The organism is Undibacterium sp. (genome assembly GCF_030683615.1).
Taxonomy (GTDB): domain Bacteria; phylum Pseudomonadota; class Gammaproteobacteria; order Burkholderiales; family Burkholderiaceae_D; genus Undibacterium; species Undibacterium umbellatum.
Window position 1 is genome coordinate 57,672 of record NZ_JAUXQE010000021.1, and the last position, 230,686, is coordinate 288,357.

Annotated in this window: 228 protein-coding genes, 1 tRNA gene and 1 pseudogene (2 of these 230 only partly in view); 109 read left to right on the plus strand and 121 right to left on the minus strand. The window is 49.1% G+C overall.

Translation table 11 applies throughout. The features are described 5' to 3' along the window. On the minus strand, positions 1-809 hold the 5' portion of the coding sequence (locus Q8K39_RS09700; protein WP_305259741.1) for a pyridoxal phosphate-dependent aminotransferase. 358 nt of this gene lie to the left of the window's left edge; 809 of the gene's 1,167 nt are visible here — the first part of the coding sequence; it begins with the start codon at positions 807-809; the stop codon falls past the left edge of the window. A 36-nt stretch (positions 810-845) separates the two neighbouring features. Beyond that, positions 846-1,478: a uracil phosphoribosyltransferase gene (gene upp / locus Q8K39_RS09705; protein WP_186951564.1), complete on the minus strand. Its 633-nt coding sequence runs from the start codon at positions 1,476-1,478 to the stop codon at positions 846-848. 154 nt (positions 1,479-1,632) lie between these two features. Between upp and Q8K39_RS09710 the strand changes: the two genes are divergently transcribed. After that, a complete protein-coding gene (locus tag Q8K39_RS09710) occupies positions 1,633-7,404 on the plus strand; it encodes a hypothetical protein (protein ID WP_305259744.1) in 5,772 nt (1,923 codons plus the stop codon). A gap of 342 nt (positions 7,405-7,746) precedes the next feature. Here the strand turns inward: Q8K39_RS09710 and Q8K39_RS09715 are convergent, their stop codons facing one another. Both Q8K39_RS09715 and ompR read right to left on the minus strand, forming a co-directional pair. Next, entirely contained in the window at positions 7,747-9,108 is a 1,362-nt protein-coding gene (locus Q8K39_RS09715; protein WP_305259746.1) for an ATP-binding protein, read from the minus strand. A 47-nt stretch (positions 9,109-9,155) separates the two neighbouring features. Continuing rightward, positions 9,156-9,923, minus strand: coding sequence for a two-component system response regulator OmpR (gene ompR / locus Q8K39_RS09720; protein ID WP_186951561.1), 768 nt, complete (start codon positions 9,921-9,923; stop codon positions 9,156-9,158). A gap of 244 nt (positions 9,924-10,167) precedes the next feature. Here ompR and Q8K39_RS09725 point away from each other — a divergent pair, with 244 nt between their 5' ends. Continuing rightward, the gene (locus Q8K39_RS09725; protein WP_305259750.1) at positions 10,168-10,524 is read left to right on the plus strand and encodes a hypothetical protein; all 357 of its coding nucleotides are present in this window, start codon (positions 10,168-10,170) and stop codon (positions 10,522-10,524) included. Between the two features lie 24 nt (positions 10,525-10,548). On the opposite strand, the gene smpB is transcribed toward Q8K39_RS09725, so the two are convergent. Beyond that, entirely contained in the window at positions 10,549-10,998 is a 450-nt protein-coding gene (gene smpB / locus Q8K39_RS09730) for an SsrA-binding protein SmpB (RefSeq protein ID WP_305259752.1), read from the minus strand. A 111-nt stretch (positions 10,999-11,109) separates the two neighbouring features. Between smpB and Q8K39_RS09735 the strand changes: the two genes are divergently transcribed. After that, positions 11,110-11,541, plus strand: a complete 432-nt coding sequence (locus Q8K39_RS09735; protein WP_186951558.1) for a type II toxin-antitoxin system RatA family toxin — start codon at positions 11,110-11,112, stop codon at positions 11,539-11,541. Positions 11,542-11,551: 10 nt separating this feature from the next. Then, positions 11,552-11,833, plus strand: coding sequence for an RnfH family protein (locus Q8K39_RS09740; protein WP_305259754.1), 282 nt, complete (start codon positions 11,552-11,554; stop codon positions 11,831-11,833). Between the two features lie 20 nt (positions 11,834-11,853). Here Q8K39_RS09740 and Q8K39_RS09745 read toward each other — a convergent pair whose 3' ends face one another. Then, the gene (locus tag Q8K39_RS09745; protein WP_305259755.1) at positions 11,854-12,357 is read right to left on the minus strand and encodes a DUF4124 domain-containing protein; all 504 of its coding nucleotides are present in this window, start codon (positions 12,355-12,357) and stop codon (positions 11,854-11,856) included. Positions 12,358-12,460: 103 nt separating this feature from the next. Here Q8K39_RS09745 and guaB point away from each other — a divergent pair, with 103 nt between their 5' ends. The 9 genes and pseudogenes from guaB (at position 12,461) to Q8K39_RS09790 (ending at position 21,238) form a co-directional block, all read left to right on the plus strand. Then, a complete protein-coding gene (gene guaB / locus Q8K39_RS09750) occupies positions 12,461-13,921 on the plus strand; it encodes an IMP dehydrogenase (protein WP_186951555.1) in 1,461 nt (486 codons plus the stop codon). A 42-nt stretch (positions 13,922-13,963) separates the two neighbouring features. Continuing rightward, entirely contained in the window at positions 13,964-15,013 is a 1,050-nt protein-coding gene (locus tag Q8K39_RS09755) for a GGDEF domain-containing protein (protein ID WP_186951554.1), read from the plus strand. A 3-nt stretch (positions 15,014-15,016) separates the two neighbouring features. Continuing rightward, positions 15,017-16,609, plus strand: coding sequence for a glutamine-hydrolyzing GMP synthase (gene guaA / locus Q8K39_RS09760; protein ID WP_305259758.1), 1,593 nt, complete (start codon positions 15,017-15,019; stop codon positions 16,607-16,609). A 306-nt stretch (positions 16,610-16,915) separates the two neighbouring features. After that, positions 16,916-17,094, plus strand: a pseudogene (locus tag Q8K39_RS09765) (Arm DNA-binding domain-containing protein); the annotation flags it as partial. Between the two features lie 339 nt (positions 17,095-17,433). Further along, positions 17,434-18,063, plus strand: coding sequence for a hypothetical protein (locus tag Q8K39_RS09770; protein WP_305259759.1), 630 nt, complete (start codon positions 17,434-17,436; stop codon positions 18,061-18,063). Positions 18,064-18,684: 621 nt separating this feature from the next. After that, positions 18,685-19,320 (plus strand): 7-carboxy-7-deazaguanine synthase, encoded by a 636-nt coding sequence (queE, locus tag Q8K39_RS09775; RefSeq protein WP_186951551.1) that lies wholly within the window; start codon positions 18,685-18,687, stop codon positions 19,318-19,320. Between the two features lie 6 nt (positions 19,321-19,326). Next, positions 19,327-19,770 carry a 6-carboxytetrahydropterin synthase QueD gene (gene queD, locus Q8K39_RS09780; protein ID WP_186951550.1) on the plus strand — a complete coding sequence of 148 codons (444 nt, stop codon included), beginning with the start codon at positions 19,327-19,329 and terminating at the stop codon, positions 19,768-19,770. Continuing rightward, positions 19,770-20,324 (plus strand): tRNA adenosine(34) deaminase TadA, encoded by a 555-nt coding sequence (gene tadA / locus Q8K39_RS09785; RefSeq protein ID WP_305259760.1) that lies wholly within the window; start codon positions 19,770-19,772, stop codon positions 20,322-20,324. Before queD ends, tadA begins: the two co-directional genes overlap by 1 nt. 8 nt (positions 20,325-20,332) lie before the next feature. Further along, positions 20,333-21,238, plus strand: a complete 906-nt coding sequence (locus Q8K39_RS09790) for an LD-carboxypeptidase (protein ID WP_305259761.1) — start codon at positions 20,333-20,335, stop codon at positions 21,236-21,238. A gap of 85 nt (positions 21,239-21,323) precedes the next feature. Here the strand turns inward: Q8K39_RS09790 and Q8K39_RS09795 are convergent, their stop codons facing one another. Then, the gene (locus Q8K39_RS09795) at positions 21,324-22,988 is read right to left on the minus strand and encodes an MFS transporter (protein ID WP_305259762.1); all 1,665 of its coding nucleotides are present in this window, start codon (positions 22,986-22,988) and stop codon (positions 21,324-21,326) included. 413 nt (positions 22,989-23,401) lie between these two features. Here Q8K39_RS09795 and Q8K39_RS09800 point away from each other — a divergent pair, with 413 nt between their 5' ends. From Q8K39_RS09800 to Q8K39_RS09850, 11 genes are all read left to right on the plus strand, one after another. Beyond that, positions 23,402-24,580: an acetyl-CoA C-acyltransferase gene (locus Q8K39_RS09800; protein WP_305259763.1), complete on the plus strand. Its 1,179-nt coding sequence runs from the start codon at positions 23,402-23,404 to the stop codon at positions 24,578-24,580. Positions 24,581-24,670: 90 nt separating this feature from the next. Then, on the plus strand, positions 24,671-26,488 hold the full coding sequence (locus Q8K39_RS09805; RefSeq protein WP_305259764.1) for an acyl-CoA dehydrogenase: 1,818 nt from the start codon (positions 24,671-24,673) through the stop codon (positions 26,486-26,488). A gap of 107 nt (positions 26,489-26,595) precedes the next feature. Further along, positions 26,596-27,378, plus strand: coding sequence for an SDR family oxidoreductase (locus Q8K39_RS09810; RefSeq protein WP_305260310.1), 783 nt, complete (start codon positions 26,596-26,598; stop codon positions 27,376-27,378). Then, positions 27,375-27,842: a PaaI family thioesterase gene (locus Q8K39_RS09815; protein WP_186951544.1), complete on the plus strand. Its 468-nt coding sequence runs from the start codon at positions 27,375-27,377 to the stop codon at positions 27,840-27,842. The genes Q8K39_RS09810 and Q8K39_RS09815 overlap by 4 nt, the downstream gene beginning before the upstream one ends. Before the next feature lie 122 nt (positions 27,843-27,964). Then, complete coding sequence (locus Q8K39_RS09820) at positions 27,965-29,215, plus strand: serine hydrolase (protein ID WP_305259765.1); 1,251 nt, start codon at positions 27,965-27,967, stop codon at positions 29,213-29,215. A gap of 7 nt (positions 29,216-29,222) precedes the next feature. Further along, positions 29,223-30,233, plus strand: a complete 1,011-nt coding sequence (locus tag Q8K39_RS09825; RefSeq protein WP_305259766.1) for an NADP-dependent oxidoreductase — start codon at positions 29,223-29,225, stop codon at positions 30,231-30,233. Positions 30,234-30,268: 35 nt separating this feature from the next. Beyond that, a complete protein-coding gene (locus Q8K39_RS09830) occupies positions 30,269-31,201 on the plus strand; it encodes a glutathione S-transferase family protein (RefSeq protein ID WP_305259767.1) in 933 nt (310 codons plus the stop codon). 47 nt (positions 31,202-31,248) lie between these two features. Next, on the plus strand, positions 31,249-32,148 hold the full coding sequence (locus tag Q8K39_RS09835; protein WP_305259768.1) for an SDR family oxidoreductase: 900 nt from the start codon (positions 31,249-31,251) through the stop codon (positions 32,146-32,148). Positions 32,149-32,180: 32 nt separating this feature from the next. Then, complete coding sequence (locus Q8K39_RS09840; protein WP_305259769.1) at positions 32,181-33,077, plus strand: alpha/beta fold hydrolase; 897 nt, start codon at positions 32,181-32,183, stop codon at positions 33,075-33,077. A 65-nt stretch (positions 33,078-33,142) separates the two neighbouring features. After that, positions 33,143-33,526: a thioesterase family protein gene (locus tag Q8K39_RS09845; RefSeq protein ID WP_305259770.1), complete on the plus strand. Its 384-nt coding sequence runs from the start codon at positions 33,143-33,145 to the stop codon at positions 33,524-33,526. Next, the gene (locus Q8K39_RS09850) at positions 33,523-33,957 is read left to right on the plus strand and encodes a GNAT family N-acetyltransferase (RefSeq protein WP_305259771.1); all 435 of its coding nucleotides are present in this window, start codon (positions 33,523-33,525) and stop codon (positions 33,955-33,957) included. The genes Q8K39_RS09845 and Q8K39_RS09850 overlap by 4 nt, the downstream gene beginning before the upstream one ends. A 209-nt stretch (positions 33,958-34,166) precedes the next feature. Here the strand turns inward: Q8K39_RS09850 and Q8K39_RS09855 are convergent, their stop codons facing one another. Beyond that, positions 34,167-34,499: a DUF962 domain-containing protein gene (locus Q8K39_RS09855; RefSeq protein WP_305259772.1), complete on the minus strand. Its 333-nt coding sequence runs from the start codon at positions 34,497-34,499 to the stop codon at positions 34,167-34,169. 416 nt (positions 34,500-34,915) lie between these two features. Here Q8K39_RS09855 and Q8K39_RS09860 point away from each other — a divergent pair, with 416 nt between their 5' ends. From Q8K39_RS09860 to Q8K39_RS09875, 4 genes are read left to right on the plus strand one after another with little or no spacing between them, the layout of a single operon-like run. Continuing rightward, positions 34,916-36,661, plus strand: coding sequence for a methyl-accepting chemotaxis protein (locus tag Q8K39_RS09860; protein ID WP_305259773.1), 1,746 nt, complete (start codon positions 34,916-34,918; stop codon positions 36,659-36,661). A gap of 46 nt (positions 36,662-36,707) precedes the next feature. Beyond that, positions 36,708-37,412 (plus strand): adenylyl-sulfate kinase, encoded by a 705-nt coding sequence (gene cysC, locus Q8K39_RS09865; protein ID WP_186951536.1) that lies wholly within the window; start codon positions 36,708-36,710, stop codon positions 37,410-37,412. Between the two features lie 20 nt (positions 37,413-37,432). After that, entirely contained in the window at positions 37,433-38,443 is a 1,011-nt protein-coding gene (locus tag Q8K39_RS09870) for a hypothetical protein (RefSeq protein ID WP_305259777.1), read from the plus strand. A gap of 60 nt (positions 38,444-38,503) precedes the next feature. Beyond that, positions 38,504-39,574, plus strand: a complete 1,071-nt coding sequence (locus Q8K39_RS09875; RefSeq protein ID WP_305259778.1) for a sulfotransferase — start codon at positions 38,504-38,506, stop codon at positions 39,572-39,574. A gap of 9 nt (positions 39,575-39,583) precedes the next feature. On the opposite strand, the gene Q8K39_RS09880 is transcribed toward Q8K39_RS09875, so the two are convergent. From Q8K39_RS09880 to Q8K39_RS09890, 3 genes are read right to left on the minus strand one after another with little or no spacing between them, the layout of a single operon-like run. Beyond that, entirely contained in the window at positions 39,584-40,201 is a 618-nt protein-coding gene (locus Q8K39_RS09880) for a LysE family translocator (protein WP_305259780.1), read from the minus strand. 12 nt (positions 40,202-40,213) lie between these two features. Beyond that, positions 40,214-41,020: an alpha/beta fold hydrolase gene (locus Q8K39_RS09885; RefSeq protein WP_305259781.1), complete on the minus strand. Its 807-nt coding sequence runs from the start codon at positions 41,018-41,020 to the stop codon at positions 40,214-40,216. A gap of 1 nt (position 41,021) precedes the next feature. Then, positions 41,022-42,332: an O-acetylhomoserine aminocarboxypropyltransferase gene (locus Q8K39_RS09890; protein ID WP_305259782.1), complete on the minus strand. Its 1,311-nt coding sequence runs from the start codon at positions 42,330-42,332 to the stop codon at positions 41,022-41,024. Between the two features lie 177 nt (positions 42,333-42,509). On the opposite strand from Q8K39_RS09890, the gene Q8K39_RS09895 reads away from it, so the two are divergent. From Q8K39_RS09895 to Q8K39_RS09905, 3 genes are all read left to right on the plus strand, one after another. Further along, positions 42,510-42,959, plus strand: coding sequence for a CBS domain-containing protein (locus Q8K39_RS09895; protein ID WP_186951531.1), 450 nt, complete (start codon positions 42,510-42,512; stop codon positions 42,957-42,959). A gap of 70 nt (positions 42,960-43,029) precedes the next feature. Then, positions 43,030-43,227 (plus strand): hypothetical protein, encoded by a 198-nt coding sequence (locus tag Q8K39_RS09900; RefSeq protein ID WP_305259784.1) that lies wholly within the window; start codon positions 43,030-43,032, stop codon positions 43,225-43,227. Positions 43,228-43,301: 74 nt separating this feature from the next. After that, positions 43,302-44,297: an NAD(P)/FAD-dependent oxidoreductase gene (locus Q8K39_RS09905; RefSeq protein ID WP_305259787.1), complete on the plus strand. Its 996-nt coding sequence runs from the start codon at positions 43,302-43,304 to the stop codon at positions 44,295-44,297. Between the two features lie 20 nt (positions 44,298-44,317). Here the strand turns inward: Q8K39_RS09905 and Q8K39_RS09910 are convergent, their stop codons facing one another. From Q8K39_RS09910 to Q8K39_RS09935, 6 genes are all read right to left on the minus strand, one after another. Further along, positions 44,318-44,791, minus strand: coding sequence for a cupin domain-containing protein (locus Q8K39_RS09910; RefSeq protein WP_305259788.1), 474 nt, complete (start codon positions 44,789-44,791; stop codon positions 44,318-44,320). Between the two features lie 113 nt (positions 44,792-44,904). Continuing rightward, positions 44,905-46,692: an ABC transporter ATP-binding protein gene (locus Q8K39_RS09915; protein ID WP_305259789.1), complete on the minus strand. Its 1,788-nt coding sequence runs from the start codon at positions 46,690-46,692 to the stop codon at positions 44,905-44,907. Between the two features lie 84 nt (positions 46,693-46,776). Next, positions 46,777-48,312 (minus strand): lysine--tRNA ligase, encoded by a 1,536-nt coding sequence (lysS, locus tag Q8K39_RS09920; protein WP_305259791.1) that lies wholly within the window; start codon positions 48,310-48,312, stop codon positions 46,777-46,779. A 99-nt stretch (positions 48,313-48,411) separates the two neighbouring features. Beyond that, a protein-coding gene (prfB, locus tag Q8K39_RS09925; protein WP_305259793.1) for a peptide chain release factor 2 occupies positions 48,412-49,516 on the minus strand; the annotation gives its coding sequence in 2 pieces (ribosomal slippage) (positions 48,412-49,434 and positions 49,436-49,516; 1,104 coding nt in all). 168 nt (positions 49,517-49,684) lie between these two features. After that, positions 49,685-49,975, minus strand: coding sequence for a hypothetical protein (locus tag Q8K39_RS09930; protein ID WP_186951524.1), 291 nt, complete (start codon positions 49,973-49,975; stop codon positions 49,685-49,687). A gap of 155 nt (positions 49,976-50,130) precedes the next feature. Then, positions 50,131-52,470: a YgiQ family radical SAM protein gene (locus Q8K39_RS09935; protein ID WP_370868587.1), complete on the minus strand. Its 2,340-nt coding sequence runs from the start codon at positions 52,468-52,470 to the stop codon at positions 50,131-50,133. 277 nt (positions 52,471-52,747) lie between these two features. Here Q8K39_RS09935 and dcd point away from each other — a divergent pair, with 277 nt between their 5' ends. Together dcd and Q8K39_RS09945 are read left to right on the plus strand one after the other, a co-directional pair. Next, positions 52,748-53,314 (plus strand): dCTP deaminase, encoded by a 567-nt coding sequence (dcd, locus tag Q8K39_RS09940; protein WP_186945400.1) that lies wholly within the window; start codon positions 52,748-52,750, stop codon positions 53,312-53,314. A gap of 13 nt (positions 53,315-53,327) precedes the next feature. Then, complete coding sequence (locus tag Q8K39_RS09945) at positions 53,328-54,248, plus strand: glutaminase (protein ID WP_305259800.1); 921 nt, start codon at positions 53,328-53,330, stop codon at positions 54,246-54,248. Positions 54,249-54,293: 45 nt separating this feature from the next. Here Q8K39_RS09945 and Q8K39_RS09950 read toward each other — a convergent pair whose 3' ends face one another. The 20 genes from Q8K39_RS09950 to Q8K39_RS10045 all read right to left on the minus strand — a co-directional run bounded on the left by Q8K39_RS09950 (position 54,294) and on the right by Q8K39_RS10045 (position 75,796). Beyond that, entirely contained in the window at positions 54,294-55,745 is a 1,452-nt protein-coding gene (locus tag Q8K39_RS09950) for a DUF1501 domain-containing protein (RefSeq protein ID WP_305259802.1), read from the minus strand. Positions 55,746-55,757: 12 nt separating this feature from the next. Continuing rightward, the gene (locus Q8K39_RS09955) at positions 55,758-58,244 is read right to left on the minus strand and encodes a DUF1800 family protein (protein WP_305259804.1); all 2,487 of its coding nucleotides are present in this window, start codon (positions 58,242-58,244) and stop codon (positions 55,758-55,760) included. 219 nt (positions 58,245-58,463) lie between these two features. Next, entirely contained in the window at positions 58,464-59,390 is a 927-nt protein-coding gene (locus tag Q8K39_RS09960; protein WP_186951519.1) for a flagellar brake protein, read from the minus strand. 167 nt (positions 59,391-59,557) lie between these two features. Next, positions 59,558-61,828, minus strand: coding sequence for an arginine/lysine/ornithine decarboxylase (locus Q8K39_RS09965; RefSeq protein ID WP_186951518.1), 2,271 nt, complete (start codon positions 61,826-61,828; stop codon positions 59,558-59,560). Between the two features lie 320 nt (positions 61,829-62,148). Continuing rightward, positions 62,149-62,937 carry a MipA/OmpV family protein gene (locus Q8K39_RS09970; protein WP_186951517.1) on the minus strand — a complete coding sequence of 263 codons (789 nt, stop codon included), beginning with the start codon at positions 62,935-62,937 and terminating at the stop codon, positions 62,149-62,151. Between the two features lie 15 nt (positions 62,938-62,952). Next, positions 62,953-63,522 carry a DUF4337 domain-containing protein gene (locus tag Q8K39_RS09975; RefSeq protein ID WP_305260314.1) on the minus strand — a complete coding sequence of 190 codons (570 nt, stop codon included), beginning with the start codon at positions 63,520-63,522 and terminating at the stop codon, positions 62,953-62,955. A gap of 7 nt (positions 63,523-63,529) precedes the next feature. After that, a complete protein-coding gene (locus Q8K39_RS09980; RefSeq protein WP_186951516.1) occupies positions 63,530-64,012 on the minus strand; it encodes a dihydrofolate reductase in 483 nt (160 codons plus the stop codon). A gap of 17 nt (positions 64,013-64,029) precedes the next feature. Beyond that, complete coding sequence (locus tag Q8K39_RS09985) at positions 64,030-64,824, minus strand: thymidylate synthase (RefSeq protein ID WP_305259807.1); 795 nt, start codon at positions 64,822-64,824, stop codon at positions 64,030-64,032. A 142-nt stretch (positions 64,825-64,966) separates the two neighbouring features. After that, positions 64,967-66,580 carry a sensor histidine kinase gene (locus Q8K39_RS09990; protein ID WP_186951514.1) on the minus strand — a complete coding sequence of 538 codons (1,614 nt, stop codon included), beginning with the start codon at positions 66,578-66,580 and terminating at the stop codon, positions 64,967-64,969. 248 nt (positions 66,581-66,828) lie between these two features. Then, on the minus strand, positions 66,829-67,023 hold the full coding sequence (iscX, locus tag Q8K39_RS09995) for a Fe-S cluster assembly protein IscX (RefSeq protein WP_305259810.1): 195 nt from the start codon (positions 67,021-67,023) through the stop codon (positions 66,829-66,831). Between the two features lie 50 nt (positions 67,024-67,073). Next, positions 67,074-67,412: an ISC system 2Fe-2S type ferredoxin gene (gene fdx, locus Q8K39_RS10000; protein WP_186951512.1), complete on the minus strand. Its 339-nt coding sequence runs from the start codon at positions 67,410-67,412 to the stop codon at positions 67,074-67,076. 68 nt (positions 67,413-67,480) lie between these two features. Beyond that, the gene (gene hscA / locus Q8K39_RS10005; RefSeq protein WP_305259813.1) at positions 67,481-69,346 is read right to left on the minus strand and encodes a Fe-S protein assembly chaperone HscA; all 1,866 of its coding nucleotides are present in this window, start codon (positions 69,344-69,346) and stop codon (positions 67,481-67,483) included. Positions 69,347-69,416: 70 nt separating this feature from the next. After that, positions 69,417-69,920 (minus strand): Fe-S protein assembly co-chaperone HscB, encoded by a 504-nt coding sequence (hscB, locus tag Q8K39_RS10010; RefSeq protein WP_186951510.1) that lies wholly within the window; start codon positions 69,918-69,920, stop codon positions 69,417-69,419. 11 nt (positions 69,921-69,931) lie between these two features. Continuing rightward, on the minus strand, positions 69,932-70,255 hold the full coding sequence (iscA, locus tag Q8K39_RS10015) for an iron-sulfur cluster assembly protein IscA (RefSeq protein WP_110253627.1): 324 nt from the start codon (positions 70,253-70,255) through the stop codon (positions 69,932-69,934). 69 nt (positions 70,256-70,324) lie between these two features. Then, a complete protein-coding gene (iscU, locus tag Q8K39_RS10020; protein ID WP_186951509.1) occupies positions 70,325-70,720 on the minus strand; it encodes a Fe-S cluster assembly scaffold IscU in 396 nt (131 codons plus the stop codon). 55 nt (positions 70,721-70,775) lie between these two features. After that, complete coding sequence (locus Q8K39_RS10025; protein WP_186951508.1) at positions 70,776-72,029, minus strand: IscS subfamily cysteine desulfurase; 1,254 nt, start codon at positions 72,027-72,029, stop codon at positions 70,776-70,778. Positions 72,030-72,045: 16 nt separating this feature from the next. Further along, entirely contained in the window at positions 72,046-72,528 is a 483-nt protein-coding gene (gene iscR / locus Q8K39_RS10030; RefSeq protein WP_162041504.1) for a Fe-S cluster assembly transcriptional regulator IscR, read from the minus strand. Between the two features lie 103 nt (positions 72,529-72,631). Then, positions 72,632-72,928: a helix-hairpin-helix domain-containing protein gene (locus Q8K39_RS10035; RefSeq protein ID WP_305259818.1), complete on the minus strand. Its 297-nt coding sequence runs from the start codon at positions 72,926-72,928 to the stop codon at positions 72,632-72,634. 123 nt (positions 72,929-73,051) lie between these two features. Further along, positions 73,052-74,563, minus strand: coding sequence for an aldehyde dehydrogenase family protein (locus Q8K39_RS10040; RefSeq protein ID WP_305259819.1), 1,512 nt, complete (start codon positions 74,561-74,563; stop codon positions 73,052-73,054). 141 nt (positions 74,564-74,704) lie between these two features. Then, positions 74,705-75,796 (minus strand): saccharopine dehydrogenase family protein, encoded by a 1,092-nt coding sequence (locus Q8K39_RS10045; protein ID WP_305259820.1) that lies wholly within the window; start codon positions 75,794-75,796, stop codon positions 74,705-74,707. 152 nt (positions 75,797-75,948) lie between these two features. On the opposite strand from Q8K39_RS10045, the gene Q8K39_RS10050 reads away from it, so the two are divergent. After that, on the plus strand, positions 75,949-76,395 hold the full coding sequence (locus tag Q8K39_RS10050; RefSeq protein WP_186951505.1) for an Lrp/AsnC family transcriptional regulator: 447 nt from the start codon (positions 75,949-75,951) through the stop codon (positions 76,393-76,395). Positions 76,396-76,444: 49 nt separating this feature from the next. Here the strand turns inward: Q8K39_RS10050 and Q8K39_RS10055 are convergent, their stop codons facing one another. Both Q8K39_RS10055 and Q8K39_RS10060 read right to left on the minus strand, forming a co-directional pair. After that, positions 76,445-76,783 carry a hypothetical protein gene (locus Q8K39_RS10055; protein ID WP_305259821.1) on the minus strand — a complete coding sequence of 113 codons (339 nt, stop codon included), beginning with the start codon at positions 76,781-76,783 and terminating at the stop codon, positions 76,445-76,447. 130 nt (positions 76,784-76,913) lie between these two features. Further along, positions 76,914-77,228 (minus strand): hypothetical protein, encoded by a 315-nt coding sequence (locus tag Q8K39_RS10060; RefSeq protein ID WP_305259823.1) that lies wholly within the window; start codon positions 77,226-77,228, stop codon positions 76,914-76,916. 226 nt (positions 77,229-77,454) lie between these two features. On the opposite strand from Q8K39_RS10060, the gene Q8K39_RS10065 reads away from it, so the two are divergent. Next, positions 77,455-79,536 (plus strand): hypothetical protein, encoded by a 2,082-nt coding sequence (locus Q8K39_RS10065; protein ID WP_305259825.1) that lies wholly within the window; start codon positions 77,455-77,457, stop codon positions 79,534-79,536. Between the two features lie 56 nt (positions 79,537-79,592). Here Q8K39_RS10065 and Q8K39_RS10070 read toward each other — a convergent pair whose 3' ends face one another. Genes Q8K39_RS10070 through kbl form a run of 3 tightly spaced genes read right to left on the minus strand, consistent with a single transcriptional unit; the run spans position 79,593 to position 83,204 of the window. Continuing rightward, positions 79,593-80,975, minus strand: a complete 1,383-nt coding sequence (locus tag Q8K39_RS10070; RefSeq protein WP_305259826.1) for an L-serine ammonia-lyase — start codon at positions 80,973-80,975, stop codon at positions 79,593-79,595. Positions 80,976-81,008: 33 nt separating this feature from the next. Then, positions 81,009-81,989 carry an NAD-dependent epimerase/dehydratase family protein gene (locus tag Q8K39_RS10075; RefSeq protein WP_305259828.1) on the minus strand — a complete coding sequence of 327 codons (981 nt, stop codon included), beginning with the start codon at positions 81,987-81,989 and terminating at the stop codon, positions 81,009-81,011. 9 nt (positions 81,990-81,998) lie between these two features. Beyond that, positions 81,999-83,204 (minus strand): glycine C-acetyltransferase, encoded by a 1,206-nt coding sequence (gene kbl / locus Q8K39_RS10080; protein WP_305259831.1) that lies wholly within the window; start codon positions 83,202-83,204, stop codon positions 81,999-82,001. A 211-nt stretch (positions 83,205-83,415) separates the two neighbouring features. On the opposite strand from kbl, the gene Q8K39_RS10085 reads away from it, so the two are divergent. The 4 genes from Q8K39_RS10085 to thrC all read left to right on the plus strand — a co-directional run bounded on the left by Q8K39_RS10085 (position 83,416) and on the right by thrC (position 89,138). After that, positions 83,416-83,988 carry a helix-turn-helix domain-containing protein gene (locus tag Q8K39_RS10085; RefSeq protein ID WP_186951498.1) on the plus strand — a complete coding sequence of 191 codons (573 nt, stop codon included), beginning with the start codon at positions 83,416-83,418 and terminating at the stop codon, positions 83,986-83,988. A gap of 135 nt (positions 83,989-84,123) precedes the next feature. Further along, positions 84,124-86,430, plus strand: coding sequence for an FdhF/YdeP family oxidoreductase (locus tag Q8K39_RS10090; RefSeq protein WP_305259833.1), 2,307 nt, complete (start codon positions 84,124-84,126; stop codon positions 86,428-86,430). Between the two features lie 11 nt (positions 86,431-86,441). Further along, positions 86,442-87,557, plus strand: a complete 1,116-nt coding sequence (gene fdhD / locus Q8K39_RS10095) for a formate dehydrogenase accessory sulfurtransferase FdhD (RefSeq protein ID WP_305259835.1) — start codon at positions 86,442-86,444, stop codon at positions 87,555-87,557. Between the two features lie 120 nt (positions 87,558-87,677). Beyond that, complete coding sequence (thrC, locus tag Q8K39_RS10100; RefSeq protein ID WP_305259837.1) at positions 87,678-89,138, plus strand: threonine synthase; 1,461 nt, start codon at positions 87,678-87,680, stop codon at positions 89,136-89,138. 79 nt (positions 89,139-89,217) lie between these two features. On the opposite strand, the gene Q8K39_RS10105 is transcribed toward thrC, so the two are convergent. The 5 genes from Q8K39_RS10105 to Q8K39_RS10125 are packed head-to-tail and all read right to left on the minus strand — an operon-like array spanning position 89,218 to position 92,462. Continuing rightward, a complete protein-coding gene (locus tag Q8K39_RS10105) occupies positions 89,218-89,688 on the minus strand; it encodes a DUF6265 family protein (protein WP_305259839.1) in 471 nt (156 codons plus the stop codon). A 22-nt stretch (positions 89,689-89,710) separates the two neighbouring features. Continuing rightward, on the minus strand, positions 89,711-90,286 hold the full coding sequence (locus Q8K39_RS10110) for a glutaredoxin domain-containing protein (protein WP_305259841.1): 576 nt from the start codon (positions 90,284-90,286) through the stop codon (positions 89,711-89,713). A 35-nt stretch (positions 90,287-90,321) separates the two neighbouring features. Then, positions 90,322-91,281 (minus strand): GlxA family transcriptional regulator, encoded by a 960-nt coding sequence (locus Q8K39_RS10115; RefSeq protein WP_305259843.1) that lies wholly within the window; start codon positions 91,279-91,281, stop codon positions 90,322-90,324. Positions 91,282-91,295: 14 nt separating this feature from the next. Then, a complete protein-coding gene (locus Q8K39_RS10120) occupies positions 91,296-92,207 on the minus strand; it encodes an EamA family transporter (protein WP_305259845.1) in 912 nt (303 codons plus the stop codon). A gap of 21 nt (positions 92,208-92,228) precedes the next feature. Beyond that, a complete protein-coding gene (locus Q8K39_RS10125) occupies positions 92,229-92,462 on the minus strand; it encodes a DUF1272 domain-containing protein (protein WP_305259847.1) in 234 nt (77 codons plus the stop codon). Here Q8K39_RS10125 and Q8K39_RS10130 point away from each other — a divergent pair. Both Q8K39_RS10130 and Q8K39_RS10135 read left to right on the plus strand, forming a co-directional pair. After that, complete coding sequence (locus Q8K39_RS10130; protein WP_305260332.1) at positions 92,392-92,580, plus strand: hypothetical protein; 189 nt, start codon at positions 92,392-92,394, stop codon at positions 92,578-92,580. The genes Q8K39_RS10125 and Q8K39_RS10130 overlap by 71 nt on opposite strands. Before the next feature lie 18 nt (positions 92,581-92,598). Further along, complete coding sequence (locus Q8K39_RS10135) at positions 92,599-93,285, plus strand: ribonuclease HI family protein (RefSeq protein WP_305259849.1); 687 nt, start codon at positions 92,599-92,601, stop codon at positions 93,283-93,285. Here Q8K39_RS10135 and Q8K39_RS10140 read toward each other — a convergent pair. Next, positions 93,275-94,138: a LysR family transcriptional regulator gene (locus tag Q8K39_RS10140; RefSeq protein ID WP_305259851.1), complete on the minus strand. Its 864-nt coding sequence runs from the start codon at positions 94,136-94,138 to the stop codon at positions 93,275-93,277. The two genes, Q8K39_RS10135 and Q8K39_RS10140, sit on opposite strands and share 11 nt — an antisense overlap. Before the next feature lie 104 nt (positions 94,139-94,242). On the opposite strand from Q8K39_RS10140, the gene Q8K39_RS10145 reads away from it, so the two are divergent. Together Q8K39_RS10145 and Q8K39_RS10150 are read left to right on the plus strand one after the other, a co-directional pair. Next, positions 94,243-94,656, plus strand: a complete 414-nt coding sequence (locus Q8K39_RS10145; protein WP_305259853.1) for a VOC family protein — start codon at positions 94,243-94,245, stop codon at positions 94,654-94,656. Next, a complete protein-coding gene (locus tag Q8K39_RS10150) occupies positions 94,653-95,612 on the plus strand; it encodes a glyoxylate/hydroxypyruvate reductase A (protein WP_305259854.1) in 960 nt (319 codons plus the stop codon). The genes Q8K39_RS10145 and Q8K39_RS10150 overlap by 4 nt, the downstream gene beginning before the upstream one ends. Positions 95,613-95,734: 122 nt before the next feature. Here Q8K39_RS10150 and Q8K39_RS10155 read toward each other — a convergent pair whose 3' ends face one another. Beyond that, positions 95,735-97,057: a hypothetical protein gene (locus Q8K39_RS10155; RefSeq protein ID WP_305259855.1), complete on the minus strand. Its 1,323-nt coding sequence runs from the start codon at positions 97,055-97,057 to the stop codon at positions 95,735-95,737. Between the two features lie 318 nt (positions 97,058-97,375). Further along, positions 97,376-97,452, minus strand: a tRNA-Pro gene (locus Q8K39_RS10160). A 209-nt stretch (positions 97,453-97,661) separates the two neighbouring features. On the opposite strand from Q8K39_RS10160, the gene Q8K39_RS10165 reads away from it, so the two are divergent. The 10 genes from Q8K39_RS10165 to Q8K39_RS10210 all read left to right on the plus strand — a co-directional run bounded on the left by Q8K39_RS10165 (position 97,662) and on the right by Q8K39_RS10210 (position 109,490). Beyond that, a complete protein-coding gene (locus Q8K39_RS10165) occupies positions 97,662-98,786 on the plus strand; it encodes a M14-type cytosolic carboxypeptidase (RefSeq protein ID WP_305259857.1) in 1,125 nt (374 codons plus the stop codon). A gap of 24 nt (positions 98,787-98,810) precedes the next feature. Further along, positions 98,811-99,281, plus strand: coding sequence for a CYTH domain-containing protein (locus Q8K39_RS10170; RefSeq protein WP_370868588.1), 471 nt, complete (start codon positions 98,811-98,813; stop codon positions 99,279-99,281). A 2-nt stretch (positions 99,282-99,283) separates the two neighbouring features. Further along, on the plus strand, positions 99,284-99,553 hold the full coding sequence (locus tag Q8K39_RS10175) for a MoaD/ThiS family protein (RefSeq protein WP_305259859.1): 270 nt from the start codon (positions 99,284-99,286) through the stop codon (positions 99,551-99,553). Positions 99,554-99,555: 2 nt separating this feature from the next. Beyond that, a complete protein-coding gene (locus Q8K39_RS10180; RefSeq protein WP_305259861.1) occupies positions 99,556-100,638 on the plus strand; it encodes an exo-alpha-sialidase in 1,083 nt (360 codons plus the stop codon). A 638-nt stretch (positions 100,639-101,276) separates the two neighbouring features. After that, positions 101,277-102,911 (plus strand): response regulator, encoded by a 1,635-nt coding sequence (locus Q8K39_RS10185; protein ID WP_305259863.1) that lies wholly within the window; start codon positions 101,277-101,279, stop codon positions 102,909-102,911. 89 nt (positions 102,912-103,000) lie between these two features. Further along, the gene (locus Q8K39_RS10190; RefSeq protein WP_305259865.1) at positions 103,001-103,696 is read left to right on the plus strand and encodes a methyltransferase; all 696 of its coding nucleotides are present in this window, start codon (positions 103,001-103,003) and stop codon (positions 103,694-103,696) included. 2 nt (positions 103,697-103,698) lie between these two features. Next, a complete protein-coding gene (locus Q8K39_RS10195; protein ID WP_305259867.1) occupies positions 103,699-104,934 on the plus strand; it encodes a sulfotransferase in 1,236 nt (411 codons plus the stop codon). Then, positions 104,931-105,746, plus strand: a complete 816-nt coding sequence (locus Q8K39_RS10200) for an arginase family protein (protein ID WP_305259868.1) — start codon at positions 104,931-104,933, stop codon at positions 105,744-105,746. Before Q8K39_RS10195 ends, Q8K39_RS10200 begins: the two co-directional genes overlap by 4 nt. A 168-nt stretch (positions 105,747-105,914) precedes the next feature. Next, positions 105,915-106,958, plus strand: coding sequence for an ABC transporter substrate-binding protein (locus Q8K39_RS10205; protein ID WP_305259870.1), 1,044 nt, complete (start codon positions 105,915-105,917; stop codon positions 106,956-106,958). A 9-nt stretch (positions 106,959-106,967) separates the two neighbouring features. After that, positions 106,968-109,490 (plus strand): response regulator, encoded by a 2,523-nt coding sequence (locus tag Q8K39_RS10210; protein ID WP_305259872.1) that lies wholly within the window; start codon positions 106,968-106,970, stop codon positions 109,488-109,490. A gap of 104 nt (positions 109,491-109,594) precedes the next feature. On the opposite strand, the gene Q8K39_RS10215 is transcribed toward Q8K39_RS10210, so the two are convergent. Then, the gene (locus Q8K39_RS10215) at positions 109,595-110,776 is read right to left on the minus strand and encodes a tyrosine-type recombinase/integrase (RefSeq protein ID WP_305259874.1); all 1,182 of its coding nucleotides are present in this window, start codon (positions 110,774-110,776) and stop codon (positions 109,595-109,597) included. Between the two features lie 161 nt (positions 110,777-110,937). Here Q8K39_RS10215 and Q8K39_RS10220 point away from each other — a divergent pair, with 161 nt between their 5' ends. The 3 genes from Q8K39_RS10220 (at position 110,938) to Q8K39_RS10230 (ending at position 116,759) form a co-directional block, all read left to right on the plus strand. Continuing rightward, entirely contained in the window at positions 110,938-112,047 is a 1,110-nt protein-coding gene (locus Q8K39_RS10220) for a DNA-binding protein (protein WP_305259876.1), read from the plus strand. A 185-nt stretch (positions 112,048-112,232) separates the two neighbouring features. Next, positions 112,233-114,395, plus strand: a complete 2,163-nt coding sequence (locus tag Q8K39_RS10225) for a S46 family peptidase (RefSeq protein ID WP_186951408.1) — start codon at positions 112,233-112,235, stop codon at positions 114,393-114,395. Between the two features lie 555 nt (positions 114,396-114,950). After that, on the plus strand, positions 114,951-116,759 hold the full coding sequence (locus Q8K39_RS10230) for an FAD-binding protein (protein WP_305259878.1): 1,809 nt from the start codon (positions 114,951-114,953) through the stop codon (positions 116,757-116,759). Between the two features lie 444 nt (positions 116,760-117,203). Here Q8K39_RS10230 and Q8K39_RS10235 read toward each other — a convergent pair whose 3' ends face one another. Beyond that, positions 117,204-117,524 carry a DUF3693 domain-containing protein gene (locus Q8K39_RS10235; RefSeq protein ID WP_305259879.1) on the minus strand — a complete coding sequence of 107 codons (321 nt, stop codon included), beginning with the start codon at positions 117,522-117,524 and terminating at the stop codon, positions 117,204-117,206. Between the two features lie 231 nt (positions 117,525-117,755). On the opposite strand from Q8K39_RS10235, the gene Q8K39_RS10240 reads away from it, so the two are divergent. The 23 genes from Q8K39_RS10240 to Q8K39_RS10350 all read left to right on the plus strand — a co-directional run bounded on the left by Q8K39_RS10240 (position 117,756) and on the right by Q8K39_RS10350 (position 127,843). Further along, positions 117,756-117,971, plus strand: coding sequence for a hypothetical protein (locus Q8K39_RS10240; RefSeq protein ID WP_305259881.1), 216 nt, complete (start codon positions 117,756-117,758; stop codon positions 117,969-117,971). Beyond that, the gene (locus Q8K39_RS10245; protein WP_305259883.1) at positions 117,968-118,108 is read left to right on the plus strand and encodes a hypothetical protein; all 141 of its coding nucleotides are present in this window, start codon (positions 117,968-117,970) and stop codon (positions 118,106-118,108) included. Before Q8K39_RS10240 ends, Q8K39_RS10245 begins: the two co-directional genes overlap by 4 nt. Continuing rightward, positions 118,105-118,401 carry a hypothetical protein gene (locus Q8K39_RS10250; protein WP_305259885.1) on the plus strand — a complete coding sequence of 99 codons (297 nt, stop codon included), beginning with the start codon at positions 118,105-118,107 and terminating at the stop codon, positions 118,399-118,401. The genes Q8K39_RS10245 and Q8K39_RS10250 overlap by 4 nt, the downstream gene beginning before the upstream one ends. Continuing rightward, the gene (locus tag Q8K39_RS10255) at positions 118,398-119,675 is read left to right on the plus strand and encodes a hypothetical protein (protein WP_305259887.1); all 1,278 of its coding nucleotides are present in this window, start codon (positions 118,398-118,400) and stop codon (positions 119,673-119,675) included. Before Q8K39_RS10250 ends, Q8K39_RS10255 begins: the two co-directional genes overlap by 4 nt. Continuing rightward, entirely contained in the window at positions 119,672-120,253 is a 582-nt protein-coding gene (locus Q8K39_RS10260; protein ID WP_305259888.1) for a hypothetical protein, read from the plus strand. Before Q8K39_RS10255 ends, Q8K39_RS10260 begins: the two co-directional genes overlap by 4 nt. Further along, positions 120,243-120,383, plus strand: a complete 141-nt coding sequence (locus Q8K39_RS10265; RefSeq protein WP_305259889.1) for a hypothetical protein — start codon at positions 120,243-120,245, stop codon at positions 120,381-120,383. The genes Q8K39_RS10260 and Q8K39_RS10265 overlap by 11 nt, the downstream gene beginning before the upstream one ends. Next, entirely contained in the window at positions 120,380-120,748 is a 369-nt protein-coding gene (locus Q8K39_RS10270; protein ID WP_305259891.1) for a hypothetical protein, read from the plus strand. Before Q8K39_RS10265 ends, Q8K39_RS10270 begins: the two co-directional genes overlap by 4 nt. Positions 120,749-120,826: 78 nt before the next feature. Then, on the plus strand, positions 120,827-121,108 hold the full coding sequence (locus Q8K39_RS10275; protein WP_305259892.1) for a hypothetical protein: 282 nt from the start codon (positions 120,827-120,829) through the stop codon (positions 121,106-121,108). Then, on the plus strand, positions 121,101-121,550 hold the full coding sequence (locus Q8K39_RS10280) for a hypothetical protein (protein WP_305259894.1): 450 nt from the start codon (positions 121,101-121,103) through the stop codon (positions 121,548-121,550). The genes Q8K39_RS10275 and Q8K39_RS10280 overlap by 8 nt, the downstream gene beginning before the upstream one ends. Beyond that, complete coding sequence (locus Q8K39_RS10285) at positions 121,537-122,154, plus strand: hypothetical protein (protein WP_305259896.1); 618 nt, start codon at positions 121,537-121,539, stop codon at positions 122,152-122,154. Before Q8K39_RS10280 ends, Q8K39_RS10285 begins: the two co-directional genes overlap by 14 nt. A gap of 89 nt (positions 122,155-122,243) precedes the next feature. Beyond that, on the plus strand, positions 122,244-122,375 hold the full coding sequence (locus tag Q8K39_RS10290) for a hypothetical protein (protein ID WP_305259897.1): 132 nt from the start codon (positions 122,244-122,246) through the stop codon (positions 122,373-122,375). Between the two features lie 263 nt (positions 122,376-122,638). Continuing rightward, positions 122,639-123,499 carry a major capsid protein P2 gene (locus tag Q8K39_RS10295; RefSeq protein WP_305259898.1) on the plus strand — a complete coding sequence of 287 codons (861 nt, stop codon included), beginning with the start codon at positions 122,639-122,641 and terminating at the stop codon, positions 123,497-123,499. A gap of 12 nt (positions 123,500-123,511) precedes the next feature. Further along, on the plus strand, positions 123,512-123,805 hold the full coding sequence (locus tag Q8K39_RS10300) for a hypothetical protein (RefSeq protein ID WP_305259899.1): 294 nt from the start codon (positions 123,512-123,514) through the stop codon (positions 123,803-123,805). Then, positions 123,802-124,086, plus strand: coding sequence for a hypothetical protein (locus Q8K39_RS10305; protein ID WP_305259900.1), 285 nt, complete (start codon positions 123,802-123,804; stop codon positions 124,084-124,086). The genes Q8K39_RS10300 and Q8K39_RS10305 overlap by 4 nt, the downstream gene beginning before the upstream one ends. Beyond that, entirely contained in the window at positions 124,068-124,430 is a 363-nt protein-coding gene (locus Q8K39_RS10310) for a hypothetical protein (protein ID WP_305259901.1), read from the plus strand. Before Q8K39_RS10305 ends, Q8K39_RS10310 begins: the two co-directional genes overlap by 19 nt. After that, a complete protein-coding gene (locus Q8K39_RS10315; RefSeq protein ID WP_305259902.1) occupies positions 124,427-125,188 on the plus strand; it encodes a hypothetical protein in 762 nt (253 codons plus the stop codon). The genes Q8K39_RS10310 and Q8K39_RS10315 overlap by 4 nt, the downstream gene beginning before the upstream one ends. Continuing rightward, the gene (locus Q8K39_RS10320; protein WP_305259903.1) at positions 125,185-125,871 is read left to right on the plus strand and encodes a hypothetical protein; all 687 of its coding nucleotides are present in this window, start codon (positions 125,185-125,187) and stop codon (positions 125,869-125,871) included. Before Q8K39_RS10315 ends, Q8K39_RS10320 begins: the two co-directional genes overlap by 4 nt. After that, complete coding sequence (locus Q8K39_RS10325) at positions 125,871-126,476, plus strand: lysozyme (protein ID WP_305259904.1); 606 nt, start codon at positions 125,871-125,873, stop codon at positions 126,474-126,476. The genes Q8K39_RS10320 and Q8K39_RS10325 overlap by 1 nt, the downstream gene beginning before the upstream one ends. Then, a complete protein-coding gene (locus Q8K39_RS10330) occupies positions 126,473-126,862 on the plus strand; it encodes a hypothetical protein (protein ID WP_305259905.1) in 390 nt (129 codons plus the stop codon). Before Q8K39_RS10325 ends, Q8K39_RS10330 begins: the two co-directional genes overlap by 4 nt. Further along, positions 126,862-127,182 (plus strand): hypothetical protein, encoded by a 321-nt coding sequence (locus Q8K39_RS10335; RefSeq protein WP_305259907.1) that lies wholly within the window; start codon positions 126,862-126,864, stop codon positions 127,180-127,182. The genes Q8K39_RS10330 and Q8K39_RS10335 overlap by 1 nt, the downstream gene beginning before the upstream one ends. An 8-nt stretch (positions 127,183-127,190) precedes the next feature. Then, positions 127,191-127,349, plus strand: coding sequence for a hypothetical protein (locus Q8K39_RS10340; RefSeq protein ID WP_305259909.1), 159 nt, complete (start codon positions 127,191-127,193; stop codon positions 127,347-127,349). Position 127,350: 1 nt separating this feature from the next. After that, complete coding sequence (locus Q8K39_RS10345) at positions 127,351-127,491, plus strand: hypothetical protein (RefSeq protein ID WP_305259910.1); 141 nt, start codon at positions 127,351-127,353, stop codon at positions 127,489-127,491. A 58-nt stretch (positions 127,492-127,549) separates the two neighbouring features. Continuing rightward, positions 127,550-127,843 (plus strand): hypothetical protein, encoded by a 294-nt coding sequence (locus tag Q8K39_RS10350; RefSeq protein WP_305259912.1) that lies wholly within the window; start codon positions 127,550-127,552, stop codon positions 127,841-127,843. Here the strand turns inward: Q8K39_RS10350 and Q8K39_RS10355 are convergent, their stop codons facing one another. The 13 genes from Q8K39_RS10355 to Q8K39_RS10415 all read right to left on the minus strand — a co-directional run bounded on the left by Q8K39_RS10355 (position 127,844) and on the right by Q8K39_RS10415 (position 136,485). Further along, positions 127,844-128,047 (minus strand): hypothetical protein, encoded by a 204-nt coding sequence (locus Q8K39_RS10355; protein ID WP_305259914.1) that lies wholly within the window; start codon positions 128,045-128,047, stop codon positions 127,844-127,846. It abuts the gene before it with no gap. 1,066 nt (positions 128,048-129,113) lie between these two features. After that, the gene (locus Q8K39_RS10360) at positions 129,114-130,361 is read right to left on the minus strand and encodes a type II secretion system protein GspD (RefSeq protein ID WP_305259916.1); all 1,248 of its coding nucleotides are present in this window, start codon (positions 130,359-130,361) and stop codon (positions 129,114-129,116) included. Beyond that, the gene (locus Q8K39_RS10365) at positions 130,358-131,455 is read right to left on the minus strand and encodes a zonular occludens toxin domain-containing protein (protein ID WP_305259918.1); all 1,098 of its coding nucleotides are present in this window, start codon (positions 131,453-131,455) and stop codon (positions 130,358-130,360) included. The genes Q8K39_RS10360 and Q8K39_RS10365 overlap by 4 nt, the downstream gene beginning before the upstream one ends. A 1-nt stretch (position 131,456) precedes the next feature. Continuing rightward, positions 131,457-131,756 (minus strand): hypothetical protein, encoded by a 300-nt coding sequence (locus Q8K39_RS10370; RefSeq protein ID WP_305259920.1) that lies wholly within the window; start codon positions 131,754-131,756, stop codon positions 131,457-131,459. Positions 131,757-131,760: 4 nt separating this feature from the next. Continuing rightward, on the minus strand, positions 131,761-132,054 hold the full coding sequence (locus Q8K39_RS10375) for a DUF2523 family protein (protein WP_305259922.1): 294 nt from the start codon (positions 132,052-132,054) through the stop codon (positions 131,761-131,763). Between the two features lie 2 nt (positions 132,055-132,056). After that, positions 132,057-133,412, minus strand: coding sequence for a hypothetical protein (locus tag Q8K39_RS10380; protein WP_305259924.1), 1,356 nt, complete (start codon positions 133,410-133,412; stop codon positions 132,057-132,059). A gap of 79 nt (positions 133,413-133,491) precedes the next feature. After that, positions 133,492-133,794: a hypothetical protein gene (locus Q8K39_RS10385; protein WP_305259926.1), complete on the minus strand. Its 303-nt coding sequence runs from the start codon at positions 133,792-133,794 to the stop codon at positions 133,492-133,494. Between the two features lie 77 nt (positions 133,795-133,871). Continuing rightward, positions 133,872-134,102, minus strand: coding sequence for a hypothetical protein (locus Q8K39_RS10390; RefSeq protein ID WP_305259928.1), 231 nt, complete (start codon positions 134,100-134,102; stop codon positions 133,872-133,874). 52 nt (positions 134,103-134,154) lie between these two features. Then, positions 134,155-134,352: a hypothetical protein gene (locus tag Q8K39_RS10395; protein WP_305259930.1), complete on the minus strand. Its 198-nt coding sequence runs from the start codon at positions 134,350-134,352 to the stop codon at positions 134,155-134,157. A 53-nt stretch (positions 134,353-134,405) separates the two neighbouring features. Beyond that, positions 134,406-134,528, minus strand: a complete 123-nt coding sequence (locus Q8K39_RS10400) for a hypothetical protein (protein WP_305259932.1) — start codon at positions 134,526-134,528, stop codon at positions 134,406-134,408. Between the two features lie 122 nt (positions 134,529-134,650). Then, a complete protein-coding gene (locus tag Q8K39_RS10405) occupies positions 134,651-134,956 on the minus strand; it encodes a hypothetical protein (protein WP_305259935.1) in 306 nt (101 codons plus the stop codon). Between the two features lies 1 nt (position 134,957). Then, positions 134,958-136,025, minus strand: coding sequence for a replication initiation factor domain-containing protein (locus Q8K39_RS10410; protein WP_305259937.1), 1,068 nt, complete (start codon positions 136,023-136,025; stop codon positions 134,958-134,960). Positions 136,026-136,158: 133 nt separating this feature from the next. Then, positions 136,159-136,485 carry a hypothetical protein gene (locus Q8K39_RS10415; protein WP_305259939.1) on the minus strand — a complete coding sequence of 109 codons (327 nt, stop codon included), beginning with the start codon at positions 136,483-136,485 and terminating at the stop codon, positions 136,159-136,161. A 302-nt stretch (positions 136,486-136,787) separates the two neighbouring features. Between Q8K39_RS10415 and Q8K39_RS10420 the strand changes: the two genes are divergently transcribed. Together Q8K39_RS10420 and Q8K39_RS10425 are read left to right on the plus strand one after the other, a co-directional pair. Further along, positions 136,788-137,189 (plus strand): helix-turn-helix transcriptional regulator, encoded by a 402-nt coding sequence (locus Q8K39_RS10420; protein WP_305259941.1) that lies wholly within the window; start codon positions 136,788-136,790, stop codon positions 137,187-137,189. 533 nt (positions 137,190-137,722) lie between these two features. Next, positions 137,723-141,700 (plus strand): Pls/PosA family non-ribosomal peptide synthetase, encoded by a 3,978-nt coding sequence (locus Q8K39_RS10425; protein WP_305259942.1) that lies wholly within the window; start codon positions 137,723-137,725, stop codon positions 141,698-141,700. Between the two features lie 469 nt (positions 141,701-142,169). Here Q8K39_RS10425 and Q8K39_RS10430 read toward each other — a convergent pair whose 3' ends face one another. Then, positions 142,170-142,397: a hypothetical protein gene (locus Q8K39_RS10430; RefSeq protein ID WP_186951405.1), complete on the minus strand. Its 228-nt coding sequence runs from the start codon at positions 142,395-142,397 to the stop codon at positions 142,170-142,172. A gap of 239 nt (positions 142,398-142,636) precedes the next feature. Here Q8K39_RS10430 and imuA point away from each other — a divergent pair, with 239 nt between their 5' ends. The 3 genes from imuA to Q8K39_RS10445 are packed head-to-tail and all read left to right on the plus strand — an operon-like array spanning position 142,637 to position 148,003. Then, positions 142,637-143,365 carry a translesion DNA synthesis-associated protein ImuA gene (imuA, locus tag Q8K39_RS10435; RefSeq protein ID WP_305259945.1) on the plus strand — a complete coding sequence of 243 codons (729 nt, stop codon included), beginning with the start codon at positions 142,637-142,639 and terminating at the stop codon, positions 143,363-143,365. Further along, a complete protein-coding gene (locus Q8K39_RS10440; protein WP_305259947.1) occupies positions 143,340-144,821 on the plus strand; it encodes a DNA polymerase Y family protein in 1,482 nt (493 codons plus the stop codon). Before imuA ends, Q8K39_RS10440 begins: the two co-directional genes overlap by 26 nt. Positions 144,822-144,838: 17 nt before the next feature. Continuing rightward, positions 144,839-148,003 carry an error-prone DNA polymerase gene (locus Q8K39_RS10445; protein WP_305259949.1) on the plus strand — a complete coding sequence of 1,055 codons (3,165 nt, stop codon included), beginning with the start codon at positions 144,839-144,841 and terminating at the stop codon, positions 148,001-148,003. Positions 148,004-148,191: 188 nt separating this feature from the next. Here the strand turns inward: Q8K39_RS10445 and Q8K39_RS10450 are convergent, their stop codons facing one another. The 16 genes from Q8K39_RS10450 to rpsB form a co-directional block, all read right to left on the minus strand. Next, complete coding sequence (locus Q8K39_RS10450) at positions 148,192-148,863, minus strand: ankyrin repeat domain-containing protein (protein ID WP_305259951.1); 672 nt, start codon at positions 148,861-148,863, stop codon at positions 148,192-148,194. A gap of 20 nt (positions 148,864-148,883) precedes the next feature. Further along, positions 148,884-149,663 (minus strand): TatD family hydrolase, encoded by a 780-nt coding sequence (locus Q8K39_RS10455; protein WP_186951400.1) that lies wholly within the window; start codon positions 149,661-149,663, stop codon positions 148,884-148,886. Between the two features lie 60 nt (positions 149,664-149,723). Continuing rightward, a complete protein-coding gene (lpxB, locus tag Q8K39_RS10460) occupies positions 149,724-150,884 on the minus strand; it encodes a lipid-A-disaccharide synthase (protein WP_305259953.1) in 1,161 nt (386 codons plus the stop codon). 6 nt (positions 150,885-150,890) lie between these two features. Beyond that, entirely contained in the window at positions 150,891-151,679 is a 789-nt protein-coding gene (lpxA, locus tag Q8K39_RS10465; protein WP_370868589.1) for an acyl-ACP--UDP-N-acetylglucosamine O-acyltransferase, read from the minus strand. Positions 151,680-151,682: 3 nt separating this feature from the next. Then, complete coding sequence (fabZ, locus tag Q8K39_RS10470) at positions 151,683-152,144, minus strand: 3-hydroxyacyl-ACP dehydratase FabZ (protein WP_186951399.1); 462 nt, start codon at positions 152,142-152,144, stop codon at positions 151,683-151,685. Then, positions 152,137-153,198, minus strand: a complete 1,062-nt coding sequence (gene lpxD, locus Q8K39_RS10475) for a UDP-3-O-(3-hydroxymyristoyl)glucosamine N-acyltransferase (protein ID WP_305259954.1) — start codon at positions 153,196-153,198, stop codon at positions 152,137-152,139. Before lpxD ends, fabZ begins: the two co-directional genes overlap by 8 nt. A 5-nt stretch (positions 153,199-153,203) precedes the next feature. Next, positions 153,204-153,680, minus strand: coding sequence for an OmpH family outer membrane protein (locus Q8K39_RS10480; protein ID WP_305260323.1), 477 nt, complete (start codon positions 153,678-153,680; stop codon positions 153,204-153,206). Positions 153,681-153,772: 92 nt separating this feature from the next. Beyond that, positions 153,773-156,121, minus strand: coding sequence for an outer membrane protein assembly factor BamA (bamA, locus tag Q8K39_RS10485; RefSeq protein ID WP_305259955.1), 2,349 nt, complete (start codon positions 156,119-156,121; stop codon positions 153,773-153,775). 69 nt (positions 156,122-156,190) lie between these two features. Continuing rightward, positions 156,191-157,585 carry an RIP metalloprotease RseP gene (gene rseP / locus Q8K39_RS10490; RefSeq protein WP_305259956.1) on the minus strand — a complete coding sequence of 465 codons (1,395 nt, stop codon included), beginning with the start codon at positions 157,583-157,585 and terminating at the stop codon, positions 156,191-156,193. Beyond that, complete coding sequence (ispC, locus tag Q8K39_RS10495) at positions 157,582-158,766, minus strand: 1-deoxy-D-xylulose-5-phosphate reductoisomerase (RefSeq protein ID WP_305259957.1); 1,185 nt, start codon at positions 158,764-158,766, stop codon at positions 157,582-157,584. The genes rseP and ispC overlap by 4 nt, the downstream gene beginning before the upstream one ends. Positions 158,767-158,771: 5 nt before the next feature. After that, positions 158,772-159,590, minus strand: a complete 819-nt coding sequence (locus Q8K39_RS10500; RefSeq protein WP_305259958.1) for a phosphatidate cytidylyltransferase — start codon at positions 159,588-159,590, stop codon at positions 158,772-158,774. Beyond that, positions 159,590-160,369, minus strand: coding sequence for an isoprenyl transferase (locus Q8K39_RS10505; RefSeq protein ID WP_305259960.1), 780 nt, complete (start codon positions 160,367-160,369; stop codon positions 159,590-159,592). Before Q8K39_RS10505 ends, Q8K39_RS10500 begins: the two co-directional genes overlap by 1 nt. Before the next feature lie 35 nt (positions 160,370-160,404). After that, on the minus strand, positions 160,405-160,965 hold the full coding sequence (gene frr, locus Q8K39_RS10510; RefSeq protein ID WP_186951392.1) for a ribosome recycling factor: 561 nt from the start codon (positions 160,963-160,965) through the stop codon (positions 160,405-160,407). Positions 160,966-161,050: 85 nt separating this feature from the next. Further along, positions 161,051-161,767 (minus strand): UMP kinase, encoded by a 717-nt coding sequence (gene pyrH, locus Q8K39_RS10515; protein WP_162041352.1) that lies wholly within the window; start codon positions 161,765-161,767, stop codon positions 161,051-161,053. 246 nt (positions 161,768-162,013) lie between these two features. Further along, the gene (gene tsf, locus Q8K39_RS10520; RefSeq protein WP_305259964.1) at positions 162,014-162,895 is read right to left on the minus strand and encodes a translation elongation factor Ts; all 882 of its coding nucleotides are present in this window, start codon (positions 162,893-162,895) and stop codon (positions 162,014-162,016) included. A 136-nt stretch (positions 162,896-163,031) separates the two neighbouring features. Further along, a complete protein-coding gene (rpsB, locus tag Q8K39_RS10525) occupies positions 163,032-163,778 on the minus strand; it encodes a 30S ribosomal protein S2 (RefSeq protein ID WP_110253518.1) in 747 nt (248 codons plus the stop codon). Between the two features lie 393 nt (positions 163,779-164,171). Between rpsB and map the strand changes: the two genes are divergently transcribed. The 3 genes from map (at position 164,172) to Q8K39_RS10540 (ending at position 168,384) form a co-directional block, all read left to right on the plus strand. Beyond that, positions 164,172-164,981 (plus strand): type I methionyl aminopeptidase, encoded by an 810-nt coding sequence (map, locus tag Q8K39_RS10530; protein ID WP_305259967.1) that lies wholly within the window; start codon positions 164,172-164,174, stop codon positions 164,979-164,981. A gap of 22 nt (positions 164,982-165,003) precedes the next feature. After that, positions 165,004-167,556, plus strand: coding sequence for a [protein-PII] uridylyltransferase (locus Q8K39_RS10535; protein ID WP_305259969.1), 2,553 nt, complete (start codon positions 165,004-165,006; stop codon positions 167,554-167,556). A gap of 81 nt (positions 167,557-167,637) precedes the next feature. Then, a complete protein-coding gene (locus tag Q8K39_RS10540) occupies positions 167,638-168,384 on the plus strand; it encodes a pseudouridine synthase (protein ID WP_110253521.1) in 747 nt (248 codons plus the stop codon). 67 nt (positions 168,385-168,451) lie between these two features. Here the strand turns inward: Q8K39_RS10540 and def are convergent, their stop codons facing one another. From def to smc, 5 genes are all read right to left on the minus strand, one after another. Next, positions 168,452-168,985: a peptide deformylase gene (gene def / locus Q8K39_RS10545; protein WP_305259973.1), complete on the minus strand. Its 534-nt coding sequence runs from the start codon at positions 168,983-168,985 to the stop codon at positions 168,452-168,454. 83 nt (positions 168,986-169,068) lie between these two features. Then, positions 169,069-169,944 carry a UTP--glucose-1-phosphate uridylyltransferase GalU gene (gene galU, locus Q8K39_RS10550; protein ID WP_305259975.1) on the minus strand — a complete coding sequence of 292 codons (876 nt, stop codon included), beginning with the start codon at positions 169,942-169,944 and terminating at the stop codon, positions 169,069-169,071. Between the two features lies 1 nt (position 169,945). Then, positions 169,946-172,003: an NAD-dependent DNA ligase LigA gene (gene ligA, locus Q8K39_RS10555; RefSeq protein ID WP_305259977.1), complete on the minus strand. Its 2,058-nt coding sequence runs from the start codon at positions 172,001-172,003 to the stop codon at positions 169,946-169,948. An 11-nt stretch (positions 172,004-172,014) separates the two neighbouring features. Next, positions 172,015-173,097: a cell division protein ZipA C-terminal FtsZ-binding domain-containing protein gene (locus Q8K39_RS10560; RefSeq protein ID WP_305259979.1), complete on the minus strand. Its 1,083-nt coding sequence runs from the start codon at positions 173,095-173,097 to the stop codon at positions 172,015-172,017. Next, positions 173,094-176,618 carry a chromosome segregation protein SMC gene (gene smc, locus Q8K39_RS10565; RefSeq protein WP_305259981.1) on the minus strand — a complete coding sequence of 1,175 codons (3,525 nt, stop codon included), beginning with the start codon at positions 176,616-176,618 and terminating at the stop codon, positions 173,094-173,096. The genes Q8K39_RS10560 and smc overlap by 4 nt, the downstream gene beginning before the upstream one ends. 303 nt (positions 176,619-176,921) lie before the next feature. On the opposite strand from smc, the gene dapC reads away from it, so the two are divergent. The 7 genes from dapC (at position 176,922) to Q8K39_RS10600 (ending at position 184,796) form a co-directional block, all read left to right on the plus strand. Next, positions 176,922-178,154, plus strand: a complete 1,233-nt coding sequence (gene dapC / locus Q8K39_RS10570) for a succinyldiaminopimelate transaminase (RefSeq protein ID WP_305259982.1) — start codon at positions 176,922-176,924, stop codon at positions 178,152-178,154. Between the two features lie 73 nt (positions 178,155-178,227). Then, positions 178,228-179,055: a 2,3,4,5-tetrahydropyridine-2,6-dicarboxylate N-succinyltransferase gene (gene dapD / locus Q8K39_RS10575; protein WP_305259984.1), complete on the plus strand. Its 828-nt coding sequence runs from the start codon at positions 178,228-178,230 to the stop codon at positions 179,053-179,055. Between the two features lie 65 nt (positions 179,056-179,120). Beyond that, entirely contained in the window at positions 179,121-180,263 is a 1,143-nt protein-coding gene (locus tag Q8K39_RS10580; protein ID WP_305259986.1) for a PilT/PilU family type 4a pilus ATPase, read from the plus strand. A gap of 3 nt (positions 180,264-180,266) precedes the next feature. After that, a complete protein-coding gene (locus Q8K39_RS10585) occupies positions 180,267-180,638 on the plus strand; it encodes an ArsC family reductase (protein WP_305259988.1) in 372 nt (123 codons plus the stop codon). Between the two features lie 2 nt (positions 180,639-180,640). Beyond that, the gene (dapE, locus tag Q8K39_RS10590; protein ID WP_305259990.1) at positions 180,641-181,768 is read left to right on the plus strand and encodes a succinyl-diaminopimelate desuccinylase; all 1,128 of its coding nucleotides are present in this window, start codon (positions 180,641-180,643) and stop codon (positions 181,766-181,768) included. 31 nt (positions 181,769-181,799) lie between these two features. Then, a complete protein-coding gene (prmB, locus tag Q8K39_RS10595) occupies positions 181,800-182,702 on the plus strand; it encodes a 50S ribosomal protein L3 N(5)-glutamine methyltransferase (protein WP_305259992.1) in 903 nt (300 codons plus the stop codon). Positions 182,703-182,810: 108 nt separating this feature from the next. Next, a complete protein-coding gene (locus Q8K39_RS10600) occupies positions 182,811-184,796 on the plus strand; it encodes an ATP-binding cassette domain-containing protein (protein ID WP_305259994.1) in 1,986 nt (661 codons plus the stop codon). A gap of 47 nt (positions 184,797-184,843) precedes the next feature. On the opposite strand, the gene Q8K39_RS10605 is transcribed toward Q8K39_RS10600, so the two are convergent. Beyond that, positions 184,844-185,650, minus strand: coding sequence for a zinc-dependent peptidase (locus tag Q8K39_RS10605; protein ID WP_305259996.1), 807 nt, complete (start codon positions 185,648-185,650; stop codon positions 184,844-184,846). 464 nt (positions 185,651-186,114) lie between these two features. On the opposite strand from Q8K39_RS10605, the gene Q8K39_RS10610 reads away from it, so the two are divergent. The 3 genes from Q8K39_RS10610 to Q8K39_RS10620 all read left to right on the plus strand — a co-directional run bounded on the left by Q8K39_RS10610 (position 186,115) and on the right by Q8K39_RS10620 (position 187,954). Beyond that, positions 186,115-186,531, plus strand: a complete 417-nt coding sequence (locus Q8K39_RS10610) for an NUDIX hydrolase (protein WP_305259998.1) — start codon at positions 186,115-186,117, stop codon at positions 186,529-186,531. Continuing rightward, on the plus strand, positions 186,528-186,752 hold the full coding sequence (locus Q8K39_RS10615) for a DUF6500 family protein (RefSeq protein ID WP_305260000.1): 225 nt from the start codon (positions 186,528-186,530) through the stop codon (positions 186,750-186,752). The genes Q8K39_RS10610 and Q8K39_RS10615 overlap by 4 nt, the downstream gene beginning before the upstream one ends. A gap of 86 nt (positions 186,753-186,838) precedes the next feature. Next, entirely contained in the window at positions 186,839-187,954 is a 1,116-nt protein-coding gene (locus tag Q8K39_RS10620; protein WP_305260002.1) for an NADH:flavin oxidoreductase/NADH oxidase, read from the plus strand. Positions 187,955-187,982: 28 nt separating this feature from the next. On the opposite strand, the gene Q8K39_RS10625 is transcribed toward Q8K39_RS10620, so the two are convergent. The 7 genes from Q8K39_RS10625 to ppsA all read right to left on the minus strand — a co-directional run bounded on the left by Q8K39_RS10625 (position 187,983) and on the right by ppsA (position 196,324). Next, on the minus strand, positions 187,983-188,162 hold the full coding sequence (locus Q8K39_RS10625) for a hypothetical protein (RefSeq protein ID WP_305260004.1): 180 nt from the start codon (positions 188,160-188,162) through the stop codon (positions 187,983-187,985). Positions 188,163-188,221: 59 nt separating this feature from the next. Then, on the minus strand, positions 188,222-188,473 hold the full coding sequence (locus Q8K39_RS10630) for a DUF1870 family protein (RefSeq protein ID WP_305260006.1): 252 nt from the start codon (positions 188,471-188,473) through the stop codon (positions 188,222-188,224). 43 nt (positions 188,474-188,516) lie between these two features. After that, positions 188,517-191,186 (minus strand): polysaccharide deacetylase family protein, encoded by a 2,670-nt coding sequence (locus Q8K39_RS10635; protein WP_305260008.1) that lies wholly within the window; start codon positions 191,184-191,186, stop codon positions 188,517-188,519. 121 nt (positions 191,187-191,307) lie between these two features. Beyond that, positions 191,308-192,006 (minus strand): DNA alkylation repair protein, encoded by a 699-nt coding sequence (locus Q8K39_RS10640; protein ID WP_305260010.1) that lies wholly within the window; start codon positions 192,004-192,006, stop codon positions 191,308-191,310. Between the two features lie 135 nt (positions 192,007-192,141). Beyond that, a complete protein-coding gene (locus tag Q8K39_RS10645) occupies positions 192,142-193,092 on the minus strand; it encodes an SPFH domain-containing protein (RefSeq protein ID WP_186951368.1) in 951 nt (316 codons plus the stop codon). A 55-nt stretch (positions 193,093-193,147) separates the two neighbouring features. Continuing rightward, positions 193,148-193,582, minus strand: a complete 435-nt coding sequence (locus Q8K39_RS10650) for an NfeD family protein (RefSeq protein WP_186951367.1) — start codon at positions 193,580-193,582, stop codon at positions 193,148-193,150. 324 nt (positions 193,583-193,906) lie between these two features. Further along, a complete protein-coding gene (gene ppsA, locus Q8K39_RS10655; RefSeq protein WP_305260013.1) occupies positions 193,907-196,324 on the minus strand; it encodes a phosphoenolpyruvate synthase in 2,418 nt (805 codons plus the stop codon). Between the two features lie 232 nt (positions 196,325-196,556). Between ppsA and Q8K39_RS10660 the strand changes: the two genes are divergently transcribed. Then, positions 196,557-197,405, plus strand: coding sequence for a pyruvate, water dikinase regulatory protein (locus Q8K39_RS10660; RefSeq protein WP_186951365.1), 849 nt, complete (start codon positions 196,557-196,559; stop codon positions 197,403-197,405). On the opposite strand, the gene Q8K39_RS10665 is transcribed toward Q8K39_RS10660, so the two are convergent. The 16 genes from Q8K39_RS10665 to Q8K39_RS10740 form a co-directional block, all read right to left on the minus strand. Continuing rightward, positions 197,399-198,196 (minus strand): RNA methyltransferase, encoded by a 798-nt coding sequence (locus tag Q8K39_RS10665; protein WP_305260016.1) that lies wholly within the window; start codon positions 198,194-198,196, stop codon positions 197,399-197,401. The genes Q8K39_RS10660 and Q8K39_RS10665 overlap by 7 nt on opposite strands. Beyond that, positions 198,197-198,802 carry a ribonuclease HII gene (gene rnhB / locus Q8K39_RS10670; RefSeq protein WP_305260017.1) on the minus strand — a complete coding sequence of 202 codons (606 nt, stop codon included), beginning with the start codon at positions 198,800-198,802 and terminating at the stop codon, positions 198,197-198,199. Continuing rightward, complete coding sequence (locus tag Q8K39_RS10675) at positions 198,795-199,049, minus strand: glutaredoxin family protein (protein ID WP_370868590.1); 255 nt, start codon at positions 199,047-199,049, stop codon at positions 198,795-198,797. Before Q8K39_RS10675 ends, rnhB begins: the two co-directional genes overlap by 8 nt. A 135-nt stretch (positions 199,050-199,184) precedes the next feature. Then, positions 199,185-200,666: a DegQ family serine endoprotease gene (locus tag Q8K39_RS10680; protein ID WP_305260018.1), complete on the minus strand. Its 1,482-nt coding sequence runs from the start codon at positions 200,664-200,666 to the stop codon at positions 199,185-199,187. Between the two features lie 12 nt (positions 200,667-200,678). Further along, a complete protein-coding gene (locus Q8K39_RS10685) occupies positions 200,679-201,695 on the minus strand; it encodes a MucB/RseB C-terminal domain-containing protein (protein ID WP_305260019.1) in 1,017 nt (338 codons plus the stop codon). A 2-nt stretch (positions 201,696-201,697) separates the two neighbouring features. Continuing rightward, positions 201,698-202,375, minus strand: a complete 678-nt coding sequence (locus Q8K39_RS10690; RefSeq protein WP_305260020.1) for a sigma-E factor negative regulatory protein — start codon at positions 202,373-202,375, stop codon at positions 201,698-201,700. A 69-nt stretch (positions 202,376-202,444) separates the two neighbouring features. Beyond that, entirely contained in the window at positions 202,445-203,047 is a 603-nt protein-coding gene (gene rpoE / locus Q8K39_RS10695; protein WP_110253553.1) for an RNA polymerase sigma factor RpoE, read from the minus strand. Positions 203,048-203,231: 184 nt separating this feature from the next. Next, a complete protein-coding gene (locus Q8K39_RS10700; RefSeq protein ID WP_186951358.1) occupies positions 203,232-203,690 on the minus strand; it encodes a protein YgfX in 459 nt (152 codons plus the stop codon). A gap of 61 nt (positions 203,691-203,751) precedes the next feature. Then, complete coding sequence (gene fabF / locus Q8K39_RS10705) at positions 203,752-204,993, minus strand: beta-ketoacyl-ACP synthase II (protein ID WP_186951357.1); 1,242 nt, start codon at positions 204,991-204,993, stop codon at positions 203,752-203,754. Between the two features lie 32 nt (positions 204,994-205,025). After that, a complete protein-coding gene (gene acpP, locus Q8K39_RS10710; protein WP_110253556.1) occupies positions 205,026-205,265 on the minus strand; it encodes an acyl carrier protein in 240 nt (79 codons plus the stop codon). Positions 205,266-205,417: 152 nt separating this feature from the next. Then, positions 205,418-206,170, minus strand: a complete 753-nt coding sequence (gene fabG / locus Q8K39_RS10715; protein ID WP_186951356.1) for a 3-oxoacyl-ACP reductase FabG — start codon at positions 206,168-206,170, stop codon at positions 205,418-205,420. Beyond that, complete coding sequence (gene fabD / locus Q8K39_RS10720; RefSeq protein WP_305260023.1) at positions 206,167-207,108, minus strand: ACP S-malonyltransferase; 942 nt, start codon at positions 207,106-207,108, stop codon at positions 206,167-206,169. The genes fabG and fabD overlap by 4 nt, the downstream gene beginning before the upstream one ends. Before the next feature lie 52 nt (positions 207,109-207,160). After that, positions 207,161-208,147 carry a beta-ketoacyl-ACP synthase III gene (locus Q8K39_RS10725; RefSeq protein ID WP_305260025.1) on the minus strand — a complete coding sequence of 329 codons (987 nt, stop codon included), beginning with the start codon at positions 208,145-208,147 and terminating at the stop codon, positions 207,161-207,163. After that, positions 208,144-209,238: a phosphate acyltransferase PlsX gene (plsX, locus tag Q8K39_RS10730; protein ID WP_305260027.1), complete on the minus strand. Its 1,095-nt coding sequence runs from the start codon at positions 209,236-209,238 to the stop codon at positions 208,144-208,146. Before plsX ends, Q8K39_RS10725 begins: the two co-directional genes overlap by 4 nt. Positions 209,239-209,492: 254 nt before the next feature. After that, a complete protein-coding gene (gene rpmF, locus Q8K39_RS10735) occupies positions 209,493-209,675 on the minus strand; it encodes a 50S ribosomal protein L32 (protein ID WP_008449924.1) in 183 nt (60 codons plus the stop codon). 124 nt (positions 209,676-209,799) lie between these two features. Beyond that, on the minus strand, positions 209,800-210,324 hold the full coding sequence (locus Q8K39_RS10740; protein ID WP_305260041.1) for a DUF177 domain-containing protein: 525 nt from the start codon (positions 210,322-210,324) through the stop codon (positions 209,800-209,802). 116 nt (positions 210,325-210,440) lie between these two features. On the opposite strand from Q8K39_RS10740, the gene Q8K39_RS10745 reads away from it, so the two are divergent. The 3 genes from Q8K39_RS10745 (at position 210,441) to Q8K39_RS10755 (ending at position 213,073) form a co-directional block, all read left to right on the plus strand. Next, positions 210,441-211,052, plus strand: a complete 612-nt coding sequence (locus Q8K39_RS10745) for a Maf-like protein (protein WP_305260043.1) — start codon at positions 210,441-210,443, stop codon at positions 211,050-211,052. A 43-nt stretch (positions 211,053-211,095) separates the two neighbouring features. Further along, positions 211,096-211,848 (plus strand): SAM-dependent methyltransferase, encoded by a 753-nt coding sequence (locus Q8K39_RS10750; RefSeq protein WP_305260045.1) that lies wholly within the window; start codon positions 211,096-211,098, stop codon positions 211,846-211,848. Between the two features lie 64 nt (positions 211,849-211,912). Then, on the plus strand, positions 211,913-213,073 hold the full coding sequence (locus tag Q8K39_RS10755; RefSeq protein ID WP_305260047.1) for an iron-containing alcohol dehydrogenase: 1,161 nt from the start codon (positions 211,913-211,915) through the stop codon (positions 213,071-213,073). 355 nt (positions 213,074-213,428) lie between these two features. On the opposite strand, the gene Q8K39_RS10760 is transcribed toward Q8K39_RS10755, so the two are convergent. Next, entirely contained in the window at positions 213,429-213,584 is a 156-nt protein-coding gene (locus tag Q8K39_RS10760; RefSeq protein WP_305260049.1) for a hypothetical protein, read from the minus strand. On the opposite strand from Q8K39_RS10760, the gene Q8K39_RS10765 reads away from it, so the two are divergent. Genes Q8K39_RS10765 through Q8K39_RS10775 form a run of 3 tightly spaced genes read left to right on the plus strand, consistent with a single transcriptional unit; the run spans position 213,583 to position 216,616 of the window. After that, complete coding sequence (locus tag Q8K39_RS10765) at positions 213,583-214,605, plus strand: phospholipase (protein WP_305260050.1); 1,023 nt, start codon at positions 213,583-213,585, stop codon at positions 214,603-214,605. The two genes, Q8K39_RS10760 and Q8K39_RS10765, sit on opposite strands and share 2 nt — an antisense overlap. A 41-nt stretch (positions 214,606-214,646) precedes the next feature. Next, positions 214,647-216,002, plus strand: a complete 1,356-nt coding sequence (locus Q8K39_RS10770) for a peptidylprolyl isomerase (RefSeq protein WP_305260052.1) — start codon at positions 214,647-214,649, stop codon at positions 216,000-216,002. Positions 216,003-216,025: 23 nt separating this feature from the next. Beyond that, entirely contained in the window at positions 216,026-216,616 is a 591-nt protein-coding gene (locus tag Q8K39_RS10775) for a hypothetical protein (protein ID WP_305260054.1), read from the plus strand. 113 nt (positions 216,617-216,729) lie between these two features. On the opposite strand, the gene Q8K39_RS10780 is transcribed toward Q8K39_RS10775, so the two are convergent. The 8 genes from Q8K39_RS10780 to ispD form a co-directional block, all read right to left on the minus strand. Continuing rightward, a complete protein-coding gene (locus Q8K39_RS10780) occupies positions 216,730-217,953 on the minus strand; it encodes a hypothetical protein (RefSeq protein ID WP_305260056.1) in 1,224 nt (407 codons plus the stop codon). Between the two features lie 86 nt (positions 217,954-218,039). Continuing rightward, entirely contained in the window at positions 218,040-218,810 is a 771-nt protein-coding gene (locus Q8K39_RS10785; protein ID WP_186951345.1) for a hypothetical protein, read from the minus strand. Positions 218,811-218,818: 8 nt separating this feature from the next. Further along, positions 218,819-219,421 carry a hypothetical protein gene (locus tag Q8K39_RS10790; RefSeq protein WP_305260059.1) on the minus strand — a complete coding sequence of 201 codons (603 nt, stop codon included), beginning with the start codon at positions 219,419-219,421 and terminating at the stop codon, positions 218,819-218,821. Further along, the gene (locus tag Q8K39_RS10795) at positions 219,418-219,696 is read right to left on the minus strand and encodes a DnaJ domain-containing protein (protein WP_305260060.1); all 279 of its coding nucleotides are present in this window, start codon (positions 219,694-219,696) and stop codon (positions 219,418-219,420) included. Before Q8K39_RS10795 ends, Q8K39_RS10790 begins: the two co-directional genes overlap by 4 nt. 128 nt (positions 219,697-219,824) lie before the next feature. Next, on the minus strand, positions 219,825-220,304 hold the full coding sequence (locus Q8K39_RS10800; RefSeq protein ID WP_305260061.1) for a peptidylprolyl isomerase: 480 nt from the start codon (positions 220,302-220,304) through the stop codon (positions 219,825-219,827). 302 nt (positions 220,305-220,606) lie between these two features. Beyond that, positions 220,607-220,879 carry a DUF4404 family protein gene (locus Q8K39_RS10805; RefSeq protein ID WP_186951342.1) on the minus strand — a complete coding sequence of 91 codons (273 nt, stop codon included), beginning with the start codon at positions 220,877-220,879 and terminating at the stop codon, positions 220,607-220,609. Positions 220,880-220,920: 41 nt separating this feature from the next. After that, positions 220,921-221,424: a 2-C-methyl-D-erythritol 2,4-cyclodiphosphate synthase gene (gene ispF, locus Q8K39_RS10810; RefSeq protein ID WP_305260064.1), complete on the minus strand. Its 504-nt coding sequence runs from the start codon at positions 221,422-221,424 to the stop codon at positions 220,921-220,923. A gap of 10 nt (positions 221,425-221,434) precedes the next feature. Then, positions 221,435-222,163 carry a 2-C-methyl-D-erythritol 4-phosphate cytidylyltransferase gene (gene ispD, locus Q8K39_RS10815; RefSeq protein WP_305260066.1) on the minus strand — a complete coding sequence of 243 codons (729 nt, stop codon included), beginning with the start codon at positions 222,161-222,163 and terminating at the stop codon, positions 221,435-221,437. 126 nt (positions 222,164-222,289) lie between these two features. Between ispD and mfd the strand changes: the two genes are divergently transcribed. The 4 genes from mfd to Q8K39_RS10835 all read left to right on the plus strand — a co-directional run bounded on the left by mfd (position 222,290) and on the right by Q8K39_RS10835 (position 229,186). Further along, positions 222,290-225,721 (plus strand): transcription-repair coupling factor, encoded by a 3,432-nt coding sequence (gene mfd / locus Q8K39_RS10820; protein WP_305260068.1) that lies wholly within the window; start codon positions 222,290-222,292, stop codon positions 225,719-225,721. Between the two features lie 50 nt (positions 225,722-225,771). Beyond that, entirely contained in the window at positions 225,772-226,620 is an 849-nt protein-coding gene (gene serB / locus Q8K39_RS10825; RefSeq protein ID WP_305260070.1) for a phosphoserine phosphatase SerB, read from the plus strand. Between the two features lie 169 nt (positions 226,621-226,789). Next, a complete protein-coding gene (locus tag Q8K39_RS10830; protein WP_305260071.1) occupies positions 226,790-227,857 on the plus strand; it encodes a phosphotransferase in 1,068 nt (355 codons plus the stop codon). Between the two features lie 69 nt (positions 227,858-227,926). After that, on the plus strand, positions 227,927-229,186 hold the full coding sequence (locus Q8K39_RS10835) for an acyl-CoA dehydrogenase family protein (protein ID WP_305260073.1): 1,260 nt from the start codon (positions 227,927-227,929) through the stop codon (positions 229,184-229,186). A gap of 245 nt (positions 229,187-229,431) precedes the next feature. Here Q8K39_RS10835 and Q8K39_RS10840 read toward each other — a convergent pair whose 3' ends face one another. Next, complete coding sequence (locus tag Q8K39_RS10840) at positions 229,432-230,289, minus strand: DMT family transporter (protein WP_305260074.1); 858 nt, start codon at positions 230,287-230,289, stop codon at positions 229,432-229,434. A 167-nt stretch (positions 230,290-230,456) separates the two neighbouring features. Between Q8K39_RS10840 and Q8K39_RS10845 the strand changes: the two genes are divergently transcribed. Next, positions 230,457-230,686 carry the start of a glutathione binding-like protein gene (locus Q8K39_RS10845; RefSeq protein ID WP_305260075.1) on the plus strand. The gene runs 463 nt beyond the window's last position, so only the first 230 of its 693 coding nucleotides appear in the window; its start codon is at positions 230,457-230,459; the stop codon falls past the right edge of the window.

The window sequence follows — 230,686 nt, forward strand, 5'->3', positions numbered from 1 at the left end:
AAGACATTGTACTGATGGACTTTGCGAAATTCTGCCATCAACGCTGCCGGTGCCGTCACGTAACCGACCTTCCAACCAGTGACATGATAAGTCTTGCCAAAGCTGGAAATGATAAAGCTGCGCTCTGCCAGTTCAGGGTAGCGCGACAGCGATTCGTGGCGCTGTCCATCAAAAACCATGTGTTCATAGACTTCATCAGACGCTATCAAGACTTTGGTGTCGCGCACGATATCGGTCAAGGCTGCAATATCAACTACACTCAATACCGACCCGGTCGGGTTGTGCGGTGAATTCAGCATGAGCAAACGGGTCTTGTCCGTGATGCTGGCTTTGACTTTGTCCCAGGGGATGGTGTAGCCATCCGCACCCAGTTCCATGCTGACAAATACCGGTATGCCGCCTGCCAGCTTGATGCTGGGTACGTAGCTGTCATACGCTGGTTCTATGACAATGACCTCATCGCCAGCATGCACACAGGCCAGTAATACCGTCAAAATACCCTGGGTGGCACCAGCTGTGACTGTAATTTCAGTATTCACATCATAGGCATGACCATAGATGCTTTTGATCTTGGCAGCTATCTGCTCGCGTAATTGCGGCATGCCTGGCATGGGTGGATATTGATTGTAATTATCCGCCATAGCCTGCGTTACCATGGTTGGCAGGGCAGGGTCACAGCTGAAGTCAGGGAAGCCCTGGCCCAGATTGACCGCTTTTTTATCGGCTGCCAGTGCAGACATCACTGAGAAGATGGTGGTGCCCACTTCGGGCAATTTGGATTCAGGTACGAAGCGGGCAGTGGTCGTCATCAGTGAAGTTCTTCAAAAACTATAAACTATTAATAATTACTTGGTGCCAAACAAACGGTCACCCGCATCGCCCAGGCCAGGCACGATATAACCGTGTTCATTCAGATGATCATCGATAGACGCAGTGACGATAGGTACGTCAGGATGGGCAGCGTTCATGACCTTGATGCCTTCCGGGGCTGCAAGCAGGCAAACGAATTTGATCGTTGTTGCGCCGCGCAGTTTCAGGCGAGTGATTGCTGCAGCGGCTGAGTTGCCAGTGGCCAGCATGGGGTCAACCACGATTACCAGTCGGTCAGCGATATCTTCAGGCACTTTAAAGTAATACTCGACAGGTTCCAGTGTTTCTGGGTCACGGTACAGGCCGATATGGCCTACGCGGGCATTTGGCAGCAAATCCAGCATGCCATCCAGAATACCATTTCCAGCGCGCAAGACAGAGATCACGCACAATTTTTTGCCGCTGATGGTGGGCGCGTCTATCGTCGTGATCGGCGTTTCTATCTTCACCAGTTCAATAGGCAGGTCACGGGTGACTTCATAGGCCAGCATCTGGCTGATTTCACGCAGCAGGCGGCGGAAATTATCCGTAGGCGTGTCCTTGCTGCGCATCAGTGTCAGCTTGTGTTGCACCAGTGGGTGTCTGATTTCGGTGACGAGTTCGTTCAAGGTAATTCTCCGGCAATGTTGAGTTGACCGCTATTTTACGTCCCAGCCAGCATTAAGGGAAACGGATAAATCAGGAATTGAGGTGTTTTTCCACTTCTGCTCCAGCCATCATCAAATTTTTCTTGATTGATAATTCAGTATAAGAAGTTCCGGCATGGCAGGGCCCGCAATGACGGTGAACGACTATCAGATCAGGAGTGCAGAAATGGACAGCAATCAGGCGTTGTTAAATAAATTATCTCTGGGAGACTACTCCCTCGATCGCCATGGCGACCGCAAGGACAATTATTTGCCACCAGAAGAGGCAATTGAGTCCAATACCCGCATCGATGTGAAAGGTATTCGTGAAGCCATCGCACGGGTAGAGGCAGAAGCCAGAGCCACCGTAGCAGCAGAAACCAGATTCAAAGCTGAATCGCAAGCGAGAGCTCTGGCAGAAACCAGAGCGCAGGCAGAAGCAGAATCCGCTGAATTGGCCCAACGCAAACTGGCATTGGAACAAGAAGCCGTCGCCGGGACCCAGGCAAAATTGATGGCAGAGCGCCAGTCGCGTGCCGCCAGTGAAGCCAGAATCGCCGCCACTGCCGAAGAAACCAGAAACCTGCAAGAACGCACTCTGATAGAGTCACGGGCCCGTGAACAATCAGAGCAGCGCGCCAGGCTGGAACAACAAGCCATAGAAAAAGCTGAACACCAGCTCAAGGCAGAGTCAGAACTGGCTTCCCAAGCCCACGCCGAAGCAGAAAAACTTGCAACACAAACTGCCAATGCCCGCAACTGGGCAGCAGAACGCTTTGCCGCTTCACAATCCGCCCGCCAGCAGGCAGAAGAACGCGCCCGCGCCGATGCTCGCATCACGGAGCTGGCACGCGAACGCGAAAGACGCGACCGCGAAGCCCGCGAAACTGCAGAAATGCTGGCCAAAGTCCGCAGCGAATCCCTGCAAATCAGCAAAGAACGCGACCAAGCCGAGGCTATGGCGCTGGAATATGCCATCAACCGCGCACCGGTAGAAGTGCGTGCCCGTGAAGATGCATTGGCACGTGTTGCTTTGGAGCAAGGTCAAGAGGCAATCGCCCAGGCCAGAATGGAATCGGAAAGAAGGGCAGCAGAAGCCATACAGTTGCGCATGCAGTCAGAAGAAGACTTGCGTATTGCTGCCAACAAGCGCGAACAGGCAGAAAAAATAGCTGCTGCCACAGCCCAGGCCCGTCGTGAAGCAGAAGACAAAATCCGCATGGTGACTGAGTCACGCATACGCGCAGAGCGCGAACTGCAATCAACTGCCATGACGCGCATAGAAAACGAACAGCAAGCCGATATGCAAGCCCGTGCAAGACAGGGTGCTGAGGCCGCATTGGCAGAAGAGGCTCGTCAACGCCGTCTGGCTGAGCAAGAAGCTGCCGACAATGCCCGTCAGCGTGTCATAGAAGAGCAGCGCGCTGCCACCTTGGCCAAAGAACGCGTAGAAATCGAAAAACAAGCAGTACAAGATGCCCGTGAAAAAGCCGATGCTGAACAACAAGCCCTGAGCGCCAGCGCCTTCCAGGCTGAATTGCTGAAACGCGCCAACCTGGCAGCCGCAGACAAAGCCAAAAAAGCCCAGGAATTGATGATGGCTGAAAAAATGCGAGCCGCAGCTGAGCAAAAAGCAGCCGCCGCATTACAAGAAAAATTGACTGCCGAACGCAAAATGACAGAAGAAGCAGAAGCTTTAGCAAAAGCTGAATCGTCTCACGCTGAACTCTTGCGCATGCAAGAGCAGGCAGAACATGCACGTCGCATAGCCCAGGAATCAGAGTGTGTGGCAGAAAAACTGAGCCTGGAAAAAGCCATGGAGCAGGTGGAATTGCAGCAAAAAATGGCCGCAGCCGCTGCCAGGAAAAACCAAGATGCCAGCGAACTTCTGCGCGTCCAACAGCAACGCACTATTGATGAGGTGAAAGCGATGGAACTTCAGGAAGAAAAACTACAGGCAGAACGTCGCCGTGCCAATGCAGTGCAACAAGTACTGAAGGCAACCCAGGAAAAACTGCAACTTGAACAAGCTGCCCAGCAAGAAGCTGAAGCCAGGTTGCGCGCAGAAGAAGAGGCCAAGGCAATCGCCGCCGCCAGGGAACAAGCCGAGCGCGAAGAAAGACTGGCGCTGGAAGCCACACTCGATGCAGAAAAGACTACTCTGGAACAAACAGAATTGCAAAAAGATGCTCAATGCAAGGCAGCCAAGGTTGCTTTGCTGATTAGCCATCAAGCCAAAGAAATGGCGCGTGCAGAACAAATGCATCTGGAAGCAGAAAAGCAGGCGGCAAGAGCAGCCCAGGAAAAACTGGAAGCTGAAAAAACAGCCGCCGAGCAAGTCATTGCCCGCGCTCATGCTGATCGTGAGCATGCCAATGTCCTGAACGCACGCCAGCAACAAGAGGCAGAAGCCCGTGCAGCACGTCAGGCCATGATCGCAGCAGAACAAGTACGCCTGCAAAAAATGCAGGAACATGCAGATTTGCAAAAACAATCTGCTGTACTGGCACAAACAAAGGCTGTTGAAGCTGAAGAACTCGGCAAGACTTTGCGCTTGCGTGCAGAGTCCGAGCAAAAAGCCCTGAACCTGGTCCAGCAAAAACTGGAAGCAGAAAAACGCCTGACAGCAGAATTGCAAGCCAAGGCAGCAGTAGAGCAAGAGCAACGCGACCAGCATCTGGCCCGTCTGCAATCTGAACAAGCTTTGCGTGTTGCTATGGAAAGCAAATTAGCAGAAGAGAAAAAACTGCTGGAACAAAACAATCAACAAGCCAAGGCTGAACAGCAAGCAGCAACCGCCGCTGCAGCAAGGGTAAAAGCTGCAACCCAGTTGGCGCAGCTTGAACAAGGAAAAGCGAAGTCCCAGCAACAGGCAGCCCAGGCGCTGGAAGAACAAGCTAGACTGGAAAAACAAAAAGCAGATGCTGCTGAACTGGAAGCAAAAGCAGCAGCAGAAAAACTGGCATCAGAAAAAATCGCTACAGAAGCGGCTACTGCCAGAGCAAAAGCAGAACAGCAACATGCACAAGCCGCAGCCGTCAGGGCCAGGGCAGAGCAAGAAGCCAATGAGCTGACAGCCGCCAAACTGCAAGCTGAACAAGCATTGCAAATCCAGGCGCAAGCCTATGCTGCCAGTCAGCATAAAGCGCATGAGTTGGTCATTGAAAAGAACAAAAAAGTTGCTGAACTTGACGCTGTCTTGCAACAACGTCTGGCTAATGATCAGGCCTTGCTGGATACCACGGCAGCCAGATTGCAGGCTGAACAAGAGGCACACGAAGACGTGCAAAGTCGCTTGTCCAGCGAGGCAGAAGCACAGCAATTTGCTGAAGCCCGTGCCCGCGCAGAAAAAGTCATCCGTGCCGCAACTGAAGCTACACTGGCATCAGAAAAAGCCCTGTTCCAGGAACTGGCTGCCCATGCCGATGCACAAAGCCTGATGGCTGAGTTGCTGGCACAACGTCTTCAACAAGAGCAAGCATTGCTGGCTGCACAACAACAACGTGTCGCTGCTGAACAGGCGGTACTGGAAAGCCTGACTGCCAAACAACAGGCTGAGTTGGCAGCGACAGCAGAGGCAGAAGCGCGCCTGGTGGCAGAGCAAGCGCAGCACAAGTTGATTGCTGAGCGCCACGCTGCTGAAGCACAAGCACGCGAACTGGCAGAAAAATTCAACGAAACCGAAAAGCAATGGCTGGCACAAGCAGCTCAGGAAGCACTGATCAAACGCCAAGCAGCCGTCGCACTCGAAGAAAAAACCGCCTTGCTGCTGGAATTGAGTCGCGCCAGCCAGGAAAAAATCGCTGTTGAACAACAAATCAGCGCTGAACTGAAAACTAAGCTGGAGCAGGAGGAATCAGCAGAAATCACCCTGCAAGCCAAGCTGTCCATAGAACGTGAATTTGCAGAAGCCGCAAGCGAACGGGCCTATAAAGAACAAGAAGCGCTGGAAGCAACATTGCGCCTTGCCAATGCAGAACAAGCTTTGCTGGCCCGTTCTGCAGAACATGCAGAAGCACAGCGTCTGGCAGCAGAAGCGACAGAAACCAGATTGCGCGAAGCAGAAGCTCTGACGATGACTGAAAACCAGCGCGCATCCAGCGAGCTTGAAGCATTGAGCCTGGTGCAGCAAAAACTGGCTGCCGAACAAAAAGCAGCGCAAGAAGCTGAACAGCGCAAACTGGCTGAGCAAGAATACCTGAGCCTGTGTGAAATCCGTGCTAATGCCGAGCAAGATGCCAATGTTGCCATCCAGGCCAGACTGCAAAGCGAAAAAGAAGCAACTGAGCTGGCAAATGCACTGGCAATATCCGAACAACAAGCCACTGAAGCAGCACAGACTCGCGTAGAAGAATTATTTATCCTGCAACAAGCAGAACAGCAACGCGCAGAACTGGCACAGCGTGAGATCATCACCATCCAGCAACAAAAACAGATGGAGATGGATAGCCTGCAAATGACACAGGATGCCTTGCGCCTCATTGAAGAAAAAATGGAAGCCGAGCGTCTGGTCATTACGGCGACAGAAGAACGCGTACGTCTGGAATCAGAACTCGCTGAACAAAGCAAACAACGCGCAGAACAACTGCTGGTCGCCAACGCACTGGAACAAGAAAAACTGGCGCTGGAACGAGAAATTGCAGAAGCAACAGCCCTGCAAATCGCTGCCGATGAACAAGCATTGCCAGAACTGCGCGCCAAATTATTGGAAGAAAGCCAGCTTGAAAGCCTGGCGGCGCAGCGGCTGGAAAAAGAACAAGCTATGGCTGCAGCTATCGCTGCCCGTGTTGATGAGGAAAATGCACTGCTGGCCCAAGCCGAGCAAGCATTGGCTGCAGAGGCCGAATTGAAGGCCCAATTTGCATTCAAACTTCAAGTTGCTGAAACACAAAGACTGGAAAAAGAGCAAGCGCTCGCCGCAAGCTTTGCTAAGCGTGTCGAGAAAGAAAATACCATGCTCAAGCAAGCGGAGCAAGCTCTGGCAGTGGAAGCTGTGTTGCAGGCTGAACTGGCATCCAAGCTGGAGGCTGCCGAAGCACAACGTCTGGAAAAAGAGCAGGTGCTAAACGCAGCTATCGCCAAACGTATGGAAGAGCAAAGTGCCTTGAAAGCCAAACTGGAAGAACAATTGTCCCTCGAAGCAGCATTGCGAAAGGAGCTGCAACAGCAATTGAGCGCTGTTGAAACACAAACTCAGCAAAAACAACAAGCACTGGCAGATGTGGCAGCCAAACGCATTGCCGATGAAACGGCCTTGCAAGCACAACTGGAAAAACAAGCTGCCGACGAAGCGGAACTGCAAGCCATGCTGCAAACACGTTCTGAGCAACAAGCTGCTGCTCAAGCCTTCATTGAACAAGCTTTGGCATCTGCCAGAGAGTGGCAGGATCAAAACAGGCTGCTAATTCAGCAGCAGCAAGAAGAGTTGCAAGCTGAGGCAGAAATGGCAAAACAAACGCTGGAAGCGGAACATCAGGAAGCTGAGCAACTTGCTCAAGCGCTGATCAGTAAACTACTTAGCAATAGGCAAACATCAGAAGAATGGCGTCAACAGGTTGAGCAAATGTTGGCAGCAGCACCAGTCAGTGTGGCCTATGATGCATCACTTCAGCAGGGCGACGTACAAAAACGCTTCCGTCTTCGTCCATCAGTTATCGCAGGTTTATTGCTGTGTGCTGGTATTGCAGGTTTTGCTGGTTTCAATAATTTTGCCTTGAATGGCACTGCTGCTTCGCGCGCAGTCCCCCAAAAAACAGCAGTCCTGGAACAAGTGGCACCAGTGCAAAAAGTGGACACTGGCTTGCACATGAGTTATGAATTAGCTATTCCCGCTGACTCTGCTCCGGTTCAGGCAGAAGAAGGTAGCAAGATTGCAGCGACTCAATTGGCTTTTGCCGGTAATCGTTAAGCTTAACAGGGCCTAAGCAAAACGCCGCGCAAATTGCGCGGCGTTTTGTTTGATGCCGGAGAATTCAACGAATTTGTGCCAATGTCTAACACAATTCCATGGTCGAAAATACCTGCCATTTCGTCTGGGGGGCGGGCGCCATATTGAATAGTGACAGCGATCGCTGGCCTAGCAGTGACTTGCAGGTTTCACAAACTACGACTGTGACTTTGTATAATTCAAACGGGGCTTGCTTCATATTGTCGAAAGTAACGAAAACTTCTTTACCAATGAAAGTGCGACATTTCAGCTGGGTGAATCTGTTGTTTTTGCCACAAGAAGGTGACGCCTGTGCATCAGGGCTCAAGTTTCTTTTGCTTCCTGCAGTGCAATCACAATAACAAATCCACCTTCAGCGTGATTGTAGATACGCAATTTGCCGCCATGGCTTTTGATGATGCGGTCAACAATGGCTAGACCCAGGCCTGAGCCATTGGCTTGGCTACGCGAGGCATCGCCGCGAGTGAATGGGCGCAATAATCGGACAAGATCCTGTTCTTCCACGCCTTGACCGTGATCGCGGAAACTAATTTGTATGCCTAGCTTTCTATCCTTATTCTTGCGCGAGCATTGTACATCCAGAGTAATCACCGGGGAGCCTGATGTTTTACCGTAGCGACAGGCATTTTCTACAATGTTGTTGAACAGGCGTTTGAGCTCGGTGAGATTGCCATTGACGTGGATGCCCGGCGTGATCGCTGTGCGCAGGCGCAGATTCTGGAAGCGGAAGGCTTCATCCATGACTTGTTGCATGACTTCGCTGACGTTGATTCGCTCAAATTCGACTTTGTCCAGTGGCTTGGCATAGTCAAGAAACTGGCTAATGATGTCATCCATCTGTTGCAGGTCGGATTGCATGCCGGTTCTGGCATCGTCGCTGAGGCTGGCCATTTCAACTTCCAGTTGCATGCGTGCCAGTGGCGTACGCAAGTCATGCGAAATGCCGGCCAGAATGATGGAGCGGTCAGTTTCTATCCTGACCAGATCTTCCATCATGGTATTGAAACTGAGATTTGTTTCGCGAATTTCTTTCGGTCCTTTTTGTGGTAGCGGCGGCGGCTGCTTACCCTTGGCGACCGCTCGTGCCGCATTGCTTAAGCGGGATAAAGGATCATTAATCAATTTGGAAATGATGGCGGCGCCCAGCAACGTTAAGAACAAGGTGAGTATAGCCCAGCTCAATAATTGCTGGCCTATGGGCGGATCAAGCCTGCTCTGTTCCAATCTCAGCCAGTAGTGGTCATCTTCAATGTCAAAGCTGATCCAAAAGCCGCTTATGCCATTTATCTGACTGGCAAAGCGAGTGTTGTTGCCCAGTCCTTTTTTCATCAGAGGGCTGGATTCGAGAAAAAAAGGTGTGAGTTCAGGCTCTTCGACGCGGTCGCTGTCTTCCAGCAAGTAAATTTGCACGCCTTCTTTCGTGGCCAGGTCACGCAGAAGCTCCTGGCGTTTTTCTGGCGCTGAGTGAGTGAGGGCGGCGCGCGTGATTGTGACGATGGATACGATTTGTGCCGCTAACTGTTGTGCTCTTGGTGTGGTTTCTAGGGTGCGGAAGTTTGACATCCAGGCAATCATACTGGCAGTCACGAGCGCGGCCAGCATGAAAAAGGTGCGCCAGAACAGTCCGCTTTTTAGCCATTCCAGACTGTTCAGATAATCACGCATTCAAAATTGACAGAAATAACAACAAAAAGTAAGAGGTAGGCAAAATATTAGTTTGACTGGCCATCGGGGATAAAGACATAGCCCAGACCCCATACTGTTTGGATGTAAAGTGGGTTACTGGGATCGGGTTCTATCAGTTTCCGCAGACGTGAAATTTGTACATCCAGGCTACGGTCAAATACTTCGTATTCGCGACCACGAGCCAATTCCATGAGCTTCTCTCTGGACAGTGGTTGGCGGGCATGGCGGGCAAAGACTTTAAGTACAGAAAATTCACCTGTAGTCAGGGAGATATTCTCATTGTGTTTTTTCAGGGTACGCGTACCAAGATCAAGTACAAAGTCACCAAAGGCAAAGGTTTGCGGGCCGTCTGAAGGCGCGCCTGGTAATTCATCAGGAGCTTTGCGGCGGAGTACTGCGTTGATGCGGGCCACGAGCTCACGTGGGCTGAATGGTTTGGGTAGATAGTCATCCGCACCCATCTCCAGGCCTATGATGCGGTCAACTTCTTCGCCTTTGGCGGTCAGCATGATGATAGGCGTTTTATCGCCAGCGCCACGCAGGCGGCGGCAGATTGCCAGGCCATCTTCGCCCGGTAGCATGAGATCCAGTACCAGCATGTCATAGCGCTCACGTATCCAGAGTTTATTCATGGCCTGGGCATTCTCAGCGCTGACAACCTGGAATCCCTGCTCTGTCAGATAGCGGCGTAGTAAATCGCGCAAGCGCAGATCATCATCGACAACCAGAATTTTAGCCTTGGGGCTGCTGGAATTGGTGTTTGGGGATTCTGTGGTGGGGGGCGTAGTGTTCATGGGCTTAATGGTACTGTCATCGAATGTGCTTGCATACAAAATTACTGTTCTGAATTACAAACTGTTACACACTTTACGGAATGGGACTGCGTAATTCTTATCACTATCGTAAACTAAAATCAGCTAATTTGATGCTAGCAAGTCAGGGGCTTTTACGCATAGAATGGCAATCCGCAATAATTTGTTTATATTTTTAGCTTGCATTATTAGCTAAGCCACTGCAAGTGCACACGTTTTCAAGTCAATGAATATACCGTACAAAAAAATTTCTGTCCTGATGCTGTCGCTGGCAATGGTGGGCAGCGCATTGGCAGACGGCAATCGTGACGCAGGTTTATGGGGTCGTTTCAATGGCGGTAATCCGCAGCTTAAAGACGAAAATGTTCGCAAGGATGACAAGCAACGTGAGCGTCAAATTAATAAGCAAGGTGAGAAGAGCAGTTTGCTGGAGCGCTGTAGTGACGCACGCCGGATAGGCGAACGTGCTTGCGGTGCTGCAGAAAATGCCCAAAAACCTAATCGCCTTAGCCCGGAAGAGCGGCGCGCATTGCGCCGCCAGATTCAGGATGTTGGACACGAATTATATAAACCCTTGCGCTAATCCTTTCTTTGTCATTCCGCAAAATTAACGGCGGTTTTGCTTCATGACTTTTTGTTGTTCACGTTGCCAGTCTTTCTCTCTCTCAGTGTCACGCTTATCGTGTTGCTTCTTGCCTTTGGCCAGACCGATCTGACATTTGATTCGTCCTTTAACAAAATGCAGGTTCAGCGGCACCATGGTGTAGCCAGATCGCTCAACTTTTCCTATCAATTTACTGATTTCTGCCGCATTTAACAATAATTTACGAGTGCGGACAGAATCGGGATGAATATGGGTGGAGGCGGTTGGCAGGGCGCCGATATGGGCGCCAAACAGGAAGATTTCGCCATTCTTGACAATGACATAGGCTTCTTTCAGCTGCGCGCGGCCTGCGCGTATGGCTTTCACTTCCCAGCCTTGCAGGACGATGCCAGCTTCGTATTGTTCCTCGACAAAGTAATCGTGGAATACTTTTTTATTATCAGCGATGCTCATGTAGGATGAAAATTGGTCAATTTAGAGTGTGGAAATGCATGAATGCATTTTGGTCCTGTCTATGACTCGGTTAAAATGCGAACCTGTGATTCTACCAAATGGTTCTTCTTGATGGCAGTTGTACATAAAACAGTTTTTGTAGCTTACAGCACAGAGCAAATGTTTGCTCTGGTTGATCAAGTTGAAAATTACCCCCAATTCTTGCCGTGGTGCGGTGAGGTGAAGGTGGCTGAGCGCACTGAACATGAGCTGGTCGCCACTCTCTCCATTAATTATCATGGTTTGAGGCAACATTTTACAACTCGCAATATCAATCAACGCCCTCATTCCATGCAGATGAATCTGGTGGAGGGACCGTTCAAGCAATTATCCGGATGCTGGAAATTCACCGAATTAAGAGCAGATGCCTGCAAAATCGAATTTGATTTGAACTATGAGTTTTCCAGCAAATTGCTGGAACACCTGATAGGTCCGGTTTTTTCCAAGATCGCCAATAGCTTTGTTGATTCTTTCTGTGCACGCGCCGAGGCTTTGTATGGGTGAGCATACTAGCATGCAAGTACAGATCTGTTATGCGGGTACGGACAAAATCAGCTTGCTGGATTTACAGGTTGCCCCTGAAGTCACAGTGCTGCAAGTAATAGAGCAGAGTGGCATTATCGAAACCCATCCTGAAATTGAGGTTTCAGTCCTCAAAGTTGGGGTTTTTGGCAAGCTGAAAACTCTGGATGCCAAATTGCACGCAGGGGATAGGATAGAAATCTACCGTCCCCTGATCGCCGATCCTATGGAAGCACGCAGGCGCAGGGCTAAAAAGCAGGCTCAGAACCAGTAGGGATTGCCCCGAGCAGTTTTTTAGCAGCCAGCCAATGCTTTTTTCACGTCAGCAGCCTCTTGCTCGCGCTGGGCATCGGTCAAATAGCTTTTTTCACCGTTTTTATCGGTGCGACTTATGCGGACCCCGGAATTCAGGGTTTGTTGGTAACCGCGCGCTCTGTCGCAATTTTTTGCCTTGTCCGCGGCTGCTGTCTTTTCTTCTTCCGCTTTTTTATCTTTTTCAGCTTGTTCGGCCTTGCGTTTGTTGAAGTCCTCGTTTTTAGAGGCTGTTGTGACCGGTTTTTCCAATTTTGGGGTCGCTTCACTAGCAGTTGACGCTGGTTTGTCGTCTGCGGCAGTTGTTGTAGGTTTGGCTATTCCACCTGGCGCTTTGAGTATCTTACTCTTGGGGACGGAAGCGGGAGGCGGCATGTCCGAATACTGCTTGTGGCCTTTTTCGTCCAGCCAGACATATTGAGCTTGGGCGCTGGCGCAGAAAATAGTCGTCAATAAGATGGAGCAGGCAAAGCGGGTAATAAACATGATGTGCTTTCAAAAAACATGGAATTATGCAAGAGTTTTACACGGAGCAAGACGACTTCGCAAGTTTTCTGTATAATTCGGTTTTGCGCCTATAGGAAATGCTATGCGTTTACTCCAAAAAGCACTCACGTTCGATGACGTGCTACTCGTCCCTGCTTACTCGAACATACTCCCAAAAGATACCTCGCTTGCGACCAAATTGACTCGCAACATCAATCTGAATATCCCCCTGGTATCAGCTGCGATGGATACAGTCACCGAAGCACGCCTGGCAATAGCCATGGCTCAAGAAGGTGGTATTGGTATCATCCACAAAAATCTGACGGCAAAAGAGCAAGCCCGCGAAGTTGCCAAGGTTAAGCGATTCGAGTCCGGTGTATTGCGTGATCCCATCACCATCCCGCCTAACATGAAAATCCGCGAAGTTATTGCGCTGTCGCAGCAACACGGTATCAGCGGCTTCCCTGTGGTTGAAGGCAAGACGGTAGTTGGCATTATCACTAACCGGGATTTGCGTTTCGAAGAAGAACTGGACGCAGAAGCACGCGCCAAAATGACCCCACGTGAAAAACTCGTGTTCGTCAATGAATCAGCAGATCTTGCAGAGGCCAAGCGCCTGATGAACAAGCACCGCCTGGAGCGTGTGCTGGTTGTCAACGAGGCATTTGAGCTGCGCGGCCTGATTACTGTCAAAGATATCCAAAAATCAACAGAACATCCTTTTGCATCCAAAGATGAGCAAGGCAAGTTGCGGGTAGGTGCAGCTGTTGGCGTTGGCCCTGATAACGAAGAACGCATAGACCTGTTGGCAAAAGCCGGTGTCGATGTGATTGTTGTTGATACTGCTCATGGTCATTCCAAAGGTGTGCTGGATCGCGTGCGCTGGGTGAAAACCAATTACCCGCATATTGAAGTCATCGGCGGCAATATAGCCACGGCAGCTGCTGCGCTGGCCCTGGTTGAGCATGGTGCGGATGCAGTCAAGGTTGGTATTGGACCTGGCTCTATTTGTACTACACGTATCGTCGCTGGTGTAGGTGTGCCGCAAATTACAGCGATTGCCAATGTCGCCAATGCGCTCAAAGGTACTGGCGTACCTTGTATCGCTGACGGTGGCGTACGTTTTTCTGGCGATGTCTCCAAGGCATTGGCCGCAGGTGCATCTACAGTCATGATGGGTAGCATGTTCGCCGGTACTGAGGAAGCACCAGGTGAAGTAATCCTGTTCCAGGGACGTAGCTATAAATCTTATCGTGGCATGGGCAGCCTGGGTGCGATGGCAGATGGTTCTGCCGATCGTTACTTCCAGGATGCTGCCAATAATGCTGACAAACTGGTGCCAGAAGGTATTGAAGGGCGCGTGCCTTACAAAGGCAGCGTCCTGGCGATTCTGTATCAACTGGTTGGTGGCGTACGCTCTTCCATGGGGTATTGTGGATGTGCGACTATAGATGACTTGCATACCAAATCCGAGTTCGTTGAAATTACTTCTGCCGGTATGCGTGAGTCACATGTCCATGACGTGCAAATCACCAAGGAAGCACCGAATTACCGTGCTGACTAAAGAGTAATGCATGGCCCGAATTGAGGATGTCCGGAGAGTGGTATGTCAACGAACTTAGAGCGTTCCAGTCCGACTACGACGACACCGGTCAGCTCGGGTTTTGAGCGCCTGGTCTCAGAGAAGATGGAATTGCGCGTGGGGCGGTTTGAGCGTCTCGGCATCAAGTTGTTCAATGTGGCTAACTGCTTCATCAGCCTTGGGCAACTTGGCGCCAGATTTGAATATCTGGTTCATTCCATCACTAACATGGAAGCAGAGTTCAGTGACTCGATACCACCGGTCGACGAGATTCTGGTCATACCTGATTTGCTTCTGCATGAGCATCTGGGGAAGCACCCAATGGTAGTGGGTGCGCCGCACATACGTTTTTTTGCTTCCAATCCTATCTTTGATCATACCAATCAGCTCATAGGTAGCGTTGTCCTGATTGATTATCAGCCCCGTGACCTGGATGACGAAGAAAGGCAATCGTTATCTGATCTAGCTTCAATGGCTGAGCGTGAAATGGCCTTTGGTGCCCTGTACCAGAGCCAACTCGAAATCATCAAGCAAAACCGCAATCTAAAACGCGATTCCTTGATCGATCCCCTGTTGGGTACGTGGAACAAATCAGCCATCGTTCGCTCATTGAAGCTGGAAATGGAGCGTTGCGCCAAAGCCATGAAGCCTCTGGCCTTGCTGATCGCCAGCGTTGATCAGATGGAATTTTTGCGTGAAGTGCATGGAGTTGCCGCGACCGACATGATCCTGGTAAAAACTGTTAGTCGCATCCGCTCTTGTGTACGGCCATTTGACGCCCTGGGGCGTTTCGGCACCGATTTGCTGTTGGTTGTTCTGCCAGGTGCATCGCATCTGGTTGCTACGGCTGTGGGAGAGCGTATTCGTGCCTCTGTGATGATGCACCCGGAAAATATCGATTCGGTGAATGCTGCGTTAACAATCAGCGCTGGTACTGCATCGACAGATATTTTCCCTGAAGCTGAACCGGAAACCTTAGTTAGCCTTGCAGAAAAAGCCCTGCTTTCCGCCAGAAATGCAGGAAACAATTGTGTTGTCCAGGCTACGCCTGTGCAACCTGACATGATAATTTGATTTATGCACTCAAAAATTCTTATCCTTGATTTTGGTTCCCAAGTCACACAATTGATCGCTCGCCGCGTTCGTGATGCAGGTGTTTTTTCTGAAGTTCATCCTTATGATGTCAGCGATGAATTCATCAAAAATTATGGCGCAGCCGGCATTATTTTATCCGGCGGCCCTAGCAGTGTGACTGAGGGTGATACTCCTCGTGCACCTGCTGCCGTCTATGAAGCCGGAGTGCCTGTATTGGGTATTTGTTATGGTATGCAAACCATGGCTGAACAGCTCGGTGGCAAGGTTGAAAATGGCCTGGTACGTGAATTTGGCTACGCCGAAGTCCGCGCTCGCGGTCATACCGCCTTATTTCGAGAAATCAATGACTTTGTTACTCCAGAAGGTCATGGCATGCTCAAGGTATGGATGAGTCACGGTGACAAAGTCAATGAAATGCCGCCAGGGTTCAAATTGATGGCATCCACAGACAATTGCCCCATAGCGGCAATGGCTGATGAAGAGCGCCGTTTCTACGCCGTGCAATTCCACCCCGAAGTAACGCACACCCTGCAAGGCGAAGCCATACTTGGCCGCTTCGTGCATGAAATCTGTGGCTGCAAATCAGACTGGAACATGCCTGACTACATCTCCGAGGCCGTTGCTTCCATACGTGCCCAGGTGGGTGATGATGAAGTCATCCTGGGTTTGTCCGGTGGAGTAGACAGCAGCGTGGCAGCAGCGCTGATACACCGCGCCATCGGCGACAAGCTGACCTGCGTATTCGTAGACCACGGCCTGCTGCGTCTTGACGAAGGCAAGATGGTCATGGAAATGTTTGCCAACAACCTCGGCGTCAAAGTCATCCACGTTGATGCGACTGCACAATTCATGGGCCACTTGGCCGGTGTTAGTGATCCAGAAGCCAAACGCAAGATCATAGGCCGCGAATTTGTTGAAGTCTTCCAGGTTGAATCTGGCAAGTTGAGCAATGCCAAATGGCTGGCACAGGGCACGATTTACCCAGACGTCATCGAAAGTGCGGGCAAGGGTAAAAAAGGTTCGCACACCATCAAGAGCCATCACAACGTCGGCGGATTGCCAGACACATTGAACCTCAAATTGCTTGAGCCTCTGCGTGAACTGTTCAAGGATGAAGTACGCAAACTGGGCGTTGCCCTGGGCCTGCCACACAGCATGGTCTACCGCCATCCTTTCCCTGGCCCTGGCCTGGGTGTGCGCATACTTGGTGAAGTAAAGAAAGAATTCGCAGACCTGCTGCGTCGCGCTGACGCCATTTTCATCGAAGAATTGCGTAGCACCTATGTGGACCCCCATGCAGAAAAACCGCAAAGCTGGTATGACGCCACTAGCCAGGCATTCGCTGTATTCCTGCCGGTTAAATCCGTAGGCGTCATGGGCGACGGCCGCACTTACGAATACGTGGTTGCCCTGCGCGCCGTACAAACTCAGGACTTCATGACCGCCCACTGGGCACATTTACCACATGACTTGCTGGGCAAGGTGTCTAACCGCATCATTAACGAAGTGCGCGGCATCAACCGCGTTGTCTATGACATTTCAGGTAAGCCGCCTGCGACGATAGAATGGGAATGATTTTAGGTCTAGCAACATCAGGCAACTAAAAGCACGAAACACCCCGAAAGCCCGCGTCATTGCGGGCTTTTTGCATTTTTGGTCTGGCAATATCTGGCAAGGAAAAGTACGGCCAAGCAATTATTTTTAATGGCATAGTTGATGGTATTATCACTACTCATTTTGAGGTTATCGATTGATACCATGCCATGGTTTTTTGATGGGCATGTTATTTTAATTTGCTAAGTTGTTGAATTTATTGACAATTATGAAAATAGATCGACTGTTTTTAATCGTGGTATTGCTAACAAAAAACGACGTTTTCTAATACTCACCGATACCAAACTACGCAATCTCAAGTCGCAAGAAAAAAATATAAAGTGAATGACCGTAACAGGTTGTATGTCGCTGTCACACCTACAGGTTCTATTTCATTTTGGCACAACTACACGATCAACGGTTATCAGGGAACTGTCACGTTGGGTCGGTGCGGGAATGGCGCCATAGCCACGTGGGTATAAAGGGTTGTTAGTGGTAACAAGGTTCCCCGCGCATGTGCGCGTGAGCGAATATCTGCTATAGTAGGTTGTTAACTTTTTTGCTCTCGTGTATCTGTTACTTCTACGTTAAACCTACAATTACTTCGTGGATGTATTTCAGCCCGTGGGGCAACATCCTGCAACCAAGGTGCATGAGCTGACGCCTAGACTATTTAAGACGTAATCCCTTGTGTTCGGATTTGTACGTTACTCCTTGACTTTGTTATATTTGTGCTAAATTATCGCATTCGTTTGTGGTTCCCCATGCTTCGCTCCGGCTGTACCTCACTTCCACGTTAGATCCCAATGCGCAAAGAAGAAAAACCATGGTTTGCCCGGCCATATGAGTCATGGCGCAAAGAATCGAAGAGTACGACAGGGCGTGTTGAGGCAGATGTCTTATTTCAAAATCGCCTACGAAGAATGTTCATTGTTGGCTCAATAGTGATGTCCATGTCAATGTTGTCCATGTTTTGGATTATTTCATCTGACGTGGTTCTTTGGGATAGAGAGAATGCAAGCAACTTCGGCTTTTGGATGTTCGTTCTCTCATTGATTGGATCTCTATCAGGTTTATACCTTGCTACAAAGCTACCTTATGGTTTTTATTCTCTACAAATATTTGCAGCAACGATGGCAACCGTCGGTGTATTAGGAGGGACTCTGCTGCCATTATTCCTATACGCAAATTACATTCTGGATTTCTCGGAACCAGAAGTTATTGCCGTTAATGTGTCGGACATAAAACTGGTTGGAAATGTTGGGAAGAGAAGTCATAGATTTACATTCGTAATGAATCAGGCGCCTTTTGAAACCCGTAGCCTACTTGATCAAAATCGACGATACAAACATCTGAAGGTTGGCGAAAATGCTTTGTTGGTGAGCGGCAAGGGATTTTTCGGGCTCCGATATGTTCGTGAAGTCCGATCTAACTGATTGGGCGATCGGATTAGCCGTGACACGGCTAATCGGTAGCTTGCAACTGTCGTAGATCGTCATTACTGATCAAGTCACAACATTCAAGTCCATCACGGGAAATTTTGGCTACGCGCTTACGTTGTTAGCCTTGATATGGGGCGGCCAATTTTTTTTGCCTAGGTGATATGGTTTAACAATTCTATTGTTCTCTTTGCTGCACGATTCTAATCGTTGTATTTAACATGGTATTCCCTATATGGATGATTTGGAATTAGACGTCAGTGCTACGTTTTCAATAGCAATTAATAAGTAGTGGGAATGATTTCAGGTCTGGTAGCTCAGGCAACTTAAGGAACGAAACACTACGGAAGCCTGCGTCATTGCTGGGGTCTTATTTTGCCCCGATAGTGATGTTTATTTAATAATTGATATTGGATTCTCGACTAGCTTGCACTGGGGCTACATGCGAGTCAGAAGGCCAATATGCCAGTCCGTGGTATCATGTCTCCCTTTTGCGTTCCAAAAACGCACTAAATTTCATATACTGCATTTTCATGTGGTGTAAAAGAGAGCGGCTTTGTCAAAAGCCTTGCCTGTGCAGCCTTTAAGTCGCTGCTGATCATCTTGCGGGAATAAGACGTGACTTATAGCGTCAAAGAAATTTTTTATACTCTACAGGGCGAGGGCAATCATGCCGGGCGCCCGGCGGTGTTTTGTCGTTTTTCTGGCTGCAACTTGTGGTCGGGGCGCGAAGAAGACAGGTCAACTGCGGTTTGTCAGTTTTGTGATACTGATTTTGTTGGTACAAACGGCGAGGGTGGTGGCAAGTTCAAGCTGGCCGCCGAGCTGGCTGCGACGATCAATGCTTTGTGGCCAGTGGCCTATACTGCAAGTAAGTATGTGGTGTTTACTGGTGGCGAACCCTTGTTGCAACTTGATGCTTCCTTGATTGATGCCATGCATGCAGTGGGTTTTGAGATTGCCATAGAAACCAATGGTACTTTGCCTGTTCCTGAAGGTGTGGACTGGATTTGTGTCAGCCCTAAAATGGGGTCAGAACTGGTCGTTCGCAAGGGTAGTGAGCTCAAAGTGGTGATCCCGCAGTTTGGTCAGGACATGGCAGCATATGCAAATCTTGATTTTGAACATTACTTTGTACAAGCCATGGATGGCCCTTTAAGAGACGATAATTTGCGTCTCGCAATTGAATTCTGCAAACAGCATCCGCAATGGAAGCTGAGTTTGCAAACCCATAAACTATTACAGATTCCTTGAGTTTTCATGTTAACGATTACCAGAAAGTTGGAATTCGATGCAGGCCATCGCATTCCCGATCACAGCAGCCAGTGTCGCAATTTGCACGGTCACCGTTACACGCTGCAAATTACTCTGACAGGTGAGGTCGTCCAGAAGGATGGCGAGTCGGATAACGGCATGATCATGGATTTTGGTGATATCAAGGCGCTCGCTAACGAGCATTTGGTGAATCTGTGGGACCATTCCTTCATCGTCTACGAGAAGGATTACATCATCAAGAATTTCCTGGAGAAACTGCCAGGCCACAAGACTGTGGTGATAGATCGCGTACCGACGGTGGAAAATCTGGCCAAGATCGCTTTTGATATTTTGAAGGTGGTTTATCACGGCAGGTTTGGCCGCACCCTGGAATTGACCAAGGTTACCCTCTATGAAACCCCAAATTGCTGGGCTGAGATAGACGGGTAATGGTTGAAGAGCAAAATCTGCCACCGCAAGGGCAGCAGAACCAGCAGAGCCTGCGTGATATCCAGTTCATGCAGGCAGCCTACCAGCAAGCCTTGCTGGCCAGAAATGAAGGTGAAGTGCCGGTTGGTGCTGTCGTCGTTAAAGACGGCGTGATCATCGCCAGCGGTTATAACCGCCCGATAGGCACACACGACCCAACTGCCCATGCTGAAATCATGGCCCTGCGTGCAGCGGCTGAATTGATCGGTAATTACCGCCTGCCTGGATGTGAACTCTACGTGACCCTTGAGCCTTGCATGATGTGTGCAGGAGCGATGATGCACGCCAGGCTGGCACGTGTCATTTATGCTGCCAGTGATCCTAAAACGGGTGTGGCAGGTTCTTTGCTGAATGTGTTTGAACATGGACAATTGAATCATCACACGCAAGTGACCGGCGGGGTATTGGCAGACGAATGTAGTAGCTTGCTGAAAGATTTTTTTTCCCATCGGCGTGCTGCAGCGGCACAAAAAAAGCTGGCAGCCACTGAGAGCTCATCTTCTACCCAAGAGTGAAATACACTATGCCTGAACAAAGCACGCAAACCGGAATAGCCATCATCGCCCCCAGCGGTGCTCCTTTGGATGATAGCCTCATAGACCGTGGTTTGCAGCGTTTGGCTGGACAAGATTTTAAGGTGCACAACTACTATGAAGCTGATGCCAAATTCCAGCGCTTTGGTGCAACTGACGCCGAACGTGTCAGGCAATTTCATGAAGCTGCGCAGAATCCTGATGTGCAGATAGTCATGGCCTTGCGTGGCAGCTATGGCATGTCAAGACTGATGCCATTGATTGACTTTGACTTGTTGGCAAATAGCGGCAAGTGCTTTGTTGGTTACAGTGATTTCACTCTGCTTCATCTTGCAATGTTGCAACGTGGCCGAATGAGTGTTGCCGGCCCCATGCTGTGCGATGATTACATACGTGAACAGCCAGTTGAATATACACTGCAACAATTCAAATCATGCGTCAGTAATTCCACACACGTCGTCGAATTTGAAACCGGCACAGATCAAGAAGTGCTGGTGCAGGGCAAGTTATGGGGGGGGAACCTGGCCATGTTGACGCATGCTATTGGCACGCCATACTGGTCTGAAGTCCAAGACGGTATATTGTTCCTGGAAGACATAGGCGAGCACCCATATCGCATAGAACGCATGCTGTTGCAATTGCATTTTGCTGGTGTACTGAATAAGCAAAAAGCCATAGTCCTCGGCAACTTTTCCGCCTACAAACTGGCTGTGCATGATAACGGCTATGACTTCAATGCCATGTTAGCTTATATAGGCAGCCTAATTGGGGTGCCATTGATAACTGGTCTGCCATTTGGGCATGTATCGACCCGCGCAAGTCTGGTGGTTGGCAGTGATGCTCAATTGAAAGTTGTTGCAGGGCAAGCCAGTTTGCATATGCATTACACTTTGTAGATAAGCAAATTGAAAAAGCCCGCTCGTCATTTGACGAGCGGGCTTTTGTGCTTCTTGCGTATTGCTTGGTTGAACTCAGCTAATATCAATCAGCCGCATAGATATCATTATCTTTGGTTTCTTTGACGAAGAAGACGCCAATAACAAATGTTGCCAGAGCGATGATGATTGGGTACCACAAGCCGTAGTAAATATCGCCCTTGAAAGCCACCAGAGCAAATGCTGTGGTTGGCAGCAAACCACCAAACCAGCCGTTACCGATATGGTAAGGCAGGGACATCGAAGTGTAGCGTATGCGGGTTGGGAACATTTCCACCAGCATCGCAGCGATAGGACCGTATACCATCGTTACATACAGCACCAATATGACCAGCAAGAGCAAGACCATAGGTTTGTTGACTTGTGCAGGGTCAGCTTTTGCTGGGTAGCCTGCAGCTTTAATTGACTCAGCCAGCTCTTTGGAGAAAGCCTTGTCTTTTGCAGCTGCTTCGTCTTTTGGCAAGCCGTTGGCGTTGTATGAAGTGATGACTTTGTCACCAACTTTAACAGAGGCAATGGTTCCAGGTGCAGCAACTTCATTCGAATAATTGACTGAAGCTGCGGCCAACTTAGCCTTGACGATGTCGCAGGAAGAGGTAAATTTCTTCGTGCCGGTAGGGTTGAACTGGAATTGGCAATCACCTGGGTCTGCAGTGACCACGACTGGTGCATTTTTCAATGCTGCCTCTAGCGCAGGGTTGGCATAATGCGTCAATGCGCTGAAGATAGGGAAGTAGGTTAATGCAGCGATCAAACAGCCAGCCATAATGATAGGTTTGCGGCCGATTTTATCGGACAAGGAACCAAACACGATAAAGAATGGCGTACCAATTACCAGGGATGCTGCAATCAGGATGTTGGCAGTAGGGCCGTCCACTTTCAATGTTTGTTGCAGGAAGAACAAAGCATAGAATTGCCCTGTGTACCAGACCACCGCTTGACCGGCAGTCAAACCCAGCAATGCCAGAATAACGATCTTTAGATTTTTCCATTGACCGAAAGATTCTGTCAAAGGCGCTTTGGACGTTTTCCCCTCGGCCTTCATTTTCGCAAAGGCTGGCGATTCATTCATGGATAAACGGATCCATACAGAAATTGCCAACAAGAAAACCGAGACCAGGAAAGGAATGCGCCAGCCCCAGCTAGCAAATTCTTCTTCACCAATTGCCATGCGTGTGCCAAGAATCACCATCAGGGACAGGAACAGGCCCAGCGTAGCTGTCGTCTGTATCCATGCCGTGAAGGCGCCGCGTTTGCCATGCGGTGCATGTTCTGCCACATAGGTTGCAGCACCGCCATATTCACCACCCAGCGCCAGACCTTGCAGGATACGCAAAGTGATCAGGATAACCGGCGCAGCAATACCTATGGTTGCATAGTTGGGTAACAAGCCCACGCAGAACGTAGATGCACCCATGATCAGGATAGTGACCAGGAAGGTGTACTTGCGGCCTATCATATCGCCAAGGCGTCCGAACACCAGTGCACCAAAGGGGCGTACGATAAAGCCTGCCGCAAATGCCAGCAAGGCAAAGATGAAGGCAGTATTGGGGTCAGTGCCAGCAAAGAATTGTTTGGCAATGATGGATGCGAGTGAGCCGTAGAGATAAAAGTCGTACCATTCAAAGACGGTGCCCAGCGAAGAAGCAAAAATAACCTTGCGTTCTTCGGATGTCATGCCGCCTGACGTTGCGATAGGTGCTGTCGCCATGCTTGTCTCCTGTTTTTTAAGTATATTAAGTTTGCTAAAAAAAGTGGCCGGAATTGAACAATCACATTTCCGACATAATTTTTTATTGCAAGCAAAGTGTGCAAGTCGAAACTTACGGCTTGCTTGCTCGAAACTTACAGAAACTTACAAAATAGCTATCCTGATTATGTAAAAAAGAGCAATATTGATGCGTAGAGTGAGATGAAATTAATTTGCGAACGGTCGTACTAAAATGTGATATTCTCTTTTTTGCGCTTGATCTAAAGGCTTTTTATTCCGGCATTTCGATTCAAGCAAAACAGGGTTATGGCAGTTTGTTCCTGCATGTTGGTTTGCAAAGGGCAAATTACTATTTATGATGGTTATCAGCAGTTCCAGCCTGTACACATACTTATATCAATCAGGAGATCTACATGTCTGACGCAGTTATCGTATCCACCGCCCGCACTGGCCTTGCAAAATCCTGGAAGGGCGCTTTCAACATGACGCATGGTGCCACTATGGGTGGCCATGTGCTCAATGCTGCCATTACCCGTGCGAAGATTGAAGCCGGCGAGGTGGAAGATGTCATCATGGGTTGCGCCACACCAGAAGGTGCAACTGGCAGCAATATTGCCCGTCAGATCGCTTTGCGTGCAGGTTGCCCGGTAACTACTGCTGGCATGACGGTCAATCGTTTTTGCTCTTCTGGATTGCAGACCATTGCCCTGGCAGCACAAAGAATTATTGCCGGTGAAGGCGATGTCTATGCGGCAGGCGGTGTCGAGTCTATCTCTTGCGTACAAAACGAAGCCAATAGCCACATGATCGTTGAAACCTGGTTGAAGCAACACAAGCCAGAAGTTTACTGGCCTATGCTGCAAACAGCAGAAACCGTCGCCAAGCGTTATGGTATTCCACGCGAACGTCAGGATGAGTACGGCGTACAAAGCCAGTTGCGCGCAGCCGCAGCCCAGGCTGCAGGTTTGTTTGATGCCGAGATCGTACCAATGACGACGGTCATGGGTGTCGCCGATAAAACGACTGGCATGCTGATCACCAAAGAGGTCACCATTTCTGCCGATGAAGGCATACGTGCAGATACCACGCTCGAAGGCGTCTCCAAAATCCGTACCGCAGTGCCAGGTGGTGTGATTACTGCCGGTAACGCCAGCCAGTTTTCTGACGGCGCTTCTGTTGCCATTCTGATGAGCAGCAAACTGGCTGAAGCAAAGGGCTTGCAACCATTGGGTATTTTCCGTGGTTTTGCGATTGCAGGATGCGAGCCAGATGAAATGGGTATAGGCCCGGTCTTTGCGATTCCCAAATTGCTGAAAAAAGCCGGCCTCAAAGTTGAAGACATAGGCTTGTGGGAATTGAATGAGGCATTTGCCGTGCAAGTCTTGTATTGCGCAGACAAACTCGGCATCCCTATGGATAAATTGAATGTCAATGGTGGTGCGATTGCCGTGGGCCATCCTTACGGTGTCTCAGGTGCACGCCTGACTGGCCATGCACTGATTGAAGGCAAACGCCGTGGTGCAAAATATGTAGTGGTGACCATGTGTATTGGTGGCGGCCAGGGCGCTGCAGGTTTGTTTGAAGTAGTCTAAGCTGGATGCATGTCGGGTGCCCAGGCTGTATGATGTTGTCATGCGGTTTGGGCAAAATGAGTACCTCATCTCTTTTATCCAGATAAAGCCATGCAATCTAAAATTCTTTCCCGCCGTGATCTCGAATTCATGCTGTATGAATGGCTGAATGTAGAGTCACTGAATCAAAGGGCGCGTTTCGCCGACCATAGCCGCGAAACTTTCAATGCCGCTCTTGATACCTGCGAACAAATAGCGACAGACCTGTTCGCTACCCACAATAAAAAAAATGACCAGCAGGAGCCGCACTTCGATGGCGAAGAAGTGCATATGATTCCTGAGGTGAAGACGGCCCTGAAAGCCTTTTGCGAAGCAGGCCTGATGGCGGCCGGGCAAGACTTTGATGTCGGCGGCATGCAGTTGCCCTGCGTCGTTGAAAAAGCTGGTTTTGCATACTTTAAAGGGGCGAATGTCGGCACTGCATCTTATCCCTTCCTGACCATCGGCAATGCCAATACCTTACTCAAATGTGGTACGCCTGAGCAGATAGAAACCTTCGTCAAACCCATGCTGGAAGGCCGCTTCTTTGGAACCATGTGTTTGTCGGAACCGCAAGCTGGTTCCAGCTTGTCTGATATTGTCACCAGGGCAGAGCCGCAAGAAGATGGCACTTATCGACTGACTGGCAACAAAATGTGGATATCGGCAGGCGAACATGAGCTGGCCGAAAATATCGTGCATCTGGTGCTGGCCAAGGTGCCGGACGCAAGTGGCAAGCTGATACCTGGTGTGAAAGGTATCTCACTTTTCATCGTGCCGAAAAAATTGGTGAATTCGGATGGTAGCCTCGGTGAGCGTAATGACGTGGTGCTGGCTGGTCTGAATCACAAAATGGGGTATCGCGGCACCACCAATTGCATGCTGAATTTTGGTGAAGGTAAATTCAAGCCGCAAGGAAAAGCTGGCGCGATAGGTTACCTCGTAGGCACTTTGCACCGTGGCATGGCTAACATGTTTCACATGATGAATGAGGCACGTATAGGTGTCGGTTTGGGTGCTGTCATGCTGGGCTATACCGGCTATCTGCATGCGCTCGATTATGCCCGTAACCGTCCTCAGGGACGTGCACCGCTAAACAAAGACCCTGCAGCACCGCAAGTGCCCATTATTGAACATACTGACGTCAAGCGCATGTTGCTGGCACAAAAAGCCTATGTTGAAGGTGGCCTCGCATTGAATTTGTTTTGTGCCCGCCTGGTCGACGAAGAGCGTACCGCCCCATCGCCTGAAGCGCGTACCCACGCAGCACAGATGCTGGAAATATTGACGCCTATCGCCAAATCCTGGCCATCACAATGGTGTCTGGAAGCGAATAATCTCGCTATACAAGTCCATGGCGGCTATGGCTACACCCGTGAATATAATGTAGAGCAGTTTTACCGCGACAACCGCCTCAATCCAATACACGAAGGCACGCACGGTATTCAGGGGCTGGATCTGCTTGGCCGCAAAGTTGTCATGCAAGAAGGTGCCGCGCTGGAAGCGTTGGGTGAAATCATGCACAAGACCCTGGCGAGAGCGGCCGCACATCCTGAATTGCTGGCCTATACCAAATCACTGGCACGTGTGCTGCAAAGACTGGCCAGTGTAACGCAACAATTGCATGGGGTGGGGGATGCCAATAAAACCCTGGCAAATGCTTCCGCTTATCTTGAGGTTTTTGGTCATGCCGTTGTTGCCTGGATGTGGCTGGAACAAGCTACATTATGCCTGAACAAAGAAAATCACCATGATGCTGATTTCTATGCTGGCAAACTGCAGGCTTGTAAATACTTCTTCCACTGGGAATTGCCACGCGTTCATCCTCAGCTGGATTTGCTATCGAATATCGATATGACGACTTTCGATATGCAAGATGCCTGGTTCTGAACCATAGCCCTGAAATTATTAAAAACCCATAACAAACGATGCCCTTCCTGTCTGCTCGCAGACAGGTGGTGGCCGCACATACCGGAGACAAAAAAATGAGCAAAGCGATTCGCACCGTACAACAATTATTTGACCTGCATGGAAAGACTGCCCTGATTACTGGTGGTTCACGCGGCCTGGGTCTGCAAATGGCAGAAGCATTGGGTGAGCAGGGTGCTAAAGTGGTGCTGTCTTCGCGTAAACAATCTGACCTGGATGAAGCTGTCGCCCACCTGAAAAGCCGTGGTATAGATGCCAGCGCAATTGCTGCCGATTTGTCTAAAGAAGCAGCGGTACAACCATTGGTAGATGAAACACTATCCCGTCTTGGGCATATCGATATCCTCATCAATAACGCTGGTGCTACCTGGGGCGCACCGGCAGAAGATTATCCGGTTGATGCCTGGGATAAGGTCATGAACCTGAATATTCGCAGCATCTTTTTGATCTCGCAGGCTGTCGGTAAGCGTTCGATGATACCGCGCAAGTATGGCCGTATCATTAATATTGCCTCTATCGCTGGTCTGGCTGGTAATGCACCTGGCACCATGCAGACGATTGCCTATAACACTTCCAAGGCTGCCGTCATTAACTTTACACGTACCTTGGCTGGTGAGTGGGGTGTGCATGGCATTACTGTGAATGCGATTGCCCCAGGATTTTTTCCCTCCAAAATGACCAAGGGCATACTGGAGAACCTCGGCGAAGAAAAACTCGCCAAAGAAGCACCTCTGCAACGCATAGGTGATGACGAAGATTTGAAGGGTGCAGCCATGCTGTTTGCCAGTGATGCGGGCAAACATATTACCGGGCAGACCCTGGCAGTGGATGGTGGGGTTTCTGCGGTATGACGGAGGCGAATTCTCATGCGGAGCTTCCCATTGCGCAACCGACGCCGGTATTGAATCCCTTTCTTCATGACTTGGGTGTTGAATTCCTGGAAATGGAAAATGGTCATGCGCGTCTGGCACTGGATTTGACCGAGCGTCACATGAATAGCTGGCAAATAGCCCATGGCGGCGTGATTATGACCATGCTTGATGTGGTGATGGCGATGGCTGGCCGGTCCATGAGTAGCGACCTCAAGGGAGTCGTCACTGTAGAGATGAAAACCACCTTCCTGCAGCCAGGCGGTGTACCGGGTGGCCGCATGGAGGCGCGAGGCAAGGCTTTTCATCAATCCACCACCATGTGCTTTTGCGAAGGCGAAGTCTGGAATGGCGACAAACTCATTGCCAAAGCCATGGGGACATTCAAATATCTGCGACGTTTGAAGTCTGGCGAAAATATGAAAAAACTTTATGGTAGTGATTAAAGTCTCGTGAATTCTAATAATTAGTAAGTAGTGCCTGCAAGTCCAATAAAAAATAAATGGAGACAAACATGCAGCAGACTCGCTTTGCAATTCTTTTCTTTGCTTTAATCGGTGGACCATTCATGAGCATTTCTTCGGCACAAACTGCCTTGCCCGATGCAGATGCAAGTGATCCGCAAAAAATGGGATGGATGCAAGGCTTCCCGCCTGCGCCTGACAAGATAATCAAGTTTGCCAACGGCAGCAATTATCAGTTTCCCCGTACCCGCTGGTCGTTTTCGCATGGGCGAGAACTGGGACCTACCAGCAATGTCTGGCATGGCGCAGGCCCGGTTTCAGTTTTGCCGGTAGCTTTGCGTGATCTCGATAAATTGCGATTTGCCGATGAAAAGGGCAGCGATGTAAGCTGGGCGGATATGCACTCCCTCACTTATACTGACAGCATACTGGTGCTGCATAAAGGCAAGATAGTTTACGAGCGTTACTTGGGCATTACCAAGACCTACTTGCCGCATATCGCCATGTCGGTCACCAAGTCTTTTGTAGGTACGCTGGCTGCGACTTTAGCGGCAGAGGGTAAACTGGATCCCAGCGCACCCGTCACACAATATATTCCCGAACTCAAAGACACCGCCTATGGCGACGCTGCCGTGCGGCAGGTCATGGACATGACCATAGGTGTTCAGTATTCTGAAAATTATGCTGACCCCAAAGCTGAAGTCTGGGATTACGCCAGGTCAGGCGGCTTGCTGCCAACAGCCGCAACTTATGATGGGCCTAAAACCTTTTATGACTTCCTGGTGAAATTAAAAAAAGAAGGCAAGCATGACGAAGCATTTGCCTATAAGACGGTCAATGCTGAAGTGCTGGCCTGGATAGTCAAACGCGCTACCGGGCAAAATTTATCTGATCTCTTGTCTGAATGTATCTGGCAAAAACTGGGTACCGAAAATGATGCCTATTTTTCTGTGGATAGCGTAGGCACCGAGCAGGGCGGCGGTGGCCTGAACCTGACGCTACGCGATATGGCACGCTTTGGTGAAATGATGCGCCTGAATGGCAAGTTCAATGGCCAGCAAATCATTCCTGCCGCTGCTGTAGAAGACATACGCAAGGGTGCTGATCCAGCCAAATTCGCTAAAGCTGGCTATGCCACTTTACCTGGTTACTCCTACCGCAATATGTGGTGGGTAGGGCATAACAGCCACCAGACATTTGAAGCCCGTGGCATACACGGACAACGTATTTATATCGACCCGGTGGCTGAAATGGTCATCGTTAAATTTTCTTCCCATCCCATTGCTGCCAATGGTGCGACTGACCCTGTCACTTATCGTGCCTTCCAGGCTTTGGCAAATCACTTGATGAAATGAGCAAATCATGATCACTAGTTCTCAACTTTCTTACCAACGTATTGTGCTGGCTTCCCGTCCGAAAGGCCAGGTCGTGCCAGACAATTTCCGCCTTGAATCCCTGCCTGTTCCTGAACTCAAGGATGGCGAGCTTTTGGTGCGCAATCACTACATGTCGCTGGACCCTTACATGCGTGGCCGCATGGAAGATGCGAAAAGCTATGCAGCCCCACAAGTGATAGGCGAAACCATGATAGGCGGCACCGTAGGTGAAGTAGTCGCCAGCAAGAATGCCAAGTTCAACGTCGGTGACAAAGTCATAGGCATGCTGGGCTGGTCAGAAATGGGCGTGTCTGATGGCTTGTTGCTGCGTAAAGTCGATACGACTCACATTCCATTGTCGGCCTACCTGGGTTCGGTTGGTATGCCTGGGCTGACTGCCTGGTATGGCCTGACCCAGATCATGCAGCCCAAGGCTGGTGAAACTATCGTGGTATCTGCCGCCAGTGGTGCAGTGGGCAGCGTAGTTGGTCAACTGGGCAAGCAACTGGGTTGCCGCGTGGTCGGTATAGCCGGTGGTGCAGACAAATGTGCTTATGTCGTCAATGAACTGGGCTTTGATGCCTGCATCGATTACAAGGCAGGCAATCTGGAAATCGATCTTGCCGCCGCAACACCAGATGGTATTGATGCCGTTTTTGAAAACGTCGGTGGTGAAATCTTTGATGCCAGCCTGGCGCGCATGAATGCCTTTGGCCGTATCGCCCTGTGTGGTTTGATTGCCGGATATAACGGCGAGCAACTGAGCATCAAGAATGCGCGGGTATTTTTGACCATGCGCCTGACCATGCGTGGCTTCATTGTCTCTGAACACATGGATTTGTGGCCGCAAGGTTTGAAAGAATTGGGTGGCCTGGTTGCGACCGGTAAATTGAAATTCCGTGAATCCGTCGCTGAAGGGATTGCTGCTGCGCCAGAAGCATTTATTGGACTGTTGAAAGGTAAGAACTTCGGCAAGCAATTGGTGAAGCTTATTTGAGTTAGTCGCATAAACCTGAAGAGCACAGAGCAATCATGTCCGACCTTATTTTCCATAATTTTGCGATTTCTCCATTTTCAGAAAAGATTCGCCTGATTTTCGGTTTCAAACAATTGAAGTGGAAATCTGTAACGGTACCCATCATCATGCCCAAGCCGGATGTGACGGCATTGACAGGTGGTTACCGACGCACGCCGATACTGCAAATCGGTGGAGATATTTATTGCGATACGTCTTTGATTGCTGAGGTGCTGGAAAAACGATCGCCCGCACCTGCTCTATACCCGGCAGCTATCAATGGTCTGGCGCGCAATCTGGCACAATGGGCGGATACTACGCTGTTCTGGACAGCAATCCCCTATGCATTTCAGCCAGCGGCTATCCAATCCATATTCGGCAATATCAGCGCTGAAGAATTGCAGGCCTTCAGTGCAGACCGTGCCACCATGCGTGGCAATATGCCGCGCACCAGCATGGGTGAAGCCAAAGGGCAGCTTTTAGAATACTTAAGTCGCCTGGAAAATATGCTCAGCGGAGATACGCCGTTTCTGCTGGGTACACAAGCCAGCATTGCTGATTTCTCTGTGTATCAGGCTTTGTGGCTGATACGACTGGCTCCAACGATCAATCCTGTTTTCGACGCTTATCCAAAGCTGCTGGAGTGGATGGGCCGTATCGCTGCTTTCGGTTATCACCAGTCCGAAGCTCTGAGCAGCGCAGAAGCACTTGAGATCGCCAAAAATGCGCATGGCTTTGATACAGCAGGGCGCAATTTTATTGACAGCCATGGCATAGCGTTGGGTGAGCAAGTTGCCATCATGCCGACCGACTATGCGCTGGATCCTGTCGTGGGGGAACTGCTCATTGCCAGCGAAAATGAATTGGCCGTGCGTCGTCAAGATGAACGTGCTGGAACCGTGGTCGTGCATTTCCCACGTGTAGGCTTCCAGATGAAACGCGCAAAATAAATTAATCCAAAACAAATAAATTTAATAAATCACATACAGGAGACAACATGAAAGTATTTAAAGACAGAGTAGCCGTAATCACCGGTGGTGCCAGCGGTTTTGGCCGTGAATTTGCGATTATCGGCGCACGCCTGGGTATGAAGCTGGTACTGGCTGATGTGCAGCAAGATGCCCTGGATAAAACCAGAGCAGAGCTGGAAGCGCAAGGTGCACAGGTGTTGGCCATGCGTTGCGATGTACGCCATGCAGAAGAAGTGCAGGCCCTGGCTGATGCCACCATGGAGAAATTTGGTGCCGTGCATCTGGTGTTCAATAATGCCGGTGTCGGTTCTGGCGGTCTGGTTTGGGAAAATACCCAGGCAGACTGGGAATGGGTATTGGGCGTCAATCTCTGGGGTGTGATTCATGGTGTGCGCATCTTCACCAATTTGATGCTGGAATGCGCAAAGAAAGATCCACAATTTGAAGGGCATATCGTCAACACGGCATCCATGGCTGGCCTGCTCAATGCGCCGACCATGGGTGTGTATAACGTCTCCAAGCATGCAGTAGTTTCTCTGTCAGAATCCCTGTACCAGGATTTGAAACTGGTAGAAGCACCGATAGGCGCTTCTGTACTGTGCCCTTATTTCGTGCCTACCGGCATTTCACAATCCCATAGAAACCGCCCTGAAGATGTGCCAGGTTCTGCACCGACCGCCAGCCAGAGAGCGGCACAGGCCATGTCAGACAAGGCTGTGAATTCTGGCAAGGTAACCGCCGAAGAAGTGGCTGAAAACACCTTCAAGGCAATTGCTGACGAACAGTTCTACATCTTCTCTCATACCGGTGCCCTGGGTAATGTGCAGGAACGCATGGAAGACATAGTCTTGCAACGCAATCCAGGTGATCCTTACAAGGCTGCACCGCATATTCGTGACATGCTCAGAGCGAAGCTCAAGGCCTGATCATCACTTTCAAACATCAGGGAGAAGCATTGATGACAGCAGAGATACTAAGCAATCAGTTTGCTACACTGGAGAATGGAACCCGCCTGCATTTTGCCTGTGCGGGTGAGCGAGGCAGGCCATTGATCTTGTTCGTGCATGGCTTTCCAGAGTTCTGGTATGAATGGTCGGCACAACTGGCTGAGTTTGGACAGGATTATTTTGCCGTAGCACCGGACTTGCGCGGCTTCAATCTGTCAGACATGCCAACGGATGTTGCTGCCTACAAGGCCAGGCATATTGTTGATGACTTGCGTTTGTTGATTGCCCATCTGGGTTATCAGCAAGCCACGGTCGTCGCGCATGACTGGGGTGGGGCGGTATGCTGGAATATGGCGATTGCTCTGCCTGCCTTGTTTGAAAAATTAATCATTATTAATTCTCCGCATCCCTATCTGTTCATGCAAGCGTTAGCAACTGACCCTGCGCAAGGAACTTGCAGTGAATACATGAACTGGTTGCGCAATCCTGGTTCTGAAGAAGCACTTGCCAAAGATGATTTTGCTCTCATGGATGGTTTCTTCAATGGCATGGGGCAAGGTGAGGCAAGCTGGTTTGATGCAGATACCAGAGCCGCATATCATGCTTGCTGGGCGCGAGGTTTGAGCGGTGGCGTCAATTATTACCGTGCTTCGCCATTACATCCGCCGACTGATAAAAACCCTGGACCTCTGCAGTTGAATCTGAATCCGGCTGATTTCCAGGTCAAGGTACCTACTCGCGTCATCTGGGGTGAAAACGATAAGGCGCTACCCAAGACTTTGCTGGATGGTATCGAGAGTTTTGTCGATGATATCCAGATACAGCGCATTCCAGAAGGCTCACACTGGGTCATCCATGAGCAGCCGGAACGCGTCAACCGTCTTATTCGTCAATTTTTGCAGGGTTAGGGTTTATGGCCAAAGCAGATTTTGCTTTCTTTCATAGCTTGCGAGTGCGCTGGTCTGAAGTTGACATGCAAGCCATAGTTTTTAATGGCAATTACCTCAATTACTTTGATGTCGCCTTTACCGAATACTGGCGTGCTATCGGTCTGCCAAATGTGATTGCGCAAGCCGCAGAGGGGAGGGAGCTGTTTGCCCGCAAATCCACAGTAGAATACATGGCACCAGCCAGGTTTGATGATGAGCTTGATGTCGGTGTACGCTGTGCCAGCATAGGCAGGTCTTCGCTCCAATTCGTTCTCGAAATTTATCTTGGTGAAAACCATCTGATATCCGGCGAGTTGGTGTATGTCTATGCAGATACTGAAAAACGCAAGGCAGTTGCAGTCACAGATGAATGGCGTGAGATAATTTCATCCTATGAGACGCATGCACCTGTGGATATCCGACCATGAATACTGAAAACCTGCGCCTGGTCATTGCCGACTGGGCTACGCTGCAAAAAGATGCGCAAGCAATACGCTATGAAGTGTTTGTCATTGAGCAAAAAATCCCTGCCGAATTGGAATGGGATGCCGCCGATGCTGAATGTTTGCATGCGGTTGCTTATGATGCCAATGGGCAAGCTGTAGGAACAGGCCGCCTGTTGCCAGATGCACATATAGGCCGCATGGCGGTGCTCGCAACGGCGCGAGGATCGGGTGTAGGTGCAAGGATTTTACGTGCCCTTATGAATGAAGCACAGGCTAGGGGTGAGGTGGCTGTGCGCCTGAATGCACAACAGTCAGCAGAGAATTTCTATCTCAAGGAAGGCTACACCCGCGATGGTGAGATTTTTGAAGAAGCTGGCATTCCTCATGTGAGTATGGCCTACCACTTTGCGTAATGCCAAACGAGCTGCGTCCCCTCGATAAACTTGATTGTATTGCAGCGTTCTTCCTGCCAGATTAGGTGACAACATCGTCGACCTTATAGATTTCATGCGTGCTCCAGATCGGCAAACGACTCCGTCATTAATTGATTTCGGCCGTACGCATTATCTCCAGAACGGTTTCGTGCAAGATTGCAATAGATCACGCAGGTATATTGCTTCGGTCAGGCTTTGTGTGCCTCATCCTGTTGGGCGAAGTGGATTTTTCCACTCAACAGTTGCCAGTACATGACCCAGTCCCCCATGAAGGAGAATAGAGGCTGCTTGAACGAAGCTGGTCGGTTTTTTTCAAACACAAAATGCCCAATCCAGGCAAAACCATAGCCGCAGATGGGTGCTGCAAGTAGATACATTGTTGCACCAGTTACAATAAACCCTGCTAAACATAATATGACCAATGTGCTACCTAAAAAGTGCAGTTGTCGACAGGTTTTATTACTGTGTTCGGTGAGATAAAAGGCGTAAAACGCTGAAAAATTAGTGAATTTTTCTGCCATGTTGGTCTCCTTTTGGCGTCCTGGATTCTGCCGTTTGTTATATATCTGCATCTTATGCCAAGCATCGCTGCCTGTGCCTCAATCTTCAAAAAAAATGCACAATCAGATTTCTGAAAAAGTTCAAAGAGGTAATCATTGATTAACTCTTTGACATTGCAAAAAAATCTACTACTATTAAATCTGATAAACATTAAATAAATACCTATATATAAATATTGCTACTAAGATTTAGACTTCAATAGTCGCAGTTTATATCCTTAAGTATTTGATATTTAATGGATAAATCCGAAGTTACATTTTTTAATAATTTCCTTGTGGCATTAAAATCTGTGTGGCAATATGAGCTTGTAGCGCAAACCTATGCAAGCCCGGATCTAGTCAAACTCTCTGTATCTGACAACGTTTTTGGGGAAATCATGAACATCGAAAATTCTAAGGTCTCAACCCGTTTGATCACTGGTTTTGGATTGGTTTTGGGTTTATTGCTGGTTGTGCTGTTACTAGGGATCACTTACATGGCCCGGATGAATCAGCGTATGGACGAAATCGCCAACGTCAATAATGTGCAGTCTAAGTTGGCGTCGACCATGTATCTGACAGTGACCGAACGGGCGCTGGCCTTGCGAAATCTTATTCTGCTCTCTGACGAGGCTGAAATTCAGATTGAAGTAAAACGGATTGCAACGCAGACCAAGAAATACAACGATGCAGAAGAAAAACTTTCTCAGATGCTCAAATCTGATACGAACGCATCGCCTGAACAACTTACTCTGCTGGCGAACATTAGAGATCAGGCTAAACTGTCCGAACCTTTCATCGCCAAGGGCGCTGAGCTAGGTGTCCAAAAAAAAGGTGAAGAGGCGTATAAATTGTTGCGCTTTGAATTCCGTCCGATACAAAAGAAATGGTGGGATTTGCTGAATGAATTTATCTCTGTCGAAGACAAGCAAAATACCGAAGCCATTTTGCAGGCAGAGAAAGACTATGCCAAAGCCAAGAATCTCATGTTTATGTTTGGGGCCGCAGCTTTGTTTTTGGGGGTGCTGGCTGCGTGGATCATCGTCAGGAGCCTACTAAAGCAATTAGGTGGCGAGCCACGCTATGCGGTGCAGATTGCAGAAAGAATCGCGGCAGGGGATCTGTCTGTGCCAATTCGCCTTGCTGAAAAGGATACGCATAGTCTCATGCATGCCATGGATGAGATGCAGAAGGGCTTGGCCAGCATCGTTGGTATGGTGCGCTCTGGTACTGATACTATCGCAACTGCTTCCCGTCAAATCGCTTCTGGCAACATGGATTTGTCTTCACGTACCGAACAACAAGCTGGTTCGCTTGAGGAGACTGCATCTTCAATGGAAGAATTGACTTCGACAGTCAAGCAAAACGCTGATAGTGCTAAACAAGCGAACTTGTTAGCAAAATCTGCGTCTGACGTGGCAATAAAAGGAGGTTCGGTCGTTTCCGAGGTTGTGCAAACCATGGGGTCCATCAATACTTCATCCCGTAAAATTGTCGATATCATTGGGGTGATTGATGGCATTGCTTTCCAAACCAATATACTGGCGCTCAATGCTGCGGTAGAAGCGGCTCGTGCCGGGGAGCAAGGGCGCGGCTTTGCTGTTGTCGCTACTGAGGTCAGAAATTTGGCGCAACGCTCAGCCGAGGCCGCGCGTGAAATCAAGCATTTGATAGATGACTCTGTCACCAAGGTAGGCATAGGCGCAAAGCTCGTTGATCAGGCAGGCGTGACTATGGACGAGATCGTGATCAGTATCAAGAGGGTCACCAGCATCATGAGTGAAATTATGCTGGCCAGTCAGGAGCAGACGGCTGGTATCGAGCAAATCAATGAAGCGATTGTTCAAATGGATGATGTCACCCAGCAAAACGCGGCTTTGGTGGAGGAGGCTGCTGCCGCAGCGACAGCGTTGCAAAACCAGGCTGATGATTTGTCTGAATTGGTAAGTACCTTCCAGCTGAGCGCCGAAAAATACGAGGAACCAAAATGGAGTGAACCTTCCACGGACGACAAAAAAATCATTCCTTTGATAAAAAAAGCGGCCAGCCAGGAAAAAAACAAAGCAGCAGTAAAGCAAATCAAACGCGTAGCAAACTCCAGCAATAGCCCGCAGTCTGGCAGTGCAGATTGGGAAGAGTTTTAATGAGCTGGATCGTTTTTGATTACAACGGCAAACCCGGGAGTCGCCAATGCAAGCGAACACAAGCCTACTGAAAGAGCAAACTCAGCTTGATCAATCACCAGTCAGGGTGGAGCGCAGAACGCAGTTTGGTCGTTTTGTGCAAAATCCGCAGACCAGCGGGGTGGATATCAAGTGGCACTATGGCGTCGTTAATTCCAGTGCACGTGAACGTTTGATGAGGCAGAGCCCCGCTACGTTGTGGCTCACGGGCTTGAGTGGCGCCGGTAAGTCGACCCTGGCATATGCACTGGAAAAAATTTTGCTCGAGCGCGGCCATTGTTGTTTCGTAGTGGATGGTGATAATTTACGCCATCATTTGAATAGTGATCTTGGTTTTTCTGCTCATGACAGACGCGAAAATATACGCAGGGCTGCGGAGGTCGCTCATCTGATGAATGAAGCAGGCATGATTGCCATTACTGCATTTATTTCACCATTTCGTGATGACCGGGCCATGGCGAAAGAAATCATAGGTCAGGAACGTTTTGTTGAAGTACATGTCAGTACGCCAGGCATAGTGTGCGAGAGGCGCGATCCTAAAGGGTTGTATGCCAAAGCACGCAGAGGAGAAATCCCGGATTTTACTGGCGTCTCTGCTCCGTACGAAGCGCCTTTGGACCCTGATCTCGAAATCAATTCTGAGCAACACACCATAGAAGAAGCTGCAGAAAAACTCTACAGACATTTGATAGGATTATGCTATATCAAATAGCGGCTAAAAGCGGGAAATTCATGCCAGCAGAGATCAACAGTTCAGTGCAAGCCTATGATGTATTTAATGGTGACGCCGATGGTATTTGCGCCTTGCACCAGTTAAGGCTGGCTGAACCCCGTACAGCAGAACTGGTCACTGGCGCCAAGCGGGATATTGATTTGCTGACCCGCTTTGAAGTCAAGAGTGGTGACAGGCTTACAGTCCTGGATATTTCGCTGGATAGTAATATCTCATCATTGCGCAAGCATCTGGCTGCCGGTGCAGAGATCACTTACTTCGATCATCACAATGCAACGCATGCCTTTGAACATGAGCATTTGCATTTGCATTGCGACATGGCTGCTGATGTATGCAGCAGTATACTGGTCAATCGCTACCTAAACAATCTGCATTGGCAGTGGGCCGTAGTGGCGGCTTATGGTGATAACTTGCCAGCAGTCGCAGCTGCGATGGCAAGCGAGGCTGGCCTGAATGAATCGCAACGCGACCAGCTACAAGAGCTCGGTATTTTGCTCAACTACAACGCTTATGGCGAGTCAATAGATGATTTGCATTTTCACCCTGCAGCTTTGTATCAGGCTGTACATGACTATGTTGATCCCTTTGATTTTTTGAATAGCGCCGGACAATTTGTAGTGCTGCGTAATGCCTATGCCAGTGATATGGCGTTCATGCAAGGTTTGCATGCTTACCGCCAAAGTGAATTAACGTCCATCTTTATCTTGCCTGCACAGGCATGGGCCAGACGAGTCTCCGGCATTCTGGCAAATCAATTGACGCAAGAGCAGCACGGAAAGTCTTTTGCGGTGCTGACCTCAAAACCAGATGGCAGTTATGTTGTCAGCATACGTTCGGGTGATGCAGACAATTGCCCGGCCAGTCAATTTTGCTCCACGTTTGCTACTGGTGGCGGGCGACGTGGTGCAGGTGGCATCAACAATTTACCAGCATCAGAAGTAGATGGTTTTATTCAAGCATTTATAGCTTATTTCGACAAAATGGAAAGACCGCAACTCAGCTTGTCATGACCTGACAGGGTGGCAAGGTGGTTCTTCCAGATTCCTACCTTCAAGCATGGGGAGAGTATCATGGCAGAATCAGATAGTGTGACCAACGTACAAAAAACGGCTGCTGGCAGTAAGCGACCGACGCCTGTCCTTATGATACCCTTGCGCCGCTGTGGCAGTCATGCCCTGCGTCTGCGCCTGAATAACAGCAAGGAATTTTATTCGCCTTATCCCTTGCATATCGTTGATTTCATGCCCCTGGTGCCGCGCTATGGCGATCTGAATGACGACGAGTCTTACTTCAGGCTGGTCGTCGATGTCATCGGCTTGCAATCAGCCAGTATGGTGAAATGGAAAGGCATGGTATTTGATCCGGTGGATGTGTTTGAGTCGATTAAAGATGATCAGCGCAGTGTGCACAGGATATTGTGGGAATTGTTATTGCGCACAGGCGAGCACCATCATGCCAGTATCGTCATGGATAAGTCGCTCGATAGCGTGCATTATGCAGAAGAGCTTTTGCAGATATTCCCGAATATGCTGTTCCTGAACGTAGTCAGGGATCCCAGGGCGCAGGTCGCTTCCATGAACAAGGCCATTATTCATGATTATGATTCGACGCTGAATGCCATGGCATGGTTGGAGGCGCATCAATTGTCGCGCGATATCGTTAAACTCCATCCAGATCGCGTGCTGACGATACGTTATGAAGATTTCTTGAGTAATCAGGAAACTGTTTTAAGGGCGATTTGCGATTTCTTTGGCATGCAGTTCTTGCCTGAGATGCTGGATGTCACCCATTCCAGCGAGGCACAACAAATTTCCAAAATGTCTGCTTTATGGGCGACAAATCGTTTCCCACCCGTCATGGCCAATAAAGACAAATTCAAGCAGCAATTGAGCATGCACGAAATTGAAGTCATAGAAAGCCTGACCAAAGAATTCATGGAATTGTATGGCTATGAAATGATGACGGATGCCAGCCTGGAATTGAGTCCCGAAGTCCTGGCTGCAGCCAAGGACAAGTCAAGCAAGGGCAGGGTAGAGGCTTGGGATACCCTGAAGCACGACAATTACAAGGATTATGTCTTGCGCCGCTTCAGGGCAGATTACCTGGCAAGCCTGAACCAGCGCCTGCCTGTGCATGCATAGTTTTGAAGACTATATCAATGCCACCATGATACCGGCACCTGTCACCAGGGTGCCGGCTATTCTTTCTGTAGTCACCGCATACCTTTCCTGGGTTGCCCAGTGACTGGCTTTACTAGCCAGCATGCCATATCCCAACAGGATAAAAAATTCGGGAATGATGGAGCAGGCTGCCAGTATCAGCATTTGTATACCTACTGGTTCCTTGGGGTCGATGAACTGCGGCAGTATCGCCACAAACATCAACATTGTTTTTGGATTCATCAGTTGCAGCATCAGTGCGCTGCTGAATATCTTCCTGCCACTGAGAATTACGCTATCCAGTTTGGATATCGTCAGTGGCGATGGTTTGCCAAAGATGGCCGACAAGCCAAGATAAACCAGATAAGCCGCACCCAGGTATTTAATCGCCATGAATACCTGGGGAGAGGCCAGTATCAGCGAACCTATGCCTGTTGCCGATATCGCAAAGTAAATGGCATTGCCCGTCAATATGCCAAGCGTGACAAACAGGGATGTGCGCCATCCCCTGGCTATCCCATAGGCGACCACCATCATGACAGCAGGGCCAGGGGATAAGGACAGAGCCGCTTCTGTAGCAGTGAACAAAGCCCAGCTTTCCAGATTCATCGCCATCGTTGCTTATGCCTTCACAAAATCATGGACGGCCGACAGAACCTGGTCCGCCTGCTCAGACATCAATGAATGGCCACAATTCTCTATGAGCATTTGCCGACTATTTGGGATGACTTTGCTCAAAGTCAGGCTGGCCTTTGCGGGCGTCATCATGTCTTTTTTACCGAGTATGAACAGGCTGGGGCAGGTTACTGATTGCGCGGCTGCTTCGCCATTTGCATAGGCGTTGCAAGCAGCAAAGTCCGTGTAAAAAACCTTATCTGGATTGATGGCAGAAATGCGCTGCATCAGGCGCTGGCTGACACCCATCACATAAAATCCAGGGCCAGGGCAGGATGGCTTGTGCGCAATGGAGGTGTGCGACCAGATATTCACCATATCAATTGCTGTCTGTTCGTCATCTCTGGCGGCATTGAGCAAGGTATCTGATACTTTCATGGGGTAGGCAGTACCAACCATTATAAGTTTGTTGATGCGTGTGCTGGCTTTGAAGCAAGTCTCTAGTGCGATCAATGAACCCATGCTATGCCCGATCAGCGTGGCTTGCGCTATGCCTGCGATATCCAGAAAAGCAAGCAGCCAGTCTGCCATTTGCTCTATGCTGGTCAGCGCCTGGCCTTTGCTGCGGCCATGGCCGGGCAAATCGACCGCAAATACATTAAAACCGTGATGTGCCAGATAGCGGGTCTGCAAACCCCAGACCGAGTGATCGTTTTGCGCCCCATGGATGAAAACCAGCGTAGGTAGGACAGGGTTGTAAGCCTTGCCACCGGTATAGCAATAGGCTGCATGGCCATTGACTTCAAATAACATCTCAGGCTCCCTTCTGTGCGGCTTTGAGGCCACGTGACAGGTCTTCGATCAGATCTTCGACATTTTCCAATCCTATGGATAGACGCATGGTTCCCTCGGTAATGCCAGATGTCAGCAATTGCTCTGCCGGCACGCGGAAGTGCGTGGTTGAGGCAGGATGTATTGCCAGAGACTTGGCATCGCCGACATTGGCCAGGTGCGAGAAAATATTCAGTGATTCAATAAAGCGCTGTCCCGCAGTGCGGTTGCCCTTGATGTTGAATGAAAATACTGCACCGCAACCTTTGGGCAGCAAAGTCTTTGCCAGTTCATAATCTGGGTGATTTTCCAGTTCGGGGTAAGAGACAGAATCTACTGCCGGATGTGAAACCAGAAATTCGACAACTTTACGGGTGTTTGCTACATGCCTGTCCATGCGCATGCCCAGGGTTTCTATGCCTTGCAAGATGGTGAAGGCATTGTGCGGGCTCATGCAGGCACCGAAGTCCCGCAAACCTTCCCTGCGTGCCCTGAGTGAAAAAGCGGCAACGGTTGACTCTTCACTGAATACCATGCCATGGAAACCGTCATAAGGCTCACAGAGTTCGGCAAAGTGCCCGGTCTTTTCATAGGCTGCCTGCCAGTCAAAAGTGCCGCCATCGACCAGCAAGCCGCCTATGGCAGTGCCATGGCCGCACAGGAACTTTGTAGCTGAGTGGAAAACCAGATCGGCACCATGATCAAATGGTTTCAGCAGATAGGGTGTTGTGAAGGTGGAGTCCAACATGAGCGGCAAGTGATGCTCATGCGCAATTTCACCAACTGCCGGGATGTTCAACACATCAAGGCCGGGGTTGCCAAGTGTTTCTGCAAACAAGACTTTGGTATTCGGTCGTATGGCGGCACGCCAGGCATCCAGATCACGTGGGTCAACAAAGGTCGTCTCTATGCCAAAGCGCTTCATCGTATATGCCAGCAGATTTTGCGAACCGCCATACAAGGCGCGCGAAGCTACGACGTGGGAACCAGCCCCTGCTATGGTTGTCAGACCCAAATGCATGGCAGCTTGCCCGCTGGCAACGGCGATCCCAGCGACGCCACCTTCAAGTGCCGCAATTCTTTCTTCTAGTACAGCATTGGTGGGGTTGGAGATGCGTGAATAGACGTGGCCGGCTCTTTCCATATTGAAGAGCGAAGCTGCATGATCTGAATCCTTGAACACAAAAGAGGATGTCAGGTAAATTGGGGTAGCACGTGCGCCTGTAGCTGGGTCAGGGGCTGCGCCCGCATGCAGGGACAGGGTATCAAAGCCGTGGTATTTAGGGCCGCTCATGTGTGAGAGTCTCCATATTGTGAGGCAGCAATGCTACCATCGCTGATGCTGAAGGTGCAAAAGACAGGCAAAATGCGGGTGAATTCATTAATAAAATATTTTACATGCTGGATTTTTTGCAAGGCTTGCGATACATTGCAAATAAGGTCCATATAAATGTATAAGAGGAGGGGCATCATGAAAGTCTCAGAGATACTTCAAGTGAAGGGTAATATCCTTTTCACGATCACACCTGATATCCCAATTACCGAAGCTGTCAGCGTCATGGAGGAGAAAGATATCGGCTCTCTGGTCGTGATGGAGTACGGTGATCTGGTTGGTATACTGACTTTCCGTGAAGTCATACGTGCGATTCATAAAAACCAGGGTTCACTTGGTGCTGGTACAGTCCGCAAATACATGGATGACCATCCCCTCACAGTGACACCGGAAACCGAAGTCAATGAAGTGCGCCGCATGATGCTGGAAAAACATTCGCGTTACCTGCCTGTCATGGATGCAAAAACCCTGCTGGGCGTAATCTCGTTCTATGACGTAGCCAGGGCCGTACTGGAAGCGCAAAGTTTTGAAAACAAGATGTTGAAAGCCTATATCCGCGATTGGCCGGTTGAAGAAAACGAACAGTGATCACCAGAGACCGCGGTGTTTGAAGTAATGTATTAAATACAGCATGTTGATCTCTATTCCAGGATAGTGAATGAAACCAGATAGCTGCGTAGCAAAGTCAGACTTGTACAGCTCCCGCCGTATGAAAGTGATGCCGCGCGAACTGGATGCCAGGGTTTGCAGGATACTGCGCCTTGTCCGGGGTAGTATTCCTGACTGCACTGCACGTCGCGCCAGCCTGCATGGTCGCGAGAACGCTGTACCTAAAGTAGATATTAATATGCACTAAACCAATTGACGCCCGCAAGCTTGTATAGCGGGCGTTTTTTATTGTCTGTTTGGACGCTAGATAAGGAAAATAATATGCAAATCGCTGTTGTTGGTGCCGGATTAGCAGGTTTGACAGTTGCGCGTCAATTGCAGGCGCAAGGTCATCATGTCACTGTGTATGAGAAAAGCATGGGCGTCAGTGGCCGCATGAGTACCAGACACACGGAACTGGGTGGTTTTGATCATGGCGCACAATATTTCACCGCCAGCTCTGATCGCTTTAAAAAAGAAATTGCAGACTGGAAGAAGGTTGGCTGGGTCGTTCCCTGGACAGCCAAGCTGGCAACGCTGGAAGCTGGTAGCAGTAAACCAGCAGGACGTAGTGGCACGCGTTATATCGCCGTACCCGGCATGAGTTCCCTTGGTAAACAACTGGCGCATGGCCTGGATGTGCGCGCAGAGCAACATGTAACTGCTCTCGAAGAGCATGGCAAGCAGTGGCTGCTGTCCATCCGTTCAGCCACGGTACCGATTGCTGCAACTGCCGGGCCTTTTGATGCGGTGATCCTGGCGGTTACGGCCGATCAGGCAGAACCCCTGCTGAGTGTCACGCCAGCCCTGGCCAAACAAGCAAAGCAGGCACGCCTGGCACCCTGCTGGACGTTGATGCTGGGGTTCCAGACTTCTCTGGACCTGCCTTATGACGGTGCCTGGATCAATAATTCCCGTCTTGGCTGGATAGCACATGATGATGCCAAACCCTTGCACAGGGCTGGCGAGCGCTGGGTTTGCCACGCAACACAGGCATGGAGTATCGAGCATCTGGAAGATGACGATGAGAGAGTGAAAGAAAAATTGACCAAGGCCTTCCACGAAGCCACAGGCTCATGGATACAACCTATTCATGCTGTTGTACATCGCTGGCGCTATGCTGAGGCCGTAAAGCCAGCGGATTCTGATTTCTTGTGGAATGGCAAGCAGGGAATAGGTGTCTGTGGAGACTGGTTTGCCGCTGGCCTTGAAGGTGCAGGCAAGGTGGAAAATGCTTTTCTTAGCGCACTTGCACTGGCAAAGGCAATTCCTGATTGATCGACAGCTTGTTGCTGACTTTATTTGAGCAAACTGGCAAGCCCGCGTGCGGGTTTGCCAGCATCATGCAAGGTCCAGCTCTTGCGTATGCCTTTGGGCACGTGCCAGAGTGCTTTCGTGCCTGCGCGGAAAAGTACGGTATCACCCGGTTTCAGGGAAAACTTTTTGCCTTCATAATCAATATCCACGCCGCCTTCAAGCACATAGATGCTTTCATCAAGCTGGTAATGCCATTCAAAGGTAGATGGGCCATCGCACTCAAAGATGCCTGAACTGGTCTCGCCATCATATGACTTGAAAAATTCTGCGGCACGAAAATTCGGTTTGCCTTCCTTGATCCAGGAGGGATCAACCTCAAAGGGTTTGACCGGTAAATTAACAGCGCTTGTGCTTGCGGGCTGTGCCTGCGTGACATAGGCGATAGCATGGTAGGAGGTTGCCCCCAGCATGGTAAGCAAAACTGTAGTTGCGCCTATCGCCAATGTTTTTTTCATGCTTTACACCCTCCTTGCTATAAGCATAACACTGCGCGTTAATCGAGTATGAAAAACAAGGTTAAATCGCAGCTGCAAACTTGGTATTTCTGTAATTACAGAGCTAACTTTCATTATCCATGAGTGCGCTCACCAGTTTGCAAGCGCCATAAGGCAGCATAGCCAGCGTCCAGTGCCAGCAATTCGTCATGCGTGCCACTTTCCATGATCTCTCCAGCTTCCAGCAAGTGTATGCAATCTGCCTGACGTACCGTGGATAAACGATGAGCAATGACGATGGTGGTGCGGTTGCGGCTGACAACATCCAGGCTGCGTTGTATCGCTGCTTCGGTTTCATTGTCGACGGCACTGGTGGCTTCATCGAGTATCAGTATGGGTGGATTTTTGAGAATGGCGCGAGCCAGTGCCAGGCGCTGGCGCTGGCCGCCTGATAATTTTTGGCCACGTTCACCAATACGGGTGGCAAAGCCTAGCGGCAGTTTGGAAATGAACTCCATTGCTTCGGCTGCCTGCGCTGCATCCCTGATGGCGGCATCATTAACATCCTGCATGCCATACGCGATATTCTCGGCTATCGTGCCATCGGTCAGGAAACTGTCTTGTGCAACATAACCTATGCAGCGACGTAAGTCTTGCAAGTTGATCTCATTGATCTCTGTGCCATCGAGTGTAATTTTTCCGGCTTGTGCAGAATAAAAACGCAAGAGTAATTTCACCAGCGTTGATTTGCCTGAGCCGGTAGAGCCGACAAAGGCGATAGTCTTGCCAGCGGGGATGTGTAGGCTGATTTGCTGCAAAGTTTTTTGATTCCCATAAGCAAAATCGACTTTGTCAAACAGTAAGTCCCCCTTGATTTGTGCCGGTGCGACATGTTTACCTTCGTAGGGGATATTGATTTTGGTATCCAGCAAGCCCATGGCGCGGTCTATGGCCGACATTGAACGCTGATACATATCAGCCACGTCAGCCAAGCCTGTCATAGGCCATAGCAGGCGTTGCGTCAGGTACACCAGCACTGAATAAGCGCCGACTGCCAGTTCGCCTTGCAAAGTCAGCCAGCCGCCGTAGACCAGGGTAGCAGTAAAGCCTGCCAGAATCGCCATGCGAATTACCGGTGTGATGGCGGCACTGATAGCAATGGCATTGCTATTCGCCTGACGATAGGCATTGCTGGCTTCGGCGATATGATTTTTTTCAAAGCTTTCTGTGGCAAAGGCTTTGATTGTTGCCAGGCCCAGCAAATTATTATTCAAGCGGGCGCTGACATCGCCAGCCGCTTCGCGCACTGCAGAATAGCGTGGTGCCAGGCGTTTTTGAAACCAGAATGCACCTATCAATATTAAGGGTACAGGTAGTAAGGAGATGACAGCTAGGGACGGCTGTAAAGCGAAAAACACGGCGCTGACCATGATGGAAGAGCAGATGACTTGGATGATCTGATTTGCGCCGCCGTTAAGGAAGCGCTCCATCTGGTTGATATCTTCATTGAGGATGGACATCAGGTTTCCAGTGCGCTGGTTTTCAAAATAGGCCATTTCCAGTTTTTGCACATGGTCGTAAGTATCCAGGCGCAAGTCATGTTGCAGGTTTTGCGCGAGTTTTCGCCATTTGATGGACAGCAGATATTCAAACCAGGATTCACCAGCCCAGATCAGGGCATTCACTGCACCGAGGAACATCAGTTGATGCCAGGTGTCGGTAATGCCAAAACCACCCAATACCCGCTTGGCCAAAAAACTCTTGTCGCCATTGATGACGATATCTACCGCGACACCAATCAAGACCTCAGGTAGTACATCAAAGAATTTATTTAATATCGAATAAATGGTCGCCAGACGAAAGTCACTGCGATAAGCTTTGGCATACTGAAATAGTTTTTTAAGGGGATGGACTGGTGGCATGGCAGGATTTACTCGATTGCAGAAAACAAAAGGGACTGCAAATTTTACAGTCCCTTCTTCATTTATGCTTGACTATGTCAATTATTAATCTTCACGGCGCAAATGCGGGAAGAGGATTACGTCACGGATGTTAGGTGAATCAGTAATCAACATCATCAAACGGTCTATACCAATACCGCAACCGCCAGTTGGTGGCAGGCCATATTCCAGGGCGCGGATGTAATCAGCGTCGTAGTACATGGCTTCTTCATCGCCAGCATCTTTTGCTGCAACCTGCGCCTGGAAGCGTGCCGCCTGGTCTTCTGCATCATTCAATTCAGAGAAGCCATTGGCAATTTCACGGCCTGTCATGAACAGCTCGAAACGCTCGGTAATGCCTGCAACCGTATCAGATGCACGTGCCAGTGGCGAGACTTCAACCGGGTAATCGATGATATAGGTCGGGTCCCACAATTGTGCTTCTGCGGTTTCTTCAAACAGCGCCAGTTGCAATGCGCCCAGACCGGCTGTGGCAAAAGGTTTGACACCAAATTTCAGCAGTTCTGCCTTGACGAAGTCAGCGTCATGCAATTGTTCGTTGGTATAGCCCGGTGCATATTTATTGATAGCTCCAACAATGGTCAGGCGCTGGAAGGGTTTGCTCAAATCCAGTTCACGGCCCTGATAGGTCAATACTGCGGTGCCGTGCGCATCTTCAGCAGCTTTGCGGATGACTTGCTCGGTAAAGTCCATGAGCCATTTGTAATCGACATAGGCTGCATAGAATTCCATCATCGTGAATTCTGGATTGTGGCGTGGTGACACACCTTCATTGCGGAAGTTGCGGTTAACTTCAAACACGCGGTCAAAACCACCGACCACCAGACGCTTCAGATACAGCTCAGGCGCGATACGCAGATACATTTGCATGTCCAGCGCATTGTGGTGGGTGATGAAAGGCTTGGCTGCCGCACCGCCAGGTATGACATGCAACATTGGCGTTTCCACTTCCATGAAATCATTGCTGTTCATGAATGTGCGGATAGAGTTCATGGCGGCGGTACGTGCCTTGAACGTCCGGCGTGTGTCTTCACTCATGATGAGGTCGACATAGCGCTGGCGGTATTTGGTTTCCTGATTGGCCAGTCCGTGGAATTTGTCAGGCAAGGGGCGCAGTGATTTTGTCAGCATGCGCAAGGTCGTGACCTTGACTGTCAATTCATCAGTTTTTGTTTTGAACAGGACGCCTTCTATGCCAAGGATATCGCCCAGGTCATAATGACGGAAGGCTTCCATTTCGGCTTCGCCAGTTTTGTCTGCTGTGACATATAACTGTATGCGGCCATCAGCCTTGATGCCAGAAGCGTCTTGCAGTGTTGCGAATGCTGCTTTTTTCCCAGCTTCACGTTTCAACATCATGCGACCAGCGACACTGACTTCAACATTCAGTGCTTCCAGTTCTTCACGGCTCATTGCACCGTATTTCTCTGCAAGTTCCGCTGCCTTGTGTTGTGGGCGGAAATCATTCGGGAAGGCTACGCCTTTGGCGCGGATAGCGTCCAGTTTGGCGCGACGTTCGGCGATGATGGAATTTTCATCAACAGGCAATTCACTTGCTGTCGTGTTATTGATATCAGACATAATTTTCCCTAAGGGAGGGCAGGCATCTGGCCTGCGGGTTTTGATTCTTTAAGGCTGCGCAGGCGATTGCCTGCGCACGTACGCAATATATGTAGTGTGTTAAACGCCTTGCTTTAAGGATGCCGCAATGAATTCATCCAGGTCACCATCCAAGATTGCCTTGGTGTTGCCAGATTCAAAATTCGTGCGTAAATCCTTAATGCGTGATTGATCCAGTACATAAGAGCGGATCTGATGACCCCAGCCTACATCGGTCTTGGAATCTTCTAGATTCTGTTTTTCACTCATGCGCTTGCGCAGTTCAAGCTCAAACAGTTTTGCCTTCAGCATTTCCCAGGCTTCAGCACGGTTTCTGTGCTGGCTGCGGTCATTCTGGCATTGAACAACAATACCGGAAGGGCCATGCGTCAAACGGACAGCGGAATCGGTTTTATTAATATGCTGACCACCGGCACCAGAGGCGCGGTAAGTATCGGTACGCACATCTGCGGGATTGATGTCGATCTCAAACGAGTCATCCACTTCAGGATAAACAAACAGGCTGGAGAAGGAAGTATGGCGACCATTGTTGGAGTCAAATGGAGACTTGCGTACCAGGCGGTGCACACCGGTTTCCGTGCGCAAAAAGCCATAGGCGTATTCGCCTTCGACTTTCAACGTAGCGGTCTTGATACCAGCGATGTCGCCGTCAGACTGTTCCATGATTTCGACTTTGAAACCCTTGCGTTCGCAATAACGCAAATATTGACGCAACAGCATGGATGCCCAATCCTGTGCTTCAGTACCACCGGCACCAGCCTGGATATCGATAAAGCAGTTGTTCGGGTCCATGGGGTTGTTGAACATGCGGCGAAATTCCATGCCTTCAACCAGTTCACGCAGGCTCTGGGTATCAACTTCTATGGCTTCAAGGGTATCGTCGTCGTTTTCTTCGCGTGCCATGGCGAACAGGTCATTCGCATCGCGCAGGCCGCTATCCGCTTTGACCAGCGTGTTGACGACGTTTTCCAGGGATTTTTTTTCTTTGCCTAGCTCCTGGGCGCGTTTGGGATCATTCCAGACGGCAGGGTCTTCCAGCTCGGCGTTGACTTGTTCCAGTTTCTCTGACTTGATATCGAAGTCAAAGATACCTCCGGAGTTCGGCTTCGCGGACGGTCAGGTCGGCAAGCAGGGCGGACAGGCTATTGAGGCGTTCAGCTTCCATGATAGGTATACTTTTCTAATGCAATCAAACCTTGCATTATACCTTGGTGCGGTGCGCTTGATGTAAATTGCTCACATGGACATACTCAAATGAGACGAAACCCCGACAGATTTGCCAGGGCTTATTGATTGCATGTCAAACACCGAGATCAGTTCAGCACGGACCTTGTTACCAGACAGAGTTGGTGATGGTAGGTTTTGAATCTCTGTGGCTTTCCATCCACTTTGCCAAATGGGTTTTGAAGCAGGATGGGCAGATATGATATTGAATCTGTGTTGACTGGCCACCATGGGGGAAAGACTCTTCCTCTTCAAGTTGCAGGGTGGTGATGGATTTTTCGTGTTCTTTGCTTGCCCAGTTTTCATCCCACTTTGATTCCGCACCACAAACATCACAGGTGAGCTTGTCGAAAACCTCTTCGGTATGCTCAAGTATCAGTACTGTTTTCATGTGTTTCATACTTCCTCCCTGTTTTGTGAGTCGGACTTGGTGGCAAGTGATGATTTGATTCTACATCAGTGGAGAGACATGAAAAGAGACGAATGAAAAAAAAGCTGCGCTGATCGGCGCAGACCAGTGAAGCTTTCATTCTATTATCAGATTGCCCTTACTTATTAGCGTCTGCCAGTCTTGTTTGGCGCAGTTTTAGGCTTTGCTGACTTGTATGCCAGGCCAGGTCTTGTTGAATTGGTGGCAGGGGCTTTACCTGTTGTCGTTGTTGCATTTGCTGCAGCGCGCGCATAAGACTTTTTGCCAAATGTATCAATTTTTGGTGCAGCTACCCGTTTGCCATTGGCAACACCACTTTCATCTATGGTGATGGGAATATGTGGCTGGCGCAGTGGTATCAGATGCCTCGGGCCGCTGCCTATCAAGTCGCGCCTGCCAATTCGCACCAGGGCTTCATGGATGATTTCCCAGTTTTCAGGAGCGTGATAGCGCAACAGTGCTTTGTGTAGCTTACGTATCTTGCCTGAGCGAGCCGTTTCCACTACTTCAGAATCGGCAGTGACTTTCTTGAGCGGATTCTTGCGGGTATGGTACATGGTGGTTGCCAGTGCCATAGGCGTAGGCATGAATGTTTGCACCTGATCGAGCTTGAAATCATTTTTCTTGAGCCAGACTGCCAGATTCACCATGTCCTCATCGGTAGAGCCCGGGTGGGCGGCGATAAAGTAAGGGATCAGGTATTGTTCTTTGCCAGCTTCTTTCGAATACTTCTGGAACATGGCCTTGAACTCATCATAGCTGCCGATGCCTGGCTTCATCATTTTCGACAAAGTGTCAGCTTCTGTATGCTCAGGCGCGATCTTCAGCAGGCCGCCGACGTGGTGGGTCACCAGCTCTTTTACATATTCTGGTGAGCGCACTGCCAGGTCATAGCGCAGGCCGGAGCTGACCAACACTTTCTTTATGCCGGGAAGGGCGCGCGCCTTGCGGTAGATCGAAATCAGCTTGCTGTGATCAGTGCCCAGGTTGGAGCAAATGCTAGGGTAGACACAGGAAAGTCGACGGCAGGATTCTTCTATCTTCTTGTCCTTGCAGGCAAGGCGATACATATTCGCCGTTGGGCCGCCAAGATCAGAGATAGTGCCGGTAAAGCCTTTGACCTTGTCGCGGATTTCTTCTATCTCGCGCAAAATCGATGGCTCAGAGCGGCTTTGTATGATGCGGCCTTCATGTTCGGTAATCGAGCAGAAAGTACAGCCGCCAAAGCAGCCGCGCATGATGTTGACTGAGAAACGTATCATTTCCCAGGCGGGTATGCGGGCCTTGCCATAGGCAGGATGGGGAGCACGGGCATAGGCGCGGTCATACACGCCATCCATTTCATCCATGGCCAGCGGCAAAGGTGGCGGGTTTAGCCAGACATCACGGTCACCGTGGCCTTGTACCAGTGCCTTGGCATTGCCGGGGTTGGCTTCCAGATGGAATACGCGTGAGGCATGGGCATACAAGACGGCATCTCCCTTGACTTCATCAAAGGATGGCAGGCGTATCACGGATTTATGTTGCTTATTGCGCAGCATGAGCTGGCGTTCTTCGCGGCTCATGATGCGTATGGCTTGTAGTTGCACGACGTCAGCCTTGGTTTCGACTTTGGCTTCAGGCTTGGCTTCCGCAGAGGTGGTGGTAGCAGCAGGCGCATCGCCCGTGGCGCATTTCGCCTCTTTCTCGGGAATCATCGCATACGGATCGGTATGCGTCTCGATTTTGCCGGGTGTATCAATTTTGACAGAGTTAATTTCTGTCCACTCTTCATCTGGCAGCCAGCCACGTGGTGTCATGAAGGCGGTGCCGCGCAAATCACGGATATCCTTGATGGCCTCGCCATTCGCCAGGCGGTGTGTCAGATCAATGAGGGCGCGTTCGGCATTGCCAAACAACAGAATGTCGGCTTTTGAATCTGGCAAGACGGAACGCCTTACCTTGTCAGACCAGTAATCATAATGGGCAATACGGCGCAGACTGGCTTCTATGCTGCCAGCGACTATATTGGCATCAGGGTACGCTTCACGGGCACGCTGGGCGTAGACAACCAGAGCACGATCCGGGCGCTTGGTGCGGTCGCCATCCGGCGTATAGGCATCTTCAGAACGTATCTTGCGGTCGGCGGTGTAACGGTTCACCATGGAATCCATATTGCCGGCAGTAACACCAAAATACAGGTTTGGCTTGCCCAGTGCACGGAAAGCGTCAGCAGATTGCCAGTCAGGCTGGCTAATAATGCCTACACGAAAACCATGATGTTCCAGCAGGCGGCCTATCAGAGCCATGCCAAAACTGGGATGGTCAATGTAGGCATCGCCGGTGACAAGGATAACGTCGCAACTATCCCAACCCAGTGCATCCATTTCGGCGCGTGACATGGGTAAAAATGGTGCGGTATTTTTTCCGCCAACTTCGGGGCGAAAACGAGGGAAAGAGAATAGATTTTTAGGCTGAGCGTTCATTGCGGAATTGTACCGGAAAGCTGCTGGTTTTGCGTGACGATAAGGAAATTCTTCTGGAAAATCAAAAGCTTGCATAAAATTGATATGGTTTTTTGTTGGCTAATTGCTATGTTCAGATGACGAGCCTGACAAGGTCGTAAAGTGCCTGATGCCTTGTATGAGAACTGTCAGGTAGAAATTTCCTCAAATTAGTTTGCTCTTTCAAGAGCTAATTCCATATTAGATATAGCTGTTTTCGCGTAAAATCGCGCCAATATTAATTTGGCAGGAGAAGCACATGAGTATCAAATCAGACAAGTGGATACGCCGCATGGCAGAACAAACCGGCATGATAGAGCCGTTTGAACCTGGCCAGGTGCGTGAACGTGATGGCAATCGCATCGTCAGCTATGGCACGTCTTCATATGGTTACGATATACGCTGTGCCGACGAATTCAAGATTTTTACGAATATCAATAGCACTATTGTTGACCCAAAAAATTTCGATGAAAAATCTTTTGTCGATTTCAAGGGCGATGTTTGCATCATCCCGCCTAACTCATTTGCGTTGGCGCGGACGATGGAGTATTTCCGTATTCCACGTAGCGTATTGACAATATGCCTGGGTAAATCTACCTATGCGCGTTGTGGCATCATCGTCAATGTCACGCCGTTTGAGCCTGAATGGGAAGGTTATGTGACGCTGGAGTTTTCAAACACTACGCCATTGCCAGCCAAGATTTATGCAGGTGAAGGTTGTGCACAGGTCTTGTTCTTCGAGAGTGATGAAGTCTGCGAAACATCCTACAAGGACCGTGGCGGCAAATATCAGGGACAAGTTGGCGTAACTTTGCCGAAAACCTGAATTTAATAAATTGATGCAACCGGACTACGCAGCCATACTTCAGACAATTTATGCTGAAGTCCAGCCTTTGCTGCCTCAGGGAAAAGTAGCTTCCTATATTCCTGAGTTATCGAAAGTGTCGGCCCAGCATTTTGGCATGGCTGTGTATTGCCTGGATGGCAGCACCTACAACATCGGCGACAGCCAGCAAAAGTTTTCTCTGCAAAGTGTGACCAAACTGTTTGCGCTGGCGCTGGCATTTTCTCGTGAAGGCGATGCGATTTGGGAGCGGGTAGGGCGTGAGCCTTCCGGCAATCCCTTCAACTCGCTGGTACAACTTGAGTATGAACGTGGTAAGCCGCGTAATCCATTTATCAATGCAGGTGCACTGGTCATCGCCGATATCTTGTCGGCCCGCTTTGTACAGTCGGATATTGCGGTTCAACAGTTTGCCAGGATAATTTCCGGTGAGCCTTCCATCGATTTTGATATTGCAGTTGCCCAGTCTGAACGCCAGACAGCGCATCGCAATTACGCGATCGCGCATTTGATGAAGGATTTTGGCAATCTGCATAATCCTGTCAAAACTGTCATCGACAGTTATTGCCGTCAATGCTCGCTGACCATGACTTGTACGGAATTAGCCATGGCTGGCAGCTTTCTTGCCAATCATGGCAGCGTACCCTGGAGTGGGCAACAAATCCTTGATGCCAGTTCATCCAAGCGTTTGAATGCACTGATGCTGACTTGCGGCACTTATGATGCGGCAGGTGATTTTGCTTATCGCGTAGGTTTGCCAGCCAAGAGTGGTGTTGGTGGCGGGATTTTGGCACTGGTGCCGGGGGAGCTGGCCGTGGCTGTCTGGTCACCGGGGCTGGATGCAACCGGTAACTCGCTGGCGGGTACTTATGCGCTGGAGCGTTTCACTACCCTGACAGCCAGATCCATATTTTGATGAGGGCCACTGCACGCATTTTTAGCGTGTAGTGGCAAGTATCAACTAGGTCATAAATCCCAGATTGCGGTTTGAAAAATTCACGATATTCGGGAAAATGTCATTGATCTGGCTTGTGCTGAGTCCAAACCAGTTCGCCAGTGTAGCGCCGTACTGATCAACAGAAATCTGTGGCAGCAAGCTACCTGAACCTACATCCAGGCTATGTTTGAGTCCCGTGACCGGGAATTCGCCATACATATTATTGCCTTTTACTGCGCCACCGACGATAAAGTGATGAGATCCCCAGCCGTGATCCGTGCCATCGCCATTGCTGGTAAAGGTCCTGCCGAAATCCGAAGCGGTGAATAGGGTTACTTGCTTACGCATATCAGTGCCCTGCAAGTTACCCATGACACCGTCAAAGTAACTGATAGCATGCGCCAGTCTGGCCATCAGGTCGGCATGCGCAGTACGCTGGGCATCATGGGTATCGAATCCACTCAGACTGACAAAAAACACTTGTCTTTGTGCGCCAAGGGCGCTGCGTCCGGCGATAATCCTGGCGACAGTCTGCAATTGTGCCGCCAGGGCATTATTTGCAAGATTGCCATTGTTTGGATTGGTATACTGCGCAGGATTTGGAACCCCAGTAGCACCAGCCGGTGCCATCGCCGGGCTGAGCAAGCTTTGTGCATTGATGGACCGATTGGTGACCGCCGCATGTTCTTTCTGGAACAGGTTGGCGGTGTCCGATGCAATAATGTTCTTCAAGGGGTTGCCAGCTGTGCTTGATCCAAACAGGCTGCCTGTCAGACCACCTATGGGGACTGCACCCGATGCACTGACCTGATATTGATTGACAGTACGGCCGGAGAGAAAAACTGCATTGCCAGAAGCCGAGATCGCCGTAAACACTGGGTAAGCATTACTGGAGGCCAGCATGTCACCCATGCGACCGCCCCAGCCATAAGCCGCACCTTCTGGTGCATAGGCTTGCCACAATGATTGCTGGTCATTATGGGAAAATAGCTTGGGAGGTAGGGGCACGCTGGCTGCCTTGTATTGTGCCAGAGTGGTGGGTACGATCAAGGGGCCGACATTGCTGAGTATGGCTGCGCGGCCATTCTCAAACAGCGTCTTTAACGGCCCCAGTTGCGGGTGTAGTGCAAAGCTGCGGCCTGCCTGGGATGTGGTTGGGTTGATGGGTAAAACGCCGCCATTACTGCTGGTCGCAGGCAGCGCAATCGAGCCTGCCTCATTGGTTGTGCGCACAGACAGGTATTGATTCCACGACGTGCTGTCAGTGGCCAATACAGTATTGGCATGGTCGTTGGCACCATACAGGAAAAGGCATATCAGGGCCTTGTATCCGCCTGGCGAAGTTTGTGCGGCAGCGGACCCCATGGTTGCCAGGTTGATGGCAAATGGCAGACTGGCACTACCAGCAGCACCTGCTACGCCAAGTGCCGTAGAAACACGCAAAAACTCGCGGCGTGAAGCATTCACTTTAGTCATGATGGATCCCGTTCATTTTTGGACCAGATATTCAGGTGAGGCCATAGTCAGAAAAATTGACAGGTAGACGCGATTCTTTTTCGCAGTATCTGCATTGGCAGTGTTATTTGTCGGTATGGTGACAGAATTGACCGCTGTCAAAATTTGACTACGTAAATTACTACTCATCTGGTTGGCCATCAAAGTCAAACTCAGTTGATCGATCAATTGATCTGGGGTGGCTGCGAGGGCGATCAGGTTGGTGTAATTCCCTTTGACATCGCGTGACGAGCCAGTACCATTCGGAATAACATCGCGCATGAAGTTCAAGTAGCCGACGACTGAAGTTTCCCCGGTGATTTGCATTTCAGGTGATACCAGGCCAGCATTGGCGATGCCGGAATTTGGCGGAACATAACCAGGTCGATAGAAGTTAAATACGGAAGGCGAGCGCATGGGTGTTTCCGCCAGGCCAGTCAAAGGGTCATCAAGACTGGTCATCAGGAAGCGGCCAGAAGTTGAGTTGACGTTGAATGCACGCATCCAGTTTGCCAGGCGCAATACTGGCTCTCTTAGTTTTCCCGTATTGGAGAAAGTCAGAGTCGTATCATTGCGTGCTTCATTGTCCAACAATATCGCCTTAATGACAGCGCGCATATCTCCTCTTACACCAGAGCCGTTATTATTAAAAGCAGCGGCAACTCTGGAGATATATTGCGGACTAGGGTTGCTGGTGACCAGGCGTTGTATCAATTGCTTGCCAATGAATGGCCCCACGTTTTGGTGGTTGAACAAGGTATCCAAAGCGATTTTCAGGCTAGCATCAGGATTGGCTGGTGATTGCGCAGGAATCGTCACCCCCAGGAAGGTCTTGGCGGTGACAGAGTGATATTTTGGATAGCCCTGCATGGGTAGCCATTCACGATTGGCATCTGCGTTGCCACCAAAAAAGCGATTATCACTCTTGTCAGGTCCGGCCCAGCTCCAGCCGGTGAATACCTTGGCCAAGCCAGTGATATCAGCGCTGGTATAGGTTTCTACAGGCTTCCCGCCGTTCATGATATAAGTGCCATCCTGATTCAATTGATATAAACCTATAGTGAACAGTTGCATGACTTCACGAGCGTAATTCTCGTCGGGCACCTGGGTTCCTGATTCTTTTTGATTTCGTAAGGAAGTCAAATACGTTCCCATCATGGGATGCAGGCTGACAGCCTCCAGCAAGTTGCGGAAATTGCCAAAGGCATTGGCGCTCAGGGTGTCGTAGTAAGCTGCCACGCCTCGCGGGTAGTTGGCGACATTACTGTCCTGAAAGGAGATTACAAATATTTGAGAAAGGGCGAAGGTGACGCGTTGCCTTAATTGATCGTCGCCTTTGATTGCCTGCTGCCAGAAAGACTCAAAAAAATGATTCTGATTGAGGTCTTTCAGTCCGTTAATAAAGCCAGCTGCTTGTGCTTCCATATAACTACGGTGCAACTTTTGAGGCATGACAAGCTGTTTGTCTATCCAGTCTTTGTAGCTGCTATTGGCAAGACTATTGATCTCTACATTATTTGCGCCAAAGCTGGCTTGTGCGAGAAAACGGGACGCTTGCGCTGGTGTTGGTGCATTTGTATTATTCGATTGAAAACCAACCAGGGCTTGTATTAAACCATTGGCGACACTGGTATCTGTGGGCGTCACCGTTGATGCAAGCGCCATGCCTTTGGTAATTGAATCCTCCGTACGTAGATAGGTCAGCCCCTGTTGAATGGCAAAGTTTTTGGCAACGCTGACTTTGTTTTCAAATAAACTGTTCACCCAGCCATACACAGGGTCGCCAGCATAACCATGTGTAGCAATGAGCATGGAACGTACCACAATACCGCGTGTGACTGATCCATTGGCCAAGCCGTTAGTCCAGTAATCCAGGCCAGCCTTGTCAGGTGGTGTGCGGCTCAGCACATTGCGATAGACGTTGGTAACAAAATCGACATTGTTGGCATTGGGAGCGTAGCCTGTTAGTGCAGCATCTTGTATGGCGGCGATGTAAAAAGATTCGCCTATTTTTTCTATTGATACGCCGCTCTTGAATTGATTGATCCAGTAAGCAAGTCCATTGGAGTCGGGTATGCGGTTGAAATAGGCAATGTACAGTTCTATGATTGCATTCAAATCGCTGGAAGCGATGCTGGAGGCCAAGCTTTCGATTTGCAGGTTGACCGACACATCTTTAAAAATCAACTGCTGAGTAGTAGTGGCCAGGCTAACTGTGCCATCTGTTCCAACATTATCTTTGACTGTATATCCAGAGCCATTGTTGGTAATGGTATAGCTTGAACGATTGCCGTTAAAGTTCGCCACCGTACTGCTGATGTTTGGCGCTGGTGCAAATAGTCTTTGTAATGCTGAAACTGGCGCAGGGGCAGCAGCGCTCGCAGGAGTAGTTGTTTTTTCGTCGCCACCACAGGAACTTAGTGCGATAACTGAAAGCACAAGCAAGCTGTGCTTGAGTGTGATGAGTCTGAAACTTGGCATGGTGACCCCTAATTGTCTGTTTCCAGATTATTTCATCCTGGAAAGCTAATTTTAATCCATGCCTATGGTGGAAATCTCCATAAAGTGTAACAAACAGTTAGGCTTTACATGAATTGATATTAAGAGTAAGCAGATGTAATTTGCTGGCGCAAATTTATTGTCGGGAAATTATCCTACTTGTCAGAAAAATCAGACCTTTTGCGAACGGATGTCAATTACTTAATCCATTTCGGCCAGGGTTTGGTGAACGAAAGCAGAGAGTATCAGTTTTGATTGTGCTGAAACATCAATAAATTCAAAACCGTGTCTGTACTCAAGGCCATTTTCCGTGGGTGCTTGCGACCGCAATATCACATTCAAACATAGATACTCGTCATTCCCCGCCGCGCTGACCTTGAACTTGATGATACCCAGATCCCCTTTTTTGCCAACCGCCTTCTTGATGACTCCTGACGCGCCACCCATGCTGAGGTCGCCTATTGTTGCAGCGGCTGTTTGTTCAGGATCGCCAATGGTGAGGGATGCAATAATTTTGACGGCCGCGCGGGATCCCTGACGAATCGTCGTGCAGCGTACTTGTTTCGGGTAAGAAATATGAAGGTAAGGGTGGGGCGAATATACGGATTTGATTGCTGAGGCCGTAAATGCATAAGCCTTTTTGCCTGGAAACGCGCGTACGATAAAAGTTTGACCGTCACGAATGATAACGGCCTTGCCATCGACGGTAGGCGCAGTCACCATGATGGACATGTTCTTGACAAAGCCGATCAACTTTACCGTATAGCGAACAGCAGTATGATCATGGACCTGCAGGTAGAGGATTTCACCCACATTCCAGCGCACGCTGTCTAACTCCATCAGCACATCTTTGTGAGCATCTTGTTGCGAAGAGCTGCTACCTGGGGATCCTGGTTGAGATGAAACAGGTTTGGAAATAGGCGCCATCTTGGATGGGATGGTGTCCCACATGGCGTCTGGATTGCAATAGCCATGTTCCAGCAATCCGTCCAGTTGATGCTGGCTTTCTACCTTGACTCCAGATGCCATCAGTAAATGGCCTTGTTCATCATAGATGGCCCAAGGTACGGTCTGACCTACGCTGATTTCAGCGTGTTTGATTGGCATTAGTCCTGATGCACCACCCATGTCCTGTATCCGTAATGTGAAATACCAAATTGATTGTATCTCGAAAATCAGAGCAAATTAAGTGTAATGTTGCTCGTTTGTATAATAAAAAGCACTTACCGCCTTTCTCTGGCGATAAGTGCTTTTTAAAAGACTTAGCTTTGCGGATTTAACTGCTTTTGGGGAGCTTATTTGCCTGATTCTGCAGTGGATTTGACGCAGTCCACGAAATAACCGCGCTTACCATCGATCTCTGCCTTGACCAGACCATGGCAATCCGTTTCAAAGCCTGGGAATTTTTCATTGAAGTCGCGCACAAAACGCAAGTAATCAACAATAGTCTGATTGAAGCGCTCACCAGGAATCAATAACGGAATGCCTGGTGGGTAAGGGGTCAACAAAATCGCAGTGACCCGCCCTTCAAGTTCATCAATGGATACTCTCTCAGTTTCGCGGTGTGCCATCATCGCAAAAGCATCAGACGGTTTCATCGCAGGCTGCATGTCGGACAAATACATCTCTGTTGTCAAGCGTGCCACATCATGACCCTTGTAAGCTTCATGTATGCCCTGGCACAGGTCTTTCAGGCCCACGCCTTCATAGCGTGGGTTGGCCGCAGCAAACTCCGGCAAGATGCGCCACATAGGCTGGTTCTTATCGTAGTCGTCTTTGAACTGTTGCAAGGCAGTTAGCAGAGTATTCCAGCGGCCCTTGGTGATGCCGATGGTGAACATGATGAAGAAAGAATACAGGCCACATTTTTCAACGATTACGCCATGCTCAGCCAGGTATTTGGTGACGATGGAAGCAGGGATGCCAGTCGAACCAAATTTACCTTCCAGCGACAGGCCCGGCGTCACGATGGTAGCCTTGATCGGGTCAAGCATATTGAAGCCTGGTGCCAGTTTACCAAAACCATGCCAGTTATCTTCGGCACGTATCATCCAGTCTTCGCGTGAACCTATGCCATCTGCAGCAAACTCCTCTGGTCCCCAGACCTGGAACCACCAGTCTTTGCCCCATTCCTGATCTACCTTGCGCATGGCGCGGCGGAAGTCCAGAGCTTCCAGTATGGATTCTTCTACCAGTGCGGTGCCGCCTGGTGCTTCCATCATTGCAGCTGCAATATCGCAAGATGCGATGATCGAATACTGGGGAGAAGTCGAAGTATGCATCAGGTAGGCTTCATTGAAGCTGTCGCGATCGAGTTTGCGGGTCTCGGATTCACGTACCAGAATTTGCGATGCCTGCGAAATTCCTGCTAGCAGTTTATGCGTAGACTGGGTAGAGAAAATCATCGACTTCTTGGCGCGCGGCCTGTCCTTGCCGATTGCATGCATGTCTTTATAAAAGTCATGGAAAGTCGCATGCGGCAACCAGGCTTCGTCAAAGTGCAGGGTATCAATTTCGCCGTCCAGCAAGTCTTTCAATACTTCGACGTTGTACAGCACGCCGTCGTAAGTTGATTGCGTGATGGTCAGGATGCGTGGTTTCTTGTTCTTGGCTTCGCGTGCAAAAGGATTGGCTTCAATCTTCTTTTGTATGCTTTCCATGCTGAATTCTTCCAGCGGGATAGGACCGATGATACCAAGGTGATTACGGGTAGGCATCAGAAAAACCGGTATCGCACCACACATGATGATGGAGTGCAAAATGGATTTATGGCAGTTGCGATCGACCACGACGATATCGCCAGGGGCCACTGTCGAGTGCCAGACCATCTTGTTGGATGTTGACGTGCCATTGGTCACGAAATAGCAATGGTCAGCATTGAAAATGCGTGCAGCATTGCGCTCGGATGCGGCGACCGGACCAGTATGGTCCAGCAATTGGCCCAGTTCTTCCACCGCGTTACACACGTCAGCGCGCAGCATGTTTTCACCAAAGAATTGATGGAACATCTGGCCGATAGGCGACTTCAGGAAAGCCACGCCGCCCGAGTGACCAGGGCAATGCCAGGAGTAGGATCCATCATTGGCATAATGCACCAAGGCACGGAAAAACGGTGGTGCCAGGCCATCGAGGTAAGAGCGTGCTTCGCGTATGATATGGCGAGCCACGAATTCTGGTGTGTCTTCAAACATATGAATGAAGCCGTGAAGTTCGCGCAGGATGTCATTCGGAATATGCCGTGAGGTGCGTGTTTCACCGTACAGATAAATAGGGATGTCCGCATTTTTGTAGCGAATTTCTTCGACGAAGGCACGCAGAGACTTTAGTGCGTAATCTGTCTCTTCATCAGTGCCATCGCCAAATTCTTCATCGTCAATAGAAAGGATGAAGGCAGATGCGCGGGATTGTTGTTGGGCAAACTGGGATAAGTCACCATAGCTGGTCACACCCAATACTTCCATGCCTTCGGTTTCTATGGCGTCGGCAAGTGCGCGTATGCCAAGGCCAGAGGTGTTTTCAGAACGGAAGTCTTCGTCGATGATGACGATGGGGAAGCGGAATTTCATGGAGGTCTCCAAAAAAGCTTGTTACAAGGGAGACGCCTGGGCAAGTTAAATCAACCGCTTGCGCGCCGAAAATTCAAAGAAGCGAATTCTCTCAGATATGTGGGGGCTAATGTTAAAAAATCGCAGGTTTCTGACTTGAAATGCAAAATTTCATCTGATTGTCATCAAATCTGGAATCGCGCCGTATCTTGCTTAGTTAAATGGTCACCGACACGAATTTTATTCAAGCAAAACGAGTCGGCTTTCAAGAGCCAAGGCATGAAGAAAAAAGCGCTCAACTGAGCGCTTTGGGGTCAAAGTGATTTTTGCACGCGCCGTTGTCAGAAGCGATAACTTGCAGCTGAAAAGACAGTGACGGGATTTTTCTGGAATACAAAAGGGCTTTTGCCTGAATCGCCGCTGAGACGGCTTACAGAGGCACCAGTGGTAAGTGACCAGTTGTTGTCTATATTCCAATGCCAGGTCGCACCTAGCTTGATGTCCGAGATGCCAGAGGAGGGGGTATATTGCGCATAACCACTCGCAGCCGATTGTGCTGCAGTAACGCCGTAGTAAGACTGCATGTAGGCAGAATTAACCCAGTTTGCACCAATGCTGGCAGACAATCTATGTTGTGGACTCAATAAGGTACTGGCTCGCGCACCAAAACTGACTTGTACACCGTTATGGTCTAGTCCAGATCCATAACGTATCGATGACGCCAGGGAGAAATTCTGGTCAAGATTGTAATTCAGGAATGCACCCGTCTCAACTGCAGTATTGACATCACCCAGGCCGCGAAGTTTTCCTGAGCGTGACTCATCCCGGGCTCCTTCTAAAGTCAGACGCAAGCCATATTGCAGGCTGGCATCTTTTGAAAAATTATAACCCAGACCATTTACTGCACTAAAAAATGCGCCATTTTTCCATTGTGCATCAAACATGGGATAGGCAGCCAGGCGGCGCTCATCTGAGCCTGTGTATTTAGGTATGCTCAGTGCAACTGCACCCAAAGAAAAATTCACATCCTTTGGCAGGTAGCTAGTGGGGACCAGTTGCACAAATTGTGACGTCTGGGCTCCCGCCGAACAGGTCATCGCCAATAATGTGATGCCGAGTATTTTTTTCATTATGTTCTCATCTGTTTATATATGTAAGGCAGCAAGTCCCGCCAGGACAGCACCAACGCCAGCTACGCTGTACGAGGCATATTGCAGCCACTTTTTCTTGGTCAACAAAGTGATTGCAGCCAGAGATATCGCAATTTGCACTGCTGTCATGGCCTGCGCCCAGCGATGATGCTGATGTAAGGCTGCTTTGGACTTGTCCTCCCAATCCAGGCTAACTTTTTCCAGGGCTTCAGCTTCTTTTTTAATTTGTTCTTTCTCTGACTTGTAGCGTTCAGCGTCAGCTTTATACTTTTTGGTGTCAACGCCGGGTATTTCAATTGCCAATTCAGCCAGGTTTTGCTTGCTAGACTTCGATTGGTAATGGTTCCATAAGTTCGATGCCTCAGTCTTTTTAATGGCGGAATTGTTTTTGAACATGGCCGCATCATTTTGTGTGGCACCACCCTGATAACCAAATAAAGCGCCTACCGTTGCCATAATGGCAGTCATTACCGCAATTCTACTGGCAAAATCATCATTGCTGTGTGCAGCATGTTCCAATTCATGATCATGTGGTCCGTGTACGTGAAACCCGTGTCCTGACATAGTAATCCTAAATCTTTTTGTATGTAACAAATGCAAAGTGCAAATTATTTTCTTCAGAGTAATGTTTTTCTCTTTTAGTCTCATTCCATATTAGTGGATTGATCACAGGGAAAAAAGCATCACATGAAAATTCATGTTGTATCTCAGTCACTACCAGCTCATTCGCAAGGGGCATGCTTTGCTGGTAAATCTCGGCACCGCCAATAATGTAGGCGAAATCATCATTCAGCAAGTTCCTGGCTGCGTCCAGTGATGTAACCGTCTCAACCCCGGCGTGTAGCCATTCACGATTGCGCGTAACGACAATATTGCGTCTGTTCGGCAGGGGGCGACCTATGGATTCAAAAGTCTTCCTGCCCATGATGATGGCATGACCACTCGTAGTACGTTTGAAATGTGCCAGATCCTCCGGCAAATGCCAGGGCAATTTATTGTCCACGCCTATACCCAGCTTGGAATCGGTTGCAACTATAATACTTAAAGATGACATGCTCATGAATCCAGGTGTTAAACAGCAACGGGCGCTTTGATTGCTGGGTGAAATTGGTAATTGGCAAACTCAAAATCATCAAATTGATAATTAAAGATGGATTCAGGTTTGCGTTTGATGACCAATTGACCTAATGGCAAAGTGCTACGTGATAATTGTTCGTTAACTTGGTCCAGGTGATTGGAATACAAGTGGCAGTCGCCACCGGTCCAGATAAAATCACCAACTTCCAAACCTGTTTGCTGCGCCACCATGTGCGTCAGCAAGGCATAAGAGGCTATATTGAAAGGCACACCAAGAAAGATATCGGCACTGCGCTGATACAACTGGCAAGATAATTTGCCATCAGCGACGTAAAACTGAAACATCATATGGCAGGGCGGCAATTTCATCTGTGGAATGTCGGCGACATTCCAGGCAGAGACAATAAGCCGGCGCGAATCGGGATTATTGCGTATTTGTTCTATGACCTGCTTGATCTGATCTATGTGTTCACCAGACGGCGTGGGCCAGTTGCGCCATTGAGAACCATAGACTGGCCCAAGGTCACCGTTGACATCTGCCCATTCGTTCCAAATAGATACGCCATTGTCGGTCAGATATTTGATATTGGTTGAACCTGCCAAAAACCAGATAAGTTCGTGAACGATGGACTTGAGGTGTAGCTTCTTGGTTGTCACCAACGGAAAACCCTTGCTGAGGTCAAAGCGCATCTGATAACCAAAGACAGACACCGTGCCGGTGCCGGTTCTGTCGGTTTTTTTTGTGCCGTTTTCTTTTACATGGCGCATGAAGTCAAGGTATTGGTGCATGGGGCTTAATAAATTACTATGTTGAATTATCTTCTTTGCTAAAGCACTAGTATACCTTAGGGCAACAGAAAACACTTGGGGATTGCAATGGCTTCGGCCAAGGGGGTGCGCAGACGTGACTTTTAGTGCAGGGTGCTGCTGATCAGCGCTTGCTTAGTAGTGGATTGCTTGATTCTGGTTCGCCCGGTGCGACCAATGGCAATTTGATTTCGAATCGGGTGCCTTGACCAACTACACTGGAGGCATGAATGGTGCCGCCAAGAACATTGGAGATGATATTGAAGGTAATACTTAAGCCCAGTCCACTGCCACCCTGGCCAAACTTGGTGGTAAAGAAGGGTTCGAAAATTCTGTTAATGATTTCTGCAGAAATGCCCTTGCCATTGTCTTCAAAGACAATGATGACATGGTCACCATGTTGTTCTGCTGTGCAGTGCATGTGACCTTCCTCGCGCCCCTCCAGTCCGTGCGCAACTGCATTGTTGACCAGATTCGTAAATACCTGACCCAGCAAGCCGGGATAGCTGTCGAGTTGTATTTCGCCTGGAATATCAAGTTCCAGCGTGAAAGGGGTTTTGCGCAAGCTGGAGTGCAACAGCGCAGTCAACTCTTGCAGCATGACCAGCAAGGCAAATTGCCTGCGCTGGGCGCTGGACTGATCAACTGCAACTTGCTTGAAGTCGCCAACCAGATGAGCAGATTGTTGTAAGCCACGCAACAGCAGCTTGGTCGAATCTACTGCCGTAGTCGCATAACGGGTGAGGTCAGAACGCTTCATTTTGCCTTCTTCAACCATCTTGACCAGATTGCGGGTTTCTTCCTCCAGGGTACTTGCAACCAGCAGGCAATTGCCAAGTGGGGTGTTGAGTTCATGTGCGACGCCTGCGACCATGGAGCCAAGTGCTGCCATGCGTTCTACTCGCGCCAATTCTGCCTGGGCAGAGTTCACATTGGTCAAAGCGGCCTCCAGATTTTGATTCACTGTTTCCAGCTCTTGAGTGCGTTGTCTTACTTTTGATTCCAGCGTTCCTGAATATTCAAGTAATTGCTGATTTTTGATCTCCAGTTCACCGAATGACCTTTGCAATGCCTGACGCGTCGCTTCCAGGCTAGTTGCTAAATGGCCTAATTCATCTTCACGGTTCAATGCGATGGGATCATTCAACTCACCGTTTGCCAAGCGGTCAGACTCACCCATCAAGATCCTGACTGGTTGCACCAGGCGCCATTGTAAGACCACGAGAATGAACAATATAGCCAGAACCAGGGACAGTACAGCAGTAGTGACATAACGCCGAAAATCAGAGGCCAGGCTTTCTTGTAGCAAGTCTTCAGCCAATGTCAGCCGTACCTGCCCTATCACCTGACCACCATGCTTGATCTCTCTCGCCATGCTGGTGAAAGGTCCTTTCTGGGTCTTTTTTCTGGTGTCGTTCCTGATGAAATCCTTGCGGTCGGGCAGGGTGATCACTTCTATGGTCGCTACCCTGGGGTCGGAGTACACTACTTCACTGGAGATATTGGCGATCTCCGGTGTTATTTGCCACAAAGGTTCGCTTAATATGACAGAAAGAATTTCGACCAGACGATTATGATCTTCCGCATTCCTGAGTTGCGCTGCAGTTTCTATCGTGTGCAGGTGGTAGGGGATAAGTATTGCAGCGGGGACGGTTAACCCGAATACAACAGCCAGAATAATCGCCAGTCTTAGCGTGATTCGGCGGCGTAGTGCGGATAGAAGATGTCGAAACTGCATTGCTAGGTCCTTGTGCAACATTTCCCAGGAGGTATAGTCAGGGGGAACAGGATGCAATTTCCCGCAAGACATTCATATACAGATTTAACATGCACCTGCTTGCTTGATGATCGCACAAACAATTCTAAAATACTAAAAGGTTTTTTGCGTTTCAGCAAGTTATGATTATTGCGTGTTCATTCTGTGTATCCAAATGACCAAAAAATTCGCAAATTGCCGCTTTATTGTGATCATGGACGCTGACGGGATTATTTGCTTTCGGCTATCCAGGCCATTTGTATGGCTTCAAGTATCTTCTCACCACCGCGTGCATGATCGTCGTCAAACGCTTCAAGATCGACGATCCAGTTATGCAAGTCGGTAAAGCGTACTGTAAGTGGGTCAATATCAGGGAGCTTATCGCAAAGTGCTTCGGCGATTCTGTAGGTGTCTGTCCATTTCATGTTGAGCTCGACTTTTGCAAATGCTAACGGCGAGTACGTGAAAATCAATATTAATGATTTTCGCGTGCGTGGTTGATTGTGTACTTGGGGATTTCGATAGTGATATCCTGCTTGCCAAGCTTGACTTGGCAAGACAGGCGTGAAGTTGCTTCCAGTCCCCAGGCTGCATCCAGCAAATCTTCTTCGTCATCAGTTGATTCATTCAATGACTTGAAGCCTTCACGCACGACCACATGGCAAGTGGTGCAGGCGCAAGACATTTCACATGCATGCTCGATTTCCACATCGTTCTCAACCAAAGCTTCGCACAGTGATTTTCCTTCCGGTGCGTCGATGACAGTTCCTTCTGGACAAAGTTGAGGGTGCGGCAAAACAATAATTTGTGGCATGTTGTTCTCGTAATCTAGCTATTTCAATATATATGGGTACGGCCAGGAGTGATGTCTGAAATTACTGTTCAGACAATCTCATCCAGTTTTTTTCCGGCCAATGCACTGCGCACACTTTGGTCCATGCGGCGAGCAGCAAATTCTTCGGTGCCATCGGCGAGTGCGCTGATGGCTGCATGCAATAATTGATGATCTTTTCCATCCTTCAGCTTGGTGACCTGATCCATCAATGCTTTGATCTGTTCTTGCTCTGCATCGTTGAGCAATTGGGCGTCGCCATTCAACGCAGATTGGGTGGCCAGTAAAATGCGTTCCGCTTCCACCCCTTCTTCGCGCAATGCACGTTCTTGCATGTCTGAATCTGCCGAGGTGAAAGAATCTTGCAGCATTCGCGTGATTTCATCATCGGCCAGGCCATAAGATGGTTTGACGGTGATCGCTGCTTCTACACCAGAGCGCAGTTCGCGTGCAGAAACGGACAATAAGCCATCGGCATCTACCTGGTAGGTGATGCGTATGCGTGCAGCACCGGCCGCCATAGGAGGAATGCCGCGCAATTCAAAGCGTGCAAGTGAGCGGCATTCGCTTACCAGTTCACGTTCGCCTTGCACCACATGGATGGCCATGGCGGTTTGTCCGTCTTTGAATGTCGTAAATTCCTGAGCGCGGGCGCAAGGGATGGTGGAATTGCGAGGGATGACTTTTTCTGCCAGGCCGCCCATGGTTTCCACACCCAATGACAATGGAATTACGTCCAGCAACAGCCAGTCATCGCCAGGGGCGCGATTGCCTGCCAGCAGATTGGCCTGTATCGCAGCACCGAGTGCCACTACCTTGTCAGGATCAATATTGGCCAAGGGTGTAGTCTGGAAGAATTCGGCGACAGCCTTGCGTACATGCGGCATGCGCGTCGCACCACCCACTAGCACGACGCCATCAATATCATCCACCGTCAGGTTGGCATCACGCAGCGCTTTGCGGCAGGGAGTCGTGGTTTTTACTACCAGGTTTTGCGTCATGGTGGCAAATGCTGTGGCACTGATTTGCAAATGCACAGATTCACCAGAATTTAGCTTTGCATCGATAAAAGTGCTGGGCTTGCTTGATAAGATTTCTTTAGCTTCGCGTGCCTTGATCATCAGTGCACTGGTATCTTCATCGGACAATGGTGCTAGTTTGGATTCTTGCAAGATCCAGCAAAACAGTCGGTGATCAAAATCATCGCCACCCAGGGCAGAATCGCCGCCAGTTGATAGTACTTCGAATACACCCTTGCTCATCCTTAAGATGGAGATATCAAATGTGCCACCGCCCAGATCGTAGACGGCATAGATGCCTTCAGATGCATTGTCGAGACCGTAAGCGATTGCTGCTGCAGTAGGTTCATTTAGCAAACGCAAGATATTCAGGCCTGCCAACTTGGCTGCGTCCTTTGTAGCTTGTCTTTGCGCATCATCGAAATAGGCGGGGACAGTAATCACCGCGCCGACCAAGTCATCACCAAGAGCATCTTCTGCCTGCTGGCGTAGGGTAGCCAGAATTTGGGCAGAGACTTCTACCGGGCTTTTGATGCCCGCTACAGTTTTGATCTGCACCATGCCAGGTTCATCATGAAAATCATAAGGCAGATTTTCAGCATAGGCGATGTCTTTCAGGCCGCGACCCATGAAGCGCTTGACGGAGGCTATCGTATTCCTGGGATCATTGCTTTGCTCGGCCTGGGCCTTGAAGCCTATATGCGCATGGCCATTCGGCAGATAGCGGACTACAGAAGGTAGCAGAGGACGACCTTCTTCATCATTTAACACTTCGGGGATACTATTACGTACGGTTGCAACCAGTGAATTGGTGGTGCCCAGATCTATGCCTACTGCCAACCTGTGCTGGTGTGGAGCGGTGGACATGCCAGGTTCAGAAATCTGCAGTAATGCCATGGTGAGGTGGGATGGCTAAGCATCTAAAAAGGGCAAATCGGCATAGCCAGATTTGCCGGGTTATTCGAAATTACTCATCGAGAGCAGCGATATCGGCAATAAATTTTTCCAGAAACATGCAGGTACGGATTTGCAGCGCAGCTTCTTCAAAGTTACCCAGGTCTATCGAGTTGCCAACCGCATGCAATTGCGTTCGTAAGGCACTGTTCAGTTCGCGTTCGAGACGTAGCAGCGCAGCTTCATTATTGTCCTGTCGCGCGTCGTCAAAGGATTCGCGCCATTCCATTTGCTGCATCAAAAATGCGCCAGGCATGGAGGTGTTGGATTCTGTCTGCAAATCCACGCCCTGCAATTCGCATAGGTAGCGTGCGCGTTTTAGCGGCTTTTTCAGTGTTTGATAAGCCTCATTTGCCCTGGTTGCCCATTGCATGGCGACGCGTTTTTCAGCTTCACTGGCTTGCACAAACTTGTCCGGATGCACCTGGTTTTGCACCTCGCGGTAAGCTGCATCCAATTGTCCCTGATCAAGTGCAAACTGTTGCGGCAACTGGAATAGCTCAAAATGATTCTGCATCTGCGCCAGCCTTAAATCCTGAAGCTTTCGCCGCAACCACATTCGTCCTTGACGTTGGGGTTGTAGAATTTAAAGCCTTCATTCAAACCTTCGCGTGCAAAGTCCAGTTCGGTACCGTCGATGTAGGGCAGGCTTTTAGGGTCAACAAATACCTTGACGCCATGCGATTCAAAAATCTGGTCGTCATTGCCGACCTCATCCACATACTCAAGCTTGTAAGCCATGCCCGAGCAGCCGGTTGTACGTACCCCAAAGCGCAGGCCTATGCCTTTGCCGCGACGCTCCATATAACGGGTCACATGTTTTGCCGCTTTTTCTGTGAGTGTGATAGCCATATTTATTCCAGTTTTTTTGCTACTAAACTTTTGCTGCCAGTTTTATTGAAACGAATCTTGAAACTAATTTCAGGCGCTTTGTTCAGCGCTGTGCTTGTTCTTGTAATCCAGCACAGCAGCTTTGATCGCATCTTCCGCCAAAATAGAGCAGTGAATCTTGACCGGCGGCAGTGCCAATTCTTCAGCAATTGCCGTGTTCTTGATCTCCAAGGCTTGGTCCAATGTCTTGCCCTTGACCCATTCAGTGACCAGGGAAGAAGACGCAATCGCAGAGCCACAACCATAAGTTTTGAATTTGGCATCCTGGATGACGCCATCAGCGCCGACCTTGATTTGCAATTTCATGACGTCGCCGCAAGCAGGTGCACCGACCATGCCGGTACCTACAGTGTCATCGCCTTTTTCAAAGGCGCCGACATTACGTGGATTTTCATAGTGATCCAACACTTTTTCAGAGTAAGCCATTTTGATGCTCCTTGATTTTCTTAAATGCGTTTTTCAAATGCGCCATGAATATGAATTAATGCGCAGCCCACTGAATAGTGGAGATATCAATACCGTCCTTGTACATATCCCAGAGGGGTGACAATTCACGTAACTTGGCAACCTTGGTCTTCAGCAGGTCTATCGTAAAGTCGATATCTTCTTCTGTCGTAAAGCGACCGATAGTAAAGCGTATCGAGCTATGTGCCAGTTCGTCGCTGCGGCCCAGTGCGCGCAGAACGTATGACGGTTCCAGACTGGCTGAGGTACATGCAGATCCGGACGATACCGCAATATCCTTGATTGCCATGATCAGGGATTCACCTTCAACATAGTTGAAACTGACATTCAGGTTGTGCGGTACACGGTGTTCCATGTCGCCATTGACATAAGTTTCTTCAATTTCTTGCAAGCCTTTTGCCAGGCGGTCACGCATGGAGCGTACATGTGCCAGCTCGCTTTCCATTTCCTCTTTTGCGATGCGGAAGGCTTCGCCCATACCAGCAATTTGATGCGGTGCCAGTGTGCCTGAGCGGAAACCACGTTCGTGACCGCCACCGTGCATCTGTGCTTCGAGGCGCACGCGTGGCTTGCGGCGAATGTAAAGCGCACCTATGCCTTTCGGGCCATAAGATTTGTGAGCAGAGAAAGACACTAGGTCAACCTTGGTATTTTCCAGATCGATATGCACCTTGCCAGTCGCCTGCGCTGCATCGGAATGGAATACGATGCCTTTTTCACGGCACAATTCACCAATTTCAGCGATAGGCTGAATGACGCCTATCTCATTATTGACCCACATGACGGACACGAGAATGGTGTCCGGACGTATGGCTTCTTTTAATTGTTCTATCGTGATCAGGCCGTTGTCGCCCGGTTGAAGATAGGTTGCTTCAAAGCCCTGGCGTTCCAGTTCACGCACGGTATCCAGCACCGCTTTGTGCTCGGTTTTTACCGTGATGATGTGCTTGCCTTTGGCCTTGTAAAAGTTTGCAGCACCCTTCAGCGCCAGGTTATTGCTTTCTGTCGCGCCAGAAGTCCAGATGATTTCACGCGGATCAGCATTGACAAGATCAGCCACTTGCGCACGTGCATCTTCAACTGCTTTTTCAGCATCCCAGCCGTACATATGGCTACGTGAAGCCGGATTGCCATACTGCGCGCGCAGGAAGGGAATCATTTTATCGGCAACACGGGGGTCAACCGGCGTCGTCGCCGAATAATCCATATAAATAGGGAAGTGTGGTGACTTCAAGGTGTCGAGCAGGCTTTGTTCCAAAGGGGCGTTCATTCAAAACTCCAAATATTCAAGAGGCAATGTGATTGACATGCGTATGGTGCATGACGACTACATGGTTTTCTGATGCTTTCTGTCTTTGCTGATTGACCAGGTCCTGAAGTGAAACGGAATCCAGGTAATCGACCATTTTGGCGTTCAGCGTCGCCCACAGGTCGTGCGTCATGCAGTGCAGGCCATTTTCATGGTCGCTGCCATGACAATTGCCTTTGCCACCGCATTGCGTTGCATCAAGAGGCTCGTCAACTGCAATGATAATATCGGCAACGGTGACATTCTGCGCCTTGCGGGCAAGATTATATCCGCCGCCTGGTCCTCGGACGGATTCAACGATTTCATGGCGGCGCAATTTCCCGAATAACTGTTCAAGATAGGACAGGGATATATCCTGACGCTGGCTGATGCCAGCCAGGGTCACGGGTCCCTTATCCTGGCGCAGGGCCAGGTCTATCATTGCCGTCACGGCAAAACGTCCTTTGGTGGTCAGTCGCATATATTACTCCGGGGATACTCCACGCAAGAAAAGCTGAATGCCCTGAGTTGTTGAGCATTTTAGTCAAGTATAGCAAACTTGAGTAATTTTGTCAGGAATAGACTTATAGTGAGGAGGGCGATGCCAGGTGAGCTTTGCGTTCTGCTGTGTAATGCCAACAAGTCTGAGGTGGTTCGCCATTCATGAATTTTACTATGGAAATGAAAACATCGTAGACACATGGGTCATGCCTGACTTTGGTCAGGGCACATAGCTCGTCGTACATCTGGTAGGGATTGCGTCCTTTTAACTGCTGTGGCTCAGTAATGCTTAGTAGATGCAAGTCGGCAACTGTAGCCTTGCCGACATTTGGTAACTGTTCCAAGTGCTTGATGTCAGTGCAAGTAAGTGCTTTTTTCATAAATTTTTTTTGCTGCTCCTTACAAGCGAGTTCTGAGTAAGAAATTGTATGATGAAATCTTGGCGGTATAAAGTTAAAGACCGCCATTTGGCGGTCTTTTGAAGCTAGTATATTTGATCTCGATCAAATATCAAAGCTGATGCCTTGCGCCAGTGGTAAGGAATTGCTGTAATTGAAGGTGTTAGTAGTGCGACGCATATAGGCTTTCCATGCGTCAGAACCAGATTCACGGCCGCCACCGGTTTCTTTTTCGCCACCAAACGCGCCGCCAATTTCTGCGCCGGAAGGTCCAATGTTGACGTTCGCGATGCCGCAGTCACTGCCAGCAGCAGAGACAAAAGTTTCGGCTTCACGCAAGTCTGTAGTGAAGATTGAAGATGACAGGCCTTGCGGTACTTCATTATTCAATCTGATGGCTTGCTGCAAATCGCTGTAACGTACTATGTACATGATGGGCGCAAAGGTTTCATGGTGCATGGACGCAGTCTGGCTTGGCATTTCTACCAGTGCCGGACTGACGTAAAAGCCATCTTCGTTGCCCTCAACTAAGGTGCGTTCGCCGCCAAATACTTGACCTTGTTCGGATTTGGCAATTGCCAACGCGCTTTGCATGGCGTCGAAAGAGGCAGCATCAATCAATGGGCCGACCAGGGTGGTCTTTTCCAGAGGATTGCCGACTGGCAGGCCTGCATAGATTTTCTTTAGGCGCGGCACCAGTGTGTCATAAATACTGTCATGGACAAACAGGCGGCGCAGGGTAGTGCAGCGTTGACCAGCAGTGCCAACAGCAGAGAAGGTGATGGCACGGACGGCCATTTCCAGATCTGCGCTTGGAGCCACGATCATGGCGTTATTGCCGCCCAGTTCAAGGATGGTACGAGTCAAACGCTTGGCGCAGACTTCAGCAACCTGGCGGCCCATGCGGGTGCTGCCTGTGGCGCTGACCAGGGCGATGCGCTTGTCTTCGACCATTTGCGCGCCAGTATCGCGTCCACCAATGATCAGTTCTGCCAGACCTGACGGGGCATCGCTGCCAAAGCGGGCAACTGCCTTCATGAACAGGGCGCGGGTAGCGATCGCAGTCAGTGGGGTTTTTTCTGACGGCTTCCAGGTAACACTATTGCCGCAAACAAAAGCCAGTGCTGCATTCCATGCCCAGACTGCGACCGGGAAATTGAAGGCAGAAATGACACCCACTACGCCTATCGGATGCCATTGTTCCATCATGCGATGGCCGGGACGCTCTGAAGCTATCGTTAGACCATACAACTGCCGTGACAGACCAACTGCGAAATCGCAGATATCGATCATTTCTTGTACTTCGCCCAGGCCTTCTTGTAGGATTTTGCCAGCTTCCAGTGTCACCAACTGACCCAGGGCCAGTTTGTGAGTGCGCAATTCTTCCCCAAACAGGCGCACCAACTCACCGCGACGCGGCGCCGGGACGTTGCGCCATTGTAAAAATGCGGCATGGGCACGGTCTACGCGTTGTTTGACCTCTGCCGCAGTGTCAGCGCGCAGGCTGGCCAGATTTTTGCCGTCTATAGGGGAGATACTGTGAATGTCGCTACCCTGATAATCGCTTAAATTGATATCAAGCTCTTTCAGGATCGCTTGCAAAGTGGTGTTTTCCATTTTGTTTGCCTCGTCAGGTTTTTAAAAGGCAGACTTTCTTTTGGAAAGTCTGCCTTTATTAGTTATTAGATAGGCTAAATGCCAGTGGCCATATTGTAGCTCTGGCAGCGATCTTGTGCCCAGAACAGCAATGTTGGCTGATTACGCTGCGTAATATTGACCAAATCGGTTGGCCAGGAAATCAGCCAGGACAGCTTGCTCCTGACGCACCAGACCGTGCTGTGGCAATTTACCTGTAACTACCAGGTCAACCATAGCGCAAATGCCGGAGGCAGTTGTCAACTGTATGGCTGACAGCAATTGGCCGTTGACTTTTTGTGCATAGATTTTCTTCGCGTAGGATTCTTGTTCCAGGCGGCCATCGCGCATACCAACAACACTGACAAACACCAGCACCACGTCCTGTTTGGTCATGGGAATAGCGGTTTCCATGACTTCTTTCAAAATTGGACGGCGCTCCAGTTTGCCCAATTGCAGGTCGCGTATCAATACTTTGACGATATCGCGGTGACCAGGATAGCGCACAGTCTTGTAATTCAGGTTTTGTACCTTGCCTTCCAGGCTTTCGCACAAAGTGCCGAGGCCACCAGAAGTGTTGAAGGCTTCGTAGTCTATGCCATCCAGGGAGAAATGCTCGATTTCTTCCAGGGCTGCGGTTTCGCGCAATTGACCATCAACAATCGCTTCGCAAGGATTGCAGTATTCATTGATCAGGCCGTCAGTGCTCCAGGTTAGATTGTATTTCAACGCATTATTCGGGAAGGTAGGTAGGGCGCCGACACGCATGCTGACATCGCGCAGGGTTTCAAAACGCTTGGCAACATCATTGGCCACGATAGAGATAAAACCTGGTGCTAGGCCGCATTGTGGTACAAAGGCGCAATCAGCACCTTCCGCCAGTTGTTTGACAATACGTGTGCTTTCCACGTCTTCAGTCAAATCAAAATAATGGGAATTAGCTTCACGTGCTGCGCCAGCGATGATGGGTGTCAAAAAGTAAGGGCAGGCAGACATGGTGACCTTATGTCCGCGTATTAACTCTGTGACTGCCGCTTTATCACCCAGATCAGCCTGGACGATGCGGGTATTCGGGAAGCCGGCTAGCTGTACATATTTCAGACGTTCCGGGTCACGGTCTGCCACTGTGATTTCGTAATCGCCAGTGTGGGACAGCAAATTCAGAATCGCATCACCAATTTTGCCTGCGCCCAGAAGTATTAGTTTGGTTGTCATGTTTGTCTCCAGTATATAGTTGTGTTGTGAATGGAAGTGTAAGATTGATACTGAAGTCTAGGCCTTAGTTTTGTCAGTTAATAGCAGCAAAGTTATCGTCATATTGTGTATTTGCGAGATAAAATGTCTAAATAATCAAACAAAATGACGATATGAAACCCGACCTTGATGAGATAGATGACAAAATCCTGGCTTTGTTGATGGATAACGCCCGCCTGCCAGTGACAAGTATTGCCAAATTGGTGGGTATAGCGAGAACTACCGTGATCGCCCGTATATCTGCACTAGAGAAGCGTGGAGTCATAGCAGGCTACGGCCTAAAGCTGAATCAGAAGTTGGTGCAGCCCGCTGTCAGGGCTTATGTGGGTTTGTCAGTGGAAGCACGTTATGCTGCTGGCTTGATCAAGTATCTGCAGCAGTTACCGGAGACCGAAACGCTTTGTGCAGTCAGCGGTGCTATCGACTATATGCTGACCCTGCGGTGCGGCAATACGGATACATTGGACAAATTGCTGGATCAGATAGGAGCGCTGGATGGTGTCAGGCAGACTTCAACTTCAGTGATATTGAGTAAAAGGATAGACCGTGGAGCGCTATAGTGATGCACCATGACCCAGATAGTGTCGTATCCGGGTTGGACTGAAAAAATTAGGTGCTGCTGGCCGACTTGGCCTGTGATTTTTTATCTTCTGAAGTTGTCTTTTTAGCTGCAGCAGGTACTGCTTGTGAATTGTCAGTAAAACGTTGATTCGATTGCTGCAATATGTGTAAGTGCACGGATGCGCGGTCAATTCCGCTTCTATCCAGTTGCAGAGGCGCAGGGGCTGCCGGTGTTTGTGCTGGCGCTTCTTGCATCACTTCTGTTGTCTTGTCCTGATCTTCGTTCTGGCTCGGAACGGAAGGTGCAAACATAAAATCTTGTGAAAAAGCGATGCCAGCCAGCAAAGTGGAAGACAGCACACACAAGAAAATAGATTTTTTTAACATGATTGCCTGCAAATTAATAAGTGCTGTGGGTGTCAAAAATCAATATCGCCATAACTATCACAGTTAATGTTTCAGTAAACCGTGGGTGTGTTTTTTGCTATTTTTAATACAAATCTTTGGATAGTAGATGCTAAACAAGCAATTGAGGCCTTTTCTGTACAGGTACCTTTGCCTGTTGAGTCTGCCTGCCTTGCTGATCAAGAGCGAGCTTTTCCTCAGGGCTGAGACGTTTCGCCGCAATGAAGACAGTTTGCATCGTGTTACCAGCCTGTTCGATATCAAAAGCTATCTTTTGTTGTTCTGTCAGTCTCTGTGCTGTTATTGTGACTGTGGAAATATTTGCTTTTGCAGCAAGTTTATTAATATATGTAGTCACCGATACTATGGTAGCAGCAAATACGCAAATGGTTAAGAGTGTTAAATTAGTTTTCTTGACGATATTCATTATTTTCTCTCTGGTTCTTCGTGTGGTCTTTCGATGTAAGCACTTTAAGCAAGTTACCTTGTGACTGCCATGCGTTTGCGATGAAATGCAGAAACCGGGGGACGAAATTCAAATATTGAAACATGAGCAGCGCCCCTTCCCATGAAAAACCAGATGCTTTTTGCCATTTGGTGCCGCATTGAGAGATACTAGGTGCCTGTTAAAACAATAAGACTTGGGAGTCTGCATGTCGGGAAGTCGATACATTCAACAGATCAAACAGCTTGCTGTGCTGCTGACATTTTGGCCAGTGCTGGCACTAGCACAATTGCAGCCATGGGGAAATTACCCCGCATTGCCCAAGCCTAGTGCCTCAGGACAGGCTGAGCAAGCTGACGACCGACATCGCTTTCTGGAATCGCTAAGTGACGCCCAGGTTCGGGCCTGGATGAAAAAGCAAACTGACTTTGCCAATGCGGCATTGGCAAACATCAGTGGTCGGGACGCTTTACTGAAGCGCCTCAAAGTCTTGCAAAGCACAGAATTTGGTGCCGGTAGTTTGCTGGAAGTGCGGGGCATGCAGTTTTTTGTGCGCATAACTGCGGATAACAGGCAGCAGCTTTTCATGCGCAATGCCGCTACCAATGCTGAGCGCTTGCTCCTGCTGACCGAGATTGGGCAAAGCATAGGTCTGTTCACGCCATCTGTGGATGGCAGCCATGTTGCCGTGACGATAATTACCCCCCCTGGACAGCGCCAAAGCCTGCGTATTATCAAGACTGGCGATGCCAGCATGCTCAAAGATAATCTGGAAATGATAGATGCAGACATCAAGGATGTTGCCTGGAATGCTGATTCCACAGCGATTTATTACCGTAAGTCCGCAACAAAACCAGGTGCCGACCGTGGCGCTATCTGGCAGCACTTACTTGGCAGTAAACTGGAAACTGATGTTCCCGTCATTGGTCCAGGCGTTAACAAGAGCAGACGATTTGCTGTCAGTGATATCGTGTCGATCAGGACCAGAGCCAACTCGCCCTACCTGCTGGCAGCTGTTCAGCACGGGCATAACCAAGAACGCAGCCTGTACGTCATCAAGCAGGATCAGCTAAATGGAGCAGCGTCTCCCTGGCAGCGCATTGCAGCGCCAGCAGATAAAGTGAGGAATGCATGGCTGGCTGGTGAACAACTCTATCTGTTATCAACAAAAAAGAAGAATACAGGGGCTATACTTAAACTGGATTTAAAGACACCGCAAATCAGCACTGCCAAGGAAGTCTTGCCCGCCAGCAGTGATGAATTGCTGGATGTGGCGGTTGCCCGGAATGCCTTGTATATTCATGCCGTTGAAGCCGGGTATAGCAAGCTCATGAAGGTGGAGCTTGATGGCGGTAAGCAGGAGGACCTGAGTTTGCCGCGTTCGGGACGTATCAGTGACTTGAGTGCCGATGCCGATAGTGAAGGGGTGCTCTTTGTTCTGGAGGCCGCAAATGCCGCGCCTTTAGCTTACCGTGCATTGGCTGGTGGTCAAGTCAGGAATGTAGAGGTGTTCCGTGCGCCGCAAGTTGGTTTTCATCGTTTCGTCAGCAAGAACCTGAGTATTTCCAGGCCTGGCAGCAACAAGAAAATTGCCTTGACACTACTATATTCCGAGGGCATGGAACTGGATGGTAAGCGTCCTGGCTTGTTGATGGTGGATACGGGTACTGGTTTGTCGAAGTTGGCCAGGTTCGACACCTTGCGACTGGCATGGCTGGAACAGGATGCCCTGATGGCTATTGTTCATATTCCGGCAAATGAAAATGCCAAGCAAAAAAATCCAAATGAAGGCTTGGATGAGGTTATTGCAGCTGCTGACTACTTGATTGCCGAAGGTTATACCAGCCCTAAGAAACTGGTCGCGCAAGAAACAACGCCAGGCAAGCGATGGTTAGCGCAAGCCATCAGCCAGCGGCCTGAATTGTTTGTTGCCATGCAAAGTGCGGCAGTGCTCTCTGAAGCTGTGACTGCGGGCAAAAACCAAAAGTCGAATGCAGGCGGCAAGAGTAATGTTACCGGGGGTAACCTGAGTCCGTATGCCAGCTTGAGTGCTGGACGGAGTTATCCCGCAACCCTGATATCGGCCCGTTTTGGTCTGGCCGATACACCAATCTGGATGAGTGGCAAGTTCAGTGCGCGTTTGCAAGCAGCAAATGAAGAAAAATCCAGACCGGCATTATTTCGTACCGACTTTGCTGGTAGCTGGAAATATGATGCGCTTAGTGAGCTTGCAGATAATTGGGCCTTCTTGCTTTGGCAGACAGGGCACAAAGGATTTGTGCTTAAATAAAAAATGGCCGCTGTGAGAGAGCGGCCATTTTTTATCCAGTTGCCCGGGTATTCGGATTAGCAGGCAGCGTAGTTAACCGTGACCACGTGTACAGCCAGGCCGCCCAGGGAAGTCTCCTTGTATTTTGCCTGCATGTCAAAACCCGTCGCACGCATGGTTTCTATTACGTCGTCCAGACTGACATGATGCGTGCCATCACTGCGCAGGGATAATGACGCAGCTGTAATCGCCTTGACTGCTCCCATGCCATTGCGTTCTATGCAGGGAATTTGCACCAGACCGCCGATAGGGTCACAAGTCATACCCAAATGGTGTTCTATGCCGATTTCTGCGGCTGATTCAATTTGCTCATTAGTGCCGCCAAGGGCGGCGGTCAATCCAGCAGCTGCCATGGCACAGGCCACACCGACTTCGCCCTGGCAGCCGATTTCAGCGCCGGAAATCGAGGCATTCTTTTTGCACAGCATGCCTATGGCGGACGCTGCCAACATGAAATTGCGTATGCCTTGCTCTGGGTGGCTGGGTTTACAGTCTTCTGCGTAGTAGCGCAACACAGCCGGGATAATGCCGGCAGCACCATTGGTTGGCGCAGTAACTACACGGCCGCCAGCTGCATTTTCTTCATTGACTGCCATGGCATACAGACTGACACGGTGCAGGCCATCATGTGGCAATACGTCAGCTGTTTCATTGGCAGCGCGCCATAATTTGGCAGCGCGTCGTTTGACATGCAATCCACCTGGCAGTTCGCCAGACGTTTGCAGACCGCGCGAGATACAGCCTTTCATGACTGACCAGATTTTATCCAGGCCAGCATCGAGTTCTTCGTCGCTACAATAGACATTTTCATTGGCGCGCATCATGTCTGTGACGGACAAGCCTGTGCGTTTACCATGGGCCAACAATTCGGCCATGGTTCCAAATGGGTAGGGAAGGGGTTTCCTTTCGCCGCCGTTGTCAGAGTCAGGATTCGCCAGTTCTTCTGACGAATAGATAAAACCGCCGCCTGTGGAATAGTATATTTTTTCAAAACAGCTGCCATCATTACGAGTCAGTATGAATTTCATGCCATTCGGGTGGCCAGGCAGTACTTCTTGCTTGAACCAGAGTATATCTGCGGCAACATCAAACTTGACAGAGTATTCACCCAGTAAATTCATTTTGCCTGAACTGGCCAGGGCGGCCAGTTTTTCATCCACGCTTTCAGGAACGAGGTCTTGCGGCGTCTCGCCCATCAAGCCCAGTAAAACTGCCTTGTCGGTTGCATGGCCATGGCCAGTCAGAGCGAGGGAGCCGTATAAGGCGACCTGCACTTTGGACACCTTATACAAATCTGCAGATTCAAGCAAAAATCTGCGAGCAGCCAGCATGGGGCCGACCGTATGGGAACTCGATGGGCCTACGCCTATTTTAAATAATTCGAATACACGCATGTCCATCAATTCACCTCTTTACTTGTCTCTGTTAATTATTTATGCGGCCTGACCCAACTCCTTGAACGCCTTTTGATCGACACGAATATTTCTCAACATGTCTTCCACCAGTTGTTGCAGGCCTACTTGTGCTTGCCAGCCCCAGTCAGCTGTCGCTACGTTATCATCCAGGCTTTGTGGCCAGGAAGCGGCGATTGCCTGACGGCTGTCAGGCGCGTAGTGTATGTCAAATGCAGGCAAATTTTGTTTGATTGCAAACGCTAATTCCCGTGGATTAAAGCTTAAACCTGCTACATTATAAGAAGAACGTATAGAAAGTTTGGCGGCTGGCGCATCCATCAGGGAGATGGTGGCGCGTATAGCATCCGGCATGTAGATCATCGGCAAGCTGGTTTCTGACTCAAGGAAACATTCATAAATTTCGCCGCGCAGAGCCGAATGAAATATGGCTATCGCATAGTCGGTAGTGCCACCGCCTGGAGGAGATTTGTAGCTGATGATGCCTGGGTAACGTATGCTGCGTACATCGACACCGTATTTTTGGAAATAATATTCGCACAGTCGTTCGCCAGCCAGTTTGCTGATGCCGTAGATTGTACTGGGGTCCATTACCGCGTATTGTGGTGTATTGATCGGTGGCGTGTTTGGGCCGAATGCAGCGATGGAGGAAGGCCAGAATACTTTCAATGGCTTGCCAGCTTCATTGCGTGTGCGTGCCAGTTCAAGGATATTGAGCAGGCCATCCATGTTCAGCGTCCAGGCTTTTAGGGGGGCTTGTTCACCCGTCGCCGACAGCATTGCTGCCAGTTGATAGACCTGGGTGATGTCGTATTGAGCCACGACTTGCGCCAGTCTCTCAGGGTTCAGGACATCAATGACTTCATAGATTTTAGCGCCATACAGGCTTTCAGGCCTAATGTCGGCAGCGACTACATTGTCTGCCCCATGCTGGTTTGCTAATGCTTCCACCAACTCACTGCCGATCTGGCCGTTGGCGCCTATCACTAAAATACGTTCCATGGATATCCCTTACTTAATGATGTTTAATTCGCGACCTGCCTGAGCAAACGCAGTCAGGGCAGTATTCAATTGTTCTGTAGTATGGGCGGCGGACAGCTGTACACGCACGCGGGCTTGTCCCATGGGAACGACCGGATAGAAGAAACCAGTCACCAGGACACCCAGTTCATACAGGCGCGCAGCAAATTTTTGCGCAACCGGCGCATCGAACAGCATGACGGGGACGACAGGATGTGTGCCTGGTTTGATGGTAAAGCCCAGTGCTTCGATTTCACGACGGAAGTGTGCAGTATTGGCATGCAGGCGGTCACGCAATTCAGTCGAGTTGGACAAGCGCTCCAGAACAGACAGGGACGCACCGGCTATCGACGGTGCCAGGGTGTTGGAGAACAGGTATGGGCGGGATTTTTGGCGCAGGGTGTCGATGACTTCCTTACGTGCAGCCGTAAAGCCACCCATGGCACCACCCAGTGCTTTACCTAACGTGCCAGTAATAATATCTATGCGACCCAGGACATTATGATGTTCATGTGTACCACGACCAGTCGCGCCCATGAAGCCGGATGCATGGCATTCATCAATCATGACCAGCGCATCATATTTATCGGCAAGGTCACAGATCTTGTCGAGCTGGGCAATCGTGCCATCCATGGAGAACACGCCATCTGTCACGATGATGCGGTGACGCTTATCGGCAGCAGTTATTAATTGTTTTTCCAGGTCAGCCATATCATTATGGGCATAACGGAAGCGGGCGGCCTTGCACAGGCGTATGCCGTCAATGATGGATGCGTGGTTCAGTGCATCGGAGATGATGGCATCATTTTCATCGAACAAGGGTTCAAATACACCCCCATTGGCATCAAATGCGGCTGCGTAAAGGATGCAGTCTTCCGTGCCAAGGAAAGCTGACAAGGCTGTTTCCAGTTGTTTGTGTACAGTTTGCGTACCGCAAATAAAGCGCACGGAGGACAGGCCATAACCATATTGCTCAGTGGCAGCAATGGATGCCTGCACCATGGACTCATCCCCAGACAGACCCAGGTAATTGTTCGCGCACAAATTAATCAGCTTGCGGCCATCATCACAAGTAACTTCAGAACCCTGGCGGGAGGCAATCACGCGCTCTGGTTTGTAAAGGCCTTGTTCACGCAAATTGTTCAGATTGCTGGCCAAGCCGTGGATGAAGTTTGTTCTGGAAGTGGTCTGACTCATGGTGTCTCCGTGTATCTGGTGTGTTGCTGCGCATATTGATCCTTGTTTGCCAGCTTTATTGATGAAAAGCTGGCAATTTCATATCTGAAGACCAAAGGCACTGTTACACTATTGTTGGAAAATCCTAAATTATTTGAATAATTCAATATCTAGAACTAATATTCGATATATCGAATATTAAGCTAGCTTATACACTGATGCAAGAGTCTTTATGAAAAAAGTTCTACCTAATACACCGCCAGAAGTGGGCGCGACTTTGCAAAAAATGCGTCTGGAGCGTGGTTTGACGCTGGAAGATTTGTCGCGTACAGCGGGAGTGTCGAAGTCCATGTTGTCGCAGATAGAAAGGGAAAAGGCTAACCCCACTATAGCTGTTGCATGGAGATTGGCAAATGCTTTGGGTGTCAGCATTGCGGAACTATTGTCATCTGAGTCACCCAAACTTGATCCCATTCGTGTATTGGAAGCGCACGAAACGCCGACACTGCCAGGTGAGCATGCTGGTTATGTCCTGCGCATACTGGGGCCTATGGAACTGGCGGGCAAATACGAGTGGTATGAGCTGACCCTGGCACCCGGCGGTGCATTAGTGTCAAACTCACATGACCCTGGCGCATCAGAGCATCTGACTTTGTTGAATGGCAGCGTCGAAATTGAAGTGGAGGGCGCACGCAAGAAGCTCAAACTGGGTGCAACGGCACGCTATGACGCAGATAAAAATCATGCTATCCGTAATTTGGGTAAAACCGAAGCCAAGGCCCTGCTGGTCGTCATCCATCGTTAAGTGCCAATCAGAATGCCATATTGCGGATTCTGGTAAGATCTACACTGTAAACTTGTTTGCTACATCATATTTTGCTGCCTGGCTGCAATTATTCTTGTGGCATAGGGTATTTGTTGTGTGGAGATAAAAGCAGGTATGAGCAAGAATAAGACAATTCAAGTGTATGACAGGCCGGCAGGCGGCTGGGGAGCGTTAAAAAGTGTAGCTCAACAGATATTTGAACAGGGCATCCCCAAGAAGGGGGCTATGACTCTGCTGTCTGCCAACCAGCCAGATGGTTTTGATTGTCCAGGTTGTGCCTGGCCAGATGCAGATCACACCTCTACCTTTGAGTTTTGTGAAAATGGTGCCAAGGCAGTTGCTGCCGAATCAACAGCGCGACGCGCCACACCAGAAGTGATCTCCAGCCTTACTGTCACTGAGTTATTTGAAAAATCCGATTATTGGCTGGAATCCCAGGGGCGCATTACTCATCCCATGCTATATGACCGTGCCAGCGACCGGTATCAGGTAATTGATTGGGATCAGGCTTTTGAGACTATTGCTACGCATCTCAATGCCTTGCCTAGTCCTGACGATGCGATTTTTTATACTTCGGGCCGCACCAGTAATGAAGCGGCTTTCCTGTATCAATTGTTTGTACGTGAATTTGGTACTAATAATTTCCCCGATTGTTCGAATATGTGTCACGAGCCATCTGGTTTCGCCATGCGCGAAGCTATCGGCATAGGCAAAGGCACAGTATTACTGTCAGATTTCCAGCAGGCCGATGCGATTTTGATTTTTGGACAAAACCCTGGCACCAATCATCCGCGCATGCTGGGTGAGTTGCGTGCAGCGTCCAAGCGCGGTGCTGCGATTGTTTCTTTCAATCCCTTGCGTGAGCGTGGCTTGGAAAAATTCCAGAACCCACAAAATGCAATCGATATGTTGACCGATCAGGCTTCCACCATTTCGTCTGACTATTTCCAATTGAAAATCGGTGGTGATCTGGCGACAGTCAAAGGCATGATCAAATGTGTGCTGGAAGCCGATCAATTGGCGCAAGCTGAAGGGCGGCATAGAATTATCGATGTGGATTTCATCGCCGAACATACTGCCAATTTTGAGCAATTTGCTGCAGAAGCAATGGCGGAACCTTGGGAGGTCATCGTCAGGGAATCCGGACTGGACAGGGCGCAGATACAACGCGCAGCAGATACCTATATGGGGGCTGGCAAGGTCATCGCCTGCTGGGGCATGGGCATCACGCAGCACAAGCATTCTGTGGCTACCATACAGATGATCGTCAATCTCCTGCTCTTGCGCGGCAATATAGGCCGCCCTGGCGCCGGGCCTTGCCCTGTGCGCGGACATAGTAATGTCCAGGGTGACCGTACTATGGGTATCGTAGAAAAACCAAATGCAGCTTTCCTTGAGCGCTTGGGCCAGGTATTTGATTTCCAGCCGCCGCAAAAACACGGCTACGATACTGTCGGTGCGATTGAGGCCATGCTCAACGAAGGTGGCAAGGTATTTTTTGGCATGGGCGGCAATTTCGCCACTGCTACGCCGGATACTGAAGTGACGCATAAAGCCTTGAAAAACTGCGCATTGACCGTGCATGTAACAACCAAGCTCAATCGCAGCCATTTGATCTGCGGGCAGAGTGCAATCATCCTGCCGTGCCTGGGACGTACTGAAATCGATATCCAGGAAACCGGTCCGCAAACCGTGACTGTTGAAGACTCCATGAGCATGGTGCATCTGTCATCCGGCATTAATCCTCCCGCATCGGCAGACTTGTTGTCTGAAGTGGCAGTAGTTGCCCGTCTGGCACAGGCTACACTCAAAGGTCGCAGCAAGACGCAGTGGGCCTGGTTGCAGGCTGACTATAGCCGCATACGCAATAAAATAGCTGCCGTGTTTGATGACTTTGCCAATTTCAACGAGCGTGTCAACGTGCCTGGTGGCTTCCATTTGCGCAATACCGCATCTGAGCGTGTATGGATGACAGCAACAGGTAGGGCCAATTTCAATACCCATGCCGTACCTATTGATTTACCGATACATCAGGCGCGCAGGCAAAGACAATCACCGGTCTTCAATCTGGCGACCATGCGTTCGCACGATCAATTCAATACCACCATCTATGGCATGAATGACAGGTATCGCGGTGTATTTGGTGAGCGCCGGGTTTTGTTCATCAATAAAGATGATATCAAGGCACTCAACATGCAGGCAGGTGACTGGATAGACATGGAGAGCCTGTGCGATGATGGCGTCAAACGTCAGGCAAAGCGCTTCATGCTGGTTGAATACAATATTCCTCAAGGCTGCCTGGCTGCTTATTTTCCCGAAACCAATGGCTTGGTGCCTTTGTCCAGCTTTGCTGATCACGCACGCACGCCTACCTCGAAATCAATACCCGTGATCATCCATACCCATCACGCCCAGGTTTAATGCGGGGTTGAATGAATTCATTAGATAATTTGCAAGACAAACTCAGCCTTGAGCTCATGGTTGAGTTAAGCAATCATACCGGGGCGGTTTCCCTGCCTCGATTGGGCAAACGCCTGGGCGTGAGGCAGAGTTCCCTGCTGCGCTGTATTGCCTACCTTGGCGAACAAAGTGTGGGGCAGCATCAGGGTGCAGGCTGGGTAAGACTGGAACAAGATGGTGAGCGCAGCATGCTGAGCCTGACAGAAGCTGGCCGACAGGTATGCCAGAAGATGACAGCGCCTGCAGATCAGGATGCAGCCGTGTCGACCGGCGTCATACTACATCAAGTGCAAAGAGTCAGTTTTCATGGTCAGGCAAGTATAGCGGTGCTGGATCAGGTGGCAGAAGAAGTGCCGGTTGCCCTGGTCTACAACGGTATTTCCCATGCGGTCATGCTGGCTACTCCCTTGAATCTGGAAGACTTTGCTTTGGGTTTCAGCTTATCTGAAGCTATTGTTGACGACCCCAGTGAGATTTATGAGATTGAATGTATTTCGAGTGCCGATGTGCATGGCATAGAAGTACAAATGCGCATCTCGGCGGCTCGCTTTGCTGCCTTGAAAGAGCGGCGACGCAGTCTGGCAGGTAATACTGGTTGCGGCCTGTGCGGTAAGGAAAGCTTGCGGGCTTTGCCCATGCAACTGCCCGTAATCAAGTCTGCACTTGTCGAACAGTTATCGCCAGCCAGTTTGTACAAGGCGATGCAAGCCCTGAATGCACAACAAGTTATTAACTCACAAACAGGCGCAGTTCATGCTGCTGCCTGGGTAGATATGCAAGGGCTTATACTGGCTTTGCGTGAAGATGTGGGGCGACATAATGCCCTGGATAAATTGCTTGGCACTTTGGCTAGTGCCAAGGTAATCCATAAGGCATTTGAGCCAGGCTTTCTCTTGATGAGTAGTCGTATCAGCTACGAACTGGTGCAAAAAGCAGCGCGGGCCAATATTGCCATCCTGGCTGCATTGTCTGCGCCAACTTCATTGGCGATTGATCTTGCAGTGCAGGCGGGTATTTGCCTGATAGGCTTTGTCCGTGAGCATGGTTTTGTAGCCTATTCTCACCCGGAAAGACTGCAGGCCGAATGAAGCAGGCATGAAAATGGATTTTTGCCAAATTTACAGAGGTTTTAAGACTCCAGGAAAGTTATAATGGGAAGAATATTCGCTTTATTCTTCCCATCAATCTTTCCCTCATCCTGTCGACTTATGCAATACGCTTCAACACGCGGGCATACCGCAGCACAAAATTTCTCGGAAATACTCTTAGGTGGCCTGGCCCCTGATGGTGGCCTTTATCTGCCAACAACTTACCCTCAGGTAACTGATGTGGAACTCGATTCGTGGCGCAAGCTGTCTTATGCGGGGCTGGCTTTTGAAGTCTTGAGAAAATTTGCCACAGATATTCCCGAGGCCGATTTAAGGGTGCTGGCAGACAAGACATATACATCGGATGTGTATAAAAATGCACGTGGCGATGAATCTGCTGCGCAAATCACGCCCTTGCGTGTACTGCAGGAAAAAAATGGACGCAAGCTGGTGTTGCAAGCCCTGTCCAATGGCCCAACCCTGGCATTCAAAGACATGGCCATGCAATTGCTGGGTAATTTGTTTGAGTACACATTGGCAAAGAATGGCGCAGAACTGAATATTTTTGGTGCGACCTCTGGCGATACTGGCAGCGCTGCTGAATATGCGATGCGTGGCAAAAAGGGGATACGGGTTTTCATGTTGTCCCCGCATAAAAAAATGAGTGCTTTCCAGACTGCCCAGATGTTCAGTTTGCAAGACCCGAATATTTTCAATATCGCTGTCGAAGGCGTTTTTGATGATTGCCAGGACATGGTCAAGGCAGTCTCGAATGATCTGGAATTCAAAAACCGTCAAAAAATAGGTACGGTCAATTCCATCAACTGGGCACGTGTTGTAGCTCAGGTTGTGTATTATTTCCGTGGCTATCTGAGTGCGACTACCAGCAATGAGCAAAAGGTTTCATTCACTGTACCCTCGGGTAATTTCGGTAATATTTGCGCTGGCCACATTGCTCGGATGATGGGTTTGCCTATCGATAAGCTGGTTGTAGCGACCAATGAAAATGATGTGCTGGACGAGTTTTTCCGCACAGGTATTTATCGCGTACGCAAATCAGCTGAAACCTGGCATACCACCAGCCCATCCATGGATATCTCCAAGGCCTCGAATTTTGAGCGCTTTATCTATGATTTGCTGGAAAGGGATGCCACCCGTGTTGCTGCTCTGTTCAAGAAAGTTGAAACTGAAGGCGGTTTTGATTTGTCTGGCAAACCGGGTAGTGATGGTGATGAGTTCAATAAGATTGCTAAGTTTGGATTTGTATCAGGTAAATCTGTTCATGCAGACCGCTTGCACACCATACGTCAGGTAGATAAGGAATTTGGCATCACCATTGACACCCATACCGCAGATGGAATCAAGGTCGCTCTTGAAAATTTGCAAGAAGGTGTACCCATGATAGTGCTGGAGACGGCCCTGCCAGCAAAATTCAATGAAACCATCAAGGAAGCCTTGGGCCGTGATGCAGAGCGTCCGGTGGGCTTTGAAAACATTGAAGCCTTGCCACAGCGCTTTGAAGTCATGACTGCCGATGTGACAGAGATGAAAACCTTTATCGCAAAACATACTGGGCTGTAATCGTCAACTCTCATTTGCAGGGCAATAAAAAACCGCAGAAAATGCGGTTTTTTTATTGCCCGATGCTTTTTATGGGATGCTATCTGCTACATGGTATTTTTTGCACGGGAAAGTCTATGCTTTTTTCCTGGTCTTTGAGTTTTCCCTCTATGCGTCCCAGCAAGCTGCCATCGGCATTCAATTGATAGATGACGCGTTGGGGGAATTCGGGTCTGGGGTTTTCAAATACAACTCTTTGCTTGTCAAGCAACAGCAATTGGAAAGTGGCTTCCGGCTTGCTGGAAGGCATGGCAGTGAATGTCAGTCTATCCGCATTTTCTTGTATGCGCATGAATTCCCAGGCCACTGTCTTGCCTTTGCGCACTGTGCGCCCCATGCCCAGCATGCTGCCGCCGGCGGGAGCCAGCCAATGTTCTTCAGAACCCACTTCAGCGCCAGCGGCTTGCCAGCAACCGTGCAGCCATTGCATATCCTGTATGCTATTTTCAGCCCAACTGCTACTACAAAGTAAGATGCATGCACCAGCAAATAACATGGATTTCAGTTGCATACAGCCTCCAATAGGGGCAAGGTCAAACCTTGTTTAACCACGGGTCCAGTTTTCTACGGAATTCGCCCTCATCAAAACCTTCAACTACCTCGTTGTCTATAGTGATGACGGGAATGCCATTTTTACCAAACTTTCTGTAAGAATTGTAGTCTTCCTTATTTTTTTCCACATCCAAATCTGTATATGCAATGCCGTTTTCTTTAAAAAAACTTCTAGCTGCAACGCAATAACCACACCAGCCAGTGCCATACAAGGTGATGACTGGTTGCTGCTTGGTTTGGCCTGAGGCTTTGGCTGCTCTTGCTTCCGTTAGATTTTGCTGGGCAATTGCTTCTTGTTTTTTGCTCTCTTTATGGCTTAGATAGCTTTGCGCACTGACACCAGCAACGATAACCAGAGCAATCAGCCACTTACCAACATTGGAAGAATTATTTTCGCTTAACTGAGCATTTCTGTTATTGCTCGTGGCGTTTTTGCTATGAGATCCTGGAAGGTCACCTGCTTTAATATAAGCAACCTGACATGACGGACATTGCCATTCGGGGCATTCGTCGGTTTCCTTGCGTATGTAACTACATTTTGGGCAGATGCGTGTCATGCTGTTAAATTGAAAAATTTAAAATGTGCAGCACCTTATCTGAATTGCGAGGCTGAAGGTGGAGCAGGGAAGTGCATATTCCAAATGCGCCGGAACTGCCTTGCAGAACCAAAACCAGATGACTCAGCGACGCGTTCTATTGACCAATCCGTATTGGCCAGGAATTTACTTGCCAATGATAAACGAAGTGAAGTCAGATAGGCTTGTATTGATACTTCTGTATGTAGTTTGAAGACGCGGGTGGCATGGCGACTACTGCTGCAGGCGATGCTTGCCAGTTCAGCTAAGTTCCACGGATGTGCCGGGTCTTTCACCATGGCATCCTGCATTTTATGAACGGCAGGGTGCAGGTGATTGCGGTATTTCAGCCAGGGCGACAATTGGGAATCATTTCCGCATCGGCGCATATACACCACCAGATTGCGGGCAACCGCGCTGGCTGTGAGTGGCCCGGCAAGTTCATTGATCAGATGTAGGGCCAGGTCTATACCAGCTGTAACCCCGGCACTGGTGCAGATGCGGCCATCTTCCACAAAGATACGGTTTTCTTCCACCTTGATAGAGCTGTCTATACTGGTCAGTTCAAGGCAGTGATTGTGATGAGTCGTTGCCCGGTGTCCGCTTAATAAACCGGCATGGGCTGCCAACAGAGCGCCAGAACATATGCAAACCAGCCTGTGGGCAGCCTGAAAGTGCTGTGCAAGCCAAGTGATGGCGACTTGTGCATCCGGTAGTGTATAAACTTCATTCCCACCAATCAGCCCAGGCAAAACTAGAATAGCATTAGCATCAAGCTTGGCTGGTAAAGGCTGCATGGGGCCGAGCCGCAATCCCACAGATGAATCGATGCTCTGTTGCGGGCTGATGAAACGCATTTCAAAACGCACTTCATCTTGATAACGGTTAGCGAATAAAAGCGCGTCGGCTGGCCCTGCAACGTCCAGTAGCAGGGTATCTGGCAGTAAGAGAAAGTAAACTTCTTGTATGCGGTGCATGATGTTTACGAAACTCAGGCGAATATGCGGCGCACGCCAGTTGCGAGCTTGGTGCCAAAGACATTAATCAGCAGGCCTGCCATCACAGTCGCGGCCCCCAGTAACTGGGTTTGGTTCAATGCCTCATCCAGTAATACCCATGCTGCGGTCAGGCCAACGACTGGCACCATCAGGGTCAGCGGCGCTACCAGGTGCGTGGGCAGGCTGGCCAGGAGTTTCCCCCATAAGGTATAGCCTATCAAAGTTGCCGCTACAGCTAGATAAACAATGGTGAGTCCGGAAGACAGACTCATATTTTGCAAACTCTGCACAATAACATCGCCCCCTTCAAAAATATAGGAGAGCAGGAAGAAGGGCAAGATGGGTACCAGAGCACTCCAGGACACCAGGCTTAATACATTGGTCACACCTATCTTCTTATTGATGACATTGCCACTGGCCCAGGAAAATGCTGCGCATAAAGTGAGAGCGAAACCGGCTAATGTCACCTGGCTGGCAGAGCTGCTAATGCTGGCGCTGCCCAGTAATATCAAACCTGTGCTTGCAATCAGCATGCCCAGTAAATTGCTCGGGCGCAGCTTGTCACCAAATACCATGGCAGACAAACCTACCGTAAAGAAAGCTTGGGCCTGCAGCACCAATGACGCCAGACCTGCTGGCATGCCGACTGCCATAGCTGAAAACAAAAAGGCAAACTGCCCCAGGCTGATGAACATGGCGTACGCCAGCAACAGTTTGAGTGGTACTTTCGGACGAGGTAAAAATAAAATCGCCGGGAAGGCAACCAAAATAAAGCGCAACGCTCCCATCAAAAAAGGCGGTATACCTTTCAAGCCAATTTTGATGACCACAAAATTCATTCCCCACAAGAGAATGACTATGGCTGCAATCAATATGTGACGCGGGCTAAGGACAGATTTGGACATAGATGAGTTTGCTTATGTGTGTTAATTTGTTTTAGCGTACACCCTTTTGGTGGATGCAGGATTATTGGCCAGTTTGTTTTCTGGCCTGATCGGACGTGGAACAAAATTCCCGCCACAGTTTGGACATATGCCCTGCAATGGGCCATCCACACAATCGGCGCAGAAGGTGCATTCAAAAGTGCAAATGCGAGCCTTGGTAGACGCTGGTGGCAAGTCGCAGTCACAGCGTTCACAATTCGGTCTTAGTGCAAGCATGATGTATTTCCTTTTTGTTTTGAGTCGATATCATGCAGAATACCAGTTTGAATACCCCTTGCCAGCCATGATCGCGACCAGTGGCGGTCAGATCGGGACATTGATATTGTCCAGTTAGTCAAATCTCAGTGTCTTTATGTCTATCATCTTCACCCGTCAGCAATTAATAGCTATTGCCACCCGCAAGGAGCAAGCACAAAGCCGCCAGTTGGCAAAACTAAAAAAACTGTCCCTTGAACAAAGCTTGTCATTATTGCTGGAGCAGAGCGCAAAGCATGCGAGCCTACAGGATATATCACAACTGGCTGAGCAGCGCAGTGATGCAAAAAATGCTGACAATGCCAGAAAACAGGCGCAAAGAGCGGAGAAGCAAGAGCAGAGAAGGAACCCACTGTCCCAGCAATCATCGATGCAGAAAAACGCAAGCACATGGTTGGCCTGGTTCGACGGTTCTGCTTCGCCAAATCCTGGAAAGTGCCAGATTGCCTGTGTGCTCACATCCCCCGAAGGCCCTAGATTTGAGTACGTACAGAATTTCGAGTATGGAGACAGTTGCGATGCAGAGTACAGTGGCTTGTTATTGGCATTGCAGCAAGCGCGACAACATCATGTGCAGCACCTGATCGTGCATGGTGATAGCCAGGTCGTCATTGATGATTTTAATCAGCGAAAAGCGAGCAAGTTGGTCCGCATGTTGGAGTACAGGCAACAGGCGCAACTTTTGGCGACACAATTTAAGCAACTGCAGGTACGCTGGGTGCCGCGCCATAAAAACCAGACTGCAGATGCCCTGACTCAAATGGCTATGCTGTCTAAAGCTTGATTGCCAAAGCCTGTGACAATAGTTCCAGTATGCTGGGTCTTGGATGTTGCAACTTGCTGAGCAAGACCAGTTTGCGTGCGTAGCCAGGGTCAGGGATGCGGGTGATTACACAATCATGCGCCAGTTTTTCCAGGCCCGGCCAATGAGGCACCAGACTGATTCCCACATCATCTGCAACTAGCATGGCTATGGTTTCCAGAGCGTCGAGATCGCACATGGCTTCCAGCTCCAAGTTGTGGTCCTTCAGATATTTTTCAGCAAATCGCCCGCCCCAGGCACTGGGGTCATATCGCAGATAGGGGTGGGATTGCAAAGTGGCAGGAATGCCGCCTTGGGGAGCGTGCCGCGAAAGCAAAACCAACGATTCACTTGTGATGTCGCGTATTTGCAAGTTCTTCGGCAAATCAAAAACGGGCGCGACTAGAATCGCCGCGTCTATTTCATTGTCTAAGACTGCTTGATATAAAGACCGCGAAGTACCGGGGAATATACCCGGTTTCAAATTGGGCGCGTTCTGCCTTAATTGTCGCAATACTATCGGCAACATGCCTGTCATGGCAGTCGAAATAGCACCTATCCTGATAGTGCCGGTCAAGCCTGCAGGATCGATATCGCCAGCCAGTAAAGCCACTTCACTGACGATACGCTTGGCTCGCGGCAATAAATGCAGGCAGGCTTCTGTTGGCCTGGCTGTATGGGCAAGCCTGGAAAGAAGGGGGAAGCCCAATTCTCTTTCCAGAGATTGTATGCGCTGGCTGATAGCGGCGGCAGTCAGGTTTTCAGCGCGAGCCGCTTCGGCGATGGAACCATGTTCTATGGTAGCGATCAGGCTTTGCAAAAAACGGCTATCCATAAAAAATTCTTTTGAATACTGAAAGAATTATATGCTATCTCTTTTGAATGAGAGGCGCTAGCATTTCACTGTTGTGACACTCATATTCAATCGGGAGATTTTTAATGAAAGCCTTATTTCACCTCGCCTACCATGTGCGGGACCTGGATGAAGCCAGACAGTTTTATACTGGTGTATTGGGCTGTGCTGAGGGGCGCAGCACGGCTACCTGGGTAGATTTTGATTTCTTTGGACATCAGATATCCCTGCATCTTGGTCAGCCATTTGCCACCACCAATACTGGCCGGGTAGGCGATCACATGGTTCCTATGCCACATTTGGGCGTGATATTGTCAATGCCTGAATGGCAGGCATTAACAGACCATTTGCTGGCTCAGCAAATTAAATTTGTGCTGGAGCCGGCGATACGTTTCGCCGGCCAGCCTGGCGAACAAGCCACCATGTTTTTTCTTGACCCTTCTGGCAATCCCATAGAAATCAAGGGTTTTAATCATCTGTACAGCGTCTACGACAAATGAAATCGAATCTTATCTCGAATGTAATTCCATTCCTGGCCGCTCCTGGCTATGCCCATACCCAAGCCTGGGTGCAAGCTTTGCAGACAGCCATGCCTGAAGAACAAATCGTCGCCTTTAATGACATGACTGATGAGGCGAAAGCCGCATGCAAAGTCGCCATCGTCGCCAATCCCAATCCGGCAGAGTTGCAGCAATTGCCGCAGCTGCAATGGGTGCATAGTGTCTGGGCCGGGGTAGAGCGCCTGGTCGAAGATTTGGGTAAAACTGATCTTAAAATTGTTCGCCTTGTCGATCCGCAACTGGCAAACACCATGGCTGAAGCCGTATTGGCCTGGGCACTTTACTTGCACCGCGAAATACCTGCTTATGCCAAGCAGCAGGTACAAAAAAAATGGCAGCCACGCGAATACGTCGCGGCCAGACAGCGTACAGTTGGCTTGTTAGGTTTGGGGGCTTTGGGTGAAGCTGCAGCAAGTAGTTTGCTGCAGTCAGGATTTACTGTTTGCGGCTGGAGCCGCAGCCCTAAATTTGTCGCTGGTGTCGAATGTTTTAATGGTGAAAATGCATTGCCTGAGATGCTGGCAAAGACTGATATCCTCGTTTGTCTGCTGCCTTTGACACCAGATACAAGAGGCATCATTAATGCCAGTATGCTGGCGCAGTTACCGCAAGGTGCTTCAATGATCAATTTTGCCCGTGGTGCCATCATCAATGATGATGACTTGCGTGCAAGTCTGGAAAGCGAGCACATTTCGCATGCTGTGCTGGATGTGTTTGATATCGAGCCGCTACCAGTGTCAGAGTGGCATTGGCAACATCCTCATGTCACAGTATTGCCCCATTGTTCTGCACCTACAGATAGAAAAACTGCGTCGGCGATTGTCGCAGAAAACATACGTCGTTATCGCCTCAGTGGTGAATTACCACAGACTGTGGATGTTGCCAGAGGCTATTGATATTTTCCTGTGTAATACTGCTGCCGACATTTTTTTCGCTCAACAACTTAATGGCCCAGGCTTTCTGGCCTTATCTTTTTAGGTGGGAGTCTTAACACTCCCACCAAACTGCTGATTGGCTATTAAAAACCGAGCAAACCCTTGAGCACATCAGTCGCTTTTACTTTTGGTTCTTCTTTTTGCTCCGGCCTTTGTTGTGGTTCAACTTGTGAAGTATTGTTGTTCCTGCGGCCACCCATGCCAGTCATGTCTCCCATGCCACCGAGGATGGAGCTATAAGTAGACTTCATGCGCAGTTTGGTTTGCCAGTCTGGTTCCCAGGCGACTTTACTATCAATTGGGCGTGGCGGATAAGCAAAGTAAGAATCTGATCCATAGGCGATCATGCGCAACATCCCTGCACCTTGCTCGCCAAAAATGCCTTTGGGAACGTCGCATTTGTTTGTATTGGCAGGCAGGATGACTTTTTCATTGAGCCATTTGTCGACATCGGCATTAGCCTGATAATCCACCAGACCAAACCCAAAATCTGGCAATTCACTGGATGTCCACACGACGACTTCAGTGCTGTCACCTTTGCCAGATTGCCCGCCCATGACGCTGATGAAATAACCACGTGCGTTGGGTATGGTTTTCCATTCGAGGCTAACACCGCCGTCTTTCCTGGTTTGGACCAGATCAATCGCTGCCATTAAATCATGGCCAGGTCCGAGATTCAGCTTAAAACTTTCAGGTATGCCATTGCCAACGAATTGATGTTGACCCACTAATGAGGCATTGTCCGGTACTTTCCTGTCATCTGCCTTGTTTGGCCAGGCTGGATTGCCTGGTTGTGAGCGTGCACCCTTGGTGAGTTTGCCACGCATGACAAAAAATTTTGCGTAATCTTCCGGCGTGGCCTTGGCTGCATCCAGGGTGCGTGGCTGGCCTGGCCTTACTGTTTCACCGCAACCCCAGTAAATCGAAATTTTGCCTTTGGGCTTTTCATAGCTGGGATCAGAAGGACTTTCTTCTGTTGGCGTGTATGTCACAGGTTTGTCTGGTAATGGAGCAATCAACTTTAAGCTATCACCCAGGTTCATGCCTGGCGGCAGCGTCTGACTGGCATCTGTCAGAGAAGTATTCTTGCTGGTAAACACGGAGACATCCATAAAGCGCCCGCTGGCAAAACCCATGGAATGAGTATTGCCAAACACATTGCCCCTGTTGTTGCCAGCACTGTCGCCACGCGCCATCCCACCTAATACGCCCAGGAAACCACCGGACTGGGCACCCGCCATCCCACTTGGCATGTCACTGGCATTGGTTGCAAGATCTATATAGGCCAATGCAATTGGAGGCTTGCTAATTTGTGCACTTGTGGTTCCAGTTTTGGCTGGTGCAGTTTTCGCTTGTGCGCTCGCAGTTGGCTTGCTTTGTGATGCGGCAGTGAGAGGTAAACTCATCAAGCTGCAACAAATGAGCTGGGTTAAAAGAGGGTAGGTGCCAGATCTATGTGCTACTAAAATCTTCATGGATAACTCCTTGCATTGAGAAGCAACTGAGAGAAAAACCAGAAAAACTTGGAGCTGCAGGCGATGATGTTGGAGATGAAGAAAAAACTTTAGACTAAATAATATGCTAACAACAAAGCACTGACATTCTGTTGTAGTTAAGAGAACGAGTCGGAGATGTGAGTAATAAAATATCAGTCGCAAACTTGACCACAAACAAAAAAGGTTACAGTATAAATACCGTAACCTTTAAATGTTAAATTAAATTTTTGGTCGGGGCGAGAGGATTCGAACCTCCGACCCCGTGCACCCCATGCACGTACGCTACCAGGCTGCGCTACGCCCCGACTCTGAGCGAAAGATTATAGTATATCGTGGCGAAATTTGCTATGTTTGGCCAGAAACTTCTTAAATGCTTGCCTCGGTGAAAATATTTGTCCGATTTTATTCATTAATTGACTGAAATATTTTCATAATTCAGAAAAAACTGTGAGAATACCAGTCTAGGTCGCCGTATTTTTACGGTGCTTAAAAAACATATCTGAATACATACAACATGACAATTAAAATCAGTCAGAATTTCGACGCGGGAGCGATCGAAGTCGTCAAGGCGGAACTGGCGGGGGCCATCGATTTAAATTTGCGCAAGGATTCACATGCCGACATCTGGCAATGGTTTCACTTTCGCTTGCAGGGCGCACGTGGCCAGGAGACCGTCATGCGTATCCTGAATGCGGGTGATGCCACCTATGCCAAAGGCTGGGAAGGCTATCGCGCGGTAGCAAGTTATGACAGGGCTAACTGGTTCCGTGTGGATACCGAGTTTGACGGAAAGGTCATGACCATACGCCATACACCTGAGCGTGACAGCGTTTATTACGCTTATTTTGAGCCTTACACATGGGAGCGTCACCTGGCCCTGTTGGGCGGAGTAGAGAATTCTTCTGTTGCCCGTGTTGAAGACCTGGGCAATACCGTCGATGGCCGTGATCTGAATCTGATCGTAGTCGGTGACCCAGCGGCTGAAAAGAAAGTCTGGATTATTGCGCGTCAGCATCCTGGTGAAACTATGGCGGAATGGTTGGTTGAAGGCACTCTGAATGCCTTGCTTGACCCATCGAATCCAATTGCACGCAGCATCATGGAAAAAGCGGTTGTGTATATCGTCCCGAACATGAACCCGGATGGTTCTGTACGCGGTAACCTGCGCACCAATGCCGCAGGTGCCAACCTGAACCGTGAATGGATGACGCCGTCGCTGGAAACCAGTCCTGAAGTGTATTACGTCAAGAATAAGATTCATGAAACTGGTTGCGACCTTTTCCTGGACATCCATGGTGATGAGGCCTTGCCCTATATCTTCGTGGCTGGCAGTGAAATGTTGGCTGGTTTCAGCGAAAAACAGATGCAAGAGCAGCAGCATTTTGTGGATAGTTTTTGCCTGGCAAGTCCTGACTTCCAGACCAAATACGGCTATGAAGCATCGAAATACAATGAAGATGTGCTGAAGCTGGCGTCCAAGTATATTGGACACACTTTCAAATGCGTATCGCTGACTTTGGAACTGCCATTCAAGGACAATGCCAATTTGCCTGATGCTGAGGTGGGTTGGGACGGTTCACGCAGTATCAAGCTGGGTGAAGCGATGTTGCAACCGATTTTGGCTACATTGAGTGCATAATTCCGATATTTATTGATCGGAGTAATGATGGGCGTAGAAATTGAACGCAAATTCCTTGTTGTGAATCAGGATTTCAAACAACAGGGGCAGGGCACATTTCTGCGCCAGGGTTATATTTGTTCTGACCCGGGTCGTATCGTACGGGTACGCATAGAAGCAGAGCGTGCGATGCTGACCATCAAGGGTATGTCAACCGGCATTAGCTGTGGCGAATGGGAATACCCCATCCCACTGGCTGATGCGCAAATCTTGCTGGATACAGTCTGCCAGCAACCTATCATAGAAAAAACACGTTATCGCATTCCTCTTGCAGGCTTGGTCTGGGAAGTAGATGAATTCATCGGCGACAATCTTGGCCTCATCGTCGCCGAGGTTGAGCTTGAATCTGAGCAGCAGCAATTTGACCGCCCCGCCTGGCTGGGAGAGGAAGTTAGTCACGACAGGCGTTACGCAAATGCGAATTTGCTCAAGCATCCCTACAAGGACTGGGCATAATCATGGCCAGGCTGATTTTCACTCAGCAGCTCAGTCGCTTTACTGAAGTTGCTGAAGTGGAAACTACGGCTGACAATTTGCGCGATGCGCTGGAAACAGCATTCCAGGTCAATCCCTCTTTACGTGGCTATATTCTCGACGAACAGAATGATCTGCGTTTTCATGTAGTAGTATTTATCGATGGCAAGCGTGTCATGCAGCGCAGTGGCTTGCGCAATTCTTTGGGTTCAAATAGCCAGGTATATGTCTTGCAGGCTCTTTCAGGAGGCTAATAATGAAAGCAATGGTAGCAACCCGCAAGGGTTTGTTTGAATTGATCCATATTGATGGCAGCTGGAAGTTGGATCAGATCAGTTTTCTGGGCGAACCCGTGAGTATGTGCCTGCATGACAAGCGCGATGGCGCTGTTTATGCAGCATTGAATCTGGGACACTTTGGTGTAAAACTGCATAGGCGCGATGAAGGTCGCGATGACTGGACTGAGATTGCTGTACCAGCCTACCCTGAACATGCCAATACAGATGACGATGTCGAATGGAAGCTCAAGGCTGTCTGGTCACTGGAGACCGGTGGCAGTGAAGAGCCAGGCGTGTTGTGGGCTGGGACCTTGCCAGGTGGCCTGTTCCGATCGGCAGACCGTGGCAATAGCTGGGAGTTGGTGCGCAGCTTGTGGGACAGGGAAGAGCGCAAGGAATGGATGGGCGGCGGTTATGATACGCCAGGCATACATTCGATATGCGTCAACCCGCGCAATCCTCAGCATATCTTGCTGGGGATCTCCTGTGGAGGTGCCTGGAAAACTGAAGATGGTGGTAAGAACTGGGTATTATCTGCTTCCGGTATGCATGCCGCTTATATGCCTCCTGACCTGGCAGACAAGCAAAATATCCAGGATCCGCATCTTATCACCCGCAGCAAATTTGCCAGCCATGTTTTGTGGTGCCAGCATCATAATGGCATCTGGCGCAGTGAAGATGATGCAGCAAGCTGGCAGCAATTGCATTTGCCGGAAGGTATTCCAGACTTTGGTTTTGCTGTAGCCGCCCACCCCCGCAACCCCAACGTTGCCTGGTTTGTGCCTGCTGTGGCTGATCAAAAACGGGTGCCCTTGCATGGTGCGATGACTGTCACGCGCACTAAGGATGGCGGTAACACTTTTGAGTCGTTGAGAAATGGTTTGCCCCAGCAAGATTGTTATGATCTGGTTTATCGTCATGGTCTTGCTGTTTCAGAACATGGCACGAACCTGCTGATGGCTTCGACTACTGGTAATTTGTGGGCCAGCGAAAACGAGGGGAATGATTGGTATCAAATATCAGGCAATTTGCCACCTGTTTACGCTGTCAGGTTTATGTAGTTGCGATTTGATACATCGTGTCAAGATCTGAGCTTAGCATCAAGTTTCATCGCCAAACTTGATGCCTGTTCGCAAGCCATCCAGAGAGTTCATTTTTCTTTCACAGCACTTAACACGCCAGAGTTGGCATCACTACTTCCAAAGTACATCACTCAGTAGCGCTACGATTGCCAACAGCTTGCTCTGTTTATTTACGCAAAGCCCTCTGCATTATTGCGTGCTCTCACGAGTGCCTGCGGACATGTTTTTTAGTTAATTGAATGTATGAGAAACCTTTCATGGCTAGGTTAGAAGGGTATTGCATGGATAGTCAAGTGAGTGATGCTCCGGTGTTTGAGCCCGTTCCCTCGGAACCCACCTGCGTGCCCACCACGATGTTCGAGGTAGTATTTTGCAGCCCGCGTTTGCTCCTTTCTACGGCATGACGCAGGTGGGTGGGCACATGTTGAGCAAATCTTCATTATTTTCTCAGCCATTGCTTAATTTTTATTATTTTCTATAAAAAATGCTAATATGCTTACAGAATGACGTGGGCTTCGCAAATAATTGTAGTCTTTGAGCAATGTCTGAGCACGGTTTGCCGAATTGGTTGCTCATTTGCAGGTGCCAGGAGCGTTCAGCTAATGCCAGGAGTTTAAATGACATTATCCCAAATGCAATCACGCATTTTGATCGTTGATGATGAAACGGCACATTTGCATGCACTATGTGACCTGTTGCGTGATCATAACTATGTGACTATGGGTTTTGCAAATGGCATTGAAGCACTTTCGTGCCTGCGTGACAACAACTTTGACTTGATGCTGACAGATTTAATGATGCCTGGTCTTGATGGCATTGCCATGGTCGAGGCGGCCCGCAATATTGATCCAGACTTGGCATGCATAGTTATGACTGGTGAAGGCAGTATTGCATCCGCAGTCAAGGCGATGAAGGTAGGTGCGCTTGACTACATCATTAAACCTTTTAAGATTTCCTCAATTTTGCCTGTGTTGGCCCGTGCTATGGAGACGCGGCAATTGCGCATGGCAAATGCCAAACTAGAACTCCAGTTACGCGAGCATACGATAGAGCTGGTCGCTCTTAACAAAGACCTTGAGCACGCGAGAACGCAAGCAGACATAGCCAATCGAGCGAAGTCGACTTTCCTTTCCAATATGAGTCATGAATTGCGCACGCCGTTGAATGCCATACTTGGTTTTGCTCAAATCCTGGCATCACCAAGCTTGCAAACCAACCTGGATGAAAAAAAAGAGTTTGCTCAGCATATAGAAGAAGCGGGAAGTCATTTGCTGACGCTGATTAATGAAATTCTTGATCTGGCAAAAGTGGAGTCTGGTGCAATGAACTTGTCTATCGAGTCAATCGCACTTGACGAGATTTTTGTAGAGTGCCGCACAATGATAGAACCTGTGGCACAGAAATGTAGGGTCAGTGTTGCCTTTGAAGATATTACTTGCTTACACGTGCATGCCGATCGTATTCGCCTTAAGCAGGTCCTGATCAATCTCTTGTCGAATGCAATCAAATACAACCGTGATAACGGTACAGTCAATGTTGCGGCGCATATGGCTGCTGACAATATTGTTTGCATCCAGGTTATAGATACAGGAATAGGACTGGGTGCAATGCAGTTGGAAACCATCTTTCAACCTTTTAATCGCCTTGGAAGGGAAGTTTTCAATGAAGAGGGCACTGGGATAGGCTTATCTCTGGTTAAGCATTTGGTGGAGGCGATGCAAGGCAGCATCGGCATACATAGTCAAGTAGGTGTAGGTAGTACATTTTGGGTTAAATTTCCTGGAGCTGCCACCACCAGCCCTTCAGGCTGGCAGCAGACTTCCAAGGCACTGTTGTACGAGACGGCAGCTCCAGACAAGGCAAAAACACACAAATCTCTGTTGTATGTTGAAGACAATCCTACCAACTTGAGGTTGGTCGCAGAACTGATGCGTCTGCGTTCTGACGTGGCTTTGCTGACAGCAACAGATGGCTTGCTAGGTATAGAGCAAGCACGTCTGCACTTGCCTGACGTGATTTTAATGGATATTAACTTGCCAGGTATTGATGGCATAGAAACCCGTCGTTTTTTGCATGATGACCCCAGGACTGCACACATCCCTGTCATTGCTGTTACGGCAAATGCGATGCAAGCGGACCTTGAAAGGGGAAATGTCGCTGGTTTTTATTCATATATCACCAAACCTATCGATATCGAGCAGTTTAGTTTTGCGATCAATAGCGCACTGGAGTTCGCAGCGAGTAAAAAATGACTTAAGGTATGTGAATTTGCTAGTACAACCATGTTCGAGAAGGGTTTTATTTTAGGTATTTTTGTCGTCACTTTTTGAAGGGGATAGCCATGGAACAGACCTCTGCACCTAGCCTTGCACACATAGATCGCTGGCAAAAAAACAGGCAAAAGGCGTTTAAAGCAATCGCACCTACCGGTAAAACTGTTAGGTATTTGGGAAAAGAATTTCTGGTTTTTCCCGAAACATTTTGGCCTTTCACTGATAGCCAGCCCTTAGTGCGAAATTTTAAAATCAATAAGGGTGATAGTGTGCTTGACGTAGGTACTGGCTCAGGTGTCATCGCTATTTTTGCCTGCTACGCCGGGGCAAGCAAGGTCACTGCGATCGATATCAATCCAGCAGCAATTAAAAGCGCCAGACATAATGCCAAACTGCACGGTTTTGATAAGTTGATGACGGTTAAAAAATCTAACCTTTTTAAAGCACTCAAAGACGAGCAGTTTGATGTGATTACTGCCAATCTGCCTTTTCGCAACAAACCAGCGCCAGATGTCGTCGCCAGTTCTCAATGGGATACTGATTTCAAAACGAATACCCAGTTTTTTGCTGAGGTGAATAAACATTTGAAACCTGGGGGGCGTATCTATTTTGCACAATCCAATTTCGGTGCAATTGCTGAGATCAGGGCATTGGCAAAGGCAGCGGGGTTTACTGTCAAAACAATGGCCAGCACTACTGCTGATAAGGCTGAAACCAGAAAGTTTTACGCCTTCTTGATGAGGCGAGTACAGCAATCGGTGTAAAGATGGATATCATCGATACCATCAACGAACTGCGCCAGGTAGCGCACTCCGATTTCGCTGTACAGGTCAAACATGTGGCGGTGATACTGACTGCGCCAAGATCAGGCTCCAGCCTATTGAAGAGTGTTTTATCTGCTCATCCTGAAATTGCTTCTTTGGATGGGGAGATGGAACCATTTCTTGCCTTGACCAGAAATGGTTTTGGACGTAATTCGGATAGTGACGCTTTTAGCCATCTGGATAATCGGGATGCATTACTGGATAATATCTTCGATGATATGACCTTACCTGCTGTTGGCTATCCTGAGTACGACTTTCTCCGGAGTAGATGGGAAAAACGCTTGCTATTGCAATTTCCAAGCTTGTTTTCTAACGCAGACGCTTACAGCAAACTCTTGTTGGATTTGGATGCCGTTTTTGATCAAGCGCAGGAGCAACAAATTCAAGGAGAAGCAATGTTGCAGGACCTCATACTCTCCAGGATTTTTAAGAGTGAGACTTGGCGACTTGATTATTATGATGGAAAAAAAAGCCCGGCTGCAAACCATTGTTTCAATGAAGCGATGAAATTGGAAGAGCCACCATTTGTATTGCCACGTCACTACCGACGGCGATTCGGGGCTGGCGATGCAAGAGAGAAAACCTTGCTCTTTAAGACGCCTCCAGATGTATATAGACTGGGTATTTATGAACAATTGTTTCCGAATGCGCAAATCAAGTATCTGCATCTGACCAGAGGCTATGCGCAGTCAGTCAATGGCCTGATGGATGGTTGGTTGTCTCCAGTTGCTTTCTTTTCGCGCGATTTAGAACCTGCAGGCGTGAATTTAGCAATCAAGGGTTATTCTAATCACGTTGGCTTCGGCAAGCGTTGGTGGAAATTTGATTTGCCACCCAACTGGAGAGAATATATCAATGCTAGTTTGGAGGATGTTTGTCTTAATCAATGGCTATCTGCCCATCAAACCATTCTTGCCAGTCGGGTCGAAACGCTGCCAGTTTCTTTTGAAGAGTTTTTATCGAAACCAGCAGTTGTCATAAAAAAAATAACTTCCTATCTTGGATTGCGCGAAATGCCTGGTTTGCCTGCTTTTCCGGTGACCATGGCAACTGAAGCGCCAAAAATAAGACGATGGCAAAAGCGTGAAGACAGTTTATTGAGATTGGGAGGCAGAATTGAGGTCAAAAACATGATGGGTGATTTGGCTTATCAAATGAGCCCTGACACTTGGTTATGAACACGCATTTGCTCATTCCATTTTTGACTGGGCAAAGACGGGATGGTCTTGGTCGTGTCAATGATGTTAGTACGCATCCGTGGGAAATTGTTACCATTCCAGAATTTCAAGAGGCATCAATTACCGACGCCAACGAAAAACTGGACAGAATGGGCCATATCTATGCGTCCCTCTCGAACAGGGTGCAGCAAGCCATTAAGATGGGTGAAAAACCAGTCTGCATTGCTGGAGATTGTTTTGCCACTCTGGGAGTGTTGGCTGGTTTGCAGAAAGTAGGGAAGCAACCTGACAGAATCTTGTGGCTGGATGCTCATGGGGATTTTCATACCTGGGCTACGACCCAAACCAAATATCTGGGTGGTATGCCCTTAGCCATGCTAGTAGGGAAATTAGACAGGCGTAAAGACTGTCGCAATTCTGTTGGAGCTTTTATAGAAAAAATCGGTGTTGCACCTTATCCAGAAGAACGGATAATTCTATCTGACGCCCGTGATCTTGATCCTGGAGAAAAGGAAGCGCTGGAAAGTTCAAGAATCCTTACTTGCAAAATCGATGACATCCATAGATACCTGTCGCCAAATGAAAACATCTATCTGCATTTTGATACTGATGTAATCGATGGCAGCACAGATCTGCCCGCATTAAAGTATCATGTCGGGCAAGGCCCGTCTGCAAAGGAGATATCTTCGCTTTTTAAGTATCTGCGCCAATTAGAGTTGCTTGCGGTATCCGTTTCAGCTTGGCACGAAGAAGAAGATACTGACAATAAGACTGCTGTGGCTTGCTTAAATTTGCTAAAAGAACTAGAATAAAAGTCAATACTTCACGTTACTTCTTAGGTGGAAGTGCTATCAGTTACATAGCTCGTGGCAATATAAATCCAGTTTTTTGTCAGTAGAAATTTATGACATTGATTGCAGCTCTCGCACAGTTCTGGTATTGAAAGAACGGTACTTGAAAAACTGAAAAGGAGAGTCAGTATGGCCGGAGCGAAGTTCAGGCAATTCAATTCCAGGCACATCCTGGTCTGGTGTGCTTGTCTTTTTGTCGCGACGCTCATGCTTAGTCTGTCTTATTTTTGGACGAAGCGTTCGCCATCAATCCCAGCGTCGCCACTTGAACAAGTTATCATTGCCACCAATACAGAGTATGTAGGAACGTGTTCAATTACTGCCGCCAGGGAAAAAGGCTTCTTTGCCAAAGAGGGAATTGTCGTACTCATCCAATCACATTCCAGTGGCAAAGCGGCCATGGAGGCTGTGTTGCAAGGGCAGGCAAATCTGGGAACAGTAGCAGATATTCCTGTCATGTTTGCAGGCCTCGATCAAAGACCTGTCTCTGTAATCGCAACCATATTCAAGACTGAAAAAGACCACGGTATTATAGGGCGTAGGGACAGGGGGATACTTGAGCCGGCAAATCTCAAAGGTAAGCGTGTAGGCGTTACGCTTAGTACTTCAGGTCATTTCACTTTGAGCGCCTTCCTGAATCGGCAAAAATTGTCGGTAAAGGACGTCACCATGATCAACTATAAGCCAGAGGAATTTGCCGATGCCATAGAACGTGGTGAGGTTGATGCTGTAGCATCGTGGGAGCCATTCTTGAATACTATGCTGACACGGCTGGGTAGCAATGGTGTTGCTTTTTACGGCAAGGATGTCTATGAGAGTTTATACAATGTCGTAGGCATGCGCAGTTACATCTCCAGTCAGCCAGAAACTATCAAAAAAGTATTGCGCGCCTTGGATCAAGGTAGCCAGTATTGCAATGACATGCCAGACTCCGCCCGCGCTCTGCACGAGTCCGGAAAGAAGACCGATACCAAGGATCAGAAAGCGGCTTGGGCTACATACCGCTTTGAAGTTGGTCTTGATCAGGGATTGTTGCTTGCTTTGGAAGATCAGGCAAGATGGGCAATCAAGAACAAACTGACTAACAAAACGGAAATTCCAAATTACCTTGATTATGTTTATCTGGATGGTATGGAAAAAATCAAGCCAGCTGCGGTGACCATCATACACTGAGATTCCAAAGTGAAAATTTCAACTCGCCTGAAATTTGCGGAATTAATTTCTTTGGCAATCGTTGCTGTCATCGTGGTGATTTTGCTTTCCACTACCTTGCAGATGAAGCGGGAAATTGCAAAAAATGAAGCTGCAGGCGAGTTGCTGCAGGCCGTTACCTCATTGCGCTACCTGACTCTTGAGTACGCATTACGTCATGATGAACGTACCAGGGCGCAATGGCAGTTGCGTAGTACTTCGTTATCCAAACGACTAGCTGGCACTGAAGAGTTTACTGATTTGGCGGATACGGAAACCATTTCAGAGTTAAGAAACGCAAATGAGAATATAGAGAAACTGTTTACCCTACTGGTCAACAATCACTATGAACTGCTGCGTGAACGTGACAAGGCCGAAATACTGGAAGAGTTGGAATCCCGTCTGTTGGGCCAAATCACCAACAAAACGCAGGCGATGATATCCGCTGCCCTGAATTTGTCCGGACAAAGCCGCATCGGCGCATTGAATGCGCAGCAGCGGGCATTCAATGCCGTAATCCTGTTTGGAGGCATTGTCGTACTGGTCGTCACTGTTACGATCTATATTACCTTGAGAAGTGTCAGCCGCCCACTGGAAAAGTTACGGGAAGGGACGGCCATCGTTGGTGCAGGGAATCTTGATTTTTCCTTGCGCTTTCAAAGTCAGGATGAGATAGGTGATTTGGCTCGGGCCTTCGATGGCATGACAGAGAAGCTTAAGCTGACTACCGTATCGCGCGATTCCCTTGCAGATATCAATGAAGCACTGCAGGCGGAAATTATAGAACGCCAGCAAATAGAGAAAAAAGCCCAGGCTCAGCTTGCGCGTCTGAACTTGCTGCATCAGATTACCCGCTCCATAGGCGAGCGTCAGGATTTACGCAGTATCTTCCAAGTAGTGATACGTAGCCTTGAAGATCATTTGCCAGTCGATTTTAGCTGCGTGTGCTTGTATAACCAAGAGCTAAATCTTCTGGTGGTCACTAGTGTAGGCTTGCATAGTGAATGCCTGGCTCAAGAATTATCGATGACACAAAATACCCAGGTTTCCATTGATGAAAATGGTTTGTCGCGTTGCGTGCGTGGTCAGCTTGTCTATGAAGCTGACATCAGCAAAGTTGATTTCCCATTCCCGCGTAGGTTGGCGGCCGGCGGTCTGAGTGCGTTGGTGATGGCGCCATTACGAGCAGAAAGCACCGTTTTTGGGGTGTTGGTTGTCGCCAAGCGAGAGTCGCACAGCTTTAATAGTGGTGAGTGCGAATTTTTACGACAATTGAGTGAGCATGTCGCGCTGGCTGCAAATCAGGCGCAACTGTACACAGCATTGCAACAAGCTTATGATGATTTGCGCCAGACCCAGCAATCCATCATGCAGCAAGAACGTTTGCGCGCACTTGGGCAGATGGCGAGTGGTATTGCACATGACATCAATAATGCGATTTCTCCCGTCGCTCTGTATACGGAGTCCTTACTTGAGACAGAAAAAAATCTAAGTGTAAAAGGCAGAAATTATCTTGAAGTCATTTCTCGCGCCATAGATGATGTAGCGGCAACCGTTGCCAGAATGCGGGAATTTTACCGCCAACGAGCGCCTCAATTAACGTTACTGCCAGTCGATGTGAACAGTCTCGTGCAGCAAGTTATAGACCTGACTCGCGCCCGGTGGAGTGATATGCCACAACAACGTGGCATCGTGATTAATGTGCATGCCGAACTTGCCCCGGATTTGCCGGATATCATGGGAGTGCATGGCGAAATCAGAGAGGCTTTGACCAATTTGATTTTCAATGCAGTTGACGCCATGCCAGAAGGAGGCAGACTTATTGTGCGTACCAGTGTCGTGCAAGATTGGTCTGGATCATCAAAAGAAATTATTGGGAAGCAGGTCAATATTGATGTCTGCGATACAGGCGTGGGCATGTCTGATGATACCAAGCGCCGTTGCCTGGAACCTTTTTTTACGACCAAAGGTGAGCGAGGTACGGGTCTGGGCCTTGCTATGGTTTACGGCATGATTGAAAGACATAGTGCACATATAGAAATATTGACCGAGATCGGCAAAGGCACAACCATGCGCATGAGCTTCCTGGTGCCTGCCACAGTGAGCGAGGTGGCCCGGTTGCCCGTACCAGACGCCATTCCTACAAAAAGACGCGTTCTGGTCGTTGATGATGACCCCATGGTGCTAAAGTCGTTGCGGGATATATTGGAAATTGATGGTCACAGCGTTATCTCAGCTGATGGGGGGCAAGCTGGCATAGATTCCTTTAATGCCGCACATGAAAAAGGAGATTCGTTCTCTGTTGTCATCACGGATTTAGGCATGCCATATATAGATGGCCGCAAACTTGCCAGTTCGATCAAGCAGTTGTCACCCGATACCCCAATTATTATGCTGACTGGCTGGGGCCAACGATTGGTTGAAGATGGTGACTCACCCTCACATGTCGATTGCGTGTTGAGTAAGCCGCCAAAACTGTCAGAACTTAGGGACGCACTCAGGAAAATACTGTAGTTAGTAATGCTTTGCGATGACGAAGGTTTGGGGCTTAAATTACACATGGTCCGCTTAATTCTCCTGTTGGAAGCAAGGCAGATATGCTGTCAGGATCTTTTTTTTTACCAGTCAATCTTATGTCCGGCTTCTGTCTCACGATGACGAGCGTCGTCTGTTGAGTGAAGGTAATTGTTGGTTGTGCTTAGTGATTCGTGACCAAGGTTGTCCCGTACATGACGCAGATCAATGTCATTATTTGCCATATGCGAACCAGCGGTATGACGCAGCCAATGAGCAGAGGCTTGCTCAACCCGGTCGGCAAATGTAGTAAATTGTTCACCGCGCTGCCTTAATCGTTCAGCAGTTTGCTGGAATACTTTTTTCACGATGGCATGCAGGGCGCCGCGCGTCATGGTGTCGGTCCTGCTGCCTATAGGTAATAGCAGAGGGATCGTCTCAGCCTGCAAGGGCAGGAGAGTTAATCCTTTGGATTGGCGGTAGCGACTCAGTTCCATCATCAATTCATTCGTAGCTGGCACAATTCTGAGCTTGTCACCTTTGCCTAAAATTTCCAGCCACCAGCGCTCCAGACCATCTTTGTCGCGCCGACAAAAAAAACTGCCCATGGTATTGCTGATGACTTCAGAAATTCTGAGTCCGCACAAATATAGAAGCGAAAAAAGCCAACGCAGCCGGCAATACTGTTCGCGATTACGAGCAGTTTCTCTGGGCATGGACTCTATAGTCTGCTTAACCTCCAGCCACAAATCTTCTTCCAGGTAGCGGGTGATACGTGGCCTGGCTTTTCTGGCACGTTGACGCGACAAGGCCAGTGGATTGCCTGCCAGGTAACCCGCATTCACCAGCCAGGAAAACATCACGTTCAAGATAACAGCTGCCTGGCGCTGGCTGCCAAGCGAGAGTGGCCCTGAAAATGGTCGCCATTCAGGATGATTGCGCGCGAATTTGCGCTTGTTTCGCATCACCCAGTGGCTAGCTGGTTGTGGATTGGCCAAAAACATTTGATAACTGAGCCAATCTTCATGTGTCAAAGAAGACAGTGGCTTGCCCAATTGCATGGTCGACCATATAAGCAGGCGTTCAGCCTCCTTTCGATAATTATCAAAAGTCGTCTTTGTATCCCAGAAGCGCGCCAGCCAGGCCTTGATCGCATCAACGTCGTTCGCGGCCTTGATTTGTGGCCGGTTACCCATTGCACGATTGCTGCCATGACTTCCATCCATGTCCGTGAGCAGCAAGACATTTTCCAGGGTTGCCAAGGCGGGTGAATTGTCGATATCCATTTATTTTAGTGAAAGAGGATCGTGAGTGCTTGAAAATCTGTGTTTCTTACAACCAATCAAATTATAGTGACATTATAAAAGTAATGTCATATTTATTTTAATGAAAGTTGTATATTTTATGTAATACGTAGTATTATTAACTAGAACAATGAAAGGATGCTATGGATACGCCCGCACAGAATGAACGCATGCTTTTGGCTGATATTGAGACGCTGCGCGAGCAATTCCCGCAAACTCAAGATCTGTATAGGGAAGTGTGCATAGCCATGTTCTTTCGCTATGGCGTCACTCCAACGGCTAACAAACTCTATCAATTGGTGCGAAAAGGCAGCATGTCAGCACCTGCGGAGGCTTTGAATCGATTTTGGGAGGATTTGCGCGAAAAAAGCCGGGTCAGAATAGAGCACCCTGATTTGCCTGAAGCTTTGAAGCAGGCAACCGCAGAAATGGCTATCAGCCTTTGGATGACAGCAATGGGGCAGGCACAGGAATCGCTGACGACTTACCGCTCTGAAGTTGCTGAGCAACTTGTTGAAGCTAAGGCCGCAAAAGAAGCCGCAGAAATGTCGGAGCAGGCTGCAAATAAAGCAATGGAAGCTAATTTGCTTAAGTTGAAATCGACTGAAACGATCATTCAGGATCTGGAGCATCGCATCACGGCGCTGCAAACAAAGAATGAGGGACTTGCCTCACAGTTAGACGCAGGAAAAGCGGAAATAATCAATTACCAATCTCAGCTAAAAGAACGCAGTCTCGAATTCACTTTGGAGTTGGAAAAACAGCGGCAGGTATCCCAGATGACGGAGGAAAGATTTAATGCCTCAGAAAAGCGCGCATTAATGGAGATTGACAGAGAGCGACAGCAGTCAGGTAAGCTGCAAAAAGAACTGGATCAGGCGCGAAGCTTGATGGCAGAACTGATTAAAAATCACCAAAAAGAATTGCTCATCAAGCATGATGATATTGGCAGTTTGCGGCAAGAAATAGGCAGCCTGCAAGGCAATTTGTCTGCACTTAACGAGAGCCGGGACCTCATGCTTAAGGAGCTGAGTTCAGAAAGAGGGCGTCTAGAAATATTGCAAAGTCATCTATCTTCTATCAAAACTGAGAGGGAAGAAGTCCAGAAGCAGCTGCATATCGCCGCAGACAAGATTATTTCACTACATGCGGAGCTGGTTGCGGAGCGTGCCGCGAGGCAGGCAGAAAAACAATTGGAGCTGCAAATCAAACCTACAACTGCAGCTGTGTCTGAGCATGAAAATGCTGACTAGTTTCAGTGTGAAAGTCAAAAATGTCTAGACGAGCTGGCCTCAAAATTCTGCAGATGGCAGAAAATTGCATAAAATACTGAACTTTCCTTTAGATTTTCAGACTAAACTAGCCGCGCTTCAGGCTTGCCCTATAAGCGTGCCGAGGGAAATCACCCATAATTTTCACATCTTTTTATAACAACATGATGAAAAAAACATTTACCACGCTGGCGGTCATGAGCCTTTGCCAGTTAGCTAGCGCAGATGAAGGCATGTGGATGCCACAGCAATTGCCACAAGTTGCCAAGCAACTTAAAGCTGCTGGCCTGAAACTGGACCCTGCAAATTTGACCAAGTTGACTGAATTCCCTATGGGAGCCATCGTTAGTCTGGGCGGTTGTTCAGCTTCTTTTGTCTCGCCACAAGGTTTGGTCGCTACCAATCACCACTGCGTCTACAATAGTGTTGCCCACAATTCAAAGCCAGAACGCAACTTGCTGGCCAATGGGTTTCTGGCGAATAGCCTGGGAGAGGAGTTGCCTGCTTCTCCTGGTTCGCGCATTATGGTCACCAAAGACGTGCTTAATGTCAGCGACAAAATTATTGACAAAAATACGGCCAGACTAAATGGTAAGAGCCGCGTAGATGCAATAGAAAAGGCGTCCAAGGCCATCGTTGCCGAGTGCGAAAAAGATGTTGGCCATCGCTGCAATGTTTATCCGTATTATGGTGGCTTGGAGTTTTACCTGATCAAGCAATTGGAAATCAAGGACGTACGTCTGGTCCATGCGCCACCTGAAGGCGTGGGCAAGTTTGGTGGCGACACCGATAACTGGATGTGGCCACGTCACACAGGCGACTATGGCTTTTACCGCGCATATGTCAGCAAAGATGGCAAATCTGCCGAATTTAGCAAAGATAATGTGCCTTATGTGCCTAAGCATCATTTGAAAATGGCCAAGGATAATTTGAAGGATGGCGATTTCATCATGGTGCTGGGATACCCAGGCCGCACCAATCGCCATCGTTTGCCATCAGAAGTTGCGTACACTTTTGATTGGAACTATCCAGCTTTTGTGAAAAACTCTGGCGATATGCTGGCTATTATCGCAAAAGAGACCAAGGATAATCCTGATGCTAAACTCAAATATGCGGGCATGGTTGCCGGCATCAACAATTACTATAAAAATCGGCAGGGTATGCTGGATAGTTATGCTGGAAGCGACTTCCTGGCACGCAAAACCAAAGAGCATGATGAACTGAAAGCCTGGATCAACAGCAATCCTGGGCGCAATAAAGAGTTTGCTTCTGATATTGAGCAAGTTGAGAAGTTGATCGCCGAACGCGACGCCCTTGGTAAACGCGACTTCTACCTGGCAAATTCTTCACCACGCTTCCTGGGGACAGCACGTAGCTTATATCGTCTGGCAAATGAATCTACAAAAGCTGATGCAGAGCGCAAGGCTGGTTTCCAGATACGTGACTTGCCACGCTTCAAGGCAGGCATCGATGCGGTAGAGCGCAGCTACGATGAACAAGTCGACAAAGCTCTGGTCTTGTACAGTCTTAGCAAATATGCTGCACAGCCGAAAGCTGAACGCAATGCCAATTTTGATGCTGCTATTGGTATCAAGGATGGCATGCTAGAAGCAGAATTGAAATCTCTGCTCGACACGTTGTATGCTGGCAGCAAACTCGGTGATAAAGCGGTGCGCACTACATGGCTGAATGCTAAGCCGGAAGACTTCAAAGCCAGTAATGACAGTTTTATCAAAGCAGCGGTCGCGATGTATGAGGGTAGCCTGAAGCGTGAAGCGGACGATGAGGAGCTGGCAGGTAAAATCCAGCAAGCATATGGCAGCTACATGAAGGCAAAAATTGCCTTCATGAAAAGCAAAGGTCAGGCTGTCTATCCAGATGCCAACAGCACATTGCGCGTCACCTTCGGCAAGGTTACTGGTCGTGACCATGGTACGGCCGACGGCTTGGCCTGGAATGCCTTTACAACCATCAACGGCATTCCACCCAAGGCAACTGGCAAAGGCGATTTCAATGCCCCTGCAGCGCAATTGGCGGCAATCAAGGCGAAGGACTTTGGGAAATATGTAGATCCGCAACTCAAGACTGTACCTGTGAACTATCTGGCGACAATGGATATCACGGGCGGCAATTCTGGTTCGGCAGCATTGAATGCCAAGGGTGAATTCATAGGATTGGCTTTTGATGGCACGCTGGATTCCATTATCTCTGACTGGGATTACAACAAGGCCAATACACGCTCCATTCAGGTTGACCTGCGCTATATGCTGTGGCAAATGAAGCATGTTGACAAGGCAGATCGCCTGATCAAGGAAATGGGTGCTGAGTAAGTTTTAGTATTATTGATCTTTACATAATACATGACAGTACCCTCGTGTTGGTTCTTATAGGAGAATCAGCACGCGATGTGTTGTCATCATTTAGGAAAACCTCAATAGTCACTGTATATTGAAATGGGCCGCAATTTGCGGCCCATTTTTTATCGTGATTCTTTGCCGTTTGTTAACATTAGTCTTCGGGAACCGCTATCAAGCCGTTGATCGCTGCTTCAGCCAAGAAAGAGGGCTCTGCTTTTGCCTCGGATCTCAGGTCTGTCGTTCTTGCCGGCAGTCCTTCACTTGAAAAGTAGTGAAAATACAAAATTAGAAATTTTGCTTGTCATGAAATTGTAAAAATTATAATGCGACTTGCATCCCATCGTCGCGAATCAGCATTATCTGCATCTGACCGCCGCCGGACGTATCGCAGATCGTATGCTGCGTTTCCACTGCTAGGGAGCACATCATTCCGGTTCGCCCCACACAGCGCCCGGTTCGCCACAATTGTCTTTAGGGGAAGGAGAAAATTTAGTATCTTTGCCAGCATTCGTTATTTGAATCTTTCCCATGAAAAGAAGAAATTTCCTATCGTCGTTAGCGATGGCTGCGGCAACCACTCTGCCGCCGTTGAAGCTGTCATTTGGTTCCAGCCTGTCGGCAAAGTTACCTTACCAGCGGGTGCGGCCCACTGATGTTGCGTGGCCAGACGCTGCAAAATGGGCAAAGTTGAACAACGATGTCGGCGGCAGTTTGATAAAAGTCCAGTCCTTGTTTCACGCATGTCAGACCGAACCAGATGGCGTAGCTTGTCTCGACGCGCTCAAGCATGTCGGGAATCCGTACTGGATAGGCGACCAGCCAGCAGGAACTGAAAATTCAGGATGGCTCGATGCGTGGACACCGAGACTGAGCGAGTATGCCATTGAGGCGCGAGATTCCAGTGACGTAGCCGCCGGCATCACCTTCGCACGGAAGAACAAGCTACGCCTTGTTGTCAAGGGTGGCGGGCACAGCTATTTGGGCACGTCAAACGCGCCCGACTCGTTGCTGATCTGGACGCGCGCGATGAGCAAGGTCACGTTGCACGATGCATTCATCGTCCAAGGGGGCTCCGGCCACGCCGCGCCCGTTCCGGCCGTCAGTGCAGGTGCTGGTGCCATGTGGATGGACCTGTACCAAGCCGTAACGACGGAAGGTGGGCGTTACGTTCAGGGCGGCAGCTGCACGACGGTCGGTGTTGCCGGACTGGTGCAAAGTGGTGGCTTTAACTCATTTTCAAAGGGTTTCGGCACAGCAGCTGCGGGATTGCTTGAAGCCGAAATCGTTACCGCAGATGGCCAGGTGCGCATAGTCAACGAATTCAACGATGCCGATCTGTTTTGGGCGCTCAAAGGTGGAGGCGGCGGCACGTTCGGAGTGATCACCAGAGTCACATTGCGAACCCACGATCTGCCCCTGTTTTTCGGTGGCGCGTGGGGGAAAATCAAAGCGCGATCAGACGCAGCGTTCATGCGCCTAATCGCTCATTTCATTGCCTTCTATCATGAGACTTTGTTTAATCAGCACTGGGGCGAGCATGTTCACCTCAAATCGGACAACGTCTTGGAACTTGGCATGATTAGTCAGGGGCTGGACCCTAAGCATGTACTCGCGATATGGCAGCCATTCTTCGATTGGGTTACAGCATCGCCTGATGATTTTGCCGTTTTGTCGCCGCTTGGTGCATGGGCCTGGGACGCGCGGGCCTGGTGGGACCTCGACAAAAGTTCTTCAATGGAGCGGGATACCCGTGAAGGGGCCCCCAAACATCATGGTTGGGGGAAAAGTGATCAGGGCGAGGTCGGTATTTTCCTGCACGGTTACGACTCGCTTTGGCTACCCGCATCGTTACTGCAGGCGGACAGGCAGCAGTCTCTTGCAGACGCACTGTTTGCTGCAAGCCGCCACCAGATGGTCCGACTCCATATCGGAAAAGGTTTGGCAGGCGCACCATCTGACGTTCGTGCTGCCGTACTACAGACCACTACAAATCCAGCGGTCGTCGACGCCTTTACGCTCGTGATCATCGCCGAAGGAGAAAGGCCCCCAGCCTATCCGGGATTTCCGCGACCGACCGTAGATCTGGCTGCCGCACGCAGAGTAGCCCGAGACATCGATTTGGCTGCTGCTGAATTGCGCAAGATTGCCCCAAATTCAGGTTCGTATGTTTCAGAGAGCAACTACTTTAACAGCGCCTGGCAAAAGGAATATTGGGGAGAGAACTATTCGAAATTGCGGGCTATCAAATCAAAATACGATCCAGAAGGACTGTTTTGTGTCCACCATGGCGTTGGCAGCGAAGACTGGAGCGCCGATGGCTTTACGCGCTTTGCATAACGAAACATTGATGCACCGCTAGTTGCCTGCAATAGAAACAAGAAGCAATGCAGTACCGGTTCAGACGCGGTCCAAGAACGAGGGCTGCAAGTAACTTTTTTCGCAGAACTGTATGCGATAGATGTACTGGCAGGTGGCCGCTTTTAGTTCGGCCATGGCGCCACAGCGCCTGGAAATAACTGGAACAGGCGCATCTTTGGGCGGATGCGTCCCTCACGAGCGGCGCTTCCTCAGTTCTAGTTTTGTATCCAACCTATGTCACATTAAGAAATTTGTGAAAGATACGCAAATAGACGATTGAAAGATGTGCGAAAGATCTTGCTAACCGTCTTTTTCCGAAAGAGAGGCTGCTGAATTTTACATCCTTTTCAGACGAAATTTAACATAATATAAATACCATCATTTTGCAGGCTGTATTTAGCCTGTGTGATCAACAGGGAAGGGCTACGCCGCCTTCAAGTTCCTGCCTACAGCCAAACCACACAGCACATCAAAACCCAGTGAAAATTTCGCCATCACTGAAACCCATACTGCCCTAATCGCTGGGTCTTTCTCACGTTCTGCATGCATATCCGCCAGCACAATAGCAGGGTGTAATTCAAGTATTTTCGCCATCTTTAACGCTGTTTCGTCGGACATTGTTGTTTTTCCGTTCGCAAGGCTGCTCATATTGCTACGGGATACACCCATGGCTTTCGCTAGAGCGTAATCGCTCTCTATCCCTAGACGGCGTTTCGCCTGTTGTAAATATTCCACTGTGTTCATGTTGTTCCCCTGTGTAGACAGCCTAGAGCTAGGCGTAGGCAAATAATAGTCAAATGCTGCTAAACGTACAAGGTGCATTAAGCCCGAACGTTCGAAGGCATTGACACGTTCCATAACATCGAACTATTATCCGTGTGCCGGGGGGTTCATTTGTTTCCCTCCCCTGTCGAATTTGGCCCTGATCCGGCCAGTCCCCCGGCAACTTTCGACAAGGGCCTACAGGTGGATGACATGAAACTTATCTCAGAAGCAACGATTAATATTGCTCGGTCAGCAGTCTTTGTGAAGAAATACGAGGCCGAAAAGCAGCTCGAAGTGTCCAGGCATCTGGTCGAAACTCTGGGCGAAGACTTCGTTAAGAAAACACTCATCCTGCAAGAAATCGCCTACTGGGAAGGCGAATTAAACCGCCATAGTGCAGCACTGTCAGAACTCAGGTTCGCATGATGGATACCCCATTCCAAAAAGGATATGCCGCCTGCCTGGGCGGCTTTGCGCTTGGCGCTAACCCGTATTACATCAATTCTGACGCCTTCCGCGAATGGAACAGCGGCTACAACGCCGCCAGGGCGCAGACATCATGAGCCGCATCCCCACGCTGGCCGAGCTTGCAGCCCTGGAAGGGGATAGGGAGCTTTCCCTACCAAAACCCCTTGAATTCGACACCTACAACGAAGTTTTACACATGATGAACCTGCTAAACCGAGCGGGAGCCGCCATTGCGGCCTCTAAACGCTCGCTGGAGGCGCGCAAGGTGCCGTTCGACTCCGCCCCCTTCCGTGCGGCTGAGGATGCCCTGAACGACTGCTTTAGCGCCATAGCGCCCCTGCCGCTGGCTCACGCCCTGGCGCAAAGCAGGGGAGTAGCTCAAAAATGACCGTGTCTAATAACCTTGGTATTAATGGTAAATCCATAAACCGCCAAAGCAACGAGGGCGCGTATGTGCCTGAATCGAATAGGTTCAAGAAGTACGATTTACAGAGGGTGGCGGGTGGCCTGCTGTATGCGCATGGCAAGGACATGAAGGAGCAACACCGCACATGCTGGTGCCATCGCGGCGTGGCGAATGTAACCGATAGCGTCCAGCTTTATCGCGCCAATGATGGAAAATCAAGCCGGATGCACGGCGTGACCACCTGTAAATCCGTCTGGGCCTGCCCAGTGTGTAGCGCCAAGATATGCGCCGTGCGCCAGTCCGAGCTTTCCACGGCAATGGCCGCATGGATAGGGCAGGGCGGCTACGTCTGGCTCATGACCATGACATTCCCGCACCAGATTACCCAGGCGCTGGCCGATACACTGCCAGCCTTCACCAAGGCCAAAGCCTTTTTCAAGAACTGCAAGACATACAAGCGCATCCTGTCCAAGGGAGTGCGCAAGGGTTCTGTCACATCGCTGGAGGTGACCGTGGGGGACAATGGCTGGCATCCACACCAACATGACCTTGTGTTTGCCACGCCTACGGCCTTCGGCAACGTGAAGGAACGCGATAAAAAGCTGGAATCCCGCGAAATCGACGAACTGAAATACGCCTGGTACGTGGCTTTGCTAAAGGCCGGCCTTTGTGAACCGGCGCAAATGACCGATGTACTGGCCCACGGCCTGGACGTGCGCGGTGGACAGTTCGCCGCTGAATACATTGCCAAGTTCGGCAAGGATCAAGCCTGGGGCATGTCCCGCGAGGTGACCATGCATGCATCCAAGGTAGGCAGCGATAACAAGGGCGCGCATCCGTTCCAGCTGCTGGCGTGGTACATGGCTGGCGATGACAAAGCAGGCGCACAGTTCCGCGAATACGTGGAAGCCTTTGAAGGCAAGCGCATGCTGTCTTGGTCACGTGGCCTCAAGAAAGACCTGACAGGCGAAGATGAAACGACCGACGACCAGGCGGAAGAAAAGGCACTGCCGGAAGAAACGCGCATAGGCAGCATAGACAGCGAAGCACTATCTATCCTGCAATCCCGTAGGCTGCTGGCAAACTTCCTAGCCTACGTGGCTGCGTACTGTGACCAGACAGCCGATAGTCAGGAGCTGGTCAATGATTACATCGCCTGGGCCAAGACCTTGCCCAGGATGACCAAAGGCCATGTCAAGACCAAGATGCATAGCCGTGGCTTTATGCATGCCGATAGGGAGGCCATGGAATCATGATTGCCGCCCTGTTCGTTCGTGCTGATAGCCACTACAAGACCATACCCGGCGTGGATTGCTGGGACATGGAACGAGACGCCAGATTATTCCAGGGCGGTTCCCCCGTTATTGCGCATCCTCCCTGCCGTGCCTGGGGGCAGCTGAGCCACATCGCCAAGCCCAGGCACGACGAAAAAGACCTTGCCTACTTTGCAGTAAAAAAGGTGCGCGAATGTGGCGGCGTGCTGGAACACCCGGCGAAGTCAAAATTATGGGCAGCCGCTGGCCTGCCTTCTCCTGGCCACAGAGACGAGTTTGGAGGCTGGACCATCATGGTGTCGCAGTTCTGGTGGGGCCATAAGGCAGAGAAAAAGACACTGCTGTACATAGTCGGCATTGAACCGGCCGAACTGCCAGATATTCCCTTTGTCATGGGTGAGGCCCCCTGTGTGGTGGCATCCAGCGGCCGGCGCAAAGACGGTCGACGACTGAAGCGCCGGCCAGAGATCAGCAAAAAGGAACGTGAAGCCACGCCGCCAGCGTTCGCTAATTTTTTAATCGAGATAGCAAACAAATGCGCGAGGAAATATGAGCACTGATCTTGAGCAGGAAGGCGTAGACATTTGGAAGCGATACAAGCTTTTCATTCCAGCCACGGTGAAAAGTTTCTTATTGAAAGTGGCAATTTACAACCAGTGGCAAAAACTGAAAAAGGAGCTTGAACCATGACCAATGAACAATTAAAAGCAGCACTGGCGGTAATCTTCGCCAACCTGCAACGACTGAAAGAAGATGAATGTATACGCGATACTGGCCTGGCCCGTTTTGCTGAAGTCCAGGCAGACGTTGCCACGCTGATCGCAGCACCAGCACCACCGCCAGTGATCGCGCCGCCTTCTGTGTTTGAAGCCAGCGTGTTGCAAGGTCTGGAAAGTCTCATGGGCGACCATGCAATTATCACGGAAAAGCTGGAAGAGGTAGGCACCGAACTGGAAGACATACAAGGCAAAGTTGACGCCAGCGAAGAAGTACTCGCCACCATCATGATGAACACGACGCCGGAACCAGCACCGGAACCAGAAACAGCGGTCTAGCCAGCCGCGAAACCTGGGGCTGGACAGGACAAAACCAGCAACTGATTCTCTACAGGGGAGGGCATCAGGAGCAATAAGATGGCAAGCGAAATGTTAGGGCGTACGCCCTGCCCAGAATGTGGCTTTCCCCATGCCCACGTCAAAATCAAGACTGATAAGGATGGCGCGAACCCATACCGCCACTGCCCAGATTGTGGCGCTCAGTACTTCACCCGCAACAAGGCCCAGGCAGACAACCTGCGCGCAAAACTAAACGCCCAGGCACCAACGCCACCAGCGCCACAGCCGGAACCGGAAGCCCCGCAAGCCAAAGCAAGAAAGCCATCCCGCCCATTTATGTTTGGAGTTGCAAATGACTGAAAAACTCACGCCTGAGCAGGCCCAGCTACTGGCCCACGTAGCGCAAACTGAATCCACGTTTGACACTGGCGCCATCCCGCACGATGAACAGGGCAACCCGATACCACCGGAACCCAGCATAGACGAAGCGGCGGCAGAGAATGCGCAAATACTGGCAATGGCCATATCCATGCTCACGCCCGCCATGCCCTTTCTGGCTGACTGCTACCCGCCTGACACTATCAACCGCATTGCAGCGGCCTACACGGCGGTAGAACAAAAGCACGGCTGGAATGCCAGGCAGTATCTGTCTGTTGAGGTGCAATTGCTGATCGTGGCCCTCCCGCCAACCATGCAGGCCATCGTCATAGGCAAGGCGTACTTTGCAGCCAGGAAGGCGGAAGCAGAACGCCAGATGAAAGACATCAACCCCAGGGAGGATGGCAGCGATGGCAGTAACTAATGAAGCCAGGATATGGGCTTTCATAGCCCAGTCAGGACATGGCAAGGGCTTGCTGATGAAAGCTGCCCTGGACAAGCTAAAACCAAAGCGAATTATCATCCTTGATAAAAAAGATGAGAACGGAAAGTATGCAGAGTTGGTGCCTTCGCTCACTGAACTAGCAAAGCAAACGTTCAAGAAAGAATTCAGGGTGCGTTACAGGCTGCGTGCTATGGACAGGAAGGGCAGGCGCGAAGAATTTGAAATGCTATGCCGGATCGCCAGCGCGGCAGGTAACTGCGTATACATGGTAGAAGAGCTGGGAACATACACTACACCAAGCTACGCTCCTGAAGCCTGGGCAGACTGCTGCAATGATGGTAGACATGATGGACTGCACATCATCGCTGCAAGCCAGTTCCCGGCGCAATTGGATAAATCTTTTATGAGTAATTGCACGGAAATGTGGTGCGGCTACCTGGGCGAAGAACCGCACCGTGTCGTGATGGCTAAGAAAATGGACATTCCACCAGACCAGATAAAGGCGCTAAGGCAATTCCATTTCCTGCATTTCCACAAACAAAACCGCACAGTCACCCCTGTAGTCGCAAAAATCCCACGCTAAAAACGCCACTAGCACTAGGCAGCATAGTCCTAGTTCTAGCGGCTTCACGCCCTCTGTTTTTCATATTGCAGATGATGCAATCTGAGCACATGAAATATTTACCGAGTCTTTCCAAGATTAGCCAGGACACCATCAGTTACGCCATAGGCATGCTGCTGGTTGCGTACATCGTCGCAAAAAGTCCAAAGCTGAAGGCACTCGTTAAAGATTATCAGACCTGATTTTTAATTTAACGAGGATGCAATGAAAACCTACCTTCACCAAGCTGCTTTCGTACTGGCTGTGTTCGCCATTGCAAAGCTCATCAACAAGTCAGTCACGATTCCAGTAATCGGCGACTACCTGCCTAAATAAGGTGCCGTGATGCCCCAAATCAAAGAAGCCCTCAAGACCACGGCCACCGTATTAGCGGTGATCTGGGTACTACAACAATTCAGCGTGACATCAAGCATCACTCGTCGCGCTTTGACCGGACAATAAGACCATGATTAACAAGCCACTCAATCCATTCCAGAACGTTGTTGCAGGCCAAAAGGCCACGCTGCAAATACCTGCTGAAGCCCTGACGCTCTGCAAGATCATGCTGGACCTGTCCGGTACAACCTTCACTAAAAGCTTGATTGACTTGGTCGTCATCAAACTGGGTGCGCGTACCATCTGGCAGTTGAAGGGTTCTGAACTGAACTCCATCAACAACTACAAAAACCAGGCGGACAACACCAAGAAGCTGATGATTGATTTCACCGAGCGCGACCAGCCCGACTTTCCAGTCAAGGAAGTGGGTGGCCTGGACTTGATGACGTTGACATCCGTTGGTCTGGTCACACTTGAGGTGACTATCAACTCCGGTGCAGTGGCCCCGGCGCTGAATGCCTTTGGCTACTTTGAACAGCGCCAGGGTAATGCCGCCATTCTCAAAATGGTCCCGTTCACCACGTCCACGCCAGTCGCTGGCAAGTTCAGCCTGCCGCTGCAATTGCGTGGCGCGCTGATTAAACGCCTCTGGGTTTTCTACACCGGGACTAACTGGACATCGTCCACAGATGGCAACGTGAACCGCGTAGAAGTCAAGAAGAACAGCTACGTGATGTTTGACCAGACCGACTTGCAAAACCGATTCACGCAATCGGATAACAAGAAAGTCCCGCAGGCAAACTTGTACGTCATCGACTTCATCAGTGACAACAACTATGCAGCCCAGGTGCCAACCATGCACGCCGCGACAGAAAACGGCAAGTCAGTGCTGGTGTACGACAACATCGAGTTCAATACATGGATTACAGACGCTGGCGGCTCTGTTATCAACTGTGTGGCCGAGGTTCTCGACGCGCCAACCAACCTGTAAAAGGGGAACGATATGGCGCTAGACAATGCCCAGGACTTCGCGCTGTTTGCCGGAAACAATAACAGCGTATTTACCGCACAGATGGCAAATGGTGGCGCGGCCAATCAGAACGACTGGGGCACAGTACTGGCGAACGGTATTAACGGCGCTGTGTACAACGCCATCCAGGCAAAGATTAACGGTGCTTATGCAGATGGACAGCTTCAAGTTGCTAATACTGGCGCAAATGCTGGTATAGGCGGCATGTCCACCATGAATATCCTGATCCTTGCTGCTCTGGCCTTTGTTTTACTGGGTGACAAATGAGCAGCGCATGGTTACCACCACTAACGTTTCAGACTGGCGCTGGCCCTTCTGGCGCGAGTGGTGCGCCTACCGCTGCAACACCAGTCAGCCTGAATATTCCCTGGATATCAGTTAAGAATTTTCAGAATCATACGAACGGTTCCACGCAGACAGGCAGCGCATCCAGTAACCCAGATTTTGGCGGCACCAGTGCTGGCGGTCTGGGTGGCCTGGGCAGTGTGGGCGGGATACCAGTGTTTTACATATTACTCGGGGCGGGTGCGTGGCTCTTGTTGCGATAGCAAAGCCTGAAGAGGTCCGGCAGGTTCTACTTGCCGGGCTTGCTTCACAGTTGGGTGAGAAGTACAGCATTGACAAAATGATGGCGGCGGGGCAGTGCTGGAAGATTGTAGACGATGGCCGGATTGTCGGTGCCTACGTGACCAGGGACGATAACGGCGAATTGTGGGTACTGGCAGCAGCAGGCCGGGCAAACACTGATCTGTCATTGCTGATTGACCACCACTTGAAGCAAGCCACTGGTTACCGCTCTGTAGGCTTCCAGACCGCCCGCAAAGGGCTAGTCAAAAAAGCCAAGGAGCAGGGCTATGAAATCGCCGGATATATTTTGAGAAGAAAATTATGAGCCTGAAGCGCATAAAACAGCGGGACGATGACACCAGCTTTGGTAAGCAGTATTGCTACCTGGGCGGTGATTCCTCCAGTGATGCCAGCAACACCAGTACCACCACTACCAACGCGACCACCACCAACACCGACAACAGCATGCAAATTGCTGACAGCGGTTTTGGTCTGAATGGCTCTAACAATGCAATAGACGCCAGCACGCATACAAACACCAGCAGTAACACCGAGTTTCTTGACTTCAGCAACAGGTCAACCAACTTTAACGACAGTTCGAACCGTTCAACGAATTTCACTGATTCGAGTAACAGGTCTAGCAATAGCTCTACGGTCTTCACTGATAACCGGACATCTGACAGTCGTTCAACGAGTACCAGCAGCACCAGCATGTATGACAACAGCGACCGCTCTACGATGGTCACTGATTTTGGTGTACTGGGTAACGTGGTCAATGGTATGGGAAGCCTGGCGCAAAACGCCATGATTAACAATGCAGGCGTGGTCAACAGTGCATTTGCTCAACTGAAGGCCAGCAACGATGACCAGCTTGCCATCATGAAAACCGCTTTCGGCTTTGTCGCTGATGGCAACAAAAACCAGCTTACTGGCGCTAAGGACGTGTTCACCTACGCCGCTGAACAAAACGCCAAACTGGCTGACGCATTTGCAGCCAGCAAAGCAGACCCGAATCAAAAGATGATGCTCTCTGCTATCGCGGGTATCGCTATCGTGGGGGCCTTGCTGGCCTATAAACAATGAATGATTACAGCATCAATCTGACAGCATCCAAGCCCCAGCAAATTTTGTTTGCTGAGGCAACGGGCATCTGGTTTGTGTCTGGCACGTCCAGCACATCAGAAAACCGCGTCAAGGTCAAATTCAGTAACAGCGACGAATTCGCCCTGAAGCCAGGCCAGTCCGTTATCGGCCTGCCTAAGACAGGCATGGTATCCATTACCAGCTATGACGGCTCCAGTGTGATTGATGGTTTCATCAAACTGGGAACGGGTCGTTTTGAAGACTCCAACATACAAAGCACGACCACGATCGCACCAGGGCAGACAGTCGGTATTTCTGGCAATGTGAACGTTACAAACAAGCTGCCAGCAATGACGGCGGGATGGGCGCAAACGGGGGCACTTACGGCTGGTACTGCGGTGCAGATTGTATCTGCTGCAGCAAATGTAAATGGCATCGTCGTACATGCTGCACAGGTGCAGCACACAGGCAATGGGCGGCAATCGTTTCTTGCAAAAGCTACAGCACCAGCAACGGCAATTGATGGAATCGTGATTCTTTCACATGACTATGTAGGGGCTGCATCGCAATATGATTTAGTGCTGGGTACTAATGTGACTATACCCGCAGGCATGGGGCTGTATTACTTTCCTACAGGCGACCCGAACGGGCGATTTAGATCAATCAGCTATACGGTCCTGTAATGCGCATCGTATTGCTGGCAAGCGTCATTGCAGCGGTCGTCATCGTGACGACCAAGCTGCAAGAGCAGGCAGAGGAAATTAGCTGGGCAACTGGCGAAGATTACGGCATCGCCGATGTGCTGGCCGATACCGTGGACGAAGTGGCAGGAACAGTAACTTATACAGAATTGGCAGATATGTACCCAAGCGAAGAACTGAAGCGAATCATCAAGACCAGTGAAGGGCTGAAGCTCCAGCCCTATGACCTGGGGGACGGCGGCTGGACCGTAGGATACGGCCATTTTTCCAAGTCCAGGCCAGCGGCCATCAGCCTGGCTGAAGCTGAAGCCATGTTCAATGACGATCTGGAAAACCGCGCTGCAAAGTGGGTGCGCCTGTATGTCACCGCACCGATGACGCAAAACGAATTTGATGCACTCGTACACATCGCTTACAACATGTCGCCCAGGTCGTTTAAAAAGTTCGCTGACTCAGTGAACGCAGGGCAGGGCATCCGCGACATTGCAGCCCAGTCCGTGGGCTGGGTGGCAGCGCATCTACAAAACGGAATCCGCAACAGGCGGAACCGTGAAATTAACCTTTACGAAAACGGGGTGTACGCATGACCACCATGAGAAATAATAATGACTTCCTGATTGGCGCTGTGCTTATTGCTGGCGCATTCTGGTACTCACGCACAAGCCAGGCGCGTGCCGCTGGCGCACCTGTCACCACACGGCCACCGCTCGGCACTGGCAGCATGCCCAGCACCGTAGGCAGTGGCGCGGCCCAGGTCGTGGGCGGGGCTGTGGGCAGCATGCTTAACACTCTGTTTGGTGGCTCCCAGGTGCCTATCACCAGCGGCGGCAATTACTACAACTGGCTGACAAGTCCCGACTACATCGCCAACCAAGTGCGAAGCGAACAGGCTTGGGACCAGCAAACACCGGATGTGTTCGTGGGCGGTAACGTCAGCACGACAGGCCAGGACCAAATCTGGACGGTGGGCTAATGAACACAACGGACGCTATCAACATCGCCAAGGTTGCCGCCTTGGTCGTCGGTGGTTACGTCCTGATAAAGGGCGTAAAGAGCGCATACGGATCAATCAGCGATTCGGTGCCAACGGTCATCAAAGAAGGCTTTACGGCTGGCGGCGAACTGATTATCTACGGCGGTCATCTGATTGCGGATCCACTGGACGCTTTTGGCGTCCGGCCAGCGGTCGGGGTGGATGGGAAACCGCTGTGGGAAAAAACCTACCCCTGGGGCGTGGGCAACACAGACCCGGTATCGAATAACGATAGCGGGATCAATTTCAATTACTTTTGAGGTGAACTATGAAACGACTCACAGAAGCATCTACCTGGGCAGGCTTTGGCATCATGGCGCAAGTGCTGGCTAATCTGGTTCCAGGCGAATACGGCATCTACCTGCATGGTGCCAGTGCAGTGGCTGGCGCTCTCGCTGGCGTCATCGCTGAAAAAGGCAACAAATAAAATGAGCCTGGCCGATATCCTCCAGTTTTCAAACGTGCTGGTAATACCGGCCTTTGGCTACATCATCATTTTGGAGCGCCGTATTACCAAGATGCAGGTACAGATAGAACTGCTCATTGACAGACTAAGGACAACACCATGACCAAGAAAAAACGCACACCACCACGCAATAAAAACGGCCAGTTCCGCCGCCGTAAAAAATGAGTCCGGTCAAACTGATCGTTGTTGCTGGCCTGGGTTACTTCGTCTACATCAAGTGGCAGGAGCAAAAAGACCTGGCGCGTATGCACGTGATCAACGGCACAGGCCAGCATGAGGGCGGCTTCCCAGACAGAACGATATTGCCGGGAGGCCAAGACCCAGCATTCAATGATCCGCGCTACAAGGTGACAAATCCCACGCATGTGCAAAACCCTTACCAGGGCTTTGCAGTGGGCGAACCAGTACGCCTGGTCAGGAAGCCAGGCGCAAGTGACATGGGCTACATCATGTAGTCAGACGATCTGATCCAAAGCAAAACGCCCATGCCAGGGCGTTTTTTTATGGGCGATGGTGGCTTCAAACGTGCCTCGCAGCTTTGCCGCCTTGACCTTGCCAGCCACGTCCCAGGAGCGCACGTAGTTCCGGTAGGACCGTTCCGGTGATAGCCACCTGGGCGCAACAGCGGCCACCCAGTTAAACAGGTCGTCTTCGGTCACGACGACTTCACCGAAAAGGTCAGTAGCATCTTGATACATAGCTGGGATTGTATTTTGTGGGGGATTGGCTATACTGCGCGCCAGAAGGTGAGAAGCATTTTTTGAAAAAGGGGCAGAAACAGTGCCTATTCTTATACAGCCCGCAATTTGACATAATATAAATTATGCGAAATTGAAGGCACTTTTAAAATGGCTGCAAAAGATGCTGAAGTCGGCTGTAAATAGGTCGATTCTCTCCCTTGCAAAATGGACAAATTTTAGTCTTGGAACAGGTCAAGCGGCAGCAAGCTAAATAATCAAGTATTTCGCGCTTTGAGACGCCTGCTAATAGCAGGCGTTTTTTTTCGGCCTCAATTAATCTATAAAATCTGCGCCGCCTGGCGTCATGAATTGGGTTCTTTCGACAGTTCCGAATGAACCAGTAATGACCACGAATTTTTTCGTAGATGTGTTGTTTTTCGGATACGGTCATGGGTTCGAATGGGAAAAGCTCTAACTGCATGTCGTTGTATCAGGTGCAAGTAAATTGCAGATGATACAAGAAATTGAATGCAAAGCTGTCTTGCATGATGGGGGCGGTTTGTGTTTGCTCAATGCCCCCTGCATCACATCGCGGCTTGCCCGCTAAAAATCCAGGTAATAGGCAGGCTGCTGCCTCTGCGTCCACGTCTACGAAACAGTAACGGAATTTTCCTTAGTGTCCACCAGGCTGGATATTTTGCCAGGTGTTACCTGGCCGCTTGTATAGTTAATAAGAATTACAGCGAGAAAAAATACTGCTAGAGACTGCTAAAGTTTCAGGCCATAATTTCTAAACAAAAAATTAAAATTTGAGGTTTAGAAATGTCAGAAAAGAAATACGCAATTCTTTGTGTGTCTACTCTAGTAGGGAGTATTTACTTCACATATGATCTTTTTTTTAGTTCAGGGTCTCCAACAGCCCATGACTTCCACTTCTGGGCATCGGTAGTCAAAAATGGCTCAGGTTATGTCCTTGCGTTAGTGTTTGGACTAAGAGCAATAATCAATAGTAAATATTACAAAAAGAGAGATGCATAGGGTTACTCTAAAGCTTCTGCAATTGGAGGACCAAAAGTATTTCAGACTTGGCGGATTCGTTGCCTTTAGAGTGCAGAAATGCGGGCAGGAACGACAGGCCAGAATGTGAGCCGGTTTGTTTGTCTTGGCTCAGTCCACCCAATACAACCACGTCACCATCCTGCAAGCTCAGTGTTGTTTCAACTTCGCGCTTGTTCAGGGTTGGGCTGTTATTGACACCTGTAGTTGTACTCACAAAATCGCTGATTTGCTGCTTGACCCTTAAATCGACTACCTGGTCACGAACGCTTGGTTTTACCTCGAAGCTTACGCCGCTATTTCGATATTGCACGTCCTGGACTGCTTGGCCTGCACCAGTTGGATACGATACAGCGCCGAGTACTGGCACTTCCTGGCCGCTGTTGAATCGGCCAGTGTCACCAGAACCGACGCGCACACTTGCTTTGGATATCACATTGAACCTGGAGTCACTGGATAGCGCAGAGAAAACAGCGTCAATACTATTTGTTTTCAAGCGTATAGAACTGTCCAGGGTGGCCGATCCACCATTGATGATAGAGAACTTGCCGCCCAGGATGCTGAGAGCCAGGGCAAAAGCAGAGCCTTCTTTGTCAGTGCTGGCGACTTCATAGACAACGCCCCTCACCATGACCTGGCCTTTTGCCTCATCAATCTGGGGCAATAGCTTTTGCAGCGTCGCCACTTCCTTGGCCGTGCCAGTGAATAGCAGTACGTCGGCAGTCTGATCGATCATGGAGGCGGCTGAGCCTTGCGGCACGTCTCTAGTGACTTTTGATGATTCGCTAGCGGCTATGGCTTTGTTACTGGCAAAGCTGCCCTTGAACACTGGCGCAAGCACCCTGCTTATATAGCCTACGTCTCGATGTTTTGGCCGATAAACGAAGGTTTCCAGCTCTGGAAGCTGTTCCAGTTGTTCGATAACTTTTTTCTTAGCTATGTAATCGACACCGTTTCTGACCTGGACAGAGAGGCCGAGCGAGTCTAGGAAGCCAGTGATAAACGGGCGCATGTCACCATTGTGGGCATCGTATCGGAATGAAACCGCCCTGCTATCTGCCAACACTTCTGGATCGATGACATAAGGCTGCTTAAGTGCTTCTGCGTAAATAAGCTGTATGACAGAGCCTACTTGCAGCATCTGAAAATCGAATTTCAAAGGAATGGTCTGCTGGTTGACTGGTGCAGCTTGTACAGATCCGCAAGCAAGCAGCAAAGCAAAAATTGCGCGTTTCATTTTTTGACCTCTGGGAGTGTTTGAGCCTGTTTGTTGTCCTGGCCTGTCCAGACAGTGACACGCTGGCCATCGACTAGACCAAGGGCGGTGTAATCTTTGCCAGTGAAAACAGAAGGCGATTCGATACGGATACGGCCTTGGCCATCTGCCACGACAGAGCGCAAATGCCCTTCTTTCGTGGTGTACTGTCCAGCGAAGCGCCAGCGGTCGGAGAAGGCTGGCGCGGCCACTGTAGCGCCTCCAGGAGCGATTGTAGTACCTGAACCGGAAGAACTAGCGACCTGAACGCCTTGCGCGTCTGTAGCACCTTTATTGTCCTTGGCATCTTGTTTTTTTGTGTGAGTATCGGGATTAAAGAAGCGGCCAACAAGATAGACGGAGGCAGAACCAAGCACAAGGACGAGAGCACCCAAAACCCAGAGCGTTTTATTGTTCAGGATGTTCTGACGACTATCTACCTGTAGTTCCGTGCCCTGCCCTCCTGAATAACTGGAATAGAGCGGGAAAATCTCTTTCTTGTATGTCTTGTTTTCTGTCGAAATTTTTGTGCGCTGGTGCTGCTTGTAACCTTGCCACATTTCCACTCGATAGACTTTATTAAGGCCGAGGCTCTTAATTTTGGTAGTCCTGAAACTGACTTCAACGACGACTTTGAGAATACGATTTAAATCATTTATGTCCTGAACCATCAGCACCAGGTCACAACACACTTTGGTTACATCGTTGACGTAGTGACGATGCTCACGAAAAAAAATCTTGTGTTCCTTAAGGAGCTTGCAGTCAGTTCCCCAAAATCTCCAGGCTTCATCAATAACGACCATATCACCAGCTTTACAGAAGGTATCTACAGTCGTGCCATGCGGCAGAAAATCGGCTTTGGCGACATCTTCATTACTGCAATGACGTACAGTGCCTAGCTTCGTTTCATCGTGGCCCAATTTTTCGACACAGTAAGCGCGTATCGCGTCACCATCGATCCCATCCACGTTGGTGACGACTGTGCGGCCTGCAACCATCGCGGGAATGATGACAGACACGACGGATTCATACGACTTGCCGGAACCCATCAAACCAGTGTAAGCATTGATAGGCATGTCAGACCTCTACACAAACGTAGCGCAATAGAGCCTGATCAGCCATAAACAACATGCCTACCAATCCAGCCACAAGAGTACAGATAGCAAGCACAAGACCAAGAGCGACCCAATCACCGACAAAGACCCTATACAAGGAGGAATCAAACACGCGTCTATCCTTGCGCCCAAGCCAAACGAATACACATCGACCGCCAGCAAGCAGAACGAACCAAAACAGGAATAAAAAAAGAGAAAACGCATAAACGCTATGCTCTACCGTCGAAAAATTAAACAAAGAAAATAGGAAAGATTTATGCATGGTCTTATCCAATCAAAGGAATGCGGCGAATGATAAAGCGCGTGACGTAGGCAGAAATAACCATAGATATGCCAGTGCTAAGAGCGAATAAGTCGAAAAAGTAAGCACCAAACGGGCTTAACGACGAGAGCGAAGAATTCAGGCCAGTAGCAGAAGGCAGCAGGCCGGACGACACTAGGACAGCAATAAAGCCCGTTGTGATGAAGAACAAGCCAAAGAAAACAGCAAACTTGACCATGACGGACTTGACCAAGAAGCCCAGGACAAGATTAAAAGCTGATACGAGAATACCAAACATGATTAAGCCCTCAGTACGATCAATAAGGAAGCCAGAGAGAAAACAACCATCATCCCGGCGCGTATAGCGTTCCTGTTTTGCTCTGCTAAGTCACAGTGCTTTTCTAGTCTGAAAGTGGTTTCAAAAGCCTCAAAGCTTGGCTTCGGACACTCTCCACCAATAGGCGGAGCTTTGAAATTTTTTAAATCTGGCAGTAGATCAAAAATCGGCTTAAGGATTGCTTGCGCGGTGGGGGTCTCTTCCATCTGGGGCGCAGGGATACCAGGATCAGGGCCAAGGTTCACTTGTGCCTGAGAAGCACCCGCCGGATTAGTGCCTGTATTTGTGTTTGCGCCGGGATCGTAGCTTGTAACTGGCGCGGTCGTGTTGGGAAGTGTCCACGGTTTATTCACAGGGTCTTGCGGCTTTACCCAGTCTTCCACTTTTGGATAAATATCGGGATTCTGTGCACCCCATGAAGCAATGTCTGCCGCCGTAATGGGATTTGTATAGTCGTAAGGTAGTCCAGTATAGCCAGGTTGCGCCGCTGTTTCCTGCCAAGCTTTATTTAATGTACTTGCCATCACTTCAGGATTGACCGCCTTGCCCATGTCAAAGCCAGGAATAGAATTAACAGCCGCTTGTATATCTTGCGGTACGTTGTTATTAGCTGGCTGCACTAAAGCATTCGGAAAACATGCGCCTGTGACGTCTGCATAATGATTAGCAGGGCAAGCAACTGGAGACGAGGATTCATACCAGACAGAATAGCTAGACTGATCTACCCATTGTTCCTTTTGAGCGTCCCATTTGTAGGCTGTGCATTGCCACATACTGCTGGACGACCTAGAACAAGGGTCTCGTAACTGCCAACCCTGCCCTAACATCGTGGCAAATTGCGCCCCTGTTGATTTTGGATCACTGCCACGCGCATAAACCTTGCCTCCGGCGTAAACAGCCCAATTAGCATCGCCGACAGCAAAAGCGGGTGTTTCGTCGGGCCTTGCGGGATAGTTCACTTTCACCTTTTTAGGGTTGTTCTTGTCCCATAGCCATTTAGCGGCGTTTTCCCCTGCTGCTATTGCCAATGGGATGCCAAGCACGCCAACTGCTAGAGTGAGCCAAGCCGGAGCACTGAGAGCACCAGCAGCAAGAGCAACTGCACCAGTTGCCCAACTTGCCAGCGTGCCAGAAACACCGGAGAAAGTAGCACCAAAGCGCGGGTCATTTGCAGCAAATCCACGCTTTACAAGGAAATTTCTGAACGAGCCACCAAGCGCATTTTGAACAATACTAATTGGTGCTGCCTGCGCTCTGGCCTGCTGAATGGAGCAGTTTAGAAACCACAGGCAGAAAAATAGTATAAACAATTTTTTCATGATATCCCCTTGATGATGGCCCAGGCACAAACAGAACCGAGGGCGAACGAGAATAGGTAAAAGAGTTGGGCGACCATGATTAAAAGCCCCTGTCTTTCTTCCAGTTTCTATAATCGGACTCTTTCTTTTCTCGCCTGTAGCGATCTAAAAATAGATCGTCTCGATTATCGACAGGGCCGAAAATGTCGGGAATTTTTGGTTTATAGCCACCAAAAAAGCGACTGCTACCCTTATCAAAGTCACCGCGAATAATGTCGATAATGATGGTTACAGAGAGGATAACCACCACCACAGTGAGGAAAACAGCAGCAACAGCAAGCACCGGAATAATGATGTATGACGCATTAAAGCTAGCCAGCAAGGGAGTCAAATCAATGTTCATTTTTTCTATCTCCTGAAATTCGACGAAAAAAAAGGGCGTAGCGCGTCCGCTCGCCCATCTCGGTTAGACGAGACTAATTAGCCGCGAACCATGCCGATGACGATCTTGACCGCTTTGATTGCGACGTAGACGCTCATCAGGGTTACGGAAACGGCCAATACAGCAGTCACAATCTGGTTCGATGTGAAAGAGCTTGTGAGCTGTGTCAGGTCCACTGTTGGCGGATCAGCAGCCAATGCGGATTGCACACCAACCAGTGTCAAAGCTGCACCAGTACCAATTTTTTTTGCAAAAGAAATGAATTTCATGTGAACTCCAGTTTAAAAAGTGTCGGAACCCGCCGACCCGGTACAACAAAAATTAGCGTTTACGCAGTAGCTGACTGCGCAACAGTTTTTCAATCACTTCCGCTTTTGTCTTGTCTTTGAATTTCAGCCAGGCTTCAAACTCATTGACGAGACTTGCCGGAAGCTGCACACACAAATTGACCAGGTCGTGACGTTCTCGATACGCTTTCTGTTTCTCTGCATCGCTGGAGTACTGTCTTGGCCTGGGCATGTGTGCACCTCATTACGTAACATTTGACGATTCGATTGCGCTTGCAAAATGAATCAGCCGTGCTTGATCAATTTCAGGATTTCACCCACGACACGAGCGACCAAGAAACAGCCAATCACAGGCACAAAGCCTGCACTGAAACAAGCGGCAACAATGGCGGGATCAAGTACAGGCATATGTTCCTCAATTTCAATTGATCGCAATTCAGCCGAATTACAGGGAGCATTTACCCAAGGGCCACCCTCGACCGTATGAGGTGCTGTGTCCCGTTTGCATGCTGTAATCCAGATGGTCATGATTAAGCGGCAGCTTTCGCGCTTGACTCGCGTGCAATCGGCTTGATACTTGTCACCAGTTGCGTAGTGACTTTGCCGTTACTCTCCATACGAATATCGAGCATTGCAGAAAATGGAAAACTGTTATGCTTGATCGCGTCAACAATTGCAGAGTTTTCGCACTTGATTTCTTGCGTACACATGCCCCAAGACGTTTCGCCCTTGAGATCAACATCAGTGAAAATCTTGGCCGTATCCATGTCCTTGCCGTCGATGTTGCCCTTGAATACCTTGGCACCACGTACCATTACTTTTGCTTGAATTTCCATTTCATTGCCTCATTTTTTCATATGCGTCTGGAGCGTGTGACGCGTTCACGTGCGTGGCAAGCGCTGTTTTTTGCAGCCTGTTTGGAATGCCTTTTACCCTGATTTGCGAGATGATCGCGGCAGCATCGTTGTCATGCTTGAGCATGAGCTGGTCAATAAGTTTTCCGTAACTGGTGACCATGTGGCCTGTCATGATTTCTACAGACGTTTCATGCTGTACTTGCTGCGTTTTGATCTTGAGTGCTGCGGCTTCTATGAAGCTGGCAAGCGCTTTATGCGATCCGCTGAAGTACTCTGATTTCTTGAGTACGATGTCATGCGGAATGACCCTATCGCGGTTGTGTAGCTCGACTTCAATACGAAGCCAGTTAGAATGTTGATTGCCCAATTGACGCCCCTTTTCATAGGCTCGTACCATCTTCCCATTCTGACGGCGACCAATTTCGACGGTGCGCCCTCCCCCTTGTGGACAGTTGATATCGCCTGATTCCAATGCGCGGCGCTTCGGGATGCGGCCACCACTGTTAAACTCGCCAGCGAAGTACATTGCATCGATTTGCTCGATACTGTATTCGCCGTGTAGGAAATCGACAGCCAGGTCACACCTGGTAATCTTTGCGTCGAGGTCTTGCATGGTTGCGTAGACGGCATCCCAATCACCGACTACACCGCAGCCAGTGCCTGACAGGTCTACCAGCATTGTCCCGGCCACATGCGCGCCACCCATGGCGATCAGCCCAAGCTTGATGGATTCACCGTTATAAAAGGCAGTGATTTCTAGAGAAGCTTCATAGCCACGAAAGCCGATTTTTGCGGTCTGTATGTTCACTGGAAAATCAAACCAAAGGGCGAAGTAGCGCGTCAGGGTTTCGACTGCGTGTGAAAAAGGCCCATCTGGTAAAAAGCTGAAGCGCAGCCAGTCGACTATGGCCCCGCCCGTTTGCGTAGGACTTTCCCCCCGTATTACCGCACGGGGGGAAGCTGCGGCAATTCCCGCCGCTGTGCTCGCTTCGCTGCGCGCAGGGGCAGCAATTGCCGCATCTTCAGTAGTTTGGAATTTTGTTGTCATTATTTTTCGTTACGGGTAACGGAAATTATTGCTGTTACTAACCAGCCCAGGGCGAAGCAGCAAACTACAATCGTCGTCCTGGTGAGCCAGAATTGAAAAGTATCGAGGTTCATTTTTCGTTACTCCGTAACTTTTAATCGAAACGACCATCAAGATCGATGTACTCGGCTAACTGCTTCTCGATGTCAGACAGGGAGCCAGACAAGTCTTCGAGCTGGGACATAAAGGACTCGTCCAGGTCGCCCCAGTCAGCAGCCATCGCAGTAATTTTTTTGGCTGTCGCTTTCAGGAAAGCGGCTTGTATCTTTGCTTGGTCTACCGGATTAGATGTGCCCTTCTTGATCCGTTTGCGGTAGTTGGCTTGGCGCTGGGCATTTGTTAAGGGATGTAAGACAGCGGGACGGCCCCGGCGTGGTGCGCTGAATGCGTCAATGGTAAAATTGTCATCTATTTGCTTCATACGACACCCTTAAAACATGATCGACATAACCGAACTTTTCGCGCTCTACAAAGATCAGGTCTTGATTGCTAGCCTCATCCTGAATTTAGTGATGCTCATTGCTCTGGTATCAACTCAATCAGCTAGGACTCAGGCGCAAAAGCAACAAGACAAAGCTAAGCAAGCGATTTACAACCCAAAGCCGTTCAGAAAGGACTAAGCGGCTTTTTTTTCGTGCTAAAGTCGCGCTAGAAATAACAACTGTTATATAACAGGTGTTATGAGGCCATAACACCCGTTATAAAGTCAAGGAGATTGATAAAATGAAAAGCGCGAAATATTTGCAAAAATTGCAAGAAATGCGAAAAATCAACGATACAGATTTAGCGAAACTATTGCATTTGACACAACCTGCAATTAGTAACTACAAGTCAGGAAAACGGATCATGGATGATGAAACGTGCCTGGCTATTGCCTTAGAATTAGGCATAAATCCGATTGAAATCGTCGGCGCAGCCTGCATAGACCGCGCAGAAAAAACGGGGCAAAAATCGCTTTGGGAAGTTTTTATGATGAGGACGGCGACAACGGCTAGCGCCCTCCTCATTGCTTTTTTTGTCAATTTATTTTTGACACCAGAGGCCGCAAACGCAGCAACGGCGAAGGCTTCAGCAGAGCAGACTTACCTTGCTATAAATTATGCGAAATGTAAGGGGCGTTCTTAAAATGATTGCAAAACGTGCTGAAGTCGGCTGTGAAAGTCCTTCGTAGTAAGTTTCTGACTTTTTGCGAAGTAAATCTTCCGTTTCTTGCTTTGCAAGCATTTCCAGACTTTTACTTTGACTATTTTGTTATCGTATTATTTTAAGGGGTGAATCTTTGTTATCTTTCCGAATTAAATAGTCGTCAAACCATCTTTTCTGGCGGTTCCAGTCGCATGCCTGCGCCATCTCTCGCATCTTCGTAGCGAGCAATTTCCTGGCAGTAGCTAACTTTTCGAATGCCACCTTCCTCATTGTCGACATTTCCTTATAGTAATTGCCCCGAAGAGTGCAAAAGCACAGGTGCGAAAGCAACAGGATAAGGTTAAAGCGGCGATTTATAACCCTAAGGAGTTATGAAAAGATTGGCGAGCTTTCTTTCCTGATAAAGTTGCGTTGTCATGTGACCTTTTTTCTACAGATTTTTTATGCAATCGTTTAGCAGCAATGCGGTAACAAACCCAGAAATTTTGTATGGCGAGGATAGAATTGATTTTATGAGAGAGGAAGTCCTTGCCGATTTGTTTGAGGCTAGCGCGCTTTCGTTTCCCGATAAAATTGCATTGATTTCTGGCGGCGAGTCGGTCAGTTACTCTCAGTTAAACGTTGACGCGGATCGCGTTGCTTCTGCCTTGATTTCGGCAGGTGTCCGTCCTGGACATATTATTGGCCTGTGGTTACCGCGTGGCATACATTTATTGATCATGCAGCTTGCTATCGCCAAAACTGGTGCGGCCTGGTTGCCATTCGATGCAGACACTCCCATAGACCGTATTGCGGTTTGCCTTGAGGATGCAGATGCTTTTGGCATGCTGAGTTGCAAGACTTTCGAGTCTCAGTTGACTGAGTTAAGTTGCACAAAATGGCTGGCAGAAGATGTATTGATTAACGCCGGGCAATTCATGCTAAGACGGGAGTCCGTCAAAGCGAGTGACCCGGCTTATGTGATTTATACCTCTGGCTCTACAGGAAAACCCAAGGGAATACTGGTGAGTCAAGCCAGTATCTGCCACTTTTTGCGGAGCGAAAACCATGTGTTGGGTATACGACATGATGATCGTGTGTATCAGGGATTTTCGTTGGCATTTGATATGTCGTTTGAAGAGATCTGGATTAGTTATCTGGTAGGTGCAACTTTGTGGCTGGCACCGAAAGAAATTACGGCTGATCCAGATGCCCTGCCGCTGGCTTTGAATGAAAACCGCATCAGCGTCTTGCATGCAGTCCCTACCTTGCTCGCTTTGTTCAGTCATGAAGTTGATAGTCTGCGCCTGATTAATCTGGGTGGCGAGATGTGTCCTGAAGTGCTGGTCAAGCGTTGGTCGCGTCTCGGACGACTTATGTTCAATACCTATGGGCCGACAGAAGCCAGTGTGTCAGCCAGCTTGGCGCAATTACAGGCAGGTCAAGCTGTCAATATAGGCAGGCCATTGCCGAATTATTCTTTGCTTGTTATCGCAGCCGACGTTGAAAACGGTTTGCACCTCTTGCCTGCAGGAGAAAATGGCGAACTTTGCATTTCCGGCCCCGGCGTTGCTTTTGGCTATCTTGGTCGACCTGATCTGACTGCTGAAAAATTCTTGCCTAATCCCTGGGCCAGGAATTCGCATGAGGCCAGGCTGTATCGCACTGGTGATCTGGCTTGTTTTAATCCCGACGGCAGTGTGCAATGCCTGGGACGAGCTGATGATCAGGTAAAAATCCGTGGTTTCCGAGTTGAGCTGGGTGAAATTGAATCTGTTCTAGCCAAACAAAATGGCGTGGGTGCGGTTGCTGTTGTTCTGCGTAAGGATGAGGAGATTGATCAGATTGTGGCTTTCATTGTCAACGATCAATTGCCTGCAGATTCTGATGCCAGCACTTTTGCACAGCATGCCGCCGTCTTGCGTGTAGAGCTGGGCCGGGTCTTGCCGATTTATATGGTGCCAGCCAGGTTTGAATACTTAGCTGAAATGCCGAGGCTAACTTCAGGCAAAATTGACCGCAATGCGCTCAAAAAAATCGAGTTGGTCAAGCAGGTGGCAAATAATGATTCTGATGTTCCACAAACCGAAACAGAGGTTGTGCTGTTTGAAGCTTTGGCCAGCCTGTTTCCTGGGCAGGCAATACAGCGTACATCAGATTTTTTCACAGACCTAGGTGGCCATTCTTTAATGGCGGCAAAGTTGGTGTCGATTTTACGCAAACACCCTCGCTTTGCCTATTTCAGGATAAGTGACATTTATGCACATCGCATCATCACAAAGATGGTGGATATTCTTGAATCCACCGGACAAACCCAGGATGCCGCTACGGCAATCAGTAAGTCACAATGGGTAGCTGCTCCCTGTTGGAAGCGCTGGCTGTGCGGTCTGGGGCAGGCAGTGGCCATACCTTGGTTGGTGGCCATGCGCATGGTGCAATGGTTGGCCCCTTTTTTTGCTTACCACTTCTTTACAGGTGACCCTGATGATTCTATTGCAAGAGCAGTGCTCTTGTCTGTTGGTGTTTTCCTATTGTTGACCCTGGCCGAATTTGCGGTCGCCATCATGGCGAAATGGCTGATTGCCGGACGTTTGAAAGCCGGGCGTTATCCCTTATGGGGATGGACATATTATCGATGGTGGCTGGTTGACAGGCTAGTGGAAGCTGCGCCTGCTTATATGCTGAGTGGCTCTTCTTTATACACCTGGTGGTTGCGTGCCCTGGGTGCAAAGATAGGCTCTGATGTGGTGATAGGTTCCATGACTTTGCGTGTGCCAGATTTGTTGTCCATAGGCGATCGTTGCAGTATAGGTAATGCGAGCAATTTTGAAAATGCCAGGGTACAGCATGGCGAGTTAATCTTGGGAGCAATCACGTTGGAAGATGATGCGTATGTCGGCTCGTATGCTGTACTGGAAGGCAATGTCTATTTAGAAGCCGGCAGCCATCTTGATGGGCAATCTGCACTGAGTGAGGGGAAACGGATACCAAAATCCCGAATATGGAAAGGCTCGCCTGCCAGAGATGTGGGCTTGTTTGATGCCGCGACCTTTCCACCAAGACCTCAGGCTACGCGCTTGCGCCTGCTTGGTGAAACTGTGTTTTTTGTGTTTGGTTCACTCTTGATTAGCGCGCTGTTCTTTATGCCGGTTTTTCCCAGTTTTATGACTATAGACTGGTTTGATAACTCCGAACTTTTCCCAGGACTGCAAAGCAACTCAGTGGCCTTTCAGCTCGTAAAATATTTCTTGCTGGCTTTTCCCGCCACTGCTGTGTTGATTGTGTGCACCGCCCTACTTTCTGCCGGCATACGCTGGAGTATTTTGCCAACCTTAAAGCAAGGGCAATATCCCGTACATGGCAATACTTATTGCGGCAAATGGTTAGTCAATCAAATTCAGGAATCCAGCCTGAACGTCTTGCACGGTGTATATGCAACTGTCTATGCGCCCTTCTGGTATCGTTTGCTGGGCGCAAAAGTTGGTCGTGGGGCTGAGATTTCCACAGCCTTGGGTGTAGTCCCAGATATGTTGACTTTAGGTGATGAAACCTTTATTGCCGATGCGGTATTGCTGGGTGACGAGCAAATTGATTGCGGCTGGATGAGCATGCACCCTACGGTGATTTCGCGTCGCAGCTTTGTTGGCAATGGCGCATATATTCCAGATGGCACGATCTTGCCTGAAAACGTCTTAATTGGTGTCCACTCCAGTGCACCAAGTAACGAGCAGATGCATGAAGGTGACACTTGGTTGGGTTCTCCAGCAATCCATTTGCCTGCCCGCGAAGAAACCAAGGGTTTCCCTGAGAATCTGACCTTCCGGCCTTCAGCAATTCGCCGTCTGGGTCGGGGTTTGATCGAGGCTTTCCGCATCATTGCGCCGCATGCGATGGTGATTGCCGTTGGCTATACCATAGTTCTTGATTTGATGCCTTTGGCAGGCGATGATCGCTGGAGTGAAGTCTTGTATTACCTGGTCGTTGCAGGTTTGTTGTATGGTGTGGGCAGTTTTGCCTTCATCCTGATGTTGAAATGGTTGCTGATTTTCCGCTACAAGAAAAGCAGCGTGCCCATGTGGACGCCCTTTGTCTGGATATCAGAAGGCATTACCAATCTGTATGAAGGAATTGCAGTGCCGAATTTCATGCGCTACCTGCGTGGTACGCCATGGCTGCCTTTGGCATTCAATCTGCTTGGTTGCAAAATCGGACGAGGGGTATATATGGATACTACAGATATTACCGAGTTTGACTGCGTCAGCATTGGTGAATATAGCGAAATCAACGCCCTTGCTTGCCCGCAAACACATTTGTTTGAAGACCGGGTCATGAAAATTGATTACGTCAGTATTGGTAAACGTGTGTACATGGGGCCGCGCAGCTCGGTTTTGTATAGCGCCGTGGTAGCAGATGGTGCCAGTCTTGGTGCATTGACGCTGGTGATGAAGGGGGAATATATTCCCGCCAATTCCAGTTGGCATGGTTGCCCCGCTGCAATGACGGGTTCTTGATATGCATATATAATTTTCAGTAAGGGGATAGGGCTACAAATGCGTCATCCCCTTGAATTTATTTAAACTCAGGGCAATTCATCGACTTATACAACCAGATGGTTTCTACAAGATAATTGTGATGCAGTTCATGCTCATTCGTTGGGGCAAAAGCACCTACGCTCATACCCTGAAAGATACCCAGTTTTGTTGACGCTATCTAGCTTGGAGCGCAATACAGGGATGTTAAGAAGCATTGTTGACGTATAACAGATAATGCATGCCCTGCCCCTGGCCATTTCTTGTGTGCTCAGGATTTGCAATTGGACGTTAAGTGTTCAATTGTATATTCACTAAAAATTGATATCTTACAGAACTGGACTTTCCTGAAGTAAATATATCTGAACAATGTGACGGATATATTTGCTACCAAGAGTTATTTGTTCAATTGTGGAATGTATTTAATAGCCAGCTTAAGCATGACTCATTGCTACCAATTAGCTTTGGATAAAATAATCAGCCATTTACGGAACATCAGTATTTCCAGGTGCCCAGCTTGTATGCCTGTACTGCAATCTAGTACAGGATTGACATAGTAAGAGCGCTGTCTAAAGTCGCGGCAGACAAATATTTCGCGACGACCCAGACGCATCAGAAATGATGTCGGGGCGAATTGCAAGCTGAAGCGTGTATCAAAGGACTGTTCGAGGTTTGCCATATTCAATCTCCATATCGGTTGGTATGTGATAGAGGAACGGTCATCAAGACATCCATGCGTTCATCCATGGAGCGAACTTTATCACAAACAACTGTATGCGCAATCAGTAATTTGTAAAGCTGTGGTTTTCTCATCTCTCTGTATTTTTTTCCTCCAGTCACGTAGCACCGTCACATAAAATAAACTTTGAAGTCTGCCGCCATATTACATATACTGTACGTTTAATCAGTATATGTAATATGCCCTACGTTTCCTCACTTCCTCCTGAACACATACACCCCGCATTGTGGCGTGCATCGCAACTGGCGCGTGGTCAGGGTGGCTATTTGCCCAGTGGTTATGCTGAACTCAATATTGAACTGCCCGGAAATGGCTGGCCGCAGGGGCAATTAACCGAGATTTTGTTACCGCAGATTGGCACTGCCGAGCTCAGTCTACTCAAACCCGCCTTAAGTCAACTTGATGGCCGTCCCATTGCTTTGTTGACACCGCCTTATGTACCGCAAGCATTGGTTTTTGCAAGCACAGGCTTGCAGCCATCGCAGTTGATATGGATACGCTGCCACAAACATGTTGATGCCCTGTGGGCGGCAGAGCAGGTGCTGCGCAATAGCAGTTGTGGCGCGCTGTTATTCTGGACATCCAGCATCCGTAGTGAAGCTTTGCGTCGTTTGCATCTGGCAGCGCAAAGCTCAGAGACTTTATTTTTTTTAATGCGTGACATGCGAGCTGCGCAGCAAGCCTCTCCCGCGCCCTTGCGATTGAGTGTACAAGCCACTCAATATGGCCTGGAGCTGAGCATTCTCAAGCGCCGTGGCAGCCAGCGCGATGCGCCGCTGGCATTGCATGTGCCAGATCATCCTTATTTGTATGCCTATGCTCACCCAGGCAAAGAAAAACTTGCGACAAACTATGGTAACTTGCCCTCCACTGTGGATAGCCGTGCACCTGCCTTTACTCCAGCTTGAGGTGTTTGTCACTCCCTTGCTTGCTCAGCAAGAGACGCAAGTCAGTGTCATTCTCCATCACGGGCGGGTAACGTCCATGTCTGAGTCAGCGAATCATATGGGTATACGTTTGAACATGCGCACGGGCGGCGTGCAAATGCTGTGCGCTGGTGCAGAGTGCTATCAACGTGATCAAATTAAAGAAAAGCTGGCATTACAGGCGGTGGCAACTACGTTGCTGCAATACTCACCACAAGTCTGCCTCGCAGAAGATGATTGCATACTGGTTGATATCAGCGCAAGCCTGAGTTTATTTGGTGGCATACGTGCTTTGCGTAAACGTGTGCAAGAGAGCATGCGCATTTTGGGTTATACAGCAACCACAGGCATAGCCCCCGTTGCCAGGGCTGCCTGGCTGTTGGCCAAGGAAGCATCACGTAAACTACTCAGAGGACAGCACGTTTTTAAAATGCAGCGATTAACGCAACGCCTGGACAGACTACCAGTCAAATTGCTCACTGCGGCGCAGCCTTTGACTGAGTTATTACAGGGCATAGCCTGTTATAGCTTGAGAGATTTACGGCACTTGCCTCGCCCCGGCCTGCAAAGACGCGGAGGCAAGGCTTTACTCATAGAACTGGATCAAGCCTATGGCGAGCAGGCCGAGGTGCATGAATGGTATCTCGCAGCGCCAGAATTCAAAGTCAAAATGGAATTACCAGACCGTATAGAGCAAGCAGAATCACTACTAATCTTTGCCCGCAGCTTGCTGGCGCAGTTGTTGGGCTGGCTGGCAGCGCAGCAACTGGCAGTGACGCATATACACATGGAGTTATTGCATGAGCGTGGTCGCCAGGCCATCCCGCCGACCATGTTTGACTTGCATCTGGCACAAGCATGCTGGCAAGAATCGCATCTACTCAGCTTGTTCAAAGAAAAGTTGAGCCAGCTAAAACTGCATAGTGCCGTCATCGGCATGCTGTTGGAAGTAAAGCAGACCATATTGCGCGAGGCGCAAAGCTATACCTTGTTTCCTGAACCCGGTGGGCAGGAAAATGAACATAAGCGCTTACTTGAACTCTTGATTGCACGTCTGGGCGAAGATAATGTCTTGCAGCCGGCACCGCATGCAGACCATAGGGCGGATATTGCCAATCACTGGATTTCTGTCATCAAGAAACCCCCACCGCCCTGCCCTGCTCACGCATTGGCAGGCTATGTCTTGCGCCCCAACTGGTTGTTACCGCAGCCGCTGGCGCTGGACATTCACGAGCATCGTCCCTATTACGGATCAGAATTGAAACTTGTTTCTCCGGCTGAGCGCATAGAATCCGGCTGGTGGAATGAGCAGATACAAACCCGGGATTACTACATCGCTGTCGATAAGCGCCATGTGCGCTACTGGATTTATCGCGAGCGAGCCAATGATCCTGAAAGTGAAGAGCCTGTCTGGTTCTTGCATGGTATTTTTGGATAGCATTTGGATATATCAACATGAGTGCCTTCCTGCCCGAATATGCCGAATTATTTTGCATGAGCAATTTCAGCTTCCTGCATGGAGCATCACATTCAGAAGAATTGGTGGCACGTGCCATTAAACTGGATTATCGTGCCCTCGCCATTACCGATGAGTGTTCCTTGGCTGGCGTGGCAAGAGCATATACAGCAGCAAAAAATACGGGCTTGCATCTCATCATCGGTGCCCACTTCAAACTGGAAGATATAGAAGCACCTGCAAGTAGTGTGCATCTGATTGCCCTTGCACAAAACCGCGAAGGCTATGGCAATCTCTCTGAAATGATCACCCTTGGGCGATGCCGGGCAACCAAAGGCAGTTACTTATTGACACCCAGGGACTTCGTCACGCCACCAACAGGTTTAGAGCATTTGTCTGGCTTGCCAGATTGCCTGTTGATACTGGTGCCAGCCTACCCGGCAGAAAGCGATGTACTGCTGAGACAAGCAAATTGGTTGAAGCAACACTTTCCTGGTCGTGCCTGGATAGGTTTGAATTTATTGATGCAAATTGCAGATGAATATCAAAAACAACAAGTTGATGCGGTAGCCGAGACCGTGCAATTGCCAGTTGTTGCAATTGGCCAGGTCACAATGCATGTCAGATCCCGCAAGCCCTTGCAAGATACGATGACTGCCATACGGCTGTGTCAGCCCATAACCGAATGTGGTTATGCGTTGGCGATGAATGCAGAGCAGCACCTGCGTTCCCGCTTGCGGCTGGCGACGATCTACCCGCTGCATTCCCTGGCTGAAACAGTGAAAATTGCCGAGCTGTGCAGCTTTTCATTGAATGAATTGCGCTATGAATACCCGCACGAGCTGGTACCTAAAGGATACACGCCTGCCAGTTATTTAAAGTTGCAGGTGTATAAAGGAGCGCACTCGCGCTATCCACAAGGCTTGCCATCATCAGTAACCCACAAAATAGAACATGAATTGCACCTGATTAATGATCTTGCTTATGAGCCTTATTTTTTGACGGTGTTTGACATCGTTAATTTCGCCAGGAAAAAAGAGATTCTATGTCAGGGACGCGGCTCGGCAGCAAATTCTGTCGTCTGCTATTGCCTGCACATCACCGAAGTTAACCCAGAAACACATACCCTGCTATTTGAACGCTTCCTGTCAAAGGAAAGAGGTGAGCCGCCCGACATCGATGTCGATTTTGAGCATCAGCGCCGTGAAGAAGTCATGCAGTACATCTACGACAAATATGGACGTGATCGCGCTGCCCTTGCGGCCGCAGTACACACCTATCACCCACGTGGCGCCTTGCGTGATGTGGGAAAGGCCTTGGGCGTAGATCTTGCGATTGTTGATGCCGTAGCAAAATCGCATCGCTGGTTTGATAGCAAGCAAGAGTTATTTCAACGATTTACTGAATGCGGCCTCGATACCAACTCGCCTATAGCCCAGCAATGGGCTCTGTTGACAGGGAAATTGCTGCGTTTTCCGCGTCATCTATCCCAGCACAGTGGTGGCTTTGTCATCGCACGCGGCAAATTATCCAGGTTGGTGCCTATAGAAAATGCGGCGATGGAAAAACGCAATGTGATCCAATGGGATAAAGATGATCTTGAATCTCTAGGTTTGCTCAAGGTTGATGTGCTGGCCCTTGGCATGCTGTCGGCATTGCGCCGTGCTTTTAACCTGATGGCTACATTGCCAGGTAAGCCTAAGTGCATGCAGGATGTCCCAAGGGAAGACTCGCTGACCTATGACATGATTTGCAAGGCAGATACCATAGGTGTGTTTCAGATTGAATCCCGTGCACAGATGAGTATGTTGCCGCGCCTAAGGCCCAGACAATTTTATGATTTGGTGATACAAGTTGCCATTGTGCGGCCGGGTCCTATACAAGGAGGCATGGTGCATCCGTATCTGCAAAGGCGTCAGGGCAAGCAACCTATAGAAATCCATGAAAACCCAGGCATGCGGGCAGCGCTGGAGCGTACGCTGGGGATACCTATTTTTCAGGAGCAAGTCATGCAGATCGCAATGCATGCGGCGGACTTTACGCCGGGGGAAGCAGATGGTTTGCGCCGCGCAATGGCAGCTTGGAAGCGTAAAGGCGGGCTGGAAGCGTATGAAGCCAGAATAGTGGAAACCATGGTCAAGAATGGCTATGAGCGTGATTTTGCTCAAGGGATCTACGAGCAAATGAAGGGGTTTGGTGATTATGGCTTTCCTGAAAGCCATTCTGCCAGCTTTGCCATCCTGGCGTATTTCAGTAGCTGGATCAAGCGCCATGAACCTGCCGTTTTTTTATGTTCACTGTTGAATTCGCAACCCCTGGGATTTTATTCACCCTCGCAATTGATACAGGATGCACGCCGTCACGATGTGCAAGTCAGCGCAATCGATGTGACTTGCAGTAATTGGGATTCTTCACTTGAGGCTGAGACGCAGCTCAATAAATTTACCGGGACCATGCAACCTGCTGTGCGCATGGGGTTTTCTCTGCTATATGGCATGTCCAAGGATGCAGCTTTGCGTATCACGCAGGCACGTCAGGAACAAGCCTTTGATGATGCGCATGATCTGGCAAAACGCGCGCAATTAAGCCAACATGATTTGCATATACTGGCAGCAGGTAATGCCTTGTCAAGCTTGGCCGGACATAGAAGGCAGGCACTGTGGCAGGCAGTAGGTGCAATACCGGACAAGGATTTGTTGCGGGCCACCAGCATACAGGAGCAAGTGCCACAACTGAAAGCACCTTCAGAAGCACAGGAAATTTATAGCGATTATCATGCGACCGGATTCAGCCTGCAGCGCCATCCCCTTGCCTTGTTGAGACCACAATTACTGGCCAAACGCTTCTTGCCAGCAGAAATGCTAAATACTTTTCAACAAGGGCAATTTGCCCGTGGCTGTGGCCTGGTTACAGTAAGGCAAAGACCACAGACTGCCAAAGGCGTCATCTTTATCACCATAGAAGATGAGACTGGCCCGGTGAATGTCATTATTTGGCCAAATGTACTGGAAAAGCAGCGTAGCGAAGTTTTGAGTGCACCGCTGTTGGGCGTATATGGTATCTGGCAATGTGAGGCGGAAGTCAGGCATCTGGTTGCCAAACGTCTGGTAGATATGTCACACCTCCTGGGGCAACTGGAAGTAGGTAGCAGGAATTTTTGCTGAACTCACCTACCCTGCAAAGACGCGATAATTACTTTTGATTATCTTCAGGCAGAGTCAGGCGACCGGTATGATAATCATAGTTGTATGACTCTCCAAAACGACCCCATTCGACCACAACTTCGAGTGCCCGTTTTACCTCATCAGCTTTCAAGAAGTCCTCCTTCAAATATCAGGCGCGTGAACACCAACTATTTTTTGTTGGCCTGCATGCGTGCTTTCAAAATGGCTGCTATTTCTCTTTGCTCTACGTCGATAGCAAAGTCGAGTGCATTTAAACCCAGATCATTTTTTAAGTATGGGTCAGCACCCTCTTCCAGCAGTAAACCGACGATGATATGTTTGCCAGAGCGAGCTGCCATCATCAGAGGGGTAGTTTTATTTGGTGATTCAGCATCAATATAGGCGGAGCTTTCCAATAATAAAGCGACGATATTCTTATCGCCACTTACTGCCGCATAATGCAATGCTGTCCAGCCAACTTGATTGATCTCTGCGCCCCGCTCTACCAGTTTTTTCACGACGGGGAAGTCGCCTAAATAACTGGCCAGCATCAAGATGGTATCGCCATTACTGGCTCTGGCTTCAAGTTTGATGTCCTTGTGATCGAGTAAGACCTGAAAAACTTTCTTCGAGTTTTCACGCAATGCAATCATCAGTAAAGTTTCGCCACGTATAGATTCTGTGGCATTGACACTCAGACCGCGTTTGACCAACTCACTGACTTTGTTTACGTCGTCGAAGCGTACCGCAAAAAGCAGGTCATCATGATCATCAGCAAAAGCACAGGCAGAAGAGAGCCACAATAGCAAACAAGCCACGCAACGCAGATTAAATTTCCCAGAAAAGGATGCGGATGACAAGACTGTTTGCATATCAGGACTCAATGAGCAAATTGAAACAATTGAAAGAAATTTCTGGTCGTAGTTTCCTGCACTTCTTTGACGGAGATACCTTTCAAATCTGCCAGAAATTCACCCACATGACGGACAAAACCGGGTTCATTCATTTTGCCGCGATGCGGGGCTGGTGCTAGGTAAGGCGAATCAGTTTCTATCAAAATACGCTCAAGAGGCAAGGCTTTGGCTACTGCCTGCAAATCTTTGGCGCTCTTGAAGGTCAGGATGCCGGAAAAAGAAATATAAAACCCCAAATCTACTGCTGCTTGCGCAACTTCCAGTGACTCTGTAAAACAATGCATGACGCCAGCAACACCACCCTGAGCTGTGCCTGCGCCCTCTTCCTGCATAATGCGTATGGTATCTTCCGCCGCTGCACGGGTATGAATGATCAAGGGTTTGCGACAAATGCGGGAGGCGCGGATATGCTGCCTGAACCGTTCGCGTTGCCACTCCAGGTCACCCTTCAATCTGAAATAATCAAGACCGGTTTCACCGATGGCAATAATTTTGTCGTGATCGGATAGCCTGACCAATTGCTCTGCTGTTGGCTCTTCTGTTTCTTCGTAGTCAGGATGTACGCCTACTGACGCATAAATGTGTGGATACTGTTCAGCCAATGCCAGAACTTGCGGAAAATCAGGCAGATCAACCGAGACGCATAGCGCGTGGGTCACCCCATTTTCCTGCATCTTGCCCAATATCTCTGGCAAACGTTCAGCCAGTTCGGGAAAATTGATATGACAATGGGAATCAACGTACATGCTTGCTACTCTTCAAGTGAATCTGGCGTGTAACCATATCGGCAAACCGGGACTAAAGCCTCATTTTGCTGAAATTAATTGTAATACGGCTTGCGCCGAGACGTTGGCGGTATCGCGCGAGAGGGAATGGTGCATATCGACGAAGCGCTGCTTCAGTCGCTCCTGCAAGGCTTCATCACTCAACTGCTGCCACAATGCATCAGCCATTGCATCTGGCCTGGCTGCTGATTGCAAAAATTCTGGCACCAGGAATTCACGCGCAAGAATATTCGGCAAGCCTATCCAGGGCTGGTAACCCATATGGCGCAATATCTGCCATGAGGCTTCCATCATTTTGTAGGCAATCACCATGGGCTTTTTGAATAAGGCCACTTCCAGCGAGGCTGTACCAGAAGCAACCAGTACCGCATCCGCTGCTGCAATGGCAGTATGCGAACGGCCATCTATCAGCAAAACTGGTACATCATCCAGCCTGGCGTCAACCACCAGTTTGATGTAATAGCTGCGCTGCTTGTCGCCTGCCATGGGCACGACTATCTGAAGCTGCGGATCACGCTGGCATAGGATTTTTGCTGTTTGTATGAATGCTTCAGTATTGTATTTGATCTCGGACATGCGGCTGCCTGGCAAGATCGTCACCACCCTGGTATTTTTATCCAGGCCCAGCTCGTCCCTGGCCGCTGCCATGTCCGTTTCCATGGGAATGACTTGTGCCAGCGGATGACCTACATAGGTCACTGGTATGCCAGCCTTGCGGTATATCTCTTCTTCAAAGGGAAATACTACCAGCATATGAGAAACTGCTTCGGCAATCTTTTTGATGCGACCACCACGCCAGGCCCAGATCGATGGGCTGATGTAATGCATGGTGGGAATGCCAGCACGCTTTAACTGGATTTCCAGATCCAGGTTAAAGTCTGGCGCATCGACACCGATGAAAACATCTGGCTTTTCCAGTAACAACTGTTCACGCAATTGCTTGCGTATGCCACTGATTTCACGGTAATGCGCCAGCACTTCAAACAGGCCGCGCACGGACAGCTTTTCCATGGGCCAGTCATTGATGAAGCCATGTTCAGCCATGCGCGGGCCGCCTATGCCGTGCATATGGGCATCTGGCAAGGCCGGGCGCAAGCCGGACAAGAGACGGTTGGCCAGCATGTCGCCAGAGGTTTCTCCGGCGACCATGGCAATGATGGGGCGATTAGCTTGAGTTGTCACAGCAGCTTAACGAACGATGCCGCGTGTCGCAGCATCCAGGAAATGGCGCATGGATTGCACGTGAAGGGCCACATCTGCTTCCAGTTCAGCAATTTGCGCATCTATTGCTGCCTTGGCTTCTTCCAGAGTCAAACCGGATTTATAGATCAGCTTATAAGTCTGACGTATGGCTGAAATTTGTTCGCGGCTAAAGCCACGACGCTTCAAACCTTCGACATTAATGCCATGGGCAGCCGCCGGGTTACCATTCAACATGACGAAGGGTGGTACGTCCTGCAGCAAAGAAGTACCCATGCCGCACATGGCATGCGCACCTATCTTGCAGAATTGATGAACATTGGTAAAACCGCCCAAAATCACCCAGTCACCAACTTGTACATGACCAGCCAATGCAGCATTGTTGGCGAATATGACGTTATTACCGACTTGGCAGTCATGCGCCAGATGCACATAAGCCATGATCCAGTTATCGTTACCCAGACGGGTCACGCCATTATCCTGAACTGTGCCCAGGTTGAAAGTGCAAAATTCACGGATAACATTGTTGTCGCCAATTTCCAGACGCGTAGGCTCACCCGCATACTTTTTGTCTTGCGGCGCTGCACCTATGGACGAGAACTGGTAAAAAGTATTGTTGCGGCCTATCGTCGTATATCCTTCAATCACGACATGCGGGCCTATCTTGGTCCCCGCTGCTATCGTTACATTGGGACCGATAATGGAATAGGCACCCACTTCAACTGAGCTATCCAGTTGAGCCTTGGGGTCAATCAGCGCGCTTGGGTGGATGTGCATTATTTAGCTCTCCTTGGCTTCTTCTTTCGTACGCATGGTGCACATCAGTTCACCTTCTACTGCCAATTGGCCATCAACAGTTGCCCTGGCCTTGTATTTCCAGATGCCGCGGGCAACCTTGATGATTTCTACTTCCATCTTCAACTGGTCACCAGGTTCAACTGGACGCTTGAAACGTGCGCCATCAATGCCAAGGAAATACACGATGGTATTTTCATCCGGTTTTTGGCCCATGGTCAGGAATGAGAGTATGGCAGCAGTTTGTGCCATCGCTTCTATCATCAATACGCCAGGCATGACGGGTTTATTCGGGAAATGTCCGTTAAAAAACTCTTCATTCGCCGTGACATTCTTGATGGCGGTAATGGTCTTTCCGTTTTCCCAGCTCAGCACACGATCCACCAACAACATCGGGTAACGGTGTGGCAGATATTCTTTGATTTGATTAATGTCCAGGCTATTCATGATCTTTTTCAGTCAGTGTTTTAATTGTTTTTTCGAGAGCGCGTATTTTTTCTCGCATACCCGACAAATTACGTACGATGGCAGCAGTTTTTTCCCAATCAGCATTTTTTGCCAAAGGATAAAAGCCAGTATATTGCCCAGGCTCAAGAATAGAGCGTGACACCATGCTGGCAGAGGAAATGTGCACATTGTCGACGATGGTCAAGTGTCCCAACACCATGGCTGCACCACCAAATGTGCAATATTTGCCTATCTTGGCACTGCCTGCTACGCCTACGCAACCTGCCATGGCAGTATGCGCACCTATGTGGCAGTTATGGCCTATTTGTATCTGATTATCCAGCTTCACGCCTTCTTCTATGATGGTATCAGCCAGAGCACCGCGGTCTATGCTGGTATTCGCACCAATTTCGACATCGTCACCGATCACCACTCTGCCCGTTTGCGGGATTTTTATCCATTGACCTTTTTCATTGGCAAAGCCAAAACCGTCAGCACCTATGACAGCGCCAGAATGAATGATGCAACGTTGTCCCAGGACGCAGTAATCATAAATGCTGACATTCGCATGGATCAGGCTATTGTCACCGATCACCACACCACGACCTATCACAGCACCTGGTTTGATGACAACATGCTCACCAATCACCGCTTCAGCATCGATGCTGGCATTTGCGCCTACACTGGCAGTTGCTGCAACGACGGCCATCGGATTGACCCAGGCAGCAGGATGCACGCCTGTCACTGCAGGTATGGCATTGAGTGAGGCAAAGTATTGCGCTGCTCGTGCAAAGTAGACATATGGCTGGGGAACTATCAGGCAAATGCCAGCATAGTTTTTTCCAATATGCTCGAAATCAGCCTGCGTCAATATCAAGGCTGCGGCCTGCGTAGCTGCGGCTTGAAGACGTAATTTGGGATTGGATAAAAAAGTAATATGCTGTTCACTGGCTTCACTCAGAGGGGCAATGCCAGTGACAGTAATTTCAGGTGAACCAGTCAATTGACCACCGAAGCGATCGACCAATTCACCTAGCCGAATGCTTGCGGTCATAGGAATTATTTAGAGAGTGCTTTGAGAACTTTGTCAGTAATGTCGATACGGGCACTATGATAGACAGAGTCTTGCAAGACCAGATCAATTTTTTCAACTTCTGCGATTTGCTTGATCACTTTTTGCGCACGCTCTACAAGTGACGCAATCTCTTCATTCTGACGCTGATTCACATCTTCGTTGTAAGATCGTTGCTTGCGTTTAAAGGTTTGGTCCAGCTCAGTGATCTCACGTTGGCGTACAACACGGTCCGCTTCTGACAATAAAGGCGCATCTTTCTCATACTTTTCAGCTGTTGCCTTTAATTTCTTTGCCAAATTTTCCAACTCTTCGCCACGCTTTTGAAATTCAACTTTCAGTTTGGCTTCTGCCGCTTTTGCTGGCACGGATTCTCGCATCACCCTTTGAGAATCAAAGATAGCTATTCTGGTGTCCTGCGCCTGAGCTTGAGCCACGCTGAAAACGCAAGCCGCACAAACCATCAAGCGTTGCAACAATTTGGTCGGGGTAGTATGTTGACTCAAAATAATCTCCGTAACACGTACTAAAACAAAATATAGCCAAGCAAAAACAATTAGAAGCCTGTTCCCATCTGGAACTGGAATGTTTGCTTCTTGTCTTCCGGTTTGGCGTTCAAAGCTTTACCGAAGCTCAATTTCAACGGGCCAACTGGCGATATCCAGCTTATACCTATACCAGCAGAAAAGCGTAAGTCTTTTGGCCTGATTTTTTGCCCTTCGTCAAATACATTGCCACCGTCCACAAAAGTGAACCAGCGCAAGGACTTGTCAGCACCTGGGAAAGGTATTTGCAATTCTACGTTGGCCAGCACTCTGGTCGAACCGCCAAGTGCATCGCCGGCTGGATCCCTGGTACCCAATGAGGAAGGTTCATAACCACGCACTGAGCCTATACCACCAGCATAGAAATTTTTAAACAATGGGAAAGGTTTGCCACCCAAACCATGTCCATAGTCAATTTCACCATTCAATGCCAAAACAACCGAGCGGTATATAGGTTGGAATAATTGTGCATTGTAAATTGCACGATAGTATTTAAAACTACCGAAAGCAGCCAGCTCCAGATTGGCACGCTGATAGCGACCTATCGTTGGTGTCAATACGCTGTCCCGGCTATCCCTCTGCCATGCAGCAGTCAAAGGATAAGAGTTGGTTACGGCTTCACCGATACCATAATTAATGTTATTGATATCTTTGCTGCCATTGCCATAGTCGGCGACATATTGCAAATAGCGTGAGGGACTCAAATAATAAGTTTCAACCTTGGTACGTTCAAAACCGAGGCCAAAGAATACAGTATCGACTTCAGAGAATGGAACGCCAAAACGCAAGGCACCGCCTGTAGTTTGAATTTTGTAGTCACCACTGCTACCGATGATAGGGCGAGTCGTGCGCAAATACAATTCAACATTACGGCTAACGCCATCGTCGGTAAAGTAGGGGTCGGTATGCGCCACGGCGATGGTACGGTTTTGGCGACTGGTATTAATGTCCAGGCCTATCGTATCACCACTACCAAAAGCATTGGCCTGCTGGATGGAGCCGGTCAGTGTCAATTTTTCTGCACTAGAATAGCCCGCACCAAACATCAGGTTACCAGTAGGTTTTTCTGTCACGGTCAAATTGACATCGACTTGATCAACACTGGTTGGCACTTCAGGCGTTTCTATTGTGACATCTTTAAAATAGCCAAGGCGCTCAACACGATCACGTGAAGTTTTGATTTTTTCACCGTCATACCATGAACTTTCAAACTGACGGAATTCGCGACGGATAACTTCGTCACGTGTACGCGTATTACCTGCCAGATTGATACGACGGACATAGACACGCTTGCCTGGATCGACAAAAATGGTAAATGCGACTTCTTTCTTTTCTTTATTCAAGACCGGATTGGCATTCACGTTAGCAAAGGCATAACCAAAATTACCCATGCGTTCAGAAATGCGTTTAGTGCTCTCGGTCAGACGTGCAGCATTATAGATATTGCCGCTCTTGAGCAGAAGCAGTGCCGCCAGTTCCTCTTCGCGCCCCAGGGTATCACCTTCAAGCTTGATATCAGAAACCGTATATTTATCACCTTCGTCCAGGTTGATGGTGATGTAGATATCTTTTTTATCCGGGGTGATGGAAATCTGCGTGGACAAGATTTGCATTTCCAGATAACCACGGTTTTGGTAAAAAGAACGCAGAGTTTCTATATCACCAGACAGTTTTTGTTTGGAATACTGATCGGCTTTGGTGTACCAGGTAAACCAGCCTGGTGTCGTCAACGTCAACAAATCACGAATTTCACCATCGGAAAAAGCCTTGTTCCCGATAATATTGATTTGCGCGATTTTGGCAACTTCGCCTTCATCGACCGCAAAAGTAACATTCACACGATTACGTTCTATAGGTGTGATCGTGGTGGTAATTTGCATGCCATACAAGCCTTTGGACAAGTATTGGCGTTTTAATTCTTGCTCGGCGCGGTCTACAGTCGCCTTATCAAAAATGCGCGACTCACCAACGCCAATATCTTTCAATGCCTTGACCAGGGCATCTTTTTCAAATTCTTTGGTGCCCGTAAATTCCACACCAGCGATGGTTGGGCGTTCTTCCAGCAATACAATCAGGATGCCATCCTGCGCTTCTATCTGAACATCCTTGAAAAAGCCTGTCGCATACAGGGATTTGATTGCAGTTGTACTTTTTGCATCATCAAATACTTCACCGACTTTGACAGGCAAATAGCTAAATACAGTACCGGCCTCCGTCCGTTGCAAGCCTTCTACTCTTATATCTCTAACGGTGAACGGCTCAATCGCGAGCGCACTCCCTGTACAAAGCGCAAGTGCGGCCAGAGATAAAGCACGACGACGAAAATGGGCTAAAGTGAACTGCTCGATATGTAATTTCATTGGGTATAAATTTCTTTCAATACTCTCAATATTGCTATCTGAAATGAGTTTCTGTCATCAAGCCGACTATTATGACATTAGTCTGCCAAAGTATGGTATCAGTCGGACAATGTCATTAAAAAAAGCTATTGCCATCATCATCAATAGCAAAAAAAGTCCTGCTTGCTTCCCCACTTCGATATAACGATCATGCAAAGGTTTCCCTGTCAAAACTTCCAGCGAATAATACAACAAATACCCACCATCCAATACCGGTATGGGAAGCAAATTCATAACACCCAGACTGATACTGATGACGGCGATAAAGCTCAGATAGGTAATCAAGCCGGTCCGTGAAGTCTGTCCTGCATAATCAGCTATCGTCAAAGGCCCGGTTATATGTTTCAGGGAAGCACTTCCAGTCAGCATTTTGCCTATCATTTTGAGGCTAAAGATGCTGGTATCCCAGGTTTTTTCAACGGATTTTATGAATGCCTTCAGAGGATTTGCCTGCACTATCGTCATGTCAAATGTGACGGGTCGCAATTTCACTTTCATCAAACCCACTGTTTGCCCGTTGGTTTCCTGACTTACAGGAGTGACTTCTGCCTCAAACTTATTACCTTTCCGTTGAACCAAGAGCTTCAACGGCTTATCCGGATTGGCGTTGACGATTTGCCGGAAATCTATGGCATCAAGCAGAGGTTTTTGTCCAATTTCTAGAATGCGGTCACCGGCCTGCAAACCAGCACGCATTGCAGGGCTATCTGGCAAAAAATCTTCCAAGATCACTTCAGCACTACCAGCAAGATTCAAGCCAAGATGCAGCAAAATATCAGTATCGGCTTCCCTGGAGGATAGTTGATGAAGAGGAATTTCGATGGAAAGTGGCTTATTGCTATTGCCTTGTCCGGAATGAACACGCTGCACTTCCAAGACCGGATTACGATTACTAATGCCAGCCTGCATCATTTTCCAGCGAAATTCAGACCAGCTTTGTATTTGTTCACCATTGATGGCAGTAATCAAGTCGCCATGACGCAGACCCGCCTTGTAGGCAATAGAAGATTCTGAACTAACACGAGCTTTGGCAACAGGTTCTGGCACACCGTGAACGAACAAGACCGTATAAAGAAAAATGGCCAATAAAAAATTGGCTATCGGACCCGCAGCGACGATGGCAATGCGCTTCCAGACCGATTGATGACAAAATTCGCGGGATAACTCGCCAGGGTCGATATTATCAGCTCCCATTTCACGGGCATCCAGCATTTTGACATATCCACCCAGCGGCAGTATGGAAATAGCCCATTCAGTTTGGTCTTTGCCCATACGTTTTGAGTAAATGACTTTACCCATACCTAGAGAAAAGCGCAAAACCTTGACGCCGCACCAGCGTGCAACGACATAGTGCCCCAACTCATGGATAGTGACCAGTATGCCCAAGGTCACCAGAAAGGCCAAAGTGTCGTGTAAGACAATCATAAGGGGAGCATTGCCTCAGTAACACGACGCGCCTCAGCATCACAGGCAAGTATGCTCTCCAGATCTGGCGTTTCTGTTGCCACCACCTTGCACAGCGTACGCTCAATGATCTGATTGATCATGCGGAACCCTATTCTTTTCTCCAAAAACGCTTGGACAGCAATCTCATTACTTGCGTTCAATATAATTGCTGCAGATTTACCTTCTCTTAAAGCGTCATAGGCCAATTGCAGGCATGGGAAACGCTGAAAATCTGGTTTGATGAAATTCAGGCTGGACACCTTCAACAAATCCAGTGGGGCCACACCGGAGGCTATACGTTCAGGATAAGCCATGCCATAAGCAATAGGTATGCGCATATCAGGGTTGCCCATCTGTGCCAGCACAGAACCATCGGTATAGGAAACCATGGAATGAATAACACTCTGTGGATGAATCACGACTTCGATCTGCTCAGCCGGAGTAGCAAACAACCAGTGTGCTTCTATCACTTCAAGGCCTTTATTCATCATTGTCGCTGAATCGACTGATATCTTGCGCCCCATCACCCAATTGGGGTGTGCCACTGCCTGCTCAGGCGTAACATCATCAAGTGTATTTACATCCCGGTTCAAAAATGGGCCACCTGAAGCTGTAAGCAATATCTTATGAATACCATGCTGACCAGGTTGGCGATTATAGTTACCGGGCAAGCATTGGAAAATGGCATTATGCTCGCTATCAATAGGCAGCAAAGCAGCGCCACTGTCTTTGATGGCATCAATAAACAACTGGCCTGACATAACCAGCGCTTCTTTGTTTGCCAGCAAAACTTTTTTACCTGCTATTGCCGCTGCCAGTGAAGCAGGCAAGCCAGCCGCACCGACGATAGCTGCCATTACGCTATCGCACTCACTAGCACTAGCGACAGCGCACAAAGCCTTAGGGCCAAATAATATCTGGATTTGCGGCAAATGCTTTTCTTTTAACAGGGCGGCCAGTTCATCAGCAGCCTTTGCGGTGCCGACGACTGCGATCTGAGGCAAAAACTGCGCGCACTGCTCAGCGAGTTTTTTTACCTGGGTATGTGCAGTAAGGGCAAAAACACCATAACGCTCGGGATGACGAGCCACCACATCCAAAGTAGAAACACCGATGGAACCGGTCGCACCCAATATGCAAAGCTGCTGTTTTTTTTGCATGTGATTTATCGCCACAAATCCACTAAGGCAGCAAGAGGAAGAACAGGAATCAGTGCATCTATCCTATCCAGGACCCCGCCATGCCCAGGCAAAAGATTGCTGCTATCCTTCATGCCAACACGACGCTTCAGGGATGACTCGAACAAATCCCCTACGACACTTGCCGCTGTGATTAAAGTCATGGCACCTACAAAGATGAGCCAGCCTTTTCTAACCAACAATTGGGCGGTAAAAGTGTCTTGCAAAGCAGGAACAAAACTAGTTGCCGAAGCAAGTACCAATACACAGATCCAGCCGCCAATTGCACCCTCCCAGGATTTACCCGGGGAAATGGTCGGTGCGAGCTTGCGTTTGCCAAAGGCTTTGCCAGAAAAATAGGCAGCAATGTCGGCAATCCAGACAATAGCCATGACAGAAAACAGATACATGGGTGATTGCTGAAAGAAAACAGCAATTGCCACAAAGCAGGCAAAAATGCTGATGCCATACAAGGCGCTCAGTATGCCACTGGAAAAATTATGCGCTTCTGGCAATCCCCGGGCTAAAGTCGGGACCAGTCTGAGTGCCCAGAAGGCAGTGCTCAGCGCGAACAGCAGCAGATAGGAAAAATCCTTTAAATGGAACAAACAATATGCCAGCAAGCCTGTCCAAAGTACCGCCATGACAACTGGAGCAGGTTTTTTGAACAGGCGCTGGCACTCCCACATTGCGGCCGCAAAAAATGCCAGGGCCAGCGCAGTAAAGGCATAAAAATTTGCCGAATATAGGACTGGCAGCAAGATCGCCAATAGAACCAGGGCAGTCAATACACGGGTTTTCAGCATTACTTGCTTTCTTGTGTGGAAGTTTGTTCGGTCACTTGCGCACTGGTCCTGCCAAAACGACGCTCGCGGTTTTGGTAAGATTGTATGGATATATCCAGTGCATCAGCATCGAAATCTGGCCAAAAGGTATCAGTAAAATAGAATTCACTATACGCAAGTTGCCACAGCAGGAAATTGGAAATACGTGTTTCCCCACCAGTACGGATAAACAAATCAGGCTCCGGCGCATATGCCATGGACAGATAAGCAGCAAGCTGTTCTTCTGTCACTTCCTGCGCTGCTTGCCCTGGAACAAGACGATCTTTTTGCAAGCGGTTCATGGCTTGAATAATGTCCCAGCGCCCGCCATAATTGGCGCAAATAGTCACAGTAAGCCCTTGATTATTTGCTGTTTTTTCCTCAGCAGCAATAATCATTTTCTGCAAGTGGGCATCAAAGCGAGTGAGGTCACCAACCACTTTCAAACGTATATTATTGGCGTGCATCTTGGCCACTTCTTTTTCAAGAGCGGTGACAAACAGGCGCATCAATAATGACACTTCTTCAGCGGGCCGGCGCCAGTTTTCCGAACTGAAGGCAAACAAGGTCAGGTATGAAACGCCGCGCTTGGCACAGGCTTCGACCATACCTCTGACAGCCTCCACGCCCTTGACATGACCAGCGACACGCGGCAAAAAGCGCTTGGTTGCCCAGCGCCCGTTGCCGTCCATAATAATTGCGATATGTTTAGGAATTGCGCCAACTGCCGGAATTTCCTTGGTAGAACTTGTATGGGTCATGTAAATCCAGAATGTGTTGATACGCGGGCGACGACTTAAACTGTCAACACTTCTTTTTCTTTGTCAGCCAGCAACTTGTCCACTTCTGCAACAAACTTGTCTGTCAGTTTCTGGATGTCATCTTGCGCACGACGCTCATCATCTTCCGAGCATTCTTTTTCTTTGAGCAACTTCTTCAAGGATTCATTGGAATCACGACGAATATTGCGAATGGCGATCTTGGCGCTCTCGCCTTCAGTCTTGACCAACTTGACCATTTCCTTACGGCGTTCTTCAGTCAATGGCGGAGTTGGCACACGGATCAGCTCACCCTGAGATGATGGATTCAAACCCAGATCAGCATCACGGATTGCTTTTTCAATCGCGCCCAGCATTTTCTTTTCCCAAGGCTGCACACCAATCGTCCGCGCATCGATCAAAGTAACGTTGGCAACTTGGGTAATGTGGGTAGGTGTTCCGTAGTAATCAACCTGGACATGATCCAGAATGCCGGTATGGGCGCGACCGGTACGTACTTTAGACAAATCAGCCTTTAAAGTCTCAATAGACTTTTGCATACGCTGGTCAGAACTTTTTTTAATCTCTGCTACGCTCATAGCGCTCTCCTGTACATCTGGGCACGAGCGACGGGTCTTGCCGCGCTCCTTGCCGAATTAATATGAAACAATCCGAAGTGCAGGATTATACGTGCACTAAGGTGCCTTCGTCTGCCCCCAGAATGACATTCTTCAATGCCCCCGGTTTGATGATGGAAAATACCTTGATAGGCAGCTTCTGATCACGGCAAAGCGCAAAGGCAGTTGCATCCATGACTTGCAGGTGACGTGCAATGGCTTCATCAAATGAAATCGTCGTATAGCGTGTGGCCGTGGCATCCTTTTTAGGATCAGCGGTATAGACACCGTCGACCTTGGTCGCTTTCAGGACGATTTCAGCGCCGATTTCCGAACCGCGCAAAGCTGCTGCAGTGTCGGTAGTAAAGAAAGGATTGCCAGTTCCTGCAGCAAAAACAATGACCTTGCCCTCTTCGAGGTATTGCAAGGCTTTTGGGCGCACATAAGGTTCAACAACCTGATCAATCGCGATCGCTGACATGACGCGCGAAGTCAGGCCGACCTGACGCATGGCATCTGACAATGCCAGGGCATTCATGACGGTGGCCAACATCCCCATGTAGTCAGCAGTAGCTCTGTCCATACCCTGCGCACCAGGCGCGACGCCACGGAAAATATTACCGCCGCCAATGACGATAGCTAACTCGACACCCATCCTCGATACTTCAGCCACATCGGCCACCATGCGCTCAATAGTCGCACGGTTAATGCCAAACGGATCATCGCCCATCAGGGCCTCGCCAGAGAGCTTCAAGAGCACACGCTTGTAAGCAGGTTTTGTCATGATAGGACTCCTTCTGGTAGTTTAAATAGTTTAAAAGAAATGCGTACTGGATGAAACAGCCTGGATAAGACTCTTCAATAACCATTTGATTTGCAAACTAGCCCGGTCAGGCAATACACAAAGCAAATGGAGCACCATGCGTTCATATTTACACCTGAATACGCAAATTTGATGCTCAGACACAAATACTTACAATCGCTGGGTTTAAAAAAACGGGCCTTTCGGCCCGTTTTTTTATTTCGCCAATTACGCTTGTTTTGCTGCAGCCACTTGCGCTGCCACTTCCGCGGCGAAGTCATCTTGCTTCTTCTCAATGCCTTCACCAACAACGAACATGGTGAATGCTTTGACAGTTGTATTAACAGATTTCAACATCTGCTCAACTGTTTGCTTGTCATTCTTGACAAATGTTTGATTCAGCAAAGAAACTTCTTTCAAGAATTTCTGTACGGAACCTTCAACCATTTTTTCAACGATCTCTGCTGGCTTGCCAGATTCTGCTGCTTTCAGAGCCGCTACAGAGCGCTCTTTTTCGATCAGATCAGCAGGCACCTGGTCAGAAGACAAGGATACTGGTTTCATCGCAGCGATGTGCATCGCTACGTCTTTACCAACTTGCTCATCCGCGCCATCAAATTCAACAACAACGCCAATACGTGTGCCGTGCAAATAAGAAACCAGTTTGGCAGTTGTGTCAAAACGAACGAAACGACGGAAAGACATGTTTTCGCCGATTTTACCAACCAGTGCTGCGCGCACTTCTTCAACTGTTTTACCATCCAGTGGCAGCGCACCCAAAGCTGAGATGTCAGCTGGGTTGTGTTCAGCGATCAGTTTCGCGCAAGTATTTGCCAGCGCCAAGAAATCATCATTCTTGGTGACGAAGTCTGTTTCACAGTTAACTTCGATCAGAGAGCCAACATTACCAGCTATGTGAGATGCGACAACGCCTTCCGCAGTAATACGGGAAGATGCTTTGGAAGCTTTGCTACCCAATTTCACACGCAGAATTTCTTCCGCACGGTCCATATCGCCTTCCGCTTCTGTCAGGGCTTTTTTACATTCCATCATCGGCGCGTCTGTCTTCGCGCGCAGTGCACCTACCAAAGCTGCTGTAATTGCCGCCATGTCATTCTCCTAGTTCAATGGTGCCACGCAGGCACCGATATCAAATTTTGTTTAAAAAAAAGGGCGAACGACTGTTGCCCCATTTTTTGTTTCAAGCCGCCATCGGCAGCTTGAAACCATGTGCCAGAACAGGCAATTAAGCTTGTTCTACTTCTACAAACTCATCAGAGCCTGGCTTAACAGCTTCCAAAACTTCATTTACTGCGTTTGCACGGCCTTCCAGGATGGAATCGGCAACGCCGCGAGCATACAAAGCGATCGCTTTGGAGGAGTCATCATTACCTGGGATGATGTATGCAACACCTTCTGGGGAGTGGTTAGTATCAACCACGCCGATAACCGGGATGCCCAGTTTCGCTGCTTCAGTGATCGCACCTTTGTGGTAGCCAACGTCGACTACGAAAATTGCATCAGGAACGCCGCCCATATCCTTGATACCACCGATGGATTTTTGCAGCTTAATCATTTCGCGCTGGAACATCAGGGCTTCTTTTTTGGACAGTTTCTCAACGGAACCGTCTTCGATGGACGCTTCCATGTCTTTCAAACGCTTGATGGATGTTTTGACTGTTTTGAAGTTAGTCAACATACCACCCAACCAGCGTTGATCAACGAAAGGCATGCCAGCACGCTGCGCTTCAGCTGCGATGATGTCACGGGATTGGCGCTTAGTGCCAACCATCAACACTGTGCCGCGATTGGAAGACAACTGACGGATGTATTTCATCGCATCCTGGTACATTGCCAGGGTTTTTTCCAGGTTGACGATATGAATCTTGTTGCGATGGCCGAAGATGTACGGTGCCATTTTTGGATTCCAAAAACGAGTTTGGTGACCAAAGTGCACACCAGCTTCCAGCATTTCACGCATTGTTACAGACATAATAACTCCAGGGTTAGGTCTTGAATCCAGCCAGTGATCTGAGCAAATTAATAGCTACTATTAATTTAGCGCTGCAAGACACCCTTTTCGACCGGATTCGATTGATAAAATATAAATTAGCAAGTACCGCATTTCTATACATCTACAAGCTAACCATCTATTCTACTATGAAAATAGTACTTTCCTCAAGTGATTCGTTGATGAGCATAATGCTGGGAGCAATACGGCGCTGCCTTTCATGGACTATAATTCCGGTTCTGCAACACTTTCGCAATTTTACACAGCCCAAGACCGTAATTGGCAAGCGAACCTGGCGACGCCTGGCAAAATGTCAGGTGAAAGTCATCTACTCGCTACGCAATACGCAAGTCTTGGCAAACGACAAGAAAACGTATGGAAGCTATCACTATAAAGACGCCGGAAGATATCGCCGGCATGCGCATCGCTGGCAAACTGGCTTCGGAAGTCCTTGATTACATCACGCCATTTGTCAAAGTAGGCATCAGCACGGGCGAACTTGATCGCTTATGCCATGAATTCATGGTCAATGTGCAAGGCACCATCCCTGCTCCGTTGAACTATTGCCCACCAGGCTATACACCTTATCCAAAAGCGATTTGCACATCAGTCAATGATGTGATTTGTCATGGCATACCAGGCGATAAAGTCCTCAAAGATGGTGACTCAGTCAATCTGGATATTACTGTCATCAAGAATGGTTACCATGGCGATACCAGCCGCATGTTCTTACTGGGTGAGCCATCCATCTTGTCTAAACGTCTTAATGCCATCACTTATGAATGCATGTGGCTGGGCATAGATAAAATCAAGCCAGGTGCTCACCTGGGTGATATCGGCCATGTCATACAACAGCATGCTGAAAGAGCTGGCTATAGCATCGTGCGCGAATTTTGTGGTCATGGCATAGGCAAGATTTTCCATGAAGCGCCGCAGGTTATGCATTACGGCAAACCTGGCACCATGGAGAAATTACTACCAGGCATGATTTTCACTGTAGAGCCCATGGTCAATGCTGGTCGCCGTGACATTAAGGAAATGCCGGATGGCTGGACCATCAAAACCAAGGATCGCAGTCTGTCGGCCCAGTGGGAGCATACTGTTCTGGTCACAGAAACTGGTTATGAAGTACTGACCTTGTCGGCAGGCTACCCACCTATTCCAGATTTCATCAAACTCGCTTAAATTCGATTAAGGCTCTGGCCACATGCATACACCGGCACTCTCTTTCAAGGAAGAGTTGAAATCAGCGCAACTGATCGTCATCAATGCGTTCAAGGAAAATCATAAGGCAGAGCAACTGCTGCATGATTTGTGTCGCAATGTCGATCAGCAGCTCAGCAAAATCTGGCGTTATTTTGATTTTCCAAAAGAGGCTGCACTGGTAGCTGTCGGTGGCTATGGTCGTGGTGAGTTGTTCCCCTACTCCGACGTCGATGTCCTGATTTTGCTACAACAAAGGCCAGACGCGGCCTTTCGCGACAAGCTGGAAAAACTGGTACAACTTTTCTGGGACATAGGCCTGGATATAGGTCACAGCATACGCACCATTGATGAATGCATGCAGGAATCTGCGGCAGACATAACTGTGCAAACCAGCCTGCTGGAAGCACGCCTGGTCACTGGAAGCCGTAAATTATTCAAGGAAATGCAGCAGCAGTATGCGGAAGCCATGCAGCCGCAAAAATTTTTCCAGGAAAAACTCCTGGAACTGCAACAGCGGCACGTCAAATATGAGGATACTCCCTATAGCCTGGAACCAAACTGCAAAGAAAGCCCAGGCGGACTGAGGGACTTGCAAGTCATACTCTGGGTCGCCAAGGCAGCAAATCTGGGTAACTCATGGCGCGAACTGGCAGAGCGTGGCCTGATCACTGATGCTGAAGCACGTCAGTTGAAACGCAATGAACGCGCCTTCAAAGACATACGCATACGACTGCATATCTATGCGGGCCGCCGGGAAGATCGCCTGATTTTTGATATACAGACGCCGATAGCAGAAACCTTTGGCTTCAAGACCACAGAATCCAGACGCGCCAGCGAATACCTGATGCAGCGCTATTACTGGGCTGCCAAGGCGGTTACCCAACTCAATACGGTATTGCTGCAAAATATCGAAGCCGTATTGTTTCCGCAGCCCTCAGTACCCCGACCCATCAATGAGCATTTCAATGAGGTGAACGGCTTCATTGATATCGCGAGAGATGATACCTTTGAAGCAAATCCATCGACCATACTGGAAGTATTTCTGGCCATGGCCAGACATGGTGAACTCAAGGGTATGACAGCCAGGACCTTGCGCGCACTCTGGCATGCACGCTTGCTGATTGACGCCGAATTCCGGCATGACATCTTTAATCGCTCGCTGTTCCTGCAAATTCTGCAATCACCACAAGGCATCACGCATGCTTTGAGGCGTATGAATCAGATGAGCATACTCGGACGCTATCTGCCGAATTTCCGTCGCATCATAGGCCAGATGCAACATGACCTGTTTCATGCATATACAGTAGACCAGCATATCCTCATGGTAGTGCGCAATTTGCGCCGTTTTACCATGCCTGAACATGCGCATGAATATCCTTTCTGCAGCCAGTTGATGGCCAACTTCAATCAACCCTGGGTTTTGTATATTGCGGCCTTATTCCACGATATCGCCAAGGGGCGTGGCGGCGATCATTCGCTGCTGGGCATGGCAGACGCAAAAAAATTCTGCTACGACCACGGTCTCAGTAAGGCCAATACCGAGCTGATCATCTTCCTGGTCGAAAAACACCTTACCATGTCGCATGTGGCACAAAAACAGGATTTGTCAGATCCTGATGTAGTGCAAAATTTTGCCAATTTGGTCAAGGATGAGCGTCATCTTACCGCCTTGTATTTGTTGACGGTGTCAGATATCCGCGGCACCAGTCCCAAGGTCTGGAATGCCTGGAAAGGCAAGTTACTGGAAGACTTGTACCGCATGACCCTGCGTGTACTGGGTGGCGAAACACCCAGCAAGGACAGAGAACTGAAGAATCGCCAGGAAGATGCGCTGAAGGCCTTGCGCTTGTATGGCCTGGCACCTGACGCGCATGAAAAATTCTGGCAGCAGCTTGATGTTGCCTACTTTCTGCGTCATGACGCCTCCGATATCGCATGGCAGACACGTGCCTTGCATGACCGCATAGACAGCCAGATACCTGTGGTGAAATGTCGTCTATCACCTATAGGTGAAGGTTTGCAGATTACCGTGTATGTCAAAGACCAGCCTGACTTGTTTGCACGCATCTGCAACTATTTTGACAGCAAGAATTTCGGCATTCTCGATGCAAAAATTCACACCAGCAAGAATGGTTATGCCCTCGATACCTTCCTGGTAATAGAACCGGCTTTTGCTAAAAATTATCGTGACATCATTAATTTGATCGAGCACGAATTGATTGAAATTTTGACGCGTCAGACTCCTTTGTCTCCGCCAAATCCCGGGCGCTTGTCACGCATGTCACGCACCTTCCCTATTGTGCCGACGGTGGATTTACGGCCTGATGACCGGGGCCAGTATTATTTATTATCCATCTCTGCGAATGACAGAAATGGCTTGCTGTATGCGGTTGCAAATATTCTGACCAAGTATAAAATCAATTTACATACCGCAAAGATCATGACCCTTGGCGAAAGGGTCGAAGACGTTTTCATCGTTGATGGCCAGGCCCTGCAAGGTGCCCGCAGCCAGATACAATTTGAAACCGATTTGCTGGATGCGCTCAGGATCTAAGCTGGCAAATACCGTAACCGAATAATCACCATCCTTGCCTGTTTTATAACCAGACCCAGGTAAGTCTACTCTAAAAGAATCATGACTGAACTTGTAAGACTCTCCAAACGTATGTCCGAACTTGGCCTTTGCTCCCGCCGCGAGGCCGATGAATGGATAGCCCGTGGCTGGGTCCGGGTTGACGGCACCGTAATCTCTGAGCTGGGCAGCAAGGTACTACCTCACCAAAAAGTGACTGTGGAAAGACAAGCTGCAGCCGAACAATCCAAACGCGTGACTGTACTCATTAATAAGCCCGTTGGTTTCGTCAGCGGCCAGGCCGAAGATGGCTACACCCCGGCAATCGCCTTGATAAAACCAGAAAACCGTTGGGCGGAAGACGAGGTTGATACGCAGTTCCACCCTACCCAATTGCGTAGCCTGGTACCTGCTGGCCGTCTCGATATCGATTCAGTCGGTTTGTTGGTATTGACCCAGGATGGTCGCATAGCCAAGCATTTGATAGGTGAAACCACGGTCGTGGAAAAGGAATATCTTGTGCGCGTGCAATACAGCAAACCAGGGCGCTTGCCAGATGCAGACCTGCGCCGTCTGAATCATGGCTTGTCTCTCGATGGCAAAAAACTCTTGCCTGCCAAAGTCACCTGGCAAAATGAAGATCAATTGAATTTTATCCTGCGTGAAGGCAAGAAGCGCCAGATCAGACGCATGTGCGACATGGTAGGCTTGAAAGTCATAGGCCTGAAACGTGTGCGCATAGGCAAGATAAAACTGGGTAAATTGCCTGAGGGTCAATGGCGCTATCTTCGTGAAGACGAGCAGTTCTAGTTTGTATCTGCAAAAACAAAGGGGCAAGAATATTAATTCTTGCCCCTTTTGTTTGGAAATCATTGACTCAATCGTCGTCGTTAGGATCAAGTTCAGGAAACAATACTTCAGTAAAACCAAATTGCGTCAAATCACGTATGCGCATAGGGTACAAGATGCCATTCAAATGATCGCATTCATGCTGCACAACACGTGCGTGAAAGCCATCTACCTCGCGCGAGATACGTGTGCCGAACTGGTCGTAACCCTCATACCGCAAGGCACTCCAGCGTGGCACCAGGCCGCGCATGCCAGGGACGGATAAGCAGCCCTCCCATGCGTCATCAGTCTCTTCCGACAGAGGCGTCAATACCGGATTGATGAGTACTGTCTCTGGTACGACAGGGGCATCAGGATAGCGCGGATTGTTCTTGAAACCGAAAATCACCAGTTGCAGGTTCACACCGATCTGCGGTGCCGCCAGACCTGCGCCATTGGCGGCAATCATGGTCTCGAACATATCCTTGATGAGCTCATGCAATTCTGGCGCGTCAAACGCCGTCACTTGATCTGCAACTCTTAATAGCCGGGCATCGCCCATTTTCAGGATAGGATGAATCATGGTGCACCAGATGTTTAATAAATGTAATAAATGATTTGTATATAAATACGGCCAGATTCTATCTGGCCGTATTTTAGTATTACTTATTTCAAGGAGTGCAGATATTCGGAAAACTCTGCGCTGGTTTCTTTATGTTTTAAACCCAGCGCAACACTGGCTTTGAGATAGCCCAGTTTTGAGCCACAGTCATAGCGCGTTGCATTTGGGCGGAAGGCATACACAGGGAAATCTTTGAGCATGGCAGCAATACCATCAGTCAATTGGATTTCGCCACCAGAACCTTTGCCCAGAGTTTCCAGGTAAGAGAAAATACGGCCAGACAAAATATAACGACCAACCACCGCCAGCGTGGACGGGGCTACATCAGGCATAGGTTTTTCAACGATGCCCTGCACTCTTTCCAAGCTATCAGTGTAAGGCGTGCCACTGACGATACCGTACTGACGGGTAAATTCACGCGGCACGTTTTGCACTGCAACGATGCTGCCGCCTTCGGCTTCATACTGACGAGCCATCTGCGCCATGACAGAAGGTTGCCCGACATCGGCATCCATCAAGTCATCTGCCAGCAAAACTGCAAACGGATCATCGCCAATGACAGGCCGAGCACACAAAACTGCATGGCCCAAACCGAGAGCTGCTGTCTGGCGGATATAAATGCAATTAATGTTCTTTGGGATAACGTTCCTGACCAGATCCAGCAAGGCTTCTTTGCCAGCTGCTTCCAGCTCACTTTCCAGCTCATAGGCTTTATCAAAATGATCTTCAATCGCCCGTTTATTTCTACCGGTGATGAATACCATTTCAGTAATACCTGCCTCTACTGCCTCTTCAACCGCATACTGTATGAGTGGCTTATCAACGATAGGCAACATCTCTTTTGGTTGCGCCTTGGTGGCTGGTAAGAAGCGGCTACCCAAACCTGCCACTGGAAATACGGCTTTTTTAATTTTTCTCATTTCAGCTCCCGGAACAAAGTTGAAGCAATTCTGCTTCTGTCAAAATATTGATACCCAATTCTTGTGCTTTCACCAGCTTACTGCCTGCATCATCACCAGCGACCAGATAACTGGTTTTCTTGGAGACTGATCCTGAGACTTTTCCACCGGCTTTTTCTATAATCTCTGTCGCCTGATCACGGCTCAGCGTAGGCAAAGTACCCGTCAGTACCAGCGTCTTGCCTGCCAGGACTTGCTCACCTTTTTCTTGCACTTCGATCGCTGGCCAGTGTATCCCGGATGCCAGCAGTTGCTCTACCAGCTCCACATTGAGCGAATCTGAAAAGAAGCGCAAGATAGATTTTGCAACGACTGGTCCAACATCTGATACTTCCAGTAACTGCTCTTCCGTCGCCGTCATCAATGCGTCTGTATTGCCAAAATGCGCAGCCAGATCTTTTGCTGTCGATTCGCCCACATGGCGTATGCCCAGCGCATAGATAAAGCGCGGGAAACTGGTCAATTTCGATGTTTCCAGTGCACTCAATACATTTTGCGCAGACTTCTCTGCCATACGGTCAAGTTCAACCAGTGCACGTAGTCCAAGCTTATACAAATCTGCGGCAGTTGTAACGACATTCTTGTCGACCAACTGATCAATGAGCTGCTCTCCTACACCATCAATATTCATGGCCTTACGTGAAGCAAAGTGCGACAGGCCCCCCTTACGTTGCGCAGTACATTTTATCCAGCCACCGCTGCAACGGGCAATTGCTTCACCTTCAGGTTTTTGTATGGGCGAGCCACAAATCGGGCATTCCACAGGCATGACAAACTGGTGCGAATCTGCCGGACGTTTCTCCAGTATGCTGGCAACAACCTCAGGTATGACATCACCTGCGCGCCGTACAGAAACCGTATCGCCTATGCGAATATCCTTGCGCTGTATCTCTTCTTCATTGTGCAGAGTCGCATTGGTTACAGTGACGCCACCAACAAATACAGGAGCCAGCCTGGCCACGGGTGTGATCGCACCGGTTCTACCAACCTGCACTTCTATATCCAGTACAGTCGTCAGCGCTTCTTGCGCCGGGAATTTGTGAGCGATTGCAAAACGTGGCGCGCGCGACACAAAACCAAGCGACTGCTGGCTGGCAAAATCATTGACTTTATAGACCACGCCATCAATTTCATAATCCAGATTGTCGCGTCTGGTTTGAATCGCCTTGTAAAATTCCAGCAAACCAGAAGCACCACTGACCAGAGCGTTTTCTTCGCAAACAGGAATGCCTGCCTGCTTATACCAATCCAGCAAGGCGCGATGAGAAGGTGGCATACTCGTGCCTTCCAGCAAACCTATGCCATAGGCAAAAAAACTCAAAGTGCGTTTAGCAGTAATCTTTGAATCAAGCTGACGCAAGCTGCCAGCAGCAGCATTGCGTGGATTTGCGAATTCCTTGGCACCAGCATCTCGCTGGCGTTGATTGAGTTTTTCAAAATCGCGCTTGAACATCAATACTTCGCCACGCACGTCCAGTATCTTTGGCGGATTATCTACCCTCAAGCGCAGGGGGATGCTGCGTATGGTGCGAATATTTTCGGTGACATCTTCGCCGGTAAAGCCATCACCACGCGTTGCTGCCTGTGTAAAGACGCCATCGACGTAGCGCAGATTGATGGCCAGTCCATCAAACTTCAAATCTATCGCATAGACAATTTCATTTTGAATATCCAGCCCCTCACGGGCGCGGCGGTCAAAATTGATGACATCATCGTCTTCAAAGCCGTTATTCAGCGATAGCATAGGCACAGCATGTTGCACCTGGCCAAATTCTGGCAAAGGTGCCCCGCCCACCCTGTTAGTAGGTGAATCGACGGTTTTTAATTCAGGATGAGTCTCTTCCAGCCGCTTAAGCTCTGAAAACAATCTGTCATATTCAGCATCGGGTACGCTGGGGTTATCCAGTACATAATAGGCGTGTGCGTGCTTGTTCAACTCTGCGCGCAGGTTTTCTGCCTGTGTCATCAATGTTGAAGAGTCTGCCGCCTTGGCGGCAGCATCCAAAAGATCATTCTGCATGTCTACAATAATTAGCTAAATAGTCGTTGCGCACGCAAGGAGCCTGCAGGAATCTGCGCCTCTGCCATTGCCGCATAAAATTCATGAACCTGACCAGATATTTCATCCAGTGCCAGTTTGGAAATAGGCTGATTGCCATCATCCACGACTGTACCGCCCAGACGGGTCGCCAAAGAGCGGGCGCAAGCTGCCATGGCACCAAAGCCATCACGAGCAGGGGCAACGCAGGGTACATCCAGTAACAGCGTCAGACGCGAAGTCATGGTTTCGCTGACGCTGACATTGGTCGATAAGGTGAACAGGCTACCACCGTCACCATCAGGCATCATTAAACGGCCATCAGGGCGCTGATCAAAGCCCATTTTCTCCAATGCTGCGAGCAAAGTATTCAAAGCCCATGGCGCACCGTTGGCAGCGATATTCACGCTCAATTGCGCATCATGCTCAGCGACAAATTGGTGCAATTCGCGGGCATTGACCATGACTTTGTTCATGTCTGGAATATCTGGATGCGCGCTGAGATTGTCAGCAATCGCCCGCAGTTTCATGATGAATTCAGAATATTCCAATTCATTCAAAGGGCCATTGCGGCTGACCATTTGCACGCCCGCAAACAGGCAGGTATAAGCCCCGCCAACGGCAATCACATCGCGCTCACCGCTATGGCTTTGGCCGATGAAATGCACAGGTTTTTTACCCACATATTTAAGGTCTGCGATTTCTGCCAGGATTTTTTCACCACGTACCGGTGTTTCAAACTCCAATGGGATCACACAATCGATTAATTCATCGACCGGCAATTCCTTATCCTGTATTGCTACCGGTGCTTCCATCTCAGTGGCTGCATCTGCATGCATGGGCTCATGATGTTGCGGCACATCCTCGACAGGCTGCACGTCGCCATCCAGGCTAGGTTCATGCCGGACTATGGGTTCAACGGGCGCATCAGGATTCATGAGGACATCATCATGTCCATCGCCAAACGCATTTTCAACAGTTTTCTTGGCTTTGTATTCCTGCCATTTATTAAAAATCAGGACGCCGACCACCAGCGTTCCACCTATCGCTAACAAACTAATTTGTAGATCTGTCATGCTGCTTGAACCTCAGTAGCAAAATTGACGGCAGATTCCATATCTACCGCCACGATTCGTGAAACCCCCTGTTCTTGCATGGTGACACCAATCAATTGTTGTGCCATTTCCATCGCAATCTTGTTATGGGAGATAAATAAAAATTGTGTGTTTGACGACATGCGTTTCACCATATTACAGAAACGCTCAGTATTTGAGTCATCCAGCGGCGCATCAACCTCATCAAGCAAACAGAAAGGTGCAGGGTTCAACTGGAACATCGAGAAAACCAGTGCCGTTGCCGTCAGGGCTTTTTCACCACCAGACAGCAAATGAATGGTTGCATTCTTTTTGCCAGGTGGCTGCGCCATGACTTGGACGCCAGAATCCAGAATTTCATCACCTGTCATGATCAGTTTCGCCTGGCCACCGCCAAATAAAATCGGGAAAAGCTCAGCAAAATGATGATTCACCTTGTCAAATGTGTCTTGCAACAAATCACGTGTTTCAATATCAATCTTGTGGATGGCATCCTGCAAGGTCGTAATCGCTTCAGTCAAGTCGGCATGTTGGGCATCAAGGAAAGTCTTGCGCTCAGTTGCCTGCGCCAGTTCGTCAAGAGCAGCCATGTTCACGGCACCCAAAGCTGCTATGGCATTGGTCAGGCGAGTAACTTCGCCCTGCAAATAAGATGGCTTGAGGTCATCATGCAGTTTTTGCGCCAGGGCTTCTTCATCGACTTCAAAATTGCGCAACTGCTCTGAAAATTGCTCCTGACTAAGACGTGCGGCCTGCTCTTTCAATTGCAACTCAACTATACGGTCACGTTGCGGCTGCAGGCTACGCTCGACCTGCATTTTCGATTCTTCGTGATGGCGTAATTGCTGTGTCAGTTGATCCAGTTCATGACGGGCATTTGCCAGAGCCACCTCTTGAGAACTGCGTCTGTCCAGTAAATCTTGCAGACCTGCTTGTGCAGTCTGGTCATCCATGGATTCCAGCTCAAGTTGCCCCTGCTGCATGCTGGCAAACAGTTGTGCTGATTGTTCCAGCGCGGTCGCAATACTGCGGCGCAATTCTTCCATCTTGCTGCGGTGGGATTTTTCTGCAAAGGCAGCTTCTTGCGCGGCCAGCTCCAGGTCACGCAGACGCTGTCTGGCTTCATTCAATTGCTGCTCTTTTTCCAGATAAGCAGTCTGGCCTTCTTCATGGGTTTCCTGCAGTTCTGCCAGGTCCATGTCCAGTTGTTCAAATTTTTGCTCGGACTCGGCCCTGATTTGCTGTTGTTCACTCTCTTGCGCGGCGATTTCTGCCAGATCACTGCCTATCTGTGTGCTGCGCTGATTAAAGCGTTCCTGCACTTCAGACAATTTCATGAATTCGATTTGCAGACTATGGGTAGTCTGCGTCAGGCTGCCCACGCGCTGGCGCAAGTCTTGTAATTGCTGCGTAGCCTGAGTGTAAGCAGATTCAGAACGTACGGCACGGGTTTTGGACTCGTCCGCCAGCATGTGCTTGGCACGGCATTGCTTGGTGATATTTTCTATCTCTTGCTGACGTCCCAGCACGCCATCCTGCTCGGAATCAGATGCATAAAAACGTACGCTTGAGCGGGCAATGACATGGCCTTGTTTGGTGATAAAACAGGCACCGACTGGCAATTTAACCCTGTCCATGAAGGCAGAAGTAATATCTTCAGCGATATAAACCTGATGTAACCAGTCCTGCATCAAACCACGCAAACCTGCGTCGTTAAGTTGCAGCAAGTCGATGAAGGGTTTAAAGCCAGCCAGAGGTGTGACAGTATCTGCGACGATAGTCGGCGCACAAACAGCCAGCTTGGCAGGTGGCGCATCACCAAAAAAGGCCTTGGCCCAGTCCAGATTCGACATTTCCAGCGCTGCGGTACGTTCGCGCAAGATGGATTCCAGCGCGGCTTCCCAACCAGCTTCGATATGCAGTTTTTGCCAGATTTTTGGCAAGCCACCTAATTCGTGCTTTTCCAGCCAGGGCTGTACCTTGCCTTGACTTTGTACTTTTTCCTGCAATTGCTTCAGGGCGAGTAAGCGTGCTTCCAGTTGCGCATATTCGGCGCTATCCTGATTCACTTGCTGTTGTGCTTGTTTGCGTTCGTCTTCCAGCAAAGGCAAGCGCTCTTGCGCTTCTTCCAGCTGCATAGTGAGCTCTTCCAGCACCTGCTTTTTCTCCTCCAACTGCATGGAGAGATTGTCCAGATGCGTCGTATCCGGCAATACCAGACCCTGCTTTTCCTGCATCAGGCGCTCACGCCGGGTTGCCAAGGTGTTCAGGATATTCGAAGCATTACGCTGATGCGCAGATTCCAGTTCTATCTGCTGCTGCATCTGCATGATTCTGGCCCGTGATTCAGTCGTCTTCAGTTGAGACTCACGCCATATCTGCTCCATCGCTGGCAGCTTGTCTTGCTGTTGCTGGCTGACTTCGAGTGCCTGTTCGGCGCGCATGGCCAGCTCTTCAACATGGATTTCGCCTTCAGACAAATCATCCTGAAATTGTCGGCTCTGGTTTTGCCATTGATCGCGCTGTGCAGTCAGTGACTGCAACTGTGATTGCAAACGGCTGCGCGATTCGATGACGAACTTGATTTGCGCTTCCAGACTGCCAATCTCGGCATTGGTCTGGTACAAATGACCCTGCGCCTGGTGCATGCGGTCGCCGACTGCATAGTGAGCCTGGCGCATTTGCTCAAGCTCCAGCTCAACATGACGCAGCCTGGCCGTTTGCTCTTCGAGATCGGTCTGGGTCTTTTCTATCTCGGAAAAGTGTCTTTTCTGTTCGTTTTCTGCTTCTTTTTTACGCAGCAACCACAACAGTTTTTGCTTTTCTTCCTGGTCAGTCTGCAATTCTTTGAATTTATTGGCAACAACGGCTTGTGCACCCAGTCTGTCCAGATTGTTATTCAGTTCGCGCAGAATGTCCTCGACACGCACCAGGTTCTCATGGGTGTCGTGGATACGGTTTTCTGTCTCGCGGCGGCGTTCTTTATAGCGGGAAACACCGGCAGCTTCCTCGAGGAAAATCCTTAATTCTTCCGGACGGGCTTCGATGATGCGCGAAATCATGCCCTGGCCGATAATCGCATAGGCGCGCGGCCCCAGACCAGTACCGAGGAAAATATCCTGAATATCACGGCGGCGCACTGGCTGACCATTGATGTAGTAAGTAGACGTGCCATCACGCGTCAAGGTACGCTTGACGGCAATTTCACCGTATTGGCTCCATTGGCCTGCTGCTTTGCCCATGCTGTTATCAAAAACCAGCTCAACGGATGAACGACCAGCGGGTTTGCGGTGGGTAGAACCGTTAAAGATAACGTCCTGCATGGATTCGCCGCGCAACTCGGAGGCTTTGGATTCACCCAAAACCCAGCGCACAGCATCAATAATATTGGATTTACCGCAACCATTAGGACCGACAACACCAACTAGCTGGCCAGGAACCTGAAAATGGGTGGGATCTACAAAAGATTTAAATCCCGCTAATTTAATAGAAGTTAATCGCACTTTATATAATTTTATTATCTTTTGCAGTCAAATCTACCGCGTATCGTATATATGCCAAGGCCATAAATGCCAGCCGCGTTCCTGTATCGCTGCATCATACCATCGTAAGAGCAAAATTTTCAGTTTTCAAACTTATGACACAATTTACATATTAATCAGTATTTCACGCAAGTACAGGTGAAAGCCTTTCTCTATAGAATCCTCAGGACGCTATAATATGGAATGCAATTAAAAAGCAGCAAATTCAAGCAGACCAGAGAAATAAGCTAAAAAGCCTGTTTAGCGTCGACAACAATTCGAAAAATGACATTTAATCCCTATCTCAGTAAGTTGCAGCCGTATCCGTTCGAGAAACTGAAGCGCCTGTTTGCCGATGTTGTGCCAAATTCTAAATTTCCAGCCATCAGTCTGGGCATAGGCGAACCCAAGCACCCTACTCCCGCCTTGATCAAGGATGCCATAGTCGACAATATGGCAGGCTTGGCCAGTTACCCGTCCACTGCTGGCTCGGACGCCCTGCGCAATTCCATATCTGCCTGGCTGGGTCGTCGCTACAATATACCGCCGCTAGATGCAGCAACTCAGATTTTGCCTGTCATCGGTTCACGCGAAGCGCTGTTCGCGCTGGCGCAAACCGTCATAGACCTCAGTGCCTGCAAAAATGGGCCGCCATTAGTGGTGTGCCCTAACCCGTTTTATCAGATTTACGAAGGCGCAGCCTATCTGGCCGGGGCTGAGCCCTATTTTGCCAATGCTGACCCTGAACGCAATTTCGCACCTGACTACAAGAGCATCCCTGAATCAGTCTGGCAACGCGTACAACTGCTGTATATCTGTTCACCCGGCAACCCTACTGGCGCAGTATTGAACCTGGATGACTGGAAGGAGTTATTTGCCCTGTCAGACCGTTATGGTTTTGTTATTGCTGCCGATGAATGCTATTCCGAGATTTATTTCAAGGCCGAAGCACCGCTGGGCAGCTTGCAAGCCGCTCGTGAATTGGGCAGGAATGATTATCAACGCCTGATTACCCTGTCCAGCCTGTCAAAACGTTCGAATGTACCTGGCATGCGCTCCGGCTTCGTGGCGGGAGATGCTGAAATCATCAAAAAATTCCTGCTGTACCGCACTTATCATGGCAGCGCCATGAGCCCCAACATACAGGCTGCCTCGGTCGTGGCATGGAATGACGAAGTGCATGTGCAAGAAAATCGTGACAAGTACATACGCAAATTTGCCCAGATCACGCCGATTTTGCAAGAAGTGCTGGACGTAAAGCTGCCTGACGCAGCCTTTTACCTATGGGCAAAAATTCCTGATGCCATGGTTTTATCAGATACAGAATTCGCCCGCCGTCTGTACGAGGAATATAATGTAACAGTTCTGCCCGGCAGTTATCTGGCGCGCGAGGCCCATGGTATCAACCCTGGACAAAACCGCATACGCATGGCTTTGGTGGCTGAGCCCGAAGAATGCCTGGAAGCGGCTGAAAGGATAGTCAGCTTTTGCAAGGGTCTTACTCCGACAGCAGCCTGATACGACTACCAGACAACAAACACAAGATTATTTCGGTTTTTATTTTTTACATTTTCATTTGAAGACACTCAACATGACTCAACAATTACAGCAAATCATTGATCAAGCCTGGGAAGACCGCACAAATTTCTCGCCAAAATCTGCGCCTGTAGAAATCCGCGAAGCAGTTGCTCATGTCTTGAGCGAACTTGATGCCGGCACTCTGCGCGTTGCGCAAAAAATTGAAGGTAGCTGGCAAGTCAATCAGTGGATCAAAAAAGCTGTATTGCTGTCTTTCCGTCTGGAAGACAATATCACCATGCCTTCTGGCGAACACATGCAGTTCTTCGACAAAGTGCCAACCAAGTTCGCCAATTACACGGCTGAAGATTTCGTCAAAGGTGGCTTCCGCGTGGTGCCACCAGCAGTTGCACGTCGTGGCAGCTTTATAGCAAAAAACGTGGTGTTGATGCCTTCTTATGTCAATATCGGCGCTTATGTCGATGAAGGCACAATGGTTGATACCTGGGCGACAGTCGGTTCATGCGCGCAAATTGGTAAAAACGTGCATTTGTCTGGTGGCGTTGGTATCGGTGGCGTATTGGAACCTATGCAAGCCAACCCAACCATAATTGAAGACAATTGCTTCATTGGAGCTCGTTCAGAAATCGTAGAAGGCGTGATCGTTGAAGAAAATTCCGTGATTTCCATGGGCGTGTACATCGGCCAGTCCACCAAGATTTATGACCGTGCGACAGGCGAAGTCAGCTATGGCCGCGTACCTGCAGGCTCTGTGGTTGTTTCCGGTAATTTACCGTCTGCCGATGGTAAATACAGCCTGTATTGCGCAGTGATCGTGAAACGTGTCGATGCACAGACACGTTCCAAAACCAGCATCAATGAATTGTTGCGTGGCGCTTAATTAAGTTTTTATTGACGCCTTTTTTGCATTTTATTTTAATAATTAGCTCAGCTTAGGGACACATCATGGCAGCGATGGAGAGGTTATTTCAATTGATGAAGGAAAAACATGCCTCTGACATGTTTTTCGCGATGAATTCGCCCATACATTTGAAAATCAATGGCAATCTGCTCCCTATCAATCAGCAGAAAATGGATCAGGCAAACATCCTGTCATTGCTCAGTGAGGTGGTCGAGCCTGAACACATGGAGCAACTGGAAGCCGAAAACGAACTCAATGTCGGTATTGGCGCTGCCGGCATAGGTCGCTTCCGTCTTTCGGCATTCCGCCAGCGTGGCTCCATCTCTGCTGTGTTCCGTTATGTGCCTGGTGATATTCCCAAACTCGACACCCTGCATCTGCCTCCAGTACTGGCTGAGCTGATTATGGAAAAACGTGGTTTGATCTTGCTGGTCGGTTCTACCGGTTCAGGCAAATCAACCACGATAGCATCCATGCTGGATCACAGGAACGAAGTCAAAACAGGCCATATCCTGACACTGGAAGACCCGATAGAATTTTTGTTCCGCAGTAAAAAGTCCATCGTCAACCAGCGTGAAATTGGCAGTGATTCTGAGAGCCTGAAAACGGCGTTGAAAAACTCGCTGCGCCAGGCACCTGACTGCATCCTGATTGGTGAGATCCGTGATCTCGAAACCATGATGGCGGCGATTGCCTATGCGCAATCCGGCCATCTGGTGTTGGCGACCCTGCATGCCAATAATAGTTATCAGGCATTGAACCGTATCATTAGTTTCTTCCCTATGGAAACGCGCAGTGCCTTGCTGCTGGATTTATCGTCTTCCATACGTGCGATTATCTCGCAGCGTCTGATACGCGCCAAAGATGGTGGTCGTGCACCGGCGGTAGAAATCATGCTTAATACCCGTTATGTGGCGGAGTTGATAGAACAAGGCGATATCTTCCAGATCAAGGAAGCGATCGAGAAAAGTTTGTCGCCAGGTTCGCAAACATTTGAGCGCGCCCTCATGCATTTGATACGAGAAGGCTTGATCACGCAAGAAGAGGGCCTGGCCAATTCTGATTCTGCCAATAACCTCTTGTGGTTGCTGAACAATGAAGCATCCACTGCCGTAGCAGTAAAGCCAGAACCAGAACCAGAAACCAAAGAAGAAGCTTCTTTCACAGAATTTACCCTGAACGTATAAAGTATGACGCGAAGCATTACCCTGTTTGGCATTCCAAACTGTGACACCGTTAAAAAAGCCCGTACCTGGTTGCAAGAACAGGAACTGGCTTTTGAATTCCATGATTTCAAAAAACAAGGCTTGGACCGTGCCGCCATAGAAACATGGCTGGAGCATCAAGGCCTGGATGTACTTATCAACCGCAAAGGCACAACCTGGCGCGCACTCAGCGATGCAGAAAAAGGCTTTGCTACAGATACAGAGCAGGCAATTGCACTCATGTTGGACAAACCATCGGTCATCAAGCGTCCGGTATTGCTGATCAATAATGATGGCAAATCGCAAGTGAATGTCGGTTTCTCTGTGCCTCAGTACCAGTCCATTTTCCATAAGTAAACATGAGTAAAACACTTGACCTGACCGAACAACTGATTGCACTGGATTCGGTCACACCTGAAGATAAAGGCTGTCAAAATACCTTAATCGCGCTGCTGGAGCCCCTGGGCTTCCAGTGCGAAACCATACAATCCGGTGATGTGACCAATCTATGGGCGAGGCGTGGTCAGGCTCAGCCTTTGCTAGTGTTCGCCGGCCATACGGATGTTGTACCTACTGGCCCCGTCACACAATGGCAATCTGCACCATTTACGCCCACCCATAGGGATGGCAAGTTGTATGGCCGCGGTGCGGCTGACATGAAAACCTCGATCGCTGCTTTTGTGGTGGCGACTGAAGAATTTGTCGCTGCCCATCCAGATCATAAAGGTTCCATCGGCTTCCTGATCACCAGCGATGAAGAAGGCCCGGCCACCGACGGCACAGTTGTCGTCTGTGAAAAGCTCAAGGCACGTGGAGAGCATCTTGATTATTGTATCGTTGGCGAACCGACTTCCGTAGATAAATTGGGCGATACCATCAAGAATGGTCGTCGCGGCACCATGTCGGGCAAACTGATCGTCAAAGGCGTACAAGGCCATATAGCCTATCCACAACTGGCAAAAAACCCTATTCACCTGGCAGCCCCTGCCATGGCAGAACTGGTGGCCGAAGTCTGGGATGAAGGCAACGACTATTACCTGCCAACGTCCTGGCAAATGTCGAATATCCATGCAGGCACCGGTGCCTCAAACGTGATACCTGGCGAAGCTGTCATTGATTTCAATTTCCGTTTTTCCACCGCCAGTACTGCCGAAGGCTTGCAACAACGTGTGCATGTAATTCTCGATAAACATGGCCTGGAATATGAGTTGAAATGGACCGTAGGTGGCCATCCTTTCCTGACACCCAAAGGCAGCCTCAGCGATGCACTGGGTGATGCCATACGTGCAGAAACTGGCATAGAGACTGAGCTCTCCACTACTGGTGGCACATCTGATGGTCGCTTCATCGCCAAAATCTGCCCGCAAGTAGTGGAATTTGGCCCGCCAAATTCCAGCATCCATAAGATTGACGAACACATAGAGCTGCAATACATAGATCCGCTCAAGAACATTTATCGCCGCACTCTGGAAAACCTGCTGACCTAATCAGTTCACCACTGGCCGATACGGAAACAATATGACTACACCCGCTACCACCTTTCTGACCCTGCGCGATCTGCTGCGCTATGCCGTCACTCGCTTCAACAAAGAGAAACTTTTCTTTGGCCATGGCAGTGCCAATGCCCTGGATGAAGCAGCCTATTTGCTGCTGCATACTTTGCACCTGCCACTGGACAAGATAGAACCATTCCTGGATGCGCATTTATTGCCGTCAGAAATAGATGCCGTTTTGCGCGTAATTGACAGACGTGCAGTCGATCGCGTGCCAGCCTCCTACATCACCAATGAAGCCTGGCTTGGTACTTACAACTTCTACGTAGATGAACGCGTCATCGTACCGCGCTCTTTCATTGCTGAACTGATCCCTGAACATTTTTCACCATGGGTGACAGATCCAGACGCGATCACCAACATCCTTGAACTGTGCACCGGTTCTGGCTGCTTGCCCATCATGCTGGCAGATATGTTCTCTGAGGCGCATGTGGACGCCGTTGATATCTCCAAAGATGCGCTGGAAGTGGCCAGGCGTAATGTGGCAACCTATGAATTGCAGGACCGCATTACCCTGATCGAATCTGACCTGTACAGCAATGTGCCGGACAAGAAATATGACCTGATCATCACCAACCCACCGTATGTGAATTCCGGCTCCATGTCCAAGCTGCCCAAGGAATATACGCACGAGCCGCAAATTGCTCTGGCTGGCGGCGATGACGGTATGGACCTGGTGCGCAAGATAGTCGCAGGTGCGGCTCAACGCCTGACAGAAGATGGCTTGCTGATGGTGGAAATTGGCAATGAACGTGCCTTCGCCGAAGCGGCCTTCCCGGAACTGAACCTGACCTGGTTGAGTACCAGTGCCGGTGATGACATGGTATTTTTGGTAGAAGCTGACCAACTGAGCAATTTCACTGCATAAATCAGTGTAGTACAGTGCAATAAACATAATGAAGACGGGCAAAACCAGTTTTGCCCGTTTTTCCATTTTTTCGCATCAACAATAGCATTACCCATTAATTAAGTTTATATGATACGTCTTCAACAAGTCGTCCTGGCGCGCGGCATCAAACCATTATTTGACAGCGTCGATGTGACGCTCAATCCCGGCGACAAGATAGGCTTGATCGGCTCAAACGGCGCAGGCAAATCCAGTCTGTTTGCCATGTTGCGCGGTGAATTGCACCCTGACCAGGGCAGCATCGATTTCCCCGCCAAATGGCAGCTCGCCCACGTTGCGCAAGAAACACCACCACTGGAACGCAGTGCCATCGATTACGCAATAGATGGCGACGTCGCCTTGCGCAAACTCGAAGCACAACTGGCTGAACTGGAAGCGCAACCAGAAAGCTATGAAAACGGTATTGCCATCGGCAATATGTATGGTGCTCTGGCCGATGCTGATGCTTATACTGTACGTCCGCGTGCAGAGCAATTACTGCTGGGCCTGGGCTTCAAGATCAATGAACTCGAACAATCAGTCGCCAGTTTTTCTGGTGGCTGGCGCATGCGCCTGAACCTGGCCCAGGCGCTGATGTGCAAATCCGATCTACTACTGCTCGATGAACCAACCAACCATCTGGACTTGGATGCCATTATCTGGCTGGAAGACTGGCTGAAGCGTTATGAAGGCACGCTGATCATTATCTCCCATGACCGCGACTTCCTCGACGGCGTGGTGAATGTCATCGTCCACATTGATGAACGCAAACTCAAACGTTATGGTGGGAATTATTCCGGCTTTGAACGCCAGCGTGCTGCTCAGCTGGAACTGGCGCAAGGCATGCTGGAGAAACAGACCCGCAAGCGCGCCCATCTGCAATCCTTTATTGACCGCTTCAAGGCCAAGGCATCCAAAGCCAAGCAGGCGCAAAGTCGTATCAAGGCCTTGGCACGCATGGAAGAAATGGCACCATTGCGGGCTGCTGCCGAATTCTCTTTTGAATTCCGCGAGCCACTGAGTGCACCAAACCCGATGCTAGTGATGGAAGATGTTGATTGCGGCTACCGCATAGAATCAGAAACCGATCATAGCTTCAGCGAAAAAATAATAGTGGGCGATGTCAAGTTTACACTGCAAATTGGCCAGCGCATTGGCCTGCTGGGTGTGAATGGCGCGGGTAAATCGACGCTGATTAAAACCATCGTTGGTGACATCGCACCGTTGAACGGTATCATGCAAACTGGCAAAGGCTTGTCTATCGGTTATTTTGCCCAGCACCAGGTTGAGATGCTGCGTCATGATGAATCACCGCTGTGGCATTTGGCACACATTGCCCCCGATGTACGTGAGCAGGAATTGCGTAATTTCCTCGGTGGTTTCAACTTCCCTGGCACCATGGTGAGCAGCCCGATCAAACCGTTCTCAGGCGGTGAAAAAGCCCGCCTTGCGCTGGCAATGATCGTCTGGCAACGTCCTAACCTCTTGCTGCTGGATGAACCAACCAACCATCTGGATCTGGAAACCCGCGAAGCCCTGACCGATGCCCTGGCGCAGTTTGAAGGCACCCTCGTCGTCGTCTCTCATGACAGGCATTTGTTGCGCGCCACCACTGACCAGTTCATCATTGTTGCCGACGGCAAGCTGCAACCATTTGATGGCGACCTGGACGACTACAAAGACTGGCTGTTCAAAAACAAACTAGAAAAAGCCAACCCTGCCCTGCCGGAAAAAACCAAGGCACAGGAAGCTGCTTTGCCATTGGCAAAAGCTATTCCCGTTGCCAAGGTCGATGACAAGGAACAACGCAAACGCGACGCCGATGATCGCCTGCGCCTCGCTAATCTGCGCAAACCTATAGAAACACGCATCAAGCGTCTGGAAGAACAGATGGCCAAGCTGAACATCAAAAAGAAAGATGTAGATGCACAGTTGGAAGATGGGGATATCTATAACGATGCCAACAAGGAAAAGCTGAAAACACTGTTACTTGACCAGGCTTACGTCGTTAAGGAACTGGGGCAGATAGAAGCTGACTGGCTGGAGCAGCAGGAGTTTCTGGAAGCGGTAGAATAAAATCAAAGAGGCGCATTCAGCGCCTCTTGTTTTTTGAGTGGAGAGGACTAAATCCAGTCACTTGGATCAACCTGGTAATAAGCCCGCAACTGTTCGTACAAGGCAGGATGGTAGTGTGCAAGATCACGGCTTTTCTTGAAGAATGCCTCAGTCACGACAGCAAAAAATTCTGCCGGATTGGTTGCGCCATAAGGATCAATGACAGTAGGAATATCGTTGGCTATCGCCTGATGCAGTTGGGTATATTCTCTTTCCATCAACGCAGACCATGACTTATAAGCTGCTGCGGACTTCAAAGCGGGCGCACCATTGGTCGTTCCCGTTTCACTATCGAGCTGATGGGCAAATTCATGGATAACTACATCCTGCCCCCGCGCTTCATCATCAGGATTATGCGCAACCTGATCCCAGGCCAGTATGACCCGCCCATCACTCCATGATTCGCCACTAAGTCCCTGATTGGTATGTGTGACGACACCGTCTGTATTCATTTGTGTTCTTGGTGCCACAAATGCTGATGGATATACCAGCACATGTGTGAGTTGCGGGTACACATCTGATTCACGGTTTAGCAACAACAGGCAAGCCTTGCCCGCAATCGTTACCCTGATTTCATCAGTGATAACCAAGCCACCACAGCCGATAAAAGTTTTTTGATAGAGAAATTGACGTATGCGTTTCTTTAATTGCATTTGCAAATCAGTCGGCATGCGCGTGTATCCAGGCAGGTTTTTTCGTAAAATTTTTGAGTAATTCAACGGAAAAGCCTGCGATAGAACGTGACGCAAGCGTAGCTTGGGCAAGACAACTATGCCAAGTACGAGTAAAACAATAATAGCGAGTAGCCATTCCATATCGACAACCTAATCAGGATTGCGAATGTGATTTTCATCTCTTAAGCAAACATTCTAAGTCATTGATTTTCAATGAGTAAATTCTACTGTTTGCTTCGGCGCGATTTTCGGCAGCGAGCCGATTACTACGCTAACATCCGTTTATCAGATCCAAATGGGCGCGACGAAGTCAAACTCAATAGCAATTAATATATAACTGCCCGACCCTTGAAAATCAGCTTATCAGTTCAAAGGGTGTTAAATAATATGAATTAATTAATTTTGTGCGAAGATGCTAAGCATTGATTTTTTCTTCGCAAGCTTGGACCTTACTATGAAGCCCTGGAAAACCTTAAGCTCAACAACACTGGTCAACAACACTGGTCAACGATGCCTGGTTAACGCTGACTGCAGATACATGCCAGCTTCCGAATGGAAGAACGATAGCGCCTTACTATGTACTACATGAAGCAGACTGGGTGCATGTGTTCGCCCAGGCAGTTGATGGCCGTATATTGACGGTAAAGCAGTTTCGTTATGCAGCAAATAAGTTTTGCATAGAATTGCCCGGTGGCGTCATTGATGAAGGTGAGACACCTCTTGTTGCCGCACAAAGAGAACTACTGGAAGAAACTGGCTATACCGCTACACACTGGCAATCTTTGGGAACAATGTATGCCAACCCGGCTCGTCAAACCAATACTATCCATTTATTTTTTGCTACCGGGCTTAGTTTAATGGGTGAACAGCAACTGGATGCATCCGAAGATATAGAATTCAACTTTCTGTCGACTGCTGAAATACAGCAGAAAACAGAAACTAACGAATTTTCTCAAGCGCTGCACATTGCCTCGTTTTATCGAGGACTGCACGCATTAACCCTGAATACTAATACACAATGAGAAGTATCCTCAGAAAAAAGATCATAGACGTATGCAATAACAAAATTGAGCAAAAAGGCAGCAATGTTGGCCTTTCCTTTTACGCGTTCTTTGCCAACAAAAACGATGACCCACAATTGTTGATGGAAGCTGCCACGTGGTGGATCATGGAAAACAAGTTTGATCATTTTGAAAAGGCAGTCAAAATTAAGGCAATAGTTGAAGCACTGGAAGCGAACTGAAGAATTTGCCGCTTCCTGCAACAAAAGAAAAGCGCAGGCATAATGAAGCAATCAAATTGTTTCCTTCCCAGGTATTTTTCAAAGATATGAGCGCTCTCTTCTCCCCCATCAAACTTGGTTCGCTGAGTATAAAAAACCGCATCATCATTGCGCCAATGTGCCAGTACTCTGCGGAGGATGGCAAGGCGACTGACTGGCATCTCATTCATCTGGGTGGGCTTGCCTTGTCAGGTGCAGGGCTATTGATACTGGAAGCCACGGCCGTCGAAGCCATAGGCCGCATCTCTCCTGGTGACCTGGGGCTATGGTCAGATGAGACTGAAGCAGCGCTGGCTAAAGTATTGACGTCGATACGACACTATTCTGCAATGCCCATTGCCATACAGCTTGGCCATGCCGGACGCAAAGCGTCCAGCATGGCTCCTTGGCATGGTGGTCAATTGATCTCACTGGAAGAAGGTGGCTGGCAAATGGTGGCGCCCTCTGCCGTGCCGCATGCGCAAGCTGAGCGCGCACCACTGGCATTGGATGACGCTGGCCTAGACCGCGTTAAACAGGCCTTTGTTGATGCCGCAAGACGTGCACACCGACTTGGGATTGATGCGATTGAGATCCATGCGGCGCATGGTTATTTGCTGCATCAGTTTTTGTCTCCCATTGCCAACCAGCGCACAGATCAATATGGCGGTTCGGTTGAGAACCGTTTACGGTTTCCCTTGGAAGTATTTGATGCTGTGCGTGCCGCTGTGCCTGGAGACAGTATGGCAGTTGGTCTGCGTTTGTCGGCGACTGACTGGGTAGCAGGTGGTCTGGATATCTCGCAAAGCAAAATCTTTGTTCAGGAATTGCAGGAGCGTGGCTGTGACTTTATTCACGTTTCCAGTGGCGGTGTTTCACCTGAGCAAAAGATTCCTTTAGGACCTGGCTATCAGGTTCATCTGGCAGAAGAAATCAAACAGCATTGCAGCATACCTGTCATTGCAGTGGGCCTGATCACGGATGCACAACAGGCAGAAGATATTATTACGACAGATAAAGCAGATGCCATCGCTATCGCCCGTGGCATTTTGTATGACCCGCATTGGCCCTGGCATGCAGCGGCGCAATTGGGGGCGACAGTGGATGCGCCAAAGCAGTATTGGCGATCGCAACCACGTGATCAAAAAAACCTGTTTGGTGACACCCGTATAGGGCAAAGATAGTTAACAAGCATGCGCTGTATGAAACATATCAAGGCTGTGCAATCACAGCCTTGATTTTTTCATGCGGGCGCTTGCTCGTCTGCCCATTGATTGCGCATGGCATCGGCCACCCCAGCCAGCTTTCAAAAGCGGGGCCATCAAACTGTACGACGTTGCAGTTTTCTACCGAGATCAGATGCGCTACCACAGACTGCTGCGGCCTCCACATGATTGATTCACGATACGGCAAGGTACACCAGTCTTCAAAGCTGTCGTACCAGACAAGTGCTATCGGCTTTTACTGATACCTGGCTGCATTTGCCGGTAATAGGCTTTTATCGCCGCTTGCGTTTCGGTAATTGCCTTCTTGCGGCAAACCATGAGGTAATTAATCATGGATATCACATCTTGCGGTATCTGTTGCGTACCCGCCTCCCAGCTACTCCAACTGCGCAACGTGACACCACCGATTAACTCTGCCGCTTCATGTTGGCTGAAATGCAGCAAGCTGCGCATAGCCTTCAAACTTACACCATTCATATTTATTCTTTGCCCAAAATTTAATTACTTCTATGAATAAACCTCAGTTCAATTTTTTAAGCGCTTCTTTGACATAATTGGCATTTGGACTATTTGGCGATAACTCCAGAAAGCTGGCATAAGCTTTTTTTGCTTTTTCATTGTCATTCAAAAGCGCCCTGGCATCACCCAGATTTAAATAGGCGATTGAACGAGAAGGATCAATCTGCAAAGTATTCTCAAACCAGCGTGCAGCTTCTGCATATTTTTGCTGTTTGAAGTAAACAAATCCCAGGTTGTTTGCCGCCAGACCAAAGTCAGGCCTGTACTTCAGAGCCTCTGTAAATGCGGCTTCTGCCTGTGCATATTGCTTCTCTTTATATAATTGCAGACCATGGTCATTGGCTCTTTGTGCCAGTTGGCGTGATGAGCCATCCACCATTTTGGGTGCCGCGATCTTCTGTTCGCCACCAGTCAGGTTTTTGATCACTATCGGTGCATCTGCACCTGCTTTGGCTGCGCCATCCAGTTTGTTGTTGAGAGCAATGGCATCAGCAGATAACTGATTGGTTTTTGCATTGAGGAACTCTCCCTCTCCTCTTGTTTCAAAAACAAATTCACCACCTTCAGAACCTGGCAAGCTGCCAAATGCAGGCGTTTGCTGTGACACACTGGATACGGCGGGTGCAATATAGGCTGCCAACTCTGTTGCCGTGATCATGCCATCGCCATTCATGTCGGCCTTGCCACTCAGGGCCTGCAGCAAAGTCCAGGTGAAGACAGAGTGACCATTAGGTCCACCGTCAGCAACCAGTTGATCGGCACCACCCGCAGTCAGCATTTGGCGACCCAAACGCTTGCCATTTTCACGCAGGAATGCGCTGGTGCCACCACCGCGCGTCAGCCCCAGCCCGCTATAACAGGCATCCATAACAAACAGTATATGTTTGGCATTCAGGCTTTCGGCGATGTTCTGCAAATCTGTCATGGGGATGGCATCGACAGACAATTGCTCAGGGTCAGAATCAACGGGAATGATATAACCCAGGTTGCGTCCAGAACTCAGCTTCCTGGTTGCTCCGTGACCAGCAAAAAAGACGAAGACCCTGTCATCTTTTTTCAATTGCCCATGTCCCAGTTTTTCATGGAACAAGGCAAGGATATTATTGCGGGTCGCGTCTGCATTGGTCAGCGTCAATACTTTGTCGCCGGCAAAGCCCATGCGATTGATCAGGGTGTCGCGGATAGCATTGGCATCCTGCACTGCATATTGCAACTTGGGCCACTTTGCATAGTCGTTGATACCAATGACGATAGCCCAGCTATTTTGATAGTCGGTACTGATGCTGACTTTTTCTGGTGTAGGCTTGCCGCCTTTGGCAATTTTAAAATCTGTGCCGTCCCAGGAAGCAAAGCTATAGCCGTCAGCAATCAATTTATCCAATACCAGCGGCAATGCCTTTACCGTGCGCTCATGAATATCGTGGAAGAGAATAATGCCGCGCTGTTCTTTCTCCAAAGTGCCAAGTACACGACCTGCAATGGAGTTGGGCACAGGGTCAGCCCAATCCAGGGAATCAATATTCCACATCACTGAACGCAAGCCCAGCTTTTGCAGGATTTGCATGCCTTCTTTGTTTTTCGCGCCGTAAGGGAAGCGGAACAAAGATGATCGTGCCGGGTCTATGGCCTTCAGCAATTTATCTGTCTGTTCGATTTCCGCATTCAGATTATTGCCGCTTTGCTTGGACAGTAAAGCATGACTAAAGCTATGGTTGGCCAACACATGACCAGCGCTCAACAGCTTCTTGCTGGTTGCTGCATTTTTATTCAGCGATTCCTTGCCCTGCGCATCAATACTGCCTACGTTCTTGCCAACCTGAAAGAACACGCCTGGCACATTGTATTGCTTGAGTATCGCCGCGATTTCATCGGTGTAAGTAGCATGTGGACCATCGTCAAAGGTCAGCACCACTGTCTTGGCAGGCAGGCCCTGGCCGAAAATTTCTCTATCCTTTTCATCGGCTGCTTCCGGTTTTTCCGGATAAGGCAGGATGAAGCCGTAATCCTTGAGGATTTGTTCGCGGTTATACAGCTTGCGCAGCTTGGCGATGTAGTCATCCCAGCGCTCGCGCTTCAGTTCTATGGAACGCGACTCAAAACGAGAGAAAATTTCTTTGAGTTCTTTATCGTATTCTTTTTCTATTTCACTGAGCGCATTCAAATCGTCAGTAACACGCTTGTGCAGTTTAATTGATGGTAAAGTCTGCTCAGTCGCTATCAGCTTTTGCATCTTGAGCAAAACTTCGCGGAATGCGAGACGATCTGCATCATATAAATCTTCACCTGATTCAATATAGGTCAGGATAGTATCAAAGCTGGATTCTCGTTTTGCATTGCTGAATGATTTCAATTTACTGAAAAAAGTATCCAGGTCATTGAGTCTGACCAGATTTTCATGGAATAAAGCCTGACCTACCCGGTTAGCTTCATTGCGTTCTTTGGCATTGAGCTTTTTCTCATCGGCAAGCAAGATGATAATTTTGCGATAGGCTACCAGCAAGCCATTCAAGTCTTCTGGCAATTTGGCAGGATCAAATGTATCCTTTTGCTCAGACTGAGAAGCTACCGCCTTGCTCTCTGGAGTCTGGTTAGACTTTTGTACAAGGAAATAAGAAGTGACAGCCACGCTGACTACGGCGATGGCAGACAAGATAAGGTTTTTAGGTTTCATCAGAAATAATGCAAGCTGGCAGTTTAGCAATTTACAAACAACCAGATATCATATTGCAAATGCCACACCACATGGGTACTTAAATACGCGCCAACAACTTGGATTGCCGGATTTTTTGTAACTATTCTCCTAGATTCTTTAAATTTTTTGCAGCTTCGCGCAGGGTCAATCCAGAAAATCTACTCTGGTTCGCTTGTAGAAAACCATGTATGGCCGCAGGTTCATGCCAGGCATAATCACGCAATGCCCAGCCTATGGCTTTACGGATAAAAAACTCTTTTTCATCTGCCAATGCCAGGGCGTAATGAAACAATCTGTCCACATCTGTGAGTTCGCGCCAACCCAATTGATGTAATAGCGCGATACGCCTTACCCAAAAATCAGGGTGTTCAAGCGCTGCGTCCATGCTGATTTGTATTTGCCTGCCTCCAGTCAAATTTTTCCGCAATAAATCACCAATTACGCCTGTCAGCCCATCAACAGTATCCCACCAGGATTTCTGCTGCGCCAACAACAATAGCAACGGTGAATCGTCTGGTCTCAGACTGCGCCAGTGCTTAGCCAGTATATCGATAGCCACATAGTGATACTCACGCTCTTTACATGCCCACAATGCCTGCGCAATAGCCAGCAATTGCGCAGGGTCTGCCGTTTTTAACTCTTGTATGTCTGCTGCGCATGCTTTGCGTCTTTCAGGTGCTGAAATACCCAGAAATTCAAATTGATTTTTCATATACGCACGCATGGCAATAGCACGTTGTGAATCAGCGACTCTTGATAAGGAGAGTTGAAAGTTATCGACTACATTATTCACTTCCATGCTTACGCTATCCTTGTTTCACTCTGCAAAAAAACAAATTTCTTCGAAAAAAATTTAAAAAACCGGCTGATGGAGATCAGCCGGTTTTTTTGATATCCTCTGGATGTCGAAGAGCATGTCACGCTCCTCAATCCATTAAACAGGTCGACGTGGTGATTCAATCACAGCAGGTTTCTGAGATTTGGCAACTTGCATCGCTGTCGCAATTAAGCCACTCATATCGCCCAGATTAGCAGGAACAATAATCGAGTTATTGGTTTTGGCCAAATTGGCAAACGCTGCTACATATTGTTCAGCCACTTTCAAGTTGGCCGCATCAGACCCACCTGGCGATTGTATCGCTGCGGCAGTCTTTCGTATCGCTTCTGCGCTGGCTTCTGCGATCGACAGAATGGCAGCAGCCTGGCCTTGAGCGCGATTGATCGATGCCTGCTTTTCACCTTCGGATTTGGCAATCGACGCTTCACGCTCGCCAGTGGCGATATTAATCTGCTCTTGCTTGCGGCCTTCAGAAGCGGCAATCAGCGCACGTTTTTCACGTTCAGCAGTAATTTGGGCCTGCATCGCATGCAAAATTTCTTTTGGCGGCGTCAAATCCTTGATCTCATAGCGCAAGACCTTGACACCCCAGTTGGCAGCAGATTCATCAATCGCATTAACGATCGTAGTATTGATGTGATCGCGTTCTTCAAAGGTTTTATCCAATTCCATTTTGCCGATGACAGAACGCAAGGTGGTTTGCGCAAGTTGTGTAATCGCTGCTATATAGTTCGAGGAACCATATGAGGCGCGCATGGCATCGGTAATTTGGAAATACAGTATGCCATCCACTTGCAACTGCGTATTGTCCCTGGTGATACAAACTTGTGGCGGCACATCCAGCGGGATTTCTTTCAATATGTGCTTATAAGCGATGCGATCAACAAAAGGCACCACGATATTTAAACCTGGTCCCAGCGTGGCATGATATTTACCCAGACGTTCCACCACCCATGCATGCTGTTGTGGAACGACATTGATGGTTTTGAAGACAAATACCATGGCCAACACCAATAAAACCAGAGCGACGCTACCTATATTTTCCATATGCTTACCTTTATTGTTATTCAGACTGTTTTATATTTATATTAATTTTTTACTACTATGAAGGTTTGACTATCAAGCGGCTACCTTGTATTTCTTCAATGACATAAGCACCGGGATAGCCTGCCGAGTGCTGTAATTCAACATCCCACATGGCACCGCGATACATGGTTCTTGCAGAAAACGTGCCATTGCCCAAATCCTTCCATTCATTGACTTGCAAGGTCTGGCCTATATCCATATTCACATTAGGATCGCGGGCAACATTTGCATTTTCTTTCCAGCCATATTTACTTTTGTGTAAAGCCAGGGTTGCGAGTGAGCCAACAACTGCAGCAACGATCATTTGACTCTCTGGACCCAATTGAAAAACAGCAGCCAAAGCACCTGCCACCAGGCCAATTGAAATCATCAGCAAGTAAAACGTACCCGTGAACAATTCAAATATGATGACCAGACCAGCTAGTATCATCCACATCATCCATCCGCTCATTTTTTTATTCTCCTTATTGAATTTTTGTACTGATCAACACTGCTACATTATCATTCTCTACGACAAACTTATATTTTTCATCGGTAATTATCATAGAATTTTACCCACAAAAAAGCCCCCGTTACCTGATGTGGTAATGAGGGCTTTTCCAAGAATTTTGTTGAAGTATTGATTTTCTTTTTCTTAAGTTTCGACATCGGTAGTCTAGTCCTAATTTTAAAAAATACAAGGGGTCACATTCGAATTATGTTGCAACGCACCAACAAGAAAAAACGGGAACCCTTTTACAAGGAGTTCCCGCTTTTATATTTTAATTCAGACTACTTATTTTCCGACTGCCGCCAATTTCTGCCAGGTATCAATCACTGAATCAGGGTTCAGGGAAATCGATTCTATTCCCTCCTTCATCAACCATTCAGCAAAGTCAGGATGATCGGACGGTCCCTGACCACAAATGCCGACATACTTGTTGAGTTTGCGGCAAGCAGCGATGGCACGAGACAACAAGGCCCGTACTGCCGGGTCACGTTCATCAAAATCCACTGCCAGCAATTCCATACCAGAATCGCGATCCAGACCCAGCGTCAACTGAGTCAAGTCATTGGAGCCTATAGAGAAACCGTCAAAGAATTGCAGGAACTCTTCCGCCAGAATTGCATTCGATGGGACTTCACACATCATGATCAGGCGCAAGCCGTTCTCACCACGTTTAAGCCCATTTTTTTCCAGCAGGTTGACGACTTTTTCAGCCTGACCCAAAGTACGTACGAAAGGCACCATGATTTCTACATTGGTCAGGCCCATCTCATTACGTACACGTTTCATGGCCTGGCATTCCATTTCGAATGACTCAGCAAAATCCGGTGCCAGATAACGCGCTGCACCTCGGAAACCCAGCATAGGATTTTCTTCATCCGGTTCGTAACGGGATCCGCCTATGAGCTTCTTGTATTCATTTGATTTGAAGTCAGACAAGCGGACGATGACTTTCTTTGGCCAGAATGCAGCAGCAATGGTCGCAATACCTTCTGCCAGTTTGTCGACATAAAAAGCTCTTGGAGACGCGTGACCACGGGCGACAGATTCCACCGCTTTTTTCAAGTCAGCATCAATATTCGGGTATTCCAGAATCGCTTTTGGATGCACGCCAATATTATTGTTGATGATGAATTCCAGACGTGCCAAGCCAACGCCTTCATTCGGCACCGACTGGAAGTCAAATGCCAGTTGAGGATTGCCGACATTGAGCATGATCTTTAAAGGCAACTTCGGCAATTCGCCGCGCAGCTCTTCAGTAACCTCAGTTTCCAGCAAACCGTCGTAAATCTTGCCTTCATCACCTTCAGCACAAGACACGGTAACCAGAGTGCCGTCCTTCAGCATGTCAGTAGCATCTTCACAGCCCACTACGGCTGGAACACCCAACTCACGCGCGATGATCGCTGCATGGCAGGTACGACCACCACGGTTGGTGACGATGGCGGCAGCGCGCTTCATGACGGGTTCCCAGTTGGGATCTGTCATGTCGGCAACCAGTACGTCGCCAGGTTGTACTCTTTCCATCTCGGAAGGGTCATGAATAACGCGCACACGGCCCGCACCAATTTTTTGGCCGATCGCACGGCCAGAGGCTAATACCGTGCCACTGCCTTTTAGTTTGAAGCGCTGTTGTGCATCGGTCGCTTTTTGCTGGGATTTAACAGTCTCTGGGCGAGCTTGCAGGATATACAGCTTGCCATCACGGCCATCCTTGCCCCATTCAATATCCATTGGGCGACCATAATGCTTCTCGATGATGGTCGCATACTTGGCCAACTCTACCACCTCGTTATCATTCAAGGAATAACGGTTGCGCAATTCCACGGGCACATCCACCGTTTTGACCGAGCGACCAGCCTTGGCCTCACCAGTAAATTCCATCTTGATGAGTTTGGAGCCAATATTACGACGTATTACTGGCAATTTTCCCAGTTCCAGCATAGGTTTGTGAACATAGAATTCGTCAGGGTTGACCGCACCCTGTACCACCGTCTCGCCAAGGCCATAGCTGGAAGTGATGAAGACTACGTCCTTGAAACCGGATTCTGTATCTATCGTGAACATGACGCCTGCAGCACCCAGGTCAGAACGCACCATACGCTGCACGCCAGCGGACAATGCCACTTCAGCATGGGTAAAGCCTTTATGGACTCGGTAAGAAATAGCCCTGTCGTTATACAGTGAAGCAAATACGTGCTTCATTGCTTCCAAAATATTGTCAATTCCGACAACATTCAAGAAAGTTTCTTGCTGACCAGCGAACGACGCATCAGGCAAATCTTCTGCCGTAGCCGAAGAACGCACAGCAAATGACATTTCAGCCACAGAATCAGAAACGAGCTTGTTGTAAAACTCCTCTATCTCTGTCAGCAAGCGTGGCTGGAATGGCGTGTCGATGATCCATTGACGGATGTCGGCACCGGCTCTTGCCAGTTCCTTGACGTCGTCGATATCAAGGTTCTCAAGACGGTCGGCAATGCGCTTTTCCAGTGGCAAGCCGCCATCGATACTATGCGTCAGGAAATCACGGAATGCTTGTGCCGTGGTGGCAAAACCACCAGGGACCCGTACACCAGCTGCGGCCAGTTGGCTGATCATTTCGCCTAAAGAAGCATTTTTTCCGCCGACGGATTCAACATCCGTCATGCGTAAATGCTCAAACGAGGCAACATAAGTTGCTTCGGTAATTGCTGCGTTGGACATAACAACCTCTTTTTGATGGTAAGAAATCTTTGCTGTTTAATGCCGTGCTGCTTCGTATCCCGCTGTTTTTTTGTTATTCTTGAGGCGAGCTACGCTTGACATGTTGTTGCAGCATTTTACATTGTGTCCTGCAAGATTTATCCAAACGGAATAAGAATTTGCAGTCTTTTTTGTTTCTAAGAGTACAAATATATTCCGTCCAGTCTATTGTCATTATTCATATAAAATTATCATGTCAGATACTCCCCAGCAAGCACGGCCTGCAGCGAATCGTACCGTCTTTTTCGTCTCGGATGGCACTGGCATCACTGCAGAAACTTTTGGACATTCGGTTTTGACGCAATTTGACCTCAAATTCAAGCAAATTCGCCTGCCGTTTATTGATACCCTGGAAAAGGCCCACGAAGCCGTGCGCAAGATCAATGATGCCTATACAGCAGAAGGCAATCGTCCCATTGTATTTTCTACCCTGGTTAAAACTGATCTGGCTGGTGTTGTATTCAAGTCCAGGGGTTTGCACATGGATTTGATACAAACCTTTGTGTCGCCACTTGAGCAAGAGCTTGGTGTCAAATCCACCCATACCATAGGGCGTAGCCACAATATTACAGATTCTGAAGAGTATAAAAACAGGATAGAAGCCATCAATTTTTCTTTGGCGCATGACGATGGCCAATCCAACAAGAATTTATCGACAGCAGATGTGATATTGGTCGGTGTTTCACGCTCGGGCAAAACCCCAACCACACTGTATCTGGCCATGCAATATGGTATCAAGGCAGCAAACTATCCTTTGATCCCTGATGATTTTGAACGTGGCAAGTTGCCATCAGCTCTACCTGAATTTAAAAGCAAGATTTTTGGACTGAGTATCGCGCCAGAACGCCTGTCGGAAATTCGTAACGAGCGTCGCCCCGGCAGCAAATATGCCTCACTGGAAAACTGTCGCTACGAAGTCAACGAGGCAGAACTGATGATGAAGCGCGAAGGCATACGCTGGCTGTCATCAACCGCAAAATCGATAGAAGAGATTTCGACCACGATTTTGCAGGAAATTAAATCTGACGTAAGGATTTACTGAGATTTTGCGTCCAGTTGCTGTCGTACCTGTTCGAAAAAACAGATGGCAGCACTGGCTGCCACATTCAAGGACTCTATAGCAGCTTGCTGCGGTATGGTCACGGTACTCGTGGCCATAGACATCAACTCAGGTGAAACACCCTGCCCCTCATGACCGAACAGCCAGACCACTTCCTGGTTCAAATTGCTTTGATAGATAGTCTGCCTGGCATGAGAACTGGTGGCCAGCACCGGAATAGCGGCATTGCTCAATAATGCTAGCAAGTCGACATTTTCAAAAATATTCAGCAAAAAATGTGCCCCCATACCTGCACGCATTACTTTGGGCGACCATGCGAATGCAGTACCTTGGCTGCAAAATACATTTTTTATACCCGCTGCAGCAGCACTGCGCAGAATGGAACCCAGATTGCCGGGATCCTGCAAATTGTCCAACATCACGGAAGATGATGACAGGGCTAATGGAAACTCAGGCGCAGGTGTAGTAACGACAAACATCACACCTATCCCATGCTCAACCTGGCTCAATGCCTTGTACAAGGCATCCGGCAGGCAAACACATTGCGTTCTCTGCTGTTCACTTTGCGCTAGCACAGCCGCCACCTCAGCATGATGCTGGCTACTTTCTGCAACGATACAATATTCTGGTGCACCAATATGCTGAAAGTAGGCTTCGCACAGATGCACGCCATCGAGCAAGGTACGGCCGGCTTTGCGCCTTGCCTGCGAACTTGTGGCGAGATGCTTGAATTCCTTGTAAAGGGGATTGTCGCGGGAAGTAATCGATTTCATTTATTTGAGTAAGGCTTTCACAGGTGCATAAGATTTTCTGTGTATGGGTGATACACCATGTTCACGCAAGCGTTCCAGGTGCAAGGCTGTAGGGTAGCCCTTATGCTGATCCAGCGCGTATTGAGGATAAGTTTCATGTAACTGCATCAACACATGATCGCGTGCAGTTTTTGCGAGTATGGATGCTGCGGATATTGCCGCCACCTTATCATCACCCTTGACGATAGCTTCTGAAGCAATCGCCATGACCGGGCAACGATTTCCGTCTATTAATGCCATTGTAGGCTGGACAGACAAGCCTTCGACGGCACGTCGCATTGCCAGCATGGTGGCTTGCAGGATATTGAGCTCATCAATCTCCTGCTCTGAACATTCGGCAATACACCAGGCCAGGGCATTTTCCTTGATCTCTATTGCCAGTTGCTCACGCTTTGCTTCACTCAGTTTTTTTGAATCACGCAAACCTGCAATCGGGCGATTTGGGTCGAGGATCACAGCTGCAGCCATGACTGGGCCAGCCAATGGCCCCCTGCCCGCTTCATCGACGCCACAAATCACTTCGTTCTCATAGTCAAACAAAGATAAACCAGGTGTCAGATCATGCATGAAAAAAAGCTTTCAGCGCTGCGGGGTCAAGGTAGTAGTGGCAAATTCTTTGTTGGCTCTGCCCTTCTTTCTGGCCGACCAAAACTGGCACAAGCTCATCGTATAGAGCTAACAATTCGTCATCCTGATCGATATCGGTGACCTTGACGGTAAAGCCATATTCAGGACTATAGGCCTGCAGTTGTTCAAGCATATCGTCACAGAGGTGACAATAACTGCGTGAATAGAGTGTAAATTGAATCATCATTCCTGCCTAAAGTGGTTGAGGTCGCTAACATCATGCGTGCATTCTCTATGCCTGCATTATAAGTCGCTAATATCAGAGCAACAAAGTAAAAAAGGCCACCTGAAAAACAGGTGGCCTTCATATCACTTAAAAAACTTATTGATTTGTTGGACGAACTGCCACGAATTTGGAGACGTCACCACGCTTGACCAATAATAAAACAGGTTTCTTTTGATCAACTTTTGCCATGACAGCAGCAAACTCTTTGGCGTCTTTGATATCTGCGTTAAAGATACGTGTAATGATGTCGCCAGCTTGCAGTCCGGCACGTGCGGCGCCCCCTTCTGCGCTTTCCAGTATCACGCCACCGCTGACACGGGCATCACGTTTCTGCACTTCAGTCAGATCCGTAATAGAAAGTCCAAATACATTGGCAGATGGCTCAGGCTTTTGCTTTCCTGTTTTTACCGGGCTTTTTTCTGCATCAGCTTCAGCAACAGTAATGACGATATCCTTGGCGCCACCTTTACGCCAGATGGTCACTGTTGCTTTGCCGCCTGGTTTAATGTCACCAACAACACGGTTCAAATCAACCGCTTTATCAATCACAGTGCCGTTAACTTTTTGAATTACGTCACCCACTTCCACACCCGCTTTTTCAGCAGGAGAACCTGGCATCACGCGCTGTATCAGCGCCCCTTGCGCTTTTGCCAGACCCAGGCCTTCTGCAACGTCTTTTGGGACATCGATGCGCTCTACACCCAGATAGCCTCGTACCACCTTGCCTGAAGACTTTAATTGCTCAACAACACGCATGGCTTCGTCAATCGGAATCGCGAATGAAATACCCATATAGCCACCAGAGCGGCTATAAATTTGCGAGTTCACACCGATTACTTCGCCACGCATGTTGATCAACGGGCCGCCAGAGTTACCTGGGTTGACTGCCACATCCGTTTGTATCAATGGCAGGTAATCGCCAGTATCGCGCGCTTTGGCCGAGATAATACCTGCAGTGACAGTATTGTCGAGATCAAACGGTGAACCAATGGCAATCACCCATTCACCTGCCTTGATTTTATCAGAATCGCCAACTGTCACACGCGGCAATTTGCTGCCATCAATTTTCAATACTGCAATGTCCGTGCGGCGGTCCGCACCAACAACTTTGGCTTTGAATTCACGCTTATCGGTCAGTTTGACATAGACCTCGGACGCGCCATCTACCACATGCGCATTCGTCAATACATAGCCATCCTGGGAAATAATGAAACCTGAACCCACACCGCGCGAAACTTCCTCTTCTTGCTGCTGAGGTGCCTTACGACCTTTCGGTGTCGGCTGCTGTTTTGGGATGGGCATAGGTGTGCCAAAGAAGCGGCGGAAAAATTCCTGCATCTGCTCATCCTCAGCACTGCCACCACCTTGATTTTGCTGAATTCTTTCCGTGGTTCTGATATTCACTACTGCCGGCCCGGATTTTTCAACCAGCTCAGTAAAATCAGGTAGGCCAATTATGGCTGCAGCTTCAGCCATAGGATTGGCATTGATTGCAGTCGGCGCAATAAAACCCACACAGGCACTCAGGACCAGGGTGGAAGCAATTTTTTCAATAGGAAAAAGTCTATTCGCTTTCATGGTGTCATTCGCTTATTTAGGTTTAAATTCAATTGAGTTCATTACTTGACGGATAGCGCTGGCAGGTACTTCGCCCACAACGGTTAGCCAGTATTCAGCATGACGCTTACCCATGATAGTCATGGCGCCTTGCTGCAAACTACCTTCAGTCCGGTTTTCGCTGTCCGGCTCTATAAAAACAGAAATTGCCGCCAAGCCATCGGAGAAAATCATTTGCACTACCTGATGTGATTTGATCGCTGTACCGTCGCTATTTTTTGCATTTCCTGCAGCAGGAATCAGTCGCTTCATTTCACGGGTTTTTTTGAACCCGGCTGGCAGAGACTTCACAACCCAACCGGAGTTAATATTGGATTGCACCGTCAAATTTTCAACCTGCCACTGTGCAGTATTTTGAAAAGTCGGTTTTACTCTCTGCTTGTCTATATCCCCAATAGTCAATTGAGTGAAGGCAATTTGTTCTATCACTTCATTTTTGGTATTAACGGTTTGCGCTCGCAATAGCAAGCCAGAATTTTTTTCTACGCAAAGACGGTAGCCATAGCGGAAACCATCCCGTGGATCAAGTGAATATGTCTGGCAATCGATACCAGCAACGCGACTCAGATCAGCCTTTTTTATTGCGTAAAAATCTGGGAGGGATTGCGCATTTGAGGTTAGCAAGGCCGGGAATACTTCTTGCGTAGCATTTTTTTCTACCTGCAAGGTTTTGCTTTCAGGCAGGTAGCAGGTTACTTCTTCGTTTTTTCGCAAATATTCTCTTGGTTGCCCATCAAGGATTTCCAGTTTTTCCAGCTCATTGTTACCATCGAGAACGTGAGTAATTCTGGAAGTCCTTATTTGACTCGCCTGTTGATAAACAAAAGTGCCTGAATAATTCAGTCTTTGTGCCGAAGTTTGCATTTTGCGCAATATATTATGCACTTCACGCTTGTCGTCTATCGCCTCTTGCGCCATTGCTGGTGCCAACAAACCCAGCAGGCAGGTAAAGCAAGCCAATACGATGTCAAAACGCCATACGCACATCATATTTATTTTTCCGAAGCAGATGAAACGGCGTTAGCGTGCGTAACGTACTGCGCTCCGTTATTGATGGCAGGGGAAAAACGTTGATGCGCCAACAGATAGCTGTCAATTCGCGGATCACGCAGCATATCAATTTCGACTGGCTTTTTATCGCTACCGTCAATAGTTTGAGGGGACTGCGTGACAGCTTCCTTCACTGCCAGTGTATTGACCCCTGGCTTCTCAGCGTGCTTGGCCAACTGCACATTGCCTGCAACTGGAGCTTTACTAATAATTTGGCTCGCCGCATCAGGTGAAGCTTGGAAAGACTGAATTTGAGGGATCATGACAAAGGCGAATACTGCTGCTGCGGCCATGCTCGCTACGGCTGCATAAGTGCCCAGAAATTTCTGCTTTTTATGGCTACCTTGATCATTCTGGCCATTGTTTTTTTGCATGGCAGTGGGTGCCAAGATAACCGGCTCGGCATCGAGTCTTTCTGAAAACCGCTTGGAAAAATCAGCACTAAATGTAATAGCTAATTCTTCTGAACGGAGCACATCGCCAATCTGGTGATAAATTTCCCATGCATCCTTGCTGTCCGCTTCGTTTAAACTCGCAAGCAAAGAATCCAATTGAGCATCACTCATTTCACCATCTGCCATGGCTGAGATGCTCTCGTGTTGGTTTGTGCTTTTGTTCATAATTTTCACCTTTTTACTACTATTTTTTGAATTCGCTTGTGCTGCGTTTTTTTTGTAAGGTATCGCCTGTTACCAACGTTGTTCCAGTGTTGTACCCAACAAGGGGCGCAATTTTTCAGCTATTGCTTCACGCGCCCTGAATATTCTGCTTCTCACAGTCCCTATGGGACATAGCATGACTTCTGCAATTTCATCGTAGCTCAAACCTTCAATCTCTCGAAGAGTGATTGCATTCCGCAACTCCTCCGGCAAAGTCGACATGGCTGAATTTACAGTTTCTGCTATTTGCTTACTTGCCAGCAAAGACTCTGGTGTGTTGATATCTCTTAATCCATCCGCGTCTACAAATGACTCCGCTTCGTCCACATCTGCTTCTGTCGATGTCGGTGCCCGGCGTCCTTGAGTAACCAGGTGGTTTTTCGCTGTATTTACGCCGATACGATATAACCAGGTATAAAAAGCAGATTCGCCACGAAAATTCGGTAATGCCCTATAAGCTTTGATAAATGCTTCCTGCACTACGTCTTCCGCTTCTGCGTGGTCATAGACGAGCCGGGACACGAGCCGCATCAGTTTCCTTTGATATTTGGAAACCAGAAGCTCGAATGCTTTTTTGTCACCACGCTGGACGCGTTCAACCAATAGCTGATCAATTTCGCGTTCTGTCGTCACTCATTCATTCCTAAATTTGCATGAGAACAGAGATGTCCGTTCCAAATGCATGTTATTACCATCAACATACGCGATTTATAGAGCGTCAGAGTCCGCCAGTGTATTAAAAGTTCCTTCGCAGAAGTAACATTTCATGTCAGGCTAACCAGGACGTACTGACACATCCTTTAGTTTTAAAAATTTATCACACGCTTGAATGCTTGCTTATCCAGATCAAGTTCACCCGTAATGCCCGGAATGCGGCAGGACTCAATGAATCTGGCAGTATAAGCAACTTATGTTCCTTACCGGCTTCATCCACTAAAAAAATTGATAAAAAGTATGGCCAGATGCGACTTTTGTGACTTATATGCACTACCAAGCCCGTCCGCTGCAACTCTTTCTGCTGCCCTATGTGCAGAATCATTTCACCAGTTGCAGAAATACTTAATTGCCGACTTTGCTGAATGCGCCGCCAATAAATGAAGGCAAAGTAGGCACTACTGCACAACGAACAGAAAAGAATCGCACAAAGCATAGTGACAGGCAGGTCTCTGCCCGCCAATAAAAGCAAAAAACTGAGATGCACCAGTATCAGCATGCAAAAGCACGCCAACAACAATTGGCGGGAAGCGCGGGTAACAATATGCAATGCTATGGTCATGGTAAAAAAAATGGCACTTCATTTCGCTTGAAATGAAGTGCCAAGGCTACTTTTAAAAAAATCAGACTTTTGCAAATATCAACGTGCCGTTCGTTCCGCCAAAGCCGAAAGAATTTTTCATCGCATAATCTATGCGCATATCACGTGCAACGTTTGCACAGTAATCGAGATCACATTCTGGATCCTGATTAACGATATTCATGGTTGGAGGTGAGACCTGGTTGTGCAGTGCAAGAACGGTAAACAATGATTCAAGACCGCCAGCTCCACCTAGCAAATGTCCAGTCATCGATTTGGTCGAATTCACAGTCATTTTATATGCATGGTCAGCAAAAGTTGCCTTGATCGCATCTGTCTCGTTCTTGTCACCTATCGATGTAGAGGTACCGTGCGCATTCAGATAACTAATTTGCTCAAGATTGATCTCGGCATCCTTCATGGCGTTGATCATACTACGACGCGGGCCATCCATGGTAGGTGTGGTGATGTGATAAGCGTCACCACTCATGCCGAAACCGATGACTTCAGCATAAATTTTGGCTCCACGCGCTTTGGCATGTTCATATTCTTCCAGCACCATGACACCAGCGCCTTCACCTAACACAAAACCATCACGGTCTTTATCCCAAGGGCGAGAGGCCGTAGAGGGGTCATCGTTTCTGGTGGAGAGTGCTCTTGCCGAAGCAAAGCCACCCAAGCCCAGAGGAGAAATCGTTGACTCTGCACCACCAGCAATCATCACATCAGCATCGCCGTACTCAATCATTCGAGCAGCCGAACCTATGCAATGCAGGCCGGTAGTACAAGCAGTTACTATCGCAAGATTTGGCCCTTTCAAACCGTACTTGATCGACAGATTACCCGAGATCATATTGATGATAGAAGCAGGCACAAAGAAAGGACTGATGCGACGTGGGCCACGTGCCATCAGAGTCTCCTTGGTTTCCTCTATCAAAGGCAGACCACCAATGCCTGATCCGACGATGACGCCAATACGCTCGGCATTTTCTTCGGTGACAGTGATGCCGCAGTCTTGAAACGCCTGTATCCCTGCGGCTATGCCGAAGTGGATAAAGGTGTCCATATTGCGCGCTTCTTTTGCCGGAATATATTCCTCAACATTGAAGCCTTTCACCTCGCCTGCAAAATGCGTGGTAAATGGTGTTGCATCAAATTTGGTAATCGTTGCAATTCCGGATTTGCCTGAAGTAATGGCACCCCAGGCATCTGCAACTGTATTGCCCACTGGCGAAATACAACCGAGCCCGGTTACAACGACTCGACGTTTAAGCGAACGACTCAAGCGTTTCTCCTGAATTTGAAAAATTCGACTGATTAAGCCTTCAGATGGGCTTTAGCGTAGTCAATCGCTTGTTGAACAGTAGTGATTTTCTCTGCTTGTTCGTCAGGAATTTCCATTTCGAATTCGTCTTCGAGTGCCATCACCAATTCAACTGTGTCCAAAGAATCTGCACCCAAATCATCTACGAAAGAAGATTCGATTTTGATGTCAGCTTCAGCGACGCCCAGTTGTTCAGCGACGATTTTCTTAACGCGTTGTTCGATATCGGACATGTGTGTCTCCAGTGAAAAAATCAAAAAAATAAGGGCCTACAGAAAGTGCGCGCATTTTAGCAGGTTTGTGAGCAAAAAAAGCAAGCCTCTGATTTTCAGCAATAACTCCTGTCATTTTCCTCGAAATTACTGATAAAAACCAAAAAAACGAATTAGCCCAGATACATGCCGCCATTCACATGAAGGGTAGTACCAGTAATATATCCTGCATCAGGCGATGCTAAAAACACGGTTGCAGCTGCAATATCTTCCGGCCTGCCAAGTTTGGCAAGTGGAATTTGCTGCAAAATTGCTGCTTTTTGTTCATCACTCAAGGCTCTGGTCATATCCGTATCGATAAAACCGGGGGCAATGCAGTTGACCGTAATATTGCGACTGCCTATTTCCCTAGCCAATGCACGACTCATGCCAGCCACACCAGCTTTTGCAGCAGCATAGTTCATTTGTCCGGGATTGCCAGAAGAACCCACTACCGAGGTAATACTAATGATACGACCATGCTTGGCCTTCATCATGCCACGCAGCACCGCGCGCGATAAACGCGCGACTGAAGTCAGGTTGGTAGAGATAACACTATCCCATTCCTCTTCCTTCATACGCATGGCCAGTTGATCCTGGGTAATACCGGCGTTATTGACCAGAATCGACAGGCCGCCAAATTCTTTCTGAATTTCATCGACCAGGCTAGAAGTACGCTCTACGTCATTGACATTGAAAGCCACACCCTTGCCAGAACCTGGCGCCAGCTCTTCCAGGTACGCAGTAATTGCCGCTGCACCAGATTCTGTCGTGGCCGTGCCGATGACTTTAGCACCAGCCTTAGCCAGGCCAATGGCAATAGCCTTACCAATACCGCGTGAAGCGCCGGTAACCAGTGCTACTTGATTTTCTAATTGTTGAGTCATTTCAATAGTTCCAATACTTTTTCCAAACTTGCCTGATCAAATACAGTGTCACCCACCAATTCGGCCTGAATACGCTTGGTCAGACCAGTCAAGACCTTGCCTGGGCCGCATTCAATCACATGCGTAATTCCATCATCATGCATTTTATTGATAGTCTCAACCCAGCGCACCGGACTAGCCGCCTGTCGGACCAGTGCATCCTTGATGGACGCGACATCATTCGCAACAGCAACATCAACATTATTAATTAATGGAATCGTTGGTTCAGAAAATGGTATAGCAGCCAGATATTTACGCAACCTGTCTGAAGCAGGCTTGAGCAAGGATGAATGGAAAGGCGCAGAAACCGGCAAAGGCAAAGCGCGCTTGGCACCTTTAGCTTTGGCGATCTCGCAAGCGCGTTCTACTGCAGCTTTGCTGCCAGCAATGACGACTTGAGCCGGCGCATTAAAGTTAACCGCTTCCACAATTTCACCAGGCTCTGCAATCATTGCCTCAGCACATGCCGCCTGCACATCCTCATCAGACAAACCAAGAATGGCAGCCATACCACCCTGCCCGACAGGCACGGCTTCTTGCATAGCCTGCGCTCGAAAACGCACCATGGGTACCGCATCCCTGAAGGCAATAACGCCCGCTGCAACCAGGGCGGAATACTCACCCAGACTGTGTCCAGCCACCAACTTGGGTGCAGGGCCACCAGCAGCCATCCAGGCACGATAGCAAGCCACGGCTGCCGTCAACATGACAGGCTGGGTATTGGTGGTCAGATCCAATGCTTCTTTTGGACCTTCATTAATCATCTTGCCCAAATCCAACTGCAATGCGTCGGATGCTTCAGCAATGGTTTGCTGCACGGCAGGATTATCGGCAAAGCCATTCAACATGCCTATCGCCTGCGAACCCTGCCCAGGGAATACAAATGCAAATTGCGTCATTTCTTATCTCAAATGTTTATTATTGATTGTCTATTTCTTTTTGCCAAACCACTTACATCTTGACGATGGCGGCACCCCAGGTAAAGCCGCCGCCCACACCTTCCAGCATTACCGTGTGACCAGGCTTGACCCTACCGTCGCGTACAGCAAGGTCCAGTGCTAGCGGGATCGAGGCTGCAGAAGTATTGCCATGCTGATCAACAGTAACCACTACCCTTTCCATAGGCATGCGCATTTTTTTTGCTGTGCTTTGCATGATGCGTATGTTTGCCTGGTGCGGTATCAGCCAGTCGATCTGATCTGTAGTCAGGCCGGCGATTTCTAGCGCCTCGTTGGCAACCTTTTCCAGCAAATTGACAGCAAGTTTGAAGACAGCCTGGCCATCCATATACAAAAATGCACTGCCTTCAACCACACCACCCTGGACATTGCCGGGCACGCATAAAATATTGGCATAGCTGCCATCCGCATGCAATTTGGTCGCCAGAACACCGGGCTCTTCTGAACGGGACATGACGATCGCGCCAGCACCATCACCAAACAGTACGCAGGTAGTGCGGTCCTCAAAATTGAGAATACGGGAAAATACCTCTGCACCAATCACCAGCACATTTTTATGATTACCCGCCTTGATCATGCTATCGGCAATAGACATGGCATACATAAAACCACTGCACACTGCCTGCACATCAACTGCTGCCCCACCATTTGTGATGCACAGCTTGTTTTGCACTACGCATGCAGTACTGGGAAAGCCGCCGAGAAAATCAGGGGTTGAAGTTGCCAGTACGATTAAATCAATGTCGTTGGCCTGCATCTTTGCGGCGTCCAGCGCACGCTTTGCAGCCTCCACGGCCATGTCACTGGTTGCAACGTTAGGTTCGGCATAATGGCGGTAGGATATTCCACTGCGGGAAAATATCCATTCATCCGAAGTTTCGATTCCCTTCGCTGCCAGTTGATCCGTTAATTCCTGATTACTTACTTTTTTGGGAGGCAAGTAACTGCCTGTACCCATAATTTTGCTATAGAAAGTCATGCGGTTTTCTGTACCAAGAGTTCATTATTGTCTTTAGCAACCATCTCAACAGCTGCTTCAACATCTGCCATCGGCATCAATTTTGCCATTGAAGTTGCAATGCGTGACAATACATCATTTTTAGCGGCATCAAATGCACGCTGTATTGCCCACTCATAACTATATTTATCCGCGCTGCCATGGCTTTTAAACACAAGACCACGCAAGCCGAGCAAACTGCCGCCATTGTAGTTGGATGGGTTCATGGTACGTGAGATGGATTTCAGGGCGCCGCGGGCAAAAATGGCACCCAACATATTCAGCGGATTACTCTTGAAAGCTGCTGTCAGTGTGATTTTTACAAAACGGCCCATGCCCTCAGCTGCCTTCAGGGTGACATTACCGACAAAGCCATCACAAACGACGATATCAGTCGTACCTTCGAAAATATCATTGCCTTCAACATTGCCATAGAAATTCAGCAAACCACGCTCATGATCTGCTCGTAGCAATTGAGCGGTCTTCTTAACGACGTCATTACCCTTGATATCTTCTTCCCCCACGTTCAACAAGCCTATACTCGGCCTGTCTTTGCCTTCCAGTGCAGAAACCAGGGCCGAGCCCATGATGGCAAATTGATGCAAATGCAAAGGTTCGCAATCCACATTCGCTCCCAAGTCCAGCATGTATGTAGGGAGATTTTTTTGATTTGGCAAAATGCTGCAAATAGCTGGCCTATCAACGCCTTGCATGGTTTTTAGCACATAACGGGAGACTGCCATCAAAGCACCGGTATTGCCAGCAGAAACGCAGGCCTGGGCCGTACCTTCCTTAACCTGATTAATGGCAACGCGCATGGAGGAATCCTTCTTGCGACGCAAGGCGACTTCGATGGGGTCGTCCATCTCCACTACTTCTGTGGCATTGATAATTTTCAATCGTGTATGATTGTTGGCATGGTGCTTCTTCAACTCAGCCTGAAGAATGGATTCAGATCCCACCAGGAGAAATTCGACATCAGGTTCGCGATTGGCAAAAGCAACTGCTGCTGCCACTGTAACTGCCGGGCCATGATCCCCGCCCATGCAGTCTATGGAAATTTTAATTGTCATGTAGTGATACGAAACTTCAATCCGAAACAGCTAGTGTATCAAACCGGAACAGCATTCATTCCGAATTAATTTTTCAAAAGCAGGATTATCTCAAGAATTCAAAGACTCACCGATACAATTCAATCAAAAAACTGGTTAAGTGCTCTATCAAACTCTCGTGCTCAAATAAGTTAGCCAAATTTGAGTAGGTAAACGCAAAAAAACGGCGACAAGTCCGGGACTCGTTACGCCGTTTTTTTTACCATGAACAGGGATTACTCGTCGTTCTTGGTTTTCAATACTTTACGACCACGGTAAAAGCCGTTTGGGCTAATGTGGTGACGCAGATGTGTTTCACCAGTTGTTGGCTCGATACCCAGTTGTGGTGCAACCAGGAAATCGTGGGAACGGTGCATGCCACGCTTGGATGGGGATTTTTTATTTTGCTGAACTGCCATGATAACTCCTAATACTTCAAAAAATGTTTCTAAAATTTAACACGCCTGGTTGAAGAATGCGAACATCGCCAACCAAGAATCCCTAACAATACTTCGACCTGAGTGTTTTTTCAGAATAATGCCACTAGGTACGCCCATTAGTTTTCTTCAGCACGGCAAAAGGTGATTCTTTTTTACCGACTTCCGCGTCAATCGCTGCAGTAGTATCTGCTGAAGCCAACGGTAGATCCGGGCATACTGCATGTTTGGGCGATTGGGGTATTGCCAGTAGCACTTCATCCTCTATCAAATCCATGACATCGAATGTTTTGCTACCTACTACAACATCGACCTCGTCATCTTCGAGCAATGCGTCAATTTCATCTGCATTTTCTTCGTTTTTGGCGAGTATCAATTTGGATTCAGAGTCAATATCAAATGCAAACGGTGTCAAACACCGCTGACACATCAACTGCACCGTACCATTCACAGATAAATTCAACTGAGGATGGCCCAGCTCATCTTTTCCACCCTGCAAAGACCAGCTCAAAGCACCTTCGGTGCTTGCACTTTCTCCTGACAGGCGCGGCAAATCTGCGACTAAAATGCTTCCCGAACGCTGCTCTTCGAGCCGGGAGAACGTGAAAGCGTCAATCACAAATGCTTGCATAGGATTATTTGAACCCAGAAAACCTGCGATAATAACAGGATTACACCTAAGTAGTCAAAGAATTGACGTGATTTTTTCACGTAATGGCGATGAAAATCAAAGAAAATGTTTTCACAATGCAAATAAATAAGCAGCCGATCAGGTTGATACTGGCATCCAGCTCTGTTTACCGTCGTGAATTGCTCGCCAGACTGCAATTCGCGTTCGAAAGTATAGCACCCGAACTTGATGAAAGCCCCAGGTCAGGCGAAAGCCCGGAACAAACTGCCCTGCGCCTGGCACAAGAAAAGGCTGTGGTGATAGCGAAAAATCAGCCCGGATCGATTATCATCGGGTCAGACCAGGTCGCAACACTGGACGGGCTTCAAATTGGTAAACCCGGCAATCATGAAGCGGCTTTACGGCAATTACAGCTCATGCGCGGTCGTGAAGTGGCGTTCCATACGGCCCTGTGTGTCCTGGATCATCGCCAACATGCCCCTTTTCCTGTACAAGTTCAGGATGTCTGCACAATGGTTAAATTCAGGAGTTTAAGCGATGCAGAGCTGGATGCCTATTTGCGAATAGAACAGCCATATGACTGTGCAGGCAGCGCCAAGAATGAAGGATTGGGAATCACCATCATAGAAAGCATCAAAAGTGATGACCCCACTGCTTTAACTGGCCTGCCGCTTATTGCCCTGACCAGCATGTTGCGCAATGCAGGTCTGAGTTTCTTCAAGCTCTGAAATTAAACCTTTGTACATTCCATAAATAAAAAATCAAAAACCCATGACAGGCACGCTTTACTTAATCCCCAATACCCTGGGTCTGAACGAAGATCAGCAAGTTAATTTACTTGCCAGCATCATTCCCGATACCGTACAAAAAATGACGGCAGAGCTCAGTCATTTCGTCGCTGAAAACGCTAAAACTACGCGCGCTTATCTGAAATACCTGTCGCAGGCACACCCACTGCAAAAAGCCATACAGGAAATCCAGATCAGTGAATTGAATATCAATACGCCGACACAGGCATTGGAAGGCTTGTTGCAACCTTTGTTGCAAGGTCATGACGTAGGTCTGATATCTGAAGCTGGCGTGCCCGCCGTTGCCGATCCCGGGGCCAATCTGGTCAGGCTCGCTCATCAACGGAATATCAAGGTGCGCCCTCTGGTCGGCCCCTCTTCGCTGTTGCTGGCTTTGATGGGCAGCGGGCTGAACGGACAAAGCTTTGCCTTTCACGGTTACTTGCCGACGGATGCAGCACTCCGAGCCAAGCGGATCAAGGAACTCGAAGAAAGATCAAAAAAAGAGAAGCAGACGCAACTACTCATAGAAACCCCCTACCGCAATGCTGCCATGCTGGAAGCACTGAGCAATCACTGCAACCCAGGCACCCTGATATGCGTGGCAACAGATTTGAGCCTGGACACAGAATCACTGCAAACAAAAACTGCAGCAGAATGGAAAAGTAGTTTAAGCAAACAGCAAGGCCCTGATTTTCATAAAAAACCGACAGTTTTTCTGTTCTTAAGCAATTAAAAAGTGCACGACCGGTCGATTTTTTCTATTTGCGCTAAGATGTCTTCTTTCTGGAGGAATGCATATGCTGAATTTTGATTTTTATAACCCAACACAAATCCTGTTTGGTAAAGGGCGCATAGCCGACCTGAACAAAGCCATTCCAGCCGAAGCCCATGTGCTGATGCTGTATGGTGGTGGCAGCATCAAACAAAATGGTGTTTATGATGAAGTCATTGCGGCACTTAGCACACGCAAAGTCACCGAATTTACTGGTATAGAGCCAAACCCCAGCTATGAAACCCTGATGAAGGCCGTCGATCTCATCAAACAAAACAAGATCGATTTTTTACTTGCAGTTGGCGGCGGCTCTGTCATTGACGGCACTAAGTTCATCGCCGCAGCAGCCTTGTTTGAAGGTGATGATCCCTGGGTTATCATGGAAAAACGCGGCAGCAACGTGACTAAGGCCATGCCATTTGGCAGTGTACTGACCTTGCCAGCCACTGGTTCAGAAATGAATAATGGCGGCGTTGTTACCCGCAAATCCATCAAGGCAAAAATGGCTTTCTCCAGCCGCCACTGCTTCCCACAATTCTCAGTATTGGACCCGACCAAAACATATACTTTGCCAGTACGCCAGATAGGCAACGGCGCTGTTGATGCCTTTGTCCACGTCATGGAACAATACCTGACTTACCCGGTGAATTCACCAGTGCAAGACAGATTTGCCGAAGGCCTGCTGCTGACACTGATAGAAGAAGGCCCGAAAGCCCTGGCGAACCCAGAAGATTATGACGTACGCGCCAATCTCATGTGGTGCGCCACCATGGCCCTGAATGGCATGATCTCGACTGGTGTACCACAAGACTGGGCAACGCATATGATAGGCCATGAACTGACAGCCTTGCATAACATCGACCACGCCCAAACCCTGGCTATAGTGCTGCCCAGTATGCTGCGGGTACGCAAGGAAAGCAAGCGGGCAAAGTTACTGCAGTTTGCAGAACGCGTCTGGGGCTTGCATGATGGTGACGAAGACAGCCGTATAGAAACAGCCATCAGCCGCATGCAGGATTACTTTGAGCAGATGGGCGTCAAAACCCGTCTCAGCGACTATCAGCTTGGCAGCGATGATATTGCGCCTATTCTATCAGCACTGGAAACCCACCGTATGGTCGGCCTGGGTGAAAAACGTGATGTGACGCTGGATGTCAGTCGTCAGGTATTGGAATTAAGTTTGTAGTGTGCATACATGGGACTTGTCATCTTCTGAAATAAAAAGATGGCAAGTCCCTGCAGATCCCGCCGTTACTTATTAACAACATCACTATCCGCGATTTTTGAAGTTTTCATCCCCTTATACCCCGCCCAATACAATCCTTCGCGTAAGCCCCTGCCGAACTCCAATGGATTGACAATTCAGCCATTCCCCTTATTCCGCCTGACGCCGCCTCACACTGCATGCATTCCAAAGTTTGCATCAGCAGCCAGAAAAGATAGTTTTTTCTTATATCTACGCACAAAAAATGACATATTGATTACGAAAAACTAGAGGTCGCATTCTAGAAAAAACAGTAATGCCGCCGTTTCCGTCCATGTTAAAAAGCTAATTCGCTGAAATTATTTAACTTCCACTGTCTTTGCATACTTGCTGCGACTCCCTGCTCATGTCCCACGGTATGAGTTTGTCGCAGCGCCCATTTCAGCGGTCCAAGTTTCGCTCCTTTTATAACCAAACCTGAAGGACGTTCCATGAAATCCGTTTTCAAACTGGCGGCCGTAGCTGCCTTGCTTTGCAGCCTCACTCCAGTACATGCCTTCCAGCAAGAGACCCATCGTCGCATCGCCATAGACGCGGTGAACTTCATGAAAAACAACCCAGACAAAACCAACTATAAGGCGCTGGCAAGTGGCCTGGCTCGCGCTGGGTATACCGTAGAGCAGTTTGCCACTGCCATGGGTCAGGGGGCGTACGATGTCGATGATTTCGCCGACACCTACATCTGCGGCGCCACCACCGGCAATTGCCAGTTAGCACCTGTCTGGGGCGCTGCACAAAGCATCGTCAAATACACGTCTTACTGGCATTTCCAAAACCACACCTCAGGCCCTGATGTACATGGCAATCCTTTTGGCGGCTATAACTATGCCAAGCTTACTGTGGCCGGCGATGTAGACAATCTGGCGGCGTCCTGGCTGGTTGGTGATTATCTGGATGATGGCCCTGGCGGCATGAAGGGCTGGTTTGGCGACAGTAGCAAGTACAACAGCTATGGCATAACGGAAGCGCATTACCGCCATGGTGGTTATTCTACGCCCAGCCAATATGCCGATTTTGAAAAAATCCCTTTCCAGCCTATCGATAATCTGGCGCAATACTGGTTCCAGCAATTCCTCAGCAGCCCCAGTCTGCAAAGTCTGGGTTTTGTCATGCATTCGACCGACTTGCTGCAGCCACATCATACCTGGACCACCTCGGCCCGTAATCACTCTGGATGGGAGCAATGGGTCAACAGCTATTACTACAGCCAGAACTTGAATGACCCTGCCCTGGTCAACGCAGCTATGGCCGACTTCACGCCATTGGCACCCAATGCCACTGACATCCGCCAATTGTTGACACAGGGCGGCACTTATTCTTATCAAAATGGCGGCATCGTGCTTTCCTCAACTGATCAGAATGACCGTATCCGTGTTGGGCGCATGGTAGTACCACACGCGATTGCCATGATGGTTCACGTACTGAACCGTGCCGCCAACCGCCTGAATAGCTGAGGTTGACCATGTACAGACCAGGCATCAGCTTGCGATTAAAAATGAGCCTCACCTTTATCAAGAATTGCCTGTCTGTACTGTGCGTGGCAATGTCCGCCCCTGCCACTGCAGTGGACATTGCTCCTGAAGTGGCAGCGAACCAGATTGCACATCAGCCAGAACTGGTTGCACATCTGAATGGTACTCCTGTCCACAAACTGACACTGGAAGTACTTACCCAGATGGCACAACTGGAGAAGCCAAAAACCGTGCGCGCCGACATCCTCGATAACATCCTCAGTAATCGTTTGCTCGCAGAAGATGCGCGTGAGAAATTTGCCGAAGAAGAACTGCAAGCATCCAGGCGAGTTGCGTTTGAACCTGATGTGATGCTGGACAACCAGCTCAGTGGTTATTTGCGCACCGTTTATCGCAAAGACCTGGAAACTGCCATCAGCAAACTTCCTGGCCGAAGATTGGATGCGCTAATTCAGGAACACGGCAAGCTGGATGAAGACCAGTTGAGCGCCGTGTTTGGCGCCAGAAACAGGATTATGCTCGACTATAGTCTGAACCCAACTCAACAAACGGCAGCGACTCATGTACTTGTCTTGCGCAGCAACTTTGCAGCAGCCAGCAGCATCAGCTTGTATGCCGTATTCCGCCGCCAGAATGTGCAAGGGCGAGTGGAATTTTTCAACCGCAACCGTGATTTCATTCGCCAGCAAGCCCAGCTTTATCTCGCCAATTTGTATGTGCTTGACTGGGCGCGTCAGCGCTTTGGAGAGTCTGCGCTTAGTGATCTGAGAAGAGCATTGCAAGAGAAAAATACGGTCCAGGCCGTCATGAGCCTGCATGGCATAGGTGCGGATACCGATTCTGAAAGCAGGCTGTTGAATCAGCTCGCAGCAGAAGTGAAGCCCAAAGAGGTGCAGGCTTATTTTCATAGCCATAAGGAAGAGTTCAAGCGAATTGTCTCGGTCAAAGCACGTCATATACGCCTGGATAATGAGGCGCAAGCTCGCCAGGTCAGCGAAATGGCGCGCCAGGGAGCCAATTTCGCCAGCCTCGCAAAACAATACTCAACAGCGCCTGATGCACAGCAAGGCGGCAACATGGGGCTCATCGCACATCGGGGACAATTGTCCTGGCTGGAGCAATTGGCCTACATGCAAGAGCCTGGCAAAGTATCACCACCGATTCGCACTGCTGTCGCACCCAACGAGACGGCTCATTGGGAAATCGTTCTAGTAGAAAAACGCAATGACGGCTATCAGGACCCAGCTTCAGAGACTGTACGCTATCTGGCGAGCCGGGCTATAGCACAAGAGAAAGCCATTCGCCAGCTATCTTCTTTGCAGGCGCAACTACGAAAGAGCGCGAAAATTGAGATTAACCAGGCGGCATTGCTTAATTAATCAACCAGCGAGGTGGGGCAACGATGAAAAGCATACTCATCGCAATTGTAATTGCAGTAACGACAGGGCTGATGATCTGGCAATTGTGGCCGCAAGCTGACGATACTCAAACCCGGCAGCAAACGGCAGCACCATCCTCCAGCACCAGTAAGTTGGGTCCGCCGGAAAACATGCGCACGGCTACATGGCCGCCACCATTTCCGGAACGAACCGATGAAAGAAAATTCGTACCCTTGCTACACACAGGGCCAGAAATTTCTGCCGTTCAGAGCCTAGCTGCTACACGTGAGGGCGATCCTCGCACACCACCGATAGCCCGTAGCCTGGTCACCCAGGAAATGCCTACGGCTGCTGAACTGGCTGACCCAAAAGCCTACCAGCAATATGAAGCGAGACAAAACGCACGACTGTATGCGGCTTATGTACTTGCTGCAGATGAAGAAATACCACGTCTGCGCGAAGCTATTGCCCGTGCACGCGACATGGGTATCGCACCAGAAGAGCTTGCCAAAGGAGAAGAGAAATTACGCCGCATCACTGCCATGCAGGGGCAGTTGCTCAATGAACATCCAGAATTGCAAAATGGTACAACTGCCAGGAGCGGCCTGAAATAGTGCCTGCAAATTCAGTCACAGGATATCCACTTGATACGGTCTTCTGCAAGTGAGTCGACCATGTAAAAGTTCGCTGGATCAAATTGCGCCTGGAATTTGATCAAGCACGACAATTATTTTTTTGCTGGTTTTTGAATATGACAATTTGCATCCAGAAAGCGCATGGCGCCAGTGTAATTGGTATCCCAGTCATCCATTAAATAATTACCGGCCTCTTCCACGAAATTATTCCAGTCTTCCAGCAAGCCTTCCTGCTTTTCGTGAGGTGCTGCTGTTTTAATCCAGTCTGTTGCCAGTTCAGGATTAAATCCTTCATCACGAAATTTTTTCACCAGGCTTTTTGCCGTTTTTTCTGGCAATATCGTTTTAGGTGTAATGCCACCTACGATACAGACAAACAAAGTCAGCAAAGAATCGATATCGGTTTTCCCCTTGGTCAATTTCGTCCACTCCTTGGATACCAGGGCATCGTATTCAGAAGTGTCTTCGACTTCATGGTCGCGCAAATAATAGCGGTCCTTGAGTTCATACACCAGCTTGTCGAGAGAAGCTGATTTATCTTGCAGGCGCGGCAGATCATGGGATTTGATCTCGCCCAGTATGCGCTCAACAATGGAATGAAATTTCTCAGGGATATCAGCCAGATCAATGGCAGACAATGCTTTTTTCAACTTTGCCGCGGAATATGCGCGGATAGCGTCGATCAGGCTGGCAAACTCCACCTGGTTTTGCAATGTCGCCTCAGGCTTGCCAAACATTTGCAGCAATAAGGCGGTGCGCACTACTGACACCGCCTCTACATCTTCTTCTTTCAAGTAACTCGCAGACAAGCCCAGCTCTTCACCAAACCAGTAGCCCGCCTCGATTTCCAGCGCATTCATCTGCCGGTGCTCGAGCGTGTTCCTGTACTCAATTGGCTTTTCTTTGAGTGACCAGGCTTCCAGAAAATCCTCTACCTTACCTTTGGCTTCATGCCCCAGCAAGGCGTATTCTGGCATGGCAAACAATGCTTTCAGCAAACCTGAGCCACCGCGCGACAAAGTCAAAAAGGTATTGTCGCGTATCATCTTGGCAGCCAGTTCAAGGTCACCCTTGGTGGTCTCGATCAGATACAGGCTGGCAAGATTAACGATACGTTTGCGTGCCGCTTCAATTTCAGGGCGCAGATATTTACTACCGAAAGCATCCGCTATTTGCACCATGCCTTTTGGGGCTTCCGCCTCAATCGCAGCAATCTTGCTGGTGGAGATTATCGCCTTTTGTACGCCATAACGCAGCGCCGATTCAAAATAGGGGCGATTATCAAGCAGGGCAATTTCAAAAGTATTTTCAGGCATAAACACCAGAATAAAGACAGGCTATGGAATTGATAGGCAGGCAGAAAAACTCCTGCCTGCCACGTGCATCAAAATAACATCAACAATTACAAGGCAGACTCTTCGTCATCATCCTTATCGTCGCCATCATCATTATTTTTAGGACGCTCTTCCTGCTCTTCTTCAGCACTGCCCTCGCCGCCTTCCAATAATTCATCTTGTGCCAGACTTGCCTGGTAAGCCTTGTAACGTGCACGTAATTTCATCAACACTTCGCGGAAAATTTCTGGCAACTCATAACGCAGGAGGTAGGTCACCTGCATCCAGTCATGGTCTTCCAGATTTGCCATATCCAAAGGAGAGGCCAGGCTCTCGGTGTCGCGAGTCAGATTGAGTAAATCATCATCCCGCGCTTGCGTTTTATTGTCGTCACCGTACTCATACAAATCGAAAGTCGCATAACGGTAGAAATGCTCCACCATTTGCGCCCTGTCCAACAGATAATCGACAAGTGCATCATAGCCGCCCTCCACTTCCGCGATTTCATACAAGAATTCTGCCGGATCAGCGCCCTCGCGGAAGATGACGGAATTGACCATGCCACGCAATTGCTCATGGGTCTGGTCGCCATAGCGACGTTCAAGCACTACTGCCTGGGCAAATTGTTCAGGCGTGACCAGCAGATTCACCAAAGACTCTTTGGATGCATCGTATTCACGAATAATCGCCAGCAGATCCTTGGCAGGGAATTCATCCAGAGCTGCTACCAGTGCTTTGTCGCCTTCGGTTTCTGCAAGGTTGGCCAGTGCATGTTCAGCACCGGCAATATCACCCGCCTTGACCAGGCTTTGGGCTTCGATTAATGCAGGATAATTCATCTGTACTCCTATTCTTTGCGGTCAAAACCTTGCTCAGCCAACCAGTCCGCACCGGCTTCGCCCAGATCATAATCATCACCATCATCACCGTCATCGCGACCATGTCTGCCGTACTGGCCGTCAAGATCGCCATGCTCTTTCAGTTCTTCATTTTCCTCATTGGCTTCCTTATCTTCGTCCTCGTCAGCGCCAACTGCTGCGCTGGTTCCAGCCTTGCGCGTGGTGTTGCTACGGTTCAGATATTCCAGCGCTGCAGCCGTAACCAGAAACGCTTCGCCATCCGGGTCTTTCAGAACGATGCGGCTCAAGGGCTCAGCCCATGGTTCCAGCTTGACTGCTGCGGAAAGGGTTCTCCAGGAAGGGAATTTGCCTGCTTCTTTGGTAATCAATGACTCCATTGTCAGTGGATTCATGAAGATGAAACCCTCATGAAAAGCCACTGCCAACATTTCAGGATTGCTTGCCATCATCGGCAACAACATAGGCAATTGTTCTGCCTTTTCGCGCAATCTGGCTTTGAGCACGTTTTTGCCCTCGGAATCGGATTTCAAATCATCCAATTCAGCCTTATAGAGCGGAATAATATCTTCAAAAAAACGCGACAATTTCACTGCAATACTCCTGATAAATAATTTTTCCAGATTTCGGTTGCTGTCTCGATAGGAGAATCCAGCAAATTGCGCCTGCGATTTTCATCATAGGCCGTACGGGCAGCTTCGTCCGATAAAACATCGTAAGCTTCTTTGACCGCATGGAATTTTTCCGGCGCCAGTTCAGAATCATTCCTGTCTGGATGAAACTCTGCTGCCTTTTGACGAAACGCCTTCTTGACGTCTGCCAGACTCGCATTGGTGGCAATACCGAGAATAAAATAATAGTCTTTCATACACACCTTTGGCTTGCACTCGGACTTGAATTGATACTGCAGATCAGCAGCGAAGAACAAGGGAACCCATTTGCATGGATTCCCCTATGCAGGAGTAAGCCAGAATCAACTAGTCCTGTGGATGCATATTAATGGTGATGACCGTGTTCGCCATGCACATGACCGTGTACAACTTCTTCATCAGTAGCTTCACGAACTTCCAGCACTTCTGCATCAAAACGTATGGTCATGCCAGCCAGAGGATGGTTACCATCTACAGTGACCACGCCTGCATCGATTGCAGTAACGCGGAACTGCATGGTTTCACCAGTTTCTGGCTCACGTGTTTCAAACATCATGCCCACTTCAATATCAGGAGGGAAAGCGCTGATATCTTCTTCACGCACAAATTCTGGATCAAATTCGCCAAAACCATCTTCTGGTGCCAAAGTCACGGAAACTTTGTCGCCCACGGCTTTGCCATCCAGCGCGGCCTCAACTGCAGGCAAAATATTATCATATCCACCATGCAAATAAACGATGGGCTGCTGATTCTGGTCGATGACCTCGCCCTCAGCACTGAACATAGTGTAATTCAAAGTGACAGCGGTATTTTGTGTGATTTGCATGACAAATAAATAGAGTAATTGCGCATTACTGCGACAAGATTGAAATGAGTGACTCAGGTACCCCAGACATATATAGCCGACAAGCACCCGTTTCAATAGGCTAACCGTGTATTGTAGCAGAGCCGTTCTTTATTTTTTTGATGTTTGATATCTTTGTTCGTCTATCTCAAAGCTCAAAATCCTCTCTCTTCGATAGATGCAGGGAACTTAACTTGGTTTTATTGCGACTCAGTTTTCCATTAGGCAATAAAAAAACCGCCGGCGGCGGTTTTTAAAGCGAAGCAAGCTTAATAAGTTTTCGATCAAACACCAATTTTTTCAAGCATGGTACCCAACTCACGTAAGGCTGGCTCCAGTTTTGGATGTTGCGCTGCAAATTTTGCCGACAGGGCTTGCGATCTTTCACTCAGGGCGGCGAATACAGGGTCATCATGATCTTGTGTTGTTGCCAGAACATGCCGGATATCCTCGTTCAATTTCTCCAGCAAGGATTTTAGCTCGTCGTCAACTTCTTCAGTGTTCGCCAGTTCTTGATGCAGCAGACCCAGCAGATGTTTCAATTGCTCTTGTTTCATATTTTTTCTCCTTGATGGAACATTCTTAGTTTAGTTGGAGTTTAGTTGCTAATTCGCGGAAAAACCAGTACCACGGCTTCTGCAGCTATGCCTTCTTCCCTGCCCAGGTAACCCAGGCGTTCATTGGTTTTTGCCTTGATATTGACCTGGTTGATATTTACCTGCATGTCCTCTGCGATATTTGCCACCATGCCTGTAATATGCGGTGCCATCTTGGGTGCCTGGGCAATGATGGTGGCATCCAGATTACCCACCTCATACCCGGCAGCATGAATACGCTTGACGGTTTCACGCAATAAAACGCGCGAATCGGCACCGGCAAAGCGTGTATCGGTATCCGGGAAATGCTTGCCTATATCACCCAGGGCTACAGATCCAAACAGTGCATCGGTAATCGCGTGCAATAACACATCAGCATCAGAATGCCCCAGCAAACCAGTGCTGTGCGGGATGCTCACCCCACCAATAATCAATTTGCGACCAGGCACCAGTGCATGACAGTCATAACCTTGACCTATTCTGAACGGTAACATCTTATTTTGCATCAAGCTTCCTTTATTCTGGCTGGCTATTCAAATACTGGGCGATCAATGCCATATCGCTGGGCAGAGTCAGCTTCATGTTGCGCACATGGCCTTCCACCAGTATGGGGGCGTGACCAGCAGCTTCAATAGCACTGGCTTCATCGGTGACCTGATCTGCTGCATCCAGAGCGTCGCACAATAGCTGATAACGGAACATTTGCGGGGTTTGTGCCAGCCATAAGCCATCACGAGGAATTGTTTGGACTTTGCCGTTTTCTACCCGTTTGACGGTATCAACTACTGGCAAAGCCAGCAAGCCGCCGACAGCACTGTCTGCGATCTGATCAATTAAATGCTGCAGCAGGCCGGATGTCAAACCCGGCCTGGCGGCATCGTGGACGAGTACCCAATCCGAATTACCCAAAGTAGCGGCTAGTTCGCTCAAGCCATTTCTGACTGTATCCCTGCGGCTGGCACCGCCGCAACGCAAGACGGTCAGGTTTTCTGCTTTTGCCAGATATTCATCAACATATGCATCATCAGGGCTGACAAGAACATAGGTATGCTGTATTTTAGGAAACTTTAGGAAGGCATCGACAGTGTGTTGCAATACTGATTTGCTACCGATTGACATATATTGCTTCGGCGTCGTCGCCCCCATGCGAGAACCCACTCCGGCAGCAGGAATCAGCGCAACATAGCGAGGCGTATCTACCACCTTTTCAGCGTCAAAATGAAGTTCTTGCAATTGTTTTTCCATGATTATCACAAGCTCTTGAAGCTGCTCCAATATGAAAGAGCCCCTTCGTTTATAATTAGGCGCTCATTTTAACCGCGTATCTTGTTCCGTAAGCAGCTTTTACGGCATCCCACATGTATAGCCGCAATGTCATTTGATTTCAGCAAATCCTTAGCAAAACCTGGCCATAAACTGGCACTTCCCAATTTGCATGGTTCTTCCGATGCTTATGCCCTGGCGCAAGCTGCGACGGCGCTCAAGGCTGAAAAACGCATGCTGACCATTTTTGTAGCCAACCCTGGAGATGCCCAGCGCCTGCTGGATGAAATCCCCTGGTTTAATGCAGAATTGCGCTGCCATTTGCTGCCCGACTGGGAAACCCTGCCCTATGACGCCTTTTCACCGCATCAGGACCTGGTATCTGAGCGTCTGGCCAGCCTGCATGAAATCCAGAATGGCAATTGCGATGTCTTGCTGGCTCCGGCAACGACGGCATTGTTGCGCATGGCCCCGCCCTCTTTCCTGGCCGCCTACACCTTCTTTTTCAAAAAGGGTGACCGTCTTGATGAGGCGAAGCTAAAAACCCAGCTGACACTGGCAGGTTATAGCCATGTCAACCAGGTCATGTCACCGGGTGAGTATTCTGTGCGTGGCGGCCTGATAGACTTGTTCCCCATGGGTTCGGCCCTGCCTTACCGCCTGGATTTGTTTGGCGACACGATAGAGACAATACGCACCTTTGATGCTGATACCCAGCGTTCACTCTACCCTGTGCCGGAGGTGCGCCTGTTGCCTGGTCGCGAATTCCCCATGGATGAGCCGGCACGCGCAGCCTTTCGCAGCCGCTGGCGCGAAACCTTTGAGGGCGATCCTTCTCGCTCCAGTATCTATAAGGATATAGGCAATGGCATACCTTCAGCCGGTATAGAATATTATCTGCCGCTGTTCTTTGAGCAAACTGCCACCCTGTTTGATTACTTGCCGGAAGCGCCGCATTTTGCGCTGATCGGCGATATTGACGATGCCATCAGACGTTTCTGGAACGATACTCGCTCACGCTACCAGTTTTTAAAGTCTGACCGTGAACGCCCGGTGCTGGCACCAGAGACCGTGTTTCTGCGCGATGAAGACTTCTTTGCTGCGATGAAACCACTGGCGCGCTGGACCATCGCGGCCACAGATAAATCCGCTGCTGCCTCTGAAGTGTCCAGTTTTCTACCAGATATCGCTGTCAATCGCCGCGCAGATGATCCATTGACGAACTTGCGCTCATTCCTACTGCAAACTGACAAGCGCGTGATGATCTGCGCCGAAACTTTGGGTCGGCGTGAAACCTTGCAGCAGTATTTTACTGAATACGATATCCGTCTGAGCCTGTGCGAAGGCTATACCGATTTTGCCACAGCAAATACCAAGCTGATGCTGGGCGTTGCGCCTCTGCACGCGGGTTTTGTGCTGGCAGATGGACTGGCCTTTATTACCGAAGCCGAGCTGTATGCGGGCAGTGGCAAACGCATAGGCCGCAAAAAACAGGAAGCCGTCACCCAGGTCGAGCACATGGTGCGCGACCTGTCAGAACTGAAAATTGGTGATCCTGTTGTCCATAGCAACCATGGCATAGGCCGCTACATGGGCCTGATCAGCATGGATCTGGGCGAAGGTGAAACTGAATTCCTGCATCTGGAATATGCCAAAGACACCAAACTGTATGTACCTGTATCGCAATTACATGTCATTTCCCGCTATTCCGGTGCTTCGCCAGATGATGCGCCTTTGCACAGCCTGGGCTCAGGTCAGTGGGAAAAAGCCAAGAAAAAAGCCGCACAACAAATTCGCGATACTGCAGCCGAACTGCTAAACCTGTATGCCCGCCGCGCGGCCCGCCAGGGTCATGCCTTTGAATATTCTGCGCGCGACTATGAAGCCTTTGCTGACAGCTTTGGTTTTGATGAAACACCAGACCAGGCAGCCGCCATCACTGCCGTGATTGGCGACATGACTTCAGGCAAGCCCATGGACAGGCTGATCTGCGGTGACGTTGGCTTTGGCAAGACAGAAGTGGCATTGCGTGCTGCCTTCGTTGCCGTCATGGGTGGCAAGCAAGTCGCCATCCTGGCACCCACCACGCTGCTGGCAGAGCAACATGCCCAGACATTTGCCGACCGTTTTGCCGCGTGGCCAGTGAAAATTGCTGAATTATCGCGCTTCCGTTCCGGCAAGGAAATCAGTATCGCCATGAAGGGCATGGGAGATGGCACTGTGGATATCGTCATTGGCACGCATAAACTGCTGTCTGCTGATGTCAAATTCTCCCGCCTTGGCTTGGTGATTATTGATGAAGAACATCGCTTTGGTGTGCGTCAGAAAGAAGCCTTGAAGGCCTTGCGTGCAGAAGTCGATGTCTTGACGCTGACCGCGACACCAATACCACGCACCCTGGGCATGGCACTGGAAGGCTTGCGTGATTTCTCTGTCATCGCCACTGCCCCGCAAAAGCGCCTGGCGATCAAGACTTTTGTACGCGGCGAAGATGATTCTGTCATCCGCGAAGCCTGCTTACGTGAACTGAAGCGTGGCGGGCAAGTGTATTTCCTGCACAATGAAGTTGAGACCATAGAAAACCGCAAGGCCATGCTGGAAGCCCTGCTACCAGAAGCACGTGTGGTCGTGGCACATGGCCAGATGCATGAGCGTGACCTGGAAAAAGTCATGCGTGACTTTGTGGCACAACGCCATAATATTTTGCTGTGCACCACGATTATCGAAACAGGTATTGACGTCCCCACTGCCAATACCATCATCATGCACAGGGCCGACAAATTCGGTCTGGCGCAGTTGCATCAGTTACGCGGTCGCGTAGGCCGCTCGCATCACCAGGCTTATGCCTATTTATTGGTGCATGATGTACAAAGTCTGACCAAACAAGCCAATCGCCGTCTTGAGGCCATCCAGCAGATGGAAGAACTGGGTAGCGGCTTTTACCTGGCCATGCACGATCTGGAAATTCGTGGCGCTGGTGAAGTGCTGGGTGATAACCAGTCTGGTGAAATGCACGAGATAGGTTTCCAGATGTATTCTGACATGCTTAGTGAGGCGGTACGCTCCCTGAAGAATGGCAAGGAACCTGACCTGGCTGCACCGTTATCGACGACAACAGAAATCAATTTGCACATACCCGCCCTGCTGCCGAATGAATTCTGTGGTGATGTGCATGAACGTCTGTCCATCTACAAGCGATTGGCCAACTGCAGCAACGCCAACGGTATTGATGACATGCAGGAAGAAATGATAGACCGCTTTGGCAAACTGCCAGAACCCGTCAAATCACTACTGGAAACCCATAGACTGCGCGTTGCAGCCAAGCCGCTGGGCATCATCAAGATTGACGCCCACAGCGAAGCCGCGACCCTGCAGTTTGAACCCAAGCCACCGATAGACGGCATGCGCATCATAGAGCTGGTGCAAAAGAACAAGCACATCAAACTCAATGGTCAGGACAAGTTGCGCATCACAGCCGTCATGCCCGACCTCGCCAGCCGCGTAGCCCAGATCAAGGCTACCATCAAGGCACTGCACTAACTAACTGAATAAAATCAGCGAATAAAATAAGTGAATAAAAAGAGACGACCATGCATTTGACCATACAAGGCTTGAACAACACGCTCAGCAATAACACTGCACTCATCCAGAATATCGCCAGCCAGACCAAGGCAAAACTGGTGCAACTGAATGCCCAGGCAGTGCGCCTCGATGATGCCGAATGTGATGAGCAGGCTTTGAGCTCAATACGCGAACGCTGCTTCGCTGCCCAACTTGATGTCACGGCTCTGGACAAGCAACTGACTCTGGCAGATTTCAAGCTGGTCGCCATGGACATGGATTCAACCCTGATCACCATAGAATGCATCGATGAAATCGCTGACATGCAGGGTTTGAAACCGCAAGTGGCAGAAATTACCGAGGCCGCCATGCGTGGTGAGCTGGAGTTCCAGGAAAGCCTGACCCGTCGCGTCGCCTTGCTCAAAGGTCTCGATGCCAGTGCCCTGCAACGTGTATATGACGAACGACTGCAATTGTCTTTGGGCGCAGACCAGATGCTAAATATCATACAGCAAGCCGGTCTCAAGACTTTGCTGGTATCCGGCGGTTTTACTTTCTTCACCGACCGCATGAAATCACGCCTGAATCTGGATTACACCCACTCCAATGTACTTGAAATCCAGGATGGCAAACTGACCGGTAAAGTCATCGGCACCATCGTTGACGCCGATGAAAAACAGAGAACCGTGGAACGCGTCTGTAATGAGATGGGTATTTCCACCAACCAAGCCATCGTCATGGGTGACGGTGCGAATGACTTAAAGATGATGAAAATTTCTGGTTTGTCAGTCGCATTCAGGGCCAAGCCCGTAGTGCGCACACAGGCAGACGTGGCCTTGAATTTTGTGGGGTTGGATGGAGTGTTGAATCTGCTGTAAGCAGCCTCCCAATCAAAAACACGCAACACATCACTAGCAGGTTCCCCCACAACTCAAATAATAGTACGAACGTTCTATTATTTGAGTTAGAATAGTTTTAGCTCATCCAGCACATCCACCCGTGCCAGGAGTAAGATCATACTAAAACTGAAACAATTGGGAGACACCGATGTTTGAAGAATTCATGGGTACCATGCCAGTGGCCGAGCGTCAAAAATTTGATGTGGCGGCACTGGCAGACTATATGCGTCAGCATGTTGAGGGTTTTGACGCTGCGCTGGCAGACAAGCTGGTGGTCGAGCAATTCAAGGGGGGGCAGTCCAACCCCACTTTCAAACTCAGTGCGGGCGAGCAGCGCTATGTCTTGCGTGCCAAACCTGGCCCAGTCGCCAAGCTGCTGCCTTCTGCCCATGCCATAGAACGTGAATTCAAGGTCATGAATGCCTTGAACAAGGCGGGCTTCCCTGCCGCTCGACAATATGCCTTGTGTGCCGATGAAGATGTCATAGGCCGCGCCTTTTACGTCATGGAATTTGTTGATGGCCGCGTGCTTTGGGATCAATCGCTGCCTGGTATGACGCCAGCTCAGCGCGGCGAAATCTATGACGAAATGAATCGCGTCATCGCGCAATTGCACACCGTCGACTACACCGCCATCGGTCTGGCCGACTACGGCAAGCCTGGCAACTACTTTGCCCGTCAGATAGACCGCTGGACCAAGCAATATCGCGCTTCCGAGACTGAAAAGATAGAAGCGATGGACAATCTTATTGAGTGGCTGCCACACAATATCCCGCCTGGTGATGACACCAGCATCGTGCACGGCGATTACCGTCTCGACAATATGATGTTCCACCCGACTGAGCCACGCATCATGGCGATACTGGATTGGGAACTGTCAACACTGGGCCACCCCCTGGCTGATTTTTCTTATCATTGCATGAGCTGGCATGTCACGCCTGGTCAGTTCCGTGGCATTGCCGGTCTTGATCACAAGGCATTGGGCATCCCGAATGAGCAGGAATACATTGCCAAGTATTGCGAACGCACAGGTAAAACCATACGCCAGGAAGATTTCAATTTTTATCTGGCCTACAACCTGTTCCGCATGGCCGGGATTTTGCAAGGCATCATGAAACGCTATGTTGATGGCACGGCATCCAGCGCCCAGGCAAAGAAATCAGGCGAAGCAGCACGCCCCATGGCTGAACTGGGCTGGAGCTACGCTAAAAAGTAATCATCTATTCAGACGGCACATTTTCTCAGTTCCAAAACAACGCAAAACGACAATACCATTGGAGACAATATGGAATTCGAATACTCAGATCGCTGTAAAGATTTGCAAGGCAGGCTATTGCGTTTCATGGATGAACATATTTATCCTAATGAAAAGGCCTATAAGGAAGAAATTGACCGCAATGGTCTGGAAAAAGGCAATCGCTGGATCGCCACCCAGATTATCGAAGATTTAAAGCCAAAAGCACGTGCGCAAGGTTTGTGGAATTTATTCCTGCCAAAATCAGTGCGTGCGCCAGAAGGTTTGTCGAATCTGGATTACGCGCCACTATGCGAAATCATGGGACGTGTAAGCTGGGCACCAGAAGTATTCAACTGTTCTGCACCTGACACCGGCAATATGGAAACCATAGAGCGCTATGGTAGTGAGGAACACAAAAAGCAATGGCTGGAGCCACTCTTGCGCGGCGAAATCCGCTCTGCCTTTGCCATGACCGAACCTGGGGTTGCCTCATCTGACGCCACCAATATAGAAACCCGCATAGACCGCGATGGCGATGACTATGTCATCAATGGCCATAAGTGGTGGATTTCCGGCGCTGGTGACCCGCGCTGTGCCGTGTATATATTGATGGGCAAGACTGATTTCAATGCTGCGCGCCACTCACAACAATCGATGATACTGGTGGATGCCAAAACTCCCGGCATTACCGTAGTCCGCCCTCTTCCCGTTTTTGGTTACGACGATGCACCACATGGTCATTGCGAAATCCTGTTTGAAAACGTGCGTGTACCTGCATCGAATATTCTTTTAGGTGAAGGCCGGGGTTTTGAGATTGCCCAGGGGCGCCTTGGCCCTGGGCGCATCCATCACTGCATGCGTGCCATCGGTGTCGCAGAAAGAGCGCTGGAATTAATGTGCAAACGTCTGAACAGCCGCACCGCCTTTGGCAAGAAAATCTCAGAACAAAGTATCTGGCGTGAGCGCATTGCCGAATCGCGCATACAAATCGACACGGCACGTCTGCTGACACTAAAGGCGGCTTACATGATGGATACTGTAGGCAACAAGCATGCACAGGCAGAGATTGCCATGATCAAGGTATTGGCACCCAATGTCACACAGCAAGTGCTGGACTGGGCCATACAGGCGCATGGTGCTGGCGGTGTTTCTGGCGACTTCCCGCTGGCAGCGCAATGGGCTGGCAATCGTACTTTACGTCTGGCAGATGGCCCGGACGAAGTGCACAGGAATGCGATAGCCAAGCTGGAACTGGCCAAGCACATCAGCCTGACGGAAGACCTGGGTTTGCCAATTACCCGTTCCTAAGCAAATAAGTCTGAATTGAGTCTGTGCGCAATTCGATAACAACATGAGTTGCGCACTACTATACTCTTGATATTATTTGGTACGAAGAATCACATTAACGGATTTTTGTACACCAATGCCCCTGGCAAAGACAAAACGCTCATGGCAGGTTTTTCACCTACATTAACTCCTGATCCGTTGTTAATAATTGCCAAAAAGATACATAGGGCGGGAAAGACTGAGGCAGAGCTAAGCTGCCAACAAAATTAGTGCGCCTGATGCTGATAACTGGCATAAACGGTGGCTGCCATGATGATGGAAGCACCAGCCAATTCAAACATTCCCGGTGTTTCTCGCAAAAACAGGTATGCCAGCAACATGCCATACACCGGCTCTAGCGAAGTCATGATGCTGGCAAAACTGGTGGATAAATGACGCAAACTGAACATGAACAAGCCATGGGATAAAGCTGTAAACACCGCACCCAGCAAGATCAATCCCGACCAGGTTTGTGCGCTGTTGCCTGCCAGATCGCCTGTCAGTAACACCAAAGGCAGAAGTAAAACCGCGGCCACTCCATTTTGCAGAAATGCCAGTTTAAATGCAGGAATATGACTGCCCTGCCAGCGATTCACCATCGCCAGTAAAGCGAAACTGAACCCGGATAATATCCCCAGTCCCAAAGCATGGAGCGCACCATCCTCCCATGAAGTGGCGCTGACCATCACCACCATACCAACAACTACAAATATAGCAGCCCAGGCATCGCGTGCCCGCCTCTGATCTTTAAAAAACCAGGGTTCAAGCAATGCCACAAATATAGGAAAGCTGGCAAAACCCATCAAACCAAAAGCAACTGGAGCAAAATTGAGTGAGGCAAAAAAAGTCAGCCAGTGTATAGCCAGCAAAAAACCACAAAGGACAACGCCCTTTGAAATATCGCGAAAATGCAATTGTCGCTGATAAGTTAGCACAGGTATAAGGCACAAGGCTGCAAACAATGTCCGCCCAAATACCAGCATTAAGGAGCTGACAGCCAGCGACTTGCCCAGCACGCCAGCAGCGCCGAATAAAAATACCGCAATATGCAGGGCGAATAAAGCAGGCAGCGCGGTCTTTTTCATATGAGTTTTATGCTTGCCGAGTATTGAGTATAAAGCCGAAGTATAAAGCGTTGATGCAACATGTCAGATGAGTGTGTGATGGTTTTATTGCGGATTAAAGCGCAAACGCATGAATCTATGCATAATGGATACTTGCTGTTTTCATCAACCCACTAAAGAGGGAAGCAATGATAGACGTTTATTCCTGGCCGACACCAAACGGACACAAAGTACACATCATGCTGGAAGAATGCGGCTTGCCTTACCGCGTCATTCCAGTTGATATTGGCGCTGGCGACCAATTCAAAGCTGATTTTCTGGCGATATCACCAAATAACAAGATACCTGCCATCGTCGATGCCGACGGCCCCGATGGCAAACCTATCGCCCTGTTTGAATCTGGTGCGATCCTGATTTA

What these genes read in the sequence shown, in the direction of transcription:
- Q8K39_RS10740 (WP_305260041.1), bottom strand. Translation starts at nt 210,324, where the DNA reads ATGCAAGCATTTGTGATTGACGCTTTCACGTTCTCCCGGCTCGAAGAG.
- fabZ (WP_186951399.1), bottom strand. Translation starts at nt 152,144, where the DNA reads ATGAATAGCCTGGACATTAATCAAATCAAAGAATATCTGCCACACCGT.
- map (WP_305259967.1), top strand. Translation starts at nt 164,172, where the DNA reads ATGGAAGCTATCACTATAAAGACGCCGGAAGATATCGCCGGCATGCGC.
- Q8K39_RS10060 (WP_305259823.1), bottom strand. Translation starts at nt 77,228, where the DNA reads ATGAATATCGTCAAGAAAACTAATTTAACACTCTTAACCATTTGCGTA.
- ispF (WP_305260064.1), bottom strand. Translation starts at nt 221,424, where the DNA reads ATGCAAAATAAGATGTTACCGTTCAGAATAGGTCAAGGTTATGACTGT.
- Q8K39_RS10105 (WP_305259839.1), bottom strand. Translation starts at nt 89,688, where the DNA reads ATGCAACTGAAATCCATGTTATTTGCTGGTGCATGCATCTTACTTTGT.
- Q8K39_RS10255 (WP_305259887.1), top strand. Translation starts at nt 118,398, where the DNA reads ATGACCGTGTCTAATAACCTTGGTATTAATGGTAAATCCATAAACCGC.
- Q8K39_RS10785 (WP_186951345.1), bottom strand. Translation starts at nt 218,810, where the DNA reads ATGAATTATCCTGCATTAATCGAAGCCCAAAGCCTGGTCAAGGCGGGT.
- kbl (WP_305259831.1), bottom strand. Translation starts at nt 83,204, where the DNA reads ATGAGTCAGACCACTTCCAGAACAAACTTCATCCACGGCTTGGCCAGC.
- rnhB (WP_305260017.1), bottom strand. Translation starts at nt 198,802, where the DNA reads ATGCATGATCTGACACCTGGTTTATCTTTGTTTGACTATGAGAACGAA.
- Q8K39_RS10455 (WP_186951400.1), bottom strand. Translation starts at nt 149,663, where the DNA reads ATGTACGTTGATTCCCATTGTCATATCAATTTTCCCGAACTGGCTGAA.
- acpP (WP_110253556.1), bottom strand. Translation starts at nt 205,265, where the DNA reads ATGTCCGATATCGAACAACGCGTTAAGAAAATCGTCGCTGAACAACTG.
- Q8K39_RS10265 (WP_305259889.1), top strand. Translation starts at nt 120,243, where the DNA reads ATGAGCACTGATCTTGAGCAGGAAGGCGTAGACATTTGGAAGCGATAC.
- Q8K39_RS09875 (WP_305259778.1), top strand. Translation starts at nt 38,504, where the DNA reads ATGGCAGAATCAGATAGTGTGACCAACGTACAAAAAACGGCTGCTGGC.
- Q8K39_RS10240 (WP_305259881.1), top strand. Translation starts at nt 117,756, where the DNA reads ATGAAACTTATCTCAGAAGCAACGATTAATATTGCTCGGTCAGCAGTC.
- Q8K39_RS10360 (WP_305259916.1), bottom strand. Translation starts at nt 130,361, where the DNA reads ATGAAACGCGCAATTTTTGCTTTGCTGCTTGCTTGCGGATCTGTACAA.
- Q8K39_RS10830 (WP_305260071.1), top strand. Translation starts at nt 226,790, where the DNA reads ATGTTTGAAGAATTCATGGGTACCATGCCAGTGGCCGAGCGTCAAAAA.
- Q8K39_RS10155 (WP_305259855.1), bottom strand. Translation starts at nt 97,057, where the DNA reads ATGAGTTTACCTCTCACTGCCGCATCACAAAGCAAGCCAACTGCGAGC.
- Q8K39_RS10580 (WP_305259986.1), top strand. Translation starts at nt 179,121, where the DNA reads ATGGCAGCGATGGAGAGGTTATTTCAATTGATGAAGGAAAAACATGCC.
- Q8K39_RS10285 (WP_305259896.1), top strand. Translation starts at nt 121,537, where the DNA reads ATGGCAGTAACTAATGAAGCCAGGATATGGGCTTTCATAGCCCAGTCA.
- Q8K39_RS10390 (WP_305259928.1), bottom strand. Translation starts at nt 134,102, where the DNA reads ATGAAATTCATTTCTTTTGCAAAAAAAATTGGTACTGGTGCAGCTTTG.
- Q8K39_RS09870 (WP_305259777.1), top strand. Translation starts at nt 37,433, where the DNA reads ATGCCAGCAGAGATCAACAGTTCAGTGCAAGCCTATGATGTATTTAAT.
- Q8K39_RS10395 (WP_305259930.1), bottom strand. Translation starts at nt 134,352, where the DNA reads ATGCCCAGGCCAAGACAGTACTCCAGCGATGCAGAGAAACAGAAAGCG.
- Q8K39_RS10585 (WP_305259988.1), top strand. Translation starts at nt 180,267, where the DNA reads ATGACGCGAAGCATTACCCTGTTTGGCATTCCAAACTGTGACACCGTT.
- iscA (WP_110253627.1), bottom strand. Translation starts at nt 70,255, where the DNA reads ATGGCTATCACACTCACAGAAAAAGCGGCAAAACATGTGACCCGTTAT.
- Q8K39_RS09955 (WP_305259804.1), bottom strand. Translation starts at nt 58,244, where the DNA reads ATGCCAAGTTTCAGACTCATCACACTCAAGCACAGCTTGCTTGTGCTT.
- Q8K39_RS10065 (WP_305259825.1), top strand. Translation starts at nt 77,455, where the DNA reads ATGTCGGGAAGTCGATACATTCAACAGATCAAACAGCTTGCTGTGCTG.
- galU (WP_305259975.1), bottom strand. Translation starts at nt 169,944, where the DNA reads ATGAGAAAAATTAAAAAAGCCGTATTTCCAGTGGCAGGTTTGGGTAGC.
- Q8K39_RS10405 (WP_305259935.1), bottom strand. Translation starts at nt 134,956, where the DNA reads ATGGAAATTCAAGCAAAAGTAATGGTACGTGGTGCCAAGGTATTCAAG.
- Q8K39_RS10540 (WP_110253521.1), top strand. Translation starts at nt 167,638, where the DNA reads ATGACTGAACTTGTAAGACTCTCCAAACGTATGTCCGAACTTGGCCTT.
- lpxA (WP_370868589.1), bottom strand. Translation starts at nt 151,679, where the DNA reads ATGCACATCCACCCAAGCGCGCTGATTGACCCCAAGGCTCAACTGGAT.
- Q8K39_RS10765 (WP_305260050.1), top strand. Translation starts at nt 213,583, where the DNA reads ATGAAATCCGTTTTCAAACTGGCGGCCGTAGCTGCCTTGCTTTGCAGC.
- Q8K39_RS09935 (WP_370868587.1), bottom strand. Translation starts at nt 52,470, where the DNA reads ATGAACGCTCAGCCTAAAAATCTATTCTCTTTCCCTCGTTTTCGCCCC.
- rseP (WP_305259956.1), bottom strand. Translation starts at nt 157,585, where the DNA reads ATGATTGTCTTACACGACACTTTGGCCTTTCTGGTGACCTTGGGCATA.
- Q8K39_RS09980 (WP_186951516.1), bottom strand. Translation starts at nt 64,012, where the DNA reads ATGTCATCTTTAAGTATTATAGTTGCAACCGATTCCAAGCTGGGTATA.
- Q8K39_RS09815 (WP_186951544.1), top strand. Translation starts at nt 27,375, where the DNA reads ATGACGGAGGCGAATTCTCATGCGGAGCTTCCCATTGCGCAACCGACG.
- Q8K39_RS09715 (WP_305259746.1), bottom strand. Translation starts at nt 9,108, where the DNA reads ATGCGTGATTATCTGAACAGTCTGGAATGGCTAAAAAGCGGACTGTTC.
- Q8K39_RS10410 (WP_305259937.1), bottom strand. Translation starts at nt 136,025, where the DNA reads ATGACAACAAAATTCCAAACTACTGAAGATGCGGCAATTGCTGCCCCT.
- Q8K39_RS10115 (WP_305259843.1), bottom strand. Translation starts at nt 91,281, where the DNA reads ATGCACCGCATACAAGAAGTTTACTTTCTCTTACTGCCAGATACCCTG.
- Q8K39_RS09885 (WP_305259781.1), bottom strand. Translation starts at nt 41,020, where the DNA reads ATGTTATTTGAAGTCAATGGCCATGCAGCCTATTGCTATACCGGTGGC.
- Q8K39_RS09805 (WP_305259764.1), top strand. Translation starts at nt 24,671, where the DNA reads ATGCAATCTAAAATTCTTTCCCGCCGTGATCTCGAATTCATGCTGTAT.
- lysS (WP_305259791.1), bottom strand. Translation starts at nt 48,312, where the DNA reads ATGTCTGATATCAATAACACGACAGCAAGTGAATTGCCTGTTGATGAA.
- dapE (WP_305259990.1), top strand. Translation starts at nt 180,641, where the DNA reads ATGAGTAAAACACTTGACCTGACCGAACAACTGATTGCACTGGATTCG.
- Q8K39_RS10600 (WP_305259994.1), top strand. Translation starts at nt 182,811, where the DNA reads ATGATACGTCTTCAACAAGTCGTCCTGGCGCGCGGCATCAAACCATTA.
- iscU (WP_186951509.1), bottom strand. Translation starts at nt 70,720, where the DNA reads ATGGCTTACTCTGAAAAAGTGTTGGATCACTATGAAAATCCACGTAAT.
- Q8K39_RS09725 (WP_305259750.1), top strand. Translation starts at nt 10,168, where the DNA reads ATGAATATACCGTACAAAAAAATTTCTGTCCTGATGCTGTCGCTGGCA.
- Q8K39_RS09790 (WP_305259761.1), top strand. Translation starts at nt 20,333, where the DNA reads ATGCCTGAACAAAGCACGCAAACCGGAATAGCCATCATCGCCCCCAGC.
- Q8K39_RS10780 (WP_305260056.1), bottom strand. Translation starts at nt 217,953, where the DNA reads ATGCCTGAAAATACTTTTGAAATTGCCCTGCTTGATAATCGCCCCTAT.
- dcd (WP_186945400.1), top strand. Translation starts at nt 52,748, where the DNA reads ATGAGTATCAAATCAGACAAGTGGATACGCCGCATGGCAGAACAAACC.
- Q8K39_RS10225 (WP_186951408.1), top strand. Translation starts at nt 112,233, where the DNA reads ATGAAAAAAACATTTACCACGCTGGCGGTCATGAGCCTTTGCCAGTTA.
- Q8K39_RS10180 (WP_305259861.1), top strand. Translation starts at nt 99,556, where the DNA reads ATGAAAGCAATGGTAGCAACCCGCAAGGGTTTGTTTGAATTGATCCAT.
- Q8K39_RS10500 (WP_305259958.1), bottom strand. Translation starts at nt 159,590, where the DNA reads ATGCTGAAAACCCGTGTATTGACTGCCCTGGTTCTATTGGCGATCTTG.
- Q8K39_RS10110 (WP_305259841.1), bottom strand. Translation starts at nt 90,286, where the DNA reads ATGACACGCATCTGCCCAAAATGTAGTTACATACGCAAGGAAACCGAC.
- prmB (WP_305259992.1), top strand. Translation starts at nt 181,800, where the DNA reads ATGACTACACCCGCTACCACCTTTCTGACCCTGCGCGATCTGCTGCGC.
- Q8K39_RS10650 (WP_186951367.1), bottom strand. Translation starts at nt 193,582, where the DNA reads ATGAGCGGATGGATGATGTGGATGATACTAGCTGGTCTGGTCATCATA.
- Q8K39_RS10675 (WP_370868590.1), bottom strand. Translation starts at nt 199,049, where the DNA reads ATGATGATTCAATTTACACTCTATTCACGCAGTTATTGTCACCTCTGT.
- tsf (WP_305259964.1), bottom strand. Translation starts at nt 162,895, where the DNA reads ATGGCGGCAATTACAGCAGCTTTGGTAGGTGCACTGCGCGCGAAGACA.
- cysC (WP_186951536.1), top strand. Translation starts at nt 36,708, where the DNA reads ATGCAAGCGAACACAAGCCTACTGAAAGAGCAAACTCAGCTTGATCAA.
- fabD (WP_305260023.1), bottom strand. Translation starts at nt 207,108, where the DNA reads ATGACGCAATTTGCATTTGTATTCCCTGGGCAGGGTTCGCAGGCGATA.
- Q8K39_RS10035 (WP_305259818.1), bottom strand. Translation starts at nt 72,928, where the DNA reads ATGAAAAAAGCACTTACTTGCACTGACATCAAGCACTTGGAACAGTTA.
- Q8K39_RS10165 (WP_305259857.1), top strand. Translation starts at nt 97,662, where the DNA reads ATGACAATTAAAATCAGTCAGAATTTCGACGCGGGAGCGATCGAAGTC.
- tadA (WP_305259760.1), top strand. Translation starts at nt 19,770, where the DNA reads ATGGTTGAAGAGCAAAATCTGCCACCGCAAGGGCAGCAGAACCAGCAG.
- Q8K39_RS09960 (WP_186951519.1), bottom strand. Translation starts at nt 59,390, where the DNA reads ATGGGTGGTGCATCAGGACTAATGCCAATCAAACACGCTGAAATCAGC.
- Q8K39_RS09820 (WP_305259765.1), top strand. Translation starts at nt 27,965, where the DNA reads ATGAGCATTTCTTCGGCACAAACTGCCTTGCCCGATGCAGATGCAAGT.
- hscB (WP_186951510.1), bottom strand. Translation starts at nt 69,920, where the DNA reads ATGCAGAATCATTTTGAGCTATTCCAGTTGCCGCAACAGTTTGCACTT.
- Q8K39_RS10185 (WP_305259863.1), top strand. Translation starts at nt 101,277, where the DNA reads ATGACATTATCCCAAATGCAATCACGCATTTTGATCGTTGATGATGAA.
- Q8K39_RS09905 (WP_305259787.1), top strand. Translation starts at nt 43,302, where the DNA reads ATGCAAATCGCTGTTGTTGGTGCCGGATTAGCAGGTTTGACAGTTGCG.
- Q8K39_RS09830 (WP_305259767.1), top strand. Translation starts at nt 30,269, where the DNA reads ATGTCCGACCTTATTTTCCATAATTTTGCGATTTCTCCATTTTCAGAA.
- fdx (WP_186951512.1), bottom strand. Translation starts at nt 67,412, where the DNA reads ATGCCACAAATTATTGTTTTGCCGCACCCTCAACTTTGTCCAGAAGGA.
- Q8K39_RS09970 (WP_186951517.1), bottom strand. Translation starts at nt 62,937, where the DNA reads ATGAAAAAAATACTCGGCATCACATTATTGGCGATGACCTGTTCGGCG.
- lpxD (WP_305259954.1), bottom strand. Translation starts at nt 153,198, where the DNA reads ATGACCGCAAGCATTCGGCTAGGTGAATTGGTCGATCGCTTCGGTGGT.
- Q8K39_RS10365 (WP_305259918.1), bottom strand. Translation starts at nt 131,455, where the DNA reads ATGCCTATCAATGCTTACACTGGTTTGATGGGTTCCGGCAAGTCGTAT.
- Q8K39_RS09845 (WP_305259770.1), top strand. Translation starts at nt 33,143, where the DNA reads ATGCAAGCCATAGTTTTTAATGGCAATTACCTCAATTACTTTGATGTC.
- imuA (WP_305259945.1), top strand. Translation starts at nt 142,637, where the DNA reads ATGCCCTACGTTTCCTCACTTCCTCCTGAACACATACACCCCGCATTG.
- Q8K39_RS09975 (WP_305260314.1), bottom strand. Translation starts at nt 63,522, where the DNA reads ATGTCAGGACACGGGTTTCACGTACACGGACCACATGATCATGAATTG.
- Q8K39_RS10685 (WP_305260019.1), bottom strand. Translation starts at nt 201,695, where the DNA reads ATGATGTGCGTATGGCGTTTTGACATCGTATTGGCTTGCTTTACCTGC.
- fdhD (WP_305259835.1), top strand. Translation starts at nt 86,442, where the DNA reads ATGAATTCATTAGATAATTTGCAAGACAAACTCAGCCTTGAGCTCATG.
- Q8K39_RS10320 (WP_305259903.1), top strand. Translation starts at nt 125,185, where the DNA reads ATGAATGATTACAGCATCAATCTGACAGCATCCAAGCCCCAGCAAATT.
- Q8K39_RS10040 (WP_305259819.1), bottom strand. Translation starts at nt 74,563, where the DNA reads ATGGAAAACACCACTTTGCAAGCGATCCTGAAAGAGCTTGATATCAAT.
- Q8K39_RS10300 (WP_305259899.1), top strand. Translation starts at nt 123,512, where the DNA reads ATGGCGCTAGACAATGCCCAGGACTTCGCGCTGTTTGCCGGAAACAAT.
- Q8K39_RS10725 (WP_305260025.1), bottom strand. Translation starts at nt 208,147, where the DNA reads ATGACTTTCTATAGCAAAATTATGGGTACAGGCAGTTACTTGCCTCCC.
- Q8K39_RS09990 (WP_186951514.1), bottom strand. Translation starts at nt 66,580, where the DNA reads ATGCAGTTTCGACATCTTCTATCCGCACTACGCCGCCGAATCACGCTA.
- Q8K39_RS10505 (WP_305259960.1), bottom strand. Translation starts at nt 160,369, where the DNA reads ATGACCCATACAAGTTCTACCAAGGAAATTCCGGCAGTTGGCGCAATT.
- Q8K39_RS09965 (WP_186951518.1), bottom strand. Translation starts at nt 61,828, where the DNA reads ATGAAATTCCGCTTCCCCATCGTCATCATCGACGAAGACTTCCGTTCT.
- thrC (WP_305259837.1), top strand. Translation starts at nt 87,678, where the DNA reads ATGCAATACGCTTCAACACGCGGGCATACCGCAGCACAAAATTTCTCG.
- Q8K39_RS09950 (WP_305259802.1), bottom strand. Translation starts at nt 55,745, where the DNA reads ATGACTAAAGTGAATGCTTCACGCCGCGAGTTTTTGCGTGTTTCTACG.
- ispC (WP_305259957.1), bottom strand. Translation starts at nt 158,766, where the DNA reads ATGCAAAAAAAACAGCAGCTTTGCATATTGGGTGCGACCGGTTCCATC.
- Q8K39_RS09825 (WP_305259766.1), top strand. Translation starts at nt 29,223, where the DNA reads ATGATCACTAGTTCTCAACTTTCTTACCAACGTATTGTGCTGGCTTCC.
- hscA (WP_305259813.1), bottom strand. Translation starts at nt 69,346, where the DNA reads ATGGCATTACTGCAGATTTCTGAACCTGGCATGTCCACCGCTCCACAC.
- Q8K39_RS10620 (WP_305260002.1), top strand. Translation starts at nt 186,839, where the DNA reads ATGAGCGCTCTCTTCTCCCCCATCAAACTTGGTTCGCTGAGTATAAAA.
- Q8K39_RS10795 (WP_305260060.1), bottom strand. Translation starts at nt 219,696, where the DNA reads ATGAAAGACTATTATTTTATTCTCGGTATTGCCACCAATGCGAGTCTG.
- Q8K39_RS09840 (WP_305259769.1), top strand. Translation starts at nt 32,181, where the DNA reads ATGACAGCAGAGATACTAAGCAATCAGTTTGCTACACTGGAGAATGGA.
- Q8K39_RS09945 (WP_305259800.1), top strand. Translation starts at nt 53,328, where the DNA reads ATGCAACCGGACTACGCAGCCATACTTCAGACAATTTATGCTGAAGTC.
- guaA (WP_305259758.1), top strand. Translation starts at nt 15,017, where the DNA reads ATGCACTCAAAAATTCTTATCCTTGATTTTGGTTCCCAAGTCACACAA.
- Q8K39_RS10680 (WP_305260018.1), bottom strand. Translation starts at nt 200,666, where the DNA reads ATGAAAGCGAATAGACTTTTTCCTATTGAAAAAATTGCTTCCACCCTG.
- Q8K39_RS09850 (WP_305259771.1), top strand. Translation starts at nt 33,523, where the DNA reads ATGAATACTGAAAACCTGCGCCTGGTCATTGCCGACTGGGCTACGCTG.
- Q8K39_RS10195 (WP_305259867.1), top strand. Translation starts at nt 103,699, where the DNA reads ATGGATATCATCGATACCATCAACGAACTGCGCCAGGTAGCGCACTCC.
- Q8K39_RS10750 (WP_305260045.1), top strand. Translation starts at nt 211,096, where the DNA reads ATGACAGGCACGCTTTACTTAATCCCCAATACCCTGGGTCTGAACGAA.
- Q8K39_RS10140 (WP_305259851.1), bottom strand. Translation starts at nt 94,138, where the DNA reads ATGGATAGCCGTTTTTTGCAAAGCCTGATCGCTACCATAGAACATGGT.
- Q8K39_RS10305 (WP_305259900.1), top strand. Translation starts at nt 123,802, where the DNA reads ATGAGCAGCGCATGGTTACCACCACTAACGTTTCAGACTGGCGCTGGC.
- fabG (WP_186951356.1), bottom strand. Translation starts at nt 206,170, where the DNA reads ATGACTCAACAATTAGAAAATCAAGTAGCACTGGTTACCGGCGCTTCA.
- Q8K39_RS10270 (WP_305259891.1), top strand. Translation starts at nt 120,380, where the DNA reads ATGACCAATGAACAATTAAAAGCAGCACTGGCGGTAATCTTCGCCAAC.
- Q8K39_RS10315 (WP_305259902.1), top strand. Translation starts at nt 124,427, where the DNA reads ATGAGCCTGAAGCGCATAAAACAGCGGGACGATGACACCAGCTTTGGT.
- Q8K39_RS10215 (WP_305259874.1), bottom strand. Translation starts at nt 110,776, where the DNA reads ATGGATATCGACAATTCACCCGCCTTGGCAACCCTGGAAAATGTCTTG.
- Q8K39_RS10630 (WP_305260006.1), bottom strand. Translation starts at nt 188,473, where the DNA reads ATGAATGGTGTAAGTTTGAAGGCTATGCGCAGCTTGCTGCATTTCAGC.
- Q8K39_RS10755 (WP_305260047.1), top strand. Translation starts at nt 211,913, where the DNA reads ATGCTGAATTTTGATTTTTATAACCCAACACAAATCCTGTTTGGTAAA.
- Q8K39_RS10175 (WP_305259859.1), top strand. Translation starts at nt 99,284, where the DNA reads ATGGCCAGGCTGATTTTCACTCAGCAGCTCAGTCGCTTTACTGAAGTT.
- Q8K39_RS09755 (WP_186951554.1), top strand. Translation starts at nt 13,964, where the DNA reads ATGTCAACGAACTTAGAGCGTTCCAGTCCGACTACGACGACACCGGTC.
- Q8K39_RS10835 (WP_305260073.1), top strand. Translation starts at nt 227,927, where the DNA reads ATGGAATTCGAATACTCAGATCGCTGTAAAGATTTGCAAGGCAGGCTA.
- Q8K39_RS10190 (WP_305259865.1), top strand. Translation starts at nt 103,001, where the DNA reads ATGGAACAGACCTCTGCACCTAGCCTTGCACACATAGATCGCTGGCAA.
- Q8K39_RS09930 (WP_186951524.1), bottom strand. Translation starts at nt 49,975, where the DNA reads ATGAAACACATGAAAACAGTACTGATACTTGAGCATACCGAAGAGGTT.
- Q8K39_RS10145 (WP_305259853.1), top strand. Translation starts at nt 94,243, where the DNA reads ATGAAAGCCTTATTTCACCTCGCCTACCATGTGCGGGACCTGGATGAA.
- Q8K39_RS10025 (WP_186951508.1), bottom strand. Translation starts at nt 72,029, where the DNA reads ATGAACGCCCCTTTGGAACAAAGCCTGCTCGACACCTTGAAGTCACCA.
- Q8K39_RS09800 (WP_305259763.1), top strand. Translation starts at nt 23,402, where the DNA reads ATGTCTGACGCAGTTATCGTATCCACCGCCCGCACTGGCCTTGCAAAA.
- queD (WP_186951550.1), top strand. Translation starts at nt 19,327, where the DNA reads ATGTTAACGATTACCAGAAAGTTGGAATTCGATGCAGGCCATCGCATT.
- smpB (WP_305259752.1), bottom strand. Translation starts at nt 10,998, where the DNA reads ATGAGCATCGCTGATAATAAAAAAGTATTCCACGATTACTTTGTCGAG.
- Q8K39_RS10760 (WP_305260049.1), bottom strand. Translation starts at nt 213,584, where the DNA reads ATGGAACGTCCTTCAGGTTTGGTTATAAAAGGAGCGAAACTTGGACCG.
- Q8K39_RS10335 (WP_305259907.1), top strand. Translation starts at nt 126,862, where the DNA reads ATGAACACAACGGACGCTATCAACATCGCCAAGGTTGCCGCCTTGGTC.
- Q8K39_RS10775 (WP_305260054.1), top strand. Translation starts at nt 216,026, where the DNA reads ATGAAAAGCATACTCATCGCAATTGTAATTGCAGTAACGACAGGGCTG.
- Q8K39_RS10560 (WP_305259979.1), bottom strand. Translation starts at nt 173,097, where the DNA reads ATGACAGATCTACAAATTAGTTTGTTAGCGATAGGTGGAACGCTGGTG.
- Q8K39_RS10690 (WP_305260020.1), bottom strand. Translation starts at nt 202,375, where the DNA reads ATGAACAAAAGCACAAACCAACACGAGAGCATCTCAGCCATGGCAGAT.
- Q8K39_RS10200 (WP_305259868.1), top strand. Translation starts at nt 104,931, where the DNA reads ATGAACACGCATTTGCTCATTCCATTTTTGACTGGGCAAAGACGGGAT.
- Q8K39_RS10070 (WP_305259826.1), bottom strand. Translation starts at nt 80,975, where the DNA reads ATGGACATGCGTGTATTCGAATTATTTAAAATAGGCGTAGGCCCATCG.
- Q8K39_RS10350 (WP_305259912.1), top strand. Translation starts at nt 127,550, where the DNA reads ATGAGTCCGGTCAAACTGATCGTTGTTGCTGGCCTGGGTTACTTCGTC.
- Q8K39_RS10125 (WP_305259847.1), bottom strand. Translation starts at nt 92,462, where the DNA reads ATGCTTGCACTAAGACCGAATTGTGAACGCTGTGACTGCGACTTGCCA.
- Q8K39_RS10045 (WP_305259820.1), bottom strand. Translation starts at nt 75,796, where the DNA reads ATGACAACCAAACTAATACTTCTGGGCGCAGGCAAAATTGGTGATGCG.
- Q8K39_RS10055 (WP_305259821.1), bottom strand. Translation starts at nt 76,783, where the DNA reads ATGTTAAAAAAATCTATTTTCTTGTGTGTGCTGTCTTCCACTTTGCTG.
- frr (WP_186951392.1), bottom strand. Translation starts at nt 160,965, where the DNA reads ATGAGCGTAGCAGAGATTAAAAAAAGTTCTGACCAGCGTATGCAAAAG.
- Q8K39_RS10090 (WP_305259833.1), top strand. Translation starts at nt 84,124, where the DNA reads ATGAGCAAGAATAAGACAATTCAAGTGTATGACAGGCCGGCAGGCGGC.
- rpsB (WP_110253518.1), bottom strand. Translation starts at nt 163,778, where the DNA reads ATGTCTGTAACAATGCGTGAAATGCTGGAAGCTGGTGTGCACTTTGGT.
- Q8K39_RS10430 (WP_186951405.1), bottom strand. Translation starts at nt 142,397, where the DNA reads ATGGCAAACCTCGAACAGTCCTTTGATACACGCTTCAGCTTGCAATTC.
- Q8K39_RS10700 (WP_186951358.1), bottom strand. Translation starts at nt 203,690, where the DNA reads ATGACCATAGCATTGCATATTGTTACCCGCGCTTCCCGCCAATTGTTG.
- Q8K39_RS10085 (WP_186951498.1), top strand. Translation starts at nt 83,416, where the DNA reads ATGAAAAAAGTTCTACCTAATACACCGCCAGAAGTGGGCGCGACTTTG.
- Q8K39_RS10745 (WP_305260043.1), top strand. Translation starts at nt 210,441, where the DNA reads ATGCAAATAAATAAGCAGCCGATCAGGTTGATACTGGCATCCAGCTCT.
- Q8K39_RS10220 (WP_305259876.1), top strand. Translation starts at nt 110,938, where the DNA reads ATGGATACGCCCGCACAGAATGAACGCATGCTTTTGGCTGATATTGAG.
- Q8K39_RS09795 (WP_305259762.1), bottom strand. Translation starts at nt 22,988, where the DNA reads ATGGCGACAGCACCTATCGCAACGTCAGGCGGCATGACATCCGAAGAA.
- Q8K39_RS10340 (WP_305259909.1), top strand. Translation starts at nt 127,191, where the DNA reads ATGAAACGACTCACAGAAGCATCTACCTGGGCAGGCTTTGGCATCATG.
- Q8K39_RS10480 (WP_305260323.1), bottom strand. Translation starts at nt 153,680, where the DNA reads ATGGTTTGTGCGGCTTGCGTTTTCAGCGTGGCTCAAGCTCAGGCGCAG.
- Q8K39_RS10660 (WP_186951365.1), top strand. Translation starts at nt 196,557, where the DNA reads ATGTCAGATACTCCCCAGCAAGCACGGCCTGCAGCGAATCGTACCGTC.
- Q8K39_RS10420 (WP_305259941.1), top strand. Translation starts at nt 136,788, where the DNA reads ATGAAAAGCGCGAAATATTTGCAAAAATTGCAAGAAATGCGAAAAATC.
- Q8K39_RS09855 (WP_305259772.1), bottom strand. Translation starts at nt 34,499, where the DNA reads ATGGCAGAAAAATTCACTAATTTTTCAGCGTTTTACGCCTTTTATCTC.
- Q8K39_RS10535 (WP_305259969.1), top strand. Translation starts at nt 165,004, where the DNA reads ATGCATACACCGGCACTCTCTTTCAAGGAAGAGTTGAAATCAGCGCAA.
- def (WP_305259973.1), bottom strand. Translation starts at nt 168,985, where the DNA reads ATGATTCATCCTATCCTGAAAATGGGCGATGCCCGGCTATTAAGAGTT.
- Q8K39_RS10295 (WP_305259898.1), top strand. Translation starts at nt 122,639, where the DNA reads ATGATTAACAAGCCACTCAATCCATTCCAGAACGTTGTTGCAGGCCAA.
- Q8K39_RS10380 (WP_305259924.1), bottom strand. Translation starts at nt 133,412, where the DNA reads ATGAAAAAATTGTTTATACTATTTTTCTGCCTGTGGTTTCTAAACTGC.
- Q8K39_RS09910 (WP_305259788.1), bottom strand. Translation starts at nt 44,791, where the DNA reads ATGAAAAAAACATTGGCGATAGGCGCAACTACAGTTTTGCTTACCATG.
- Q8K39_RS09895 (WP_186951531.1), top strand. Translation starts at nt 42,510, where the DNA reads ATGAAAGTCTCAGAGATACTTCAAGTGAAGGGTAATATCCTTTTCACG.
- Q8K39_RS09735 (WP_186951558.1), top strand. Translation starts at nt 11,110, where the DNA reads ATGGCAGTTGTACATAAAACAGTTTTTGTAGCTTACAGCACAGAGCAA.
- Q8K39_RS10130 (WP_305260332.1), top strand. Translation starts at nt 92,392, where the DNA reads ATGCGAGCCTTGGTAGACGCTGGTGGCAAGTCGCAGTCACAGCGTTCA.
- Q8K39_RS10345 (WP_305259910.1), top strand. Translation starts at nt 127,351, where the DNA reads ATGAGCCTGGCCGATATCCTCCAGTTTTCAAACGTGCTGGTAATACCG.
- plsX (WP_305260027.1), bottom strand. Translation starts at nt 209,238, where the DNA reads ATGACAATTAAAATTTCCATAGACTGCATGGGCGGGGATCATGGCCCG.
- Q8K39_RS10425 (WP_305259942.1), top strand. Translation starts at nt 137,723, where the DNA reads ATGAGAGAGGAAGTCCTTGCCGATTTGTTTGAGGCTAGCGCGCTTTCG.
- Q8K39_RS10665 (WP_305260016.1), bottom strand. Translation starts at nt 198,196, where the DNA reads ATGAAATCGATTACTTCCCGCGACAATCCCCTTTACAAGGAATTCAAG.
- serB (WP_305260070.1), top strand. Translation starts at nt 225,772, where the DNA reads ATGCATTTGACCATACAAGGCTTGAACAACACGCTCAGCAATAACACT.
- Q8K39_RS10230 (WP_305259878.1), top strand. Translation starts at nt 114,951, where the DNA reads ATGAAAAGAAGAAATTTCCTATCGTCGTTAGCGATGGCTGCGGCAACC.
- ispD (WP_305260066.1), bottom strand. Translation starts at nt 222,163, where the DNA reads ATGGAAAAACAATTGCAAGAACTTCATTTTGACGCTGAAAAGGTGGTA.
- Q8K39_RS10325 (WP_305259904.1), top strand. Translation starts at nt 125,871, where the DNA reads ATGCGCATCGTATTGCTGGCAAGCGTCATTGCAGCGGTCGTCATCGTG.
- iscX (WP_305259810.1), bottom strand. Translation starts at nt 67,023, where the DNA reads ATGAAATGGACAGACACCTACAGAATCGCCGAAGCACTTTGCGATAAG.
- Q8K39_RS10150 (WP_305259854.1), top strand. Translation starts at nt 94,653, where the DNA reads ATGAAATCGAATCTTATCTCGAATGTAATTCCATTCCTGGCCGCTCCT.
- Q8K39_RS09900 (WP_305259784.1), top strand. Translation starts at nt 43,030, where the DNA reads ATGAAACCAGATAGCTGCGTAGCAAAGTCAGACTTGTACAGCTCCCGC.
- Q8K39_RS09740 (WP_305259754.1), top strand. Translation starts at nt 11,552, where the DNA reads ATGCAAGTACAGATCTGTTATGCGGGTACGGACAAAATCAGCTTGCTG.
- ppsA (WP_305260013.1), bottom strand. Translation starts at nt 196,324, where the DNA reads ATGTCCAACGCAGCAATTACCGAAGCAACTTATGTTGCCTCGTTTGAG.
- dapD (WP_305259984.1), top strand. Translation starts at nt 178,228, where the DNA reads ATGACTCAACAATTACAGCAAATCATTGATCAAGCCTGGGAAGACCGC.
- Q8K39_RS10330 (WP_305259905.1), top strand. Translation starts at nt 126,473, where the DNA reads ATGACCACCATGAGAAATAATAATGACTTCCTGATTGGCGCTGTGCTT.
- Q8K39_RS10415 (WP_305259939.1), bottom strand. Translation starts at nt 136,485, where the DNA reads ATGAAGCAAATAGATGACAATTTTACCATTGACGCATTCAGCGCACCA.
- Q8K39_RS10075 (WP_305259828.1), bottom strand. Translation starts at nt 81,989, where the DNA reads ATGGAACGTATTTTAGTGATAGGCGCCAACGGCCAGATCGGCAGTGAG.
- Q8K39_RS10275 (WP_305259892.1), top strand. Translation starts at nt 120,827, where the DNA reads ATGGCAAGCGAAATGTTAGGGCGTACGCCCTGCCCAGAATGTGGCTTT.
- Q8K39_RS10645 (WP_186951368.1), bottom strand. Translation starts at nt 193,092, where the DNA reads ATGGAAAATATAGGTAGCGTCGCTCTGGTTTTATTGGTGTTGGCCATG.
- Q8K39_RS10800 (WP_305260061.1), bottom strand. Translation starts at nt 220,304, where the DNA reads ATGCAAATCACACAAAATACCGCTGTCACTTTGAATTACACTATGTTC.
- pyrH (WP_162041352.1), bottom strand. Translation starts at nt 161,767, where the DNA reads ATGACAAAACCTGCTTACAAGCGTGTGCTCTTGAAGCTCTCTGGCGAG.
- Q8K39_RS10250 (WP_305259885.1), top strand. Translation starts at nt 118,105, where the DNA reads ATGAGCCGCATCCCCACGCTGGCCGAGCTTGCAGCCCTGGAAGGGGAT.
- Q8K39_RS09835 (WP_305259768.1), top strand. Translation starts at nt 31,249, where the DNA reads ATGAAAGTATTTAAAGACAGAGTAGCCGTAATCACCGGTGGTGCCAGC.
- Q8K39_RS10635 (WP_305260008.1), bottom strand. Translation starts at nt 191,186, where the DNA reads ATGAAACCTAAAAACCTTATCTTGTCTGCCATCGCCGTAGTCAGCGTG.
- Q8K39_RS10235 (WP_305259879.1), bottom strand. Translation starts at nt 117,524, where the DNA reads ATGAACACAGTGGAATATTTACAACAGGCGAAACGCCGTCTAGGGATA.
- rpmF (WP_008449924.1), bottom strand. Translation starts at nt 209,675, where the DNA reads ATGGCAGTTCAGCAAAATAAAAAATCCCCATCCAAGCGTGGCATGCAC.
- Q8K39_RS10805 (WP_186951342.1), bottom strand. Translation starts at nt 220,879, where the DNA reads ATGAAACAAGAGCAATTGAAACATCTGCTGGGTCTGCTGCATCAAGAA.
- Q8K39_RS09860 (WP_305259773.1), top strand. Translation starts at nt 34,916, where the DNA reads ATGAACATCGAAAATTCTAAGGTCTCAACCCGTTTGATCACTGGTTTT.
- Q8K39_RS10120 (WP_305259845.1), bottom strand. Translation starts at nt 92,207, where the DNA reads ATGTCCAAATCTGTCCTTAGCCCGCGTCACATATTGATTGCAGCCATA.
- Q8K39_RS10205 (WP_305259870.1), top strand. Translation starts at nt 105,915, where the DNA reads ATGGCCGGAGCGAAGTTCAGGCAATTCAATTCCAGGCACATCCTGGTC.
- Q8K39_RS10260 (WP_305259888.1), top strand. Translation starts at nt 119,672, where the DNA reads ATGATTGCCGCCCTGTTCGTTCGTGCTGATAGCCACTACAAGACCATA.
- Q8K39_RS10385 (WP_305259926.1), bottom strand. Translation starts at nt 133,794, where the DNA reads ATGAACATTGATTTGACTCCCTTGCTGGCTAGCTTTAATGCGTCATAC.
- Q8K39_RS09985 (WP_305259807.1), bottom strand. Translation starts at nt 64,824, where the DNA reads ATGCACCAATACCTTGACTTCATGCGCCATGTAAAAGAAAACGGCACA.
- Q8K39_RS10400 (WP_305259932.1), bottom strand. Translation starts at nt 134,528, where the DNA reads ATGCCTGTACTTGATCCCGCCATTGTTGCCGCTTGTTTCAGTGCAGGC.
- Q8K39_RS10050 (WP_186951505.1), top strand. Translation starts at nt 75,949, where the DNA reads ATGAAACCCGACCTTGATGAGATAGATGACAAAATCCTGGCTTTGTTG.
- Q8K39_RS09745 (WP_305259755.1), bottom strand. Translation starts at nt 12,357, where the DNA reads ATGTTTATTACCCGCTTTGCCTGCTCCATCTTATTGACGACTATTTTC.
- ligA (WP_305259977.1), bottom strand. Translation starts at nt 172,003, where the DNA reads ATGCAGAATGATCTTTTGGATGCTGCCGCCAAGGCGGCAGACTCTTCA.
- guaB (WP_186951555.1), top strand. Translation starts at nt 12,461, where the DNA reads ATGCGTTTACTCCAAAAAGCACTCACGTTCGATGACGTGCTACTCGTC.
- Q8K39_RS10280 (WP_305259894.1), top strand. Translation starts at nt 121,101, where the DNA reads ATGACTGAAAAACTCACGCCTGAGCAGGCCCAGCTACTGGCCCACGTA.
- Q8K39_RS10170 (WP_370868588.1), top strand. Translation starts at nt 98,811, where the DNA reads ATGATGGGCGTAGAAATTGAACGCAAATTCCTTGTTGTGAATCAGGAT.
- Q8K39_RS10840 (WP_305260074.1), bottom strand. Translation starts at nt 230,289, where the DNA reads ATGAAAAAGACCGCGCTGCCTGCTTTATTCGCCCTGCATATTGCGGTA.
- iscR (WP_162041504.1), bottom strand. Translation starts at nt 72,528, where the DNA reads ATGCGACTGACCACCAAAGGACGTTTTGCCGTGACGGCAATGATAGAC.
- Q8K39_RS10770 (WP_305260052.1), top strand. Translation starts at nt 214,647, where the DNA reads ATGAGCCTCACCTTTATCAAGAATTGCCTGTCTGTACTGTGCGTGGCA.
- Q8K39_RS10135 (WP_305259849.1), top strand. Translation starts at nt 92,599, where the DNA reads ATGTCTATCATCTTCACCCGTCAGCAATTAATAGCTATTGCCACCCGC.
- bamA (WP_305259955.1), bottom strand. Translation starts at nt 156,121, where the DNA reads ATGAAATTACATATCGAGCAGTTCACTTTAGCCCATTTTCGTCGTCGT.
- Q8K39_RS10640 (WP_305260010.1), bottom strand. Translation starts at nt 192,006, where the DNA reads ATGGAAGTGAATAATGTAGTCGATAACTTTCAACTCTCCTTATCAAGA.
- Q8K39_RS09770 (WP_305259759.1), top strand. Translation starts at nt 17,434, where the DNA reads ATGCGCAAAGAAGAAAAACCATGGTTTGCCCGGCCATATGAGTCATGG.
- Q8K39_RS10370 (WP_305259920.1), bottom strand. Translation starts at nt 131,756, where the DNA reads ATGCATAAATCTTTCCTATTTTCTTTGTTTAATTTTTCGACGGTAGAG.
- Q8K39_RS10375 (WP_305259922.1), bottom strand. Translation starts at nt 132,054, where the DNA reads ATGTTTGGTATTCTCGTATCAGCTTTTAATCTTGTCCTGGGCTTCTTG.
- Q8K39_RS09890 (WP_305259782.1), bottom strand. Translation starts at nt 42,332, where the DNA reads ATGAGCGGCCCTAAATACCACGGCTTTGATACCCTGTCCCTGCATGCG.
- Q8K39_RS10445 (WP_305259949.1), top strand. Translation starts at nt 144,839, where the DNA reads ATGAGTGCCTTCCTGCCCGAATATGCCGAATTATTTTGCATGAGCAAT.
- Q8K39_RS10245 (WP_305259883.1), top strand. Translation starts at nt 117,968, where the DNA reads ATGATGGATACCCCATTCCAAAAAGGATATGCCGCCTGCCTGGGCGGC.
- Q8K39_RS10625 (WP_305260004.1), bottom strand. Translation starts at nt 188,162, where the DNA reads ATGTGGAGGCCGCAGCAGTCTGTGGTAGCGCATCTGATCTCGGTAGAA.
- Q8K39_RS10605 (WP_305259996.1), bottom strand. Translation starts at nt 185,650, where the DNA reads ATGGAATGGCTACTCGCTATTATTGTTTTACTCGTACTTGGCATAGTT.
- mfd (WP_305260068.1), top strand. Translation starts at nt 222,290, where the DNA reads ATGTCATTTGATTTCAGCAAATCCTTAGCAAAACCTGGCCATAAACTG.
- Q8K39_RS09915 (WP_305259789.1), bottom strand. Translation starts at nt 46,692, where the DNA reads ATGCCACCAGTCCATCCCCTTAAAAAACTATTTCAGTATGCCAAAGCT.
- Q8K39_RS10615 (WP_305260000.1), top strand. Translation starts at nt 186,528, where the DNA reads ATGAGAAGTATCCTCAGAAAAAAGATCATAGACGTATGCAATAACAAA.
- Q8K39_RS09710 (WP_305259744.1), top strand. Translation starts at nt 1,633, where the DNA reads ATGGCAGGGCCCGCAATGACGGTGAACGACTATCAGATCAGGAGTGCA.
- Q8K39_RS09880 (WP_305259780.1), bottom strand. Translation starts at nt 40,201, where the DNA reads ATGAATCTGGAAAGCTGGGCTTTGTTCACTGCTACAGAAGCGGCTCTG.
- ompR (WP_186951561.1), bottom strand. Translation starts at nt 9,923, where the DNA reads ATGAACACTACGCCCCCCACCACAGAATCCCCAAACACCAATTCCAGC.
- Q8K39_RS10290 (WP_305259897.1), top strand. Translation starts at nt 122,244, where the DNA reads ATGAAATATTTACCGAGTCTTTCCAAGATTAGCCAGGACACCATCAGT.
- dapC (WP_305259982.1), top strand. Translation starts at nt 176,922, where the DNA reads ATGACATTTAATCCCTATCTCAGTAAGTTGCAGCCGTATCCGTTCGAG.